The 227,971-nt window shown below is 67.6% G+C and carries 212 protein-coding genes and 4 tRNA genes (1 of these 216 only partly in view); 80 read left to right on the top strand and 136 right to left on the bottom strand.

All coding sequences use genetic code 11. The annotated features are described in order from the left end of the window. The 7 genes from glmM to ACZ0AA_RS18115 form a co-directional block, all read right to left on the bottom strand. Positions 1-259, bottom strand: partial view of a phosphoglucosamine mutase gene (gene glmM / locus ACZ0AA_RS18145; protein WP_400861899.1) — the 5' end (the start) only. It extends 1,100 nt beyond the left edge of the window; only the first 259 of its 1,359 coding nucleotides appear in the window; it begins with the start codon at positions 257-259; its stop codon lies beyond the left edge, outside the window. Between the two features lie 14 nt (positions 260-273). After that, positions 274-759, bottom strand: a complete 486-nt coding sequence (gene rpsI / locus ACZ0AA_RS18140) for a 30S ribosomal protein S9 (protein WP_042539158.1) — start codon at positions 757-759, stop codon at positions 274-276. A 27-nt stretch (positions 760-786) separates the two neighbouring features. Further along, on the bottom strand, positions 787-1,233 hold the full coding sequence (gene rplM, locus ACZ0AA_RS18135) for a 50S ribosomal protein L13 (RefSeq protein ID WP_042539156.1): 447 nt from the start codon (positions 1,231-1,233) through the stop codon (positions 787-789). 178 nt (positions 1,234-1,411) lie between these two features. Beyond that, positions 1,412-2,080 (bottom strand): endonuclease/exonuclease/phosphatase family protein, encoded by a 669-nt coding sequence (locus tag ACZ0AA_RS18130; protein ID WP_400861901.1) that lies wholly within the window; start codon positions 2,078-2,080, stop codon positions 1,412-1,414. A 75-nt stretch (positions 2,081-2,155) separates the two neighbouring features. Continuing rightward, complete coding sequence (locus ACZ0AA_RS18125; protein WP_400864668.1) at positions 2,156-2,755, bottom strand: methionine ABC transporter permease; 600 nt, start codon at positions 2,753-2,755, stop codon at positions 2,156-2,158. A 74-nt stretch (positions 2,756-2,829) separates the two neighbouring features. Beyond that, a complete protein-coding gene (locus ACZ0AA_RS18120) occupies positions 2,830-3,888 on the bottom strand; it encodes a methionine ABC transporter ATP-binding protein (protein ID WP_463513787.1) in 1,059 nt (352 codons plus the stop codon). 17 nt (positions 3,889-3,905) lie between these two features. Next, positions 3,906-4,832, bottom strand: coding sequence for a MetQ/NlpA family ABC transporter substrate-binding protein (locus ACZ0AA_RS18115; RefSeq protein WP_463513786.1), 927 nt, complete (start codon positions 4,830-4,832; stop codon positions 3,906-3,908). A gap of 121 nt (positions 4,833-4,953) precedes the next feature. Between ACZ0AA_RS18115 and ACZ0AA_RS18110 the strand changes: the two genes are divergently transcribed. Then, entirely contained in the window at positions 4,954-6,267 is a 1,314-nt protein-coding gene (locus ACZ0AA_RS18110; protein ID WP_400861907.1) for a M20/M25/M40 family metallo-hydrolase, read from the top strand. Positions 6,268-6,283: 16 nt separating this feature from the next. On the opposite strand, the gene ACZ0AA_RS18105 is transcribed toward ACZ0AA_RS18110, so the two are convergent. The 4 genes from ACZ0AA_RS18105 to ACZ0AA_RS18090 all read right to left on the bottom strand — a co-directional run bounded on the left by ACZ0AA_RS18105 (position 6,284) and on the right by ACZ0AA_RS18090 (position 10,180). After that, positions 6,284-7,177 carry a hypothetical protein gene (locus ACZ0AA_RS18105; RefSeq protein ID WP_463513785.1) on the bottom strand — a complete coding sequence of 298 codons (894 nt, stop codon included), beginning with the start codon at positions 7,175-7,177 and terminating at the stop codon, positions 6,284-6,286. Positions 7,178-7,272: 95 nt separating this feature from the next. Then, positions 7,273-8,121, bottom strand: a complete 849-nt coding sequence (truA, locus tag ACZ0AA_RS18100) for a tRNA pseudouridine(38-40) synthase TruA (protein ID WP_463513784.1) — start codon at positions 8,119-8,121, stop codon at positions 7,273-7,275. A 55-nt stretch (positions 8,122-8,176) separates the two neighbouring features. After that, the gene (locus ACZ0AA_RS18095; protein ID WP_400861913.1) at positions 8,177-9,715 is read right to left on the bottom strand and encodes an APC family permease; all 1,539 of its coding nucleotides are present in this window, start codon (positions 9,713-9,715) and stop codon (positions 8,177-8,179) included. A 99-nt stretch (positions 9,716-9,814) separates the two neighbouring features. Beyond that, complete coding sequence (locus tag ACZ0AA_RS18090; RefSeq protein WP_290159738.1) at positions 9,815-10,180, bottom strand: winged helix-turn-helix transcriptional regulator; 366 nt, start codon at positions 10,178-10,180, stop codon at positions 9,815-9,817. A gap of 94 nt (positions 10,181-10,274) precedes the next feature. On the opposite strand from ACZ0AA_RS18090, the gene ACZ0AA_RS18085 reads away from it, so the two are divergent. After that, on the top strand, positions 10,275-11,120 hold the full coding sequence (locus tag ACZ0AA_RS18085; protein ID WP_463513783.1) for an SDR family oxidoreductase: 846 nt from the start codon (positions 10,275-10,277) through the stop codon (positions 11,118-11,120). A 72-nt stretch (positions 11,121-11,192) separates the two neighbouring features. Here the strand turns inward: ACZ0AA_RS18085 and ACZ0AA_RS18080 are convergent, their stop codons facing one another. From ACZ0AA_RS18080 to ACZ0AA_RS18050, 7 genes are all read right to left on the bottom strand, one after another. Then, positions 11,193-11,546: a hypothetical protein gene (locus ACZ0AA_RS18080; protein WP_463513782.1), complete on the bottom strand. Its 354-nt coding sequence runs from the start codon at positions 11,544-11,546 to the stop codon at positions 11,193-11,195. Further along, a complete protein-coding gene (locus tag ACZ0AA_RS18075; RefSeq protein WP_463513781.1) occupies positions 11,543-12,166 on the bottom strand; it encodes an Asp23/Gls24 family envelope stress response protein in 624 nt (207 codons plus the stop codon). Before ACZ0AA_RS18075 ends, ACZ0AA_RS18080 begins: the two co-directional genes overlap by 4 nt. Then, a complete protein-coding gene (locus tag ACZ0AA_RS18070; protein ID WP_463513780.1) occupies positions 12,163-12,729 on the bottom strand; it encodes an RNA polymerase sigma factor in 567 nt (188 codons plus the stop codon). Before ACZ0AA_RS18070 ends, ACZ0AA_RS18075 begins: the two co-directional genes overlap by 4 nt. A 123-nt stretch (positions 12,730-12,852) precedes the next feature. After that, positions 12,853-13,323 (bottom strand): Asp23/Gls24 family envelope stress response protein, encoded by a 471-nt coding sequence (locus tag ACZ0AA_RS18065; protein ID WP_400861920.1) that lies wholly within the window; start codon positions 13,321-13,323, stop codon positions 12,853-12,855. Positions 13,324-13,480: 157 nt separating this feature from the next. Further along, the gene (locus tag ACZ0AA_RS18060; RefSeq protein WP_463513779.1) at positions 13,481-14,674 is read right to left on the bottom strand and encodes a M20 metallopeptidase family protein; all 1,194 of its coding nucleotides are present in this window, start codon (positions 14,672-14,674) and stop codon (positions 13,481-13,483) included. A gap of 3 nt (positions 14,675-14,677) precedes the next feature. Next, positions 14,678-16,072, bottom strand: coding sequence for an MFS transporter (locus tag ACZ0AA_RS18055; RefSeq protein WP_463513778.1), 1,395 nt, complete (start codon positions 16,070-16,072; stop codon positions 14,678-14,680). 38 nt (positions 16,073-16,110) lie between these two features. Continuing rightward, positions 16,111-16,719: a TetR/AcrR family transcriptional regulator gene (locus ACZ0AA_RS18050; RefSeq protein ID WP_463513777.1), complete on the bottom strand. Its 609-nt coding sequence runs from the start codon at positions 16,717-16,719 to the stop codon at positions 16,111-16,113. 105 nt (positions 16,720-16,824) lie between these two features. Here ACZ0AA_RS18050 and ACZ0AA_RS18045 point away from each other — a divergent pair, with 105 nt between their 5' ends. Continuing rightward, the gene (locus tag ACZ0AA_RS18045; protein ID WP_400861927.1) at positions 16,825-17,436 is read left to right on the top strand and encodes a TetR/AcrR family transcriptional regulator; all 612 of its coding nucleotides are present in this window, start codon (positions 16,825-16,827) and stop codon (positions 17,434-17,436) included. Further along, entirely contained in the window at positions 17,437-19,113 is a 1,677-nt protein-coding gene (locus tag ACZ0AA_RS18040; protein WP_463513776.1) for an MDR family MFS transporter, read from the top strand. Positions 19,114-19,178: 65 nt separating this feature from the next. Here ACZ0AA_RS18040 and ACZ0AA_RS18035 read toward each other — a convergent pair whose 3' ends face one another. Further along, positions 19,179-19,361, bottom strand: a complete 183-nt coding sequence (locus ACZ0AA_RS18035) for a hypothetical protein (protein WP_056375780.1) — start codon at positions 19,359-19,361, stop codon at positions 19,179-19,181. Between the two features lie 127 nt (positions 19,362-19,488). Here ACZ0AA_RS18035 and ACZ0AA_RS18030 point away from each other — a divergent pair, with 127 nt between their 5' ends. Beyond that, positions 19,489-20,037 (top strand): GNAT family N-acetyltransferase, encoded by a 549-nt coding sequence (locus ACZ0AA_RS18030; RefSeq protein ID WP_463513775.1) that lies wholly within the window; start codon positions 19,489-19,491, stop codon positions 20,035-20,037. Between the two features lie 89 nt (positions 20,038-20,126). Then, on the top strand, positions 20,127-20,663 hold the full coding sequence (locus ACZ0AA_RS18025; protein WP_463513774.1) for an NUDIX hydrolase: 537 nt from the start codon (positions 20,127-20,129) through the stop codon (positions 20,661-20,663). A gap of 404 nt (positions 20,664-21,067) precedes the next feature. Here ACZ0AA_RS18025 and ACZ0AA_RS18020 read toward each other — a convergent pair whose 3' ends face one another. Together ACZ0AA_RS18020 and ACZ0AA_RS18015 are read right to left on the bottom strand one after the other, a co-directional pair. Then, positions 21,068-23,242, bottom strand: coding sequence for a hypothetical protein (locus ACZ0AA_RS18020; protein ID WP_463513773.1), 2,175 nt, complete (start codon positions 23,240-23,242; stop codon positions 21,068-21,070). 155 nt (positions 23,243-23,397) lie between these two features. Further along, positions 23,398-24,135, bottom strand: coding sequence for a hypothetical protein (locus ACZ0AA_RS18015; protein ID WP_463513772.1), 738 nt, complete (start codon positions 24,133-24,135; stop codon positions 23,398-23,400). Between the two features lie 16 nt (positions 24,136-24,151). On the opposite strand from ACZ0AA_RS18015, the gene ACZ0AA_RS18010 reads away from it, so the two are divergent. The 4 genes from ACZ0AA_RS18010 (at position 24,152) to ACZ0AA_RS17995 (ending at position 28,065) form a co-directional block, all read left to right on the top strand. Beyond that, a complete protein-coding gene (locus ACZ0AA_RS18010; protein ID WP_463513859.1) occupies positions 24,152-24,892 on the top strand; it encodes a replication initiator in 741 nt (246 codons plus the stop codon). A gap of 218 nt (positions 24,893-25,110) precedes the next feature. Further along, positions 25,111-26,232, top strand: coding sequence for a tyrosine-type recombinase/integrase (locus ACZ0AA_RS18005; protein WP_463513771.1), 1,122 nt, complete (start codon positions 25,111-25,113; stop codon positions 26,230-26,232). A gap of 16 nt (positions 26,233-26,248) precedes the next feature. Continuing rightward, complete coding sequence (locus ACZ0AA_RS18000) at positions 26,249-27,157, top strand: hypothetical protein (protein ID WP_463513770.1); 909 nt, start codon at positions 26,249-26,251, stop codon at positions 27,155-27,157. 155 nt (positions 27,158-27,312) lie between these two features. After that, the gene (locus ACZ0AA_RS17995) at positions 27,313-28,065 is read left to right on the top strand and encodes a hypothetical protein (RefSeq protein WP_463513769.1); all 753 of its coding nucleotides are present in this window, start codon (positions 27,313-27,315) and stop codon (positions 28,063-28,065) included. 69 nt (positions 28,066-28,134) lie between these two features. Here ACZ0AA_RS17995 and ACZ0AA_RS17990 read toward each other — a convergent pair whose 3' ends face one another. From ACZ0AA_RS17990 to ACZ0AA_RS17945, 10 genes are all read right to left on the bottom strand, one after another. After that, on the bottom strand, positions 28,135-28,857 hold the full coding sequence (locus ACZ0AA_RS17990; protein ID WP_463513768.1) for a hypothetical protein: 723 nt from the start codon (positions 28,855-28,857) through the stop codon (positions 28,135-28,137). A 684-nt stretch (positions 28,858-29,541) separates the two neighbouring features. Next, positions 29,542-29,615, bottom strand: a tRNA-Met gene (locus ACZ0AA_RS17985). A gap of 34 nt (positions 29,616-29,649) precedes the next feature. Further along, positions 29,650-29,721 (bottom strand) — tRNA-Thr (locus ACZ0AA_RS17980). A gap of 67 nt (positions 29,722-29,788) precedes the next feature. Next, positions 29,789-31,063 carry a M23 family metallopeptidase gene (locus ACZ0AA_RS17975; protein ID WP_463513767.1) on the bottom strand — a complete coding sequence of 425 codons (1,275 nt, stop codon included), beginning with the start codon at positions 31,061-31,063 and terminating at the stop codon, positions 29,789-29,791. Between the two features lie 122 nt (positions 31,064-31,185). After that, the gene (locus tag ACZ0AA_RS17970) at positions 31,186-31,980 is read right to left on the bottom strand and encodes an inositol monophosphatase family protein (protein ID WP_463513766.1); all 795 of its coding nucleotides are present in this window, start codon (positions 31,978-31,980) and stop codon (positions 31,186-31,188) included. Further along, entirely contained in the window at positions 31,977-32,942 is a 966-nt protein-coding gene (locus ACZ0AA_RS17965) for a hypothetical protein (RefSeq protein WP_463513765.1), read from the bottom strand. The genes ACZ0AA_RS17970 and ACZ0AA_RS17965 overlap by 4 nt, the downstream gene beginning before the upstream one ends. Before the next feature lie 112 nt (positions 32,943-33,054). Next, on the bottom strand, positions 33,055-33,849 hold the full coding sequence (locus ACZ0AA_RS17960; RefSeq protein WP_400861939.1) for an enoyl-CoA hydratase/isomerase family protein: 795 nt from the start codon (positions 33,847-33,849) through the stop codon (positions 33,055-33,057). Positions 33,850-33,895: 46 nt separating this feature from the next. After that, a complete protein-coding gene (locus ACZ0AA_RS17955) occupies positions 33,896-34,387 on the bottom strand; it encodes an FBP domain-containing protein (protein WP_400861941.1) in 492 nt (163 codons plus the stop codon). A gap of 256 nt (positions 34,388-34,643) precedes the next feature. Continuing rightward, complete coding sequence (locus ACZ0AA_RS17950) at positions 34,644-37,235, bottom strand: LuxR C-terminal-related transcriptional regulator (RefSeq protein ID WP_463513764.1); 2,592 nt, start codon at positions 37,233-37,235, stop codon at positions 34,644-34,646. 176 nt (positions 37,236-37,411) lie between these two features. Continuing rightward, positions 37,412-38,119 (bottom strand): FadR/GntR family transcriptional regulator, encoded by a 708-nt coding sequence (locus ACZ0AA_RS17945; RefSeq protein ID WP_463513763.1) that lies wholly within the window; start codon positions 38,117-38,119, stop codon positions 37,412-37,414. 137 nt (positions 38,120-38,256) lie between these two features. Here ACZ0AA_RS17945 and ACZ0AA_RS17940 point away from each other — a divergent pair, with 137 nt between their 5' ends. Genes ACZ0AA_RS17940 through ACZ0AA_RS17925 form a run of 4 tightly spaced genes read left to right on the top strand, consistent with a single transcriptional unit; the run spans position 38,257 to position 41,748 of the window. Continuing rightward, positions 38,257-39,666, top strand: a complete 1,410-nt coding sequence (locus tag ACZ0AA_RS17940) for a GntP family permease (RefSeq protein ID WP_463513762.1) — start codon at positions 38,257-38,259, stop codon at positions 39,664-39,666. 7 nt (positions 39,667-39,673) lie between these two features. Further along, positions 39,674-40,192: a gluconokinase gene (locus ACZ0AA_RS17935; RefSeq protein WP_400861946.1), complete on the top strand. Its 519-nt coding sequence runs from the start codon at positions 39,674-39,676 to the stop codon at positions 40,190-40,192. A gap of 32 nt (positions 40,193-40,224) precedes the next feature. Continuing rightward, entirely contained in the window at positions 40,225-40,713 is a 489-nt protein-coding gene (locus tag ACZ0AA_RS17930) for a hypothetical protein (protein WP_463513761.1), read from the top strand. Between the two features lie 57 nt (positions 40,714-40,770). Next, the gene (locus tag ACZ0AA_RS17925) at positions 40,771-41,748 is read left to right on the top strand and encodes a GNAT family N-acetyltransferase (protein WP_463513760.1); all 978 of its coding nucleotides are present in this window, start codon (positions 40,771-40,773) and stop codon (positions 41,746-41,748) included. A gap of 28 nt (positions 41,749-41,776) precedes the next feature. Here ACZ0AA_RS17925 and ACZ0AA_RS17920 read toward each other — a convergent pair whose 3' ends face one another. From ACZ0AA_RS17920 to ACZ0AA_RS17905, 4 genes are all read right to left on the bottom strand, one after another. Then, positions 41,777-42,250, bottom strand: coding sequence for a heme-binding protein (locus ACZ0AA_RS17920; RefSeq protein ID WP_463513759.1), 474 nt, complete (start codon positions 42,248-42,250; stop codon positions 41,777-41,779). Between the two features lie 54 nt (positions 42,251-42,304). Beyond that, positions 42,305-42,688 carry a hypothetical protein gene (locus tag ACZ0AA_RS17915; RefSeq protein ID WP_463513758.1) on the bottom strand — a complete coding sequence of 128 codons (384 nt, stop codon included), beginning with the start codon at positions 42,686-42,688 and terminating at the stop codon, positions 42,305-42,307. Positions 42,689-42,784: 96 nt separating this feature from the next. After that, a tRNA-Tyr gene (locus ACZ0AA_RS17910) sits at positions 42,785-42,869 on the bottom strand. Positions 42,870-42,955: 86 nt separating this feature from the next. Continuing rightward, complete coding sequence (locus tag ACZ0AA_RS17905) at positions 42,956-43,885, bottom strand: carbohydrate kinase family protein (RefSeq protein WP_463513757.1); 930 nt, start codon at positions 43,883-43,885, stop codon at positions 42,956-42,958. Positions 43,886-43,970: 85 nt separating this feature from the next. Here ACZ0AA_RS17905 and ACZ0AA_RS17900 point away from each other — a divergent pair, with 85 nt between their 5' ends. After that, positions 43,971-44,558: a hypothetical protein gene (locus ACZ0AA_RS17900; protein ID WP_400861954.1), complete on the top strand. Its 588-nt coding sequence runs from the start codon at positions 43,971-43,973 to the stop codon at positions 44,556-44,558. A gap of 69 nt (positions 44,559-44,627) precedes the next feature. Here ACZ0AA_RS17900 and rpoC read toward each other — a convergent pair whose 3' ends face one another. From rpoC to ACZ0AA_RS17870, 6 genes are all read right to left on the bottom strand, one after another. Then, positions 44,628-48,503, bottom strand: a complete 3,876-nt coding sequence (gene rpoC / locus ACZ0AA_RS17895; RefSeq protein ID WP_400861955.1) for a DNA-directed RNA polymerase subunit beta' — start codon at positions 48,501-48,503, stop codon at positions 44,628-44,630. Positions 48,504-48,588: 85 nt separating this feature from the next. Continuing rightward, positions 48,589-52,092, bottom strand: coding sequence for a DNA-directed RNA polymerase subunit beta (gene rpoB / locus ACZ0AA_RS17890; RefSeq protein ID WP_400861956.1), 3,504 nt, complete (start codon positions 52,090-52,092; stop codon positions 48,589-48,591). Between the two features lie 230 nt (positions 52,093-52,322). Continuing rightward, complete coding sequence (locus ACZ0AA_RS17885) at positions 52,323-54,026, bottom strand: ABC transporter ATP-binding protein (RefSeq protein WP_463513756.1); 1,704 nt, start codon at positions 54,024-54,026, stop codon at positions 52,323-52,325. Continuing rightward, positions 54,023-54,988 (bottom strand): ABC transporter permease, encoded by a 966-nt coding sequence (locus tag ACZ0AA_RS17880; RefSeq protein ID WP_463513755.1) that lies wholly within the window; start codon positions 54,986-54,988, stop codon positions 54,023-54,025. The genes ACZ0AA_RS17885 and ACZ0AA_RS17880 overlap by 4 nt, the downstream gene beginning before the upstream one ends. Before the next feature lie 34 nt (positions 54,989-55,022). Beyond that, positions 55,023-56,027: an ABC transporter permease gene (locus tag ACZ0AA_RS17875; protein WP_079112336.1), complete on the bottom strand. Its 1,005-nt coding sequence runs from the start codon at positions 56,025-56,027 to the stop codon at positions 55,023-55,025. An 86-nt stretch (positions 56,028-56,113) separates the two neighbouring features. Then, a complete protein-coding gene (locus tag ACZ0AA_RS17870) occupies positions 56,114-57,787 on the bottom strand; it encodes an ABC transporter substrate-binding protein (RefSeq protein WP_463513754.1) in 1,674 nt (557 codons plus the stop codon). Positions 57,788-57,953: 166 nt separating this feature from the next. Between ACZ0AA_RS17870 and ACZ0AA_RS17865 the strand changes: the two genes are divergently transcribed. Beyond that, positions 57,954-58,874: a sugar kinase gene (locus ACZ0AA_RS17865; RefSeq protein ID WP_463513753.1), complete on the top strand. Its 921-nt coding sequence runs from the start codon at positions 57,954-57,956 to the stop codon at positions 58,872-58,874. A gap of 66 nt (positions 58,875-58,940) precedes the next feature. Here ACZ0AA_RS17865 and ACZ0AA_RS17860 read toward each other — a convergent pair whose 3' ends face one another. From ACZ0AA_RS17860 to ACZ0AA_RS17840, 5 genes are read right to left on the bottom strand one after another with little or no spacing between them, the layout of a single operon-like run. Beyond that, positions 58,941-59,807 (bottom strand): MurR/RpiR family transcriptional regulator, encoded by an 867-nt coding sequence (locus ACZ0AA_RS17860; protein ID WP_400861962.1) that lies wholly within the window; start codon positions 59,805-59,807, stop codon positions 58,941-58,943. 14 nt (positions 59,808-59,821) lie between these two features. After that, positions 59,822-61,333 (bottom strand): glycoside hydrolase family 3 protein, encoded by a 1,512-nt coding sequence (locus tag ACZ0AA_RS17855; RefSeq protein WP_463513752.1) that lies wholly within the window; start codon positions 61,331-61,333, stop codon positions 59,822-59,824. Then, a complete protein-coding gene (locus ACZ0AA_RS17850) occupies positions 61,330-62,163 on the bottom strand; it encodes a carbohydrate ABC transporter permease (RefSeq protein ID WP_400861964.1) in 834 nt (277 codons plus the stop codon). Before ACZ0AA_RS17850 ends, ACZ0AA_RS17855 begins: the two co-directional genes overlap by 4 nt. Further along, entirely contained in the window at positions 62,160-63,137 is a 978-nt protein-coding gene (locus ACZ0AA_RS17845) for a carbohydrate ABC transporter permease (protein ID WP_042539064.1), read from the bottom strand. Before ACZ0AA_RS17845 ends, ACZ0AA_RS17850 begins: the two co-directional genes overlap by 4 nt. Positions 63,138-63,151: 14 nt before the next feature. Then, complete coding sequence (locus ACZ0AA_RS17840; protein ID WP_400861965.1) at positions 63,152-64,444, bottom strand: sugar ABC transporter substrate-binding protein; 1,293 nt, start codon at positions 64,442-64,444, stop codon at positions 63,152-63,154. Between the two features lie 327 nt (positions 64,445-64,771). Here ACZ0AA_RS17840 and ACZ0AA_RS17835 point away from each other — a divergent pair, with 327 nt between their 5' ends. The 3 genes from ACZ0AA_RS17835 (at position 64,772) to ACZ0AA_RS17825 (ending at position 66,856) form a co-directional block, all read left to right on the top strand. Continuing rightward, a complete protein-coding gene (locus ACZ0AA_RS17835; protein ID WP_463513751.1) occupies positions 64,772-65,632 on the top strand; it encodes a spermidine synthase in 861 nt (286 codons plus the stop codon). Between the two features lie 101 nt (positions 65,633-65,733). Further along, positions 65,734-66,261: a hypothetical protein gene (locus ACZ0AA_RS17830; protein WP_400861969.1), complete on the top strand. Its 528-nt coding sequence runs from the start codon at positions 65,734-65,736 to the stop codon at positions 66,259-66,261. A 106-nt stretch (positions 66,262-66,367) separates the two neighbouring features. Next, positions 66,368-66,856: a SprT-like domain-containing protein gene (locus tag ACZ0AA_RS17825; protein ID WP_463513750.1), complete on the top strand. Its 489-nt coding sequence runs from the start codon at positions 66,368-66,370 to the stop codon at positions 66,854-66,856. A gap of 113 nt (positions 66,857-66,969) precedes the next feature. On the opposite strand, the gene ACZ0AA_RS17820 is transcribed toward ACZ0AA_RS17825, so the two are convergent. From ACZ0AA_RS17820 to ACZ0AA_RS17770, 11 genes are all read right to left on the bottom strand, one after another. Next, positions 66,970-67,512: a DUF3054 domain-containing protein gene (locus ACZ0AA_RS17820; RefSeq protein ID WP_463513749.1), complete on the bottom strand. Its 543-nt coding sequence runs from the start codon at positions 67,510-67,512 to the stop codon at positions 66,970-66,972. A gap of 133 nt (positions 67,513-67,645) precedes the next feature. Further along, entirely contained in the window at positions 67,646-68,302 is a 657-nt protein-coding gene (locus ACZ0AA_RS17815; protein WP_463513748.1) for a 2-phosphosulfolactate phosphatase, read from the bottom strand. Between the two features lie 84 nt (positions 68,303-68,386). Continuing rightward, positions 68,387-69,859: an ABC transporter permease gene (locus ACZ0AA_RS17810; protein ID WP_463513747.1), complete on the bottom strand. Its 1,473-nt coding sequence runs from the start codon at positions 69,857-69,859 to the stop codon at positions 68,387-68,389. After that, entirely contained in the window at positions 69,856-70,617 is a 762-nt protein-coding gene (locus ACZ0AA_RS17805) for an ABC transporter ATP-binding protein (RefSeq protein ID WP_463513746.1), read from the bottom strand. The genes ACZ0AA_RS17810 and ACZ0AA_RS17805 overlap by 4 nt, the downstream gene beginning before the upstream one ends. 108 nt (positions 70,618-70,725) lie before the next feature. Next, the gene (locus ACZ0AA_RS17800; RefSeq protein WP_463513745.1) at positions 70,726-71,361 is read right to left on the bottom strand and encodes a response regulator; all 636 of its coding nucleotides are present in this window, start codon (positions 71,359-71,361) and stop codon (positions 70,726-70,728) included. Beyond that, positions 71,358-72,533, bottom strand: coding sequence for a sensor histidine kinase (locus ACZ0AA_RS17795; protein ID WP_463513744.1), 1,176 nt, complete (start codon positions 72,531-72,533; stop codon positions 71,358-71,360). Before ACZ0AA_RS17795 ends, ACZ0AA_RS17800 begins: the two co-directional genes overlap by 4 nt. A 64-nt stretch (positions 72,534-72,597) precedes the next feature. After that, the gene (locus ACZ0AA_RS17790) at positions 72,598-73,389 is read right to left on the bottom strand and encodes a class I SAM-dependent methyltransferase (RefSeq protein ID WP_463513743.1); all 792 of its coding nucleotides are present in this window, start codon (positions 73,387-73,389) and stop codon (positions 72,598-72,600) included. A gap of 30 nt (positions 73,390-73,419) precedes the next feature. Continuing rightward, the gene (locus tag ACZ0AA_RS17785) at positions 73,420-74,580 is read right to left on the bottom strand and encodes an AMP-binding protein (protein ID WP_463513742.1); all 1,161 of its coding nucleotides are present in this window, start codon (positions 74,578-74,580) and stop codon (positions 73,420-73,422) included. Between the two features lie 16 nt (positions 74,581-74,596). After that, a complete protein-coding gene (locus tag ACZ0AA_RS17780; protein WP_463513741.1) occupies positions 74,597-75,508 on the bottom strand; it encodes a 1,4-dihydroxy-2-naphthoyl-CoA synthase in 912 nt (303 codons plus the stop codon). A gap of 78 nt (positions 75,509-75,586) precedes the next feature. Further along, complete coding sequence (locus ACZ0AA_RS17775; RefSeq protein WP_463513740.1) at positions 75,587-76,546, bottom strand: permease prefix domain 1-containing protein; 960 nt, start codon at positions 76,544-76,546, stop codon at positions 75,587-75,589. A gap of 1 nt (position 76,547) precedes the next feature. Then, complete coding sequence (locus tag ACZ0AA_RS17770; protein ID WP_215169717.1) at positions 76,548-76,880, bottom strand: PadR family transcriptional regulator; 333 nt, start codon at positions 76,878-76,880, stop codon at positions 76,548-76,550. Between the two features lie 100 nt (positions 76,881-76,980). Between ACZ0AA_RS17770 and ACZ0AA_RS17765 the strand changes: the two genes are divergently transcribed. Continuing rightward, positions 76,981-78,000 carry a GNAT family N-acetyltransferase gene (locus ACZ0AA_RS17765; protein ID WP_463513739.1) on the top strand — a complete coding sequence of 340 codons (1,020 nt, stop codon included), beginning with the start codon at positions 76,981-76,983 and terminating at the stop codon, positions 77,998-78,000. A gap of 59 nt (positions 78,001-78,059) precedes the next feature. Beyond that, positions 78,060-79,037: an o-succinylbenzoate synthase gene (locus tag ACZ0AA_RS17760; RefSeq protein ID WP_463513738.1), complete on the top strand. Its 978-nt coding sequence runs from the start codon at positions 78,060-78,062 to the stop codon at positions 79,035-79,037. 97 nt (positions 79,038-79,134) lie between these two features. Here the strand turns inward: ACZ0AA_RS17760 and ACZ0AA_RS17755 are convergent, their stop codons facing one another. Continuing rightward, complete coding sequence (locus ACZ0AA_RS17755; protein ID WP_400861994.1) at positions 79,135-79,758, bottom strand: TetR/AcrR family transcriptional regulator; 624 nt, start codon at positions 79,756-79,758, stop codon at positions 79,135-79,137. Between the two features lie 121 nt (positions 79,759-79,879). Here ACZ0AA_RS17755 and ACZ0AA_RS17750 point away from each other — a divergent pair, with 121 nt between their 5' ends. The 3 genes from ACZ0AA_RS17750 to ACZ0AA_RS17740 all read left to right on the top strand — a co-directional run bounded on the left by ACZ0AA_RS17750 (position 79,880) and on the right by ACZ0AA_RS17740 (position 85,403). Next, the gene (locus ACZ0AA_RS17750; protein ID WP_463513737.1) at positions 79,880-82,681 is read left to right on the top strand and encodes an MMPL family transporter; all 2,802 of its coding nucleotides are present in this window, start codon (positions 79,880-79,882) and stop codon (positions 82,679-82,681) included. After that, the gene (locus ACZ0AA_RS17745) at positions 82,678-84,642 is read left to right on the top strand and encodes a YhgE/Pip domain-containing protein (RefSeq protein ID WP_400861997.1); all 1,965 of its coding nucleotides are present in this window, start codon (positions 82,678-82,680) and stop codon (positions 84,640-84,642) included. Before ACZ0AA_RS17750 ends, ACZ0AA_RS17745 begins: the two co-directional genes overlap by 4 nt. A 164-nt stretch (positions 84,643-84,806) precedes the next feature. After that, positions 84,807-85,403 (top strand): 2'-5' RNA ligase family protein, encoded by a 597-nt coding sequence (locus ACZ0AA_RS17740; protein ID WP_400861999.1) that lies wholly within the window; start codon positions 84,807-84,809, stop codon positions 85,401-85,403. Between the two features lie 15 nt (positions 85,404-85,418). Here ACZ0AA_RS17740 and ccsB read toward each other — a convergent pair whose 3' ends face one another. The 5 genes from ccsB to ACZ0AA_RS17715 all read right to left on the bottom strand — a co-directional run bounded on the left by ccsB (position 85,419) and on the right by ACZ0AA_RS17715 (position 90,141). Next, positions 85,419-86,405, bottom strand: coding sequence for a c-type cytochrome biogenesis protein CcsB (gene ccsB, locus ACZ0AA_RS17735; protein ID WP_463513736.1), 987 nt, complete (start codon positions 86,403-86,405; stop codon positions 85,419-85,421). Positions 86,406-86,409: 4 nt separating this feature from the next. Beyond that, a complete protein-coding gene (gene resB / locus ACZ0AA_RS17730) occupies positions 86,410-88,197 on the bottom strand; it encodes a cytochrome c biogenesis protein ResB (protein WP_463513735.1) in 1,788 nt (595 codons plus the stop codon). Between the two features lie 28 nt (positions 88,198-88,225). After that, on the bottom strand, positions 88,226-89,002 hold the full coding sequence (locus ACZ0AA_RS17725; protein WP_463513734.1) for a cytochrome c biogenesis CcdA family protein: 777 nt from the start codon (positions 89,000-89,002) through the stop codon (positions 88,226-88,228). Positions 89,003-89,018: 16 nt separating this feature from the next. Continuing rightward, entirely contained in the window at positions 89,019-89,672 is a 654-nt protein-coding gene (locus tag ACZ0AA_RS17720; RefSeq protein WP_400862005.1) for a TlpA family protein disulfide reductase, read from the bottom strand. A gap of 64 nt (positions 89,673-89,736) precedes the next feature. Next, complete coding sequence (locus tag ACZ0AA_RS17715) at positions 89,737-90,141, bottom strand: MerR family transcriptional regulator (protein WP_463513733.1); 405 nt, start codon at positions 90,139-90,141, stop codon at positions 89,737-89,739. A gap of 60 nt (positions 90,142-90,201) precedes the next feature. Here ACZ0AA_RS17715 and ACZ0AA_RS17710 point away from each other — a divergent pair, with 60 nt between their 5' ends. After that, complete coding sequence (locus ACZ0AA_RS17710) at positions 90,202-91,101, top strand: NAD(P)/FAD-dependent oxidoreductase (RefSeq protein WP_463513732.1); 900 nt, start codon at positions 90,202-90,204, stop codon at positions 91,099-91,101. 87 nt (positions 91,102-91,188) lie between these two features. Here ACZ0AA_RS17710 and ACZ0AA_RS17705 read toward each other — a convergent pair whose 3' ends face one another. Both ACZ0AA_RS17705 and ACZ0AA_RS17700 read right to left on the bottom strand, forming a co-directional pair. Continuing rightward, entirely contained in the window at positions 91,189-91,818 is a 630-nt protein-coding gene (locus ACZ0AA_RS17705; protein ID WP_400862011.1) for a histidine phosphatase family protein, read from the bottom strand. Between the two features lies 1 nt (position 91,819). Beyond that, the gene (locus ACZ0AA_RS17700) at positions 91,820-92,194 is read right to left on the bottom strand and encodes a DUF5684 domain-containing protein (RefSeq protein WP_400862013.1); all 375 of its coding nucleotides are present in this window, start codon (positions 92,192-92,194) and stop codon (positions 91,820-91,822) included. 129 nt (positions 92,195-92,323) lie between these two features. On the opposite strand from ACZ0AA_RS17700, the gene aspS reads away from it, so the two are divergent. Beyond that, a complete protein-coding gene (gene aspS, locus ACZ0AA_RS17695) occupies positions 92,324-94,105 on the top strand; it encodes an aspartate--tRNA ligase (protein ID WP_463513731.1) in 1,782 nt (593 codons plus the stop codon). Positions 94,106-94,336: 231 nt separating this feature from the next. Here the strand turns inward: aspS and ACZ0AA_RS17690 are convergent, their stop codons facing one another. Then, complete coding sequence (locus ACZ0AA_RS17690) at positions 94,337-95,164, bottom strand: sulfite exporter TauE/SafE family protein (RefSeq protein WP_400862017.1); 828 nt, start codon at positions 95,162-95,164, stop codon at positions 94,337-94,339. A 169-nt stretch (positions 95,165-95,333) separates the two neighbouring features. Between ACZ0AA_RS17690 and ACZ0AA_RS17685 the strand changes: the two genes are divergently transcribed. The 5 genes from ACZ0AA_RS17685 to ACZ0AA_RS17665 all read left to right on the top strand — a co-directional run bounded on the left by ACZ0AA_RS17685 (position 95,334) and on the right by ACZ0AA_RS17665 (position 99,560). After that, positions 95,334-96,482: an ABC transporter substrate-binding protein gene (locus tag ACZ0AA_RS17685; protein WP_463513730.1), complete on the top strand. Its 1,149-nt coding sequence runs from the start codon at positions 95,334-95,336 to the stop codon at positions 96,480-96,482. After that, positions 96,479-97,426 carry an ABC transporter permease gene (locus ACZ0AA_RS17680; RefSeq protein ID WP_400862021.1) on the top strand — a complete coding sequence of 316 codons (948 nt, stop codon included), beginning with the start codon at positions 96,479-96,481 and terminating at the stop codon, positions 97,424-97,426. The genes ACZ0AA_RS17685 and ACZ0AA_RS17680 overlap by 4 nt, the downstream gene beginning before the upstream one ends. After that, positions 97,423-98,217: an ABC transporter permease gene (locus ACZ0AA_RS17675; RefSeq protein ID WP_463513729.1), complete on the top strand. Its 795-nt coding sequence runs from the start codon at positions 97,423-97,425 to the stop codon at positions 98,215-98,217. The genes ACZ0AA_RS17680 and ACZ0AA_RS17675 overlap by 4 nt, the downstream gene beginning before the upstream one ends. After that, on the top strand, positions 98,214-99,293 hold the full coding sequence (locus ACZ0AA_RS17670; RefSeq protein WP_400862025.1) for an ABC transporter ATP-binding protein: 1,080 nt from the start codon (positions 98,214-98,216) through the stop codon (positions 99,291-99,293). Before ACZ0AA_RS17675 ends, ACZ0AA_RS17670 begins: the two co-directional genes overlap by 4 nt. An 87-nt stretch (positions 99,294-99,380) precedes the next feature. Next, positions 99,381-99,560, top strand: coding sequence for a YegP family protein (locus ACZ0AA_RS17665; RefSeq protein WP_400862027.1), 180 nt, complete (start codon positions 99,381-99,383; stop codon positions 99,558-99,560). An 89-nt stretch (positions 99,561-99,649) separates the two neighbouring features. On the opposite strand, the gene ACZ0AA_RS17660 is transcribed toward ACZ0AA_RS17665, so the two are convergent. Genes ACZ0AA_RS17660 through ACZ0AA_RS17650 form a run of 3 tightly spaced genes read right to left on the bottom strand, consistent with a single transcriptional unit; the run spans position 99,650 to position 102,049 of the window. Beyond that, positions 99,650-100,405: an amino acid ABC transporter ATP-binding protein gene (locus ACZ0AA_RS17660; RefSeq protein WP_400862029.1), complete on the bottom strand. Its 756-nt coding sequence runs from the start codon at positions 100,403-100,405 to the stop codon at positions 99,650-99,652. Next, the gene (locus ACZ0AA_RS17655; RefSeq protein ID WP_290159859.1) at positions 100,402-101,199 is read right to left on the bottom strand and encodes an amino acid ABC transporter permease; all 798 of its coding nucleotides are present in this window, start codon (positions 101,197-101,199) and stop codon (positions 100,402-100,404) included. The genes ACZ0AA_RS17660 and ACZ0AA_RS17655 overlap by 4 nt, the downstream gene beginning before the upstream one ends. 34 nt (positions 101,200-101,233) lie before the next feature. Beyond that, positions 101,234-102,049 carry a transporter substrate-binding domain-containing protein gene (locus tag ACZ0AA_RS17650; RefSeq protein ID WP_400862031.1) on the bottom strand — a complete coding sequence of 272 codons (816 nt, stop codon included), beginning with the start codon at positions 102,047-102,049 and terminating at the stop codon, positions 101,234-101,236. Positions 102,050-102,285: 236 nt separating this feature from the next. On the opposite strand from ACZ0AA_RS17650, the gene ACZ0AA_RS17645 reads away from it, so the two are divergent. From ACZ0AA_RS17645 to ACZ0AA_RS17635, 3 genes are read left to right on the top strand one after another with little or no spacing between them, the layout of a single operon-like run. Then, a complete protein-coding gene (locus ACZ0AA_RS17645; protein ID WP_463513728.1) occupies positions 102,286-102,963 on the top strand; it encodes a hypothetical protein in 678 nt (225 codons plus the stop codon). Further along, a complete protein-coding gene (locus ACZ0AA_RS17640) occupies positions 102,953-106,882 on the top strand; it encodes a Pls/PosA family non-ribosomal peptide synthetase (protein WP_463513727.1) in 3,930 nt (1,309 codons plus the stop codon). The genes ACZ0AA_RS17645 and ACZ0AA_RS17640 overlap by 11 nt, the downstream gene beginning before the upstream one ends. Further along, positions 106,879-108,186 (top strand): M1 family metallopeptidase, encoded by a 1,308-nt coding sequence (locus ACZ0AA_RS17635; RefSeq protein ID WP_463513726.1) that lies wholly within the window; start codon positions 106,879-106,881, stop codon positions 108,184-108,186. Before ACZ0AA_RS17640 ends, ACZ0AA_RS17635 begins: the two co-directional genes overlap by 4 nt. 9 nt (positions 108,187-108,195) lie before the next feature. Here the strand turns inward: ACZ0AA_RS17635 and ACZ0AA_RS17630 are convergent, their stop codons facing one another. The 8 genes from ACZ0AA_RS17630 to ACZ0AA_RS17595 all read right to left on the bottom strand — a co-directional run bounded on the left by ACZ0AA_RS17630 (position 108,196) and on the right by ACZ0AA_RS17595 (position 112,225). After that, positions 108,196-108,819, bottom strand: coding sequence for a 4'-phosphopantetheinyl transferase family protein (locus ACZ0AA_RS17630; RefSeq protein WP_463513725.1), 624 nt, complete (start codon positions 108,817-108,819; stop codon positions 108,196-108,198). Positions 108,820-108,863: 44 nt separating this feature from the next. Continuing rightward, the gene (locus ACZ0AA_RS17625) at positions 108,864-109,163 is read right to left on the bottom strand and encodes a Dabb family protein (protein WP_463513724.1); all 300 of its coding nucleotides are present in this window, start codon (positions 109,161-109,163) and stop codon (positions 108,864-108,866) included. Continuing rightward, positions 109,160-109,450 (bottom strand): glutaredoxin family protein, encoded by a 291-nt coding sequence (locus ACZ0AA_RS17620; RefSeq protein ID WP_400862043.1) that lies wholly within the window; start codon positions 109,448-109,450, stop codon positions 109,160-109,162. The genes ACZ0AA_RS17625 and ACZ0AA_RS17620 overlap by 4 nt, the downstream gene beginning before the upstream one ends. Further along, on the bottom strand, positions 109,447-109,749 hold the full coding sequence (locus tag ACZ0AA_RS17615; protein WP_400862045.1) for a rhodanese-like domain-containing protein: 303 nt from the start codon (positions 109,747-109,749) through the stop codon (positions 109,447-109,449). The genes ACZ0AA_RS17620 and ACZ0AA_RS17615 overlap by 4 nt, the downstream gene beginning before the upstream one ends. Before the next feature lie 81 nt (positions 109,750-109,830). Then, positions 109,831-109,929, bottom strand: coding sequence for a 30S ribosomal protein bS22 (locus ACZ0AA_RS17610; protein WP_003792170.1), 99 nt, complete (start codon positions 109,927-109,929; stop codon positions 109,831-109,833). 135 nt (positions 109,930-110,064) lie between these two features. Continuing rightward, on the bottom strand, positions 110,065-110,256 hold the full coding sequence (locus tag ACZ0AA_RS17605; protein ID WP_042538977.1) for a helix-turn-helix domain-containing protein: 192 nt from the start codon (positions 110,254-110,256) through the stop codon (positions 110,065-110,067). Between the two features lie 77 nt (positions 110,257-110,333). Beyond that, positions 110,334-111,263, bottom strand: a complete 930-nt coding sequence (locus tag ACZ0AA_RS17600) for a cyclase family protein (protein ID WP_463513723.1) — start codon at positions 111,261-111,263, stop codon at positions 110,334-110,336. Positions 111,264-111,292: 29 nt separating this feature from the next. Next, complete coding sequence (locus ACZ0AA_RS17595) at positions 111,293-112,225, bottom strand: TetR/AcrR family transcriptional regulator (RefSeq protein ID WP_463513722.1); 933 nt, start codon at positions 112,223-112,225, stop codon at positions 111,293-111,295. Positions 112,226-112,338: 113 nt separating this feature from the next. On the opposite strand from ACZ0AA_RS17595, the gene ACZ0AA_RS17590 reads away from it, so the two are divergent. After that, a complete protein-coding gene (locus ACZ0AA_RS17590) occupies positions 112,339-113,229 on the top strand; it encodes an ATP-binding cassette domain-containing protein (protein ID WP_463513721.1) in 891 nt (296 codons plus the stop codon). Then, positions 113,226-114,044, top strand: a complete 819-nt coding sequence (locus tag ACZ0AA_RS17585; RefSeq protein ID WP_463513720.1) for an ABC transporter permease — start codon at positions 113,226-113,228, stop codon at positions 114,042-114,044. Before ACZ0AA_RS17590 ends, ACZ0AA_RS17585 begins: the two co-directional genes overlap by 4 nt. Before the next feature lie 196 nt (positions 114,045-114,240). Here the strand turns inward: ACZ0AA_RS17585 and ACZ0AA_RS17580 are convergent, their stop codons facing one another. Beyond that, positions 114,241-114,657 (bottom strand): ArsR/SmtB family transcription factor, encoded by a 417-nt coding sequence (locus ACZ0AA_RS17580; RefSeq protein ID WP_400862054.1) that lies wholly within the window; start codon positions 114,655-114,657, stop codon positions 114,241-114,243. A gap of 104 nt (positions 114,658-114,761) precedes the next feature. On the opposite strand from ACZ0AA_RS17580, the gene ACZ0AA_RS17575 reads away from it, so the two are divergent. Together ACZ0AA_RS17575 and ACZ0AA_RS17570 are read left to right on the top strand one after the other, a co-directional pair. Then, positions 114,762-116,192: a TrkH family potassium uptake protein gene (locus ACZ0AA_RS17575; protein ID WP_400862056.1), complete on the top strand. Its 1,431-nt coding sequence runs from the start codon at positions 114,762-114,764 to the stop codon at positions 116,190-116,192. Next, positions 116,185-116,856, top strand: coding sequence for a potassium channel family protein (locus ACZ0AA_RS17570; RefSeq protein WP_042538973.1), 672 nt, complete (start codon positions 116,185-116,187; stop codon positions 116,854-116,856). The genes ACZ0AA_RS17575 and ACZ0AA_RS17570 overlap by 8 nt, the downstream gene beginning before the upstream one ends. 19 nt (positions 116,857-116,875) lie before the next feature. On the opposite strand, the gene ACZ0AA_RS17565 is transcribed toward ACZ0AA_RS17570, so the two are convergent. Both ACZ0AA_RS17565 and proC read right to left on the bottom strand, forming a co-directional pair. Then, the gene (locus tag ACZ0AA_RS17565) at positions 116,876-117,097 is read right to left on the bottom strand and encodes a DUF1905 domain-containing protein (RefSeq protein ID WP_463513719.1); all 222 of its coding nucleotides are present in this window, start codon (positions 117,095-117,097) and stop codon (positions 116,876-116,878) included. Positions 117,098-117,165: 68 nt separating this feature from the next. Further along, positions 117,166-118,005 (bottom strand): pyrroline-5-carboxylate reductase, encoded by an 840-nt coding sequence (proC, locus tag ACZ0AA_RS17560; RefSeq protein ID WP_463513718.1) that lies wholly within the window; start codon positions 118,003-118,005, stop codon positions 117,166-117,168. Between the two features lie 60 nt (positions 118,006-118,065). Between proC and ACZ0AA_RS17555 the strand changes: the two genes are divergently transcribed. Next, a complete protein-coding gene (locus ACZ0AA_RS17555; protein WP_400862062.1) occupies positions 118,066-119,037 on the top strand; it encodes a cation diffusion facilitator family transporter in 972 nt (323 codons plus the stop codon). Positions 119,038-119,059: 22 nt separating this feature from the next. Here ACZ0AA_RS17555 and ACZ0AA_RS17550 read toward each other — a convergent pair whose 3' ends face one another. Continuing rightward, on the bottom strand, positions 119,060-119,515 hold the full coding sequence (locus ACZ0AA_RS17550) for a nucleoside deaminase (protein ID WP_400862063.1): 456 nt from the start codon (positions 119,513-119,515) through the stop codon (positions 119,060-119,062). 81 nt (positions 119,516-119,596) lie between these two features. On the opposite strand from ACZ0AA_RS17550, the gene upp reads away from it, so the two are divergent. Then, a complete protein-coding gene (upp, locus tag ACZ0AA_RS17545; protein WP_311258936.1) occupies positions 119,597-120,229 on the top strand; it encodes a uracil phosphoribosyltransferase in 633 nt (210 codons plus the stop codon). On the opposite strand, the gene ACZ0AA_RS17540 is transcribed toward upp, so the two are convergent. Beyond that, a complete protein-coding gene (locus ACZ0AA_RS17540; protein ID WP_400862065.1) occupies positions 120,214-121,188 on the bottom strand; it encodes a LysR family transcriptional regulator in 975 nt (324 codons plus the stop codon). The two genes, upp and ACZ0AA_RS17540, sit on opposite strands and share 16 nt — an antisense overlap. Before the next feature lie 123 nt (positions 121,189-121,311). Here ACZ0AA_RS17540 and ACZ0AA_RS17535 point away from each other — a divergent pair, with 123 nt between their 5' ends. Beyond that, on the top strand, positions 121,312-122,325 hold the full coding sequence (locus ACZ0AA_RS17535) for a putative oxygenase MesX (protein WP_463513717.1): 1,014 nt from the start codon (positions 121,312-121,314) through the stop codon (positions 122,323-122,325). 20 nt (positions 122,326-122,345) lie between these two features. Next, on the top strand, positions 122,346-123,383 hold the full coding sequence (locus tag ACZ0AA_RS17530; RefSeq protein ID WP_463513858.1) for a methionine synthase: 1,038 nt from the start codon (positions 122,346-122,348) through the stop codon (positions 123,381-123,383). A gap of 91 nt (positions 123,384-123,474) precedes the next feature. On the opposite strand, the gene ACZ0AA_RS17525 is transcribed toward ACZ0AA_RS17530, so the two are convergent. From ACZ0AA_RS17525 to nadE, 3 genes are all read right to left on the bottom strand, one after another. Further along, entirely contained in the window at positions 123,475-124,251 is a 777-nt protein-coding gene (locus ACZ0AA_RS17525) for a hypothetical protein (RefSeq protein ID WP_463513716.1), read from the bottom strand. A 27-nt stretch (positions 124,252-124,278) separates the two neighbouring features. Then, the gene (locus tag ACZ0AA_RS17520) at positions 124,279-127,749 is read right to left on the bottom strand and encodes a TM0106 family RecB-like putative nuclease (protein ID WP_463513715.1); all 3,471 of its coding nucleotides are present in this window, start codon (positions 127,747-127,749) and stop codon (positions 124,279-124,281) included. A 71-nt stretch (positions 127,750-127,820) separates the two neighbouring features. Continuing rightward, complete coding sequence (nadE, locus tag ACZ0AA_RS17515; protein ID WP_463513714.1) at positions 127,821-128,639, bottom strand: ammonia-dependent NAD(+) synthetase; 819 nt, start codon at positions 128,637-128,639, stop codon at positions 127,821-127,823. A gap of 113 nt (positions 128,640-128,752) precedes the next feature. Here nadE and ACZ0AA_RS17510 point away from each other — a divergent pair, with 113 nt between their 5' ends. Further along, positions 128,753-129,310: a phosphorylase family protein gene (locus ACZ0AA_RS17510; RefSeq protein ID WP_400862073.1), complete on the top strand. Its 558-nt coding sequence runs from the start codon at positions 128,753-128,755 to the stop codon at positions 129,308-129,310. A 47-nt stretch (positions 129,311-129,357) separates the two neighbouring features. Here the strand turns inward: ACZ0AA_RS17510 and ACZ0AA_RS17505 are convergent, their stop codons facing one another. From ACZ0AA_RS17505 to ACZ0AA_RS17485, 5 genes are all read right to left on the bottom strand, one after another. Continuing rightward, a complete protein-coding gene (locus ACZ0AA_RS17505; RefSeq protein WP_463513713.1) occupies positions 129,358-132,354 on the bottom strand; it encodes an AAA family ATPase in 2,997 nt (998 codons plus the stop codon). 135 nt (positions 132,355-132,489) lie between these two features. Beyond that, positions 132,490-133,644 carry an exonuclease SbcCD subunit D gene (locus ACZ0AA_RS17500; protein ID WP_463513712.1) on the bottom strand — a complete coding sequence of 385 codons (1,155 nt, stop codon included), beginning with the start codon at positions 133,642-133,644 and terminating at the stop codon, positions 132,490-132,492. A gap of 125 nt (positions 133,645-133,769) precedes the next feature. Then, positions 133,770-135,215 carry an MFS transporter gene (locus tag ACZ0AA_RS17495; protein WP_463513711.1) on the bottom strand — a complete coding sequence of 482 codons (1,446 nt, stop codon included), beginning with the start codon at positions 135,213-135,215 and terminating at the stop codon, positions 133,770-133,772. A gap of 329 nt (positions 135,216-135,544) precedes the next feature. After that, on the bottom strand, positions 135,545-136,012 hold the full coding sequence (locus ACZ0AA_RS17490) for a DIP1984 family protein (RefSeq protein WP_400862080.1): 468 nt from the start codon (positions 136,010-136,012) through the stop codon (positions 135,545-135,547). Positions 136,013-136,065: 53 nt separating this feature from the next. Continuing rightward, positions 136,066-136,374: a GNAT family N-acetyltransferase gene (locus ACZ0AA_RS17485; RefSeq protein ID WP_463513710.1), complete on the bottom strand. Its 309-nt coding sequence runs from the start codon at positions 136,372-136,374 to the stop codon at positions 136,066-136,068. Between the two features lie 331 nt (positions 136,375-136,705). Between ACZ0AA_RS17485 and ACZ0AA_RS17480 the strand changes: the two genes are divergently transcribed. From ACZ0AA_RS17480 to ACZ0AA_RS17470, 3 genes are read left to right on the top strand one after another with little or no spacing between them, the layout of a single operon-like run. Continuing rightward, the gene (locus ACZ0AA_RS17480) at positions 136,706-137,407 is read left to right on the top strand and encodes a winged helix-turn-helix domain-containing protein (protein ID WP_400862082.1); all 702 of its coding nucleotides are present in this window, start codon (positions 136,706-136,708) and stop codon (positions 137,405-137,407) included. 35 nt (positions 137,408-137,442) lie between these two features. Continuing rightward, positions 137,443-138,402: a DNA-3-methyladenine glycosylase family protein gene (locus ACZ0AA_RS17475; protein WP_463513709.1), complete on the top strand. Its 960-nt coding sequence runs from the start codon at positions 137,443-137,445 to the stop codon at positions 138,400-138,402. Between the two features lie 37 nt (positions 138,403-138,439). Then, on the top strand, positions 138,440-138,637 hold the full coding sequence (locus ACZ0AA_RS17470) for a hypothetical protein (protein WP_140036249.1): 198 nt from the start codon (positions 138,440-138,442) through the stop codon (positions 138,635-138,637). Between the two features lie 3 nt (positions 138,638-138,640). Here the strand turns inward: ACZ0AA_RS17470 and ACZ0AA_RS17465 are convergent, their stop codons facing one another. From ACZ0AA_RS17465 to ACZ0AA_RS17450, 4 genes are read right to left on the bottom strand one after another with little or no spacing between them, the layout of a single operon-like run. Beyond that, the gene (locus tag ACZ0AA_RS17465) at positions 138,641-139,396 is read right to left on the bottom strand and encodes an iron ABC transporter ATP-binding protein (RefSeq protein ID WP_400862087.1); all 756 of its coding nucleotides are present in this window, start codon (positions 139,394-139,396) and stop codon (positions 138,641-138,643) included. Next, positions 139,393-140,418, bottom strand: a complete 1,026-nt coding sequence (locus ACZ0AA_RS17460; protein WP_400862088.1) for an iron chelate uptake ABC transporter family permease subunit — start codon at positions 140,416-140,418, stop codon at positions 139,393-139,395. The genes ACZ0AA_RS17465 and ACZ0AA_RS17460 overlap by 4 nt, the downstream gene beginning before the upstream one ends. Further along, positions 140,411-141,400 (bottom strand): iron chelate uptake ABC transporter family permease subunit, encoded by a 990-nt coding sequence (locus ACZ0AA_RS17455; protein ID WP_400862090.1) that lies wholly within the window; start codon positions 141,398-141,400, stop codon positions 140,411-140,413. Before ACZ0AA_RS17455 ends, ACZ0AA_RS17460 begins: the two co-directional genes overlap by 8 nt. Positions 141,401-141,452: 52 nt before the next feature. Next, positions 141,453-142,445: a siderophore ABC transporter substrate-binding protein gene (locus ACZ0AA_RS17450; protein WP_463513708.1), complete on the bottom strand. Its 993-nt coding sequence runs from the start codon at positions 142,443-142,445 to the stop codon at positions 141,453-141,455. Positions 142,446-142,548: 103 nt separating this feature from the next. Here ACZ0AA_RS17450 and ACZ0AA_RS17445 point away from each other — a divergent pair, with 103 nt between their 5' ends. The 5 genes from ACZ0AA_RS17445 to ACZ0AA_RS17425 all read left to right on the top strand — a co-directional run bounded on the left by ACZ0AA_RS17445 (position 142,549) and on the right by ACZ0AA_RS17425 (position 146,477). Beyond that, positions 142,549-143,316: a siderophore-interacting protein gene (locus ACZ0AA_RS17445; RefSeq protein ID WP_463513707.1), complete on the top strand. Its 768-nt coding sequence runs from the start codon at positions 142,549-142,551 to the stop codon at positions 143,314-143,316. Between the two features lie 33 nt (positions 143,317-143,349). Beyond that, positions 143,350-143,754: a VOC family protein gene (locus ACZ0AA_RS17440; protein WP_463513706.1), complete on the top strand. Its 405-nt coding sequence runs from the start codon at positions 143,350-143,352 to the stop codon at positions 143,752-143,754. A gap of 276 nt (positions 143,755-144,030) precedes the next feature. Beyond that, entirely contained in the window at positions 144,031-145,200 is a 1,170-nt protein-coding gene (locus ACZ0AA_RS17435) for an RtcB family protein (protein WP_463513705.1), read from the top strand. Between the two features lie 154 nt (positions 145,201-145,354). Beyond that, entirely contained in the window at positions 145,355-145,645 is a 291-nt protein-coding gene (locus tag ACZ0AA_RS17430) for a hypothetical protein (protein WP_400862097.1), read from the top strand. A 16-nt stretch (positions 145,646-145,661) separates the two neighbouring features. Continuing rightward, positions 145,662-146,477 (top strand): acyl-CoA thioester hydrolase/BAAT C-terminal domain-containing protein, encoded by an 816-nt coding sequence (locus ACZ0AA_RS17425; RefSeq protein WP_463513704.1) that lies wholly within the window; start codon positions 145,662-145,664, stop codon positions 146,475-146,477. Positions 146,478-146,479: 2 nt separating this feature from the next. Here ACZ0AA_RS17425 and ACZ0AA_RS17420 read toward each other — a convergent pair whose 3' ends face one another. Together ACZ0AA_RS17420 and ACZ0AA_RS17415 are read right to left on the bottom strand one after the other, a co-directional pair. Beyond that, positions 146,480-147,934: an MFS transporter gene (locus ACZ0AA_RS17420; protein ID WP_463513703.1), complete on the bottom strand. Its 1,455-nt coding sequence runs from the start codon at positions 147,932-147,934 to the stop codon at positions 146,480-146,482. A gap of 58 nt (positions 147,935-147,992) precedes the next feature. Further along, positions 147,993-149,336 carry a M20/M25/M40 family metallo-hydrolase gene (locus ACZ0AA_RS17415; RefSeq protein WP_463513702.1) on the bottom strand — a complete coding sequence of 448 codons (1,344 nt, stop codon included), beginning with the start codon at positions 149,334-149,336 and terminating at the stop codon, positions 147,993-147,995. A gap of 45 nt (positions 149,337-149,381) precedes the next feature. Between ACZ0AA_RS17415 and ACZ0AA_RS17410 the strand changes: the two genes are divergently transcribed. The 4 genes from ACZ0AA_RS17410 (at position 149,382) to ACZ0AA_RS17395 (ending at position 151,664) form a co-directional block, all read left to right on the top strand. Next, positions 149,382-150,392, top strand: coding sequence for an FUSC family protein (locus tag ACZ0AA_RS17410; RefSeq protein ID WP_463513701.1), 1,011 nt, complete (start codon positions 149,382-149,384; stop codon positions 150,390-150,392). Positions 150,393-150,430: 38 nt separating this feature from the next. After that, positions 150,431-150,829, top strand: coding sequence for a DUF1801 domain-containing protein (locus tag ACZ0AA_RS17405; protein WP_463513700.1), 399 nt, complete (start codon positions 150,431-150,433; stop codon positions 150,827-150,829). Positions 150,830-150,891: 62 nt separating this feature from the next. Further along, the gene (locus ACZ0AA_RS17400; RefSeq protein ID WP_463513699.1) at positions 150,892-151,158 is read left to right on the top strand and encodes a thioredoxin domain-containing protein; all 267 of its coding nucleotides are present in this window, start codon (positions 150,892-150,894) and stop codon (positions 151,156-151,158) included. Positions 151,159-151,253: 95 nt separating this feature from the next. Then, complete coding sequence (locus tag ACZ0AA_RS17395; protein WP_463513698.1) at positions 151,254-151,664, top strand: VOC family protein; 411 nt, start codon at positions 151,254-151,256, stop codon at positions 151,662-151,664. A gap of 102 nt (positions 151,665-151,766) precedes the next feature. On the opposite strand, the gene thrC is transcribed toward ACZ0AA_RS17395, so the two are convergent. Then, positions 151,767-153,170, bottom strand: coding sequence for a threonine synthase (thrC, locus tag ACZ0AA_RS17390; protein WP_400862108.1), 1,404 nt, complete (start codon positions 153,168-153,170; stop codon positions 151,767-151,769). A 178-nt stretch (positions 153,171-153,348) separates the two neighbouring features. On the opposite strand from thrC, the gene ACZ0AA_RS17385 reads away from it, so the two are divergent. The 6 genes from ACZ0AA_RS17385 to ACZ0AA_RS17360 all read left to right on the top strand — a co-directional run bounded on the left by ACZ0AA_RS17385 (position 153,349) and on the right by ACZ0AA_RS17360 (position 161,059). Further along, positions 153,349-153,633, top strand: coding sequence for a hypothetical protein (locus tag ACZ0AA_RS17385; RefSeq protein WP_463513697.1), 285 nt, complete (start codon positions 153,349-153,351; stop codon positions 153,631-153,633). Further along, entirely contained in the window at positions 153,630-155,840 is a 2,211-nt protein-coding gene (gene glgX / locus ACZ0AA_RS17380) for a glycogen debranching protein GlgX (RefSeq protein WP_463513696.1), read from the top strand. Before ACZ0AA_RS17385 ends, glgX begins: the two co-directional genes overlap by 4 nt. Next, on the top strand, positions 155,837-158,185 hold the full coding sequence (gene treY / locus ACZ0AA_RS17375; RefSeq protein WP_463513695.1) for a malto-oligosyltrehalose synthase: 2,349 nt from the start codon (positions 155,837-155,839) through the stop codon (positions 158,183-158,185). The genes glgX and treY overlap by 4 nt, the downstream gene beginning before the upstream one ends. Beyond that, positions 158,182-159,939, top strand: a complete 1,758-nt coding sequence (gene treZ, locus ACZ0AA_RS17370) for a malto-oligosyltrehalose trehalohydrolase (protein ID WP_463513694.1) — start codon at positions 158,182-158,184, stop codon at positions 159,937-159,939. Before treY ends, treZ begins: the two co-directional genes overlap by 4 nt. Positions 159,940-160,028: 89 nt before the next feature. Beyond that, positions 160,029-160,361, top strand: a complete 333-nt coding sequence (locus ACZ0AA_RS17365; RefSeq protein WP_463513693.1) for an ArsR/SmtB family transcription factor — start codon at positions 160,029-160,031, stop codon at positions 160,359-160,361. Then, positions 160,361-161,059, top strand: coding sequence for a cation efflux transmembrane domain-containing protein (locus tag ACZ0AA_RS17360; protein ID WP_463513692.1), 699 nt, complete (start codon positions 160,361-160,363; stop codon positions 161,057-161,059). Before ACZ0AA_RS17365 ends, ACZ0AA_RS17360 begins: the two co-directional genes overlap by 1 nt. Before the next feature lie 205 nt (positions 161,060-161,264). On the opposite strand, the gene ACZ0AA_RS17355 is transcribed toward ACZ0AA_RS17360, so the two are convergent. Further along, positions 161,265-161,867: a response regulator gene (locus ACZ0AA_RS17355; protein ID WP_463513691.1), complete on the bottom strand. Its 603-nt coding sequence runs from the start codon at positions 161,865-161,867 to the stop codon at positions 161,265-161,267. Continuing rightward, on the bottom strand, positions 161,864-163,087 hold the full coding sequence (locus ACZ0AA_RS17350; protein ID WP_463513690.1) for a sensor histidine kinase: 1,224 nt from the start codon (positions 163,085-163,087) through the stop codon (positions 161,864-161,866). The genes ACZ0AA_RS17355 and ACZ0AA_RS17350 overlap by 4 nt, the downstream gene beginning before the upstream one ends. A 155-nt stretch (positions 163,088-163,242) precedes the next feature. Between ACZ0AA_RS17350 and ACZ0AA_RS17345 the strand changes: the two genes are divergently transcribed. Beyond that, positions 163,243-163,785 (top strand): small multidrug efflux protein, encoded by a 543-nt coding sequence (locus tag ACZ0AA_RS17345; RefSeq protein ID WP_400862124.1) that lies wholly within the window; start codon positions 163,243-163,245, stop codon positions 163,783-163,785. A gap of 65 nt (positions 163,786-163,850) precedes the next feature. Here the strand turns inward: ACZ0AA_RS17345 and ACZ0AA_RS17340 are convergent, their stop codons facing one another. From ACZ0AA_RS17340 to ACZ0AA_RS17325, 4 genes are all read right to left on the bottom strand, one after another. Next, positions 163,851-165,530, bottom strand: a complete 1,680-nt coding sequence (locus ACZ0AA_RS17340; protein WP_463513689.1) for an Ig-like domain-containing protein — start codon at positions 165,528-165,530, stop codon at positions 163,851-163,853. A gap of 138 nt (positions 165,531-165,668) precedes the next feature. Then, on the bottom strand, positions 165,669-166,487 hold the full coding sequence (locus ACZ0AA_RS17335) for a carbohydrate ABC transporter permease (RefSeq protein WP_463513688.1): 819 nt from the start codon (positions 166,485-166,487) through the stop codon (positions 165,669-165,671). Then, positions 166,480-167,391 (bottom strand): carbohydrate ABC transporter permease, encoded by a 912-nt coding sequence (locus ACZ0AA_RS17330; RefSeq protein WP_463513687.1) that lies wholly within the window; start codon positions 167,389-167,391, stop codon positions 166,480-166,482. The genes ACZ0AA_RS17335 and ACZ0AA_RS17330 overlap by 8 nt, the downstream gene beginning before the upstream one ends. Next, positions 167,384-168,724 (bottom strand): ABC transporter substrate-binding protein, encoded by a 1,341-nt coding sequence (locus ACZ0AA_RS17325; RefSeq protein WP_463513686.1) that lies wholly within the window; start codon positions 168,722-168,724, stop codon positions 167,384-167,386. Before ACZ0AA_RS17325 ends, ACZ0AA_RS17330 begins: the two co-directional genes overlap by 8 nt. A gap of 178 nt (positions 168,725-168,902) precedes the next feature. On the opposite strand from ACZ0AA_RS17325, the gene ACZ0AA_RS17320 reads away from it, so the two are divergent. The 3 genes from ACZ0AA_RS17320 to ACZ0AA_RS17310 are packed head-to-tail and all read left to right on the top strand — an operon-like array spanning position 168,903 to position 172,842. Beyond that, positions 168,903-170,399, top strand: coding sequence for an LLM class flavin-dependent oxidoreductase (locus tag ACZ0AA_RS17320; RefSeq protein ID WP_400862131.1), 1,497 nt, complete (start codon positions 168,903-168,905; stop codon positions 170,397-170,399). Continuing rightward, the gene (locus ACZ0AA_RS17315) at positions 170,396-171,622 is read left to right on the top strand and encodes an acyl-CoA dehydrogenase family protein (protein ID WP_463513685.1); all 1,227 of its coding nucleotides are present in this window, start codon (positions 170,396-170,398) and stop codon (positions 171,620-171,622) included. Before ACZ0AA_RS17320 ends, ACZ0AA_RS17315 begins: the two co-directional genes overlap by 4 nt. Further along, entirely contained in the window at positions 171,622-172,842 is a 1,221-nt protein-coding gene (locus tag ACZ0AA_RS17310; protein WP_463513684.1) for an acyl-CoA dehydrogenase family protein, read from the top strand. Before ACZ0AA_RS17315 ends, ACZ0AA_RS17310 begins: the two co-directional genes overlap by 1 nt. Before the next feature lie 30 nt (positions 172,843-172,872). Here ACZ0AA_RS17310 and ACZ0AA_RS17305 read toward each other — a convergent pair whose 3' ends face one another. Both ACZ0AA_RS17305 and ACZ0AA_RS17300 read right to left on the bottom strand, forming a co-directional pair. After that, positions 172,873-173,241 (bottom strand): hypothetical protein, encoded by a 369-nt coding sequence (locus ACZ0AA_RS17305; RefSeq protein WP_463513683.1) that lies wholly within the window; start codon positions 173,239-173,241, stop codon positions 172,873-172,875. Then, positions 173,238-174,797 carry a PspC domain-containing protein gene (locus ACZ0AA_RS17300; protein ID WP_463513682.1) on the bottom strand — a complete coding sequence of 520 codons (1,560 nt, stop codon included), beginning with the start codon at positions 174,795-174,797 and terminating at the stop codon, positions 173,238-173,240. Before ACZ0AA_RS17300 ends, ACZ0AA_RS17305 begins: the two co-directional genes overlap by 4 nt. Positions 174,798-174,911: 114 nt before the next feature. Between ACZ0AA_RS17300 and ACZ0AA_RS17295 the strand changes: the two genes are divergently transcribed. The 9 genes from ACZ0AA_RS17295 (at position 174,912) to hrpB (ending at position 188,083) form a co-directional block, all read left to right on the top strand. Then, complete coding sequence (locus ACZ0AA_RS17295; protein WP_463513681.1) at positions 174,912-176,219, top strand: ATP-binding protein; 1,308 nt, start codon at positions 174,912-174,914, stop codon at positions 176,217-176,219. Next, positions 176,194-176,871 carry a LuxR C-terminal-related transcriptional regulator gene (locus ACZ0AA_RS17290; RefSeq protein WP_400862143.1) on the top strand — a complete coding sequence of 226 codons (678 nt, stop codon included), beginning with the start codon at positions 176,194-176,196 and terminating at the stop codon, positions 176,869-176,871. Before ACZ0AA_RS17295 ends, ACZ0AA_RS17290 begins: the two co-directional genes overlap by 26 nt. A gap of 275 nt (positions 176,872-177,146) precedes the next feature. Beyond that, positions 177,147-177,356 (top strand): heavy-metal-associated domain-containing protein, encoded by a 210-nt coding sequence (locus ACZ0AA_RS17285; protein ID WP_400864677.1) that lies wholly within the window; start codon positions 177,147-177,149, stop codon positions 177,354-177,356. Further along, the gene (locus ACZ0AA_RS17280) at positions 177,356-178,312 is read left to right on the top strand and encodes a heavy-metal-associated domain-containing protein (protein WP_463513680.1); all 957 of its coding nucleotides are present in this window, start codon (positions 177,356-177,358) and stop codon (positions 178,310-178,312) included. The genes ACZ0AA_RS17285 and ACZ0AA_RS17280 overlap by 1 nt, the downstream gene beginning before the upstream one ends. Before the next feature lie 36 nt (positions 178,313-178,348). Then, positions 178,349-180,610, top strand: a complete 2,262-nt coding sequence (locus ACZ0AA_RS17275; protein WP_463513679.1) for a heavy metal translocating P-type ATPase — start codon at positions 178,349-178,351, stop codon at positions 180,608-180,610. Between the two features lie 53 nt (positions 180,611-180,663). Next, complete coding sequence (locus ACZ0AA_RS17270; RefSeq protein ID WP_463513678.1) at positions 180,664-182,829, top strand: heavy metal translocating P-type ATPase; 2,166 nt, start codon at positions 180,664-180,666, stop codon at positions 182,827-182,829. Between the two features lie 226 nt (positions 182,830-183,055). Further along, entirely contained in the window at positions 183,056-183,484 is a 429-nt protein-coding gene (locus ACZ0AA_RS17265) for a MarR family winged helix-turn-helix transcriptional regulator (RefSeq protein ID WP_400862149.1), read from the top strand. Between the two features lie 258 nt (positions 183,485-183,742). Further along, positions 183,743-185,347, top strand: coding sequence for an SPFH domain-containing protein (locus ACZ0AA_RS17260; RefSeq protein WP_463513677.1), 1,605 nt, complete (start codon positions 183,743-183,745; stop codon positions 185,345-185,347). Between the two features lie 183 nt (positions 185,348-185,530). Further along, positions 185,531-188,083, top strand: a complete 2,553-nt coding sequence (gene hrpB / locus ACZ0AA_RS17255; protein WP_463513676.1) for an ATP-dependent helicase HrpB — start codon at positions 185,531-185,533, stop codon at positions 188,081-188,083. Positions 188,084-188,104: 21 nt separating this feature from the next. Here the strand turns inward: hrpB and ACZ0AA_RS17250 are convergent, their stop codons facing one another. From ACZ0AA_RS17250 to ACZ0AA_RS17235, 4 genes are read right to left on the bottom strand one after another with little or no spacing between them, the layout of a single operon-like run. After that, positions 188,105-188,839, bottom strand: a complete 735-nt coding sequence (locus ACZ0AA_RS17250; protein WP_400862155.1) for an ABC transporter permease — start codon at positions 188,837-188,839, stop codon at positions 188,105-188,107. After that, positions 188,836-189,612 carry an ABC transporter ATP-binding protein gene (locus ACZ0AA_RS17245; protein WP_400862157.1) on the bottom strand — a complete coding sequence of 259 codons (777 nt, stop codon included), beginning with the start codon at positions 189,610-189,612 and terminating at the stop codon, positions 188,836-188,838. Before ACZ0AA_RS17245 ends, ACZ0AA_RS17250 begins: the two co-directional genes overlap by 4 nt. 37 nt (positions 189,613-189,649) lie before the next feature. Next, complete coding sequence (locus tag ACZ0AA_RS17240) at positions 189,650-190,402, bottom strand: AAA family ATPase (protein ID WP_400862159.1); 753 nt, start codon at positions 190,400-190,402, stop codon at positions 189,650-189,652. 59 nt (positions 190,403-190,461) lie between these two features. Beyond that, positions 190,462-191,955 (bottom strand): L-serine ammonia-lyase, iron-sulfur-dependent, subunit alpha, encoded by a 1,494-nt coding sequence (locus tag ACZ0AA_RS17235; RefSeq protein WP_400862161.1) that lies wholly within the window; start codon positions 191,953-191,955, stop codon positions 190,462-190,464. Between the two features lie 115 nt (positions 191,956-192,070). Between ACZ0AA_RS17235 and ACZ0AA_RS17230 the strand changes: the two genes are divergently transcribed. Next, entirely contained in the window at positions 192,071-192,388 is a 318-nt protein-coding gene (locus ACZ0AA_RS17230) for a hypothetical protein (protein ID WP_400862163.1), read from the top strand. A 76-nt stretch (positions 192,389-192,464) separates the two neighbouring features. Here the strand turns inward: ACZ0AA_RS17230 and ACZ0AA_RS17225 are convergent, their stop codons facing one another. After that, the gene (locus tag ACZ0AA_RS17225; protein ID WP_400862165.1) at positions 192,465-194,195 is read right to left on the bottom strand and encodes an L-aspartate oxidase; all 1,731 of its coding nucleotides are present in this window, start codon (positions 194,193-194,195) and stop codon (positions 192,465-192,467) included. A 71-nt stretch (positions 194,196-194,266) separates the two neighbouring features. Between ACZ0AA_RS17225 and ACZ0AA_RS17220 the strand changes: the two genes are divergently transcribed. Beyond that, the gene (locus ACZ0AA_RS17220; RefSeq protein ID WP_400862167.1) at positions 194,267-195,199 is read left to right on the top strand and encodes a LysR family transcriptional regulator; all 933 of its coding nucleotides are present in this window, start codon (positions 194,267-194,269) and stop codon (positions 195,197-195,199) included. A 6-nt stretch (positions 195,200-195,205) separates the two neighbouring features. Here the strand turns inward: ACZ0AA_RS17220 and ACZ0AA_RS17215 are convergent, their stop codons facing one another. From ACZ0AA_RS17215 to ACZ0AA_RS17190, 6 genes are all read right to left on the bottom strand, one after another. Further along, entirely contained in the window at positions 195,206-195,490 is a 285-nt protein-coding gene (locus ACZ0AA_RS17215; RefSeq protein WP_463513675.1) for a hypothetical protein, read from the bottom strand. 57 nt (positions 195,491-195,547) lie between these two features. Continuing rightward, a complete protein-coding gene (locus ACZ0AA_RS17210) occupies positions 195,548-196,594 on the bottom strand; it encodes a family 43 glycosylhydrolase (RefSeq protein WP_463513674.1) in 1,047 nt (348 codons plus the stop codon). Further along, positions 196,591-199,215 carry a family 78 glycoside hydrolase catalytic domain gene (locus ACZ0AA_RS17205; RefSeq protein ID WP_463513673.1) on the bottom strand — a complete coding sequence of 875 codons (2,625 nt, stop codon included), beginning with the start codon at positions 199,213-199,215 and terminating at the stop codon, positions 196,591-196,593. Before ACZ0AA_RS17205 ends, ACZ0AA_RS17210 begins: the two co-directional genes overlap by 4 nt. 1 nt (position 199,216) lies before the next feature. Beyond that, entirely contained in the window at positions 199,217-200,122 is a 906-nt protein-coding gene (locus ACZ0AA_RS17200) for a carbohydrate ABC transporter permease (protein WP_400862174.1), read from the bottom strand. 4 nt (positions 200,123-200,126) lie between these two features. Further along, on the bottom strand, positions 200,127-201,011 hold the full coding sequence (locus ACZ0AA_RS17195; RefSeq protein WP_400862176.1) for a carbohydrate ABC transporter permease: 885 nt from the start codon (positions 201,009-201,011) through the stop codon (positions 200,127-200,129). 63 nt (positions 201,012-201,074) lie between these two features. Next, complete coding sequence (locus tag ACZ0AA_RS17190; RefSeq protein WP_463513672.1) at positions 201,075-202,400, bottom strand: extracellular solute-binding protein; 1,326 nt, start codon at positions 202,398-202,400, stop codon at positions 201,075-201,077. Positions 202,401-202,568: 168 nt separating this feature from the next. On the opposite strand from ACZ0AA_RS17190, the gene ACZ0AA_RS17185 reads away from it, so the two are divergent. After that, positions 202,569-203,615 (top strand): LacI family DNA-binding transcriptional regulator, encoded by a 1,047-nt coding sequence (locus tag ACZ0AA_RS17185; protein ID WP_400862180.1) that lies wholly within the window; start codon positions 202,569-202,571, stop codon positions 203,613-203,615. 89 nt (positions 203,616-203,704) lie between these two features. On the opposite strand, the gene ACZ0AA_RS17180 is transcribed toward ACZ0AA_RS17185, so the two are convergent. Together ACZ0AA_RS17180 and ACZ0AA_RS17175 are read right to left on the bottom strand one after the other, a co-directional pair. Further along, positions 203,705-203,777: transfer RNA gene (locus ACZ0AA_RS17180), tRNA-Arg, on the bottom strand. Positions 203,778-203,843: 66 nt separating this feature from the next. Further along, positions 203,844-204,425, bottom strand: a complete 582-nt coding sequence (locus tag ACZ0AA_RS17175; RefSeq protein ID WP_400862182.1) for an asparagine synthase — start codon at positions 204,423-204,425, stop codon at positions 203,844-203,846. Positions 204,426-204,552: 127 nt separating this feature from the next. Here ACZ0AA_RS17175 and ACZ0AA_RS17170 point away from each other — a divergent pair, with 127 nt between their 5' ends. Further along, a complete protein-coding gene (locus ACZ0AA_RS17170; protein ID WP_463513671.1) occupies positions 204,553-205,392 on the top strand; it encodes an SDR family NAD(P)-dependent oxidoreductase in 840 nt (279 codons plus the stop codon). 1 nt (position 205,393) lies between these two features. On the opposite strand, the gene ACZ0AA_RS17165 is transcribed toward ACZ0AA_RS17170, so the two are convergent. From ACZ0AA_RS17165 to ACZ0AA_RS17105, 13 genes are all read right to left on the bottom strand, one after another. Further along, entirely contained in the window at positions 205,394-206,257 is an 864-nt protein-coding gene (locus ACZ0AA_RS17165; protein ID WP_463513670.1) for a hypothetical protein, read from the bottom strand. A 10-nt stretch (positions 206,258-206,267) separates the two neighbouring features. After that, a complete protein-coding gene (locus ACZ0AA_RS17160) occupies positions 206,268-206,513 on the bottom strand; it encodes a hypothetical protein (RefSeq protein ID WP_463513669.1) in 246 nt (81 codons plus the stop codon). A gap of 95 nt (positions 206,514-206,608) precedes the next feature. Beyond that, positions 206,609-207,268, bottom strand: coding sequence for a GntR family transcriptional regulator (locus tag ACZ0AA_RS17155; protein ID WP_400862193.1), 660 nt, complete (start codon positions 207,266-207,268; stop codon positions 206,609-206,611). 139 nt (positions 207,269-207,407) lie between these two features. Further along, complete coding sequence (locus tag ACZ0AA_RS17150; protein ID WP_400862194.1) at positions 207,408-208,049, bottom strand: NADPH-dependent F420 reductase; 642 nt, start codon at positions 208,047-208,049, stop codon at positions 207,408-207,410. A gap of 57 nt (positions 208,050-208,106) precedes the next feature. Then, a complete protein-coding gene (locus tag ACZ0AA_RS17145; RefSeq protein WP_400862195.1) occupies positions 208,107-209,051 on the bottom strand; it encodes a GNAT family N-acetyltransferase in 945 nt (314 codons plus the stop codon). A gap of 31 nt (positions 209,052-209,082) precedes the next feature. Next, complete coding sequence (gene sufU, locus ACZ0AA_RS17140) at positions 209,083-209,517, bottom strand: Fe-S cluster assembly sulfur transfer protein SufU (RefSeq protein WP_400862197.1); 435 nt, start codon at positions 209,515-209,517, stop codon at positions 209,083-209,085. Next, complete coding sequence (locus ACZ0AA_RS17135) at positions 209,514-210,836, bottom strand: cysteine desulfurase (RefSeq protein ID WP_400862199.1); 1,323 nt, start codon at positions 210,834-210,836, stop codon at positions 209,514-209,516. Before ACZ0AA_RS17135 ends, sufU begins: the two co-directional genes overlap by 4 nt. A gap of 59 nt (positions 210,837-210,895) precedes the next feature. Next, the gene (locus ACZ0AA_RS17130; RefSeq protein WP_400862201.1) at positions 210,896-213,118 is read right to left on the bottom strand and encodes a sigma-70 family RNA polymerase sigma factor; all 2,223 of its coding nucleotides are present in this window, start codon (positions 213,116-213,118) and stop codon (positions 210,896-210,898) included. Then, complete coding sequence (locus tag ACZ0AA_RS17125; protein ID WP_400862203.1) at positions 213,115-213,537, bottom strand: cupin domain-containing protein; 423 nt, start codon at positions 213,535-213,537, stop codon at positions 213,115-213,117. Before ACZ0AA_RS17125 ends, ACZ0AA_RS17130 begins: the two co-directional genes overlap by 4 nt. After that, the gene (locus tag ACZ0AA_RS17120; protein WP_463513668.1) at positions 213,534-214,730 is read right to left on the bottom strand and encodes an alpha-hydroxy acid oxidase; all 1,197 of its coding nucleotides are present in this window, start codon (positions 214,728-214,730) and stop codon (positions 213,534-213,536) included. The genes ACZ0AA_RS17125 and ACZ0AA_RS17120 overlap by 4 nt, the downstream gene beginning before the upstream one ends. 26 nt (positions 214,731-214,756) lie before the next feature. Beyond that, positions 214,757-215,524 carry an amino acid ABC transporter ATP-binding protein gene (locus ACZ0AA_RS17115; RefSeq protein WP_400862207.1) on the bottom strand — a complete coding sequence of 256 codons (768 nt, stop codon included), beginning with the start codon at positions 215,522-215,524 and terminating at the stop codon, positions 214,757-214,759. Next, the gene (locus ACZ0AA_RS17110) at positions 215,521-216,462 is read right to left on the bottom strand and encodes an amino acid ABC transporter permease (RefSeq protein ID WP_463513667.1); all 942 of its coding nucleotides are present in this window, start codon (positions 216,460-216,462) and stop codon (positions 215,521-215,523) included. The genes ACZ0AA_RS17115 and ACZ0AA_RS17110 overlap by 4 nt, the downstream gene beginning before the upstream one ends. A 5-nt stretch (positions 216,463-216,467) precedes the next feature. Beyond that, positions 216,468-217,370: a transporter substrate-binding domain-containing protein gene (locus ACZ0AA_RS17105; RefSeq protein ID WP_400862209.1), complete on the bottom strand. Its 903-nt coding sequence runs from the start codon at positions 217,368-217,370 to the stop codon at positions 216,468-216,470. A gap of 173 nt (positions 217,371-217,543) precedes the next feature. Between ACZ0AA_RS17105 and ACZ0AA_RS17100 the strand changes: the two genes are divergently transcribed. After that, on the top strand, positions 217,544-219,142 hold the full coding sequence (locus ACZ0AA_RS17100) for a PucR family transcriptional regulator (RefSeq protein ID WP_400862211.1): 1,599 nt from the start codon (positions 217,544-217,546) through the stop codon (positions 219,140-219,142). A gap of 4 nt (positions 219,143-219,146) precedes the next feature. Here the strand turns inward: ACZ0AA_RS17100 and ACZ0AA_RS17095 are convergent, their stop codons facing one another. The 5 genes from ACZ0AA_RS17095 to ACZ0AA_RS17075 form a co-directional block, all read right to left on the bottom strand. Further along, positions 219,147-221,111 (bottom strand): sigma-70 family RNA polymerase sigma factor, encoded by a 1,965-nt coding sequence (locus ACZ0AA_RS17095; RefSeq protein WP_400862212.1) that lies wholly within the window; start codon positions 221,109-221,111, stop codon positions 219,147-219,149. Between the two features lie 259 nt (positions 221,112-221,370). Continuing rightward, complete coding sequence (locus ACZ0AA_RS17090) at positions 221,371-221,964, bottom strand: hypothetical protein (RefSeq protein ID WP_400862214.1); 594 nt, start codon at positions 221,962-221,964, stop codon at positions 221,371-221,373. After that, positions 221,961-222,923: a class C sortase gene (locus ACZ0AA_RS17085; RefSeq protein WP_400862217.1), complete on the bottom strand. Its 963-nt coding sequence runs from the start codon at positions 222,921-222,923 to the stop codon at positions 221,961-221,963. The genes ACZ0AA_RS17090 and ACZ0AA_RS17085 overlap by 4 nt, the downstream gene beginning before the upstream one ends. A gap of 111 nt (positions 222,924-223,034) precedes the next feature. After that, positions 223,035-224,516 carry a SpaH/EbpB family LPXTG-anchored major pilin gene (locus ACZ0AA_RS17080; protein ID WP_400862218.1) on the bottom strand — a complete coding sequence of 494 codons (1,482 nt, stop codon included), beginning with the start codon at positions 224,514-224,516 and terminating at the stop codon, positions 223,035-223,037. Between the two features lie 66 nt (positions 224,517-224,582). Next, positions 224,583-227,108 (bottom strand): DUF7507 domain-containing protein, encoded by a 2,526-nt coding sequence (locus ACZ0AA_RS17075; protein WP_400862220.1) that lies wholly within the window; start codon positions 227,106-227,108, stop codon positions 224,583-224,585. A gap of 211 nt (positions 227,109-227,319) precedes the next feature. Here ACZ0AA_RS17075 and ACZ0AA_RS17070 point away from each other — a divergent pair, with 211 nt between their 5' ends. Next, positions 227,320-227,967, top strand: coding sequence for a LysE family translocator (locus tag ACZ0AA_RS17070; RefSeq protein WP_400862222.1), 648 nt, complete (start codon positions 227,320-227,322; stop codon positions 227,965-227,967). Positions 227,968-227,971: the final 4 nt, after the last annotated feature.

Here is a 227,971-nt window from a genome sequence, read left to right as displayed (position 1 = left end):
TCGGGATGACCCCGGCTTCGAGCACGTCGACGCCCGAGGACGCGAGTCCTGCGGCGACAGCTGCAGTCAGGAAGTGACCGGAGACGCGGGGGTCGCGGGCCACGACTGCGGTGAGTCGCTTGCCTTCGGCTTTGCGAGCCTCCGCAGTACGGCCCTGGCCCAGGACGACAGCAGTCGCCTGGGCCAGGGTGAGCGCGAGGTCGGCGGTGAGGATGCCATTGGCGAGTCCCCGCACACCGTCCGTGCCAAAGATCGGCATCGGAGCGGTTGACCTTAACGCTTCGAGTACTGAGGCGCCTTACGGGCCTTCTTGAGTCCAGCCTTCTTACGCTCCTTGACACGCGCGTCGCGCGAGAGGAAGCCGGCCTTCTTCAGGGTCGGACGGTTGTTCTCCTCGTCGATGCCGTTGAGCGAACGGGCGATGCCCAGACGCAGCGCGCCGGCCTGACCCGAGGGGCCACCACCGGAGATGCGCGCGATGACGTCGTAGCCGCCGGCGAGGTTGAGGATCGTGAACGGGTCGTTGATCAGCTGCTGGTGCAGCTTGTTCGGGAAGTAGTCCTCGAGCGTGCGGCCGTTGACCGTGATCGTTCCCGAGCCGGGGACGAGACGCACGCGGGCGATGGCCTGCTTGCGACGGCCGACAGCGGCACCCGGGACGCTGAGCACGGGGCGGGGAGCCGCCTCGACTGCGTCGGTCTCGGGAGTCGACGTCGAGAAGTTCTGGGGGTTTTCGGTGGTGTCCTGGATGTCAGCCACGAGTATGTCCTTAAGTCTTTACGGCGCTTACTGGGCGACCTGGTCGAGGGTGTACGTCTGCGGCTGCTGGGCGGCGTGCGGGTGCTCGGCACCGACGTACACCTTGAGCTTCGACAGCTGCTGACGGCCCAGGCTGTTCTTGGGGAGCATGCCACGGATGGCCTTCTCGACAGCGCGGATCGGGTTCTTCTCGAGGAGCTCGGCGTAGGTGACCGACTTCAGGCCGCCCGGGTAACCCGAGTGGCGGTAGGCCAGCTTCTTCTGGAGCTTCTGACCGGTGAGCGCGACCTTGTCTGCGTTCACGATGATGACGAAGTCACCCGAGTCGATGTGGTTGGCGAAGGTGGGCTTGTGCTTGCCACGCAGGAGCGTAGCGGCGTGCGAGGCCAGGCGGCCGAGAACGACGTCAGTGGCGTCGATGACGACCCAGTCACGCTGGACCTCGCCAGCCTTCGGGGAGTAAGTGCGCGTCACGATAGTGCTGCTTTCTTGTTCGAACGGAGAAGTTCGTGAATCCCACTCCGGGGTGGTTCTTCCCTACAGGGATGAACACGCCAGTGGAGGGCTCACGTTCGTTAGTGCTCGGCAGTCGAGTACCAAAGTGACAGCTTACGTCATTCCGGACGTTCTCCCAAACCGGGCTGATCGGCGATCAGTCGAACTGCGTCGTCACGAGGATCGGACGGTGGTCGCTCATCCCCTGCGGGAGGGTGGTGACCCGTTGGATCTCGAAGCCGACCGAGGTGGCGAAGTCGTAGTGACCACGGAACACGCGGTAGCGGGTGTAGGTGTGGTCGTCGCTCAACGTCAGCGCGTATCCGTGCTCACGGATCGTCTGACCGAGGTTCTCCTTGAACACCGGGTAGTTGTAGTCGCCGACCATCAGCTGCGGCAGCCCTTCGCCGAGGGTCGCGAGCTCGGTGAGGGCGGCCCGGATCTGGTGCCGGCGCAGGGAGTTCAGGGCCGTCAGCGGCGCCGCGTGGAACGATGCCGCGATGAAGTCGCGTCCTGCGTCGATGTTCCTCAGTCGCGCGCCCAGAACCCGTTCGTGCGCGGGCTTGGCGATGCGGTCGTGCAGTGACTTCTTCAGCTCGATCGTGCGGATGCCCTGCAGGTGGAACTCGCTCGCGCGGTAGAACATCGCGAGTCCGAGGCGGTTCCCCTGCGTCGCATCCGCGAGGGTGAGGTCGCCGATGTTCTCGGGCAGGTCGACGACGTCGCACTCCTGGAGGCACAGGATGTCGGGATCGTGCGCCGAGACCAGTGCCGCGAGCTCTCCTGCGGCGCGGTGCTTCTGCAGGTTGTACGAGATGACCTTCATCGCATCTCACGGTAGTGGCTCAGGCTTGGATTCCGGTGAAGATCGCAGACACTTGCAGTGAACGCCTGTGTTCCGCTAGCGGCGCAGCACGCGCTGGGCGAGCCAGTTGCCGAAGAGCTGTCCGATCTGGACGATCACGATGATGATCGCCACGGTGACCCAGGTCGCCTCCTGGTTGAACTGCTGATATCCGTAGATGATCGCGAAGTTGCCGAGGCCGCCGCCCCCGATGTAGCCCGCCATCGCAGACATGTCCACGACCGCGATGAACATGAACGTGTATCCGAGGATCAGCGGAGCCAGCGCTTCGGGGATCACGAGCCCGAAGAGGATCGCGAACCGCTTGGCCCCGATCGCGAGAGCCGCCTCGACGATCCCCGGATCGACCGCGACGAGGTTCTGCTCGACGACCCTGCCGATCACGACCGCGGCCATGATCGTCATCGGCACGATGGCCGCCTGGGTGCCGAGCGTCGTTCCGGCGACCGCCTTCGTGACGGGTCCGACCGCAGTGAGGAAGATGATGAACGGGATGGGGCGGATGACGTTGATCAGCAGATTCAGCACCCCGAACACGGCCCTGTTGGCGAACAGATTGCCCGGGCGCGTGGCGTAGAGCACCGCGCCGATCAGCAGGCCGGCTGCACCGCCGATCACCAGCGTCACGGCGACCATGTAGACGGTCTCCTGGATCGACTGCAGCAGCACCGGGGTCAGGCTGCCCCAGTCGGTGGCGGTGTGCACGTGGTTCACGAGGCCACCTCCGTTCCGCGGGTGGGAGCCGCATCCGACGGCCGGAGCAGCTGCGCTCTCGTGCGGGTGGAGAGTTCTGCCACGACGGCGGCGAGCACGTCGTCGGCGGCGTGCACCCGGTAGGTGAGGGTGCCGAGTTGGCGACCCCGGATGTCGGTGACCCCGCCGAACACCACGGTGTGCCGCACGCCGTGGTGCTCGAAGACCTCGGCGGCGTGCTCGCTGGTGAACTCGTTGACGTCGGCGCTGATCAGCGATCCGCCGCCGACCAGGAGCGCGTCGAGGGTGTCGCCGGTCGGCACCCCCTGGGTGACGGCCGCGACGAAGCGTTCGGTCAGCGCCGCTCGCGGATGCGCGAACACCCGATAGGTGTCGCCGCCGTCGACGACCTTGCCTCCGTCCATCACGATCACCTGGTCGCACAGCTCGTGGACGACGGAGATCTGGTGGGTGATCACCACGATCGTGATGCCGAGCGTGCGGTTGATCCGGCGGAGGAGAGCGAGCACCTCCCCCGTGGTCTGAGGATCGAGTGCGCTCGTCGCCTCGTCGGCCAGCAGCAGCTCGGGGTTCGCGGCGATCGCCCTCGCGATGCCGACTCGCTGCTTCTGCCCGCCCGAGAGCGCCCGCGGATAGCTGTGCGCCTTGTCGCCGATCCCGACGAAGTCGAGCAGCTCTGCGACCCTCGGGCCGATGTCCTGCTTCTTCCACCCTGCCGCCTTGAGCGGGTACGCCACGTTGCCGCGCACGGTGCGGGAGTTGAACAGGTTGAACTGCTGGAAGATCATTCCGATCCGCCCGCGGAGGCCCCGCAGTTCGCTCGCCGACGCCGAGCCGACGTCCACGCCGAGCACGTCGACGACTCCGGCGGATGGCTTCTCCAGGCCGTTGACCAGCCGCACGAGGGTGGATTTTCCCGCGCCCGAGTAGCCGATCACTCCCACGATCGATCCGCGCTCGACCTGCAGGTCGACGTCCTCGAGCGCGGAGACGGCGGACCCCCGCCGGGTGGCGGGGAATCCTTTGGACACCCCGTCGAAACTGATCACCGTCATGGGTCCGCCGTCGCTCGTCACTGCGAGTCGCGCAGCTGGTCTTCGAGGTCGGAGAGCTCGGACTGGAGGTCCTCCGCGCTCCAGTCGCCCTTGAACTGCAGGTTGCCCTGGTTGAGCTCGGTCACCGATTCCTCGACCTCGGCGCTGTGGTACGCCTCGAGCAGCGTGGCCCAGCGCGGGTCGTCCTTCTGATCGTCACGAACGACGAAGGCGTTGATGTACGGGGCGAGCTCGGGGTCGTCGAGGTCTTCCTTGAAGATGATGAGCTCGTCGCCGAGACCGCCCTTCTGCGCCTGCGTGTTGTTGACGATCGCAGCCTGTGCGCTGCCGTCCTTCAGAGCGGTCACCGTCTGGTTCGCGTCGACCGGGAGCACTTCGACGGTGCTCGAGACGATGTCATCGGGTGTGGAGAGGCTGTCGCCGCCGTCCTCGAGTTCGACGAGACCGGCGCGCTGGAGGTTCAGCAGCGCGCGGGCCAGGTTGGTCGGGTTGTTCGGAACCGCGACGGTCGCGCCCTCGGGAAGCTCCTCGACGCTCTTGTACTCCTCGGAGTAGATCGCGAGCGGGTAGACCGCGGTGGCGCCGATCGGCACCAGGGTGCCGCCGTTGTTCACGTTGAACTGCGAGAGGAAGATGAGGTGCTGGAAGAGGTTGACGTCCAGCTCGCCGTCCTGCACACCCTGGTTCAGCTGCACGCCGTCGCTGATGGTGCGGACCTCGAGCTCGATGCCCTCCTCGGCCAGCTTGTCCTTGAGGATCGTCCAGTGCGCCTCGGTGCCGTCGTCAGCGCCGATCACGATCTTGCTGCTCTCGGCGTCGTCAGCGCTGCTGCCCGATGCGGGCTCGGCAGCACCGGAGCAGGCGGCCATCGACAGGGTCAGGGCGCCGGCGGCGAGCACACCGAGAACGGACAGGATCTTGTTCTTCACACGGGAGTCATTCACAAGACGAGAGTGAAGCACGCCCGGCGCTCGGGGCCCGTGGCCGCGGTAACCCCGCGTAATCGGGGTCATCTCGCGTAATACGAAGGCAGTGCATGGCGTCCGGATCACTACCGTGAGAGGGGTGACCCGCAGCCTGCTGGAGGACGAGGCTCTCGACTTCGTCCGAGCACTGATCCGCATCGACAGCGTCAACACGGGCGAGCCGGAGACCATCGGCGACGGCGAGACGCGAGCCGCTCGTCTCGTGCAGGAGCGGCTCGAGGATGCCGGCATCGCGACCACCTTCGTCGAGCCCGTTCCCGGACGCGGCAGCGTCATCGCCCGCATCGAGGGCAGTGATCCCGACGCCGGGGCGCTCATCGTGCACGCCCACCTCGACGTCGTCCCCGTCGATGCCCGCGACTGGGCTCATGATCCGTTCGGAGGCGAGATCGACGGCGGTCTGCTGTACGGCAGGGGCGCGGTGGACATGAAGAACTTCGCGGGAGTGATCCTGGCCGCAGCGCGCGAGTTCGCACGCTCCGGCATCCGCCCGCGCCGAGATCTGATCTTCGCCTTTCTCGCCGATGAGGAGGCAGGGGGCCGATGGGGCGCGTCCTGGATCGTCGACAACCGCCCCGATCTGCTCGTCGGTGCCACGCAGGCGATCAGCGAGGTCGGCGGCTTCTCGGTGCCGCTCGCGGAGGGGCGCAGGGCCTACCTGCTGGCCACCGCCGAGAAGGGCGTCGGCGGGGCCACGGTCACGGCGCGAGGCGAGGCCGGTCATGCCTCACGCCCCCGACCGACAGACCCTGTGACGCGCCTGGCGGCCGCGGTCGCCCGTATCGGCGAGCACCGCTTCCCCGTCGTGCGCACGCCCGCGCTGGAGCGGTTCCTCGAGGTGTTCGGCGAGCACCGCGGAGTGTCCTTCACCGACGACGACCTCGACGAACAGCTCGAGGATCTGGGATTCGTCGGGCGAGTGATCGCGGCATCCGCCCGCCAGACTGTGGCTCCGACCGTGCTCCGCGCAGGCGACAAGAGCAACATCATCCCGGCGACGGCGCGCGCCTCTCTCGACCTCCGCGCGTTGCCGGAGCGGGAGGACGACCTTCGCGCGCAGGTGGCCCGCCTCGCCGGCCCCGACGTCGAGGTCACCTGGTCGGCCTGGCTCTCCCCCATCGACTCTCCTCTCGACACTCCGTTTCAGGATGTGATCTCCGAAGCGATCCGCGCGGAAGACCCTGCCGGCGTCGTCGTCCCCTATCTGCTGCCCGCTTCGACGGACAACAAGCACTTCGCTCGACTGGGCGTCGACGGCTACGGCTTCGTCCCGCTGCGTGTGCCGGAGGACTTCGATGTCTACGGGCAGTTCCACTCCGCCGACGAGTGCGTGCCGGTCGAGAGTCTGTTTTTCAGCGCCCGGACCACTGTGCGGATCCTCCGCGACGCCTGAACATCGCTGCCCGGAGTCAGGCGTCGTATCCCCATCGGATCCCCATCACGCCAGGGCCGAATCCGTGCCTGGCGAGGTGGACGGATCCGCTGCGCACGGAGCGCATCGACGACACGTACTCCTCGTCCGTCTCGATGTACTCCTCGCACCAGCTGGGGAGTGCGTCGGGATGGAAGCGCACCCAGATGAGGCTCTCGCGAGCCGATCTCGACGTCGCATGCCAGGCCGACTGCCGGGGCGGATATCCGGGCGGGAAGGTCTCGGTGAACTCGAACAGCGTCGTTCCGCCGGTGGTGATCGGCTCGTCGAGCGCGATGACCACGCCGGACACGAGCCGGCCCCGGTGCAGATGCTCTCGATCGATCCTCCCGCCGACGACATCGGAGATCACGGACATCACATCGGTCTCGATCGGTGCCACGTCGATGAGGGGCACCTCGGTGATCGTGCCTCTCGTCGCCTGCACGAGCGAGCGCATGATCGTCTTCTCCACCGCGCCGTCGGCGCCGACGAACACCGTCATGTGGGTCGAGAGGTCGCGGAGCGCGTCCTGCGGAGCCGCACGCAGCTCTCGCAGGGTCTCCTCGGTCTCCCGCTGTTCGCGCTCCTCGTCGAAGGGAAGCCGCGGAGGTGCGATGGGTCCCAGACGCGAAGTCGGGATCAGCAGGCCCCCGAGATGGCCTCGATGCAGACCGAGGCGGTCCTCGATGCCGTCGACGACGCTCAACGACTGCGGCCCTTCGGGCTGCCGATCACCGGAACGCCAGTAGCTCAGCGTCGCCATGGATACCGGGTTGCCGTCATCGATCAGCTGGTCCCGCAGGCGCGCGAGGGTGATTCCCCGGTCGGAGATCGCCGCCCGGAGCGCAGCCGCGAATGTGCCGCCCTGTTCGCCGATCCGCTCCGTCACAGTCCCCCGCCGCAGTGTGAAGATGGCCTCCGTAATATCAGCATACGGTTCAGCAGCGTCGCCCCCTCGGCCTGCAGGAAATCGTCCCCGCCGAGTCATGCGCTCGTGCCGTCGCGGCGAGCGCGCGTCTGCTCCGCTCTGGTCGACAGGAGCTCATCCGCGGGGTATCCGACCTCGGTGAGCGTCAGCCCCCTGGCCGCCAGCACCTTGAACTCGCTGGTGCGGGTGAGTGCGTCGCGCAGCACGACCAGGTCGTCGACATCGAGACGGCCCTCGCCCACGGCGACGCACGCGCCCACCAGTGCCCGAACCATGCTGTGGCAGAACGCGTCGGCCTTCACCTCGGCGACGAGCACGCCCTCCGAGTCTCGCGACCATCCGTAGTCGAGGAGGGTCCGGATGGTCGTGGCCTCCTCGCGAGGCTTGCAGTATGCGGCGAAGTCATGGAGGCCGATGAGGGTCCGCGCGGCGGCATCCATCGCCTGTCCGTCGAGAACACCCCGATGCGCGGTCGTGTCGTGGCGCCGAAGAGGGTCGTACCCGGAGGTCGAGTCGGCGAGCCGATATCGATAACGTCGCCAGACCGCCGAGAAGCGGGCGTCGAAGCCCTCAGGAGCGATCGAGGAGCGCGTGACCGTCGCGTCGGGGTAGGCCCCGAGCACACCGCGTATGCGCCGCGCGATCGACGCCGCCGGATCCTGCGGCGCACGGCCCTGACGCGACTCGATGCGCGACCACTGCGCCTCGTCGAGGTCGACGTGCGCCACCTGGCCCAGAGCGTGCACCCCGGCATCCGTGCGCCCGGCGACGACGAACTGCACGTCGGAGCCGACGATGCGCGCGAGCGCCGCCTCGAGCGTCCCCTGCACCGTTCGCAGGGTCGGCTGCTTCGCCCACCCGCGGAAGTGGGTGCCGTCATAGGCGATGTCGAGCCGGATGCGCACGGATAAAGCCTAGGGCGTGGCCGCACGCGATCCGGCTCTCACCGGATGCCGGAGCTCAGATGCCACCGTCGATCGAGCGGATCAGGCCCGGCTCGTCGGGCACCATCACCTGGGTATCGCGGTTGAGGCTCTCGCCGCGGAAGAACCTCTTCGACCGCGGGAACAGATACCAGATGAACATGAGGACGAGGCCGAAGGCGAGCGCTCCGATGCCGATCACGAAGGTGCCGCCGATCCCGAAGAGGACCGTGTAGCCGTAGTCCACGTCCCACATGTCGATCGCCGACTGCACGAAGGCCCAGGTGAGCATCGCCGCGCCCAGCACGGGGAACAGCCCCTTGAAGAAGAACTCGCGAGCCGAGCGGGTGAGGTCCTTGCGGAAGTACCAGGCGCAGGCGAATCCGGTGATGGCGTAGTAGAACGCGATCGCCAGACCGAGCGACAGGATCGAGTCCTGGAGGATGTCGTCGCTGATCAGGGTCATGCCGATGTAGTAGGCGACGGCCACGACCCCCATGACGATGGTCGAGAACGACGGCGTCTTGTAGGTCGGGTGCACGTCCTTGAACTTGGCCGGCAGAGCCCGGTACACGCCCATCGCGAGAGTGCCGCGAGCGGTGGGGAGGATCGTGGTCTGCGTCGAGGAGATGGCCGAGAGCACGACTGCGACCACGAGCACCCAGCCGAACGGGCCGAGCAGCCCGTCCTTGATCGCCAGGAAGAAGTCGTCGGCGTTGGCCTCGTTGCCGAGCCCGGTGCCCTCAGCCCCGAGACCGGCGTACATCATCGCGGCGATCGTGACACCGACGTAGGTGACGAGAAGGATGACGGTCGTCAGCAGCGCTGCGCGGCCGGGGATCCTCTTGGGATCCTTGGTCTCCTCGTTGAGCGCGAGGCAGGTGTCCCAGCCCCAGTAGATGAAGAGAGCGAGCAGGATCGATTCGGTGAAGCCGGGCCAGCTGGTGAACGCGAACGGGTTCAGCCACTCCATCTCGAACGGCGTCGGGTTCGGCGCGGTCCCGGCGAAGAACTGCCAGAGAGCGGCGACGACGAAGATCGCCAGTGCGAGGTACTGGATGCCCAGCAGAACGTTCTGGATGCGCTCGCCGATTTCGACGCCGCGCCAGCTGACCCAGGTCATCGCGGCGATGAACAGCACCGCGACGAGAACGATCCGCCAGTCGTCGTTCTCGAGATCGAACCCGATCAGCGACCAGAAGTAGACCGACGCGATCTGGGCCAGGTTGGCGAGCACGACCATGCCGGCGACCGCGACACCCCAGCCGCCCATCCAGCCCACCCACGGGCCGAACGCCTTCGTCCCCCACGTGAACGTCGTGCCGCAGTCGGGGACCGCGTTGTTCAGCTCACGGTAGGCGAAGGCGATCAACAGCATCGGCACGAACGCGATGATGAAGGCGATCGGCGCCTGTGCGCCGACGGCCAGCACCACGTAGCCGAGCGTCGCCACCAGCGAGTACACGGGGGCCGTCGAGGCCAGGCCGATCACGGTGGAGCCCCACAGACCGAGTGTGCCTGCGGCGAGCCCCTTGCCGTCGGGGCGTTCGAGATGGATCGGCGTCGTAGCTGACATGCTCAGAACATACGGCCACCACGTATATCGCGTCAATCCTTTTCTTACACCGACGGATTCCGTGGCGAGGGGTATTCCTCTACGACGAATTCCGTCGAGCTAATCGCGATCGATCATTCCATCGGCATGGTCGGCGACCCACTCGACGAGCGGCAGCATGCGCTCCATGAGATCGCGACCGAGCGGCGTCAGGCTGTACTCGACATGCGGCGGCACCGTCGGGAAGGATTCGCGGCGCACGAGCCCGTCGTCCGCCAGGGTGCGCAGGGTGGAGGCGAGCATCTTCTCGCTGATGCCGCCGACCTCGCGGCGCAGTTCGCCCCAGCGACGAGTGCCGTCGGAGAGCGAGGAGAGCACCAGCACGCCCCACTTGCTCATCACGTGGTCGAGTATCACTCGAGTGCTGCACCCGGGTTCGAAGATCTGCGGGGTCGCTTCCCGGATCTGCGCATAACTAACCGTCATGTACGTACCTTACTTCAAAGTGGGTACCCACAGCCTGGAATGTTTGGCACCGATGGCGAGGTTGTCGCTCATGTCACCTACGAAAGGACACCCCATGACCATCCTCGTCACCGGCGCGACCGGCAACCTCGGACGCCTCGTCATCGCCAGCCTCCTCGAGCGAGGCGCCGACCCGCAGTCGATCATCGCCGGCGCGCGCGACGTCGCCAAGGCCGAGGACCTCGGCGTGCGAGCAGCGCGTCTGGACTACACCGATCCCTCGTCGATCGCCGCGGCGCTCGACGGCGTCGACTCGGTGCTCCTGGTCTCGGGGTCGGAGGTCGGGCAGCGCGTCGCGCAGCACCAGGCCGTCATCGACGCGGCCAAGGCCGCCGGAGTCACGAAGTTCGTCTACACGAGCGCCCCCAAGGCGACGACGAGCGACCTCGTGCTCGCCCCCGAGCACAAGGCGACCGAAGAGCTCATCGCGGCGTCGGGTCTCCCCGCGGTGATCCTGCGCAACAACTGGTACACCGAGAACTACGCCGCCGACGTCGCCCGCGCAGCCGAGACGGGTGTGCTCGCCTCCGGCGCCGGAGACGGACGCGTCGCGTCAGCCAGCCGCAAGGACTTCGCCGAAGCCGCAGCCGTCGTCCTGCTCGAGGACGGCCATATCGGCCAGGTGTACGAGCTCGGCGGCGATGTCGCGTGGAACTACACCGACCTCGCCGGGGCCATCGCCGAGGTCACGGGTCGCGACGTCGAGTACAAGCCGCTGACCGCTGACGAGCAGCTCGCGGGTCTGCAGGCAGCCGGTCTCGACGAGGGCACGGCAGGATTCGTCGTCGCTCTCGACGCGGGCATCGCCGCAGGCGCCCTCGCCGACACCGACGGCACGCTGGCCCGTCTCATCGGGCGGCCGACCACCCCCCTCGCCGAAGGCCTTCGCTCGATCGCCTGATCACCGGACGTTCACCTGACGAAGGGGGCCGATCTTCACCCAAGATCGGCCCCCTCGCGTGCTCACGCGGACTCAGTCCGACGCTGCCTCCCGAGGATGGACATACGCGATCGTGAGCACGATCTCGACGGTCCCCAGACCGTCTTCCGCGAGGACCTTGCCGATGGCCGCGCGGACATCTCGAAGCAGCTCGAGAGCGCTGGCCGAGTATTCGACGCCGAGAGATGCCTCGACCGAGGCGCTCTCGTCTGAGATCCGCACCGCCACGAGAGGCTCGTCGATCCGGCTGATGCCGATCGCTGCGGCCCCCTCTCCGACGAGGTTCGACACCAACGAGCCTGCCCGGTAGACGCTGCGCACGCCGGGCGTCGCCAACACCGCCGTCTCGATCCGCTCGGCGAGTCCCGGTAGGGCTGTGGTGCTCATGAGGCCTCCTCCGCCGCACTGCTGATCCGCTGGATGTCCCGCACCGTGACATCGATCGACGTCACAGTGAGGTCCGTCTGCCGGCGCAGACGCTCTGCGACCTCGGCGCGAAGCCGTGCAACCGCCGTCGGGATCGATTCGCCGTAGACGGCGTTGACCTCGATCGAGATGCGGATCGGCTCACCCACGACGGTGACGTCTCCGTCGAGAGTCGAGCGCCCGACCAGGATGCCCGGTACGGCATTCTCCGCCGAGCGGATGAGTCCTCGAACCGCACCCTCTGTGATGCCGAAGTCGACCGACGGGTCGGGCTCGGCGAAGGGGATGCGGCGTCCTGCACGAGCATCCAGCGCGATCCCCGAGAGGATGCGGTCGACCCAGCTGTCGTCGACCTCCGGGCTTGCCGCGGCGTCCGCTTCGATCAGCTGGCCGCCCAGACCGCGAAGCCGCTCGAGCGCGTCGAGCGCGAGCTGGCATCCGGGCGAGCCTTCGATCGACGGGTCTGCAGGAAGCCTGCCTGCGTCGAGATAGTCACTCAGCTCTTCGAGCGTGTGTCCATCGAGATCACTCGGCTCGAGTCCGAGCTGACGGACGTCGGGGGTCGCCTGATCATCGGTCATCGCCAGGCCTCCATTCGCACGATCATGAACTTTCGGGCTCTCGCGAGAAGACCGCGGGCCGTCGACACCGAGATGTCGAGCTCGGCCGCGATCTCGTCGTACGAGTACCCGCCCATCTCTCTGAGCACCCAGCACTCGCGCTGGGCCGCCGGAAGCTCCTGCAGCGCGGCTCCCAGCGCCTCGATACCCGCGCGGGCCTCGACGATGCGTGCAGGCGCACCCTGCGCCGGCGCGGCCTGTTCCACGTCATCCACGTCGACCATCGGTCGCAGCGCGCGGATGCGGTCCACAGCCTTGCGGCTCACGATGCGCATCAGCCAGCTCTTGACCTTGCCCGGGTCGTCGAGCTCGGAGAACCGCTGCCATGCGGTCACGAACGTCTCCTGAACGATGTCGTCGACATCGGCCGAGGCGTTCAGCATCCGCTGCGTGTACGCGCGCATCATCGGCGAGTACCTGCGCACCAGCACCGCGAAGGCGGCGACGTCGCCGTCCATCGCCCGACCGGCGACGATCCGATCGTCAGCCTGCTCGAGTGCAGAGCGAAATCGTTCCCCAGCCATGCGTCGACTCCCTTTTCCATGCCCCCGAACGGATTCGGAGCGGACCCCCGATCGGATCGGATCGACGATCCGATCGCGAGGTCACGAGATGCTGATCCGATCGATCGTTCGCATCTCGATGGGTCACAGGACACGTGTCTCCGCGCTGCCGTCATCTGCAGCGACCGCGTCGTCGTTCGAGTCGTCGTCAGACGGGATGTGCACATCGTTGATGGTGACGTTGACCTCGACAGCCTGCTTGCCGACGAACTCGCTCATCGCGACGGAGATCGCCGCACGCACGTCGTCTGCGACCTTCTGCAGCGACGCCGGGTACTCGGCGACGATCGTCACATCGACCGCGACCTGGGTCTCGCCGACCTCGACGCTGACCCCCTGGGTGAGGTCCGTGGAGTTGAGGGCGTCGCGGATGGCGCCGACCGCGCGCGCGGCTCCGCCACCGAGAGCGTAGACGCCTGGCACCTCGCGAGCCGCGATGCCGGCGATCTTCGCGACCACGCCGTTCTCGATGATCGTCGCACCTGTCGAGGCGACGGTGGAACCTGCCGGGGCGACCTGGGCCTTGGGCTGCTGTGCGTTCGAGACGTTCGTCATCGGGTGCTCCTTCGTCAGTGTGTTCCGCCCTCACCGGGCGGGTCGCGGTGCAGCGACACCACTAAGACGGATGCTACGAACGATTCGTCACAGATTGGTCTGAATTCGTGAAGAAGGCCGCTCCCCCGCAAGGGAACGGCCTTCTTCGAGATGGGGCTCAGCGCGCGGTGCGTGCGAACGCGACCGCTGCGAGGGCGGCGGCCTGGTCACCGAGCACTGCATCGTCGAACACCACCCGTGGCGAATGATTCCATTCGATGGTCTTCGGGTCGGCATCGGGAGGCGACGTCATCAACGCGATGAACGTGCCGGGCACCTCATCGAGGACGAAGGCGAAGTCCTCCGACCCCATCATGGGCGTCGGCATGATGACGACGCGCTGCTCGCCGAAGACACCCTGCAGCACATCGACCGTCTCGCTCGTCTCCGCCGGGTCGTTCACGGTCACCGGGTACATCGTGTCGAAGCGGATGTCGGCCGTGAGACCGTGAGCGGCCGCGACCCCGTCGATCACGCGGGGAAGACCCTCCTGGAGGATCGCGAGCGAGGCGGGCGACATGTTGCGGACGGTCGCCGCCAGCTCGACCTGCTCGGGGATGACGTTGACCGCGCCGTCTCCGGTCGAGAGCCGAGTCACCGACAGCACGACGGGGTCGAACGCGTCGAAGCGGCGCGTGACGAAGCTCTGCAGCGCCAGAACGATCTCGGCCGCTGCGGGAACCGGGTCGAGCGTCTGGTGCGGCTGCGATCCGTGCCCGCCCCTCCCCTGCACGGTCACGAAGAGCTGGTTCGACCCGGCCGCCACCGCTCCGCTCCTGGTCGCGAAGACCCCGCGGGGTCCAGGGGCGACATGGATCGCGTAGGCGGCGACCGGGCGCTCACCCGCAGCCTCGAGTAGACCCTCCTCGATCATGACCTTCGCTCCCCCGTGCCCTTCTTCTCCGGGCTGGAACATGAAGATGACCGAGCCGCGCAGCTCATCCCGCCGGGCAGCGAGCAGCTTCGCCGCTCCGACGAGTCCGGCCGTGTGCAGGTCGTGACCGCACGCATGCATGTTGCCGTTGACGGACGCGAAGTCGAGGCCTGTCGTCTCGTCGATCGGCAGGGCGTCCATGTCGCCGCGCAGCAGCACTGCGGGCCCCGGCAGCCCTCCGCGCAGAACCGCCACCACCGAGGTGGTGCGGGTGCCGGTGGTGATCTCCAGCGGCAGACCGCCGAGTGCATCGAGCACCTTCTGCTGCGTGCGAGGGAGGTCGAGGCCGAGCTCGGGGTCGGCATGCAGGGCACGGCGCAGGGATACCAGGTCGGGCAGGATCGCGACGGCATCCGCTGCGAAATCTGGGGTGCTCAAGGGTCAGCCTTTCGTGAGGGAGGAGTCGGTCTCGCGCGGCATCCGCATGAAGGCGAGGGCGAGGGCGGCGAGGATGAAGGCGCCCGCGCAGACGCTCCAGATCGTGATGTAGCCGCCGATCGACGAGCTGAGGGATCCGGACGCCGTGAATCCCGCGAGCAACACCGCGAACACCGCACCGGCCGCGGAGCCTCCGAGGGTACGCAGCGAGTTGTACACGCCGGTCGCGATGCCGGTCGAGTCGCTCGGAGCCAGTTCGGCGACGAGCGCGGGGAGCGCTCCGAGGAGGAACCCCATGCCGATGCCGTTGATCGCTGAGATCACGAAGATCTGCCAGAGCTCATCGTGGAACGCGATCTGGATGAGAGATCCGGATGCCGCGAGCACCGCGCCCGTGACGAGGACCGCTCGAATGCCGATCCGACGGGCGATCGGCGCGAACGTCGCCGCCCCGACCGTGGCGAGGATCGTCACGACCGCCGTGACCGCCGAAGCCGTGCCAGCCGTCGCCGCGAAGCCGTACCCGGACACGTCCGGATCGGCTGTGAGGAAGGTGGTCGACGGCGCCTGCGCACCGAACATGACCATGCCGAAGAGGAACGCCGTCAGGTACACGGGGCCGAGACGGGGCGAGACGATCAGTCGCACGTCGATGGCCGGAGAAGCCACGCGCAGCTCCCACAGCACCCACAGCACGAAGATCACGGCTGCGGCGGCGAGCGTGACGATGGTCGACGCGGAGCCGAACCCCTCGCTGGATGCGAGACGGAGGCCGAACAGCAGCAGAACCATCGCGAGGCCGATGCCGATGAAGCCGACGACGTCGATCTTCGCGCCCGTCCGGGTCGTGGACTCCGGGACCTTGAAGAACACCGCGTAGACGCTGATCGCGACGAACAGCACGGGCACGAGCAGGGTCAGGGTCAGGGTCGGCAGCAGAGCCGAGAACACTCCGGCCGAGATCGTTCCGAGGATCGCGCCTCCCGTGAGGCAGGAGACGAGCAGGCCGATCGAGGTGCGCGCCGTCTCGCCCTTGATGCGGTTGTGCACGAGGGCGATCTCGAGGGGCAGCCAGACGGCGAGCGGTCCCACCAGGATGCGAGCGGCGAGCACCAGGGGGTAGCTCGGCAGGAATGCGGTGACCAGCGTGCCGATGAGCACCGCGACCACGGCGATCCGCAGCATCCGACGATGCCCGAAGATGTCTCCGAGCTTGGAGAGCAGAGGCACGCACACGGCCGCGGCCAGTGTCTGGACAGTGAGGAACCATGTGATGTCGGAGTCGGAGACCCGCAGATGGCCGGCGATCTCGCCCAGTAGAGGGGCGTAGAACCCCTGGACGAATCCGCTGGCGAGTTCGCAGAAGACGAGGAAGCCGACGACCGCGCGGGCGCTCACGTTCGGCAGTGATCGGGTGAGGGGTGGAGTGTCAGTGGTCAAGGGGAGGCCTGTTCATCGGCGTCTGCAAGGCGACGCGGCGGGGTGCTGACGAGAGCGTCGATGATGTCGACGTAGTGGCGCTGATCGATGTGTATGCGCTTGACGGACTGCCGGTACAGGGTGAGCCCGGCGATCGTGTCGAGGAGGATGTCGTGGTGGACGTCCTCCGGGAGTTCGCCTCGGGCGATGGCGCGATCGATGATCTCGACGCCCTGCCGACGGCGGTGCTGGAAGAAGGAGTCCCACAGAGTGGGGAAGACATCGGGCTCGAACATGGCGCGCAGCCCGTGGCTCTGCTCGGGAGAGATCTCCTGGTTGCGCTGGTTCTGCAGCACGTGTTCGAGCAGATCGGCGCGGACGCTCCCCAGGTCGGGCATCGCCCCGATCTCGACCTGGGACCGCAGGACGGCGGCGACGAGCGCGCCTTTGTCGGCGTATCGGCGGTAGATCGCGGTCTTGCCGCAGCCGACGGCCTTGGCGACCTGCTCGACGCTGAGCGCCTGATATCCGCGCCGACCAAGGAGTTCGCCGGCGCTCTCCAGGATGCGTCGCGTCAGGTCCTCATCGGTGGGACGGCCGGACTTCTCGGTCTGATCGGATGCCATGGCCCAACGATACGATACGGCGTGTTTCGTAAGTGTTACGGATCGGCCACGAAATGAGCAGCACTCACAGTGCACTCTTAGGTTTGAAGTGCAATATTGCACTCTATGAGTGAGAGTGCAGATTCACTGCGAGACCAGCGCAAGCGCGAGACGTCGCGCGCTCTGACCGACGCCGCCCGACGCCTGACGGCCGAGCAGGGATTCGCCGGGTTCACGGTCGAAGAACTCTGCGCCGAGGTCGGTGTATCGCGGAGGACGTTCTTCAACTACTTCGAGAGCAAGGAGAACGCGGTCTTCGGCTTCGCCGCGGTCGACCCGCGGCAGGAGAAGCTGGAGGCGGAGTTCGCCAGGCAGAACGGCGACCTGCTCGACGACTTCATCCGGCTCACGATCGCCCGCTTCGAGCTCTTCAATCCGCTCGATGACGCTCCTGCCCTCTTCGCGGTGATCGAGCAGGAGCCTCGACTGCTCAAAGCGGTGTTCGAGCAGATCGCGAAGAACGAGCGGCGTGACATGACGATCATCGTGCAGCGCACCGGCGAGGGCGACGATGCCGAGCTGCGCGCCGAGGTCCTCGTCCATTCGGTCGGCGCGCTGGTGCGCCTGTGCATGGACCAGTTGCTGCACCACCACTCGACCGATTCCTTCAGCGACCTCGTCAGCCGCCGGCTCGAGATCGCTCGCACCGTGTTCGCACCGTCACAGAAAGCCGACTGAATGTCCGCCACTGCCACCAAGGATGCCCCCTTCCTGCTCACGAAGCGGCGCATCTGGATCATCTTCAGCGCCCTGATCGCTGGGATGCTGCTCTCGAGCCTCGACCAGACGATCGTCTCGACCGCCATGCCGACCATCGTCGGACAGCTCGGGGGCGTCGACCACCAGGTCTGGATCACCACCGCCTACCTACTGGCGACGACCATCGTCATGCCCATCTACGGCAAATTCGGCGACGTCCTCGGCCGCCGCAACCTCTTCCTCGTCGCGATCGCCCTGTTCACACTCGCCTCGGTCGGCTGCGCCTTCGCGACCGACTTCTGGATGTTCGTCACGTTCCGCGCCCTGCAGGGGCTCGGTGGCGGAGGGTTGATGATCCTTTCTCAGGCGATCATCGCCGACATCGTCCCCGCGAACGAGCGCGGCAAGTACATGGGCCCGCTCGGCGCCGTGTTCGGTCTGTCCGCCGTCGCCGGCCCGCTCCTCGGCGGCTTCTTCGTCGACCACATGACGTGGCAGTGGGCGTTCTACATCAACATCCCGGTCGGCATCGCCGCCTTCATCATCGCCCTCGTGGCGCTGAAGCTGCCGAGCAAGAAGGCAGAGAAGCCGATCGACATCTTCGGCGTGATCTTCCTGTCGATCGCGACCACCTGCCTGATCTTCTTCACCGATTTCGGAGGGGACAAGGAGTTCGGCTGGGATTCCCTCGCGACCTGGGCGTGGGGCGCCGGGCTCATCGTCGCCGCGACAGCTTTCGTCCTCACCGAGGCCAAGGTGCAGGACCCGATCATCCCGCTGAGCCTGTTCCGCAATCCGATCTTCGTCAACGCGACCGCGATCGGACTCGTGCTCGGCATCGGCATGTTCGCGGCGATCGGGTTCGTGCCCACATTCCTGCAGATGTCGTCCGGCACATCAGCCGCCGCATCCGGTCTGCTGATGATCCCGATGATGGTGGGACTGATCGGCACCTCGATCTTCTCGGGCATCGCGATCTCGAAGACCGGGAAGTACAAGGTCTATCCGATCGTCGGCACGATCCTCACCGGCATCGCGATGGTGTCGATGACCACCCTCTCCGCCGAGACGCCGATCTGGCTGATCTGCACCTTCCTGTTCGTGTTCGGCGCCGGGCTCGGCCTGATCATGCAGGTCGTCGTCCTGGTCGTGCAGAACGCCGTCCCCGCCGGCGAGATCGGCACCGCGACGAGCACGAACAACTACTTCCGCGAGGTCGGAGCGTCGCTCGGCACCGCAGTGTTCGGCACCATCTTCACCACGCGTCTGACCGAGAACCTGCTCGGCGTCTTCGCCGATGCCGGCGCATCGCCGGAAGATGCGTCGCAGGCCGCGTCGACGATCGACCCGGCGACGCTCAACGCGCTTCCGGATGAGGTGCGAGATGGAATCGTCACGGCCTACGCGGATGCTCTCGCACCGGTGTTCTGGTTCCTCGTGCCGTTCATCGTTCTCGCGCTGGTGCTGTCGCTGTTCCTCAAGCAGATCCCGCTGTCGGATCAGGCCGGGCTCGTCGCCCGGGGCGAGGCCATCAGCGGCGAGGAGGCCGAGCGCCTGGAAGCCGAGCAGAGAGGCACGGTCATCCGGAGCGCTGCCGGACCGGATGGCGAGGGCCGCGTCGCGGTCGAGAGCGACGCGCCGCCGAGCGCTCGCTGACGTCGCTCCCACAGAACACGGGCCCGCTCCTCACATCGAGGAGCGGGCCCGTTTTCGCTGCGAGGTCAGGGGAGGTCGCCGACCTCGAGCTCGTCGGGGTGGTCGGCGTTGTCGCCGTCGGCCTTCTGATCCTCGCCCGGAGTCGCGGGGTCGATCTCGGGATCCGGGTCGTTCGTCACGAAGTCGGCGTCCACGCCCGTCGCGTCGATCTCGGCACCTTCGTCGGGTCCTGCCTGGGGGTCTGACATGATCGCTCCTATCGTCCGGGGTATCGGACCATCAGTGTGACTGAGACGAGCTCGGAGACGGCATCCCCTTGACATCCCCCGCGCCGCGCCGCGTTCGATCGGAAGGGCGCCATGCGACCATCAGATCATGAGCGATGTCCCTCTCGTCCTTCCGACCCTTTCCGGCACACATGTGCGGCTCCGCGCATGGCGCGACACGGACGCCGCCCTGGTCCAGGAGGCATCGCGCGACACGCTCATCCCGCTCGTGACCACGGTCCCGCGGACGTCCGACGAGACCGCCGCCCTGGCATTCATCCATCGTCAGCATCAGAGGCTCGAGTCGGGCGCGGGGTACGCGTTCGCGATCGCAGACCTCGATGACGGGGCGGTCGGCCACATCGGCCTCTTCCCCGTCAGCAGCACGCGTGCGAGCATCGGCTACTGGGTCGCTGCATCCCAGCGCCGACGCGGTTATGCAGCCGACGCTCTCGCGACCCTGACGTCCTGGGCATCGACTCTCGAACGCCTCGACCGTCTCGAGCTCTATGTGGAGCCGGCCAACGAAGGCTCCTGGCGCGTGGCCGAGAGCGCAGGCTACGAGCGCGAGGGTCTTCTCAAAGCCTGGCGGAGGATCGACGGTCAGCCGCGGGATATGTACATGTATGCGCAGCTCATCGCTCGCCTGAACAAGTAATGAAAGTTCCCACAGCTCCACCATCCCCTGGATGACTGCGATAGTCTCGCACCCGCTTGCACGTCCGAGCCTGAGTCTACGGTTGACCCGTGACCTTCCGCCCAGCCGACCGCGTCTATGTCGACGAGTCCAAGGCGCGCGGATACTACGTTGCGGCAACCGCAACTGCTATCGGAGACCTACGCCGGTCCGAGCGAGCCCTGCGCGACCTTCTCAAGCCAGGCCAGCGGCGCATCCACTTCAAGAGCGAAAGCGACAGCCGGCGACGACAGATCCTCTCGAGCATGTGTGCGCTCGATGTGCGTGTCTCCGTCTGGATTGTGAAACGTAGACCTGACAAAGAGGCTCGACCGCTGTCTCTCGGCGCACTTGTTGCGGAGGCGGTCAAGAGCGGTGCCGAACTACTGATCATCGAACGAGACGAATCTCTTGAGCGAGCGGACCGTCGACTGATCGCGGAAGTGATCCGTCGCGTCGGATCATCAGAATTGCAGTACCGACACGTCGCGCCTCACGAGCATCCGCTGCTCTGGGTGAGTGACGCCGTCGCTTGGTGCTATTCCCACGGCGGCGACTGGATCCGTCGGGTCGACGCGATCGTCGATTCACGGGTCATCCGACTCTAGAAACACGTGAGCCTGGCTCGTCTACCGTCCGGAAGACTGCCAGGCTCCGAGGGCTACTGCCCGCCGCATCTCAAGTCTATCGCGCAGCCACCGACTGGGGGTAGCGATCATTCACCTCGAGCCGCGTCCGGCACAAACTGGCACACCCCCTGCCGCCACAGCTCCATGCAACCCGCCGAATACGCAAAAACCCCCGGGAATCCCGGGGGTTTTCATCTGTAGCAGGAGCGGGGCTTGAACCCGCGACCTCACGATTATGAGTTAGATGCTGTGGGCTGACGGGTGCTCGCTGGTCACCGATGGCCGCGTGATTCCGCGGATGTTGTCATCGTTGGTCTCGACTGGTTGAGGGTGGTTTCAGCAGAGCTACCGGCACAGAACCGGCACACTCACTCGGCGCGCGCCTAAGTCTCGTTTACCTCTTCAGTCCGCGGATTTGAGGGCAAACTTTCTCCGCTAGCTGCCGTGCCTGGCTCATCGAGTTGGAGACTCCAGGAAGATCTGCCGCTGAAATAGACGTCGCGTGCGTTCTCGGTCAGGAGGTATTCGCGCCGGTTCCCCCCAATTGGCCGTCGGTCGATCAAATTCTGCTCGTCAAGATTCTTTGCCCGCCGTCCGATGAGTTGATAGGAAACGTCGAGTTCGCCCGCGATATCTCCGGCCAATAGAGGTTTACTTTCCGAATCAAGGCTTCGAAGGATCCCGAGCTCCGTAGCGGGCAAGAGTTGCTCGCTCGACACGTTGCCCACTAGGTCCGCATACTTCTTTGCGATGTTGGTAACGACGCAACTGCCCTGACCACAGGCGGGGCAGCGCATGTGGAACCGCTTTAGGAACTCAAGATCGGTGGGCTCAAAAACAGTCTCGCACGCGTCGCACCGAATTTCTTGGTTGGTCGAAACGTACGCCTGGAGAATCGGATTGTAGTCGAAGACTCGTTCCACGAAGTACAGGCGGAACTCGCGCTGATCCTTTGGACGACCGAAAGCGATCGTGTACTTTTCACACAATCCAAGGTTCAATGCGTAAATCGAAACTCGCTTGCCGTCCCGATTGCTCATTTCAAAGTACTTAGTAATGAAGAAGTTCAACTCAAGCGTGGAAAGAAGAGAATCAAACGCGGGGTCAATATTGAAATGGCTCGTCGGAGGCCTGCCCTCAATGGAGCGGAACACACTCGAGTCTTCTTTGGAGCGAAGTTCTCGCGCCCGGGCAACTATCGACTCCAGAAGTTCTTTGAGGCTGAAGATTGTGGATCTCTCGCCGAACGACTCATGAAGGAACGCGCCCATGTTGAAATATGGCTCGATCTTGTCTTCGTAGTACCTTCTCGCAGCATCCCGAATCGCTGTCGCGTTGATCTTTCGACCGTAAATCAGATGAGACTCGTAGGCAAAGTAGAGAATGTACCCGAGAGTCCGCGGGTTACCCATCGACGACTGGAAGAGCACTTCCCAAATTGAGTCATCCTTGGTCCCATCGATGAACTTGCTCGCACTTAACTGGAAATGATTGAGCCGCACCTCGAGAAGGCGGCGAGTAAAGTGGCTGGACTTCTCTTCCATCGTCCCCACGGGAACTGAACCATAGATACTGTGGAGATCAAGAGCGATCTCATCGATCTTGGACTTGTCCAATGCGCCGTAGTACACGCGCCCCGGATATGCAGCAATCTTAAACTTTATGAGCTCCTCGGACCAGTTATTCAATGGAGCGATGAGCGCGTCCACGACCGTCCTCATCGCGGACTCGGGCAATTCCGAGAAGTCGTCAAGGAAGATATAGAGGTGTTTGAATCCGAGTGGAGTGATTAGCGCCTTCAGGCTAGTGATGAGACGCTTCACGTCAATGGTTCTCAGCAGAGTGTCTGAGTAGTCAGTCGTTCTTTCAGCGAGGTCCGAATGCGAAGACTCAGCACCGAACGAAACTCCTACACCTTTTTCGTTTGCACCAGCACTGGCTTTGACCGCAGTCGCATCCTCTGATTGTGCTCGTGTGCGAATCTGTGGCGACCGCACGCCCTGAACATTGACAAACTCGGGGTTGTCCAAGGTGCCGAGGAACTCGTCGAGCTTGCTCTCGAGGTCGGCGTAGCTTCCGGTGAACATCTCGCTAAACCGACTCTTCCAAGAAGCTTTCAACTGACTTCTTAGGTCGTCGCGGATCCCCTCTACGACTGCGCGGAGGAAGGCTGTCGAGAGTAAGAGGCTGCTTAGCGCGTCATCGCTCAGCGCCCCGGGGGCGTCGCCCATCCGGTTAGATGTAGCGACTGGGACTGCCGCAGACTCATACACCGTCTTGATATCCACGTATGCAGCAACGATCTTCTTGTCCCCGAGGAGGCTTTGACGCGCTCGGAGAAAGACCGTGGACTTGCCAGTGCCCTTCCGCCCGATGATCAACGTCGTTGCTGGCCGACGCATCTGCTCGAGCACGTGGTCGCGGGGTAGCGGATCCACGTACAGTTCTTGAATTAGGTCTCGGCCGTCCGCGGACTCCATCTCCGCTCGTCTATACAGACGTAGCAAGTGAACGGCTTGGGAGAACTTCGCGAGTTCATCCTCCGAGAACGTAGCCATTTACAGCACCCTTCCACTTCGCCGGGGTGTTGCCCTGAGGAGCGCGCGGACCGCAGCGGAGCGAGGACCGCACGCACCGCAGGGGCGACGTCCCGGTCCGATTGCCCGGCCGGAGGCCGGCCTTGAACGAGTAAAGAAAGTTCTCACAGATCGGCTCACCTTGTCGACCGCCTGACTCGCGTAGCCGTCGCTTTGACGTCCTCGGGCTTGACTGGGCGAGCAGCGAACCGCTCGTGCCACGCATCAAACACGGTCAGGAGCTTTGGGTCGCGACGCTTCAGCGCCGTCGACATGAACGACGACAAGTCATCGATGGGGCGAGTGATGCGCTCGTCTGCCGGGTTGCGGACAAAGCCAAGCTGCTTCGGAGCGTCCTGCCCGAAGAGCGCAATGAACTCCTCGGACACGATCTTGCGCATCTGCTCGCGGACCTTCAGCTGCTCGTCCATCGCGGGCGTGATCCCTCGGAAGTCACTGTCGACTACCGAGATGAAAGGCTCGAGAACGATATCGATGAGCGGTTCCGGCTTGAGAAGCTCCCGGACTGCCTGCACGTGCTGCTCGTTATAGCGGTGGCGCAGGGCACTGGGCGACACGCGCTGCCACTTCGCAAGAGCAGAGAGCTCTGGCCGCGGGTCAGCTACCGCCTGACTGTATGCGGTGAGCAGCGCCCGGATGTCAGAGGACCGATCCGCAAGCTCGGTACTCACGCCTGCGACCCGGTAAAGCCACGCCTCAGTGTCGTCCTCGGGCAGGTCTGTCGCTACGGGCGTCCATCGCGGCGGGAGAGCTTGCTCGAAGTTCGAGATCGGATCAGTGGCGACCCTGGACAGGTTGGAGAGCAGCCCGACGACCGCCGTCGGTATCTGTAACTGATTCAGATTCTTGCCCACCAGATGAGACTACGGGATCTCGTGTCGCAAAGTACTTGCGTTAAGTACAGGGGCAAAGTACTGTGACGCGATTATTCGACTCGACGGCGTCAGCGAGACCGAAGGATTTCCATTGACGCCGAGCGAGGTGACTGAGGCCCATCTCTCTGCCGCGGTCAGAGATGCAGCCGACCGGGTCTTGTTGGAAGCGCCGATCGTCGGTCAAGAGCTGACAACACGAGTTCTTCGCTGGGGCGCGCAGCTCGACGTCCAACCGATTGTCCGACGAGAAGGCCTTGATGGCGCGCTGTCGGATCGCGCAGTGGCTGCCTACATCGCCAAGTACGCGACTAAGGCAACAGAGGACCTGGATGGCGGTAGCGGCGCGCGTGCACACATCCGCCGCATCAAGGCAACCGCAGAACTTATCGCTACAGAAAGCGGAGCAGGGAGCCCGTTCGCACTGTTGGAGAAGTGGTCTCACATGCTCGGTTTTCGTGGGCACTTCTCCTCCAAGTCGCGGCGGTACTCCGTCACGCTCGGATCACTGCGCGGAGCCCGAAGGCGTTGGCGTCTGGATCGGGTTATCGAGCGGGCACGGGCCGAAGGACACGACGTTGACGAGGTCCTGGTCATCGGCTCCTGGAGTTTCGCGGGGATGGGTTGGCGCACTGACGGCGACCGTGCCCTCGCGGTGGAGGCGGCAAGGGCCGCACGCGAATGGCGGGATGCACGTCGGGTGCGTTTCGAGACGAAAGAAGGAGAGAAGGATGCGTGAATCCGTTGAGCTCGTTGATGAACGAGACGTAGATGAATCTGTCGAGCTGGACAAGTACCTAACGCGACGTGAGGTGGCTGCGCGTTGCCGGGTGCCTTTGTCGACCTTCGACTCGTTGCGGAGGCAAGCCCGCGTGCCGTTCCCGGACGCACACATGGGCAAGCACATGCTCTGGAAGGCATCGACGATCGAAGCGTTCCTCGACTCCGGTGGCACCCATGTCCTCCGGTAGCGAGCGGCTCGATCCGAAGACGAGGAGAGCTCTCCCTGACGGTATCCGCTATCGCGCGGATCGAAACAAGTATCAGGTTCGAGTCTGGACGCTCGGGATCAACGGCGAGCAGCGAGAGCGCAGCTTCCTCGTGGCCACTCTCGCTGAAGCCAAGCGACTTCGCAGCGAGGCCCGGCTGAGTGTTCGAGCTGAGGGCGGGATGACTCTCAACACTTGGAAGGCACGCCACTGGGCGACGCTGATCGAAGGGGTCCGGCCCGCAACAGAAGCAGCGTACGAACGAGGCTGGCGACTTCGCGTGCAGCCGTGGCTCGGGCACCGAAAGCTCGAGTCGATCGGAGTCGCTGACGTTGACGACTCGATCACCGGTTGGACCGGAACTGCATCGACGCGTAACGATGCTCTCGCGGTGCTCAGCCGACTTCTGGAAGGCGCAGCGCGTGCCGGCATCATCGCGACCAATCCCGTTCGGCTGGCGCGGCGACCTCGTCAAGAGCGGCCCGTTGGTGTCCGTTCACGAGCGCTGACCGTGGCCGAGGTGACGATCATGCTGGACTTTGTTGAGAGCGAGCCTCACCGGGACTACCTTGCCGCCCTGGTCTACACCGGCATGCGAGCAGGTGAGGCAAGCGCCTTGCGCGTGAGCGATGTGGATCTCGAGCGTGCGGTGATTCATGTTCGGCGAAGCTTCTCCCCGGCAGGCGGCGGCAGAGTCGTCGAGCAGACGCCGAAGAGCCACAAGGAACGCACTGTTCCGCTGCCATCCGCTCTGCGCCCGGTGATCATCCGCCGCCTCGAAGGGCGCGGCCGAAATGACCTTGTCTTCACGGGGCCGAACGGTGGACGGATGAACACATCCAACGTCCGACGTGCGGTCGGATGGGAAGCGCTTCGCGCCCGTTTGGATCGCCCGGATCTCCGAGTTCATGATCTTCGACACACGCTCGCGACGCTTCTATTCGATGCGGGAGCAGCGGCGAACGACGTGCAAGCGATCCTCGGGCACTCGTCTATGCAAGTGACCGAGAAATACAGCCGAGCGCGGTCGGATGCCGCAGTGCGCGCGAACGGTGCACTGGACAAGCTCCTGCACCAGCTCAGCGACTAGGAAAAGGAACGAAACGATGACCGACTATGAGTACACGAACCTCACTGCGGCAATAGGCGATAAGAGCTCGCCGCTGCGCCTGCTGCTGAACGAGCTGCTCCCCCAAACACGGCAGGTGCAGGCGGAGTATCGCGCTTCGAAGCCTCGTCTTCTCGTAGAGGGCGGTTCCTCGAATCCAGGCACGCTTGGCGCAGCTTTCGACTACGTGATGCGCTTTGAGCTGTCGCCGGACTTCGACGCACGACTCGCTCGAGCCGCCTTCATCGACGACGCGGATGCAGTGGCCAACATCGATGCAGTGATCGTCTCCGCACAAGTGGCGCGCGTGATCGGAGATCGAACAACCGTGTATCGCGCGTCCTGGGCACTCGCTCTGCTCACCGAGGTCTATCGAGTCGGGATGATGCACGGATCACCCCTGCGCCGGCTCCGGGATGACCGAGCCCTCTATGCCATGCACCTGATTGAGCTTGCCCCGCACGACGCCATTCGGCAGTTGCGTGAGCTTGCCGAGGTCGCCAGCACAGAGCTGCTGCCTCACCTTCAGGGGCCGTATACGCTCGGACCAACATTTGACGGATCGGAACTGTGCGCAGCTGACGCCGATGTGATCGCCAACGGCTTCCTTCTTGACTTCAAGACGAGTCTCGGCGCAAAGGTTTCGCGGCCAGGCGGGCGTTCCGACTGCCTCAAACTCAGTGATCTGTATCAGGTTGTCGCCTACGCGTTGTTCGACTACTCGGACTCATATCTCATACATCGCGTGGGCTTTTACTCCGCACGCTTCGGGCACCTGGTCTCATGGGATCTTGTCGAGCTGCTAGAGAAGCTTGCAGGTCGGCCGCTCGACATTGCAGAAGCTCGGGAACGGGTGTGGCTGGCACTTGGTGGCGAATCTCACCCGTCGTCGGGGGAATCATGGTGATGATCCACTTGTGGCGCTCCGTACCCCTCGGACTGACTTAAGTGTGCGCTCGCGCTCACTCCCACCGTCGACGATCGCTTCCCACGACGTCTCCTTCGTCACCCTGTCCTGGTGGAGATCCCGTTGAAACGACGCTCTGATGACATGATCGGAGCATGCCGCAGCTCTTGGCGCCGAAAGCTCTTCGCGCGCTCCATTTTGTCCATACCTTGACCAGCCAAGGTGTCGAGCCGACAAAGTCTGATGTGACGGCTTTCGTCGAAGCGCGAACCAATCTTCCCGACTACGACCCGAATACTCTCGGTCTGTACCCATTGACTGTGGATTATCTGCTGGACGCCCGGTTGTTGGTCTCCTCCAATCGGCGGCTGATGCTCAGTCCTGCTGGGGACGCGATCCTACGAGCAGCGACGGGCGATCCATCCTCGACAGGAAACACTCAACCGATCGAGGTCGTCGGCCGGATGACCGACCCATTTGTGTACGCAGAACTCCTTACTCGGATCGACGACGTTCCAAGCTCCCTGGTCGTCGATCCGTATCTGCACCCTTCAGACCTCACTGCTCTTCTTCGATTGGGCAACGTCAGACGTATCTTGACGCGGGATTCAAGGATCAACGGTTTGACTCAGAGCGATCGCAATCAGAAGCTCAGGATCGCCCTGGGCGCTCGGCCTGATGTAGAACTTCGCTTCGCATCCGTGCAACCGCGAGAGCTGCACGATCGACTGATCCTTCCCGTCGATGCCGGCGAGGGGCTGATTCTAGGTACATCACTCGGCGGCACGCAGCTAACCGTGATTACGCGCATCGGGAATGACCCGACCGCCGTTCTCCTTGAGCATTACAACGCGGTGTGGGAGACCAGTACGCCCGTAGAACCAATTGCGCGCCCGAGTGAAGACTGATCCCGACTCTTGGTCAGACCCGCCGCTGCCGCGTCATATGAGACAGCTGATCTGCATGTGGTTTCGAGTTCAGTCTTGCCAACTTGGAGCTTCGCCGAGGGCTTCCTTGATGACGAGGTAGCGCTTTCGTTTCCGGAGCTCGAAGTCGTCATCGCCCCAATAGACAGTCTTCGTGCGGAGAAGCCCGAACGCTTCGAGCTCTTTCGTTGCACGAGTCCAAGTATCGTCAGATAGTCCGTACTGCTTCTTGCGATGACCACCCATGAGCTCGCCCTCGGGATGTTCGGATCCGCCGTTGAGCTCAATGAGTGCCATCAGCACCGCAATGGCTCGTCCGCTCAGCCGCAGAATCCAGTTGTTCTCCCACAGATCGAAGGGCACTCCCACCCATCTGGCACCGTTGCCCTCCCACTGAACCCCTGAGCCGTCGGGATGCAGGATAAGTAGTCCCGGCCTTCCATCGGGAAGGGGAGCCCGTGTGATGAGCTTGTTGGTCACTAACCACTTCTTGGCGTCGTTCGCTCTGCGGGCTCCGGTTTCGCGGCCAAAGTTCAGCAGCCGAGCCAGCGATTGTGTCGGTCGGTCAGGCATCGTATGCGGAGCCTGAGTCGCTTGCATCACCAGAGTCATGTGTAGCTTCAGACGCAGTTCGTGAGATTGCAGCAGCCGTGCGGCCATGGGGGTGGCGTCGCCTCGCTTCACGTACGCGATCGGGAAGTTGACGCTGCTCTTCCGCTGCGACTTCTTGGTCGCACGCCCCATCGCTTCGATCGCCTCTGAGGGGATGTCCACAGGCTGCTCCAGGAAGATCGTCGACGTTTTCAGCGGAGAGACATGCACTCCGGGGGTACGGGCATCCCTGGGGTACTGTCTTTCTCTTAACATACCGCTCAGCTCGCGATCTTTATCCGCTCAGAACGCATTTTTGCCTCGTTGTTCCGTCTTTCGTAGACGCCAGAATCGTCTTGTCAAGCCGCTGAGCCCGTGCCCGCGCGATGTTGCAGTTGATTATGACAAGGGTGAGAGTGGATTCAACGCAGATGCCCCCTCGTCCGCCAAGACCAGAGGGGGCATCCCGAAGAGAGAGGAGAACCCGATGAACGCAGGCTTCCGCATCACTATCAGAATGACTGTATCCGGAATCACCATCACAATCGAGCCTTTGTAGGGTGCCGGAGGGGCGGGATGACCTCGCCCCTCCGGCGATAACCTCCTGGGCGGCTTCCAGTCCCAGCCTGTCGCCCATGAGGCGCCACATCGCGCATCCGCCCTATGACTGTCGGCTACCCGCCGCGAATGCTAGACGAGCCCCCATCATCGCATCAGTGCGACCGCCCTCCACCATCCCGTGGCGATGCGTCGGGTGCGTGCTCGGTGATGTCAACCGGCACAAAACCGGCACACCCCTCCCGCGCACTGCTCCAACCATCGACCCGGATATGACAAAACCCCCGATTTCCCGGGGGTCTTGATCTGTAGCAGGAGCGGGGCTTGAACCCGCGACCTCACGATTATGAGTCGTGCGCTCTGACCAGCTGAGCTACCCTGCCACACCGCATCCGCATCGCAGATACGAACGCTGTGAGCCCCGAGTCAGGATTGAACTGACGACCCCTTCCTTACCATGGAAGTGCTCTGCCACTGAGCTATCGGGGCGTGCTGCCCCTCGCGGGGCAACCACACGAGAATACCATCACTGTGGCGTCCTCATGAAATCGAGGTGTCAATACGAGGTGCGACCCGCGTTCTCGCGCAACCAGGGCAGCGGGTCGATCGTCCCGCCGTTGATGATGATCTCGAAGTGCAGGTGCGCGCCGTAGGAACGGCCGGTGTTTCCGGTGTGCCCGACGATGTCGCCGACCTTCACGGTCTGCCCGGCCTTGACCTGCAGCGACCCGTACTGCATGTGCGAGTAGTGGCTGGTGACGATCTGTCCGTCGATCACGTGATCGATGTAGACGGTCACACCGTAGGCGCCACCCTGCTCTGTGGCGGTGCGCACGACGCCGTCGGCGATCGCCTGGATGGGCGCGCCTTCGCCGGGGACGAAGTCGATGCCCTCGTGCAGACGGCCCCAGCGCATGCCGTATCCCGAGCTCATGCCCACGCCGACCTTGAAGGGCCACTGGATGGCGGCTTCGGCGTCGTTGGTGAAGACCTCGTTGGAGTAGTTGATGCCCTCTTCGGACGCCACCTGGATCAGGGAGACGGTCGAGAAGCTGTCGGATCGCGCGAGCGACTCGTTCTGCACATCGGAGGAGGTGACGAACGCCTGGATCTCATCGTCGGCGGTGTCCGCCGACTTGGCGCCCGATGCGGCGACGAGAGACGTGGCCGCGAGCGAGGGCGATCCCTGCACTGCGGCGACTGCCTCAGCGGGAAGAGTCATTCCGACCGCGAGGAGTCCGGCGAGGCTCATCACGCCGACGGTCGCTCCGACCGTCAGGAACTTGCGCGCCGACGGGCGGCGGCGGGCGACATGCTCGACAGGCGTCTCTTCAGCGGCAGCGGCCTCAGGCTCGGCTGTCGGCTCGGACGCGCTCTCCGAGGCGACGCGACGAAACGCGCGGGCCGCGGTCTCGAAGGCGTCGTCGGTGCTCGAACGATCGCGGCCGGCGTCGTCGCGCTCGGAGCGCACCGGCTCGGACTCGTCCTGGTCGACCGATGCGGGCGCGGCCTCAGACTCGGCGACGACCGGCTCGACGACGATCTCGGGAGCCTCAGTCAGCTCGACCGCGACGACGTCTGCGGAGTCGGATGCTGCTGACGCGGCGGCGACGGCGGTCGCTGCGATGAACACCTCTGCGGTGTTCAGTCGCTGGCGGGCCGCGCGGCGCGAAGTCGGGGTCTCGAACGCGACGGACGCGGATTCGGAGACGGGTGCAGCTTCGGAGACGGCTTCCGTCACTCCTGCCGCGGAGGCCTCGAAGGCCGCAGTGCGGGGACGGCTGGAACGGCGCGTGGGCGCAGAGGCAGCCTGTGAATTCTCGAAGGGCAAGTCAGATTCTCTCGGGTTTAACGTCAAGCTCGGGGGCGCTTACGACCTTCACCGATTCGGGCCGATGAAAGTAACGATCGGATAAACCCTAGCCTGATCCACCTGTGAATGCCATGAATCGTTCACGTTTCATCTCGAAGAATATCGAGCACTCGACGGTGGACCTCGGTTCCGCCCGCGATGAGCATCGGTCTCGCCGAGTCGAGGTCGATCAGGGAGACGCCGCCTCCGGCTTCGGTGACGAGCAGAGCACCTGCCGCATGATCCCAGGGTTTCAGGCCGCGTTCGAAGTAGCCGTCCAGGCGTCCGGCGGCCACGAAGGCGAGATCCAGCGCGGCCGAACCTGCCCGCCGGAGATCCCGGGCGATCGGCATGATCCTGCGCACGGTGGCGAGGTCGCCGTCGTGCGTCGCCGGGTCGTAACCGAATCCGGTGGCCAGCAGTGCTCCGGCCGGCGTCTCGTCCGTGACCGAGAGCTTCACCTCACCCAGAAACGCGCCGTGTCCCCGAGCCGCGGTGAACAGCTCTTCGGATGCCGGGGCGTACACGGCCGCGGCGAGCGCCTCCCACTCCCCCGCCACTGCGCTGCCACGCACCGCCGCGATGCTCACCGCGTAGGAGGGGATGCCGTACGCGTAGTTCACCGTGCCGTCGATCGGGTCGACGACCCAGGTGATTCCGCTCTCGCCCCGCTCGGCCTCCGACTCCTCGCCGAGGAAGCCGTCACCGGGTCGAGCGACGCGCAGCCGTTCCCGGATGAGTGCTTCGACCTCACGGTCTGCATCGGTCACGATGTCTGCGAGCGTGGACTTCGTCGCGGCGAGGTGCACGCCCTCGGCCCGACGCGTGCGTGCCAGGTCACCGGCTTCGCGTGCGATTCGAGAGGCGAGGTCGACGAGCTCGAGTTCGAGGCTCACTGCGGCGGGAAGGGCGGGGCCGGCGGGTAGGCAGCGGGAGCCTCTGGCGCCTGCGGCACCGGAGGCGCAGGCTGCACCTGCGAGTACGGCTCGGGGGCAGCCGGGAAGGTTGCGACCGGGAACGGCTGCGGAGCCGGAGCGACGGGCAGCGCGTGCTGCGGGGCCTGAGGCTGCTGAGTCGACGGGTGCCCCGTGTAATAGGCGTTCCAGTCCGGCGATCCGTCAGGCAGCACCGGCAGTGGAGTGAGACCGTCGGCGTAGGTCGGCCAGGCGGGAGCGGAGGCGACGCCGTGAGCGACGGCAGCACGAGCGTCCGCAGGCTTACGGGGCGCGAACAGCGCGTTCAGCAGGGGGATCAATGTGGTTCCCACCGCCGCGAGGATCGTGAGCGCGACGACGATGCGCCAATAGAGCTCGCCGTACTCGAAGGTGTGCGGGAAGGTGAGGAAGAAGATCAGCATTCCCACGAGTCCGCCGAGGAACACGACCGTCGCGATGTAGATGATGCGGGTGAACGTCGTCACGTGGCGCTGCGCGGCCGGAGTGAACAGCCGCACATGCAGCAGTGCAAGCTGCAGGATTCCCACGACCAGGAGCAGCTCGAAGAAGCGCTCTGCACCAGTGAAGAACTGATCGTCCTCGGGAAGCCAGATCTTGACGGCTCCGACGAGCAGAGCGACGATCCAGCTGACCATGCTCGACAGCGCGAGCCAATCGGGACGGTTCGGTGCGAGCCCCGCTTCGAGGATCGCGATTCCTGCGAACGCGGCGAGCAGGAGGATGGTGAGGAAGGCTCGGCCGATCAGCCCGTCCTGATCACCGACCAGCACCCACACGACGCAGACGAGCGCGGCGGCGATGAGCGCACCGATGGCGATCCAGATCGCTCCCCTGATCAGCAGGGACATGTTCTTCTTCTCGACCAGCGCAGGGGGCTCCTGGGCGATCTCCGGCTGCGTCATCGCGTTCCTCTCGTTGGGCGGCGTTGCGTTCATCCTTGCATGCACCGACGCGGGGGCAGGAGCGACAGCGCGATCCGTGGACACATCCGTCGAATCGGATCCGGCCCGATGATCAGCGCTTGCGCGCGGACGAGGCTGCGAACGCGGCGATCCGGGCCTGAGCGTCCGGCGTCGCCATGGCGGCTCCGATCGATCGAGCCTCCTCGCTCAGCTGCTCCGCGAACGTTCGCTCGGGCTGCGACCGCACGAGTCGCTTCGCATGCCCGTAGGCCTCTGCCGCCCCGGCCAACCAGAAGCGCGCGACCTCCTCGGCGCGGGATCTCACCAGGTCGGCTTCGTCCGCCGAGTCCGCGCCTTCGACGCTCTCGGCGACGAGGCCCCATTCCACCGCTTCCGCTGCGGACAGCATGCGGTCCTGCAGCACCAGTTGCAGCGCCCGACGTTGCCCGACCGCCCTGGCGAGCTGGGCCGAGACCGAGAGGTCGGGGGTCAGCCCGATGTTCGCGTACAGGCTGCCGAGACGAGACCGTGCGCCGACGACGGCGTAGTCGCTGCTGAGCAGGATGCCGAGCCCACCGCCCGCCGTCGTCCCGTGCGCTGCGGCGACGACGGGCACAGCGGACTCCGTCAGCGAGCGGATGCCGGTGTTGATGACCTCCGCGAGCGCGGTGATGTCGTCGGCCGACCCCATCGTCGTCGCCATGTCGATCACGTCGCCGCCCGCGCAGAACGCAGGACCGGCCGCGTCGACCAGGATCGCCTTGACGTCTGACCGCGACGTGGCCTCCGCCGTCGCATCCCGCCAGGCGTGCGCGAGGTCGGCGTTGAAGGCATTGAGTCTCGCCGGGCGGTTCAGCGTGAGCCTGGCCAGTCCCTCATCGACAGCGAACAGGATGGCGTCGTTCATGGCTTCTCCTTCGAGCACAGGACGTATGCCACCAGGCTAACCGCGATCAGGCGGGCTGCCTCACTCGTCCCACGAAGGCCTCCATACGTCGCCTGGTCCCGTCGAGACGGAAGTCCACCTGCCCCGGTGCCCTGACCTCGTTCGGGGCGAGCGGGTGCGCGAGCCTCACGTTCTCGTGGCACGACAGATCCGCGCAGATGTAGGTGCCCACCGAGTCGCCTCGCTCCCCGGCCTCGCCCGCACGTCGCGCCGAGAAGAGCGCCACCTGGTTTCCCGGCTGCATCGTGTGGCAGATGTTGCACATTCCCGAGCGCCCACGGCCGGGGTCTGAGACTCGGAGGACGACTCCGGAGATCTCCCCGTCATGCTGGGTCAGGACATATCCGCGACGCCCCGCACTCGGATCGCGCCATGCGAAGAAGTCGAGGTAGTCCCAGTCGACCAGCACGAGGTCGAGCGGCATCTCCATCACCCTCAGCTCGTCCGCATCCGCGTTGACGAAGGACGCACGGATGTCTGCCTCGGTGAGCGCTCGCATTCGACCAGTCTATGAACGCCTCGAGTGATCGGAGCGCGCTGGGGGATTCAGACTCCGCATCGGAGGAACCAGGGTGAATTCCGGGGTGAGATACCGCGTCTGCGAATCGCCCGCGGGGGACGCAGGTCAGCGCGCCCCTATCGTGAACACAGGTCGACGAGAGCACGAACCCCCAGGTTCATCCCTCCCCACGCTCCCGACTCTGAGGCGCACCGCGCAACACCCGAACGCGAGGTGCGCCTCATCGACCGGTCTCTCAGTCGTCGAGCAGGCCGAGCTCGGCGGCGCGTAGAAGCGCCTGTTCGCGGTTCGACGCTCGGAGCTTGCGATATGCGCTCCGGCGTTGGACCTTCACCGTGTTCGGCGAGACGAAGAGTGCCGCGGCGAGTGCATCGGTGGACGAGGTCTTTCGGAGCTCGCGCATCACGGCGAGCTCCCGCGCCGTGAGCCTGACCGGGGGCGGCAATGCCGGGAACGGGCAGACGTCCGATGCGCGCGCGAGGTACGAATCGAGGAAGTCCTGCTCGGCCGGCGCACAGACTTCGCGCACCTCACCCAGGACGGCTCGGTCGAACAGCACCAGCGGAGCCTGAGAGCGTTCCTCTCGCAGGACCGCGACCGCACGAGACATCGCACGGGCAGACGCCTCGCGTTTGCCCAGCCGGGCAGCAGCAGCCGCCGACGTCACGGCGGCCAGACAGAACGGACCGAGATCCGTGCCTGCTTCGGACTGTGCGGTCTCGGCGGCCGCGAAGGAGAGCGCGTCGTCTCTGGCGAGCAGAGCGGTGAAAGCCTCTATGGCGCTTCGAGACGGATCGTCCGCGGGCAGCGCGGCCACGTTCCGGCGAGCCGCTGCTTGATCGCCGAGCGCCAGGGATGTCATCGCCTGAGTGACCGTCAGCCTCGATGATCCATAGCCGGAGACCGCCGAGTTGACTCCCCTCCCCAGCGCATGGGTGATGGCGAAGGATGCCTCTGCCTTGCGCCCTACGCGCAGGTCGATCTCGCTCCGGATGCAGACGAGGTACGGCCAGAGCTCGGTGGTGCCCAGGTGATGCGCGATCGAGTCCGTCCGGCGCCGAGCCTCGTCGAGGTCGAGCGCCGCGACCGCGATCACCGCATGAGCGATCTGCTCGAGTATCCCGAACTGCTCGACACGCCAGACCGGCGGCGGGTCGGCGTCGTCGATCGCGTCGAGGACCCGTCTGGCGTCGGAGAGTCGTCCTCGCAGAGCATAGACACCGGCGAGCGTCGCAGCGCAGTGATACCAGCCGCCGTCATCATCGGGCATCCGCAATCCGACGCCGTCTTCGAGGATCATCACCGTATGCGCGACCTGTATGGTCATGCCGAGTTCGAGAACCTCGATGGCATCCGAGATCCGCCCGAGCTGCAGGTAGCTCAGCCCGCAGTTGCTCAGCAGCAGCGCTGCGAACCCCGCGCACTGCGCGCGTTGTTCGGCATCCATCGCGTCGAAGACCTTCATGACGAGGTCCGCCGTGTCCCCCGATCGCCGGAACTGTCCGGCGAAGCGCTCCGCCAGTGTCTTCGCGCTGAGCATCCAGAATCGCTCGACGGGATCGTCGTCGAGCCCGCGCCGGCGCAGCGACAGGGCGGCGCTCTGGAAATAGGCGAAGGCGCGCAGTCGATGCCCGAGCCGCAGCAGCACCAGCGCGAGCAGCATGCCGAGCAGCGGATGACGCGCGAGCACGAGGGGGCTCTCTCGTCTCAGCAACGAGTCGACGTCCTGCGGGCTCGTGCGAGTGAGGATGAACCAGGACTTGCGCCCCAGGCGTGACGCGAGAACATAGTCCTTCGCTCGCATCGCATTCGTCAGCGCTTCGAGATGGCGACCGTGCTCGGCGGCCCAGAGCGCGACGGTTCGGCGGATCGGCGCCACGGTCTCGGCAGGCCGCTGATCGAGCCTGCGGATGAGCGCTTCCCGAAGCAGCGGCGTGTAGACGAAGACGAAACCCTCATCACCCGACTCCCACATGCCCAGGCCGTACAGCTCGGCACGATCGAGGTGCTCACGTCCGCCGTCGGGCCATCCGAGGCGCTGGGCGATCTCGGTCGTCACACCACCAGGCACCGACGTTCTGAGAAGAAACTCCTCGAAATCCGCAGGAACGTCTGCACCGATCAGGCTGGCCATCAGAGCGTCGCCCAGTCCCTGCACGTCGACGGCAGCGATCTCGACGGGGACGCGGTGCGTTGCGAGCGTCAGCCCCAGCGCTCGAGCGGCGAGCGGCAGCGTGCTCTCCTCGCCGAGCGCGCCAGGGGCGATCGTCTGGCCGGACACACGTTGCACCACGTCGCGAGCCTCGTCGCACGTGAAGAGGAGATGTGCGGGGCCGACGATGCAGACATCCGCGGAGGCGAGCATCTGCAGCGTCCGGGCGACGGTCGACCGACGCGTCGCCACGACGATCCGCAGCATCGGTGCGATTTCGAGCAGGTCGAGACTCACCGTCAGAAGCGCTCTCTCGTCGACCCTCTCCGCGTTGTCCATCAGGATCATGCATGGTCGAATGAGATCGGCGAGAAGGCGTCCGAGCTCGCCCGCCGGATCCCGGACACTGTCGAACCCGCGAAGCGCCGAGCGTGCGGCGCTCCGATCGGCGATCAGGTCCTGGACGACGAGTTGCATCAGGATCTCGCGAAGCAGGAGGTGCTCATTCGTGATGCTCTCGTCGAACCCGAGCCTGACCGAAGCGGCCTCTCGCGAGTGCTGCGCCGCCGCCCACTGGCTGAGCAGAACCGATTTCCCGCCGCCCGCGGGGCCGCTGACGACAGTGAGGGCATGACCGCGATCGAGGATCTCCGTCAGCCTCGGGCGCTCGATCATGTGCAGGGGAAGACGCGCTCGGTCTTGCGCACGTCCACCTGGCCCCTGCCCCATCGGTCGCCTCCCCCGAGAGCGCGCGACTCTCCGCGATCCGATCGTAGATCCGCGACCGAGCCCGGAATACTGCGCGAGCAGACGTATACCGAGATATCGGTCGGGAGCTGCGGCGAGCAGGCCTATTCGGCGGCGCGCTGCATGGCCTCATCGGCTTCCGAGACGATGTTGCGCATGGCAGCGGACGCCGCGTCCGCGTCGCCGCTCGCCACCGCGAACGCGACATCCCGGTGCCACTGCACAGCGTTCTGGTTCGCCACGTGCGGCATGAGCGAGTGGGCGGTGCGTCCGCGGAGGACCGCCTCCACCGTGCCTCCGAGGGCGGAAAGCATCCCGTTGCCGGATGCCTCGAGGAGGAGGCGGTGGAACCGGATGTCGGCCGTGAGATACCGCTCGCGATCCGCCTCATGGTCTTCCTCGCCCATCGCGACGACGAGTGACACGAGATCGACCTTCTGCTCCGAGGTGGCCATGCCTGCAGCGAGGCGCGCAGCGAGAGGTTCGATCACTGAACGCAGCTGGCTGAGCTCGCGGAGCTGCTCGTCACGCCCCGGACCCGCGAGCCGCCATGCGATCACCTCCGGCGCGTAGACATTCCAGTCGGCGCGCGGCCGCACCTCGACGCCGGACTTGCGCCGCACCCAGACCAGGCCGTAGGACTCCAGGACCCGCACCGCTTCGCGTGCTGCAGAACGGGACACGCCCCTCTGCTGAGCCACCTCGACGGTCAGCATCCGTGAGCCCGGCGGATGTTCGCCATCGACGATCGCGCGACCGAGCTCGGCGACGAGCGAGTCGTGAACGGGGCTTGCAGGGCCGGCGACGGTCATATGTCGAGTATGCCCGTCGCGAATCGGTGACGTGGGACATCTCACATCAATGTTTCGTTTATGTTGCGCATGACATGGTATGCGTGCTTATTATGTACGGCATAAGGTCGTAAACCACGCCCGGATCAAGGAAGCTCATGGCACTCTTCACCCCCGCCGCCGACGCGCTCATGACGGCAGTCGCCGACACCGCAGCCCCTGACCGCCCCGCCGGTCAGCTGATCACCGCCGCAGTGCTGGGGATCGCGATCATCATCGTCCTCATCACCTGGGTGAAGCTGCATCCCTTCCTGTCACTCACCATCGGCGCGCTCGCCACCGGCGCGATCGCCGGCATGGACATCGCCTCGTCGGTCACCAGCTTCTCGACGGGCTTCGGCACCACCATGGGTGGGGTCGGCATCCTGATCGCGCTCGGCGCGATCTACGGCAAGCTCCTCGCGGATTCCGGCGGCGCCGACCGCATCGTCGACACACTCGTCAGCCGGGCCAGCGCACGTTCGCTGCCCTGGGTCATGGGACTCATCGGCGCCGTCATCGGCCTCCCCATGTTCTTCGAGGTCGGCCTCGTGCTCCTCGTACCGGTCATCATCCTCGTCGCGCGGCGCTCCGGCGCCCCGCTCATGCGCATCGCGATCCCCACGCTCGCCGGCCTCTCCGCCATGCACGGCCTCGTCCCGCCGCACCCCGGCCCTCTCGCGGCGATCGACGCACTCGGCGCCAACCTCGGCCTCACCCTCGCCTTCGGTGTGATCGTGGCGATTCCCGCCGTGATCATCTCGGGCCCCCTCTTCGCACGCTTCGCCGAGCGCTGGGTCGATGTGCCGGTGCCCGAGCTGTTCGTCACCGAGGAGGACGAGGGTGTCGAGCAGCGTCGTCGCCCCTCATTCGGCGCCACCCTCTTCAGCATCCTGCTGCCGGTCTTCCTCATGCTCGCGAAGGCCGTCGCCGACATCTCGGCCGCGGGGTCGGACGCACCGTGGAAGCTCGCACTCGACTTCCTCGGCACCCCGGTCATCGCCTTGCTCATCGCCGTGCTCGCCGGCTTCTTCATCCTCGGACGCGGCGCCGGCTTCGACCGCAGCAAGATCAACGACATCGTGGGATCGTCGCTCGGCCCGATCGCCGGCATCCTGCTGATCGTCGGCGCGGGCGGCGGTTTCAAGCAGGTGCTGGTCGATACCGGCATCGGCAACGTGATCGCTGAGTTCGTCTCCGGATCCTCGGTCTCGGTGCTGATCCTCGCCTGGCTGGTGGCCGTGGTCATCCGCATCGCCACCGGATCGGCGACCGTCGCGACGATCACCGCCGCCGGCATCCTGCAGCCGCTCACCGAGACCCTCGACTCCCCCATGGTCGCGCTGCTCGTGCTCGCGATCGGATCTGGATCGGTCTTCCTGTCGCACGTCAACGACGCGGGCTTCTGGCTCATCAAGGAGTACTTCGGCCTCAGCATCCCGCAGACCCTGAAGTCGTGGACGGTGCTCGAGTGCCTCATCTCGGTCACCGGTCTCGCCGGGGTCCTCGTCCTGAGCATCTTCGTCTGAGCGCGCCATGATGTCCGTAAACGCACCTGTCCTGGTCTTCATGGGCGTCGCCAGCACCGGCAAGTCCACTGTCGCGGCCATGCTCGCCGGCCGCCTCGGCTGGGCCTTCGAAGAGGGCGACGATCTGCACCCCGAGGCGAACGTCGCCAAGATGGCCGCCGGCCATGCGCTCAACGACGACGACCGCTGGCCCTGGCTCGACCGCATCGCCGAGTGGATCGACGCACGCATCGAGGCCGGCGAACCCGGCATCGTGACGTGCTCGGCGCTGCGCCGCAGCTATCGTGACGTGCTTCGCCGCGACGCCGTCACCTTCGTGCATTTCGCCGGTGAGCGCGAGCTGATCCTCGACAGGATGCTGCGCCGCCAGGGCCATTTCATGCCCGCGACGCTGCTCGACTCGCAGTTCGCCACGCTGGAACCGCTCGAGGACGACGAGAGGGCGATCGAGATCGACATCGCGCTCACCCCCGCCGAGCAGGCTGCGCAGATCGCCTCCCGGCTGCGCCTGCACCCCGACTACTGAGACGATTCCTCGGCTCGCGACACTCAAGAGTCATGAGGAACTCGATACGGCACCCGTCGCCAGCAGCACTCGTGGCGCTGATGCTCAGTGCCGGGCTCGCGGGATGCTCGCCGCAGGCCGCCGCCCCCGACACCCCGCACGATCCGACGAGTGATGCGAGAAGCACGGGTATCGGAGCGAGCGCTCCCCCAGCTGCCTCACGAGCGTGCGAGGGGCTGGCGCTGATGCTGACGATCGATTCCGCATCGCCACGGTCGGGCCAGACCGTCTCCGTATCCGTCGATCCTGCCGAGTGCCGCATCGACGAGCAGTGGGCGGGAGAACTGATCGTCCGCACTGCCGTTGGCGACACGAGCACCGGCTCACGCCTCGAGATCGGAGCGACCAGCGTCTCGGTCGATCTGCCACCCGATCTCACGGGACCGGCGCTGCTGATGCTCGCGCCCGATCAGGACTGCGAGCAAGCCGGTGCCACCGGCGACTGCCACTATCCGTTCGCGGAGATCGAGATCCGCCGCTGACCGCAGGAAGCCACTGATCGCACTGCCGCACCCTCGTGTGTTCGTATGGTTGAGGACATGGAGATTCGATCGCTGGACGTCTCAGATGACCGCGCTATGCGCAGCGCCTACTTCGTCGAGACCGCCGCGAACGAGCACGCGCGACCGGGCTGGCGAGGTGCGGGCGCAGACGCACGGACTCTCGGGTGGCGTGCTGACGACGGATGGACCACCCGACTTCTCGGAGCATGGGACGACGAGCGACTGGTCGGATTCGGCGCGAGCATGACGCATGACAGCGTGCCCGACACCGCATGGATCTTCGCGTGGGTGCTTCCTGATCTCCAGCATCGTGGAATCGGGAGCGCGTTGGTGCGTGCGGCTGAAGAGCAGAGCCCTCCGGTGATCTCCCGGTTCGTCGCGAGGGCGTACAGGCCGACGCGCGATGCGATCTCGACGCTCGCTCGAGGCTTCCTCGAACCCCTGGGATTCGCGTCTGCCACAACGGAGACGGTCTTCGAACTGGATCTTCGCGCCGTATCGCTGCCCGAGCAGTCGGCTGTGGCGGGTTATACGATCACCAGCCATATCGACGGTGTGCCCGAAGGCCTCCGCGAGGAGGTCGGCCGGATCAAGGGTCTGGTCGATGCAGAGGCACCGAACGGAGAGCTGGCCTGGCTCGAATCACCGGTCTCCGCGGCCGAATACCTCGAGGAGATCGACCTGTGGAACGCGCAGGGATCGACCGCTGTGGAGACGATCGCAGTGGATGCCAGCGGCGACGTGGCGGCATGGACCTGCCTCGTCACCTCTGAGACGCAGGGCGGACACGCTCGGATCGAAGGAACGCTCGTCCTGAGAGACCACAGGGGACATGGGCTGGGTGCCGCCGTGAAACTCGCGAACCTTCAGACTGCTCGCGCGCTGGACGGAGTCGGTCGCGTGAGGACCAGCACCGACGATCAGAACACCTGGATGCGCTCGATCAACAGCATGCTCGGCTTCGTGCCTGTCGAGTTCGAAGCGATCTTCCAGAGATCCGTGAACCCGGGATGAGTCACTGTCACCGCCTGCGAGTCATACGTCACCCGACGAGCAGTCCCAGCGCCGTGATCCCCTCGACGACGAGGTCGTGATCGTCGGCTGAGGGAAGCCCCGACACCGTCGCGACCGCGACGACGCCCACGCCGTCGACTCGGACAGGCACCGACCCGCCGGCTACCGCATACGTGACGGGGTCGAGCCATCCCGGCTCGTGCATGTCGCGCTCACCGCCGGCGACCCGTTCTTCGAGCAGCGCGGTGCTGGTCTCGAACCGCAGGGCGGTCGCGGCCTTCTTCTGCACCCAGACGTCGTTGTCGGCCGTCGCTCCCGGCAGCGATGCGTGGAACAGGACGCCCGAAGCCGTGCGCACATCGACCGCGACCGGAGCCCCCTGAGCCAGTGCCCGCTCTGCGATGGAGCGCCCGAGCCGCCACGCGTCCGCGCGGTCGAACCGACGCAGGACCAGTTCGACGTGCTCCCTCTCCAACTGTGCGAGCCTCGTCTGGTCGGTCATCAGCAGTGCCTCTCTCGTAGATGGTTCGCCTGAGACTGTAGCCGCCGCACTGCGCTACTCCCGAAGCGCGCGCCGCGCCCTGAGCACTCCGAGTCCGATCAGCAGCACCGCCGTCAGGATGATGCTCAGGATCGCGCTGTTCGCGGCGAACAGCCACCAGTTGTACGAAGTGTCGATCGGATCGTGCCACGCCCGCTGATACTCGAACGTGATCGTGGCGGGATACGCGACCGGTTCGTAGCGCGAGAGGTCCTGAGTCACCCATCCGAACGGCCATCCGAACACCGCGTCGCGAAGCTCTTCATGCCCCGCGACCCTGACGCTGCCGTTCACGAGGAAGAACACCGCCGCGGCCGCCCCGAGGGGCAGCAGGCAGAGGACGTACTGCAGGGCACTGGTGCCCCACCTGCGCAGCGCGCTCAGTTCCTCTTGGTCCACAGCACTCCCCCCGGATGATCGATCTCCGCATCCATACTGCCCGCTCCACCGGAGACGACGAAGCCCCGGGCGCCTGAGGCGTTCCGGGGCTTTCGGTGGTGGCGAGTGAGGGATTCGAACCCCCGAATGCTGAGCAGTCTGATTTACAGTCAGATCCCTTTGGCCGCTTGGGTAACTCGCCAGAGCGCACCCGTCCAACTTCGACAGCCAACCGGGGGCACGATAGATAATCATACCTGCCAAGGGCAGGCGTGAGAAATCGAGCGCTCAGCTCCCGAAGACGCCCTGGTCAGGGTCGGCCAGGGACTCCGGAGTCCGCAGCAGCCCGCCGTCGGCGCGGCACGTCGCAGCGGCCACGTCCATCGCTCGATCGAGCAGCTGCTGCCACCCGTCGACGTCAGACGGTGTGCCATGTGCGAGTCCTGCGGCCACGGCGGCGAGGGTCGCATCTCCGGCCCCAACGGTGTCGACGACGCGGCCGGGCAGCGTCGAGATCGGCGCCGTGACGATTCCGGCATCCGACTCGAGAGCCGCACCATCGGCGCCCGCTGTCGCGAGAACGGCACTGACCCCGAGTGCGCGCAGCCGCGCCCTGAGAGCGTCGAGATCCCCGTCGTACAGGAGCGACGCATCATCTGCGCCGACCTTCACGATCGATGCCCCGGCGGCCGCACGCTCGAAGCCCCGCACGAACTCTGCGCGGTCAGTCAGCATCCCCGAACGCGGATTCGGGTCGACAGCGAGACGAGCATCGCCGACGGCCTCGAGGAACGCATCGACCTCGGCGGGGACGTCGAAGGGAAAGCAGCTGACGGCCACGAGACTCGAATCGGCGATCGCTCGACCCGCCTCATCGGAGTACCGGATGCTGCGCCTCTGCGCGGCCTCGTTGAAGACATACACGGGCTCGCCGTCGGCCCCGCGCTGGACGATCGCACGAGATGAGCCGAGCGGCGCCTCACTCGAGATCAGCCGCACATCGTGATCCGCGAGGTACTCGCGGATGTGCGCGCCCGCTTCGTCCTCTCCGACCATCGCGATCAGGGTCGTCGGAACGCCCAGCCGGCGAAGACCGACGGCGACGTTCAGCGCCGCGCCGCCCACCAGCTCTCGCACACCGCCGTCGTCGTGGATCTCGTCGATCAGCGCGTCTCCGACGACGACTGCACCGGGCACACGGGAGGAATCATCACTCATTCTGCCGACACTACCGCGAGAGCGGCTTCGGCGACGGTTCGGTCAGCCTCCCGGCGTGGGCAGGGCGCAGCGCTACGGTGAGCGCATGAACGCTCGATTCGCCGCCGGAGCTGCGGCTCTTCTGCTCGTCGCAGTGCTCACCGGCTGCGGTCCGGCCGGCTCGGGATCCGGAGGTTCGAGCGAATCCCCGAAGCCGTCGAGTTCGTCGCCCGACGAGTCGGCCAACCCGACGACCTCGCCGACACCGACGACCACGCCGATCGCGTTGCCGACGGACTGCCGCGCCATCCTCTCGGAGGACGTGCTGGCGCAGCTCGACGGCATCCCTCTCAACGATGCGGCCTTCGGACCCTCCGGAGTGGGCGACGACGGCGCGCTGACGTGCATCTGGGCGGACCCGAAGGCCGACACCACCCGTCTCGTCACGACGATCTCTCTGATGAACCGCGGTCCGGCCCTCGACATGCTGAACGCTCTCGTCGCCGATGAGGGCTTCACCTGCTTCACTCCGGACGGCGGCACCCGCTGCGAGAAGACCTGGCCGAACACCCAGTACCCGGTCACCGACGGGCGCACCCTGTTCTGGCGTGACGACGTGCTGATCGACTCCGAATACTCCAACTTGGCCCCCGAGGGCTACACCTCGAGCATCGTGGCCCACCTCTTCGAGTGACCCGCTCGCATCCGGGCACGAAGAAGGCCCCGGGCGAAACGCCCGGGGCCTTCTCACTCACTCAGTACGTCAGTTGTACGTACCCGGCGTGATGTCGTCCGTCGAGAACGCGTCGAAGTCGACGTAGCCGAAGTCGCCGTCAGCGTACGCGCCGTCGGATGCGAAGATCCGGTTCGGGTAGCGCTCGCTCTTGGCTTCTTCCGTCGCCTCGACCGTGACGTCGCGGTACTTCGAGAGACCGGTTCCGGCGGGGATGAGCTTACCGATGATGACGTTCTCCTTGAGACCGACCAGCGGGTCGCGCTTGCCCTGCATCGCAGCCTCGGTGAGCACGCGGGTCGTCTCCTGGAAGGAGGCGGCCGACAGCCACGACTCCGTCGCGAGCGACGCCTTCGTGATACCCATCAGCTCCGAACGGCCGGACGCCGGGCGCTTGCCCTCTGCCACAGCCTCGCGGTTGATCGCCTGGTAGCGCTTGAGGTCGACCATCTCACCCGGAAGCAGGGTCGTGTCGGCGTGATCGACGACGGTGACCTTGCGGAGCATCTGACGGACGATGACCTCGATGTGCTTGTCGTGGATCGGCACACCCTGCGAGCGGTACACGCCCTGGACGCCACCGACGAGGTAACGCTGCACCTCGCGGGCACCCATGACACGCATGACCTCCTTGGGGTCGAGCGTGCCGACCAGGAGCGGCTGACCGACGCTGACGTGCTGACCGTCCTCGACCAGAAGCGTCGCACGCTTCAGGACCGGGTAGATCACTTCCTCGTCACCGTTGTCGGGCGTCAGGATGAGCCTCTTGGCCTTGTCCGTCTCGTCGATCGTGATGCGACCGTCGGCCTCTGCGATAGGCGACGCAGCCTTGGGGGTACGCGCCTCGAAGAGCTCCTGCACGCGGGGCAGACCCTGCGTGATGTCATCGGCCGAAGCCGAACCACCGGTGTGGAAGGTACGCATCGTCAGCTGGGTACCGGGCTCACCGATCGACTGGGCCGCGATGATGCCGACGGCCTCTCCGATGTCGACGGTCTTACCCGTCGCGAGCGAACGGCCGTAGCACTGTGCGCAGACACCGACAGCGGAGTCGCAGGTCAGGACGGAGCGCACCTTGATGCTCTCGACCCCGAGTCCGACCAGCTTGTCGATCAGCACGTCACCCACGTCGTCACCGGCAGAAGCGAGGACCTCGCCCTTGCTGTCGACCACGTCGGAGGCCAGCGTACGAGCGAACACCGAGTTCTCGACGTTCGCGTCGCGCACCAGCTCGCCCTGCGAGTTCGGAGCGGCGATCGGGAGCTCGAGGCCCTTCGACGTGCCGCAGTCCTCTTCGCGGATGATGACGTCCTGCGAGACATCCACCAGACGACGGGTCAGGTAACCCGAGTCGGCGGTACGCAGAGCGGTGTCGGCCAGACCCTTACGGGTACCGTGCGTCGCGATGAAGTACTCCGCCACCGACAGTCCCTCGCGGTACGAGGAGATGATCGGACGCGGGATGATCTCACCCTTGGGGTTGTTGACGAGACCACGCATACCGGCGATGTTCCGGATCTGCAGCCAGTTACCACGAGCACCCGACGACACCATGCGGTTGATGGTGTTGTCTTCGGGGAAGTTCGCCCGCATCGCGGCCTGAACCTCGTCCGTGGCCTCGGTCCAGATCTTGATGAGCTCCTGGCGACGCTCGGTGTCGGTCGTCAGGCCCTTCTCGTACTGGGACTGGACCTTCGCGGCCTGCTTCTCGTAGCCGGCGACGATCTCCGCCTTGTTCGGCGGCGTCAGGATGTCGCTCAGAGCGACGGTCACACCGGAGCGAGTTGCCCAGTAGAAACCGGCGTCCTTGATGCGGTCCAGCGACGCAGCCGTCTCGACCTTGGGGTACTCCTCGGCCAGCTTGTTGACGATCTGCGACAGCTTGTTCTTGTCAGCCTGCTCGCGGACGAACGGGTATCCCTTGGGAAGCGTGTCGTTGAAGATCGCCTGTCCGAGCGATGCGTCGACGAGACCGTGACGCTCGTAGCCCTCGGGAGCTTCGCCCTCGAGGAACGTCAGACCCGGGATGCGGATGCGGACCTTGGCCTGCAGATCGAGGGTGCCCTCGTCCTTCGCCAGGATCGCCTCGCCCACCGAACCGAAGGCACGGCCCTCACCGGCTGCGCCGACCTTGACCGTGGTCAGGTGGTGCAGACCGATGATCATGTCCTGCGAAGGCAGGGTGACCGGGCGGCCGTCGGACGGCTTCAGGATGTTGTTCGACGCGAGCATCAGCACGCGGGCCTCGGCCTGAGCCTCGACCGACAGCGGCAGGTGGACAGCCATCTGGTCACCGTCGAAGTCGGCGTTGAACGCCGCGCAGACGAGCGGGTGCAGCTGGATGGCCTTGCCCTCGACGAGCTGAGGCTCGAACGCCTGGATGCCCAGACGGTGCAGGGTGGGTGCACGGTTGAGCAGCACCGGACGCTCGCGGATGATCTCCTCGAGCACGTCCCAGACCTCGGGACGGGTGCGCTCGACGGCACGCTTGGCCGCCTTGATGTTCTGCGAGTGACCGAGGTCGATCAGGCGCTTGATCACGAACGGCTTGAAGAGCTCCAGAGCCATCTGCTTGGGCAGACCGCACTGGTGCAGCTTCAGCTGCGGACCGACGATGATGACCGAACGGCCCGAGTAGTCGACGCGCTTGCCGAGCAGGTTCTGGCGGAAACGACCCTGCTTGCCCTTCAGCATGTCGCTGAGGGACTTCAGGGCGCGGTTGCCGGTACCGGTGACGGGGCGACCACGACGGCCGTTGTCGAACAGTGCGTCGACGGCCTCCTGCAGCATCCGCTTCTCGTTGTTGACGATGATCTCGGGGGCGCCGAGGTCGATCAGACGACGAAGACGGTTGTTGCGGTTGATCACACGACGGTAGAGGTCGTTGAGGTCGGAGGTCGCGAAGCGGCCACCGTCGAGCTGCACCATCGGGCGCAGCTCCGGCGGGATGACCGGAACGACGTCGAGGACCATGGCGGCCGGGCTCATGCCGGTCTCCAGGAACGAGTTGACGACCTTCAGACGCTTGATCGCACGGATCTTGCGCTGGCCCTTGCCCTCGGAGATCTGCAGGTGCAGGCTCTCCGCCTCAGCGGCCAGGTCGAACGCCGCGAGGCGACGCTGGATCGACTCGGCGCCCATGTAGGCCTCGAAGTACTGACCGAAGCGGTCCTGCAGCTCGTGGAAGACGTCGTCCTCGGGGCGCAGTGCACCGACCTCGAGAGTGCGGAAGTCTTCCCACACGCGCTCGAGCTTGGCGATCGCCTCGTCGGCACCCTTGCGGATGAGCGACATCTCCTTCTCGGCGGCGTCCTTGACCTTCTTCTTCGCGTCGGCCTTGGCACCCTCCGCCTCGAGGGAAGCGAGCTCCTCCTCCAGGCGAGCCAGGCGCTCGGCGATCTTCGCGTCGCGACGGTCTCCGAGCGTCTTCAGCTCGAGACGGATGTTGTTCTCCTGCGTGCCCAGGTCGCGGTGACGAGCATCCTCGTCGACCGAGATGACCATGTAGGCGGCGAAGTAGATGACCTTCTCGAGGTCCTTCGGCGCCATGTCGAGCAGGTAGCCGAGACGCGAGGGAACACCCTTGAAGTACCAGATGTGGGTGACGGGAGCGGCGAGCTCGATGTGACCCATGCGCTCACGACGGACCGAGGACTTGGTGACCTCGACGCCGCAGCGCTCGCAGACGATGCCCTTGAAGCGGACACGCTTGTACTTTCCGCAGGCGCACTCCCAGTCGCGGGACGGGCCGAAGATCTGCTCTCCGAAGAGACCGTCCTTCTCCGGCTTCAGGGTGCGGTAGTTGATGGTTTCAGGCTTCTTGACCTCGCCGTAGGACCAGGCGCGGATGTGGTCCGCGGTGGCCAGGCCGATGCGAAGCTCATCGAAAGTGTTTGACTCGAGCACAAATTCTCCTGTGTAGGAATTCTTCTGAAGAAATCGGGGAGGTGGGCCGCCGACCGGGCATGACGCTCAGTCGGCGGCCTGAACCTTAGATCTCGTCGATCGAGGCGGCCTCGAAGCGGCTGGAGATGTTGATGCCGAGCTCTTCCGCTGCGCGGAAGGCCTCGTCGTCCGTGTCACGCAGGTTGACGAGCGTGCCGTCTGCCGAGAGGACCTCGACGTTCAGGCAGAGCGACTGCATCTCCTTCATGAGCACCTTGAAGGACTCGGGGATGCCGGGCTCCTGGATGTTCTCGCCCTTGACGATCGCCTCGTACACCTTGACGCGGCCGAGGATGTCGTCGGACTTGATCGTGAGGAGCTCCTGGAGCGCGTAAGCGGCACCGTAGGCCTCGAGGGCCCACACCTCCATCTCACCGAATCGCTGGCCACCGAACTGCGCCTTACCACCGAGCGGCTGCTGGGTGATCATCGAGTACGGACCAGTCGAACGCGCGTGGATCTTGTCGTCGACCAGGTGGTGGAGCTTCAGGATGTACATGTAGCCCACCGAGATCGGCGCCGGGAACGGCTCGCCGGAGCGGCCGTCGAACATCTGGGCCTTTCCGGTGGAGTCGATCAGACGGACGCCGTCGCGGGTCGGGATGGTCGCGTCGAGGAGACCTGCGATCTCCTCCTCGCTCGCACCGTCGAACACGGGGGTGGCGACCTTGGTGCCGGGGGCGGCTTCGAAGGCATCCTTCGGGAGCTTGGTAGCCCACTCGGGGTTTCCCTCCACCTTCCAGCCCTGCTTCGCGATCCACCCGAGGTGGGTCTCGAGCACCTGGCCGAAGTTCATTCGACCCGGGATGCCCAGCGGGTTCAGCACGATGTCGACCGGAGTTCCGTCCGCGAGGAACGGCATGTCCTCGATCGGGAGGATCTTCGCGATGACACCCTTGTTGCCGTGACGACCGGCGAGCTTGTCACCCTCGGTGATCTTGCGCTTCTGGGCGATGTAGACCACGACGCGGCGGTTGACGCCCGAGCCGAGCTCGTCGTCGCCGTCTTCCGCGTTGAACTCCTTGACGGCGATGATCGTGCCCTGCTCACCGTGGGGCACCTTCAGGGAGGTGTCACGGACCTCGCGGCTCTTCTCGTTGAAGATCGCGCGGAGCAGACGCTCTTCCGCCGACAGCTCGGTCTCGCCCTTCGGCGTGACCTTGCCTACGAGGATGTCGCCGGGGCGGACCTCTGCGCCGATGCGGATGATGCCGCGCTCGTCGAGATCCTTCAGCAGCTCAGGGCTGACGTTGGGGAGATCACGGGTGATCTCCTCCTTGCCGAGCTTCGTGTCGCGGGCGTCGACCTCGTATTCCTCGATGTGGATCGAGGAGAGGGTGTCGTCCTTCACGAGGTCCTGGCTGAGGATGATCGCGTCCTCGAAGTTGTAGCCTTCCCACGTCATGAACGCGACGAGGAGGTTCTTTCCGAGTGCCAGCTCGCCGTTCTCGGTGGCGGGGCCATCAGCGATGACCTCTCCGACCTCGACGCGGTCGCCCTCGTTGACGACGACCTTCTGGTTGTACGACGTGCCCTGGTTCGAGCGGTCGAACTTGCGCAGGTGGTAGTCCTGCGTGCCGCCCTCGTCGAGCATGACGGTGACGCGGTCTGCAGAGACCTCGGTGACGACACCCGGCTTCTCAGCCGTGAGCACGTCGCCGGCGTCGATGGCGGTGTAGCCCTCCATACCGGTTCCGACGAGCGGCGAGTCGCTGCGCAGCAGCGGCACAGCCTGACGCTGCATGTTGGCACCCATGAGGGCGCGCTGTGCATCGTCGTGCTCGAGGAACGGCACGAGCGAGGTCGCGACCGACACCATCTGGCGCGGCGAGACGTCGATGTATCCGATGTCCTCCGGGAGGAACATGTCGACCTCGCCGCTGCCGCCCTTGGGGCGGGCCAGGACGTGGCTCTCGATGAAGCGACCGTTCTTGTCGAGCGGGGCGTTGGCCTGCGCGATGTTGAAGTCGACCTCTTCCGAAGCCGTCAGGTAGTCGATGTCCTCGGTGACGACGCCGCCCGTGACCTTGCGGTACGGGGTCTCGATGAAGCCGAACGAGTTGATGCGCGCGAAGGTCGCGAGAGCACCGATCAGACCGATGTTCGGGCCTTCAGGAGTCTCGATGGGGCACATGCGGCCGTAGTGCGACGGGTGGACGTCACGGACCTCGACACCTGCACGGTCACGGCTCAGACCACCGGGTCCGAGAGCCGAGAGACGGCGCTTGTTGGTCAGACCCGCGAGCGGGTTGTTCTGATCCATGAACTGCGACAGCTGCGACGTTCCGAAGAACTCCTTGATCGCGGCGACGACGGGGCGCACGTTGATCAGGGTCTGCGGCGTGATCGCCTCGATGTCCTGCGTGGTCATGCGCTCGCGGACGACGCGCTCCATGCGGGAGAGACCGGTGCGGACCTGGTTCTGGATCAGCTCGCCGACCGCGCGGATGCGACGGTTGCCGAAGTTGTCGATGTCATCGGTCGCGATGCGGATGTCGGCCTTCTTGCCCGAGCGGATGCCGGGGAAGGTCTCTTCCGTTCCCGCGTGCAGACGCACGAGGTACTTGATCGTCGCGACGATGTCCTGAACCGTGAGCACCGAGTCGGTCAGCGGTGCATCGAGACCGAGCTTGTGGTTGATCTTGTAACGACCCACCTTCGCCAGGTCGTAGCGCTTCGGGTTGAAGTAGAAGTTGTCGAGCAGCGCACGCGCGGCCTCGGCGGCGACCTGCTCGCCCGGACGCAGCTTGCGGTAGATGTCGCGGAGCGCATCTTCCTTCGTGACGATGGTGTCCTTCGCGAGCGTCTCCTCGATCGAGGTGTAGCCGGCGAACTCCGTGAGGATCTCCTCGCTGGTCATGCCCAGCGCCTTGAGGAAGACGGTGACCGACTGCTTGCGCTTGCGATCGACGCGCACGCCGACCTGGTCGCGCTTGTCGATCTCGAACTCGAGCCATGCGCCACGGCTCGGGATGACGCGCGCCGACACGATGTCCTTGTCGGACGTCTTGTCGGGGGTCTTGTCGAAGTAGACACCGGGCGAACGCACGAGCTGCGAGACGACGACGCGCTCGGAGCCGTTGATGATGAACGTTCCCTTGTCGGTCTGCAGCGGGAAGTCGCCCATGAAGACCGTCTGGGTCTTGATCTCACCGGTGAGGTGGTTCATGAACTCGGCCTCGACGTACAGCGGAGCGGCGTAGGTCTTGCCACGCTCCTTGCACTCCTCGATCGAGTACTTCTCCGGCTCGAGGTACGGGTTCGTGAACGACAGCTGCATCGTCTCGCCGAGGTCCTCGATCGGGGAGATCTCCTCGAAGATCTCGCCGAGGCCGCTGTTCTCGTTCACGTCTGTGCGGCCGGCCTTCTTGGCCTCTGCGACACGAGCCTTCCAGGCGTCGTTGCCGACGAGCCATCCGAAGGATTCGGTCTGCAGAGCGAGAAGGTCAGGGACCGTCAGCGTGTCGGAGATCTTGGCGAACGAAAGACGGGATGCTCCGCGTCCGTTCTTAGTGGTGGTGGTGGTGGATGCGTTGCGAGCAGCAGCCAAGGGAATAACCTCCGTGAGCCCCGCAGGGCTTCTCGATTCCTTTGTCGTCAGGTGAGTGTGCGCCCGGATGCTCAACGAAATGCCGACCACCATATGAGGGCAGGGAGAAGCGAGCGCAACTACCGACTATACGCATGATCTTGCGACATGGCAAGCTCAATCCTTGACCTTCTTCGGATGCTGCGGTATTGGCACCCGAAGAAGGCCCGGAGGGTCCGTCCCGGATCGAGTCAGGAGGCGATGTTGAGTTCGTTCCCCGGGATCGACGACAGCAGGCGTCGCGTGTACGGATCACGAGGGTTCGTGAAGATCTCCTCCGACGAAGCGGCCTCCACGAGCGAGCCGTCCTTCATGACGCACACGTAGTCGCTGATCAGCCGCACGACGGCGAGGTCGTGCGAGATGAACAGATAGCTGAGCCCGTATTCGGTCTGCAGGTCGCCGAGCAGAGTGAGGATCTGATCCTGCACGAGCACGTCCAGCGCCGACACCGGCTCGTCGCACACGATCAGATCGGGCGAGAGGGCGAGCGCCCTGGCGATCGCGACACGCTGCCGCTGACCACCGGACAGCTCCGACGGATACCGCCGGAGCATCGACTGAGGCAGCGCCACGTCGTCGATCAGCTGACGGACGCGCTTGCGCCTGTCGGCGCTGCTTCCCCGCTTGTAGAAATCGAGCGGCTCGGAGATCAGACGCTCGATCGTGAACATCGGGTTGAGGCTCGAGTACGGATCCTGGAAGATCGGCTGCACCCGCTGGCGGAAGTCCTTGGTCTCCGCTCGGTCGAGGGTGGCGATGTCCTTGCCCCCGTAGCGGATCAGGCCGCTCGTCGGCTCGATGATCTTCAGCAGCATCCGCGCCGTGGTGGTCTTGCCCGAACCGGACTCCCCCACGATCGCGACCGTCTCGCCGCGCGGGATCGCGAGGGAGACATCGTTCACAGCGACGAAGTCCTCTTTCTGACCTCGGACCGGATACACCTTGGTGAGGTGCTCGAACTCGACGATGTTGTCCGCGGCACCGCTGGGTGTCACCGCATCCGCCGTCGCAGGAGCATCCGTCGCCTCGACGGGGCGCTCCTCGACGCGGAAGGCCTCCGGCCGCAAGCGTGCCGCCGCGACAGACGGTGCGGCCGCAACCAGCGACTGGGTGTACGGATGCTGCGGCGACTCGAGGATCTGCTTCGCCGGTCCCTGCTCGACGACCCTGCCACGGTGCATCACGACGACGCGTTCAGCGCGTTCGGCCGCGAGACCGAGGTCGTGCGTGATGAGCAGCACGGCTGTGCCGAGCTCGCGCGTCATCTGACCGATCTGGTCGAGGATGGTGTGCTGCACGGTGACGTCGAGCGCACTGGTCGGCTCGTCTGCGATCAGCAGACGCGGCTTGCACGCCAGACCGATCGCGATCAGCGCGCGCTGGCGCATGCCGCCCGAGAACTCGTGCGGATACTGCTTCGCACGACGCTCGGGGTCGGGCAGGCCCGCGGCGGTGAGCGCCTCGACGACCTTCTCCTTCACGTTCTGCCTGGTGGCGAGACCGTGCGCGAGGAGGGTCTCGGCGACCTGGGTGCCGATCTTGGCGACCGGGTTCAGATTGGACATCGGGTCTTGCGGCACGAGGCCGATGTCTCGCCCCCTGATCGTGCGCAGCTCGTTCTCGGAGGCGCGCGTGATGTCACGGCCGTCGAGGCGGATGCTTCCCGCGGCGACGCGACCGCCGCCGGCGAGCAGCCCGATGATGGCCATCGCGGTCGTCGACTTGCCCGACCCGGACTCCCCCACGATCGCGACGGTCTCGCCAGGGGCGATCTCGAGGTCGACGCCTTCGACCGCGTGCACGACGCCGTCCATGGTGGCGAAGTCGACGGCCAGACCCTCGACCGACAGCAGGGGCGCGTCAGGCACGCGGTTCTCTTTCGCAGCGTTCATCGTGCTCTCGTCCTCGGGTCCATGGCCTCGCGCAGAGCCTCACCGAACAGGGTGAAGCCGAGTGCGGTGACCGCGATGCAGATACCGGGCAGGAATGCCAGCCACGGCGCGATGGCGAGCTCGGCCTGCGCGTAGGTGAGCATGCGCCCCCACTCGGCCGTCTCGGGTCGACCGCCGCCGAGACCGAGGAACGACAGCGCCGCCGCATCGATGACGGCGGTGGCGAGTGTGAGCGTCCCCTGCACGATGACCGGGCCGATCGCATTGGGCAGCACGTGCGACATCGTGATCTGACCGCGGCCGAGACCCAGTGTCTGGGCCGACAGCACGTAGTCGCTCGATCGCTGCTGCAGCATCGACGCGCGCAGCAGGCGCGCGAAGATCGGCACCTGCGACGCACCGATCGCGATCATCACCGCGAACTGCGTCTGGCCGAGGATCGCGGCGATCGAGACGGCCAGCAGCAGGTTCGGCACCGACAGGATGATGTCGACGATGCGCATGATGAGCGTGTCGACCCATCCGCCGAACGTGCCGGCGAGAAGCCCGAGGATCATTCCGCCGATCAGGCCCAGTGCTGTCGAGATGACACCGATCAGCAGCGACGCCTGCGCACCCCAGATGAGCTTGGAGAGCACATCGCCGCCGAAGCGGTCGAGGCCGAGCGGGAACTCCGGCAGCTCCCCCGGGCCGGGGATGTGCGTCGGGGTGATGTACTTCGCCCCGGGAAGCGCGGTCTCGGGGTACGGCGCGAGAATCGGTGCGAGCAGCGACACCAGGATGAACACCAGGACGATGCCGGCGCCGATCCACGCGGTCGGATTGCGCCGGAGGCGGCGGAACACGTCGCGCCAGAATCCGCCCGGCCCCTCCTTGAGGCCGGCCTGATTGACGGCGACGGTGTCGACGACCGAGCCGCTCGCCGCCGACGGGCCTTGTGCGGGTGGGAGCGAGATGGTCATGACGCCACCCCCTTTCGGAGAACGAGACGGGTCATCACTGCACCCGCACTCTCGGATCGATGAAGCTGTACGACACGTCGACCGCCAGGTTGATCAGCGCGTAGGCGATCGCGATGAAGATGATGAACCCCTGGAGCACCGGGAAGTCGCGTGTGAAGATCGCCCTCGCGAGGAAGGATCCGATGCCGGGGAACGCGAACACGGTCTCGGTGAGCACCGCCCCCGAGATCAGGAGTCCGGTCTGCAGACCGATCGTCGTGATCACCGGGAGCATCGCGTTGCGCAGGATGAAGCGACTGCGCAGCGTCGACGAGCCGACGCCCTTCGCCCGACCGGTGCGCACATAGTCGGCGTTCTGGACCTCCAGGACACTCGCCCTGGTGATGCGGACGATGATCGCGAGCGGGATGGTGCCGAGTGCGAGCGCCGGGAGGACGAGATGCATGAGCGCGTCCCAGGAGGCGTCGAACTCGCCGGTGATGATGCCGTCCCAGACGTAGAAACCCGTCGGATGCGTGGCATCTATTCGGGGGTTCTGGCGCCCGTCCGACGGCAGCCACCCGAGCTGCACGGCGAACACGTACTTGAGGATGAAGGCGAGGAAGAACACCGGGATGGTGATGCCCACGAGGCTCAGCACCACAGACGCATGGTCGGTGAACTTGCCGTGGCGACGAGCCGCCCAGTAGCCGAGCGGGATGCCGACGCCGACCGCGAAGATGAGCGCCAGGACGCTGAGCTCGATCGTCGCGGGGAATCGGCGGAAGAACTCCTCCGTCACGGGCCGGTTCGTCTGGATGGACGTTCCGAAGTCGCCCTGGAGGAGGCGTCCGACCCAGATGAAGTACTGCTCCAGGATCGGCTTGTTGAAGCCGTAGAGCTCGTTGACCCTGGCGACGGCCTCCGGAGTCGCCTTCTCGCCGAGAAGAGCGACGGCCGGGCCGCCTGGCAGGGCTCTGACCCAGGCGAACAGCAGGATGCTGAGGCCGATCAGGGTGGGAATGAGGAAAAGCAGTCGCCTGCCGATGGTGCGCAGCAAAAGGTCTCCGTTGATCAGAAGGTACGCCGGGCCCGGGTCTCCGCGGCGAGCGCGGAGACCCGGGTGGGCAACTCAGTCGGTCAGACCTACTCGGTGAGGACGATGTCCGTGAAGACCTCGTCGTTCACCGGGCTGGCGGGATAGCTCTCGACGCGAGGGTCGAACGCCAGTGTCGGTGCCGGGTGCGCGATCGGGACACCGGGGATGAACTGCGCGACCATCTCGTTGATCTCCTCGTAGAGGGCCGTCTGGTCCTCGAGGTTGGAGACACCGCGAGCCTCGTTCAACTTCTGGAACAGCTCAGGGTTGTCGAAGCCCCACTCAGAGCTCTGCTGGCCGAAGAAGACGCCGACGAAGTTGTCGGTGTCGTTGTAGTCGCCGGTCCAGCCGAGCAGGTGGATGCCGTGGTCGGACGTTCCGGTGGTGCGGTCGAGGTACTCGACCCATTCTTCCGAGACCGGGGTGGTCTCGACGCCGACCTCGGCGAGCTGCGACGAGAGCACCGTGAAGATCTGCTCGGGGTCCGGCATGTACGGACGCGAGACGTTGACCGGGTAGTTGAAGGTCAGCTTCAGCGGGTTGGCCTCGTCGTAGCCTGCCTCTGCGAGCAGCGACTTGGCCTTCTCGGGGTCGAAGTCGTAGGTCGTGACGTCGGGGTTGTAGCCGTTGACCGTGTCGGGCACGAACTCGATCGCCTTCTCGGTACCCTCGGGCAGGACCTGGCTGATCAGCGCATCCTTGTCGACCGCGTACGAGAGCGCCTCGCGGACCTTGGGGTCCTGCAGCTCGGGCACGGCCTGGTTGAAGGCGAGGTAGAGGATCGTGAACGGAGGACGGGACACCATGGTGAAGCCGTCATCCTCGAGCGCCTTGGTGTCGGCGGGACCGACGAGGTCGTAGCCGTCGATCGATCCCGACTCGAGCGCCTGGCGACGAGCGGTCGGGTCATCGATCGTGCGGAAGATGATCTCGTCGATCTGTCCAGCCTCGCCCCAGTAGTCGCCGTAGGCCTTGAGCGTGACCTGCTCGCCCGGCGCCCATTCGTCGAACTGGTACGGGCCGGTGCCGACCGGGTGACCCATCGCGTACTCGGAGAGCACGGGAGCCTCGGCGGAACCGCTGACGTCGTCGGCGCCGAACTCCTGCAGCGCCGACGGGCTCTGCATCGAGAAGGACGGCAACGACAGCGACGCGACGAAGCCGGCGAACGGCTTGTTCAGGTCGATCGTGACGGAGTAGTCGCCGTCAGGGGTGCAGGACTTGTAGACGGCGTCCGCCGGGCTGTCGGCGTAGCCCTTGAAGAGCTTGTTGTAGTAGTAGCCGAATGCCTCTGATGCCGCGAGGCCGGTCCAGTTGTACCAGCGGTCGAAGTTCGCGCACACGGCCTCGGCGTTGAACGGTGTGCCGTCGTGGAAGGTGACATCTTCCTTCAGGGTGAAGGTGTGGCTCATGCCGTCTTCGGATGACTCCCACGACTCGGCGAGGAGCGGTGCCGGGTCGGCCGTGCCCGGTTCGGTGCCCACGAGCCCCTCGAACATCTGGCGCGAGACGCGGAAGCTCTCGCCGTCCTGGGCGAATGCCGGGTCGAGGCTGGCCGGGTCCGAGGATGCGGCGAACACGAAGGTGCCGTCGACATCGCCGGCAGCCTCTCCGCCGTCGTCGCCGCGCTCGCTGGCGACGCATCCCGAGAGGACCAGCGCCGCGAGTGCGGCTCCGGTGACGGCGAGGAGTCCTCGCCGACGCATGACTGAGTGGTGCATTGTGTGACCTTCCTGTCGAGCGCAACTTGCGCGTCCCGAAGACATCGTCGACTCCGGAACGGTGATGCCTCGACGCTACCCAGTGCGCATACCGATGCAAACACCTCCAGGTTGCATTCCTGTTACGGATGTCCGGCGCCGTGGTCGATCAGGTAGCCTCCAGAACGTGCCCGACACATCTCCCCTCGCCGTCTGCGTCGGCGAGGGCCTGGTCTCCTTCGTCCCCGCCACTGCCGCTCCCCTCGAGGACGTACGCACCTTCCATCGCTCGCTCGCCGGGGCGGAATGGAACACCGCGATCGCACTGACCTCGGCGGGCATCCGCACCGCTGTCGTGTCCCGTGTGGGCGACGACGGCTTCGGACGATTCCTCACGGCCGAGCTGCGCAGGCACGACGTCGACGATTCAGCCGTCGACGTCGACGCGGAGGCGCCCACCGGTCTCTACGTCAAGGAGCTGTCGCCGCGCCCGGACGGCTCGATCGACGGGACGATGCACTACTACCGATCGGGTTCGGCGGCCGCGGCGCTGTCGCCCGCGACACTCGACTCCCCCGCAGCATCCGCTCTTCTCGCCCAGGCGGCGCTCGTGCACACCTCGGGGATCACGCCTGCCCTCTCCGAGTCCGCTCGTGCAGCGCAGGATGCGCTGTTCGACGCGCCCCGCGACGGTCGACTGCTCAGCTTCGACGTGAACTGGCGCCCTGCGCTCTGGCGCGGACGCGAGGACGAGGGACGCGCAGTGATCTCGGAGTACGTGCGTCGCGCCGACATCGCATTCTGCACTCGACCCGACGCAGAGTCGGTGTTCGGCACCGCCGAGCCCGACCGACTGCGCGAGCTGTTCCCCGAGCCGCGCTATCTGCTCGCCACGAGCCCGGACGGCGCCGTCGCGTTCGACGGTGCCGAGCGCACCGACAGCAGGTCGCTCGACGTCCCGGTCGTGGAATCGATCGGCGCAGGAGACGCATTCGCCGCCGGCTTCCTCGCCGGCGTGCTGACCGGGCTCTCCCTCACGGGCAGCCTCGCCCGCGCGCACAGGATCGCCACACGAGCGCTGGTCAGCACCCGCGATCACATCGACTGATCCCCCGTCGGATCCCGCCTATGACGAGGACGCCATCCGCCGGCGCGAGCGCCAGCCCGGTTCCTGCTAACGGCGGCGACGAGACGCTGCAGCATCGTGCGTGAGCTGCAAGGGGATGACCACGGGTTCGCCCCGGTGCTGGACGACGCGCACGAACAGGATGTCGACCAGGGCCAGCTGCGCGATGCGGCTCGACATCGCAGCCATCCGGAACGGCGACTCCTGTGCATACGTGATCAGCGCGATGTCGGCAGCGAGCGCGAGCGTCGAGTCGGGGGCGCTCGTGATGGCCACTGACAGCGCGCCAGCGTCTCGGGCGATCTCGACGGCGCGGACGACCTCCTGGGTCTCGCCTCCGTGCGAGAACGCGATGACGACGTCGTCCGAGGTCCGCAACGACGCCGTCGTCAGAGCCAGATGCGGATCAGCGGAGTGCGCGACGGAGCAGCCGATGCGCGCGAGCTTCTGCTGCAGGTCCTGCGCAGTCAGCGACGAGGCCGCCTGACCGAACAGATCGACGTGGCGGGCGGCCACGACGGCCCTCGCGACCCGATCGAGTGCGTCCGCATCGAGCCCGAGCGCCGTCTTCTCGATCGCGTCGATCTCCTGGGCGGCGAGCTTCGCGGCGATCGCCGACGGCTCGTCGTCCGGGTCGATCGCGGTGGTGTCGAGACCGAAACGCGCTCGCTGCGCCTGCGCGAGCGTGACCGTGCGAGCCACCGCCACGCGCAGTTCCCGATACCCGCTGAAGCCGAGCGACTGAGCGAATCGGGCCACGGTCGACAGAGACGTGTGGCAGAGCTGGGCGAGATCGTTGATGGCGAGATCGACGACGAGCGTGGGGTCGCCGAGGATCGTCTCCGCGACCCGTGCTTCTGCAGCACTCAGTCGAGGAACGGATCGGCGCACCAGCGCGAGAACATCGTCGTCCACGGTGTCATCCTGCCTCAGTCGGGCGGATCTGCGCTGGCGGGCGACTGATCGGCGCGGCGCGAGGACCCGCCGGTCAGTCGGTCTCTGGCGGCCTGCGCACCGATTCTGCTCGCAGATCCGACCTCCACGACGGGAAGCGGCAGAGGTCGCCGGCCCGTGAGCCCGACGTTGACGACGACCGCCTCCGGATCGCGCACCGCGGCGCGCTCGACCAATGAGCGCTGCGCCTCGTCGGCATCAGGTCGATCCAGCAGGATCACCGTCAGCCCCTCGGCCAGAACGGCTCGCTCGAGAGCGGCGTCCTGCTCTTCGATCGACGTGCGCGCGACGTCGACACGTTCACGGTGACCGTCGGCGGCGAGTGTCGCGGCGACGTACGCAGAGGCACTGTCGACAGCGAGGGTCGAACGACGGCGGGCATCGACCACCGCGAGCACCTCGGCATCCGCGGTCGCTCCGGTGATCGCACGTCGCACGATCTCCGATCCGTCGTACTCGACGGAAGTCTCGGTCGCGGCACGGGTGCGCAGGGTCTCGGCCAGGCGGGCGACGCGCTGGGCCGCAGCGGCGAGGCGTTCGCGTGACAGCGAGCCGTCGCCCACCGCCGCGATGATGCCGTCGCGCGCGGCGAGGAAGTCCTGCCGGTCCTGGTCCGGGAGCGTGGCTTCGCCGCGGTTCGTCGGGTTGCCGATGCACAGCAGATCGGTCCCGGCGGCCAGAGCCCGTGCGGCGCCCCGGCCGATGCCGACGGTCTCGCGGATGGCCGCCATGTCGAGGGCGTCCGAGATGATGACACCGTCGAAGCCCCAGTCGCGCAGCATTCCGAGCACGCGCGGATTCAGCGTCGCCGGCTCTGCCCCCCACTCCGGAACGACGATGTGCGCGGTCATGATGGCATCGACTCCCGCGGCGATCGCCGCGCGGAACGGCTCGAGGTGCACGCGTTCGAACTCCTCGATGCCGAGCGAGATCTCGGGAAGCGCGTGGTGCGAATCGAGATGCGTGTCACCGTGGCCGGGGAAGTGCTTGACGCACGCGGCGACCGCGTTGCTCTGGAGGCCGTCGACCGCCGCCTGCACGTGTCGGGCGACGAGCTCTGCATCGCTGCCGAAGGACCGGACGCCGATCACAGGATTTCGCGGATCCGTGTTCACATCGGCGACGGGCCCGAGCACCACGTTGGCGCCGACCGAGGCGACTCGTCGAGCCAGCTCGGCTCCGGAACCCCTCGTCGCCTCGATGTCGTCGACGATTCCGAGCTGCGCCGCCCCCGGGAGCGTGGAACCGGCCGTGGACTCGAGACGCGTGACGTTGCCGCCCTCCTCGTCGATGCCGATCAGGGCGTCGGGGTTCGCGCGGAGGATCTCGTCGCTCAGCGCAGACAGCCCCTCGCCGACGTTCTGGCTGAAGTACACCGCACCCGCCAGGCCGTCGCGCAGCTCGGCGACAAGCCAGTCCGGCGCCTCGGTGCCGAGGAACCCTGGCCACAGCACCCCGTTGGCGAGGCGGACGAGCTCGTCTGTCATCCCTTCACCGCTCCGGCGACCATGCCTGCCGAGAGGCGACGCTGCACGATCACGAAGAAGACCATGACGGGGATCGTGATGATCGTCGACGCGGCCATGATGCTGCCCCAGTCGTTGGAGTGCAGACCGAAGAACGACTTCAGACCGATCGAGACCGTGTACTGGTCGGTCTCGCTGCCGAGGATCGTCATCGCGAAGATGAACTCGTTCCATGCGGTGATGAAGCTGAAGATGCTCGTCGCCACGAGGCCGGGCATCACGAGCGGCAGCAGGATCGAGCGGAACATCCGCCACCAGCTGGCGCCGTCGATGTACGCGGCCTCTTCGAGCTCGACCGGCACTGCGGCGACGAAGCCGCGCAGCATCCAGATCCCGAAGGCGAGCGAGAGCGCGACGTAGACGACCATCAGACCGAGGATGCTGTTGAGCAGCCCCAGGCTCTTGACCTGCAGGAAGAGGGGGATGACGAGAGCCTCGAGCGGCACCATCTGCACGACGAGGATCATCATGAGGACGGTCGTGCGGAACTTGAAGCGGAAGCGCGCGACGGCGACGGCCGCGAGCAGGCACACCAGCGCACTGACGAGCACCGTGACCAGCGCGACGATCGCCGAGTTGCGCAGGTAGGTGCCGAAGCCGCCGTCCGTGAGGACGAAGGCGAAGTTGTCGAACGTGAACTCCTGAGGCAGCAGCGACTGGCCGCCGCTGGAGGCCTTGCCGTCGAACGCGCTGGAGACCATCCAGTACACGGGGAACAGCGTGAAGATCAGGACGGCGGCGATCGCGATGCCGGTGCCGAGGCGCGACATGGCGGACGGGCGGGGGTTCACAGCTCGTCCTCCTTCATGAGGGAGCGGATGTACACGATCGTGATTCCGATCAGGACGAGGGTGAGCAGCACGGCGAGGGCGGCACCGAACCCGTAGCGGTTCTGACCGAAGGACTCGACGTACGACCAGACGCCGAGGTTGAGCACCGATCGGTTGCCGCCTCCTCCGCCCGGCATCAGATAGACCTGCGCGAAGACCTTGAAGTCCCAGATCGTCGACAGGATGATGACGACCGAGAAGACGGGCTTGAGCGTCGGGAAGATGATCTTCCAGAAGCGCATCCAGGCGTTCGCTCCGTCGAGTGCCGCCGCCTCGAGCATCTCCTTCGAGACGCCGAGAAGACCGGCGAGCACCGTGATCGCCACGAACGGGAATCCGTGGTGCACGACGTTCAGCAGCACGATCGCGTAGAACGACCACTGGTTGGTGAACCAGTTGACCGGCTCGTCCATCAGACCGAGGTTCTGCAGCGTGGTGTTGAAGATGCCGCGGTCGGCGTCGAAGATGAACGTCCAGACGTAGGTGCCGGTGACGGCGGGCATGGCCCACGCGACCATGATGCAGCTCGAGACGATGGTGCGCCAGACCGTGCCCAGCTTCGCGAGCAGGAGAGCGACCAGCGTGCCGACCGCCACCGTGACGAACACGGCCACGGCGGCGAAGCCGACGGTGTTCGGCAGGACGACGGTCCACAGTGTCGGGTTGGTGAGCGCCTCGACGTAGTTGTCGACGCCGATCCAGTTGTTCTCGCCGGTGTTGATCTCGCGGAGACCGTAGTCCTGCAGCGAGAAGATGAAGACCTGGATGAGCGGCCAGAGCATGAGCACCGCGAGGATGACCAGCCCGGGAGCGAGAAGAAGCCAGGGGCGGGCCGTGAGCAGCGAGAGTCCTCGCCGCCGGGGCTGGCCGCCGGCCACGGAGGCGGAGGTGGACTCCGCCTTCGTGGCCGGCAGTGGCGCTTGCACCATCGACATGAAGGGATACAGCCTTACTTGTTGAGCAGCTCGGTCATCTCAGCTGCGGCATCCTTCGTCGCGGTCGCGACGTCCTTCTGCCCGCCGAGGATCGCCTGGATCATCGAGTTGGTGGTCTTCTTGGCCTGGACGGCTCCGAAGTTCGGGGTGACGGGCACGGAGGCGCCGCCCTCGACCATCTGCTGAGCGAACGGAGCGACGAGCGGGTCGGTCGAGGCGAGGGCCTCTTCCATCGCCGACTGGACGCCGGGGAAGTAGCCGGTCTCGTCAGCCCACTGCTCGGCGAACTCGCCGGTGGTCATCAGCTTCACGAACTCCCACGCGAGGTCGGCGTTCTTCGTCGTGTTGAAGACCGACAGGTGCGAGCCTCCGAGCACGGACGGAGCGATTCCGCCGTCCTCTCCGGGGATCACTGCGGCGCCGATCTTGCCGTCGAGTTCGGGGTTCGCCTCGATCAGAGCCTTGGGGGTCCACGAGCCCGAGAGCATCATGGCGACGTTGCCCTGCGTGAACGAGTCACGGAGGTCGGTCTCCTTCCAGGTGGTGGCACCTGCAGACGAGAAGCCGTGCTCGGTCGCGAGTCCGGTGTAGAACTCGATTCCGGCCTGCGACTCCTTGCTGTCGAGCTCGCTCGTCCAGGTCTTCCCGTCGAGGGTCGCGACCTCGCCGCCCGCGCCCCAGACCCAGGGGTACACCTGGAACTCGGCGTCGCCCGCGACGGGGAACGGCAGCATGTCGGGCTTGGCGGCCTTGATCGCCTCACCGGCGGTGACGATGTCGTCCCACGTCTTCGGAGCCTCGAGACCGAGCTCCTCGAACACATCGGTGCGGTAGACGATCGACCGGACACCGGCGTACCACGGCATGCCGTACAGCTCTTCGTCGTAGGTGCCGGCGACGGCGAGACCTTCGACGAGGTCGTCGCGCAGGCCCTTCTCCGCGTCGACGTACTCGTCGAGCGGCTCGAGGGCACCTGCGTCCGCGAACTCCGCCGTCCAGGTGGTGCCCGTCTCGGCGATGTCGGGCGTGGTGCCGCCGGCGATCGACGTGACGAAGCGGTCGTGAGCATCCGCCCACTGGATCTCTTCGATCTTGACCGTGGCTCCGGTCTCGTCTTCGAACGCGCTCGAGACCTCGTCGTAGAACGCGGTCGCGTCGGGGTTCGTGCCCTTCATGATCCAGACGGTGAGCTCCTGGCCCTCTCCGTCGACGGCTCCGCCGGTGTCTGCTCCGCCACCGGCACAGGCCGCCAGGCCCAGGGTGGCCGCGGCGCCCAGCGCCACGACCGGAAGAATGCGCTTGTGCATCAGGGATCTCCTCTTTGAACGTCCTGGCGGCATCGGGTGCCTACCACGTAGGAAAAAGTATTCATCACTAACTAATTCCCTGCAAGTTATTCCCGGAAACGTCATGCGGCCGTAACATCGCGCCTCCCGCGCAGGCTCGCGGCATGCCGGAGACCCCGGAGGACAAGGGATCCACGCCCACGATGACGAGTTCGCTGCGGTGTCCGAGCGCACGGCCGTGACTGGGCCGTTGGGTGTGCACCGGAGTGACAGGGCCTTCAATCTTCTCATCGTCGGAACCGACCGCGCGGCGACCGAGGCTCCGGAGTGAGAGCGTAGTCTCGGAGAATGGGCAGGACGCGCGCGAAGGACACCGAACACCCGCAGGCCCGTCTCGACCACGGAGGCATCGCCCGCATCGTGCCGTCGGAGTTCACCACCGGCTTCGAACTCATCGTCGACGACACCCCTCAGTCACACGTCGACCTCGATGACCCCACGCACCTGCACTTCGAGTACATCGTGCGCATGGGCGCCGTGATCGACCAGCTCGTCGGCGGCCCTCTCACCGCGGTGCACCTGGGAGCGGGAGCGCTGACGATCCCCCGCTACATCGAGGCCACACGGCCGGGTTCGCGACAGCAGGTGATCGAGCTCGAGGCTCCTTTGGCCGCGCTCGTGCGCGAGCACCTCCCCCTGCCGAGAGGCGCGTCGATCAGGCTGCGCATCGGTGACGCTCGCGAAGGCGTCCGCCGTCTTCCGCCGGCCATCGTCGGCAGCTGCGATCTGGTGGTGTCCGACGTGTACTCCGGCGCTCAGACGCCCGCTCACCTCACCAGCATCGAGTTCTATCGCGAACTCGCGGAGCTTCTCGCGCCCGGGGGCGTGCTGCTCGTGAACGTCGCCGACGGCCCCGGCCTCGCCTTCGCGCGGCGTCAGGTCGCGACGATCGCTGAGGTGCTGCCCGAGATCGGCGTCCTCGCCGATACGCAGGTGCTGAAGGGACGCAGGTTCGGCAACCTCGTGATCGCGGCGTCGGCCGCTCCTCTTCCGAGCGAATGGCTGCCGCGGATGCTGGCCGCCGGACCGCATCCGGCGAAGATCGCCCAGGGCGCCGAGGTGACCGCCTTCGTGCAGGGTGCGCGCGTGGTGACGGACGCGGATGCCGTGGACTCCCCTCGTCCGGACGCCTCGCTGTTCCTGCGCTGAGCACCTCGTTCGAGATCGGATGCGAGGACCTGGGGCGTGCCGCCCCGACGACCGCTCCGTCGCGAGGCACACTTGTGGGGGGACGCTGCGGAAGGAGAGCAATGAGTTTCATCAGAGGCTATGACCATGAGAGCCTTCGCGAGCGCGTCGATCTCGATGAGTGCTCGGCACGACTGGAGGAGATCGACGGTCAGCGCAGCCTTCCGGCCCTGCTCGAGCGCGTCTGGCTGCTGAAGGTGCTCGATCGCCTGGATGAAGCACTCCCCCTCGCTGACGAAGCCGTGCGTCAGGCCCGCATGGCGGGGACCCGCAAGGACGTCCTCCGTGCCAGGGTGCTGCACGCCACGATCCTGCAGTACCGCGGCGCGCACGCCGCCGCCGCGCAGGAGCTCGCCACGTGCGCCGCCGAGGCGGAAGGGCAGCGCTGGGTCTCGATCGCGGCGTTCGCGCATCACCACCACGGCAAGAACGCGTACGAGGCCGGGGACTACGAGACGGCCCGCGAGAGCTTCAAGCAGTCGTTGTTCCTGCGCCGCGAAGCGGGGGCCGAGGATCGAGAGCTCGAGACGGTGCTGCTCGCGATCGAAGCCGCCGAACGGCGCCGCACGACGCAGCTCGTCGCCGGCTGACACTGCACATCGCCGACTGAGCCTGAGCTTCGCCGACTGACACTGCGCTGAGCCGTCCGTCGCTGTGCTGAGCGACGATGTCGGCGGCATGGCTTAGCCTGATCGCATGGCGGAACTTGACCGGGTGCGCGTCTGGGGCGAGGCACTGATCACGATGCACCTCGACGACAGCTGGTCGTTCGGCTTCGACCATGCCAAGCGTCGCGCGGGGCAGTGCGACTACACGAAGAAGCGCATCACCGTGTCGCGATATCTGGCAGCCCGGTTCGAGGACGACGAGATCCATCAGGTGCTGCTGCACGAGGTCGCGCATGCGCTCGCCGGGCATGAGGCGGCCCATGGCGCGACCTGGAAGCGTGTGGCACGCGACCTGGGCTACGTCGGCGGAACGACCCATCATGGCGAGACCGCGGTCGAGCTCGCGCCGTGGGTCGGTCGATGCCCCGCCGGTCACGTGACCTACCGTCACCGGCGCCCGTCGCGCGCGACGTCGTGCGCGAGATGCTCTCGCTCGTACGACGCCCGGTATCTCTTCGACTGGACACGGCGCGAGATCACGGCCGATACGAGGATCGCCGCCCAGATGTCGCGCTGACAGCACACGAGCCGTTCAGGCGTCACGGGCTTTGGGGTCGAGAACGCACCCCAGTCGGCTGATATGGATGCGACTATGACCACGCACCGCGGGCGCGCTCCCGATCGCCGCAGTCAGCGTGGTTGAGCGCCAGTTCCCGGGTCGGCCTCTGGCGCCGCGTCTGCCGACGACCGCTCTTCGGCGACCGCCTCATCAGCGACCTCGTCGGGGAGCACGTCATCGGCGACCTCGTCGGCGGGGAGCGCGTCATCCGCCCGCTCGTCAGATAGCTCCGACCCCGGGCCCGCATCGGTCGTGCGCGCCGCGCGTCGGCGCAGGAACGCCGCTGCGGCCCGCCATCCGACGAGGAAGACTCCGAGCACGAGTGTCGTGACGATGATGAACGCGATCTGAGCGGTGTCCCCCGCCGCGACGCGCAGCAGCAGTCCGCCGACGACCGTGACCAGCCAGACGACGGCGCCCCAGCCCAGCGACCACGGACGACGTGGCCTCGCCGGCAGCAGAGCGGCCACGACATGACCCAGCAGCAGCGCGACGATGAACGGCCAGGCGGTGATCAGGAATCCGCCGGGGCTCTCGCCATGCGAGGCACGGCCGATCACAGCGAAGACGAGCACCAGGACGGCATCGACGATGAAAGCGGGGACGAACCTCATGCCACGACCCTACGTCGCGAGATCCGAAACCCGTGCCGAGTGCACGGCCTGTTGCGGACCGCGCCGGGAAACGTCGGCCAGTCGCTCCTTCGCGGGCTTTCGGTGCGTTCGTCGCCCGGGTCCGGACGAAGGGTCAGTCGAAGGCGACGAAGACCCCGTCGCGCAGCACGGGCACGACATCGAGGGCGTCGAGCTCGGCGGCGCTCGACGTGGTCGTCGGGGCAGCACCGGATGCCAGGATCCGATCTGTCGCGGCGACCCCGTCCGCGAGCTCGCGCGCTGATCCGCTGGCGCCGATCAGATGGCGCAGCGCTCGCTTCAACGCACGGAATCCCTCGGCCGCCACGGCCGCATCGGGCGCGGTGTGATCGATGCCGAGATCCGTGAGCGCCGCGACGATCGCTCCGGCGCCCAGGTGGTCTTCGACCGCGAAGCGCACTGCGCCGTCGGCGTCGGCCTCGCCCGCCGCGATCACGCTCACCGAGGTGCGTGCCTGGTTGCGCTCCTGCAATGCCGCGATCGCTCGCGCCACTGCCGAAGCGTTGCGGAGACTTCCGATCAGCACGACGGCTTCACCGGCACGGTCGGCGACTGCGGCACCGTTGCGGGACCACACTCGGGCGTCGTCGAGCGAGACCGTGGATCCGGAGGCGACGGCATCCGCCACCGTCGACGAGAAGCGGAGCACGTCGACCACCACGACGATGTCGGAGGGGGCGAGACGGTCGAGCCCTTCGACACCCCACTCGAGGCGCACCTGATAAGTGGACTGGTCGAACGGAGACGGCATCCGTCCAGCCTAGAGCGACCGGATGCGCCAGAACGCCCCGATGACCGTTTGGGTCACGGGGCGCGCTGGCCGGCATGAACGCCGTCAGTCGGCGGCGAGCGCGTCGACCGGCGCCACCCGGGTGGCGAGGCGGGTCGGCGTCGCAGCCGCGACCAGGGTCAGCACGGCGGTCGCCGCGACGATGATGACGACGGGCAGCCACGGCACATGAGGCGCGACGAGCCCGGCGGGTTCGAAGTCGGGCAGGGTCGGCACCGATCCGAGCAGGGACTGCGCAGCGATCCACCCGTACGCGATGCCTAGGATCAACCCGGTCAGCGTCGCCGCCACCGTGATGTGCGCGGCCTCGAGTAGCACCATGCGGCGCACCTGCCCGTTGGAGAGGCCGATCGAGCGGAGAAGGCCGAGCTCGCGGCGACGCTGCACGACGCCGATCGTCAGGAGGTTGACCAAGCCGACCGCGGCGATCACCGCCGAGACGGCGACGAGAACCATCATCACCGACGCGAAGGCGTCGAAAGGAGTGAAGAACTCGGCGGGTGTCTCGCCTTCGACCTGACCGATGAGCATCTGCTTGACCGATTCGAGCGCGACGGCGAACATCGTGACGAGCGTGACCCCCATCACGACGCCGATCGCCATCCGCGAGGAACGCTCCGGATAGCGCAGCGCATTCTCGGCGGCGAGCCGCGCGGTGGCACTCGAACCGAACATCCGCCCCACCAGTCGCAGCACCGGCGGCATGAACAGCACCGATCCGAGCGCGAGTCCCGTGAACGACAGCAGCCCACCGAAGAAGGCGACGACCACCCCGAGGGGATGCGCGAGTCCGACCACGACCCCTGCGGCCAGCAGGACGGTGCCGGCGCCCAGCAGCACCCACGCACCGATGTGACGCCCGGGGCGCGACATCTCTTCGTGGCTGCGTTCGACCGATCCGCCGATCGCCTGCAGCGGTGTGACGGCGAGTACGCGTCTGGATCCCGCCCAGGCCGCGGCCCAGGTGGTGAGGGCGACGCCGATCACGGGCAATGCGACGAACGGCTGCGCGAGCGAGAACCCCTCAGGCACGTTCTCGATCAGTCCGGAGCCGATCTGCACACCGACTGCCGCGATCGCGAGCCCCGCGAGCAGCCCGAGTGCCGCGCCGATGACACCGACCACGAAGCCCTGCTTGCCGACCTCCGCCCTCTGCGACCGCGCGGTCGCACCGATGAGTCGCATCAGCGCTATCTGACGGGTGCGCCCGGCGATGATCGTCGAGAAGGTGTTGGCGGTGACGATCGCCGCGACGTACATCGCGACCCCCGTGAGAAGCACCGAGAGCAGCCCGACCACGAACGCGAGGGTCTCACTGTCTCCGATGAACGGGTCTGCCTGCAGCACCGCTCCGAGGTAGGCCGTGGTCTCGACCAGCACCACGCCGAAGGCGGCCGAGAGCGTCGCGACCAGGATGCTGGCTCCCATGCCCCGGTCGCGCAGCCAGGCCAGGCGCGGACCTGTCGCGGACGTCTGCGCGACGACCGCGCGGGCCGGAGAATCGATGACGGCGCTCATGCCGCGACCTCGGCGGCGAGCATGTAGGCCGAGATCTGCTCAGCGCTCTGACGCGGGTGGTCGGCGACGATCCGTCCGTCGCCGAGGAACAGCACTCGGTCGGCGTAGCTCGCGGCGATCGCGTCGTGCGTGACCATCGCGATCGACTGCCCGTGCTCGCGGCTCGCGGTCGCGAGCAGCTGCAGCACCTCGCGACCGGTCTTCGAGTCGAGGTTGCCGGTCGGCTCATCCGCGAAGACCAGGTCGGGCGCGGTGGCGAGAGCGCGGGCGATCGCGACGCGCTGCTGCTGACCGCCCGACAGCTGATGAGGTCGGTGCTGCAGCCGTGATCCGAGCCCGAGCGTCTCGATCAGTCCGTCGATGCGCGCCTTCTCGATCGCACTGGCTCGGCGTCCGTCCAGCTCGAACGGCAGCAGGATGTTCCCCAGGGCGGTGAGCGTGGGCACGAGGTTGAACGCCTGGAAGATGAATCCGACTCGGCGACGACGAAGGATCGTCAGATCGAGGTCTCCCAGCTCGGTGATCTCGGTGTCGCCGATCCAGCTCCTCCCCTGCGTCGGGGTGTCGAGGCCGGCCATGATGTGCATGAGGGTGGACTTCCCCGAGCCGGAAGGACCCATGATGGCGGTGAACTGCCCCCGGCGGATGCCGACGCTGACGTCGTCCAGCGCGTGGACGGTGCCTTCGCCGGCGCCGTAGGTCTTGGTGAGGTGCTGGACGCGGGCTGCGAGCCCGAGGTCGGTGGTCGTGATCTCCATACCTCGACGCTACGGACGGCGAGTGCGGCGCCGCGTCGCCCTGGCGGCGCATCCGCCTACATCGGAAGGATGATCCCGCCTGCGGGCCTGAGGGCCGGCAGTCTGAGGTCAGGCGAGCCCGTGCTCGAAGGCGAAGACGACGAGCTGCACACGGTCGCGGAGGGAGAGCTTGGTCAGGATGCGACTGATGTGGGTCTTCACGGTCGCCTCGCTGAGATATTCGCGAGCGGCGATCTCGGAGTTCGACAGTCCCCTGGCCGCAAGCGCGAAGATCTCGCGCTCGCGGTCGGTCAGCGCCGAGAACTGCGCCGGAACCGGCTTCGTCTCCTCGGCGAAATGCTCGAACAGCTCACGCGTGGCGGACGCGGCGATCACGCTCGACCCGGAATGGACGGTGCGGATCGCGGCGAGGAGGAACTCGGGGTCGGCATCTTTGAGGAGGAACCCGCTGGCTCCCTGGCGGATCGCACGCGCGGCCGCCTCGTCGAGGTCGAACGTCGTCAGCATCACGATGCGGGGAGGATCGGGCTGGGCGAGGATCTCGGCGGTCGCGGCGAGACCGTCCATCACCGGCATCCTGATGTCCATCAGGACCACATCCGGTCGGGTCGCCTGCACGAGCGTCACCGCCTCACGCCCGTTGCCCGCTTCGCCGACGACGTCGAGGTCGGGTTGCGAGGCCAGCAGCATGCGGACCCCGGCGCGGAACAGCGCCTGATCATCGACGAGGACGACCCTGATCATGCGATTTCTCCGATCGGGAGCGAGGCATCGACGACGAACTGCGCGCCCTGACGCTCCGCCTGAAGGCTACCGCCGACGAGCTGAGCCCGTTCGCGCATTCCGATCACCCCGTGCCCGCCGCCGACCTGCGGCTGAGCCTGGCCGATCGTGTTGCGGACCCGGATGTCGACACGGTCGGGAAGCCAGGCGAGGTGCACGTCGACGGCCCCGTCGCCGTGCCGGATGGCGTTCGTGAGCGCCTCCTGGAGGATCCGATAGACCGCCAGCTGGATCGCCCCCGGCGGCTCCCCCGGTGGCATCGGATCGACCGTGATGCGGGGCTCGACGCCTGCCTGGCGCACCTGAGCGAACAGCGCCTCGAGGTCTGCGAGCGTCGGCTGGGGACCGTCTCCCTGTCGGTGGCGCAGCTGGGTGAGCAGCAGCCGCACATCGCTCAGGGCGCTGCGCGCGGTCTGGGCGATGGTGCCCAGCGCCTCGGTGGCCATCTCGGGCTTCGCGGCCGCGGCGTACCTGGCACCGTCAGCCTGGGCGATCACCACGGCCAGCGAGTGCGCGACGATGTCGTGCATGTCGCGAGCGATGCGCACGCGCTCCTGCTCCTCCGCCGCGAGCGACTCCGCCTTCAGCTGCGCCGACCGGGTGCTCCGTGCGCGAAGCACCACGCGCCACAGCAGACCGCACACCCAGGCGAAGCCGAGAGCGAGCACGGAGACGACGAGGAGCAGAGTGCCGGTGGTCAGCTGATCCCAGCCGCTGGTGCCGGAGGTGACGCCGGTGACGACCACGAGGTAGACCGCCGACACGAAGGCGCCCAGCAGCGCCGAGCCGAAACCCCACCACAGCACGGCCCGGGATCCCCAGGCGGCGGTCGCGTAGAGCACGAGAAGGATCGCGATATCGATCGGAAGCGGCCCGAAGCCGGAGAGCATCTGCACGATCGCGCCCGCCCAGGCCGCGGCGAGCGCGAGTCCGGGAGCGAGCCTGCCAATGGCGACACCGCCGAACATCAGGATGCCCGCCGCCACGACCGCGACGACCGCAGCAGCGTCGATCCCCTGGCCTGCCGTTCCCGGACCGTAGAACGCCACGGAGAAGGGAGTGAGGATGACGAAGAACAGCGCCGCCCCGACGATGTCGAGCACGAGCGCCGTGCGGGAGAGCGGGCGGATCACTCCCCCACGCTACGCGGCGCGGCGTGCGCCTCGCATCCGCCTGGAGATGTATCCGCGACCCACCTCAGGCGCGGGCGATGATCTCGCCGTGCGGCACGAGGTACCACCCGTCGCCGTCATCGGCCCAGCGCTTCCAGGCATCGCTGATGGCCTGCAGGTCGCTCGACGTCGCCATCCGGCTGTCGACCAGCTGCCGGGCGAGCGCAGACTCGAGGATGCGGTCGGCCCACATGCCGCCCCACCAGGCGCGATCCTCGGGCGTCGCGTAGGTCCAGTTGGAGGTCGTCGCGGTGACGTCATCGAATCCGGCCGCGCGGGCCCAGGCGAGAAGGCGGCGCCCCGCATCGGGTTCCCCTCCGTTGGCCCGCGCCGCTCGCCGGTAGAGGTCGAGCCAGTGGTCGAGTTCAGGGAGCATGGGGAACCAGATGAAGCCCGCGTAATCCGCGTCGCGCGCCGCGACCACTCCCCCCGGAGCCGTCACCCGCCGCATCTCGCGGAGCGCCTGCACGGGATCTCCGACATGCTGCAGCACCTGGTGCGTGTGCACGACGTCGAAGCTGTCGTCGGCGAAGCTCAGCGAGTGCACGTCTTCGATCGCGAAGTCGAGGTTGTGCAGACCTCGGCTCGAGGCGAGATCACGCGACAGCGAGAGCGCGTTCTCATCGATCTCGGTCGCCGTCACATGATCCACGATCCCGGCGAAGTCGACCGTGATGCTGCCTGGCCCTGCTCCGACGTCCAGGAGCCTCGTGGTCTCGGTCAGGTGCGGGCGGAGGTACTCCGCGGAATTGGAGATGTCACGGTTGCTGTGCGACCGGAGGACGGTCTCGTGATGTCCGTGCGTGTAGATGGCCATGACTCAGTCTGGCAGGCGCTCGCGCATCGCTCAGTGCAGCTCGGCGGCGGCCCGGCTGATCGACTCGCGATCCGGCTTCCCTGAGGCCAGCACGGCGAGCTCGTCGACCAGGATCAGACGTGCCGGTCGGGCATGCTTGCCGAGCTCCTCCGCCACGAGGTCTCGCGCGTGGGCGAGCTGCTCGGCCTCGCTGCGCCGCAGCGCCTCTCCCCTGGGCGCGACGATGACCGAGGCCTCACCCCACCGTTCGTCCGGCACGCCGACCACCACGGCACCCGTGAGTCCGGGAACGCCGCGAACCAGCCGCTCGACCCGGTCGAGGGAGATGTTGATGCCGCCGGAGACGATCACGTTGTCGGCACGACCGTGCACCCGCACCACGCCGTCGTCGAAGAGCCCGAGGTCGCCGGTGTGGTACCAGCGGATGCCGTGCTCGTCGCGCGAGAAGTTCTTCGCTGTCAGCTCCCCCTCACCGAGATATCCGTCGGCGAGCATCGGGCCGGCGATTCGCAGCTCGCCGTTCACCGTGCGCACGGCGACCGTGTCGAGAGGAACGCCGTCGTACACGCATCCTCCGCTGGTCTCGGTGGAACCGTAGGTGCGGACGAGCCGGACGCCGAGATCGGCCGCCCGCTCCCGGAGCGGCACCGGCAGCGCCTGCCCCCCGACGAGGATGGCCCGGTAGGCCTGCAACGCGGCCCGCACGGGTCGGTCATCGGCGGCGTCGAGCAGGGTCGACAGCTGTGCGGGCACGAGAGACGTGTACAGCTCGGGGATCGTCGCGGAGCCGCCCGCGGACGGACGGAGCATCGAGAGCGTCGCATCGGCGAAGGACTCGGGTGAGAACCGACCGCTCAAGACGACAGGGTGCGTGCCGGCGACCAGCGACCTCACCAGAACCTGGAGGCCCGCCACATATCCGGCCGGCAGGGCGAGCAGCCAGCGTCCGCCTCCGACCCTCGCCGCCGTGGCTTCGACGCTGGCCCGCAGCGCCTCGCCGCTCAGGGCGACCCTCTTGGGCACGCCGCTGGAGCCGGAGGTGGCGATCACCACGGCCGTGCCGTCCGGCACCCATTTCGGCGCGTCGCCGAGCATCCCGAACCCGAGTGCGGGCCCGCCGTCGAGCGCCCGCGCGAGAGCGTCGCGCAGTTCGGCCGGATCCTCGGCATCCGTCGGCGTCAGCGCGACCATGTCCGTCTCGATCCGCTCAGTAGTGCCAGGGGAACGACGACCAGTCGGCGTCCCTCTTCTCGAGGAACGAGTCGCGGCCCTCGACCGCTTCGTCGGTGCCGTAGGCGAGACGCGTGGCTTCGCCCGCGAAGACCTGCTGACCGACGAGACCGTCGTCCACCGCGTTGAACGCGAACTTCAGCATGCGGATCGCCGTGGGCGACTTGGTGAGCACGGTGCGCGCCATCTTCAACGCCTCGCGCTCGAGGACGGCATGGGGAACGACCCGGTTGACCGCCCCGGCCTCGTACGCCCGCTGCGCCGAGTACTCCTCGGCGAGGAAGAACACCTCGCGCGCGAACTTCTGCCCGGTCTGCCTGGCCATGTACGCCGAGCCGTAGCCCGCGTCGAAGCTGCCGACGTCGGCGTCCGTCTGCTTGAACCGGGCCTCCTCGGCGGAGGCGATCGTGAGGTCGCAGACGACGTGCAGCGAGTGTCCGCCGCCCGCGGCCCACCCGGGCACGACGGCGATGACGACCTTGGGCATGAAGCGGATGAGGCGCTGGACCTCGAGGATGTGCAGGCGGCCGGCTCTCGCGGGGTCGTGCACGGTCTTCTCGTCGTCGGAGTACTTGTAGCCGTCGCGACCTCGAATGCGCTGGTCGCCGCCCGAGCAGAACGCCCAGCCGCCGTCCTTCGGGCTCGGGCCGTTGCCGGTGAGCAGCACGGCGCCGATGCGGGGGTTCTGCCGCGCGTCGTCGAGTGCACGGTAGAGCTCGTCGACGGTGTGCGGGCGGAAGGCGTTGCGCACCTCCGGGCGGTTGAATGCGATGCGGGCGACTCCGCCGTCCTTGCTGATGTGGGCGGTGATGTCGGTGTAGTCCTCGGCACCGGGCGCGAGCACCCATTCGTCCGGGTCGAACAGGTCTGAGACGAATGCGCTGGTCACAGCATCCAGCCTATTCCCGCAGGGGTTGCAGACGCAGACGGCGTCGCCCGAAGAGGCGACGCCGTCTGGGTGTCCCGCTCAGCCGCGGCGAGCGCGTACTGTCTTGATCCACCCGTCGATGATGTCCCAGACAGGGAAGGCCACGAGGCAGAATCCGGTGATCACCGCGAGGATCCGCATCGTCTCATCGGTCACGCCGCTGTCGGTGAAGACGTAGCTGAGGAACTCGGGGTTGAGCAGCTCTCCTTGCACGAGCAGCGTCAGCGACCAGGCGGCGAACACCACCGCGAGCACGGTGTTGACCACTGCGGCGCCGATCGTCCAGCGTCGGTGGGCGTAGACCACGACGGCCAGCAGCGCCTCGGCGACGAACAGCGCGAGGAAGAAGGTGATGCCCCAGGGCCAGAGCGTCGGGTTGAGGATCGGGATCGGCGCACCGTCCGTCGGGAAGAAGCCGAAGGAAGCGTCCCAGAACACCGCTCCGACTCCGAGCAGCAGGAAGACGAGGGATGCGATCGCATCCGCCCGCCCTGCACCGTTCTGCGTCGGCTCCGGCAGCTGGTCGACGTTCCACTTCACGCCGGTGTCTGCGCCGGCGCGCTCGAGGATGAAGAAGACGAGCGTCACCCAGAACCCGACGTGCACGATCGAGCCGATCGTGGCGGCGACCGCGGTGCCGATGACCGTGCCTGTCGGAGCACCGTCGAGAAGCTGGCCGAGGACAACCCCTGCGAACGCGCAGGCAGGGACGATCCAGAGCAGGACCTTCAGCAGGCGCCAATAGACGAGGTAGTACTTCGGCCCGATCAGGTGCAGCGGGCGGTCGGCGTAGCCTGCCGCGAGGATGCCGGGGTCGCCGAGCTCGGTGAGGACGGCGCGCTCGGCGTCTGCCGGCGCCTCCCCCTGATCGAGCCTCGCGTCGATCGCATCGGCGATCGACCCTTCGAGCTCTGCGCGGACGTCGTCCTGGACCTCGGGCGTGAGGCTGCGGATCGTGGCGCTGATGTAGCGCTCGGTGAGAGTGGCTGTCGTGGTCATGTCAGTTCTCCTCAGCTGTGAGGGTCGCGATCGCCGCGGTGAGCGATCGCCATTCTTCGGTCAGGGTGTCGGCGAGCCGGATGCCGGCCTCCGAGGTGCGGTAGAACTTGCGGGGCCGTGCCTCGTCGGTGTTCCACTCGCTCGTGAGGTACTCCTGCTTCTCGAGCCTGCGAAGCAGCGGGTACAGCGTGTTCGCATCGGTGGCGAAGCCACGGCGCTCGAGGTCTTCCAGCAGCCCGTAGCCATACCCCGCGGTGCGCAGCAGCTGCAGACAGGCCAGCACCACGGTGCCGCGGCGCAGTTCCTGCAGATGCGTGTCGAGGGTCTCGTTCATGTTCGCCACATTACTGTGCGTCACACACCATTGTCAATCACACACTTATGTGGCGGGCACCCTCCTCGGCGAGCCTGACCACAGCACGTAGCGTTGACACATGACCATCGAGATCTCGCGCATCGATCCCTTCGATCCCCCTGACGTCGATGCCTGGTGGGAGGCCTACGCGGCGGCCGAGCGAGCGGACCGCGGCGCGGATGCCGTGGTGTGGTCGCTCGCGGAGAGCCGAAGCGAGCTGCAGCAGGACTCCGCGGTCGTGGACAGACGTGCTTTTCTCCTTCGAGACGACGACGAGATCGTCGGCTCCGCAAGCCTGGCTCTCCCTCTGAAGGACAACGTGCACACGGCCCATCTCGCGATCAGCGTGCCGCCGGAGAATCGCAGGCGGGGCGTCGGCACCGCGGCGCTGATCTTCCTCGAGGGCGAGGCGGCGGCATCCGCGCGGACGACTCTGCAGGCCTCGACCTCGTGGCCCCATGCGCTCGGGCCGGGGGGAACCGAAGCCCCCGGCCGCGAGTTCGCGCGGGCGCACGGGTATGCACTCGCGCTCGGTGACGTGCAGAGCCGACTCGCGCTGCCGGTGGTTCCTGCGACACTCGACCGGATCGAAGCCGAGATCGCCGAGTCGACGGAGGGGTACGAGATCCGCAGCTGGGTCGGGCGCGTCCCCGACGATGTCGTCGAGCGCTGGACGACTCTCGACGCCACGCTCGAGACCGAGGCGCCGACCGGCGAGCTCGACATCGAACCCCAGAAGCCCGACATCGACAGCATCCGCGAGAGCGAAGCGCTGCTCGACCTGCAGCACCGCATCTCGTTCGGCACGATCGCTCTCGCACCCGATGGAGCAGCCGCCGCCTATTCACAGCTCGTCGTGTCGACCGACGACGGCAACGCGTATCAGTGGGGCACGCTCGTGCGCGCCGCCGACCGGGGTCATCGACTCGGCGTCGCCGTCAAGGTCGCCAACCTGCGGATGCTGCACCGCGAGGCGCCGCAGGCACGCGCCGTCTACACCTACAACGCGGAATCGAATGCGCACATGCTCGCGGTGAACGCCCTGCTCGGCTTCCGTCCGAGCGAGCGGATGGGCGAACTTCAGAAGCGTCTGACCTGAGCAGGGTCCGTCGGCACGGCGGATGCCCCACACCGGCTGCGACAGAGCAGAATGAGCACATGCTCCCACCGCTCGCAGACCTGCTCGGCTCGGCCAGGGTCGTCTCGCTTCCGATGCACACCCGATTCCGCGGGGTCGACACCCGCGAGGCGCTGCTCTTCGAAGGCCCTGAGGGGTGGGCCGAGTTCTCGCCGTTCCTGGAGTACGACGATGCCGAAGCGGCGACCTGGCTCGCTGGGGCGATCGACTTCGCCTGGCGGTCGCAGCCGGCGCCTCTGCGGGAGCGCATCGGCGTGAACGCCACGATCCCCGCCATCGAAGCGGCACGCATCGCCGAGGTGCTCGCCCGGTTCGCCGGCTGCCGCACCGCCAAGGTCAAGGTCGCGGAGCCCGGCCAGACGCTGGCAGACGACGTCGCCCGCGTGCGAGCCGTACGCGAGGCGATGGGGCCGGAGGGGCGGATCCGCGTGGATGCCAACGGGGCCTGGAACGTCGACGAGGCTGAACATGCGGTGCACGCCCTCAACGAGTTCGATCTCGAATACGTCGAGCAGCCCTGCGCCACGGTGCCCGAGCTCGCCGAACTGCGCACCCGCGTGAAGTACATGGGCATCCCGGTCGCGGCCGACGAGAGCATCCGCAAGTCTTCCGACCCGCTCGCCGTCGCTCGGGAGAAGGCCGCCGACCTGCTCGTGATCAAGGCGCAACCACTGGGCGGGATCACCCACGCGTTGCAGATCATCACCGCCGCCGGCCTCCCCGTGGTCGTCTCCAGCGCGCTCGACACCGCGATCGGACTCTCACAGGGGGCCGCGCTCGCCGCCGCGCTGCCGACGCTCGACTACGACTGCGGGCTCGGCACCGCATCACTGTTCCTCGACGACGTCGCCGACCTGCGCCCGGTCGACGGGTCGATCCCCGCTGGACGAGTGACACCGGATGCCGCCGCGTTGACTCGACTCGCCGCCGGCGACGACCGTCGCGAGTGGTGGCTCGATCGCCTCAGCCGCTGCCACGAGGCGCTCGCCGCCCGCTGAGCGGTGTCATCCGCGTGCCGAGGACAGGGACGCTGGTCGCCACGAGCCACCTCGACAGACGAACGTCATCTCGACACGCATCTGTCGAGTGACCGCGTCATTTCGCGAGAAGCAGCTGTACGAGGCGTCCGAGTTCCTCACCGCTGGAATGCCGCAGCTGATCGGAGTCCTGGCCGGCCATCGCCCCGCGAACGGTCATGCCCTCCCAGATGATCATCAGCATCCTCGCCGCCTCTTCGGCAGGCACCTTCAACTCGAGCGAGCTCACCGAGACGATGTCGGTGATGATCACGGCGATGCTGGAGACCATCTCGCGCTCCTGCACGAGATAGGCCGAGCCGAACTGCTGGTCGCGCAGCGCGCGGATACGGATCTCGCTCATCAGCATGACGCCGAGCCGATCGTCGCCGCCCGCATCCATGATGCGTTGGACGAGCTCGACCGGGTCGCATCCCTCTGACAGCCCGCCCTCGGCGGCGATCTCGTCGACGCGCTCGCGCACCGCGTTGACTCTCTGCTCGCCGACGCTGCCGGCGAGCACGAGGAATAGCTCGTCCTTCGACTCGAAGTTCGAGTAGAAGGCTCCGCGTGTGAAGCCGGCGCGGTCGCAGACCGCTTCGACCGATGCGCCGTCGAGTCCGACCTCTGCGAAGACCTGTGCCGCGGCATCGAGAAGCCTGGCTCGCGTGTTCTCTCTGCTGCGAGTGGCGGGTGTCGTCATCGAATCCTCCTGCTTCTCATTCTCACACCCCGCACACAGACTCCGGGGCTCGGACCACCTTACGATACAGGTATGTATTGGATACACCTGTGTATCCAGCCCGCATTCCCTGAGGAGCCTCGTGTCCACACTCCTGTCGTCGCTCGGCCGCTGGTCTTACCGGCACCCCTGGCGCGTCCTCGTCTCCTGGCTGCTCGCGCTCGGCATCGCCGGCGCCGGCGCACTCGTGCTCGGAGCGGGAACGGACAACTCGTTCTCCATCCCTGGAACCGAGTCGCAGGCCGGTCTCGAGCAGCTCAACCGCTCGTTCCCCGCAGTCAGCGGAACCAGTGCGCAGATCATCGTGGTGGCGGCTGACGGCGACGCGATCACCGACGACGCGTACAGGAACGACATCGAGGACGTCGTCGATCGGCTCGCCGATCTCGACGACTCCGTGCTCTCGGCCACGTCCCCGTTCGACGAGATGGTCAGCGGCATGATCAACGACGACGAGACCGCAGGCATCATCCGCCTGCAGTTCGACGGCCAGGCGAGCGATGTCTCGGACGAGACGCAGGACGACCTGCGAGCCGTCGTGGCCGAGCTCGCCGATGAGCTCCCCGATGGATCGCAGACCTCTCTCGGTGGCGAATTGTTCGCCACCTCCATCCCCGGTGTCACCCTCACCGAGGCTGTGGGTCTGCTCATCGCCCTGCTCGTGCTGATCGTGACCTTCCGCTCGTTCGTCATCGCAGGACTCCCGCTGCTCACAGCAGTGCTCGGTGTCGGCATCTCGATGGCCGGCATCTTCGCCGCGACCGCCTTCGCCACCGTCTCGTCGACCACTCCTCTCCTCGCGCTCATGCTCGGACTCGCCGTCGGCATCGACTATGCGCTGTTCATCATGGCCAGACACCAGGATCAGGTGCGCGACGGAGTCGACCCCGAGGAATCCACGGCCCGCGCCGTCGGCACGGCCGGCTCCGCAGTGGTGTTCGCGGGCGTGACCGTGCTGATCGCCCTGATCGGACTCGGCTTCGCCGGCATCCCGTTCCTGACCACCATGGGCATCGCCGCTTCCGCCGCCGTCGCTGTCGCCGTCGCTATCGCCGTGACGCTCACCCCTGCGATGCTGGGCTTCATGAAGGGCCGGGTGGCCGGCCGGCCGCGCAAGGCTCCGAAAGCGAAGGAAGGCAAGCCTGCACCCGCTCCGCGCGTGCGATTCAGCGAGCGCTGGGTGACCGGCGTGACCAAGCGCCCGATACTCGTCTCACTCGCAGTCGTGATCGGCCTCGGAATCATCGCAGTGCCGGCACTGAGCCTGAACCTCGCGCTGCCCAACGCCGGTGTGCTGCCGAAGGACTCCGAAGCGCGGCAGAGCTACGACCTCGTCGCCGAAGAGTTCGGGCCCGGCTTCAACGGACCCATGATCCTCACGGGCACGATCGTCACCTCGACCGATCCGCTCACGCTGATGGAGGATCTCGGCGACGAGGTCGCGAAGATCGACGGCGTCAAGGAGGTCGCCCTCGCGACCCCGAACGAGACGGCTGACACCGGCATCGTGCAGATCATCCCCGAGACCGCGCCCGACGACCCCGCGACCGCCGACCTCGTGCGCGAGCTGCGATCGCACCATGACGAGTGGCTCGACGAGTTCGGAATCGACCTCAAGGTGACCGGATTCACCGCGGTCGGCATCGACATCTCGGATCAGCTGGGCAACGCGCTGCTGCCGTTCGGCATCTTCGTGATCGGTCTGTCGCTGATCCTGTTGACGATCGTCTTCCGGTCGCTCTGGGTGCCGATCACCGCCGCCGCCGGATACCTGCTCTCGATCGTGGCCGCGTTCGGCATCGTCGGCGCGGTGTTCGAGTGGGGCTGGTTCGCCGACGCCCTGCACGTCGCGAAGGTCGGCCCGATCATCAGCTTCATGCCCATCATCCTGATGGGCGTGCTGTTCGGGCTCGCGATGGACTACCAGGTGTTCCTCGTCTCGCGGATGCGCGAGGACTTCGTGCACGACCCCGATGGGAAGAGCCCCGACCGAGCCATGCGTCGCGCCGCCGCGCTGCGGGCCGTGCGCAGCGGCTTCACGGGCTCTGCGAAGGTCGTCACCGCGGCCGGCCTCATCATGTTCGCGGTGTTCGTGGCGTTCGTCCCCGAAGGCGACTCGTCGCTGAAGCCCATCGCGCTCGGCCTCGCCGCCGGCATCGCGATCGATGCGTTCCTCGTGCGGATGACGCTGATCCCGGCGCTCATGGCCATCCTCGGCGAGCGGGCGTGGGAGATCCCTGCGTGGCTGGAGAGGATTCTCCCGAGCGTCGACATCGAGGGCGAGGCGGTCGAGCGCGAGCGCCACCTGGCCGGATGGCCGGGCGACGACTCGGTCGTGGCCGCCGACGATCTCACGGTGACGGATGCCGGGATCGACGGCCTTCACCTGCGCGTCGCACCCGGGGGTTCTGCCGTGCTCACCGGCTCCTCCGCTGGCGCGCTGCGCGCTCTGGCATTGACGATCGCCGGCCGGGCGACTGCCGACGACGGGCGCCTCCGGGTCGCCGGCCATCTCCTTCCCGGGCGAGCGGCCTGGGTGCGGGCGCATGTCGGAGCCGTCATGGCCGCGGATGCCGGAAGCCTGCCGGCCGACCTCTCCGAGGCGCTGCGCGGACGACCCGCGCTCGTGGTCATCGACGGAGCCGACCGCCTCTCGCGCTCGGAACGTGATCAGCTCGCGGCACGGCTGCGTGACTCCCGCAGCGCGACCGCGATCGTGCTCACCGCGCTCGACGCGGAGATCGGCCTCGAGCTGCTCGCAGACGCCGGTCGCTCCCCCGCCGACGTGGTCGACACCGACGCACCCGCCCCTCAGACACGACCCGAGTCCTCGGTGCCCCGCACCGCAGACGGCACCACCGAATCGACCGAGGTGAACGCATGACCCTCCCCATCGAACGCGCCCGTTCCCGCAAGCCCATCACCTGGCTGACGATCCTCGGCGTCCTGCTGCTGCCGGCGGCCGTCGGCGGCATCCTGGTCGCGGCGCTGCAGAACCCGACCGAGCGACTCGAATCGATGACCGCGGCGATCGTCAATCTCGACGAGCCCGTGGAGATCGACGGACAGCTGACCCCGCTGGGGCGGCAGCTCGCATCAGGACTCGTCGAAGGATCGGACGAGCTCGACTCCAACCTCACCTGGGTGATCTCGAACGAGGACGACGCGGCCGACGGCCTCGCCGACGGGTCGTACCAGGCGGTCATCACGATCCCCGAGGAGTTCTCGGCCGCCGCGACCTCTGCGGGGCAGGCGATCTCGGACGGCGGAGGCGACGCCGAGCAGGCGACGATCCAGGTCACCACTCCGGAGGACGGCCTCGTCGCCGACGATCTGATCACGAGTCAGATCGCGAACGTCGCCGCGTCGAGCATGGGCACGCTGCTGTCGGAGGCGACGACAGAGAACATCCTCGTCGGCTTCACCACGATCGGCGACCAGATCGGAGAGGCCGCCGACGGTGCCGCCCAGCTGGCCACCGGCGCGCGGGATGCGGCGACGGGCGCGACAGCGATCCCCGACGGCGCGACGCAGCTCGCCTCCGGTGCCGCCGAACTCGGCACGGGGGCCTCCTCGTTGGCATCCGGACTCGATACCCTCGCGGCGAAGACCCGCGAGGCTGCCGGTGGGGCGAGTCAGATCGGCACCGGTCTGACCGCAGGAGCGACGGAGCTTCAGAACCAGGCCGGGCAGATGCCCGCGCTGGTGGGGGCGATCACCACCGGAACGGATGCGGCCACGGACGCCGCGACGAAGACCGCGACGCTCGCGCAGAAGCTCGGCACGATGGCGGCGAGCTGCGACCCCGAGGTCTCCGGAGAGCTGTGCGCTCAGCTCGCCACCGAAGCCGCGAACGCGGGAGCGGCCGCGAAGGCAGCGGGGACCGCGTCGGGATGGCTCACGGAAGTCGAACCGCAGATCGCGACCCTCCCCGGCGCGTTCACCGCCCTCTCGACCCAGCTCGGCGAGGCCGGCGCCGGCGCGACGACTCTCGCGGACGGCTTGAACCAGCTCGCATCCCAGGGCCTCGACGAATCCGCCGCCGGCGCACGTGCACTGTCGACGGGAGCTGTCCAGTTGTCCGATGGGGCGACCGAGCTCGCGACCGGAGCCTCCGAACTGGCGACCGGCCTCGACACTCTCGCGACCGGCACGGGTGACCTCGCGGGAGGCCTGCGCACCGCATCCGACTCCCTGCCATCGTTCAGCGACTCCGAGTCGACCTCGCTCGCCTCGGTGATCGCTGACCCTGTGGCGTCGGAGGGAGCCGACGGAGCAACGATCTTCGGCCCGACCGCGATCCCGCTGCTCACAGCCGTGGTGCTGTGGTTCGGAGCTCTCGCGTCGTTCCTCGTGATGCGGGCGCACACCGCACGCACTCTCACCTCGCGGCGTTCGTCTGCCGGGCTCGCGCTGCGCGCCTTCGCACCGGCTGCAGGGATCGGTGCCGCTCAGGGCCTGCTGGTCGCACTGATCGTGCAGATCGTCGCGAGCTACGATGCCGCCACCTGGTGGGCATTCGCCGGTATCGCCGTGCTGGCCGGGATCGTCTTCGCCGCCGTCAACCAGGCGCTCGTCGCGGTCTTCGGCGGCGTAGGTCGCTGGATCAGCGCCCTCGTCGGGGTGCTCGCGATCGCGACAGGACTCATCTCGACGGTGCCCGGCTGGCTGGCGGATCTCGGCGCCTCCCTGCCGACAGCCCCCGCGTTCGCCGGACTGATCGCCGCGAACGGAGGCGCAGCCGCCGGCCTCATCGTGTGGGGTGTGCTGTCGCTCGTCGCGACCACCATCGCGGTCGCCCTGCGTCGCACGACATCGGTGAAGGCGGCCGTGGCGACCGCCTGACCCCCCCTCTCCGGGCACCCCACCCGGGCACAATGTCGGACCACACACGACGACGCGCCGCGCCTCGTTCTCGATGCGCGGCGCGTCGTCGTCCAGCTCCGAAACCGTGCTCGCCCGGACAGACGCGGTATTCGCACACTCCCCGACGCACGTACGATCAGAAGATGCGTCGCCCGTTCATGACCTCTCCCGCCCAGCTCGAGTCACTCGAGGGACAGCAGTATCTCGTGCTGCGTCCGACGAGAGCCGTGTCGGACGTGTACCGGGCAGAGCAGAGGTCGGCGCTCGGCCGGATGGACGCCCCGCACCCGCACACCGAGCATGTCACGCTGCGCGCATTCCACGAGCCCGAGCGCCGGGAAGACCTGCTCGCCCTCGTCCGCGAATGGGCGGTGGCGCAGCGCCCCATCGAGGTCGTCGCCGAGGCCGTCGACGTGTTTCCGGCGCCGTGGCAGGTCGTCATCCTGCGCCTGAGACGCACTCCCTCCCTCGTGTCCGCCTACGCGAATCTCAGCGAAGCCCTCGGAGGCACGGACTTCCGTCGCCTGGACGAGCGCAGCACGGAGGACTGGACGTTCCACCTGTCGGTGATCTACGCGAAGACGCTCGCACCCGCGGCGTGGACCGAGCTGTCGCACAAGTCCCGTCGCTCGCTCAGCTCACGCCCCGCCGAGACCATCAGCGAGGCCGAGCTCGTCTGGTACGAAGACGGCGTCGAGCACGCCGAGGTGATCCCGTTCGGACTGCGTTCGTTCAGATGAGGTGCGCTCGGGCGCTCAGCTGAGGCCCGAGTATGCGTGCAGGCCCTTGAAGAACACGTTGACGATCGTGAAGTTGAACAGCACGGCCGAGAATCCGACGATCGCCAGCCAAGCCGACGGGTTGCCGCGCCAGCCGCGCGTCGCGCGGGCGTGGATGTACCCCGCGTAGAGCACCCAGATCACGAAGGTCCATGTCTCCTTGACGTCGAAGCCCCAGAAGCGGCTCCAGGCGTAGTACGCCCAGATCGAGCCGGCGATGAGCGTGAACGTCCAGAGGATGAAGCCGATGATCGTGAAGCGGTAGGCCATGCTCTCGAGGCGCTCCGACCCGGGGAACGTGCGCAGGAAGCCCGGACCGGTCTTCTCGGCACCCTCGGAGATGAGGCGCTCGCGGCGGGACTGCATCAGCTGGATCACCGACAGTGCGAAGGCCAGCGCGAAGAACGCGGTGCCGAGGGATGCCACGAAGACGTGGATCACCAGCCACACGCTCTTGAGCGGGTCCATCAGAGGCGACACCTCGACGTAGAAGTTCGTGGCGGAGAGGCCCAGCAGCACGACGACGAGACCGGTGATGAATGTGCCGAGGAAACGCAGATCGATGCGCGTCAGAACCACGAGGAACACCGCGACGATCAGCAGCGTGCCCATCATCGCGAACTCGTAGAGGTTGGCCCACGGCACGCGCCCGGCCGCGAAACCACGCGTGAGCGTCGCAGCGAGGTGGAAGATGAAGGCGAGCACGGTGAGCGAGGTGCCGATGCGTGCCATCACGAAACGCTGCGGGGCGGCCGTCGAGTCGGATGCCGAGGAGCCCTTCGCTGCCGTGCCGCCGCGCGAGCCGGTTTCGGCTCCGACGAGTTCGAAGTCCCGGACGCTCGCCGCATCGGCCGACAGCTGCGACCGGCGGGCAAGGTCGAAGGCGTAGGCCACGAAGGCCGCCGCATAGATCGCGATCGCCGTCCACAGCAGGATCGGCGAGATCACTTCGAGATCGAACATGGTGTCAGTCTACTTTCGGGGTGTCGGATGCGGGGCGCCCGGGGTCACCGTCGCGAACGGCCTCGGACGCCGTCTCAGCCTGGTCGGAGTCGTCAGCGTCGGGCTCATCGTCCGCCTCGACCGCAGTCGTCACTCCTGCAGCGTCCATCAGCCGCGCGTGACCGGCCACGAGATCGTCGACAGCCGTGGCGAGCGTCGGATCCTCGCCTCGCGCGAGGCCGGCGTATTCGAGCGAGACGACGCCGTCCTGCGCCGTAGCCTTGATCCACACCCGGCGTCGCGGGATGAACAGCGCGAGCATGAGTCCGCCGAGCGCCAGAAGCGCGAAGCCGAGCACCCAGGGGCCCGATGCGTCGCGGTGGATCTGCAGCGAGGCGAAGCGCTTGACCGACTGCGACGCATCTGTCGCGCCGGCCGGGGACTCGTCCTCGAAGGTCACCGTTCCCATGCCGTTCGGCAGGTCGGCGGTCTGTCCGGGCGCCAGCTCGATCGATTCGAGGTCTGTCGTGCGTCCGGTGACCTTGGTCATGCCGGTCGTGTCGAGCACATAGACCGACCGCGGAATGCCCTCGTTGATGCCCAGGTCTCCCGTGTAGACGTCGAGGGTGAGAGTCGGGTTGGTGAGATCGCCGAAGCCCGAGAAGAACGCGCCGGTGTCGAGCACACCGGTGGTCGGGTAGAAGAAGCCGACGAGGCCGACCTGCTCGCTGAGCCCGTCGGGGATCTTGATGACGCCCAGCGAGGTCATGTTGTTGTCCTGCGGCAGGAAGGGCGTGCTGTTCGTGAACACGACCTCTCCGTCGGGGTCGCGCACGGTGATCGTCGGCGCGTAGCCGTTGCCGAGCAGGAAGACGTTGTCGTCGGCGACGCCGAGTGGCTCGTTGACCTTGACCGAGCCGGTGCGCTCCTCGCCGTTCTCCTGCACGGTGACGTTGGCCGAGAAGTCGCCGGCCTGACCGGAGCCGGGCTCGCCGAACGGCTGGTAGGTGACGTCGAAGCTGTCGAGGCGCATCGAGTACGGCGCGAGCGCCCCGTCGCTGACGAAGCGGCCGCGGTTCATCGAGTCGTAGTCGAGCAGGGTGTTGGCGAAGGTCTCCCCCTCGACGAGCACGCGCTGGCCGGTGTAGGCGAACCCTCCCCCGACGCCCACGGTGATCAGCACGCCGACGAGGGCGAGGTGGAAGAGCAGGTTGCCCGACTCGCGCCAGTAGCCGCGCTCAGCCGAGACCGACGACGATCGCTTGTCGTCATAGCGCTCGACCCGGTAGCCCAGGGCTTTGAGCTGCTTCTGCGCGATGTCGATCGATGCAGCGGCCTCAGCCGGAGCATCCGTCGAGGTGCGCTCCACAGCGCGGAAGTCGGCGAGGCGCTTCAGACGCGCAGGTGTGCGAGGCGGCCTCGCCTGCAGCGCCTTGGCATGATGACGGATGCGCGGGATGACGCAGCCGACGAGCGAGGCGAACAGGAGCAGGTAGATGGCCGAGAACCACGGCGACAGGTAGACGTCGAACAGCTTCAGACCGTCGAGGATCGGGAAGAGATCGGGGTTGTCGCGCTCCCACTGGGTCACACCGTTGGGGTCGGCCATCCGCTGAGGGAAGATCGAGCCGGGGATCGCCGCGATCGCGAGCACGAGCAGCAGGATCAGCGCGGTGCGCATGGAGGTCAGCTGACGCCAGCCCCAGCGCAGCCAGCCCACGAAGCCGAGGCGCGGCTGGGTGATCGACTCCTCGCCGTCGACGTGGTCTGAGGGCCGGAGCGGATCGCTGGACCTCTCGGTTGTGCTGCTCACGTCATCCTTCCGATGCGTCTTCTTCTGATCAGATCGGGAGGACGACACTGTTCATCACCGCCGTCAGTCGCGACATGATGTCGGTCCAGAGCCCGGTCACCATCAGTACACCGAGGACGATCAGCAGCACCCCGCCGATGACGTTCACGATGCGGATGTGGCGACGGAGGAACCCGACCGTCTTCGTCGCCCACCCGAATCCGAGCGCGACCAGAAGGAACGGGATACCCAGGCCGAGGGAGTAAGCCAGGCCGAGAAAGCCCGCACGCACCGGGTCTCCCTGGTTGAACGAGAGGGCGAAGATCGCGGTGAGGGTGGGGCCGAGGCAGGGGGCCCAGCCGATACCGAGCGCGACGCCCAGCAGCGGTGCGCCGATCAAGCCCGCCTTCGAGTCGACGTGGAAGCGCAGCTCGCGCTGGGCGAAGCCGAAAAGGCCCAGGAAGACGAGGCCCATCAGGATGATCACTCCACCGAGGATGCGGGTGATCAGCTCGCCCCACTGGAGCAGGAAGACGTTGGCGAGCCCGCCGAGCGCTGTCAGCGACACGAACACGAGACTGAAACCGAGGATGAAGAGCAGCACGCCGACCACGAGTCGACCCCGGGCGGGAGCCTCCGCCGTCGAGACGGCACTGCCGTTCGTCATGCGCTCGCGGCGCGGGGCGACCGCTCCCCCGAGGAACCCGAGGTAGCCCGGCACGAGCGGCAGGACGCACGGCGACAGGAAGGAGACGAGGCCGGCGAGCATCGCGACGGGGATCGCGAGCCAGAGGGCACCCGATCCGATGATGGCTTCGGGGTTCATGCCGCACCCGAGAGACTCACGAGTCCTCCGCGAGCGCGTCCTTGACGAGCGTCGAGAGGATCGAGGTGCCGTCGATCGGACCGATGATGCGAGCGGCGACTCGGCCCTGCTTGTCGAGCACCAGAGTGGTCGGCGTCGCCTGGATCGGCACCGACGACGCGAAGGCGAGCTTCGCCTCGGCGGTGTCGACATCGATGAGACTCGGGTACGTCACGCCGAACTCAGCCGAGAACGCCTTGGCGGTGTCGGCCTGGTCGCGGGTGTTGATGCCCAGGAAGGCCACGTCGTCTCCGCCGTGCTCCTGCCACACGCTCTCGAGGTCTTCTGCCTCGACACGGCACGGAGCGCAGCCGGCGTACCAGAAGTTGACGACGGTCACCTTGCCCGCGAGCTCGGAACTGCTGAAGTCGTCGCCGTTCTCGGTGACGCCGCCGAAGTCGACGACGGGTTCACCGCGCTCGGCGACCGGGATCTCGACGATCGCTCCGTCGGCTGCGACGTAGCCGGGATTGTCACCGCTGAGGAACGAGTCGTTCACGGGATCGGGAGCGCAGGCGCTCAGACCGATGGCTAGTACCGCGGCGAGCGCGGCACCGACCGCGCGGCGAGAAGGCCGGATGCGGGAGGGGCGGCCGCTGCGGATCGGAAGAACCGTCGAGGCGAGTGGCACGATTCCCAGTTTACGCAGGGGTTCCTATGCGTGGGCCGGGCGCCCGAGGCGTCGTGCGCAGCTGTCAGAGCCGCGCCAGCACGTCCGCCACACTCGCGCGGAAGCGAGGACACGTGGCGATGTCGTGCGAACGGCATCCCATCGCATGCTCGGTCATCTCGCGCGATCGGCGCATGTCCTCCATCCGCCGATCGAGGTCATCGAGGTGCTGCTGCAGCACCTCATGCCGCCCGGCGCTTCCGTCGTCGAGCAGAACGGCGATCTGGTCGAGGGTCATTCCGGCCGCCTTGCTGCGCTGGATCACCGCGATGCGCACGACCTCGTCCTGCCCGTAGCGGCGCCTCCCGGCGGGGTCGCGCGCGGGCCGCAGCAGGCCGACCGTCTCCCAGTGCCTCAGCACGTTCGTCGGCAGCTCGAAGCGCGCAGCGACCTCACCGACGGACCAGGGACTCTCGACGCTTGACTTCATGTTGACATGAAGTCACAGACTGAGGACGAATGCAAACGCCGCCCCTCGGAAGGACACCACATGTACGACGCGATCGTGATCGGAGCAGGCCCCGCCGGCCTCCAGGCGGCACTGACGCTGGGGCGGATGCACCGCTCGACGCTGCTGCTGGATTCCGGCGAGTACCGCAACGGCACAGTGCTGCACATGCACAACGTCGTCGCGAACGACGGAACGCCCCCGGCTGAGTTCCGCGCGACGGCCCGCACTCAGCTCGCCGAGTACGCCGACATCGAGATCCGCGACGTCGGGGCGCAGACGGTCACGCCCACGGATGCCGGCTTCACCGTGCTTCTCGCTGACGGAGAGACGGCCGAGACCCGACACGTGATCCTTGCCACCGGGGTCGCCGACGATCTTCCCCCGGTGCCCGGCCTGCAGGAGCTGTGGGGCGTGAAGGCCTTCAGCTGCCCGTTCTGCGACGGTCACGAGCATGCGGGCCGATCCATCGGCATCCTCGGCCCCGCTCCCCGCGCCGAGCACCTGATCGGGCTCCTCGGACGCATCGTCAGCGACATCACCGTCTTCCCCGTTGAGCAGGGATTCTCGGCCGAAGAGGCACAGACGCTCGAGGGGCTGGGTGCCCGCGTCAGTGCAGAGATCGTGACCGCCGTGGCCCCGGATGCCGACGGCGTGCGCATCAGCACGGAGTCCGGCGAGCAGAGCGTCGCCGGCGTCTTCGTCGCGTCCGGTTCTCTGCGCCACCGTGCGCCGTTCGCTGACCAGCTCGGGCTGCACCTGCTGCCGTCCGGATCGATAGAGATCGACGACTTCGGTCGCACCTCACTACACGGCGTCTTCGCCGCGGGCGATCTCGCACACCGCGCGCCGCTGCCGGGGCCGATGGCGTCGGTGCTGCTCGCCGCCGCCGCTGGTCAGCTGGCGGCGGTCGGAGTCATCCAGTCGCTTATGGCTCCTTGAGAGAGCATCCTGCCCCTCGCTAGAGATGGCCGATTTCCCTCCACAGCGGGAGCGGCCATCTCTACGCGCGGAACTCGGGTTGCCGGGTCAGACCGCCCCGACGTCGACCGCACCCCCGGTCGCCGCAGGCTCGGCATAGGCGACCTCTCGCCACACATCACCGACGAGCTCGAATGACGTGACGCTCGAGAGCGCGCAGCGACGGGTACGCGGGTCATGCTGCAGCGGCAGACCAGCGACGCGGAGGTGCGTGATCCAGATCGGCGCCTGGTGCGACACCATCACGAGGTCGCCGGAGTCGACCGACCGCCACGCTTCCGCCATCATGCCCAACATCCGCTCGGCGATCGACGCGTACGGCTCGCCCCAGCTCGGCAGCGACGGCTGACGCAGGTGCCACCACTTGAGCGGATTCATGAGCGAGCGACGCATCTGAGTGCCCTCGAACACGTTGGTCGGCTCGATCAGGCGGATGTCGATCTCGGGCGTGAGGCCGAAGCGCTCGGAGAACGGCTCCGCCGACTCCTGTGCACGCTCGAGCGGAGACGAGTAGAGCCCTGCGACCGGACGATCGAGACCGGCGATGTGATCGGACGCGGCTCGTGCCATCTCCCGCCCCGCCTTGCTGAGGTGATAGTCCGGGAGGCGGCCGTAGAGCACACGCTTCGGGTTGTGCACCTCACCGTGACGGACGAGGTGCAGTCGCGACGCCACCACGTCAGACCTGGCGGTAACGGGACTCGCCGAAGCCGATGATCAGGTACCCGATGTAGGGGAAGACGAAGAGCAGGAAGAACGAGAAGAGCCCACCCTTGCCGAACCGCTCGCCGAGCTTGATCGCGACGATGATCCCGAAGACGAAACCGACGATGGGGATCAGATAGAGCAGCGCGAGCCAGCCGGACATCCCGGCGATCTTGACGAGGAACACCACATTCACGATGGGGATGATCGCGAGGATGCCGGGGTAACCGGCCTTCGTGAACACCTTCCACAGGCCGATGACGACGAGGACGTAGAAGACGAGGGCGATCAGGCCCGTCGTGCCGGAGAAGATCGATGCGTAGAGATCCGAGATGCCGTTGGAGTCCATGATGACCCTTTCGCTGGTCGAGCGGCTGTCGTGGCGATCCTACTGACCGATATGCCACCGGCGGAGGAGGCGACACCGCCCCCGTAGAATGGGCGGGTTCATCATTTCCCAGATCAGGAGGAATCCTCCGTGCTTCGCACCCACTCGGCAGGCTCACTGCGAGCCGAGCATATCGGTCAGACCGTCACCCTCTCGGGTTGGGTCGATCGCCGTCGTGATCACGGAGGAGTCGCATTCATCGATCTTCGGGACGCATCGGGCATCGCCCAGGTCGTCATCCGCGATGAAGAGATCGCGCACCCGTTGCGCAACGAGTTCGTCCTCCAGGTGACGGGCGAGGTCTCGCGCCGCCCCGAAGGAAACGCGAACCCGAACCTGCCGACCGGCGACATCGAGCTCATCGCGACCGACGTCGTGGTGCTGAACGAGTCCGCTCCGCTGCCGTTCCAGGTGTCGACGGCTGTCGCCGACACCGAGACGGTCGGTGAAGAGGCCCGCCTCAAGTACCGCTACCTCGATCTGCGTCGCCCCGCCGCGGCATCCGCTCTGCGTCTGCGCTCGAACGTCTACAAGGCCGTCCGAGACGTGCTGCACGGCGAGGACTTCACCGAGGTCGAGACCCCGACGCTCACGCGCTCGACGCCCGAGGGCGCCCGCGACTTCGTCGTGCCCGCTCGCCTGCACCCCGGCAGCTGGTACGCCCTGCCGCAGTCGCCGCAGCTGTTCAAGCAGCTGCTCATGGTCGGCGGCGTCGAGAAGTACTACCAGATCGCCCGCTGCTATCGCGATGAGGACTTCCGTGCCGACCGTCAGCCGGAGTTCACGCAGCTCGACATCGAGATGAGCTTCGTCGACCAGGAAGACGTCATCACGCTGATGGAGTCCCTCATCCAGGCGATGTGGAAGACCATCGGCGTCGAGGTGCAGACCCCGCTGCCGCGCATGACCTATGCCGAGGCGATGGCCAAGTACGGCTCCGACAAGCCCGATCTGCGTTTCGGACTCGAGCTCGTCGAGGCGACCGAGTACTTCGCCGAGACTCCGTTCCGCGTCTTCCAGGCCGAGTACGTCGGTGCCGTCGTCATGCCCGGCGGCGCGAGCCAGCCGCGCAAGCAGCTCGACGCGTGGCAGGACTGGGCCAAGCAGCGCGGTGCCCGCGGCCTCGCCTATGTGCTCTTCAACGAGGACGGCTCTCTCGGCGGCCCCGCTGCCAAGAACCTGTCCGAGGCCGAGCAGGCAGGTCTCGCGGAGTTCGTCGGCGCCTCCGTCGGCGACTGCGTGTTCTTCGCCGCAGGCTCGACGAAGGAGAGCCGTGCGCTCCTCGGCGCCGCCCGTGTCGAGATCGGCCGTCGTCTCGGCCTGCTGAGCCCCGACGAGTTCGCCTTCACGTGGGTCGTCGACGCACCGATGTTCGAGCCTGCGGCGGATGCCGTGGCATCCGGTGACGTCGCCGTCGGCGCCGGAGCATGGACCGCCGTGCACCACGCGTTCACTGGGCCCAAGCCGGAGTTCCAGGACACGTTCGACACCGACCCCGGCTCCGCTCTCGCCTACGCGTACGACATCGTGTGCAACGGCTCGGAGCTCGGCGGCGGATCGATCCGCATCCATCGTGAAGACGTGCAGAAGCGCGTGTTCGAGGTCATGGGCATCAGCGACGAGGTCGCGCAGGAGCAGTTCGGCTTCCTGCTCGACGCGTTCAAGTTCGGCGCACCGCCGCACGGTGGAATCGCGCTCGGCATGGACCGCGTGCTGCAGCACCTGGCCAAGACCGAGTCGATCCGCGACGTCATCGCGTTCCCGAAGTCGGGCAACGGCTTCGATCCGCTGACTGCGGCTCCGGCTCCCATCACCGCGGAGCAGCGCGCCGAGGCCGGCGTCGACTTCGAGCCCGAAGACGACGAGGCCTGACGACACCTCACCCGTCGCCTCGAGACCCCGTTCCGCTCAGCGGAGCGGGGTCTCTGCGTATGCGCCGGGCCGGGTCCCGGACTCATGCGCCGCGCCTCCCCGGTTCGGCCGAATGCGCCAGAATCGGCCGGGCTCGCCGAATTCGGCCGCAGCACGCGCAGAACACCGCGCGGACGGCGAGCGGATGCCCGCGGGCGGATGCCCGGAGCGCAGGTGCGGCAGGACGGATGCTCAGCGCAGCGCGGCGAGCGCCGGCGCGATGTTCTCGTTCCACACATCGACGCCGAGTTTCGCGATGAGGGCGACCACCACGACGAGGAAGACGACGCGGATGAAGGTCGTGCCGCGTGAGATCGCCATGCGAGAGCCGAGGTAGCTCCCGGCGACATTCGCGACCGCGAGGATGCCGCCCAGCAGCCACAGCACGGCGCCGTGAGGGATGAAGAGCAGCAGGGCACCGGTGTTCGTGGCGAGATTCACGATCTTCGCCTTGGCGCTCGCCTGCAGGAAGTCGTACCCCAGCAGCGCGACGAGCGAGATCACCAGGAATGTCCCGGTTCCCGGCCCGATCAGCCCGTCGTAGAAACCGATCACGAGTCCGGCGAGCCCCGCCATGATGTGGTGTTTGTGCCCGCTGAACCGCAAGCGGGTGGCCGCGCCCATCTGCGGGCGGAATGCCGTGAAGAGGGCGACGGCGAGGAGCGCGACCACGATGATCGGCTTGAATGCCGCGGCCGGCAGCACCGTGGCGACGGCGGCACCGCCGAACGATCCGACGAGCGCGATCGCGGCCATCGGCAGGGCCGTGCGGATGTCGGGTTTCGCCCGGCGGTAGTACGTGACGCTGCTCGTGGCCGTGCCGAAGACCGAGGCGAGCTTGTTGGTGGCGAGCGCCTGGATCGGCGAGATGCCGGGGATGAGCAGCAGGGCGGGCAGCTGCAGCAGCCCTCCCCCGCCCACGACGGCATCGATCCAGCCCGCCGCGAAGGCCGCGACGACGATGAGGATCAGCGTGCCCCAGGTGAGCTGCTCGAGCCCGAGCACACTGCCGATGTCCATCCGTCCAGGATGTCAGACTGCGTGGCGACTCGACCGCCACCGCGGCCCGACCCGCCACACCGCGGACACCTCGCGTTCACCGAGACCGCGATGATCGGCAACCCTCGGCTCATAGTGTCCTCTCGCAACCCGAATCCGGCTCACAGCGCCGGACACCGAGAGGACCCTGATGACGAACTTCCACCGCCGCGCGCGCATCGGCGCAGGCATCGCCCTGTTCACCACCGCTGCGCTCGGCCTCACGGCCTGCGCCACGGGCGCTGAGACTCCCGCCGCCGGCAGCGACGACGTCGATGCCGCAGCCGCGACCTCGGTCGAGGACTTCGGCTCGTTCGCCGACCTCGAAGAGGCTGCGAAGGCCGAAGGCCAGCTCAATGTCATCGCCCTTCCGCGCGACTGGGCGAACTACGGCGAGATCATCGACCTGTTCGCCGAGAAGTACCCCGAGATCACCATCAACGAGGCGTCGCCCGATGTCTCGAGCGCCGAAGAGATCCAGGCCGCGAAGACCAACGAGGGCCTCGACACCGCACCCGACGTGTTCGACCTCGGCCTCACGGTCGCGCTGCAGAACACCGACGTGTTCGCCCCGTACCAGGTGCAGACGTGGGACGAGATCCCCGACGCGCTCAAGGAGCCGACCGGACTGTTCGTCGGCGACTACGGCGGATACATGTCGATCGGCTACGACTCGTCGAAGTTCGACGCTCCCGAGTCGCTCGACGACCTGAAGGACGCCGCATACAAGGGCGCCGTCGCCATCAACGGCGACCCGACGCAGGCCGGTGCGGCGTTCGCCGCCGTGGGCCTCGCCACGGTGCAGTCCGACGGCACGCTCGACGACTTCCAGCCGGGCATCGACTTCTTCTCCGAGCTGCAGAAGGCCGGCAACCTGCTCAAGGTCGATGTCACCACGGCGACCGTCGCGAGCGGCGAGACGCCCGTCGTCTTCGACTGGGACTACCTGAACGCCGCGCACGCGCAGGGCGATGACGGCAACAAGAACTGGAAGGTCGTGGTCCTCGACGGTACCGGCTATGCCGGCTACTACAACCAGGCGATCAACAAGGATGCCCCGAACCCGGCGGCTGCTCGTCTCTGGCAGGAGTTCCTCTACAGCGACGAGGTGCAGAACCTGTGGCTCAAGGGCGGCGCACGTCCGGCTCGCATGGAGGCCATGACCGAGGCCGGCACGATCGACGCCGACCTCGCAGCGGCGCTGCCCGAGGTTCCGAGCGAGACGGTCGTCCCGACCGAGGAGCAGTCGACGAACGCCGGCACGCTGCTCGGCGAGAAGTGGGCAGCGGCGGTCCAGTGACCACTGCCACCACGACGGGGGCGGATGCCACGGCATCCGCCCCCGTCCCCCTCGCTCCGGCCAGCGCCGGGCCCATCGTCTCGGGGGCCCGGCGCTCGGCGCCGTCCCCGGCCTGGCTCGGTCTCGTGCCGTTCGCCGCGTATGTTCTGCTCTTCCTCGCCGTGCCGACGATCCTCGCGATCGGGTCGGGCTTCTTCACGGAGGACGGCTCATTCACCTGGTCGAACGTCTCGGCCCTCGGCGATCCCGTCGTCCTCACCACGTTCGCGAACTCCGCCGGACTCTCGCTGCTGACAGCCCTGGTCGGCGCGATCGTCGGAGCCCTCGTCTGCTATGCCCTCCTCGGCATGAACCCGGACGGGGCGGTGCGGTCGACCGTGGATGCCGCGGCCGGCGTGCTCGCGCAGTTCGGCGGCGTGATGCTCGCGTTCGCGTTCATCGCGACGATCGGCATCCAGGGCGTGGTGACGCTCTTCCTCAAGGACGACCTGGGCGTCGACATCTTCGCGAACGGCACCTGGCTCTATGAACTCCCCGGCCTGATCCTGCCCTACATCTACTTCCAGATCCCCCTCATGGTGATCACGTTCATGCCCGCCCTCGCCGCGCTCAAGCCGCAGTGGGCGGAAGCGAACCTCACGCTCGGTGGCACACGCTCGAGCTTCTGGCTGCGCATCGGCATCCCGGTGCTGGCGCCCTCGTTCCTCGCGAGCCTGCTGCTGCTGTTCGCGAACGCCTTCTCGTCCTACGCCACGGCCGCAGCACTCGCGAGCCAGGGCGCGCAGATCGTCCCGCTGCAGATCCGGGCTGCGCTCACCAGCGAGACCGTGCTCGGCCGCGAGAACCTGGCCGGTGCGCTCGCGCTCGGCATGATCGTGATCGTCGGGGTCGTCATGGCCCTGTACTCGATCATCCAGCGACGAGCCGCGAGGTGGCAGTCATGAATCGTCTCGGCCCTTCTCTCGCGACCCGCTGGATCATCGGCATCGCCGTCGGCGCCTTCTTCGCCATCCCGCTGGCCTCGACCTTCCTCTACACGCTGCGCCAGACCGACGGAACCCTCGGCCTCGAGCGGTGGTTCGCGCTGTTCGACCCGGCCAAGTCGGCAGCCATCAAGCCGATCTGGATGGGCCTGGGCAACTCGCTGATCCTGGCCGTCGTGACGGTCGCGATCGTGCTGCTTCTGCTCGCGCCGACGATGATCCTGGTCAACCTGCGCTTCGCGAAGCTCAAGCCGGTGTTCGAGTTCGCGGTGCTGCTGCCGATCTCGATCCCCGCGATCGTGCTCGTCGTCGGTCTCGCGCCCATCTACCTGCAGATCGGCCGCGCGCTCGGCACGGGCACCTGGACGCTCGCCTTCGCCTACGGCATCACCGTGCTGCCCTTCGCGTACCGCTCGATCCAGGCCTCCATCGACGCCGCCGATCTGCGCACCCTCGCCGAGGCGGCACGCTCGCTCGGTGCGAGCTGGCCGACCGTCGTGCTCAAGGTGCTCGCTCCGAATCTGCGCCAGGGACTGCTCGCGGCATCGCTCATCTCGATCGCCGTCGTGCTCGGTGAGTTCACGATCGCTTCGCTCCTCAACCGTCAGGTGTTCCAGACGGCCATGGTCGTCGTCCAGAAGCAGGACCCGTACGCGCCGGCGATCTTCACCCTGCTGGCGCTGCTGTTCGTCTTCCTCCTGCTCCTCCTCATCGGCCGCGTCGCGCGCGGCAACGGAAAGGCCCGCTCATGACCCTCCCCCAGACCGCCGACAACATGCTTCTCGCCGAGGCCGGCGAGGGCACCCGCGTGCAGCTGCAGGGCATCGTGAAGAGCTACTCGGGCAACACCGTGCTGCACGGAGTCGACCTCGACATCGCGCCGGGTGAGTTCGTCTCCCTGCTCGGTCCGTCAGGCTGCGGCAAGACCACTCTCCTGCGGGTGCTCGCGGGGCTCGAGGGTCTCGACAGCGGCGCGGTGCTTCTCGGCGGGAGCGACGTCTCCCGCGTCCCGACGAACAAGCGCGACATCGGCATGGTCTTCCAGTCCTATTCGCTGTTCCCGCACCTCCGTGTCGCGGAGAACACCGCGTTCGGGTTGCGCCGCCGTGGACTCGGCAGAACCGAGGCCGCGAAGAGAGCTCTCGACGCGCTGGCCCTGGTGGGCCTCGCCGACTTCGCCGACCGCTTCCCGCATCAGCTCTCCGGTGGCCAGCAGCAGCGCGTGGCGCTCGCCCGTGCGCTGGTGACCGAACCGAAGGTGCTGCTGCTCGACGAGCCGCTGTCGGCACTCGACGCGAAGGTGCGCGTGCAGCTGCGTGATGAGATCCGCCGCATCCAGCTGCGCCTCGGCATCACCACCGTCTTCGTGACCCACGACCAGGAGGAGGCACTGGCCGTCTCCGACCGGATCGCCGTGATGAACGCGGGGACCATCGAGCAGATCGGCACCCCCGAGCAGCTCTACACGACGCCTTCGACGGCAGGTGTCGCCGCCTTCGTCGGTCTCTCGAGTGTCGTGTCGGGCGTCGCCGAGGGCGACCACGTGGTGGTGTGGGGGCAGAAGCTGCCGCTGCAGGCTCCCGCCGACGGACCGGTCGACGTCTACCTGCGCCCGGAGAACGTGCACTTCGCGTCCGAGGCGGATGCCGCGACCGACGCGCTCGTGCAGGAGAGCACGTTCCTCGGCAGCATGCGCCGCACGCTCGTGCGCACCGAGTCGGGTGAGCTCGTGCGACTGCAGCACGCCCCCGGCATCCATCCCGCCTTCGGTGATCGTGTGCGGATCGCTGTCGCGCCCGAGCCCGTGGCCGTGCATCCTCGCGGCTGAATCGTGCTCTATCCCTGGGCCAGTACTCCGGGATACCGTGATGCTCGAGGGCATCTCTCCCTCGATTCGGCAGAGAAAGGACGCCTCATGGCAGGCAAGTTCGAGCTGTACACCGACAGTGCCGGCGGTCACCGGTTCCGCCTGAAGGCCGGTAACGGCGAGGTGATCGCGTCGAGCGAGAGTTACACCACGCGGTCCGCTGCGAAGAACGGTATCGAGTCGATCAAAACCAACGCACCGGGAGCCACGGTCGTCGAACTCGACTGACTCCCTCCTTCACGCTCCATACGAAGACCCCCTCCTGCTTACTCAGCGGGAGGGGGTCTTCGTATGATGCGGGTCGTGCGACCGCGAGATCAGAGAACGCGAGCGAGGAAGTCCTGCGTACGCGGATGCTGCGGGTTGGCGAGCACCTCGCGCGGGTCGCCCTCTTCGACGATGTGACCGCCGTCCATGAAGATCAGACGTGACCCGACCTCGCGGGCGAAGCCCATCTCGTGCGTGACGACCAGCATCGTCATGCCTTCGTCAGCAAGCGAGCGCATGACCTGCAGCACCTCGCCGACGAGTTCAGGGTCGAGCGCAGAGGTCGGCTCGTCGAACAGCATCATGTCGGGGTTCATGCACAGCGCACGCGCGATCGCGACGCGCTGCTGCTGACCGCCCGAGAGGTGCCCGGGATAGGCGTCCGCCTTCTCTTCGAGCCCGACGCGTCCGAGCATCTCCTTCGCGACCCGCTCGGCCTCGGCCTTGGAGCGCTTCTTCACGCGCTGCTGCGCGATCATCAGGTTGCCCATCACATCGAGGTGCGGGAAGAGGTTGAAGCTCTGGAAGACCATGCCGATGCGGGTGCGCACGCGGTCGATGTCGACATCGGGGTCGGTGATGTCGATGCCCTCGATGAGCACCTTGCCGCCGGTGGGCTCCTCGAGCAGGTTCACCGAGCGCAGCAGCGTCGACTTGCCCGAACCCGACGGGCCGATGATGCAGACGACCTCTCCTGCGGAGACGGTGAGGTCGATGCCCTTGAGCACCTCGTTGTCGCCGAAGCTCTTCACGAGCCCCTGCAGGTCGATCGCGGGTGCGTGGACGTCAATCAGATCGGTGATCATCGCTGCCTCGACATCCTTCGTTCCAGGTACGCACTGAAGCGCGTGAGGGGGATCGTCACGATCAGGTAGAGGGCCGCCGCCATGATCAGCGGCGTTCCGTTCGCGTTCTGCGTGCTCGCATCACGGGCGAAGTTCGTCAGCTCCTTCGACCAGATGAAGGACCCCGCGACGAAGAGCAGCGAGGTGTCCTTCAGCAGCAGCACGAACTCGTTGGTCAGCGGCGGGATGATGATGCGGAAGCCCTGCGGCACGACGATCCAGAAGGTCGTCTTCATGGGGGACATGCCGAGTGAGCGAGCCGCCTCCGTCTGCCCCTTCGGAACCGCCTGGATGCCCGCGCGGATCGTCTCGGCCATATACGCCGACGCCACGAGGATCAGACCGATCAGGCCGAGCACGACCGGTCCGCCGAGCTTCGTGCCCGGCACACCGAGTCCGATCGGCAGGATGAACGCGATGGCGAAGATCGTGAGGATCGCGGGAAGCCCACGGAACAGCTCGATCCACGCCGTCGCGATCCACCGGAAGGGTCCGATGCTCGAGAGCTTCAGGAGTGCCAGCACGATGCCGAGCAGCAGGCCGCCGGCGAACGCGACGGCTGTGAACCACAGCGTGTTGACGAGCGCCGTGGTGATGATGCCCGGGAGCATCTTCGCCGCGACCTCGGGGTTGAAGTACAGCTGCGCGATCCGGGCCCAGTCGGTGCTGACGATCAGCCAGACGGCGACCGCGATCAGCACCGCATAGACGGTGTACCGATACAGCTTGCTCTTCGTGGTGCGCCTCAACGCCATTGTCAAGGTCTCCCTGTCCTACGTCGCTCGCCGATTACTTCGCGGTGAAGTAGGTGTCGTAGATCGTCTGGTAGTCGCCGCTGTCGCGCAGATCCTGCAGCGCACCGTCGATCGCCTCGCGCAGCGCATCCTTCTCGCCCTTCGCATATGCGAAGCCGTAGGACTCGCCCGTCTCGTACTCCTCGACGATCTTGTAGGCGCTGTCGGCCTTCTCGTGCTCGAGGTTGACGGGCTGGTCCTGAAGGATCGCGTCGATCTGACCGGCTTGCATCGCGGGCCACAGCTCGCCGTCGGAGGGGTACTGCACGAGCTGCGCTCCGGTGGCGTTCTCGGTCGCGTACGCCTCGCCGGTGGTGCCCTGCTGCACGCCGACGTTCTTGCCGGAGAGATCGTCGATCGACTCGATGCCCGAGTCGGTGCGAACGAGCAGCGACTGCAGCGACTCGTAGTACGGCTCGGAGAAGTCGATGTTGGCCTTGCGCTCGTCGGTGATCGTCATCGCGGAGGCGCCGATGTCGCACTGACCGGCTGCGAGCGTCGTGCCCGACTGCAGTGCGTCGAATCCGACGTCCTGCACGGCGAGCTTGAGGTCGAGCTCCTTGGCGATCGCGTCGAGCAGGTCGATGTCGAAGCCGGTGTAGCCGGTGCCGTTGTCGCCGCCCTCGAACTCGAAGGGCGCGTAGGGGATGTCGGAGCAGACCGTGAGCGTGCCCGCCTCGATGAGGTCGTACTCGCCGCCAGCAGCGGGCTCGCCCGATCCCGCGTCGCTGCCGCCGGTCGCGCATCCGGCGAGGGCGAGGGTTGCGGTCGCGGCGAGCGCGATCCCGGCGATGATGTTGCGACGGCGCATGTCAGCTCCTGAACGACGAGGGTGTGGTTGCCCACGGACGGGTAGGAGAACATCTAAACATGCACCACCGGGCCGTACCGGTCGCCAGCCGCCTTCTCCGGATCACATTTGTGTTGCAAGTGTGACTGAATGTGATACCCCCGGTGAACTTCGTGGCACCGATTGTTCACCTTGCCTGAGTATCCTCTGTGCCAACACCCGAGCGGACGCGCTCGGGTCGTACGGGAGGACCGATCATGGCCAAGAAGACACCAGCCCACCGGAACGCCGAGGCAGCACTCGATGCCGCCAAGGATGCGGCGAAGGACGCGAAGAAGCTGATCAAGACCCTTCCGAAGAAGGCGGCCAAGAAGCTGAAGCCTCTCGTCGAGGACGCGAAGGACGCGGCGAGCGCCTCGAAGAAGAAGATCGCCGACCGGCCCAAGAAGGTCGCGAAGTCGGCCACCGCCGCCACCGAGCGACTGCAGGAGGCCACCGCTCGTCTGCAGGCCCCGAAGAAGGCGGACAAGAAGAAGGCGGACAAGAAGGACTCGAAGCAGCCGTCGGCGAAGAAGTCCGAGGGGAAGAAGCCCGCCGCGAAGAAGCCCGCACCTGAGGCAGTCGCACCGAAGGCAGTCGCAGCCGCACCGAAGGCGGTCGCACCGAAGGCACCGAAGGCACCGAAGGCCCCGACGCAGAAGGTCGCCCCGGCTCCCGCGGCGGCCACGGCCGCACCTACGCCTGCTGCTCGTCCTGTGAAGAAGACGACCACCACGAGGACGGCGACGCCGAAGCCGGCCGCACCGACGCCGGCCCCCGCATCCGACCTGAGTGACCTCACGGTCGTCCAGCTCCGGGCCCGCGCCCGCGCCGAGGGCCGCACCGGGTACTCGCGACTGTCGAAGGCCGCACTGCTCGACCTCCTTGCGAACTGACGTGCAGGAGGCGCTCGACCGCGCTGCCGAGGCGCCACTCCCCCGCACACTGATCGACATCCTCCGGGACACCACCGATCGGCATCCCGATGCGTCAGCGGTCGAAGACGCCGACGGCGCCCTGAGCTACGCCGAGCTTCTGGCGCAGGTGTGGCGCACTGCAGGCCTGCTGCGAGAGCACGGGGTGGGACGGGGCGACCGCGTCGGCATCAGGATGACATCGGGGCGCCGTGATCTCTACATCGCGATCCTGGGTGCGATGGCTGTCGGCGCCGCATACGTCCCCGTCGACGCCGACGATCCTCAGGAGCGCGCGGATCTCGTGTTCCGCGAGGCGCGCATCGTCGGCATGATCACCGACGCCGGCTACGTCCCCGCGGACACCCCTGAGGCGAGGGAGCTGTTCACCGGCGCGACACCGCACCCGAGCACCTCGGCGATCCCTGTCGTCGCCCCGCCGACGATCGAGGACGACGCCTGGATCATCTTCACGTCCGGCTCGACCGGAGTGCCCAAGGGAGTCGCCGTCTCGCATCGCTCCGCAGCGGCTTTCGTCGACGCAGAGGCACGTCTGTTCCTGCAGGATGCTCCGCTCGGCCCCGGCGACCGCGTGCTCGCGGGTCTCTCGGTCGCCTTCGACGCGTCGTGCGAGGAGATGTGGCTCGCATGGGGCCACGGCGCGTGCCTCGTTCCCGCGCCGCGCGCGCTGGTCCGCTCGGGAGAGGACCTGGGCCCTTGGCTGCTCGGGCACGGCATCACCGTCGTCTCGACCGTTCCCACGCTCGCAGCCCTCTGGCCCCAGGATGCGATCGAGAACGTGCGCCTGCTGATCTTCGGCGGTGAGGCCTGCCCGCCAGAGTTGGTCGCACGACTGGCATCCGATGGTCGGGAGGTCTGGAACACGTACGGCCCGACCGAGGCCACGGTCGTCGCCTGCGCCTCTCTCATGGACGGGACGGGTCCGGTGCGCATCGGCCTGCCTCTGGACGGCTGGTCGCTGGCCGTGGTCGATGCGGACGGCCAGCGCGTGGCCGACGGCGAAGCGGGCGAGCTCATCATCGGCGGCGTGGGCCTCGCGCGATATCTCGACCCCGCCAAGGATGCCGAGAAGTACGCCCCGATGCCTACGCTCGGCTGGGACCGCGCCTATCGCTCCGGCGATGTCGTGCGCGTGGAGGCCGAGGGCCTGATCTTCCAGGGCCGCGCAGACGACCAGGTCAAGATAGGCGGTCGGCGCATCGAGCTCGGCGAGGTCGAGGCGGCGCTGCAGGGACTGAGCTCCGTCTCAGCCGCGACCGTGGTGGTGCAGAAGACCGAAGCGGGCATGCCGATCCTCGTCGGCTACGTGGTTCCCGACGAGGGCTTCGACAGACAGGTGGCGCGTGGTGAGCTCGCCGAGATGCTGCCGGCTCCCCTGATCCCGCTGCTCGCGACCGTCGACGATCTGCCTGTGCGCACATCGGGCAAGGTCGACAAGGCGGCACTGCCGTGGCCCCTCGATTCCGGCGACGAGGGCGGATCCTCGCTCTCCGGCACCGCAGCGTGGCTCGCCGAGCAGTGGTTCGCCGTGCTCGGCATCCGCCCGAGCGATGAGGACGCAGACTTCTTCCAGCTGGGCGGAGGCTCGCTCGCCGCCGCCCAGCTGGTCTCGCGCCTGCGCACCCGGGCGCCCGAGTTCACGATGACCGACGTCTACGATCTGCCGCGGCTTCGTCAGATGGCCGATGCCGTCGATGACGAGGCCGACGATGAAGACACCGCAGAGCGGGTCTTCAGCCAGCAGGCACCGACACCGCGGCGCATGCAGTGGGTGCAGACGATCGCGGGCCTGCCGCTGTTCGTGTTCACCGGCATCCGCTGGCTGCTCTTCCTGCTCACCGCGAGCTGGATCCTGCGCCTGTCGCCCGGATTCGAATTCCTTCCCGAGGTTCCGCTGTGGACGATCATCGTGGGCCTGGTGATCTTCGTGACCCCGCTGGGCAAGATGACCATCGCCGCGGTCGCCGCCCGCCTGCTGCTCGGGGGACTCCGGCCCGGCGACTACCCGCGAGGCGGCGGCGTGCACCTGCGGCTGTGGCTCGCCGAGCAGATCGCGCAGCAGGTCGACCCTGTCGGCCTCGCCGGAGCACCCTGGGTCGTCTACTACGCCCGAGCGCTCGGTGCGCGCATCCACAAGGACGTCGATCTGCACACGGTCCCTCCGATCACGGGCATGCTCGACATCGGGGCCGGGGCCTCGATCGAGCCCGAGGTCGACCTCACCGGATACTGGATCGACGGCGACACGGTGCGCATCGGCGGCATCCGCATCGGCGCAGACTCGACGATCGGCGCACGAAGCACCCTCGCCCCCGGCACCAAGATCGGCCGCGGCGCCGAGATCGCACCGGGTTCGGCCGTGTTCGGACGCGTGCGCTCCGGGCAGCGCTGGGCCGGATCCCCGGCGGCACGCGTCGGCGGTGTCTCGAAGCCGTTCGCGGCCGGTCGTCCTCCGAGCCGCACCCGTTGGCTGTGGGCCTATGCCGCATCCTCGGCGTTCCTGGGCCTGCTGCCCGTCGTCTCGCTTGCTGCGGGGGCGTGGGTGGTGGCACTCGGCATCCGAGGAGCTGACTCCCTCACGTCCGCGATTCCCGGCATCCTGGCGCTGCTCGTGCCCGCCGTGCTGCTCGCTGGTCTGGTCTTCGCCGTCCTCGTGCTGGCTCTGGTGCGCCTGCTCGGCCTCGGCCTGTCAGAGGGCGTCTACCCCGTGCGCTCTCGCGTCGCGTGGCAGGCATGGACGACCGAACGCCTCCTCGACTCTGCTCGCACCTTCCTCTTCCCGCTGTACTCCAGCAGCTTCACCCCGTTCTGGCTGCGCGCCCTCGGGGCCGACGTCGGTCGCGATGTCGAGGCGTCGACCGTGCTGCTCATCCCGAAGCTCACCACGATCGCCGACGGCGCGTTCCTCGCCGACGACACGATGGTCGCCACCTACGAGCTGCAGGGCGGGTGGATGCGGCTGGGCACCGCGCGGATCGGCAAACGCGCGTTCCTCGGCAACTCCGGCATGGCGGCCGGTGGGCACAACGTGCCCCGAGACGGTCTGGTGGCCGTGCTCTCTGTCGCGCCGCCCAAGGCCAAGGCCGGGTCGTCGTGGTTGGGCTCGCCGGCCGCCCGACTGCGTCGTGTCGTCAACGACTCCGACCTCGAGCGCACCTACCGCCCGCGCGCCGGTCTGCGCGTGGCACGAGCACTGTGGGAGCTGGGCCGCATCATCCCGGTGTTCGTGACCTGTGCGATCGGCCTGGCCGTGATGCTCACGCTCGCCACCGTGGTCGACGCCTGGGGTCTCGGATGGGCGGTCGTGCTCTCGAGCGCCGTCATGCTCGCCGCCGGCGCGATCGCCGCACTCGTCACGACCGCAGCGAAGTGGATCATCGTCGGGCCGATCCGCGCGGGAGAGCATCCGCTCTGGTCGAGCTTCGTCTGGCGCACCGAGGTGTCCGACACCTTCACCGAGATGGTCGCGGCCCCGTGGTTCGCGAACTCGGCATCCGGCACCCCCGCACTCGCCATCTGGCTGCGCACGCTCGGAGCCAAGATCGGTCGAGGCGTCTGGACCGACAGCTACTGGCTGCCCGAACCCGACCTCGTGACGCTCGGCGACGGCGCGACGGTGAACCGCGGATGTGTGGTTCAGACGCATCTGTTCCATGATCGAGTGATGAGCATCGACGCAGTGACCCTCGAGAACGGTGCGACCCTCGGGCCGCACAGCGTGATCCTCCCCGCCGCGACGATCGGAGCGGACGCGACGGTCGGCCCTGCGTCGCTCGTGATGCGCGGCGAGTTCGTGCCGGTCGGCAGCCGATGGAGCGGCAACCCCATCGGACCGTGGCGTGCCGTCAAGGTGCGTTCCTACCAGGCGTCGGACGCATGAACGTCGACCCCTACACCCCGCACAGCGGCGATCGGCGCTACGGGGTGCTGCACTACGACCTCGCGATCGACTACCGCGTGGCCACGAACCGCCTGGCTGGCATCGCGACGATCCGGTTGCGGATGCAGGAGTCGACCAAGCACATATCCCTCGACCTGGTCGGCCTCAAGGCCACGAAGGTGCGGGTGAGCGGCGACCGGGCCGCCTCGTTCCGCCAGGACGACCGTCGGCTCAAGGTGACCTTCGGCGGCGAGCGCACGAGCGGTCAGGAACTCACCGTCACGGTCGAGTACTCCGGGGCCCCCTCGCCCCGCCGCACCCGGTGGGGGCTCCTCGGCTGGGAAGAGCTCGAAGACGGCGTGCTGGTCGCGTCGCAGCCCACGGGTGCCCCGACCTGGTTCCCGTGCAACGACATCCCCTCCGACAAGGCGACGTATCGTCTGGAGTTCACGGCCGATCCCGAGTACACCGTCGTGAGCGGCGGCACAGCCACCCGGTCGACGCAACGGGGACGCACTCGATGGACCTTCGACCAGCCGGTGCCGACGGCCACGTATCTGATGACGGTGCAGCTCGGTCAGTACGACGACGACAGGGTCGAGCTCGGCACGACTCCGGGGCGTCTGTTCCACCCCCGGGCGCTCGCACCGCGGGTGCGCTCCGACTTCGCCGCATTGCCGCAGATGATGGAGACGTTCGTCGAGGCCTTCGGTCCGTATCCCTATGAGTCGTACAAGATCGTCGTCACCCCCGACGTCCTCGAGATCCCCCTCGAGGCGCAGGGCATGGCGATCTTCGGAGCGAACCACGTCGACGGCCTGGGGGGCAGTGAGCGCCTGATCGCGCACGAGCTCGCGCACCAGTGGTTCGGCAACAGCGTCGGCGTCGCCCGCTGGCAGGACATCTGGCTGAACGAGGGGTACGCGTGCTACTCGGAATGGCTGTGGTCGGAGGCCGCAGGAGGGCCCACCGCCCACGCGAAGGCTCTGATGCACCACGCCAGCCTCCGCATCCTGCCCCAGGATCTCGTGCTCTCGGACCCCGGCCCGACTGACATGTTCGACGACCGCGTGTACAAGCGGGGCGCGCTCACCCTCCACGCCCTGCGTCTGACCATCGGCGACGAGCGGTTCTTCGCTCTGACTCGGGAGTGGACGTCGCGCTTCGCCGGGCTCGCAGTGACGAGCGATGACTTCCTCGGACTCGTCGACGAGGTCGCCGACGGTCGGGCGCGCGCGCTCGTGCGGACCTGGATCGACGAGCTTCCGCTGCCCGCCCTCCCTGCTGCTCCCCTCCGGCGCTGACGAGGAGAATCAGCCGACGGCGACGCTCACCACGTATCCGGGTGGCCCACCGAGCGTCGTGACCTCGAGGGGACGCAGACGTCCGGGCAGCACCGCTGACCACACGCACGGCTCGGACTCATCAGCGTGCGGCTGCAGGATCACCTCCGACGGGTCGATCTCGAAACCGCGCCCGTCCGCCTTGACAGCCGCCTCGATGCGCGTCCACGCACCGAGATCCGGGGCGCGCCCGTCGGGGAACATCGACCCCAATCCCTCGACACGGCCGGCTGCCGCTTCCTCCTCGACGTCGACGCCCAACTCGATCGACCCCGCCGACGCCGCGACGACGACGAGATCCTCCGCGTGGCTCACGCTGAGCGAGACGCCGGCCGACCGCGGGCGGCCGTGTTCCGCGCCGCATCTGGCGCAGCGGCTGAAGAGCAGCACCTCATCGGAGCCTCGGATCCTGCGCACGAGTGCGCGGATCAGCGCCCTTCCCGCAAGAAAGGACTCGGCGCGGCTGCCACTCAGCTGACGGAGGCGGTCGATCTGCCCCTGCCCCATCGCGGCGGCGTCGGTCTCGGTGAACCCATGAAGATCAGAGGGCCGCGCCCACACGACGGTCGCGTCGCGCCAGGTGATCTCGCCCATCAGTCCGCCTGCTCCCATCGGATGGACAGTCGAAGATCGGAGACTCAGACCTCGAAATCGACGGCCACGCGCGACGCGACCACCGAGCGCACGTACGTCACGACTTCTTCGTGCGCCGGATGCACCTGGTACTCCTCGAGCGCGTCGATCGAATCGACGTCCGCAACCAGCGTGACGTCCCAGTTCGCGTCCGGGTATGCGACGTTCGCGCCCGCGGAGATCGAGCGGAGCTGCGGCACGACGCCGTCGAGTGCGTTCAGCCGGCGAGCAACCTCGGCGGCCTGTTGGGCGCGCGTCGCCGCATCGTCCGCCGCGAGCTTCCAGGTGACGACGTGACGGATCATCGCGCTTCCTTCTTCAGAGCATCGTGCTGCACAGCGGCCTCGAGAGCCTCGCGCAGTCGGTCGGCCGACAGGCGCCAGTGCGCATGCAGCTCCCCATCGATGAGGACGACGGGGATCTTCTCCCACCACAGCTCGTAGAGTGCGGGGTCGTCCTTGATCGACGCCTCGACGATCTCGATGCGCTCGGCAGCCGCGTCGGGGAGCTCGGCGACCACGGAGTCGATGATCTCGGACGCCACGTCGCACAGGTGGCAGTCGGGCTTGCCGATGAGGGTCAGCGTGGTCACGCCGACGGCACCTCGACATCGCGGCCCTGAGCGATCCACTCGCCAGTCCCACCCTCGACGTTGGTCGCGTCGTACCCGCGGGATTCGAGCGCCTCGACGACGCGCGCCGAGCGTCCGCCGGCCTGGCAGATGACGTCGAACGACTCCGAGGGAAGCTCGTCGAGCCGGTTGCCGATCTCGGACATCGGGATGTTCACCGCCCCGGGGACGTGTCCTGCGGCGAACTCGTCCACTTCGCGGACGTCGATGAGCGGGGTGTTCGAACGCTCGGCGAGCTCGGTGACGGTGATCGACTTCATGGCATGCTCCTGCGACGAGTGGGAAACCGGGGGCAGAGACACAAAGCGCCCGTCCGGAGACAGGCGCTCGTGTCTGGTCGCTTACTTCTTGTTGCGACGCTGGTGGCGAGTCTTACGAAGCAGCTTGCGGTGCTTCTTCTTCGCCATGCGCTTGCGGCGCTTCTTGATGACAGAACCCACGGAAACCTCACTAAGTCAGTGGCTGGGTGTCGTCGGTGACGGACACCCGGGTACGGGCACGGAAAAATGCCTCGGATCAGTCTAGCAAATCGTGGAGCTCCTGCTGCACGCGCTCACGAGACCGAGCCGAGAGCGTCAGCCGACGTCGGCTATCGGTCGTTGCAGGGCATCGGCCACAGCGGATTCCGGAACCCGGAAACTGCGACCGAAGCGAATGGCTGGCAGCTCCCCAGCGTGCACCATCCGATAGACGGTCATCTTCGACACGCGCATGAGTTCGGCGACCTCAGCCACCGTAAGGAACCGGACATCTGGAACCTCGGGCATCCCACGTACCCCTTTCTCGATTTGTGCACACTCTAGGGGGAATCTGGGACGCGTGTAAACCCATGTGGCCTGTGTGATCAGTGAGGATCGCCGACGGTGGCGAACGCTCGTACCGGGAAGGTGCCGAATCCGCGTACAGCCGGAGGAGCCGCGGTGAATCGCGCACCCCGCGCCGGCACCTCGGCGAGACGCGTCAGATGCTCGACCACGTGGATTCCCGCAGCGAGCAGGATGCTGTGCGCCGGACGCTCTCCGCCGCTCTCCGTGTCGTCGATGTTGAGCGAGTCGATCCCGACGAGCGCGACCCCGGCGTCGGCGAGGAATCGCGCTCCTCCTTCGGTGAGGAACGGCGCCCCATGGCCGTACTCCGGCGTTCCGAAGTGCTCACTCCACCCTGTGTCCAGCAGCACGGCGGTGCCGCGCAGTTCGCGATCGGCGAGGGTCACGGCGTCGATCCCCCGGCGCGCATCGCTCCAGGCGTCGTGCAGGTGGAAGACCTCAGTGCGCAGGCCGATGAGGGAGCTGAGCTCGAGCGACGCCAGGTCTCCTCCGTCCTCATACCGGTGAAAGGGCGAGTCGAGGTAGGTGCCCGTGTTGCCGATCATCGTGATGATGTCCATGGCGAACTGCGTGCCCTGCGCGTACTTCGCACGGGATTCCTCGCGTGTGAGGTGGGGAGTGATGATCGGCACCGGGAGGCCCGGGTAGGTCACGAGGCCGGCCTCGATCGGATGGCTGAGATCGATCACCCGCCACGCGTCTTCGGCCGGAACCTCGATCCCACGGCTGCCGCGGTGAACCTCTTCGACGATGCGCAGCCGCTGCAGCTCGACCGTGCTCACGAGAGCGAGACCGAGATGCCGCACCAGCAGCGCACCGATCTCGTCAGCCCCCAGGTTCGGATCGGGGAGGTCGAGGCAGAAGCTCTCACCGCTCATCCCCCCGCCGTTCGCGAACGAGATGGTGAAGTCGAAATGCGCTCGGTACGGGGGCGAAGCTGTCGTCATGCTCACATCATGGCAAGCGCGCGACGCCGTCAGCGAGACCTGTTCGTTCTCGCCGCTCGCTCGCGCGCCTCGCGGAGCGCCTGCCGCTCGGCCCTGTGCGCGAGTCGAAGCGCCTTCTCGGCCTCGCGCACGGCCTTCTGGGCATCCTTGAGACGCCGGTCGCCCGCGAGCTCGACAGGGTCGAGGGCGATCCAGTCGGTCACCGGCTGCGCCGGCGTCCCGCGGTCGAGGGCGGCGATGTAGGCGTCGACGCCGTCGAACACGCGCTCGATGCCGAATCGGAACGGATCGGATGCCGACGTGAACACCCCATCGTCTATCGCCCGGCGCAGCGCGGGGAACTCGTCCGCGGTGATGACGCGGTCGTACAGGTCTGACTCGCGCCGCGCCACCTCCTCCGGCGTGAGCCCGCTGCCTCGCGACTGCTCCGTGTAGCCCGCCTGCACGATTCCGCACCACCGGGCGTTGCCTGTGACGGCGAGCGCCACAGCCACGCGCTCATCGGCCGAGAGTGGCGTCGCCTCCAGCGCCTCGAGACTCGCGTCCAGCCACGCAGAGCTGTGGGGTGTTATCGGCGAGCCGTTGATCGGCAGGGACAGCATCCAGGGGTGCCGTTGATACAGGAGCACCTGCTCCGTGTACAGCGCGAGCAGCCGCTCGCGCCATCCGTCGATGTCTCGCACCGCCTCAGGCGGCAGGCCCGTGGCCTGCTCCTGCATGAGCAGCAGGAGGTCGTCCTTCGCGCTCACGTATCGATAGAGGGACATAGGCGTGAACCCGAGTGCCGAAGCGACGGCCGCCATCGAGACGGCGCCGATCCCGTCGGCATCCGCCAGCTCGACGGCCGCGTCGACGATGCGCTCGACGCTCATCTCGCGCTTGGGCCCTCGCTGGGGGTTCGTCGCGACCCCCCAGGCGAGTGCGATGCCGCGCGGCAGCTCCGGAGGCTCGATCTCGGTCATGCCGCCATCTTACTTCTGTGTATTACGTAAACCGTGTGTTACTGTCATACACAATTGCGTATGACACACACAGTTCTACTCGCACAGAGCTCCGAACCGAAAGGAAAGCACCGATGAATCAGGCGATCGAAGTCCGCGGGCTGAGCAAGGCCTTCGGAAGCAGGCCCGTCATCGACGACCTCGACTTCGCCGTGTCCCGCGGAGAGGTCTTCGCGCTGCTCGGGCCGAACGGCGCGGGCAAGACGACCACGATGAACATCCTCACGACCTTGACTGCCGCAGATTCCGGCGCTGCTCTCGTCGCGGGATTCGACACGAGATCCGAAGCTCGAGAGGTCCAGCGGCGGATCAGCCTCACCGGACAGTCCGCCGCCGTCGACGACGCCCTGACCGCAGTCGAGAACGTGGTCATGTTCGCCCGCCTCGCGGGCATGACCCGGAGCGAGTCGGCGCGGCGCGCGACCGAGCTCATCACGCGTTTCGACCTGATCGAGGCGGCGACGCGATCCGTGCGCACGTTCTCCGGAGGCATGAGGCGTCGTCTCGACCTCGCTCTGAGCTTCGTCGTCACCCCCGAGGTGCTCTTCCTCGACGAACCCACGACGGGTCTCGACACTCGAAGCAGGCGCGATCTCTGGGAGCTCATCCGCGCTGTCGCGGCCTCGGGCACCACTGTTCTGCTCACGACGCAGTATCTCGAGGAGGCCGATCAGCTCGCCGATCGCATCGCCGTCCTGCACGAGGGACGCATCGCCGCGCTCGGCACACCCGGAGAGCTCAAGGCGCGCATCGGCGGCGACACGGTCGAGCTGCACGACGCCCACGGCGAGCTGGTGCGCGAGATCGCCACGAACGGCACCGTCGCCGACCTGCGGCGAGCGCTCGACCGCCTGGACGAGGAGGGCCTCGATGGCGTTGTCTCGCTGCGGCGTCCGACTCTCGACGATGTCTTCCTCGCAGTCACCACGACCGAGCCCGCCGAACTCACGAAGGAGCACTCATGAACGCCACGACCGCCGATGCTCTCACGGCGCCCTCGACACTCCGGCCGCGACCACGGCTGCGGGGCCTGACGGCCGAGAGCGTCTTCGTCGGGAGAAGTCTGCGGCACTCGCTGCGAGACGGCGAATCGCTGCTGATGGCGGTCCTGCTGCCCGTGATGCTCATGCTGATGTTCACGTGGGTGTTCGGCGGCGCGATCGACCCGTCCGGTGCATACGTCGACTATGTCGTGCCCGGCATCATCCTCACGTGCGCCGGCTTCGGGGCCTCGTCGACCGCCGTGTACGTCGCCAACGACATGCGCACGGGGATCATCGACCGCTTCCGCACCATGCCGTTGCGCGCGAGCGCGGTGCTCACCGGTCATGTCGTGGCGAGCCTGCTTCGCAATCTGGTCGCCACGGCGATCGTGATCGTCGTGGGCATCCTCGTGGGCTTCCGGCCCGATGCCTCGTTCGTCGAATGGCTGGCGTTGGCCGGACTCATCGCTCTGTACATCCTGGCGATCACCTACCTGTTCGCGGCGATCGGCCTGGCGGCGAGGTCACCGGAAGGCGCGAACGGATACGGGTTCGTGCTGCTGTTCCTCCCCTACCTCTCGAGCGCCTTCGTGCCGGTGGCGAGCATGCCAGGGTGGCTGCAGCCCGTCGCGACGTACCAGCCGATCACACCGATCGTCGACACGATCCGCGGCCTGCTCACGGGCACTCCGGTGGAGGCGGCACCGCTGTGGGCGATCGGCTGGTGCGTCGTGATCCTGGCCAGCTCGGTCGCGTGGGGTGCATGGCTGTTCCGACGCAGGTCCGCTCGCCGCTGAGGAACCGACTCTCGCGAACGGGCGCCCGGGTCACAGCGGAGACATAGGACGTTTGCCGCAACCGTTCAGGGTGCACTGGGATGCTGAACCCACGACTCACGATGGCACCGTCCGAGTCCACGCGGGCTGGGGCCCGCGGCCACGCCCCCGTTGACAAGCCCCCCGTTGTCATCGGGGGCGAAGTGCGTCCGGGGCGTCAGCCGCCGAAGCGCTTGAGCGCGGTGGCGACGACGTGCTTCGCAGATGCCGCGGCACGGCCGACGACCTCGGCAGCGTGCGCGGCCCCGTCGGGAAGCGGCAGTCCGGGGTAGTCGATGTCAGGCGCATCGTCACCGTAGGCGTCCATGAGGAACGGGACGAGCCAGTCGTCGACGACCTCCAACGGCTCGACAGCGAGGCTGTAGAAGCGGCGCTGACCGTCTTCGCGCACGCTCACGAGCTCGGCCTCGCGGAGCACCTTCAGATGCTTCGAGACGGTGGGCTGGCTGATGCCCAGATCGGCGACGATCTGGCTCACGCTGGTACCGGCGTCCCCTTCGGTGGTGCGTCGCAGGAGAAGCTGGAGGATGTCGCGCCTCGTACCGTCTGCGATCACGTCGAAGATGTCCGTCATGTGATCAGGGTAGTCGTCCCCGGCACGGAGTACCATGACGAAGGCTCGGCGATCGGCGTCGTGCAGCCGCGGTGCGCGGCGAGGGGAAAGCGAAGGGGGACTCGATGTCGGGCATCGCTTCGGCGTCGTCACCTCGACAGCGTCTTCAGAATGCCGCCTCCTGGGGCAAGCACATCGTCACCTCGTCGCCCTCGCGCTTCGCGATCGTCATCTTCGCGCTGCTCATCCTCCTGTTCACCGTGCTGCTGTCGCTGCCGATCGCGTCGGCATCGCGCACGGTCACCCCGCTGGCCGACGCGCTGTTCACCGCCGTGTCCACCATCTGCGTCACCGGTCTCGCCACCGTCGACATGGCGAATCACTGGTCTCCCTTCGGGCACGTGCTGATCTTCGTCGGTGTCAACATCGGCGGGCTCGGTGTGCTCACCCTGGCATCGCTGATGGGTCTCGTCATCTCCAAGCGCCTCGGGCTGCGGGCCAAGCTGATGGCGGCCGGCGACACGAACCCGCTGCGAGCGCACGGCGGCGTCGTGAACGAGAGCCAGACCGTTCGGCTGGGCGAGGTCGGCCAGCTCCTGCGCACCGTCGCGGTGTCGTCGCTCATCATCGAAGGCGCACTCGCGGTACTCCTCTACCCCGCACTGGTCCTCGCGGAGGTCGACCCGATCGCCGCCCTGTGGGAGGCTCCGTACTTCGCGGCCATGGCGTTCACGAACACCGGCTTCGCTCCCAACGACGGCGGCGTGGCCGTCTTCGCCGACGACTATCTCGTGCTGTCTCTTCTGATGGTGGGCGTCTTCCTCGGCAGCATCGGCTTCCCCGTGATCTACACACTGGCCAAGCACGTGTGGCACGTGAAGAAGTGGTCGCTGCACACCAAGCTCACCCTCGTGACCACCGTGCTCCTGTTCGTGCTCGGCGCAGCCGTGTTCCTCATCCTCGAATACGCGAACCCGAAGACGTTCGGCTCGATGGACGCGGCGGACACCACCTTCCAGGCCTTCTTCCTCTCGGCGATGACCCGTTCGGGCGGCTTCAACGTGATCGAGATGGACGACCTCAACGGCTCGTCGTTGCTGGCCGCGAGCATGCTGATGTTCGTCGGCGGCGGCTCGGCATCCACCGCCGGAGGAATCAAGGTCACCACGCTCGCCGTGCTCGCCATCGCCGTGTGGTCTGAGGCGAAGGGACGCCAGTCGGTCGAGGTCTTCGGCCGCCGCATCCCCAGCGACGTGCAGCGTGTGGCACTCAGCGTCGTCGCCTGGGGCGCCACAATCGTCGCCCTGTCGACGATCATCATCGCCCAGATCACCAAGGCCGACATCAGTCATGTGCTGTTCGATGTGATCTCGGCATTCGGCACCGTCGGCCTGTCGACCGGCCTCACGGCCGAGCTCCCCGATTCCGCCTCGTACGTGCTCGCGACCACCATCTTCATGGGGCGCGTTGGTACAGTGACTCTCGCCGCGGCAGTCGCCGCGACATCGCGATCGCAGTATTACTCGCTGCCCGTGGAAAGGCCGATCGTTGGTTGAAGTGCTCCGGGGCGACGCTCCCGTACTCGTCATCGGCCTCGGCCGCTTCGGCGCCGCATGCGCCGGCGAGCTCGACCGCCTCGACCGCGAGGTCCTCGCGATCGACGGCAACCTGGAGCTCGTCCAGAAGTGGTCCGACCGCGTCACGCACACCGTTCAGGCCGACGCCAAGAACATCGACGCCCTGCGTCAGATCGGCGCCCAGGACTTCCAGGTCGCCGTCGTCGCCGTCGGCTCGTCGATCGAGGCATCCGTGCTGATCACCGCGAACCTGGTCGACCTCAAGGTGCCGCAGATCTGGGCGAAGGCCGTCTCGCAGTCGCACGGCAAGATCCTCGCCCGAGTGGGCGCCAACCACGTCATATACCCCGAGCGCGAAGCCGGAGAGCGCGTCGCTCACCTCGTCTCCGGACGGATGCTCGACTTCATCCGCTTCGACGACGACTTCGTCCTCGCGAAGATGTACCCGCCGAAGTTCATCCGCGGCGTGGGTCTCAACGAATCCGGCGTGCGCAGCAAGTACAAGGTCACCGTCGTCGGCGTGAAGAGCCCCGGCAAGCCGTTCCGCTACGCCGAGGCGAACACGATCGTCACGAATCACGACCTCATCATCGTCTCCGGAACGAACAGCGACATCGAACGCTTCGCGGCCCTCGACCGCTGAACGACAGCCCTCCGCGAGTTCAGGCGTCGATGTCGAGCGTGATCTCGACGACGTCGTCGATCCCGACGCTCTCCCGATCCTGCAGCGCCTTCTTGATCGGAACGATGTAGCCGCCGTCCTTCGGCCACAGTGCCGTCGTCACGGTCGTGCGTCCGATCGTCACGGACGCGGGGATCATGCCCCACCCATAGGTGACGACGCCGGCGATCTCGCCGATCATCTCGCTCTCGACCGGCGGCACGGTGACGAAATGGAACGGCGCGGGTCCGCGCCAGTAACCAGATCTCTCCCGAGAACCGCAGCTGCATGTCAGCCTCCTGCGGCGAGTTCCTTCGCCCGGGCCAGTGCCGCATCGGCGGCTTCCGCGAACGTCCGGTCGAGGTGCGCGTCCTGCAGCACCGCGACGGCCCGCTCTGTGGTGCCCTTCGGACTCGTGACCCTGCGGCGGAGTTCCGACGGCTCCTCCCCCGATGCGTCGAGCAGTGCCGTTGCTCCGATGAAGGTCTGCTCCACCATGATCCGCGCATCGCTCTCGCTGAAGCCCATGCCGATGGCGGCCTTCGTCAGCTCCTCGATGAGCAGATAGACGTAGGCGGGGCCCGACCCGGAGATCGTCGAGAGCGCATCGATCTGCGACTCGGGCACCTCGACCACAGCGCCCACTGTCGCGAAGAGGCGGTGCACGAGGGCGAGATCGTCAGCGGATGCGGCTGCACCCGCCGCGAGGCCCGTGACGCCCTTGCCGACGGTCGACGGAGTGTTCGGCATCGAGCGGATGACGCGGACGCCGTCACCGAGGTTGTCGGCGAAGGTCTGCAGAGTGACACCGGCAGCAAGACTGACCACGATCGCGTCGTCGGCCAGTGAGGGCGCGATCTCGCGCAGCAGATCGGGGACCATCGCCGGCTTCACGCCGACCAGGACGATACGAGCCGACTGAGCCGCCCGCGCATTGCCGTCCGGCGTCTCGGTGAGCGAGATGCTCGTGACGCCGTCGAGGTCCGCGAGGGCCGCGGCCTTCTCGGGCGTGCGGTTGGTCGCGACGATGCCCCCGTCCACCGGGATGCCGGATGCGACGACCCCGCGGAGGATCGCGCCGCCCATCGAACCGGCACCGAGGAAAGCGAGGGCGGGAAGAGAGTCAGCCATGTCGTCATCCTACGGCGGGCGCACCCGGCGGCGACGGGCGAGCGGATCTAGACTCGACGCATGAGTGCATCCGGCGGCGGCAAGGCCATTCTCGCGGCGTTCCTGGCGAATCTGGGCATCGCCCTGGCGAAGTTCGTCGCCTGGGCGCTCTCAGGGTCGGCATCGATGCTCGCCGAGGCGATCCACTCCGTCGCCGACTCCGGCAACCAGCTGCTGCTCATGCTGGGCGGCCGCAAGGCGAAGCGCGAGGCCGACCGGGCGCACCCGTTCGGCTACGGCCGCGAGCGCTACGTCTACGCGTTCGTCGTGTCGATCATCCTGTTCTCGGTCGGTGGCCTGTTCGCGATCTACGAGGCGATCGACAAGCTCACCCACCCGCACGAGCTGGACGAGACCTGGTGGTGGCTGCCGCTCCTCGTGCTCGTCATCGCGATCGGCCTCGAGTCGTTCTCGCTGCGCACGGCGGTCAAGGAGAGCAACCTGGTGCGTGACGAGGGCCAGTCGTGGGTCTCGTTCGTCCGCCGCGCCAAGGCCCCGGAGCTTCCCGTCGTGCTCCTCGAGGATGTCGGAGCCCTCACCGGACTCACGTTCGCGCTGCTCGGCGTCGGTCTCACGGTGATCACCGGAAACCCGGTGTTCGATGCCCTCGGCACCCTGATGATCGGCATCCTGCTGGTGCTGATCGCCATCGTTCTCGGCGTCGAGACCAAGAGCCTGCTCGTGGGCGAGGGCGCCACGCCCGCCGATCACGACCGCATCGTCGACGCGATCAATGCGGGCGACGAGATCGAGAAGATCATCCACATGAAGACGCTCTACCTCGGGCCCGATGAGCTGATGGTCGCCGCGAAGATCGCGCTCAACGCCGACAAGCCCCTGCGCGAGGCGGCCGTCGACATCGACGCGATCGAGGCGCGCATCCGCGAGGCCGTGCCGACGGCACGGGTGATCTACATCGAGCCCGACGTCTACCGGCCGTCGCTCGACCCCGAGCCGTCGACCGACGTGTTCGTGCTCAAGTCCTCGGACTGATCTCCCCCGACGACATCTGCCGTCAGCGGCGCTGCTCGAAGAAGTCCCGCAGCAGCGTCGTCGCGGCGTCTGCCTCGACCCCGCCGATGACCTCGGCGCGATAGGGCAGCCGTCGATCGCGCAGCACGTCGTACATGGATCCGGCGGCCCCCGCCTTGTCGTCCCAGGCGCCGAAGACGACCCGGCCGATCCGGGCCTGCAGGATCGCGCCCGCGCACATGAGGCAGGGCTCGAGAGTGACGACGAGAGTGTGGCCGTCGAGGTTCCAGGAGCCGACGGATGCCGCAGCCGCCCGCAGCGCGTCGACCTCGGCGTGACCGGTCGGGTCACCGGTCGCCTCGCGGTTGTTGCGCCCCTCGGCGACGATCCGCCCTTCGGCGTCGAGCACCACCGCCCCGACGGGGATCTCCGACGCGGCCGCTGCCTCGGCCGCGAGCGCGAGAGCGCGTCTCATCGCGCTGAGGTCGGCGGCGGTCATGGGTCGAGCCTACGACAGCCACGGGAGCGGCCACTCGCATCCGATGTCGTACGCGAGCGTCCGGCGCATTAGCCTGTAAGCATGCGTGTCCACGTCGCCGACCACCCTCTCGTCACTCACAAGCTCTCGGTGCTGCGCGACCATCGCACACCGTCGCCGGTCTTCCGCCAGCTGACCGAAGAACTCGTGACGCTGCTCGCGTACGAGGCGACCCGCAACGTGAAGGTCAGCCCGATCGAGATCACCACTCCGGTGACCACGACGATGGGCGTGAAGATCTCCGAGCCGCGGCCGATCGTCGTCCCGATCCTGCGTGCGGGACTCGGCATGCTCGAGGGACTCGTCAAGCTCCTGCCGACCGCAGAGGTCGGATTCCTCGGGATGGTCCGCGATGAGGAGACCTTCGAGCCGACCACCTACGCCGAGCGCCTTCCCGACGATCTCAGCGACCGCCAGTGCTTCGCGATCGATCCGATGCTCGCGACAGGCGGCTCGCTGGCTGCGGCCATCCAGTTCCTCTTCGACCGAGGAGCCAAGGACGTCACCGCGATCTGCCTGCTGGGCACCCCGGAGGGCCTCGCCGCGATCGAGGCTCTCGTCGGAGACCGCGATGTGACGATCGTGCTCGGTGCTCTCGATGAGCGTCTCAACGAGAAGGGCTACATCGTTCCCGGACTCGGCGACGCCGGCGATCGGCTCTACGGCACCGTCTGACGGACCCCCGGCTCGCCCTCGTCGAGCAGCTCAACGCCGAAGCCGGCGACGACGTCGCGCACCTCGTCGAGGTAGCGCTTCGCCTGTGCGGTGAGGGGGATGGCGGTGCGTCCGACCCATCCGATCTCGATGTGATCGTCGACCTCGAGAGGAACCGCCACGATCTCGGGGTCGAGATCATCGCTGATGATGCCGGTGGAGATCGTGTACCCGTCGAGTCCGATCATGAGGTTGAAGATCGTCGCTCGATCGGAGACCCTGATCTCCCGCGCACTCGAGAGGGTCGAGAGGATCTCCTCCGCGAAGTAGAACGAGTTGTTCGCCCCTTGATCGAAGGTGAGCCGCGGCAGCCCGATGAGATCGTCGAGGGTCGCACGGTCTCTGGAGGCGAGCGCGTTGCGTCGTGAGACGAAGATGTGCGGCTCGGCGATGAAGAGAGGATGGAACGCGAGGCCCGAGTCGCGGAGCAGCTTGTCGATGACGTTCCGGTTGAAGTCGTTGCGGAAGAGGATGCCGAGTTCGCTGCGGAGCGTCCGTACATCTTCGATGATGTCCCACGTGCGGGTCTCGCGCAGTGAGAACTCGTATTCGGCCGCGTTCGTGCCCTTGACCATCCGTACGAACGCGTCGACCGCGAAGGAGTAGTGCTGCGTCGACACCCCGAGGAGACGGCGCGACGGCGGCCGGCCGAGGTAGCGCTGCTCGAGCAGCTCGGCCTGCTCGACGATCTGTCGGGCGTACCCGAGGAACTCCGAGCCGTCGCTGGTGAGCGTGACGCCCCGGGCCGAACGAGTGAGAAGAGCGCGCCCCACCCGGCTCTCCAGGTCTTTCATCGCCGCCGACATGGTCGGCTGAGCGACATAGAGCATCTCGGCCGCCGCTGTGATCGATCCTTCCGCGGCGACTTCGATGAAGTACTGGAGCTGCTGCAGCGTGATGCCGCTCGATCGCCTGGCCATAGGAGAAGGCTATATCACCGCATAGCGGAGCCGAATTACCCGATGACCGGGATGCGGCCGCACGATGGGAACACAGCATTTCGCGAGGCCGAGTCGGCCTCTGATCCCCCGGATTGGCCCCTCATGGCGAACGAGATCACGTTCAGCATCACCACCACCCGCTTCGACGAGGACTACGCCCCGTCTGACAGCTCGCGGATCACCACCAACTTCGCCAACCTCGCGCGTGGTGAGCGGCGTCAGCAGAATCTCCGCAACGCCCTCGCGATGATCGATCAGCGGTTCAACGATCTTGTGCGCGGAGACAGCCCTGACCGGTATTCGGTCGAGCTCGACATCGTCTCCGTGCAGCTGCGATTCGCCGACGGTGAAGATCGAGACTTCCCCGTGCTCGAGGTGCTGGACATCCACATCGTCGACCGGCTGACCGGCGAACGCCACCAGGGCATCGTGGGGAACAACTTCTCCTCCTACCTGCGCGACTACGACTTCAGCGTCGTCCTACCCGCGGCGAGCGCGGCAGCCGGCGGATTCGCGACTCCCGACGACTTCGGCGTGCTGCACGGCAAGCTCTTCCAGCACTTCCTCGAGTCCGACGCATACCAGGAGCGGTTCCCGACGCTGCCGGTCATCTGCATCAGCGTCTCGACGAGCCGGACGTATCGCCGCACAGGCAATGTCCACCCCGTGCTCGGCATCGAGTACGTGCAGGACTCCTTCTCGCTCACCGACGAGTACTTCGGGAAGATGGGACTGCAGGTGCGGTACTTCATGCCACGCGGCAGCTCCGCTCCGCTCGCCTTCTACTTCCGCGGCGATCTTCTCGGCGACTACTCCGATCTGCAGCTCATCGGCACCATCAGCACGATGGAGACCTTCCAGAAGATCTACCGGCCGGAGATCTACAACGCGCACACCCCCGCCGAGAGCGTCTACCGTCCGAGCCTCGCGCATCAGGACTACGAGCACACGGAGATCACGTACGACCGCGAGGAGCGCAGCCAGCTCGCTGTCGCCCAGGGACGCTATGCGGATGAGCACTTCGTCACGCCTCATCGCCGAGTGCTGGATGAGTGGGCAGCCTCCTACCCCGCTCCGTCCGCCCTCGCTCCGACCTCCCCCGCTCCGGTCCGATGACCGGCGAGGAATCGAAGGTCGTGGGACCGCTGCTGCCCACCTCGATCGTCGGAAGCCTGCCGAAGCCTGCGTGGCTCGCGCGGCCGGAGGTGCTCTGGTCGCCGTGGGAGCTGCAGGGTGATGCGCTCGTGGAGGGAAAGCATGATGCGCTGCGCGCCGCAGTGCACGAGCAGCGTCGTCGCGGCATCGACATCATCAGCGACGGGGAGCAGACCCGCCAGCACTTCGTCACCACCTTCATCGAGCATCTCGACGGCGTCGACTTCGAGAACCGCGAGACGGTGCGCATCCGCGATCGCTACGACGCGAGCGTGCCCACGGTGGTGGGTGCGGTGACCCGTCCGAAGCCCGTGTTCGTGGACGACGCGACGTTCCTGCGTCAGCAGACCGATCAGCCGATCAAGTGGGCGCTCCCTGGCCCGATGACGATGATCGACACCCTCGCCGACCGCCACTACCGAAGCCGCGAGAAGCTGGCATGGGAGTTCGCGACCATCCTCAACCAGGAGGCGAGAGAGCTCGAGGCGGCGGGAGTCGACATCATCCAGTTCGACGAGCCCGCGTTCAACGTCTTCTTCGACGAGATGAAGGACTGGGGCATCGCGGCACTCGAGCGGGCGGTCGAAGGGCTGAGCGCCGAGACTGCGGTGCACATCTGCTACGGCTACGGGATCAAGGCGAACAACGATTGGAAGGCGACCCTCGGGGCGGAGTGGAGGCAGTACGAGGAGTCGTTCCCGCTGCTGCAGCAGTCCTCCCTCGACATCGTCTCGCTGGAGAGCCACCACTCGCACGTGCCCATGGACCTCATCGAGCTCATCCGCGGCAAGAAGGTCATGCTCGGAGCGATCGACGTGGCGAGCGACCAGGTCGAGACGCCGGAAGAGGTCGCCGACACCCTGCGTCGTGCTCTCGAGTTCGTCGACGCAGAGCTGCTCATCCCGAGCTCGAACTGCGGCATGGCACCTCTGCCGAGGGGCGTCGCGCTCGACAAGCTGAGCGCACTGGCGGCGGGAGCGCGAATGGTCCGCGAAGAGCTCGGCGGCAGCGGGGCCTGATCACGGCATATCCCGGGCGACGCCGAGTCTGCTCAGCGTCGCAGCGAGATCGGAGCTGCGGGGCTCTCGCCCATGACCCCGCAGGCGCGACTCACACGCTCAGTCGGTAGCCGCGCTCGTCTCCGTGGTGGATGAACCCGGCTCTCGCGAGGATCGGCGCAGATGTCGCCGTGCGTCCTTTCACCAGCGCGGTGGTCGCTCCGAGTGCGGCGCTCACTCGGAGCCTCTCGGCGAGGACCGCGCGGTAGGCGCCTCTCCCCCGCGCGTGCTCGAGCGTGGCAGCGCCCCAGAGCCGGGCGAAGCCGTCGACGATCGTGCAGCCGCCGGTGCTCACCGCCTCACCGTCGGGGGCGAGTCGCGCGAGCACTCGGACGTGCGTTCCGGCGTCGAGGTTCGACGTGATCTCGTCGAGTTCCACCCGGAGCCCTTCTTCGTCGAGTGGCTGCTGCTGCCAGACGGGCACGTTGATCCTGTCGGCCTCGCGGACCTGGTCGAGTGTCCGCACGACCTCCGCGCTGATCCCGGCGGGGACGTCGACGTCCGATCCCCCGATCGGGCGAGCGAACACGGCGACGGTGTCGACGTGCTCCGCTCCTCGCCGCCGCAATTCCTCTTCGAGATCGGGGCTATCGGACGCGTTGGTCCAGAATCGGAACTCCGTCTCACGCCAGGCCCTGGTGTGCGCGATCGCGTGATCGAGTACGGCCACGGGATCGGCGTCCGAGTCGACCTGTGATCCGCGCACTCCGCCGCCGAAGCGCTCGGGATACCGGACCAGTTGCAGATGCGTCTTCTGCTGATCGCTGTCGCGGGGAAACCAGACCCATGCCGCTGACGCGCGCAGGATCTCCTCGATCGTATGAGTCATCGCTCACCTCTGCTGCTCATGACGGCGTCAGCTCGCCGCACCGACCAACCGCGCGAAGGCGCTCATGCGAGCGACCCCCTCCGGCGTGCGGGGCAGATCGTCGAGAAGCGCCGGGGAGTGGATGAGGTAGGCCGCGACCTGCGCCCGGGAGATGGCGACGTTGAGCCGGTTCTGCAGAAGCAGGAACTCGGGTCCCCGAGGCGCGTCACGACCGCTGGACGCGGCGAGGGAGGTGATCGAGACCACCGCCTCCTTGCCCTGGAAGTTGTCGACAGTGCCCACCGGGACGTCGGGGAACCCCGCCGCGGCGAGCGCGTCGTGAACGGTCTGACGCTGCGCGTTGTAGGGCGCGACCACGATGATGTCGCTCTGAGCGAGCGGGCGAACCGTCGCGTCCGCGTCGTTGTCGGTGAAGGCGCGCCCGACGAGGTCACGAACGAGTGCCACCACCTGAGCCGCCTCTTCCGGGGAGTCGGTGGCATTGCCGCGATGTCGCAAGGGGACGACGTGGAGCCCCGCATCGACGCCGGCGATCGCTCTCCGTTCGGTGCCGGGGGCGGAGGCGAGCCGCCCGGCGTACGCGAGCTTCGACACGGGGGCGGCGACGAACGGATGCATGCGCCACGACTTCGCGAGGAAGTAGCCGTAGTCGGCTGCGATGACCGCATCGCCGTCCATGACCCAGCCGAGCGCCGAGGTGTCGACGGGCTCGGGGTGCGCGCCCTGACTGACCTGAGGAAGCTGCTGCGGGTCTCCGAGCAGCAGCAGCCGCTGTGCGCCTGCGGCGACGGCGATCGTGGAGGCGAGCGAGAACTGCCCCGCCTCATCGACCACGAGGAGGTCGAGCCCCGCCCGTTCGACGCGGGCGGTGTTGCTGAAGTCCCAGGCCGTGCCTCCGACGACGGCGCCGTGTTCGGCGTGCTCACCGAGGAACGACGCCATGCCGTTCTTGGGGATCACCGTGTACGACGGATCGGACGCGGGGTCTTTCGGAGCCTTGCCGACCTGACCCGCCGGAACACCGTCGGCGACGACCCGCTCGAGCAGATTCTCGATGATCGCGTGGGACTGCGCCACGACGCCGATCCTGAAGCCGTGGTCCTTCACCAGGCGCGCGATCACCTGCGAACCCGTGTACGTCTTACCCGTGCCGGGCGGGCCCTGAACGGCGAGGTAGCTGCGGTCGAGATCGAGCACCCCCCGCACGATGGCGTCGATCGTGTCGGCTCCCTGCTGCGGCAGCGTGCCGCCGGAGAGCGTCCTCGGAGGGATCCGTCGCAGGATGTCGGTCGCCGCATCGCGCGGGAACTCCGGCGCTGCCGCATGGACGGTGTCGGCCCACTCGTCGATCGCACCCTGCAGCGAGACGACACGTGGCGGAGCCGCCGGGGTGAGCGCGAGAGGCAGCTCGTCCCACGTCTGTCCCTGAATCGCCGTCTCGGTGATCAGATAGCCGTCTTCGAGCACCTCTGCGACCGTGACCGTGTGCGGAACGTGCACCGCTCGTGACGGCGCCTCGGTGTCGAAGGGCGCGGGCACCGGGTACAGGGCGAACGGCTGTGATCCTGCACTGAGGGTCGTGCCCGGTGATACCTCGCCGCGGATCTCGATGTCGCGCGACATCACCCGGCGCCCCTCGCCGACGCTCCAGTCGCGTTGCACGGTCGACGACATGCGATCGACGCGCACGACATCGCGAGTGCCGTCCCACATCGTGACGGGCTCGCGCAGCCGCTGGAAGTGCGATACCCAGAAGCTCTTCGCCTCACGAGGGAAGTAGTCGATCGCTGCCGCGGCGATGCGATGCGCCTGCCCATCGCCGCCCGCGTCGACAGCCCGCTCTGCGTCGGCGAGGAGTGCCACCGACCGCGGCGACGGCTCGTAGATCACTTCGTCCGCCTCGTCGGGAGGGGCAGGGCTCACCCCTTCCTTCCTGGCGATGTCGATCAGCCAGTTGCGAAGGCGCCTCGTCGACACGCAGTCGTAGCGGTTGTAGTCTGCGAGGTCGGCGAAGACCGCATCCGCTTCTCGCTGCTCACCCGCCGCCGCGAGCTCTCGGGCAGCGACGTACTGCACGATCGAGTCGTCGCCCTTCTGCACGTCGCTCGTGCGCACGTCTTCGCCCATGTAGAGCGGCTCGAGCTTCTTGATCGAGTACGACCTGGTGCCGACCCTCACGGTGCGCAGGACCAGTGGATAGAGGTCGACGAACACGCCTTCGCGCAGCAGCCGATCGATCTCACCTTCGCGCACACCGTGCCGCGCGGCCATCGCGACCAGGTGCGAGGTCTCGTACGGCGCATAGTGGTAGATGTGCATGCCAGGGTGCGTGGCTCTGCGCACCGTCACGAAGTCCAGGAATCGCTCGAACGCCTCTCGCTCCGCGGCGAAGTCGTGAGCCCACAGCGCCGTGTACTGGTCGGCATTGTCGACCCAGCCGAAGAGGTAGTCGATCCCCCAGTGCGCTTGTCCGTCCGGTGCCGGCTCGGTGTAGAGCGGATCGCCTTCGAAGTCGAAGAAGATGTCGCCGTGGCTCGGCACGGGGAGGGTGTGGATCGCCGCGGCATAGTGCACGTCGTACGTCGGCGCGCCCTCTGCATCCGCCCGGATCTGCAGCCTCGCCTGGTCGCGAAGGGTCTCGAACGAGTCGGTGTTCATGCCCACAGGCGGGATGCTCGCGGCGGCCAGCGCATCGATCGTCTCGATGCCCGCAGCCCGCAGTCGCGCCCGCTGGACGGGCCGCATACGGGCGACCATCAGCAGGTCGCGGTGCGCGATCACCTGCTCCTCGCACGTGGCGCAGCGCCCGCATGCCACCACCTCGAGGTCGCCGCGATCGTCGCCCCATGCCAGCGCCGCACCGGCGGAGCCGTCGTCGATCCGGCGGTCGGCGATGAGGGCACGCAATCGCGCCCGCCTGACCTGGAACAGCGGAAGGAGATCGTCGACGGCGTGCGTGCTCAGGGTTCCGTCGCCGAGGATGAGATCGACCTCGTCGGATCGGGGGATGCCCAGCCGGTCGAGCTGGTCGACATATGCCGCGAGCTGCATGAGTGCGGTGACTCGCGCCTTCCTGGCGAGTTTCGAATCCTGCACCCGCCAGCGCCCGTCGTCATCGCGCTTCAGGAAATCAGCGAATCCGACGAACTCCGGCGTCGCGAACGCGGCTTGGAAGACGACGATCGCGTCGGATCCGAGCGCCCGCACGGTCTCGTCGACGGCAGCGGCGAGGGCCTCGGCATCGACCGACGAGACCTTCTCGACGCGGTGCACCCGATCGTCCCCGAGGTCGTCGATGTAGCGCGCGAGGACATTCTGCTCGTGGACGTCACCGAGAAGAGCGGCGCGCGCGAGGGTCGCGTCTTCAGGCTCTTCGACCGCGGGCACGCGACCCAGCTTGGCGTCGATCGCGCGGCACCACGCGAACTCGCATTCGGCGGCCGCCTTGAGGTCGCTCGCGCTCCAGATGACGCGCTGCGCCTGAGTGTCGATCCGCACGATTCTCCCGTTCCCTCGGATGCTTCGACACTAGCCGCGGCATCCGACATGGGATCACGCCGGGAGGTGTGTCAGCGCCACCACGTGTCGTCCGGGGTCACCGGCAGATGGCGCTTGTGCTGCGTCGCGAGGTAGCGCGATTCGATACGCCCTGCGACGTCGGGGGCGACCTCGCGTCCCTCGAGGAAGTCGTCGATCTGCTCGTAGGTCAGACCGAGTTCGTCTTCATCGGCGCGCCCCGGCTGACCGTCGAGCAGGTCGGCCGTGGGCACCTTGTAGGCGAGCCTGTCCGGCGCTCCGAGAAGCAGCAGCAGCGAGCGCCCCTGCCTCTTCGACAGACCGGAGAGCGGGAGGATGTCGGCCGCGCCGTCGCCGAACTTCGTGTAGAAGCCCGTGACCGCCTCGGCCGCATGGTCGGTGCCGATGACGATGAGACCGTCGTGTCCTGCGAGCGCGTACTGCGTGACCATCCGCACGCGAGCCTTGATGTTGCCCCGGTTGAAGTCGCTGATGTCGCTCGTGACGGCGAACTCGATGTCCTCCTCGACGCCGTCGACACCGTTCTGGATGTTGACCTCGACCGACGAGTCCGGTGCGATGAACTCGAGCGCGGCCTCAGCATCCGCGGCATCCTTCTGCACCCGGTAGGGCAGGCGCACGGCGAGGAACTTCGCTTCGCCCCCTTCGGCGCGAACCCGTTCGACCGCGAGCTGGGCGAGCCGCCCGGCCAGCGTCGAGTCCTGTCCGCCGGATATCCCGAGCACGAACCCCTTGGCGCCCGTGGTGCGCAGGTAGTCGACGAGGAACGCCACTCGGCGCTCCACCTCGACCTCGGGATCGATCTCGGCCTTCACTCCGAGCGCTTCAGATATCTGCTGCTGCAGGGTCATGTGTTCCTCCGGTCTGCCCGACGTCAGTATCCTCCCCCAGTGTTACATCGAGATGACATCGGCCGCACACGGCTCGACTTCGCACCGATCGATACACCTGGCAGGATGGCGAGGTGAAACTTCTCGTCGCAGCCATGGCCTCTGAACTCGCAGCGTTCCCGGAGGAGCTCGAGGGGTTCGACCGGCTCGTCACCGGCGAGGGCAAGATGCAGGCCGTGTTCGCCCTCACCCGCGCGCTCGACGCCAAGGAGTATTCCGAGGTGGTGGTCGTCGGGACCGCGGGCGGCATCGACCCTGATCTCGAGGCCACCGTGCACGAGATCGGCAGCGCGCTGCAGCACGATGTGTTCGACCTCGACGGCGTCGCAGGTCAGCACGTGTCCCTGCCCGCGCGCGTGTCCACCGGCCGCGAGGGCGTGCTGATCGCGACCGGTGACAGCTTCGTCGGCGACGCAGGGATCACCGCCGTCATCCGGCCGTCCGGCGCCGGCTTGGTCGACATGGAGACCTACGCGTACATCTGGGTCGCGGAGCAGTTCGGGGTGCCGATCCGCGCGTTCCGCGCGATCTCGGACAGGGCCGAGGATGGCGCGCTCGTCGACTTCCGCGAGGCGATCGCTCGGTGCAGCGTGCAGCTCCGTGAGGTGATCCGCCGGGAGTACGGCGTCTGAATGCGGGCCGAGTGAACGCGCGCCTTCGGCGAGCGGGACGGTGACCCTCAGCGCGCTTCGATGATGCTCGGGCCCTCCGACGTCGCACGCACCCGCAGCTGAGCCGGGATCTGCTCCTGCATCGCCTCGACGTGGCTGATGACGCCGACGGTGCGTCCGCCCTGGCGGAGTTCATCGAGCGTGCGCATCGCGACATCGAGGGTGTCGCCGTCGAGCGACCCGAATCCCTCGTCGATGAACAGAGTGTCGAGGCGGATGCCGCCGGCTCGCGCGGTGACGACCTCGGCGAGCCCGAGGGCCAGGGCGAGAGAGCTGAGGAACGTCTCCCCTCCTGACAGCGACTGCGCAGGGCGCGTCTGGCCGGTGAAGGCGTCGAACACGACGATCCCGAGCCCGGATGCTGCTCCCCGAGCCGCCAGCGCGTCGGAGTGGCGCAGCTGGTAGCGGCCGGTGGACATGTCTCCCAGGCGTCGATTCGCAGCGTCGACGATCTCTTCGAGCTCTGCCGCCAGGACGAAGGTCTCCAGGGTCATCTTGCGGGTGTTGGCGCCGCGCCCCGCGATCGTGTCGGCGAGCCCGCGCAAGACCTCGTAGTCGGCCGCATCGTCCGCGGTGCGCGCATGCTCCGCCCAGGCGGCCTCGATGATCGCAGTGAGCTGCTCAGCCACGGCGGCCGCACGACCTGCCTCATCGACCGCCGCCGACCAGCGCTGTCGCGCGGTGAGAGAACGCAGCTCGGCCGGCCCGAGATCGATCTCCTCCTCCGGGAGAGTGCGGAGCTCGAGGTCGAGAAGGATCGCGCGCTCCTTCTCGCGCTGCACGGCATGCAGGGTGACTCGGTTCTCCAGTGCCGCCTGAGCGGCGGCAGAGCGGAGCGCCAGTTCGACGGCGGCGACTCCATCGAATTCGGAGGCCTCCAGCGCAGCATCCTGCTCGGCCTTCGCGGCGGCGGCCGCCTCAGCTCTGCGCGCTCGCTCCGCGGTCGCCTCGACCAGAGCGAGCGCGGCCTGGACCTCGGCCAGCGTCGCAGCCAGCCTGTCGGCGACGGACTCGTAGGGCCCTCGCGCGTCATCGATCGCCAGCCGCGTCTCGGTGACGCGCTGCGCCACGAGCAGCTGCGTCTCGCGCGCCGTGGCCAGTGCCGCAGAGTCACGTTCGCGCTCGCTGTCGAGCCGGCGGATGCGTTCGATCAGAGCATCGCGCTCCAGCTCGAGCGCAGTCCGCTGATCGAACGCGTCGGTGCTCTGCGCGAGAGCCGCTGTCGCGGTGTCGAGCTCTGCGACGGCCTCGTCGACCTCGCGACCGTCTGCACGGGTGATCGCCGCAGCGAGGTCGGCACGCAGAGAAGATGTCAGTTCGGCGGCGTCCCGCTCGCGCCGAGCGACCGCGTCGCGGGCGGATTCTGCTTCGTCGACGTCGTCGGCGGAGACGGGATCGGCATGCACGGCGGGAGCCGGGTGCTCGTGCGATCCGCACACCGGGCATGCCTCGCCCTCGTGCAGCGACGCCGCCAGCTCCCCCGCGAATCCGTCGAGTCGTCTCTGTCTGAGCTGGGCGAGGGCGGTCTGTGCGGCGGCGAGCGCAGCGCTGGTCTCAGCGAGCGCCCGCTCCGCCTCCGTCTGCGCAGCTCTGAGACGCACCACGTCGAGAGCGGCCGTGTGCCGGACCGCAGCGGCGTCTCGCGCTGCAGCCAGATCTCCGGCGCGATCGGCGAGCTGCCTGGCCGCATCGCGCGCGAGTGTCAGCTGTTCGAGCTCGGCGGGCAGCGCCACCAGATCGGCCTCTGCGGCGTCGATCCGGGCGGTAGCTGCCGCCACTGCATCATCGGCTGCTGCGAGTTCAGCATCGAGAGCGGAGGCTGAGCGTTCGAGCTCAGCCGCTCGCTCCCATGCACCGGTCTGCCTCGTGCGCTCTGACGCCCATGCCGCGAGGTCGTCGACGACGATCTCGTGAGCCTCCCAGTCCGCTCGTGCTCGCGTCTCGGCATCGACCGCCGCGTCGAGCGCGGACGCAGCCATGACAGCGCTCGCGATCGGAGCCCGCAGCATCTCCGCAGCCCGAGCATTCTGCAGTTCTCGACGTGCATCGGCGATGACCGCCTCATCGGCCTCGAGACGGTCGAGCGCGGCTCGCGCCCGATCCCGCTCGACCTGTGCCCGCTGCTCCTCCCGCGCACTCGCGAGAGCGGCATCCGCGGCGTCCGACTGCTTCTCCGCCTCGACACGCTCGACCGCCCGACGTTCGGCCCGGTAATCGGCACGAGCCTTCGCGCGGCGCAGACCATCGAGGCGTTCGTCTGTCGTCGCCGCGAAAGGCTCTGCCTCCTGCGCGGATGCCTCGTCTGTCTGCGCTTCGCTGTCACGCCCGAGGTCGGCGTTGCGGACCAGCCTCTCTCCTTCGTCGAGGCGAGCCGACACCGTGGCCAGTCGTGCACCGAGAGCCTGCTCGGCCGCCTTGCGCCGCTCGTCGAAACGCGACTGCATGTCTTCGAAGCGCTCGGTGCCGAACAGTCGCCTCAGCAGCCCCTGTCGTTCTTTGCTTCCCGCCAGCAGGAACTCCGAGAACCGGTTCTGCGCGAGCAATATGACCTGTAGGAACTGCTCGCGACTGAGCTGAAGGATCTCGTCGAGCTCGTAGGCTGCCTCGCGCTCTTTCGCGGCGAGACCGATCCACTCGCCGCCGACCGACGTGTCGAGCTGCACGGCCGCAGGTTGCACCGTCATGCCGCCACCACGCTTCTTGGGGCGCTCGTACTCGGGCGATCTACTGACCCGGTATCGGCCGGCCGGCGTGCTGAACTCGACCACGACCTCGGTGAGATCGTCAGGCTCGCAGTGATCGCTGCGCAACCGCTTCTCGCCACTCTCATACCGCGGGACCCCGCCGTACAGGCCGAAGCAGACGGCGTCGAGGATGCTCGATTTGCCGGCACCCGTGCGCCCGGCGATCAGGAAGATGCCGTCGTCGGCGAACGCGTCGAAGTCGACGATCTGCCGCTCGCGGAACGGGCCGAATCCTTCGACCTCGAGTCGGTGCAATTGCATCAGGGCATCTTCTTCGCTGTCGGAGCATGATCGCGGTGACGCATCACCGAACTGGATCGAGTCGTCACCGGACTGGATCGAGTCGTCACCGGACTGGATCGAGTCGTCACCGGACTAGATCGAGTCGTCACCGGACTAGATGAGGGCATCAGCGCGGACGCGGTCGTCGAGGACCTCGCGGATCAGCTCGCCCTCACGCTCCGTCGCGCCATGGCCCGAGCGCACATGTTCGAGGAACGCTTCGATGCGCTCCGGGTCGGTGACGGCGCCCCGCAACCGCTCGGCGTAGGAGCGCTCCGCCGCCGCAGACGCCTCAGCGGGCTGATGCTGCACCATCGCGCAGTGCGGATACCGCTCTCGGAGTCGCCGCATCGGCTCGGTCTGGGCGAGTGCGTCGGTGTACACGGCGCACACCCAATCGTCGGCGTGTGCGGCGACGTTCTCGGGAGACAGGATCTCGTCGAGCGTGCCGGTGAGCGTGACCAGGCGACGCGGCACAGGCAGCTCGAGCCAGTCGACCGACGCCAGTCCTGCCGCGTCGAGCTCGACCAGCCACGACCCGCGAGGTTTGTTCTGCTCGCCGAAGCTGTAATGCAGCGGTGCGCCCGAGTAGCGCACGCGCTCGCTGATCTGCTGGCGTCCGTGGATGTGGCCGAGGGCGACGTAGTCGGGCCCGTCGAATACGGCCAGCGGCACGACGTCGAGGCCACCCTGACGCACCTCGCGCTCGAGGCCGACGGTCGCGTCGACCCCCGCCGAGAAGCAGTGGGCGATCGCGACCGACCGGCCAGGGTGCTCAGCCATGCCCGCGCGCACCAGATCCATCGCGTGGGCGAGCGTCTGCGCCTGCGTGCGCAGCTCGACACCGTTCCAGTGCTGGCGCACGATCGCCGGCTCGAGGTAGGGGATGCCGTAGAAGTGCACCGGCCCGTCGGAGTCGGTCATGGTGACCGGTGTTCCGATCGCCAGCGGGTCGGTGAGCACGTGGATGCCGTCGCGCAGCAGACGCGCCTGGAAGCCCAGACGCGCGGCGGAGTCGTGATTGCCGCTCGTGACGATCACCCGTGCGCCCGTCTCGTGCAACGCGACCAGCGCGTCACCGAGAAGCGTATAAGCGGCACCTGCCGGTGTCGCCGAGTCGAACACGTCGCCGGCGACGATGACGACGTCGACCGCGTTCTCCCTGACCTGCAGCGTCAGCGCCGCGAGCACCTCGGCCAGCGCGTCCATGGTCGAGTTGCCATGGAAGGTGCGACCGATGTGCCAGTCGGAGGTGTGCAGGATTCGCATACTCACACGCTACGAACCCCCACCGACATTCGGTCCGAGGCGTGCCGCAGCGTCCGTTCCTGCCTGTCGGATCTGCACGATCCCGGCGGGAGCGGACGCCACGGCCGTCTCAGATGCCGTCGACGTCAGTGCGCGCCGACGGCGAGGCCTGGATGCGCCGGCATCAGCTCGTCCTTCGTGCCTCGCACCATCACCGCGGCGATGACGGCTCCGACCACCATGAGGATCGAGCCGACGATGAACACCCAGCCGTAGGCGTCGGTCATCTGCCACGGGGTGAGGTCGGCTTGCGCGTGGCCGCCGACCGATGCCGCGTACACGGCGGTGAACACGGACAGCCCGATCGATCCGCCGATCTGCATGGCCGAGTTCGCGACGGCGGATGCCACACCCGCGTCATGCGGGGCGACTCCCGTCAGCGCGAGATTCTGCAGCGGGATGAACACGAATCCCATCCCGACGCCGAGAAGGACGAGCGCCGGAGCGATCTGCACGAGATACGCGCCGTCCGGGGTGATGCCCGACAGCAGGAACAGCCCGGCCGCGGCGATCAGCGGCCCCACGATCAGCATCGGTCGCGGGCCGATCACCGTGAGGAGCTTCGTCGCGATCGGGGCGATGATCATCGTCGCGATCGGAAGCGGCAGAGTCGCGGCGCCCGCCGGCAGCGCGCCCATTCCGAGCACGAACTGGAGGTGGAAGGTGAGATAGAGGGTCGCACCGATCATGATCGCGCCCGCGACGCCCTGGATCAGGAACGCCCCGCCGCGCACGCGGTCGGCCACGACACGCAGCGGAAGCAGCGGCTGCGCGACGCGACTCTCGACCCAGACGAACAGGACGAGCAGGACCACGCCGATGGCGAGGAAGGTGATCGTGAGCGGGTCTCCCCAGCCGTTCTCCGCGAGGCTGAACCCGTAGACGAGGGAGCCGAGGCCGAGCGTCACGGTGATCGCGCCCCAGACGTCGTAGCGGTTGTCTCCGTCGGCCTTGCTCTCGGTGAGGAAGAGACCTCCGCCGACGAGACCCACCGCGACGAAGAAGAGATTGACCAGCAGGCACCAGCGCCAATCGGCGAACTCGGTGAGAAGACCGCCCAGCAGGAGCCCGACCGCGGCCCCGGTTCCGGCGACGGTCCCGAAGACCGCGAACGCCGTATTGCGCTCGCGCCCCGAGGGGAAGGTCACCGTGAGCAGCGCGAGGGCCGCGGGAGCGAGGAGAGCTGCGAAGACGCCCTGCAGTCCGCGGGCGAGAACGAGCTCCCACCCCGACTGGGCGAGGCCGCCGTAGAGCGACGCGGCGCCGAATCCGACCATGCCGATCATGAAGACGCGCTTGCGCCCGACGTAGTCGGCGACACGGCCGCCGAGCAGCAGCAGCGCCCCGAACGCGAGGGCGTAGGCGGTGACGACCCACTGCCGCTGGCCGTCGCTGAGGCCGAGATCGGCCTGGGCTCGCGGCAGGGCGATGCTGACGATGGTGCCGTCGAGGACGACGATCAGCTGAGTGAGAGAGATGACGGCGAGCGCCCACCACTTGGTCTGGGGGCGGGCGCGCAAGGACGATGACATGGAAGAACCTCCGGTGTCGGGAACGATGCCGGAGGTTTCGAGCCTCGGACCAGCACGCTCGGAGCGCCTGACCACCTCAGCCGACGGGGCTGAGCAGAGCATCCATATTACCCGACGTGAGGCTGTGCGAGTACGAGCGGAAGGTCCCCTGACCCACCCTCGTCACGATGATCGGCACGTGGTGATGCGACATGCGCGATGCGCGATCACATGTGCGGGGTGCGGGGCTGCGCGATGCGAATCTGGGCTGCCCTCCGCCCGACATGGGCCGGAATTGCCCCTCCGGCTGGGGTTGTGCCCGCCTCGTCGTGACTACCGACTTCCGCTCGCTACTCCTTCAGGTCATGCAGCCAGTTCGCCTGCTGGATCCGGTTGTCGAGCTCGCGCAGCTCCTGCGCGACCGCATCGGCGCGTGCCCGAAGCTCGGCGACGGGCAGTGCGGAGATCTGGCGCAGTTCCGACCTCATCTGTCGGAGGAACTGATCGTTCGCTCCTGATGCGGCAGCCGCCGCGTCTGCCAGCAGCGAGTGCTGCAGCCGCAGGACGTCGCGTGCCGCGAGAGCATCCGTCATCGTCCCGTCCGCGCCCAGGTCCAGCCGCGAGTTGGTCGCGTTGATGCGCCGGATCAGGTCACGCAGCTGCTCGAGCGCGGCGTCCCCCTCGACGAGGAGCGCTGCCGCATCCTCCGCGGGCTCCTCCCCCTCCTGATATCGGGCGTTCGCCGTGATCCGGGCACGGAGCTGCTCGATACGACGCTGCAGGTCTGCGCGGGCGGTCAAGGCCTCTGCGAGTTTCATGCCCTCATCCTGTCAGCACGCCGCCGTGTAACACAGCGTCACACGGCTGGTCGTCAGCGGGTGCGAAGCAGAGACGCGTGTTCGGGGTGTGCCTGGAACCAGTCGGAGACGTACCAGCACACCGCATCGACCTTGCGATCTGCGCGCGCCTCGATCTCGGCGACGGCCCCCTCGACGACGACACCGGCATAGCCGTGGCCGCGGAATGTGGGGATGGTGAAGGCCCTCGTCAGGGCGATCGTATGTCCGTCGTCGCGATAGTCGAGCACGCTCACGAGCTGCCCGTCCCGCGTCAGCGTGTACCGCGATGCATCCTTCTCATCGGTGAGGATGAAGCCTGCGGCGAGGGTCGAAGTGGTCACCCTCTCCACGTTACGCCCGCCTCCCGCACCGACGGCCGTTTTGACACGCGCGGACTTCTTCCGACATAATCCCCCCATGACTACCAACGCAAGCCCTTTGTCCGCCCAGGAGGCGAACAGGACTGCCGGGATGATGATGCCCGGTCGCGTTGGCATGTGTTGCCGAATGTGTCGCTGAACGAACAGCCACTCCGTCTGACCTGACTTCTCGCGATCTGCGAGGTATGGGTCATCGAGCATCCACCCTTTGCTCGCTCTTCCGGCTCGCCCGGTCATTCATGCAACGCATCAGAGCCCCTCTTCCGGCTCACGTCCTGAGGACTTCATCATCATGTCGAACATCGCACTTCTCGAGCGTCCCGCCGCCACTGCCGCTGTCCGCACCGCATCAGCGCCCACGACCGCACCGCTCGATGCAGACCTTCCCGCCGTCCGCTCGCCCCGCGGCTTCGCCCTCTACGTCGGTCTCGACGAGATCAAGGCGGCCGAAGCAGGGGTGAGTCTTCCGCTTCTCGTCGACGCCCTGCGTCGCACCCTCGCCGAGCTGGCGCCCGGCGCCGAGACGCACGCCACCGTCGCCCTCGCCCCGCACGGGTCGGGTGGACGCGACCTCGACGTCGTCCGCCTCGCTCTGCACGAGCCCGGAGCGATCGCTCGCACCAAGGCCGCTGCCGAGGAGGAGACCACCGACGAAGAGGGTGGCGTCGTCGTCGACATCTCGCGCAAGCGGGTGCTGATCGACGGAGAGTCCGCGGCGTTCACCTACAAGGAGTTCGAGCTGCTGCAGTACCTCGTTCTTCGCGAAGGACGCACGATCGAGCGCAGCGAGCTCGTCTCGGCACTGTGGCAGGCGCAGGACGACGAGACTCCCGGCGAGCGCACCATCGACGTGCACGTGCGGCGCCTCCGCGCGAAGCTCGGCCGCTACGAGGACATCGTCCGCACTGTGCGCGGCATCGGCTACCGCTTCGACCGTCACGCAGACGTCGTCATCCGCTACGGCCACGGCACACCCTCGCCCGACCGCTTCTGATCCGAGTGTCAGCCCCGCCACGTATGGTGGGGCCCATGACCCTGACCGCGGATGCCGGAGCCGCCGACGCGGCTCCTCCCAGCGCACCGCGCGAGACGGTGTACCGGCCCGCCGCCTCAGTGGATCTCCACTCGACGGTCGGCATGCTCCGTCGAGGCCCCGGCGACCCGACGATGGTCTTCGACGGCCCGGTGATCTGGCGCACCGTCCGAACTCCGCTCGGCGCCGCGACCCTGGCGCTGCGCGCGCAGAACGGCGAGATCAGGGCCACCGCGTGGGGTCGTGGAGCCGAGCACGCGCTCGACACCGTGCCTGATCTGTGCGGCGCCGGAGACGACCCGTCAGGCTTCGATCCTTCACACCATCCCCTGATCTCCGAGGTCCACCGTCGTGCACCCGGCATCCGCCTGGCTCGCACCGGCGTGGTGTTCGATGCTCTCGCCTGCGCCATCATCGAGCAGAAGGTGACCGGTCTCGAGGCGTTCCGCGCGTGGAGACTGCTCGTCACGAAGTTCGGCGAGCGAGCGCCGGGTCCGACGCCGAGACCGATGTACACCGCTCCGACCGCGGCACAGTGGCGACGCATCCCGTCGTGGGACTGGCATCGTGTCGCCGTGCAGCCGCCGCAGTCGAAGACCGTCGTGAGAGTGGCCGAGCGTGCAGAGAGCATCTCGCGCGCGCTGCTGGCCGCGCCCACCGGTGACGACCGTGACCGCGTGCTGACGAGCCTCCCCGGCGTGGGGGTGTGGACCTCGGCTGAGACCCGCATCCGGGCACTCGGCGATCCGGACGCGGTGAGCGTCGGCGACTATCACCTCGCCCATCAGGTGGGGTTCGCCCTCACCGGCCATCGCACCGACGATGACGGGATGCTCGAGCTGCTCGCTCCCTGGGCGGGTCACCGCCAGCGCGTGATCCGCCTCATCTTCGCGAGCAGGATCAGCGAGCCCCGACGAGGCCCCCGTCTCTCGCCCGAAGACCACCGCAGTCGCTGACCTCCCGTGGAGGGCGAATCGCCTTTAGGCTGAGCCCATGTCGCGCAACGTGCTCCGCTTCTCCGTCACCGCAGGGCTTCTCATCCTCGGTGTCGTGATCGGCCTGATCTTCCAGAACGTCTGGCTCGGCATCCTGCTGGCCGCGATCGTCTGGCTGGGATGGTTCATCGGCTACGAATCCCGCCGTGGCCGCAATGCCGGCGTCAACGACGAGGACCACGGCGTCGAGCTCTGAGCGTCAGTAGTAGACGGCGAGGGGACCAGAAGGGCCCTCGACCACCTGGACCGACGTATCGAACACGCGGGTGAGCACCTCGCCGGTCATGATCTCGTCGGGCGGGCCGAACTCGACGACGGCTCCGTCCTTCATGGCGCAGATGTGGTCGGCGTAGTGCCCCGCGAAGTTGATGTCATGCAGCACGATGACGATCGTGCGTCCGAGCTCCTCAGCCGCCCGACGCAGGTGCTTCATCATCTGCACGGCATGCTTCATGTCGAGGTTGTTCAGCGGCTCGTCGAGCAGCACGAACTCGGTGTCCTGCGCCAGCACCATCGCGACGTAGGCCCGCTGTCGCTGGCCTCCGGAGAGCTCGTCGAGATAGCGCCGTTCCAGGTCACCGAGGTCGAGGAAGTCGATCGCCCTGCTGATGATCTCCTCGTCATCGCGGGTCAACCGACCCTGCGAATGCGGGAAGCGTCCGAACCCGACGAGCTGACGCACGGTGAGGCGGGTGACGAAATGGTTCTCCTGGCGGAGCACCGAGACGATCTTGGCGAGGTCCTTCGACTTCGTCGTCGCCACGTCGTACCCGGCGATCTCGATCGTGCCGGCGTCCATGCCGCCGAGCCGGCCGATCATCGTCAGCAGCGTCGACTTGCCTGCGCCGTTCGGACCGATCAGCGCAGTGATCCCGCCCGCGGGGATCTCGAGGTCCACGGGGCCGATCGCGACCTCGTCGCTGTAGTGGCGGCGGACGCCGTCGAGTGTGATCACAGCCTGCCCTTTCTGAGGATGACGATGAGGAAGACGGTTCCGCCGACGAGCTCGATGAGGATCGAGACCATGCCCTGCGCATAGAAGACGTTCTTCATGACGAAGTAGGCCCCGGCGAGGATCGTGAAGGCCGTCAGCACGGCCACCGGGAAGATCAGTCGATGATCGTAGGTGTCGGCGAACTGGTAGGCGAGGGTCGCGACGAGGAAGCCGAGGAACGTCATCGGTCCGACCAGTGCGGTCGACGTCGCCATCAGCACGGCGACGAGGAAGAGCACGATGTAGAGCTCGCGCTTGTGGTCGAGGCCGAGCGAGCGGGACACATCGGGGCCCAGCGCCAGCAGGTTCAGCCTCCGCGACCTCAGCCACAGCAGCGCGGATGCCACGACGCACAGCGGAATCGCGAGCGGCAGGTATGACGCATCGGCGTTGGAGACATTGCCGAACAATCGCGCCGCCAGCACGTCGAACTCGCTGGGGGTCAGCAGTCGCTGCATGAAGGTCGAGATCGCTCCGAGGCCGCCGCCGATGATGATGCCGATGAGGAGCATGATCTGCAGGTTGCCGTAGCGTCCGGACAGCAGCCATCCGTACAGAGCCATGGCGAGCCCCACCATGATGACGACCTGCAGGCCGAACTGCCAGACGCCCTGGATCGCGACGAGCCCGGCGACACCGAAGAGGTAGACGGTCGTCGTCTGCACGACCCGGTAGAGCGACTCGAAGCCCATGATCGACGGCGTGATGATGCGGTTGTTCGTGACCGTCTGGAAGCTCACGGTCGCGATCGCCTGCGCCACGGCGACCACGCCCATCACGGTCACGTTCGTCACCCGCAGCTTCGCGATGCGCCAGAACCCCGGAGACCCGATCGGCATCGGGTTCTCCCAGGCCAGCAGCCCGAAGGCGAGGGACACGGACAGGACGATGAGAGTGCCGAGCACGATGATGTATCGCCGCCGCGCGCGCGGAGTCGTGAACGATCCCGAGGTGCGGGCGCCGGCCGCTGTCACGCTAGCCACGACGACGCTGCCTCAGCAGGAGCAGGATGAAGACGACCGCGCCGACGACTCCGAGGATCAGTGACACCGGCACCTCGAACGGCATGATGATCGTGCGTCCGATGATGTCGCAGACGGTGACGATCGCGATGCCGAGCAGGCAGACCCACGGGAGGTTGCTGCGCAGGTCGTCACCGCGGACCATCGAGACGACGTTGGGGACGATGAGTCCCAGGAACGGCAGGTTGCCGACGACGACCGTCACGACGCCGGTCGTGATCGCGATGAGCACGGTTCCGAGGAGGATCACCCGGTTGTAGTTCACCCCGACGTTCGTCGCGATCTCCTCCCCCAGTCCGGCGATCGTGAGACGGTCGGCTACGACGAAGACGACGACTCCGACGATCGCCACGATCCAGAGCATCTCGTACTGCCCGCGGAGCACCGACGTGAAGCTGCCCGCGAACCAGACCCCGATGGCCTGCAGCGAATCCGTTGCGAGCGCGAAATAGGTCGACACCGATCCGACGACGGCACCCAGCATGATGCCGACGATCGGGACGATGAGAGACGACTTCAGCGAGACTCGGCGCAGGAAGGCGAAGAACACCATGGTGCCGATGAAGGCCGCAATGATGGCACCCGCCATCCGCAGCGGGATCGACGGGTTGGGCACGAGCACCATCACGGTCAGCAGCCCGAGCCCCGCCCACTCGGTGGTGCCGGTGGTCGTGGGCTCGACGAAGCGGTTCTGCGTCAGCAGCTGCATGACGAGGCCAGCCATGGCCATCGCGGCACCCGCGAGGACGAGCGCGATCGTCCTCGGCACGCGGGTGATCTGGAACATCTCGGCACCGTCAGCGGCTCCGGCGATGTCGTACACGCCCGTGAAGAGGGATACGACGAGAAGCGCGAGGACGATGAGGATGCCGACGAGGAGCTTGACGTCGAAGAGCCGCCCGGCAGATCGGGGCGGCTCGACGGAGAACGCGGTGCGGACCATGATGAGACGCCGGCCGGCGGCCTCCGCCCTCGAGCGGATGCCGCCGAGCGGACTACTTCTGAGCGGCCTCGAGGGCGTCGGCGAGGTCGTTCAGGAACGTCGTGTAGGTCTGGATGCCCTCGTTCAGGTAGGTGTCGGTGGGCATGTAGACGATCTGCTCATCCGCGACGGCCGTGACGCCGGCGAGTGCTTCGGAACCCTCCAGGATCTCGGATGCCTGCACGTAGTCGGGGGTCTCTGCGGCGAACACGGCGTCGCGGTCGAGCACCAGGAGCCAGTCGGGGTTCGAGGCGGCGATCGCCTCGACCGAGATGTCGTCGCCCTGGTGGTCGTCGGAGGCGTCGTCCACCTCGAGCGCCGGGGTCAGCCCGAGGATGTCGTAGATCGGCCCGAGCGAGCGACCCACGGTCGGTGCCAGATATCCGATCTCGCCGCCCGAGGTGTTCACCGCCATGACGGTGTCGGCGTCGTCGTAGGCGGCCTTCGCCCGCTCGACCGCCGCGTCGAAGTCGTCGACCAGCGCCTCTGCCGCGTCCTGCTTGCCGAAGATCTCGCCGAGCACTGTCACCTGTCGCTTGAGCTCGTCATCGAAGGGCTCGCCCTCGCGAGGCTCGAGATCGATGATCGTGGCGTCGGGTACCAGCTCGGCGATGGCCTCGTTGTGCTGCGTGAAGCGCTGTCCGCTGATGATGAGATCGGGTTCGACGGCGACGATCGCCTCGAGGTCGGGCTCGCTGTGCAGGCCGATGTCGACGATCGAGTCGTCGTCGAGGTAGGACACCGTGTCGGGCATGAGCGCGACCGCGCCGGCGGAGAGCTCGACTCCCCAGTCGGAGAGCGTCTGGAAGGTGCGGTTGTCCAGTGCGACGACGGATGCGGGAGGCGTGGCGATCTCGTGGGATCCGGTGTTGTCCTCGATCGTGACGGAGTCGGCGGCGGGCGCGGTCTCGGCCGGCTCTGCTTCTGCTCCGGAGGCGCAGCCTGCGAGGGCGAGGAGACCGACGAGACCGACGCTCGTGGCGCTGAGGATTCTGGGCATGGACATGGAGAGACTCCTGTTCTGCGGTGTGGAAACGCGCACGATCGGCGCAGGACGATCGACTTAGGCATGCCTAACTTCGACCTGAAAGATAGGTTAGCCTTACTTTATGAGCGATACGAAATCCGGCTTCTCGATCGAGCGCCGAGGCCTCGACCTGCGGTTCCGCACGGTCACCCTGAGCGCCCGAGAATGGCTGGCACCAGACTTCGTGCGTGTGCGCCTCACCGGCGGCGACCTCGAGGGGTTCGACTCCCCCGGATCCGACGACCACATGCGCCTGTTCTTCCCCGCGGGCCCCGTGGGTTCCATCGAGGAGATGCGGGCGGCTCCGAGTCGCGAGTACACGCCCCTCGCCTGGGGAGCGGACTGGCTCGACGTCGAATTCGCAGTGCACGGAGACGCGGGTGTCGCAGCCCCCTGGGCGGCGACTGCCCCTCTGGGGTCATCGATCGGTGTCGGCGGGCCCCGCGGGTCGGCTGTGCTGAACGGCAGCCCCGGCTCCTGGCTGCTCGTCGGAGACGAGACCGCCATCCCTGCCATCCGGCGCTTCGCGTCGCTCATCCCCGCGGGCGTCGCCGCGCGAATCGTGGTCGAGACGGTCTCGGCGGGCCGCGAGATCGAGATCGAGGCGCCCGTCGAAGTCGAGTGGTTGCATCGCGGCGACGCGCCGTCCGGGTCGGCGCTCATCGCATTCCTCGACGAGCTCACCCCTGACGAGTCGATCGGCGAAGACCCTTTCGTCTTCATCGCGGCCGAGCAGTCGATCGTGAAGTCGGGGCGTGCGCTGCTCGATCGCTGGGGCATCCACTCCGCCAACGCGGTGGTCAAGGGCTACTGGAAGCGCGACGAGGCGGAGTACCACGCTCCGCACTAGTGCAACGCGCGCGTCGACTGGAAGACTGAACGCATGGCACTTCTGGATCATCTGGGCATCACGGTCGACGACCTCGAACGGGGCAGGGCCCAGTTCCACCCCGTGCTCATCGCGCTCGGCTACGAGAGCGGCGGCGAGGACGACCATTCCATCTCGTGGAACAACGGCGACGAGACGGAGATCATCCTCTACGCATGGGATGAGGACTCCGGTCCTCACCGGCACGGTCGCGTCGGCTGGCAGCACATCGCGTTCGCCGTGCCCTCGCGCGGTGAGGTGGATCGCCTGCATGCAGTGGCGCTCGACGCCGGATGGACGGCGGTCCGAGAGCCGAAGGAGTACCCGCGGTACACCGACCGCTACTACGCCTCCTTCGTCGAGGATGCCGACGGCATCCGGGTCGAATTCATGCACAACCCTCCGCACGCGTCCGCTTGACTCCCGGGCGTGTCGCGTCCTAGTGTTGCAAAGCTGTGCCGATCGAGCACAGCATTCACGCCGAGGAGACGACGGATGACCGCCATGCGGAACTTCCCCTTCGCCGCGGTCTTGCCGCTTCAGCAGAAGCGCAATGACCGCTACGAGTCGTACCCTCCGGCGCGCGCCGTGTGACAGCATCCGCTGTTCTCATGCCCCGCACCGTCAGGTTCGGGGCATTTCTGTTTCTCACGAGACTCCCGACCTGTGGCTGAACATCACACAAGGAAAGGAATCATGGAGAGGCTCTCCACACGGCTGCTCTCGTGGGCGTCGATGATCGATGAGAAGACACTCGATCAGGCGCACACCACCGCGCGCATGCCGTTCATCCATCCGCACCTGGCGCTGATGCCGGATGCGCACCTCGGCAAGGGGGCGACGGTCGGGTCGGTCATCCCGACGCTCGGTGCGATCATCCCGGCCGCCGTGGGCGTCGATATCGGCTGCGGCATGATCGCCGTGCGCACCCAGTTCACGGAGACGGATCTCGACGGCCGCGATCTCGCCGAACTGCGCGAGCAGATCGAACGCGCGATCCCGCTCTCGGCCGGCCGGTACAACAACAAGATCGTCGCGACCGCCGAGCCTCGCATCGCCGAGCTCGAGGCCCTCGCCGAGAAGAGCGAACTCGACCCCGAGACGTATGCCAAGAACTGGCGGCTCCAGCTCGGCACCCTCGGTTCGGGCAACCACTTCATCGAGGTCTCGGTGGACGAGCTCGACCGTGTGTGGCTCTTCCTGCACTCCGGTTCCCGGGGCGTCGGCAACCGGATCGCCGGCCACCACATCGCCGTCGCGCAGCGGCTGGCGAAGCAGTGGTGGATCGAGCTGCCCGACCCCGATCTGGCCTATCTCGTCGAGGGCACCCCGGAGTTCACCCGGTACATCCGGGAGCTGCGGTGGGCCCAGCACTTCGCGCTGCTCAACCGCGAGGAGATGATGGACCGTGTCGCGAGGCAGGTGTCGGAGTTCCTCGGAACCCCCGTCGACGAGCAGGAGCGCATCAACTGCCACCACAACTTCACCGAATCGGAGAAGCACTACGGCAAGAGGGTGTGGGTGTCGAGGAAGGGCGCGATCCACGCGGATGCCGGACGCCCCGGACTCATCCCGGGCTCGATGGGAACAGCGTCGTATGTGGTCGAAGGGCTCGGCGACCCGCAGTCGCTGAACTCCTCACCGCACGGCGCCGGCCGGGAGTACTCGCGGTCGGCGGCTCGCCGGACCTTCTCTCACGAGCAGCTGCGCGAGGCGATGACCGGCATCGAGTTCCGTGACACGAGCGCCTTCATCGACGAGATTCCGCAGGCGTACAAGCCGATCGATCAGGTCATGGCGGATGCCGCGAGCCTGGTCTCGATCCGGCACACGCTGCGGCAGCTCGTCAACGTGAAGGGCGACTGAGCAAGGGGGTGGGCGGTGACGCGAGTCACCGCCCATCCCTCCTGCACACCCTGGGTACGACCCGAGTTCCGCCCACCGCTCGGGATGACGGTATACAGCGACCTCGACTCCCCTGTTCGGCGTGGAACGATGCGAGGATGACATGGTGCACCTCATGACCGACCCTCAGATCTGGACCATGATCGGGTGTTTCACCGCGCTCATGTTCGGCATGCTGACCGTCGTCTCCACGCTGTTCATCCGCGTCGTCCGCACCGAGATCGGTGGCCTCCGCAACGAGATGAACGCCCAGATCGGCGGCCTTCGTGGAGAGATGAATGCCCAGATCGGCGGGCTTCGTGGAGAGATGAACGCCCGCTTCGACACCGTGAACACGCGCATCGACGGACTCGACCGCGACATGCAGGCAGTCGTCAAGCGCTCCTTCGGGCTCGACCGCGACTGACTCCGGCTCACGACACATGCCTTCACCCATCGTCTCGGATGACGCGTACGACGCGCTCCCCGAGCACCCCTGCGGGACGGCCGTGGTGCTGCTCGCCGGTTCGAGCGGGCGCCTCGAATCCGCTCGCGCCGATCTCCTCAGCCGTCGTGGTGCGCGCGTGCGTGCGATCCGGTGGTTCGGCGGCGTCGGCCAGCGACCGACGGCCCATGAGGTGCCGATCGAACTGTTCATCGATCAGATCGAGCTGCTGCGACGAGACCACGATCGCGTGGCGATCTTCGGAACGTCGTTCGGTGCCGAGGCGGCACTCGTCACCGCGACCACCGTCGAGGTCGACGCCACCATCGCCGTCTCCCCCTCGTCGGTCGTCTGGTCCGGGTTGGCGGAGGGGCGCTGGTCTTCTCACTGGACCCTGGGCGGTTCTGCGCTGCCGTCGGTCGCGTTCGATCCCGCATGGACCCCGACCACCGACCCGCCCGAGTACCTCTCGCTGTACTCGTCGAGCCTGACCCTCGACCCGGCACTCACCGAGGTGGCATCGATTCCTGTCGAGCGGCTCTCCGGCGATCTGCTGCTGATCGCCGGAGGCGACGACCGAGTCTGGCCGAGTGCCGCATTCGCGACCGCGATCGCGGAGCGTCGTCGGGCCCATGGCAGCCGCACGACGGTCGTGCTGCATCCGGACGCGGGGCATCGCCTGCTGCTTCCCGGCGAGATCCCCGCGGCCGGCGGCGTGAACATGGCCCGCGGTGGCACACCGTCGGCCGATGCAGAACTCGGTATGCGGGCCTGGCCCGAGATCTCCCGGATCCTCGACCTGAACCCCGACTGACGTCAGACGGCCGGTGTGGCGACGGCTTCGGCATCCGTTCTGTCGGTGAAAGCCTCTTTCGGGACGAAGACGAGGATGGCGGCGGCGACGAGCGCCGTCACGCCGCAGACCACCCACACCGTGATGTAGCCGGCGAACGACCCTGCGGTGCCCTCGACCGCTCCGCTCACGCCGTTGAGCAGCGCGATGCCGAAGACGCACGAGGCGATCGCTCCACCCACCGTCTTGACCGAGTTCGTGAGGCCCGTCGCGACCCCCGTCTGCGTCGCGGGAGCCGCCGATGCGGCCGCCGCGGGGAGCGCCGCCACCAGAGCGCCGGAGCCGAGGCCGACGATGACCATGTTCGTCACCACCTGCACATAGGACTCATGGAACGGCAGGAACAGCAGGAACCCGATGCCGACGAGCAGAGACGCACCCATGAGAGTGATCCGCGGCGTCACCAGTCGAGCGATGAGCGGGAACAGCAGAGCGCCGGCGATCATCGCGATCAGGTACAGCCCGATGATCAGCGACGTCGCGAAGCCGGTGGTTCCGAGCCCATAGCCGTAGACACCCGGATCGGTGCGGGCGAACGTCGACAGCGGCGCCTGGGCCCCCAGCACGCTCACCCCGAACAGGCCGGCTGTGAGGAAGACGGGGCCGAGCGCCGGTGAGCGGAACATGCGCACATCGATGAGAGGGTCGTCGCAGCGCAGCTCCCAGAGCACGAACGGGATCACGAGCAGGAGTCCGAGTACGACGACCGCCCACGACCAGGGGTTGACGAGCCCGCCCTCGAGACGGAGCAGGCTCAAGCCGCCGGTGAAGCAGATCAGAGCGAGCGAGATCAACACGACGCCGACCGTGTCGAACACGCCGCCGGTCGGATCGGGCGACTCCTTCACCCCGAACAGGATCACGAAGAAGCAGATGACGATCAGCACTGCGGGGATGAGGAGCACGACCGTGAGCGGCAGGACATCGATCAGTGCGCCGCCGACGAGAGCACCGATGATCGCACCGCCTTCGAGCGCCGCGACCAGGAGCCCGGCGGCCTTCGCCGTGATCGACGAACGCCCCTCCATGCGTCGGGAGCGCGACCAGATGAGCGCGATCTCGAGCGGCAGCCAGACGACGTAGAAACCCATCAGCGTCCAGCCGATCAGGAACACGGGGAACGAGTCCGTGAACGGCAGGACGAGCGCCGCCGCGGCGGTCAGTGCCGTCGAGATCAGCAGCATCCGCTTGTGCCCGACCATGTCGCCGAGCTTCGCGAACGCCGGCACGACGAGAGCCGAGAGCATGAGCTGCGTGCCCTCCAGCCAGTTCACGTCGGCGTCGTGGATGCCCAGATGCCGCGCGATGTCGGTGAGCATGGGCGTGTAGTAGCCCTGGAGCACACCGCTGGTGAACTCGACGAAAGCGAGGAAACCGACGACCGTGGCAAGGGTTCCCAGAGTTCGGCTGCGCGTCATCGCGGCTCCTCGGTGAAGGGGCTGAACCGGGCGCCGAGACGCCCGTGAGGGGGTGGGATCACCCTAGCCGCTCGAGGAGAGCTCGATGGAACCGCTCCCCACGCTCCAGCGCGGCGATCTCGACGTTCTCATCGACCCCGTGGATCGACGCACGCTGCGCGTTCGACATGTCGAGCGGCGCGAAGCGGTAGACGGCGGGCGCGAAGCGATGGAAGTGCCGGGAGTCCGTCGCAGCCATCATCACGTACGGCACGGCGGAGACTCCGGGATGCGAGACCGCGAGCGCGTCCGCGAGCAGCGCGAACTGGGCGTTGTCTGTCGCGGATTCGGGCGAGGGTTCGCTCGCCTCCACGACGGTGACCGTCACGAGCGGATCCCGGATGCGGCGGCGCACCCGCAGCACGGTCTGCTGCGTCGTCTCACCCAGAGCGATGCGCAGATTCACGGTCGCCGATGCCTGAGAGGGCAGCACATTCGCCGCCGTGCCGCCCGACTGCATCGTCGGAGCCACAGTCGTGCGCACGAGAGCCGCGGGCTCCCCGCCCAGTGCGGCGAACAGCTGGCCGGTCAGGAGGGGGGCGGATCCGAGCAGGCGAAGCAGGTGCCGCGCAGGACCGGGCGTCTGAGCGCCGAGCTGCGACAGCATCCGCCCGATCGCCTTCGAGGGGCGTGGGCGGAACGTCCGCGGTCCGAGCCGATCCACGGCCCTCGCCACCCTCCGGACTGCCGTGCGAGAGGGTGGAGCCGATGCGTGGCCACCCTCGCCGCGCGCGGAGAGGGTGAGGGTCATGACGCCCTTCTCGCCGACTCCGATCATGGCCGCTCGTCCTGGGACGAACGGCAGCGGGGCATCGACGACCGCGCCGCCCTCGTCGACCACCAGCCACGGGATGATGCCGCGCTCGCGGAGCGCCCGCGCGATCTCCTCGGCCGCTCTGCCGAAGGTCTCTTCGTTGCCCCCGAACGAGAGGTAGACGTCTCGCCCGGGGACGAAACCCTCGGCGAGCAGATTCTCGACGGCCTCGAGCACGACGATCAGCGGCCCCTTGTCGTCGAGAGCCCCTCGCCCGTAGACCACCCCGTCGGCGACGACGCCCTCGAACGGAGGATGCGTCCACGCATCGCTCTCATCCACCGGCACGACGTCGTAATGCGCCATCAGCACGACCGGCCCGTCGGACCCGGCATCCCTGCCCGACCAGTGGAAGAGCAGCCCGAAATCGGTGTGTCGTTCGAGCGTGAGGTGCTCGTGGACGAGCGGATAGAGTTCGGCGATCAACGAGACGAAGGCCTCGAAGGGCCCGGATCCGCGTTCCTCGAGCTCAGCCGACACTGTCGGCAGCCGGATCATCTGCGAGAGACGGTCGGCGATTCCCGGTCGAGGTTCTGTCACGTCGGCCATCGTAGCGCCGGCCGCAGCGCCTCCCACCCGCGAGACAATGGATGGATGAGCCTGTTCGCCCTGGCACCCAAGCGCGGTCCGCGCTGGCATCTCGCCACCCAGGCGGCACTGGGCATCGCAGTGCCGATCGCCGTCATGACCATGATCGGCGAGCCCGCGCTCGGATACATCGCCGCGTCGGGGGCGTTCACGGTTCTCTTCGCCGGGACCTCCCCGGTGATCGATCGCGCGAGAATCCTGCCCCTCGTCGCCGCGGGTCTGATCGCGAGCGCCGCGCTCGGAGTCGCCCTGTCTGCGAACGCCTGGCTCGTGAGCATCGGAGTCGTGGTGGTCGCGATCGTCAGCGCCGCTCTGGCCTTCGGCTTCCGGCTCGGCCCGCCCGGGCCCCTCTTCTTCGTGCTGGTCTTCGGGCTCTCCGCTCACGTGGTCGTCAGCTCTGCGATCGAGCCGATGGTCTACATCGCCGCGCTCGCGGCCGGGTGCGTGTTCTCCTACCTGGTCGCGATGGCGCCGCTTCTGCTCCCCCGAGCGCGTTCGGTCTCGGCCCGGCCGCTGCGTGAGCTGCTGCCAGGGCCCGACTTCACCGCCGATTCGCGGATGCTGCTGATCCGGGTCGCGATCGTCTCGGTCATCGGAGTCCTGCTCGGGCTGGTGATCGATCCGACGCGGACCTACTGGATAGCCGGATCGGCCGTCGCCGTGATCGGCGTCGCGGCTGCCCGACGCGCCGCAGTGCAGCGCGGCCTGCACCGCATGCTCGGGACCGTCGTGGGCGCTGGCGTCTACGCCCTGCTGGCACTGCTGCAACCCTCGGGTCTCTGGCTGGCACTGCTCCTGGGTGCTCTGCAGTTCACGATCGAGCTCGTCGTGGTGCGCCACTACGCCCTCGCGCTCGTCTTCATCACGCCGCTCGTGCTGCTGTTGACGGGTGCGGCGACCGGCGAGATCGGTTCGATGGACGTGGCGTGGGAACGCATCGTCGACACCCTCGTCGGTGCCGTGCTCGGTGCGCTTTCGGGTTTGCTGCATCCTCGCGCCACGACGCCTCGCACCTGACTCTCGACGGACGTCTGCGCGCGGGCCATACTCGCACCATGACCCGTGCGCCTGAGATCGACGACTACCACCAGAGACTCACCCCCGAAGACCGTGAGATCTGCGAGCGTCTCGCCGATGAGATCGACCGCGGGCTCCCCGAAGCGACGGCCAAGGTCTGGCACGCGCACCCCGTCTGGTTCCTCGACGGCAATCCGATCGTGGGATACGACCGACTGAAGAATGCCGTGCGGCTGATGTTCTGGAGCGGCCAGTCGTTCGCCGAGCCCGGTCTCGTCGCGTCAGGTTCATTCGAAGCAGCCGAGGCGAGGTTCGTCGACGTCTCGGAGATCGACATCGACCGTCTCGCTGTCTGGTTGTCGGAGTCGCGGGTCGTGCAGTGGGATTACGAGCACATCCGCACGAACCGCGGCCTCGTCAAGCGCACCGAGTTCTGACGTCGATCCGGGAACACGGCGGACCGGTGCCGGGTTGCACATCGAGAGCCGAGAGGAAACCGATGGAACTGACGCTGGTCACCTCTGCGTTCTGCGGAGCCTGCTCGCGAACCCGCGCGGTCGTGTCGGATGCGGTGCGCTACCTTCCCGATGCGACAGTCACCGAGATCGACGTCGCAGCGGAGCCGGATGCAGCGGAGGCGCTCGACATCCGTTTCACCCCGACCGTCATCATCCGCGATGCCACGGGCACGGAGGTGTTCCGAGCGGAGGGTGTGCCCACGGTCCCTCAGGTGCTGACAGCAGCCGTGAAGGCCCTCCCCGCCTGAGCCCTGATCGAGCCCTTGCGGATGTCCGCCCCCCGGCGCAGAATGAGCCGCAGCAGGGCCGATGACGGCCCCGCCTGACATCGCTGGGGGCAGTCGTGGCCAATCTCAATCCGTATCTCTCGTTCCGCACCGAAGCGCGGCAGGCGATGGAGTTCTACCAGGGCATCCTCGGCGGCGACCTCGACATCAACGTGTTCGGCGAGTTCCCCGACATGGTGCAGAACCCCGATCAGGAGCACCTCGTGATGCACGCGCAGCTCACCACGCCCGACGGCCTGGTGCTCATGGCATCAGACACGCCCGACGGCATTCCGTTCGAGCCGCCGCAGGGGTTCTCCGTCTCGCTCAGCGGCAACTCGCAGGAGAGGACCCAGCAGGTCTGGGACGCCCTCTCCGACGGGGCGGCGATCGTCATGCCGCTCGACACTCCGCCATGGGGCGGCAGTTTCGGGATGCTCGTCGATCGGTTCGGGGTGCCGTGGATGCTGCACGGCGATCCCGAATGAGCCGCACGCGACCGACACCCTGACTGCGAAGACCCTCCCCTGCGTGTGTCAGCAGGAGAGGGTCCGGTGCGTCGGGTGAGCCCGAGCGGAGTCAGCGCCCGCTCAGCGCAGGGCCTTGGCGGCGATGAACGCGCGAAGCTCGTGCTCGTCGTCTGCCATCTCTGTCTTGCGCTGCGGAGCGTCGAGCATGGTGCGCAGCTCTGACGAGTACTCGAGCTCGACACCGATCGCCTCGCGGATCGTCTCGGCGAACTTCTGCGGCTTCGCGGTCTCGAGTACGAGCATCGGCACGCCCGGTTCGACATTCTCGCGGGCGACCTTGACCCCGTCTGCGGTGTGCGGGTCGATGATGTCGCCCGTCGACTCGTAGACCGACTTGATCGTCTCGAGCCTGTCGGCGTGCGTCGAGGTGCCGCTGACGATGCCGAACTCGTCGACGAAACGAGCGAGATCGGCGGTGAAATCGAAGAAGCCCTGGGTGTCGAGATCCTGCCAGGCCTTCACCACGCGGGTCGCATCACGCCCGACGAGCTCGAAGATGAAGCGCTCGAGGTTCGAGGCCTTCGAGATGTCCATCGACGGGCTCGAGGTGGCGAGCGTCTGCGCCGCGCTGCGAGGACGGTAGACACCGGTGCGGAAGAACTCGTCCAGCACGTTGTTCTCATTGGCAGCGAGCACGAGGCGGCGGATCGGCAGCCCCATCTGCTTCGCGAAGAACCCCGAGAGGATGTTGCCGAAGTTTCCGGACGGCACGGTGAACGACACCTCGGTCCACCCACCGGCATCCGTCGCGCGCAGCCATGCCCAGAAGTAGTAGACGACCTGAGCGGTGATGCGGGCGAGGTTGATCGAGTTGACCGCGCCGAGGTGCTGGGCGCGCTTGAAGTCGAGGTCACCGGCGAGCGACTTGACGAGGTTCTGGCAGTCGTCGAACACGCCGTCGACGACGATGTTGTGGATGTTCTCGTCTGCGAGCGAGAACATCTGCGCACGCTGGAAGGCGCTCATGCGTCCCTTCGGCGACAGCATGAAGACCGAGATGCGATCCTTGCCGCGCAGAGCGTGCTCGGCAGCCGATCCCGTGTCTCCGGAGGTCGCGCCGAGGATGTTCAGCACCGAGCCCTTGCGCTCCAGGGCGTACTCGACGACCTGGCCGAGGAACTGCATGGCCATGTCCTTGAACGCCAGCGTGGGTCCCTCCGAGAGACCCACCAGAGTGAGGTCGTCATCGATCGAGCGCAGCGGCACGACCTCTTCGGGGAACTGGTCGTAGGCCGCGGCGGTCATGCGCGCGAGATCTGCTCGGGGGATGTCCGTCGCGAACAGCCCGAGCACCTCGGTCGCGAGCTGCGGGTAGGTCAGCGCCCGCCAGCGCTCGAGCGTCTCGCCGTCGACCGTCGGCATGGTCTCGGGCACGGCGAGCCCGCCGTCGGTCGCGAGCCCCTCGAGCAGTGTCTCGCAGTACGGCAGCGGCTGCATGCCGCCTCGGGTGGAGATGTACTGCACGGGTGCTCCTCGGTTCGGAATCGGCGCGGGGCTTCCATTCTCGCAGGTGACCGCGGGGTGATTGCACTGCCCCGACATGCGTCTCACGACATAGCGCGTTCATCCCGCGGAGGCAATGGTATTCCGCTGTGAACTCGAATCTCTTAGCGTGGAGCCCATCAACAGAACAGGAGCCCTCATGACTGCGAAGACCCATACCGCGCATGACCACAAGCCCGCGGACGGCCAGGCTCCCATGACAGCCTCCACGTCGGCCGAGCCCCTCTACGAACGTGTCGATCTCGATCGGTACGTCGTGCTCCACGAAGGCCCCGTGGGATACGTCGAGCACGTGCATCCGGTCTTCGTCTGCTACGTGGGCCACCCGTATCACCACGCCGACGAGATCGCTCAGGTGCACGACTTCCACGACGCTGTGCGGACTGTCCTGCACCGCGCCGTCTCGAAGCGGCGCGCTCAGTGAGCCGCGACATCTGGCCCGGTTCCCCTTACCCGCTCGGCGCGACCTTCGACGGTCAGGGCACCAACTTCGCCCTGTTCAGCGAGGGCGCCGAGAGTGTCGAGCTGTGCCTGTTCGACGACGACGGCTCCGAAGAGCGCGTGCCGCTCGAAGAGGTCGACGCGTACGTATGGCACGGCTACCTGCCCTCCGTCCAGCCGGGACAGCTGTACGGATACCGGGTGCACGGCACCTACGACCCCGCCCAGGGAAAGCGCTTCAATCCGAACAAGCTCCTCCTCGACCCCTATGCGAAGTCGGTCGCGGGTCGGGTCGAGTGGGGGCAGCCCCTGTTCGGCTACGACTTCGGCGATCCTGATTCCCGCAACGACGAGGACTCCGGCGCGACGATGGTGAAGGGCGTGGTCGTGAACCCGTTCTTCGAGTGGGCGGGTGACCGGCTTCCGAAGACCCCCTACGCGCAGACCGTGATCTACGAGGCGCACGTCAAGGGACTCACGGAGCTGCACCCCGATATCCCCGAGGAGCTGCGCGGCACGTATGCGGCGATCGGTCACCCCTCGGTGATCGATCATCTCGTGCACCTCGGCATCACCGCGATCGAGCTGATGCCGGTGCACCAGTTCGTCTACGACTCGACCCTCGAGGAGAAGGGCCTCACCAACTACTGGGGCTACAACACCCTCGCCTTCTTCGCACCGCACAACGACTACTCGTCGAGCGGGCAGCACGGTCAGCAGGTGCAGGAGTTCAAGGCCATGGTGCGCGCGCTGCACGCGGCGGGCATCGAGGTCATCCTCGACGTGGTCTACAACCACACCGCCGAGGGCAACCACATGGGGCCGATGCTCTCGATGCGGGGCATCGACAACGAGGCGTACTACCGCCTCGAAGAGGATCGCCGCTACTACACCGACTACACCGGCACGGGAAACAGCCTCAATGCCGGCAACCCGCACGCCCTGCAGCTGATCATGGACTCGCTGCGGTACTGGGTCACCGAGATGCACGTCGACGGCTTCCGGTTCGACCTCGCCTCGACTCTCGCGCGCGAGTTCTACGACGTCGACCGGCTCGCGGCCTTCTTCGAGCTCGTGCAGCAGGATCCGATCGTCTCTCAGGTGAAGCTCATCGCCGAGCCGTGGGACGTCGGTCCCGGCGGATACCAGGTAGGCAACTTCCCGCCGCAGTGGACCGAGTGGAACGGCAAGTATCGAGACACGGTGCGCGATTTCTGGCGCGGTGAGCCTCAGGCGCTCGGCGAATTCGCGTCGCGCCTCACCGGCTCGGCCGACCTCTACGAGCACTCCGGTCGCCGCCCTGTCGCGTCGATCAACTTCGTGACCGCTCACGACGGCTTCACGCTCCGCGACCTCGTCTCCTACAACGAGAAGCACAACGAGGCCAACGACGAGGACAACGCCGACGGCGAATCGCACAACCGCTCCGACAACCATGGCGCGGAAGGCCCCACAGATGACGAGGGGATCAACCGCATCCGCGCCCGGCAGCAGCGCAACTTCCTCGCCACCCTGCTGCTGTCGCAGGGGGTGCCGATGATCGCGCACGGCGACGAGCTCGGCCGCACCCAGAACGGCAACAACAACGGCTACGCGCAGGACAACGAGCTCACCTGGGTCGACTGGGAATCAGCCGACCTGCCGCTCGTGGAGTTCACGGCAGCGGTGGCACGGCTTCGCCGCGACCATCCGACGTTCCGGCGCAGCCGCTTCTTCGACGGTCGTCCGGTGCGGTCGGAGGACGGCGAGCGCGTTCCGGACGTCGTCTGGCTTCGTCCGGACGGCCGCCGTATGGAGCCGGAGGACTGGGATTCCGGCTTCGGTCTCGCGATCGGAGTCTTCCTCAACGGTCAGGGCATCCGCGAGAAGGACCGGCGCGGTCGGCCCGTCACCGACCAGAACTTCCTCGTGTACTTCAACAGCGGGACGGATGCCGTCGAGGTCGCGCTTCCCGACGAGCGGCACGGACATGCGTGGGAGGTCATGATTGACACCGCCGGCGAGCGAGCAGACGGCGCATCGCTGGACCCGGGTGCCTCGGTCTCGCTCGAGGCGCACTCGCTGATCGTGCTGCGCGATGTCGACCGCACGGTGGTGTCGACGGACAACTCCGTGGAAGCGTCGCTGCGCATTCAGACCGAGCAGTCCGAGGCCCCGTCACCGGCTCCCACCCCGGAGCTGCCTCGATGACGCATCGCCCGCTCTCGACCTATCGGCTGCAGATCCGCTCCGGCTTCACACTCGACGACGCGGCATCGGTCACGAGGTATCTGGCCGATCTCGGGGCGTCGTGGGCCTACCTGTCACCGCTCCTCGCCGCCGTGCCGGGATCGGACCACGGGTACGACGTCGTCGACCACTCCCGCGTGGATGACGACCGCGGCGGCCCGGAGGGCCTGAAGCGATTCGCCGCCGCCGCCCGCGCAGCCGGACTCGGCATCCTCGTCGACATCGTGCCCAACCACGTCGGCGTGGCGATCCCCCGCGCCAACATCTGGTGGTGGGATCTGCTGAGGCTCGGACGCGCATCACGGCACGCGGTGGCGTTCGACGTCGACCGACGGCTGTCGGAGGGGCGGGTGCGACTGCCGATCCTGGGCTCGTCGCTCTCAGAGGTCCTCGAAGCAGGTGACATCGTCGTCGACACCACTCCCGCCGACGATGCCCCCGACGGAACGCTGTCGTATTTCGACCATGTGCTGCCGTTGGCACCGGGCTCGGGCGAGTTCGCGGACGACCTGCCCGGCCTTCTGGATGCCCAGCATTACGAGCTGCGGTTCTGGGAGGATCAGAACACCGACCTCGACTACCGCCGCTTCTTCGCCGTATCGGAGCTCGCCGGCATCCGCGTCGAGATCCCCGATGTGTTCGACGAGTCGCACGAAGAGATCGCCCGGTGGATCACGGACGGGCTGGCCGACGGCCTGCGCGTCGACCACCCCGACGGCCTGACAGACCCCGGCGGCTACCTCGAGCGGCTCGCAGACATCACGGGCGGCGCGTACACCGTCGTCGAGAAGATCCTCGAACCGGGCGAGCAGCTGCCCTCGTGGTGGCGCACGGACGGCACGACCGGATACGACGCGATGGGCGAGATCGACCGCGTCCTGATCGACGGCGACGGAATCGCGGCCCTCGATCGGCTCGATGCGCAGTTGCGCTCGGAGACCGGCCTGCCCCCGGCGGAACCCTGGCACGACCTGATCCACACGACCAAGCGGATGATCGCGGATGAGCTGCTGCAGTCCGAGGTGCGCCGCCTGGTGCGGGCGCTGCCGTTCGGTGTGGTCGGCGCGGAAGACGCGCTGGCCGAGATCGTGGCGAGCTTCCCCGTCTACCGGTCGTACCTGCCGGCGGGGCGCGAGCACCTCGAGCACGCGGTCGAGGACGCCTCGCGTCGACGCCCCGACCTCGCGGCATCGATCGCCGAGCTGACGCCGCTGCTGCTCGACACCTCGCTCGAGGTCTCGCAGCGCTTCCCGCAGGTGACCGGAGCCGTGATGGCCAAGGGCGTGGAGGACACCGCGTTCTACCGCCACACCCGTCTCGGAACGCTCACCGAGGTCGGTGGCGATCCGTCGATCGACTCGGTCTCGGTCGAAGAGTTCCACGACGCGCAGCGGGCACGACTCGCATCGTGGCCGCACTCGCTCACGGCGCTGTCGACCCACGACACGAAGCGATCAGAGGACGTCCGCGCACGCCTCTCGGTGCTCGCCGAGATTCCGGATCGCTGGGCTGAGGCCCTGAGCGAACTCCGGGCCGTCGCCTCGACCGGACACGGCCCCCTCGACTCGCTGCTCTGGCAGGCGGCCGTCGGCGCCTGGCCGATCTCTTCGGAGCGACTGCTCGCCTACGGCCTGAAAGCGGCGCGGGAAGCCGCAGAGGCGACCGGATGGCAGCATCCGGATCTCGAGTTCGAGAAGGGTGTCGAGACGATCGCGGAGGCCGCGAACGGGCGGGCCCGCACCATCCTCGAGGGGTTCGTGAGCGAGATCGTCGACCACGGCCGGGAGAATTCGCTGTCCGCGAAGCTCCTGCAGCTCGCTGCCCCCGGCGTGCCGGACGTCTATCAGGGCACCGAGCTGTGGGATCACTCTCTCGTCGACCCCGACAACCGGAGGCCGGTGGACTTCGCCGCGCGTGCGGCGATGCTCGGGCAGCTCGACGACAACGTCGCCCGCGGCGTCCTCCCTCCTGTCGACGACTCCGGTCTCGCGAAGATGCTCGTCACCGCGCGCACGCTGCGTCTGCGGCGGGACAACCCGGAGCTGTTCTACCGGTATCGCCCCGCCGTCGTCGCCGGCGACGCATCGGATCATGCGGTCGCCATGGACCGGGGCGGAGTGCTCGCGGTCGCCACGCGTCTGCCGATCGGGCTCACGCGTCGCGGCGGGTGGGGTGACACTGTGCTGCTGCGCCAAGAGCTGCCCACGACCGACGCGATCACGGGTCGCCGCTTCGACCGCGGACCGATCCGCCTCGCCGACCTGCTCGACACGTATCCCGTGGCGCTTCTGGTGGATGAACGATGATCTCGGTGTGGGCTCCGCGCGCCGACAGCGTGCGACTGCGACGCCTGACCCCTGCCGGCACGACGATCTCGGAACACGACCTCGACCCCGCGGATGACGGGTCCGGGTGGTGGCGCACCGACGTGGCGATGGCCGAGGGCGAGCGCTACGGCTTCCTCCTCGACGACAGCACCGCACTGCGCCCCGACCCCCGCTCACGCAGACAGCCGCGGGGCGTGCACGGTCCTTCAGCGCTGTTCGACCCCGCCCGTTTCGAGTGGAGCGACACGGACTGGCGAGGGAAGCCGCTCGACGGCGGAGTGATCTACGAGCTGCACGTCGGCACCTTCACACCGGACGGCACGCTCGACTCGCTCATCGGCCGTCTCGATCACCTCGTCGACCTCGGCATCACCCATATCGAGCTTCTTCCGGTCAACGCGTTCAGCGGTGACTGGAACTGGGGGTACGACGGTGTGCTCTGGTACGCCGTGCACGAGGGGTACGGGGGGCCGGCCGCCTACCAGCGGTTCGTCGATGCCGCCCATTCCCGCGGTCTCGCGGTGATCCAGGACGTGGTCTACAACCACCTCGGCCCGAGCGGCAACTACCTGCCCGAGTTCGGCCCCTACCTGCGCGAGGGCGAGCACACCGCGTGGGGCGACTCGGTGAACCTCGACGAGGCCGCTGTGCGCGAGTACATCCTGGAGAACGCCCTGATGTGGCTGCGCGACTTCCATGTCGACGGTCTGCGTCTCGACGCCGTGCACGCCCTGCATGACGAGAGCACACCGCATCTTCTGCACGAGATGTCCGCACGCGTCGATGAGCTGTCGCGCGAGCTCGACCGCCCCCTGAGCCTGATCGCCGAATCCGATCTCAACGACCCCGTCATGGTCCTGCCCCGCGAGGCCGGCGGGTACGGGCTCACCGCGCAGTGGTCCGATGACTGGCATCACGCGGTGCACGTCGCGCTCACCGGGGAGACGGATGGATATTACGCCGACTTCGCGGCGCCCGAGGCTGTCGCGAAGGTGACGCAGGGCGGGTTCTTCCACGACGGCACGTATTCGTCGTTCCGCGGACGAACGCACGGCGCTCCGCTGCCTTCGAGTGTTCCCGCCTGGCGTCTGGTCACGTTCGCGCAGGACCACGACCAGATCGGCAACCGCGCGGCCGGAGACCGGCTGACCGCGTCGCTGTCGTCAGATCGCCTCGCGGTCGCCGCAGTGCTGACGCTGACCGCTCCCGGAACCCCGATGCTCTTCATGGGCGAGGAATGGGGAGCCTCGACTCCCTGGCAGTTCTTCACGTCTCACAAGGAGCCCGAGCTCGCGCGAGCCACGGCGGTGGGGCGTATCGCGGAGTTCGCGCGGATGGGATGGGACCCGTCCGCAGTGCCCGACCCGCAGGACCCTGCGACCTTCGAGCGATCGCGGCTGGACTGGAATGAGGTCGGATCGCCGCAGCATGCCCGGATGCTCGATCTGTATCGACGCCTGATCGCTCTGCGGCGAGAGGTGCCTGAGCTCACCGACTCCGAGATGTCGCACAACGTCGTCTCTGTCACGCACCTCGACGGCGCACCGGAGCACCGGGCCTACCGCATCGAGCGGGGCGACCTCGCGGTGCTCGTGAACCTCACCCCTGAAGAGGTGGAGTTCGAACTCGGCCCCGATTCGCGGATCCTGTTGGAGACGGCACCCGGTCGGATGATGGCGCGGACCATCGCGCTTCCGCCCGAGTCCGCGGCGATCGTCGCTCCGCCGCGCTGAATTGTGCCAGGAGGCGTGAGTCGTGCGCGAGGTCGAGGACGTCTGAGTTCATGCTTTCCTGAATTCAGGATTCTGTGTACAGTCGTAGAGTGACCCTCACCGCCTCGCTCACCCATACCGCCGCCGTCTCCCGTCTCGGGCATGCACTATCGGACACGACTCGGGCAGCGATCCTGCTGGCGCTCCGACAGACGCCCGCCTATCCTTCCGATCTCGCGGAGGAGCTCGGGGTCAGCCGTCAGCTCCTGTCGAACCACCTCGCATGTCTGCGCGGATGCGGACTCGTCGAGAGCGTTCCGGACGGACGCCGCAGCCGATATGCGCTCGCAGACCCGCACCTCGCCGCAGCGCTCGACGAGCTGATGCGAGTGATGCTGATCGTCGAACCGGACTGCTGCGACGGAGACGGGTGCACCTGCTGATGTCACCGACCGCTCTCGCGCCCGAGCGGCGTGCGACGCTGCACCGCCGCATCCGGCTCATCGTGGCGTTCACGATCGTCTACAACGTGATCGAGGCCGTCGTCGCGATCGCCGCGGGATCGGCCGCCTCGTCTGCCGCGCTGATCGGGTTCGGACTCGACTCGAGCATCGAGGTGCTGTCGGCCGCCGCCGTCGCCTGGCAGTTCACGCGACGCGACCCGGAACGCTGGGAGAAGCCCACGTTGCGAGTGATCGCCGTGGCGTTCTTCGCACTCGCGGTCTACGTCGCGGCGTCGTCGGCGATGTCGTTGCTCGGCGGCGACCGGCCCCAGCACAGCACGGTCGGTCTCGTGCTGACGGCGCTCAGCGTGATCATCATGCCGCTCGTGTCTCTGGCCGAGCGGCGGGCGGGATTCGAGATCGGATCCGCCACAGCGGTCGCCGACTCGAAGCAGACGCTGATCTGCACCTACCTGTCGGCCGCCGTGCTCATCGGACTGGCTCTCAACAGTCTGCTCGGCTGGTGGTGGGCGGATGCCGTCGCCGGACTCGTCATCGCCGTCTTCGCTGTTCGAGAAGGCCTGGAGGCCTGGAAGGGCGACGCCTGCGCGACCTCCGTCGGCATGATCCTGGAAGACGAACACGACCACTCGCGCGACGACCACACGCACGACGACGCCCCGCGTCGTGCGCAGTGACCCGAAAGAACGTCAGCGAGATTCCGACCTCAGCGTCACGTTCGGCCGTATCCGGGGTCTTGCACATGAGACCAGAAGCCGGCCTGGGGGAACATGAGCCCGCTTCCGGTCTGGGCCGCACTCTCCCCTTTGAGCGGCTCGCGGGTGGGGACCTCCCACGGCCCCACCCGCCCTCCTGTTCTTCAACGGATCCTGCGTCCTGGCATCAGATCCAGCCGCGCTCCTCCGCCATCAGCACCGCCTGCTGCCGTGTGCCGACCGAGAGCTTCGCGAGCACCGCGGAGATGTGATTGCGCACCGTGCCCGGAGCGAGCGACAGCGCCCTCGCGATCTGAGTCGTGGTCTCTCCCCGACGCCCCGCACGCAGCACATCCAGCTCACGATCGGTGAGAGGTGACCGCTCGTCGCTGAGAGCATCTGCCGCGATCTCGGGGTCGACGTAGCGAGCTCCCGCCGCGACCCTGCGGATCACGTCGGCGACCTGATCGGCCCCTCGGGACTTGGGCAGGAACCCCGCGACACCGGACGCGAGCGCCCGACGCAGCACTCCAGGGCGGGCGTGCCGGGTGACGACGACGCAACGGGTGGCTATCGCTCGGTTGAGCCGCTCGGCGACCTCGACGCCGTCCAACCCCGGCATCTCGAGATCCAGCAGACAGACGTCGGGCGTCAACCTGAGCGCAGCGGCGAGCGCCTGCTCTCCGTCGGCGCATTCGGCCACCACCTCGATGTCGCCTTCGAGACGCAGCAGAGCGGCGAGGGCCGAACGGATCATGCCCTCATCGTCGGCGAGGAGCACCCGGATCATCTCGGCCCCTCCCCGACGGCGAGCTGCCCCTCAGATGCCGGGACCGTCACCGAGACGATGAACTCACCCGCGTCCTCCCGGATCTCCAGAGTTCCGCCGGCTTCCGAGATGCGTCTTCTCACTCCGTCGAGCCCCGACCCCACCGGCTCTCCTCCGACGCCGTCCGTCATATCGTTCGCGACCTCGTAGCGCCACCCGTCGGCGACCCGGCCGAGAGCGAGACGGGCGCGGCGCCCGGCCCCGTGCCTCAGGACGTTGGTCGTCGTCTCCCTGATCACGGGTCCGAGAGCTGACGACGGCGCATCGTCGGCATCCGGCGCGATCTCGGCCTCGACATCGAGTCCGGCCGCGGCGAGAAGGTCTCGCGCATTCGCGACCTCGTCCCCCAGCGGCACCGAACGGAAGCGCGTGGCAAGGTCACGGGTGCCCTGCCTGGCCTCGTCGACGCTCACTCTGGCCGCCTGCAGCTGATCGAGAGCGGCATCGGGATCGATCCGCATGAGGCGCTCGGCCAGTTCGAGCTGCAGCGCGATGACCTGCAGATGATGCCCCTGGAGGTCGTGCACGTCGGTGGCCACCCGAAGGCGCTCCTGCGTCGCCGCGAGGCGGGACTCCGATGCCCTGGCGCGATCGACGGTGACCAGCACGTCCCACCACCAGAGCGAGCTCACCGACATCGCCGGGATGAGGATCGCATAGAGAGCGGGAATCCAGCCGGGGAGGCCGATCTCGGCAGCACCTCGCGCTGCGTCGGCGACGGCGACGAGCACGAGCAGCACGGTGGTCAGGGCGACCATTCGCAGGCGCACGCCTTTGGGCCAGTTGAGCAGCACCACCGACTGGGCGATGGGCATGACGGCGAGCAGCCAGCTGTCGATCGCCAGCCCGCCCGCGACGCCATAGCCGACCGCGGCCAGCAGTGGCAGCGCGATGCGCGTCCACGCGATGCCGGGTTCCGCGTCCAGCCGATGACGGTAGTCGGTGAGCAGCACGGTAGTGGAGACCCACCAGACCGCGCCGCCGAGGCCCACGACGAGCACCGCCGTCGCATCACCGGGCACGGAGAGGGCCTGGAGCGTCCAGACGAGCACCAGGAACAGCTCGAGGAAGACGACGGCTGAGAACGTGTACCACCACGTGGCGGTGATCCCTCGCGCGAGTTGACGCGCGCCGGGCGGCGGGTCGCCGGAGGGATCGACGACCGGAGAAGTGCTGCGCATGCCCCCACGATACGGGCGTGACACATGTCATGGATGCCGTGGGCGAACCACCCGGAAAGCAGTGACGCTTCGGCACTGTCGGGCTGCGGCGAGAGGCGGTGGACTGGATGCATCGCGACGGAGACACCGACGCACAGACCGGCAGGAGCCACCCCATGAATCTCATCGAGACCTTCCAGGGCTTCGTCGCCCAGGTGCCCGAACTCGTCCAGCCGCTGATCGTCGCCCTTGCAGGGGCGATTCCCTTCATCGAGGGCGAAGGGGCCGTGTCGATCGGCATCATCGGCGGAATCCATCCGGTGATCGCGGCGATCGCGGCGATGGTCGGCAACTTCCTCTGCGTCGCTGTGCTCGTCATCGCCAGCTCGGGGGCGCGCACAGCGATCGTGAATCGGTCGCGCACCCGGCAGACGGTGGTCGCCGGCAGCGGAGCCGTCGAGACCGTGCCTGCGGACCACGTGGATGCAGACCGCGGCGGCGCCCGCCGCGAGAAGTTCCAGCGGGCCTTCGAGCGCTACGGCGTGCCGGGCGTCAGCCTGCTCGGCCCGCTGCTCCTGCCCACGCAGTTCACCGCCACGATGCTCGCCGCGGCCGGCGTCGGCAAGGTCCGCATCCTCATCTGGCAGGCCGTCGCGATCATCGGCTGGACGACGATCGTGGCTGTGATCGTCGGCAGCGCCGTCTACGCGATCCGCTGAGCCCGGCGCAGGACGCGCAGAAGCCCACCCGTGAAGAACGGGTGGGCTTCTGTGCGTGACGGAGGTCAGCGACGCGCGGCGCTAGACCGGCGCTTCGCGGCGATACCTGTGGCCAGTGCGCCACCGACGATCAACGCGAATGCGAGAGACAGGAACGCTGCGCCGGATTCACCGCCCGTCAGAGCAAGCCCACCGGCGACCGGGGTCGGCGTCGCAGTCGGCGTCGTGACCGGCGTCGGTGTCGGCGTCGGCGTTACCGGCGTAGGAGTCGGCGTCGGCGTTACCGGCGTCGGCGTCGGCGTCGGATTGACGGGCGTCGGCGTCGGCGTCGGTGTCGGCGTCGGAGTCACGACCGGCGTGCGGTTGGCGACGTTGGTGAGCGTGAGCTCGACACCGGCGGTGGTGCCCGGCGTCACCTCGTAGGTGCCGTCGCCGCCGTCGACGACGCCCTCGCCGACGATCGTCCATTCACCCCATGTGACGCCCTGGATCTCCGGCAGATCGATCTCCTCGATCACGAAGGTCGAGCCGAGGGGCGCACGCGCGCTGACCGCCGGCTGCCCCACGGGAACCGACATCGTGGTGGGCGGCGCATCCGATCCCTTGACCGAGTACCGCACCGTGTAGGTCGCGTCGCGTGCGGCATCCGCCTGTGCGCCGGTGACCTCTTTGGTGATCGAGAACGTCGTGTAGGCGACACCGCTGCCGTCGCCTCCTCCGGACTCGACGACCGTGTGGGTCGCAGATGTCTCGAAGGTGTCGACGGTCGCGTGGTTTCCGAAGACGTCACCCTCCGCCACGGGCGCGTCCGCCTGGGTGAAGTAGACCAGCTCGTAGGCGAACCCTCCGACCGGCAGACCCGATGCCGTGAACTCGAACGAGCGTCCGTCGTCTGCCACGTCGATCACGTAGGCCGACGAGTCGACCTCGCTCCAGTCCCCGACGAACTCGCCATTCACGACCGCGCGCTGAATCAGCTTCACGTCACCGGTGTAGTGATGCCCCGTGAGGTCCCCGTCGAGCGTGTCAGTGATGGTGAAGGACCCGTCGTCGACATAACCGCTCGGAATCCCGATGACCCACTTTAGCATTCCGTCGGTCGCGGTTTCTCCGCCGTATTTGTAGGGCGCTTCCTCTTCCGCAGGGTCTTCGGGAACCACCCCGCCGTCACCCGGGAGGTCGACGATCTCGACCGTGTCGCCCAGGTCGAACTCGACCGTCTCGCTGGTCGTCGTCTGCGAGGCACGTGCCTCCATCCAGAAAGAACCTCCGACCTCCTCGAGACCCTCGACCGCCTCCGTGAGGGTGCAGACCATATCGGGCCCGGCACCTGCCGCCACGGCACAGTTCGCCACGACCAGACCCGTCACGGGATCCGCGATCGTGAACTCTCCCGCCGACTGCCGGCTGAACTCGGCGGGGAGTGTCATCCCGAAGGTCTCCCCCGCCTGCGCTCCGACCGGTACGGCCCACTCTCCCGAGATCCGCACGGTCTGCCACTGCACCAGCGGTCCTCCGCCGTTCTCGTTCTCGAGCGACACGCTGCCGATCGCCCCGGGGTATGTGACCGTCGGCGCAGCTGCCGCCGGCACAACAGACCCCAGGAGTCCGGCGACCGCCATGACCATCCCCACGATGATCGCAACGGCACCTCGCCCCCGCCTCTTGTGCATCTCCCCGTTGATCGCCGCTGCTGCGCCGACCGTTCTGCCGTGCGTGCGCACGAAACCACGTTCCCCAGTCATCGTCTTCCCCATCCGATACGAGTCGCTCCCAGTCGCGACCCATCTAAGAGATCAGGAAAAGGCCCGGGGATTACGCGGCAACCGGTATACAACGCCGATATATCAGCATGTGGTGAGAGCACTGAGGAGTCGGCAGCCTCAGCGCACGGCCCCGGACGTCAATCCCCCCACGAGCCAGCGCTGGAAGAACACCGCGGCGGCGAAGACCGGGATGACCCCGATGAACGACGCAGCAGCGATCTTGCCGAAGTGCGGCGTGCGGTCTCCGTAGAACAGCGACAGCGCGACCGGGAAGGTCTGCGAGTCCACGCTCTGGGTGAGGAAGGTCGCGAGCAGGAACTCGTTGTAGTTGAGGATCGCGACGATGATCCCGATCGCGACGAGGCTCGGCAGCAGCAGCGGAACCACGACCGACCACAGCATCCGCAGGGTTCCCGCGCCGTCGATGCGCGCGGCCTCCTCGATCTCGACGGGGAGCCGGCGGATGAATCCCTCCAGCAACCAGACGGCGACGGGGACGTTGACGAGGGCGTAGACCAGGGTGAGGCCGAGGAGCGTGTTGTTCAGCCCCACCGATCGCAGGAGCGTGAGCAACGGGACCACGGCGACGATCGGAGGGAGGAGCCACGGGCTCATCAGGGTCGCTGCGAGGGTGCGACCACCGGCGTTGTGGCGCACGATGGCCCAGGCGCCGGGGACGGCGATGGCGAGTGAGATGGCAGCTCCGCCGAGAGCGGCGGCCGAGGAGTTCAGGATCGAACGCGGGATGTCGGTCGCCATCACCTCGCCCCAGTTCGACCACTGCGGATCGGCACTCCACAGCACGCCGGAGACGGTCTCATCCCTGCCCATCAGCGACACCGAGAACAAGTAGGCGAGCGGAACCAGGGTCACTGCGAGCGCCACGAAGAGCACGCTGCTCGCGACGGGGCGCAGGCGGATTCGTCGATCAGTCATGTCGGGCCTTCCGTGCGAACGCCACCACCACGAGAGTCACCGCGGTGACGATGACGGCGAAGACGATCGTGATCGCGGATGCCCGACCGATGTCGAACTCCTTGAGAGCGACCTGCTGGATGAGATACGTCGTCACCGTGGACGCTTGGCCGGGGCCGCCCGAGGTCATCACGAAGACGAGATCGAAGACCTTCAGTGCGATGACCAGCCGGATGAAGAGCGCGGCGATCACCGTGCCGGCGATCGCGGGCCAGGTGATGTCGCGGAACAGGCCGGCCCCGTGGGCGCCGTCGAGAGACGCGGCCTCTCGCACCGAGGGGTCCTGCGTGAGCAGCGCCGCGTACACGAGGATCACGATCAACGGCGTCCACTGCCAGACGTCGGCGAGACCGATCGCGGGCAGCGCCCACGCCGTGTTCGACAGCGGTGCGAGCGAGATGCCGGGCAGCACGGTCGCGAGGAGTCCGCCCCCGGGGTTGAAGACGAGCTTCCACAGGGTGCCGACCACGACCGGCGGAGTGATCAGCGGAAGCAGGAGGAGTGTGCGCACGACGGCACCCGAGCGGGTCGCCCGCTCCAACGCGACCGCGATGGCGACCCCCACGACGACGCTCGCGACGGCCACGGCGACCGCGTAGACGACCGTCCGCACGAAGGAGGCCACGACATCGGCATCCGTGAGTATCGTCTCCAGGTTCGCGGTCCCGACCCACTCCTGGAACGGTCGCCCCAGGGTCGAGTCGGTGAACGCGGCGGCGAGGACGAAGAGGAGCGGATACGCCCCGAGCACGACGATCGACAGGATGGTCGGCGCCGTGAGCAGCAGCGCGGAGGCGCCCGCCCGTCTCGGCACACGGCCGGACGGACGGGCGCTCCGCACGCGGGTCGGAGAGGCGTCAGCCAAGGATCTCTTCCCACTCGGCCTGCACTCGGTCGAGCGTCTCCTGAGCCGTGCCGCCCTCGCCCGCGATGAGCTTGGCGAGTTCGTCGGTGAGGATCTGCGCCGCCTGCGAGGCGTTCTCCCCCGTGGGCCAGGCGAGCGATCCGCTCAGCGTCGTGCGGTTCACTCGCTGCAGGTCCGGGTAGGTCTCGCCGTACGCCTCGCTCTCGAGCGAGGACTCGCGGTTCGGGTCGATGCCGGTCTGCGGGTCGGCGACGATGAGCTCGGAGTTGACCTCGCTCGACGCGGCGTACTCGATGAACGCCTTGGCGAGATCCGTCTTCTCGGTGTTCGCGGCGATGACCCACGTGAAGCCGGCCACCAGCGAGGCCCGCGCCTCGGTGTTCTCGCCGCCGACGGGCAGCGTGGTCACGCCCCACTTGCCCGCGACCTTCGAGTCGGGGTTCGTCTCCGACCCCACCCCCAGGTCGGTCCAGTTCTCGATGAATCCGACCTTGCCGTCGTACCAGGCGCCGTTGCCGACGCCGAAGTCGGTCTCGGCAGCCGTGGGGAAGGCGTAGGGCACCGCATCCACCAGTGCCTCGGCAGCGGCCACCGCCTCCGGGGAGTTGATCGTCGGCTTGCCGTCCTCGTCGACGAACTCGCCGCCGAAGCCCGCCAGCCGGTTCGCGTAGGCGGCGCCGAGGATCAGCGGAGACTTCTGGCCGAAGATCGCCGACCCGTAGACACCCTCGTCACCCTCGTTCTCGGTGATGGTCTTCACGTCCGCCAGGTACTCGTCCCAGGTCGTGGGCGGCTCGGTGATGCCGTTCCGCTCGAGGATCTCCTTGTTGTAGAAGAGCACATGGGTGTCGCCGTCGAACGGCAGTCCGTATCGGCGGTCGCCGACCAGCGTGTACGGGTCATTGATCGAGGGGATGAAGTCGTCCTCCTCGAGCGAGGGGGTGTCGGCGATCCAGTCGGTGAGGTCCTGGATCGAGCCGCCCTCGGCGAGGTCGCCGATCGAGACGTACCAGGGGGCCGCGACGTCGAAGGTGTTGGCGCCCGACTGCTGGTCGAGGGCGAGGGTCGAACCGATCTCGTCGTAGGGCACGATCGTGAGGTTGACCTCTGCGCCGGTCTCCTCCTCGAAGTGCTCCTTGAGCCAGTTGCCCGCGCCCTCGTGCGAGGTGATGAGCAGCGCGTTCAGCGTCTGGCCGGAGAAATCCCCGTCGGCGCCCGCCCCACCGGGCTCAGGGCTCTGCGTCGCGCAGCCGGCGACGGCGATGGTCGCGGCCGTCAGTGCGGCGGCACCGAGAAGGACGCGGCGTCGGCTGCGGCTCGGAAGGAAAGGCATGGGGGCTCCTCAGGCAACGGGTCGGGAAGCAGATCGGCGCTCACGCTAGGAGCCCGGAGCGGGCCGCCGCATCGTCGGCGTAACAGTTCGTCGTGGAGCGACGCGAAGAGTCATCCGGCGGGTCGCAGCATGGCTCGAGTGGCTATGGTCGCGGGGTCCCGATCTCCTGAGGAGCACCATGTCACGCCGCATCATCCTGAACGCCTTCGACATGACCTGCGTGACGCACCAGGCCCCCGGACTATGGCGGCACCCCGACAACCAGGCCGATCGATACCACGACCTCGACTACTGGGTGGATCTCGCGAAGACCCTCGAGCGCGGCAGGTTCGATGCGATCTTCATCGCGGACGTGCTCGGAACCTACGACGTCTATCGCGACTCCGCGGCCACGGCGCTCGGGGACGCGACGCAGGTTCCGCTCGGCGACCCGGTGGTGCAGATCTCCGCCATGGCCCATGCGACGGAGCATCTCGGATTCGGCGTGACCGTCGCCACGACCTATGAGCAGCCGTACGCTCTCGCCCGCAGGTTCTCGACCCTCGACCACTTCACGCGCGGCCGCGTCGGCTGGAACGTGGTCACGAGCTACCTCGACTCCGCCGCACGCAACCTCGGACTCGACGGACTGATCGCCCACGACGACCGCTACGAGATCGCCGAGGAGTTCCTCGACGTGACGTACAAGCTCTGGGAGGGGTCGTGGGAGGACGATGCCGTGCTGCGCGACCGGGAGGCCGGCGTCTTCGCGGATGCGTCGCGTGTGCACCCGATCGGCCATGAGGGGCGGCACTACCGGGTCCCCGGCATCCACCTCGCCGAGCCCAGTCCGCAGCGCACGCCCGTGATGTTCCAGGCGGGTGCCTCCCCCCGCGGACGCGAGTTCGCCGCGAAGCACGGAGAGGCGATCTTCATCAACGGGCTGCGCCCCGAGGCGACGCGGCCGGTCACCGATGACATCCGCGATCGAGCCGAGGCTCTCGGACGCCCGCGTGAGTCGGTCAAGATCCTCACTCTGGTCACGGTCGTCGTCGCGGCGACCGACGACGAGGCCCACGCGAAGCTCGCCGACTACCGCCGCTATGTCTCGGTCGAGGGGGCGCTGGCGCTGTATGCGGGGTGGACGGGACTCGACCTCTCGCAGTACGACCCCGACGTCCCCCTGGAGTACGTCGACACGGATGCCGGACGGTCGGCCCTCTCGGTCTTCACCAGGGCCGATCCGGAGCGCAAGTGGACGCCTCGCGACATCGCCCACTATGTGGGGATCGGCGGCATCGGCCCCGTGATCGTGGGCGGCCCGCAGACGGTGGCCGATGAGCTCGAGCGATGGGTCGAGGTCGGGGGCGTCGACGGCTTCAACATCGCCTACGTCGTGACACCGGGGTCCTTCGAGGACATCGTGGACCACCTCGTGCCCGAACTGCGTCGCCGCGGGCGCGCCTGGGACGACTACCCCGAAGGCACGCTGCGCGGTCGACTGAGCGGCGACGGCTCCCCTGTGGTACCGGAGTGGCATCCCGCGCACGCCTATCGCGGCGCGTACGCGGGCGGCGCGTCCGCGCTCGACGGCACGCTCGGCGGGCCGCTGGTGGATGCTGCGGCAGCTGCCGCGGCCGATTCCGCCGAATTCGACGATCTGACAGAACTCACCGAGAAGGAGGGCGCCCGATGAGCGTCATCGCAGAGACCACGAACCGCAGCCACTGGACGGGGACGGCGGATGCCGCGGAGCGCGCGCACTGGCGCGGTGTCGCGGAGCGCGTCGCCGCCGAGCTCGAGAGCGATGCGCTGCAGCGCGACCGAGCGAACCAGGACCCCACGATCGAGCTCGATCTGCTCCGTGACGCCGGGCTGGTGACGCTCTTGCAGCCGGCCGAGTTCGGCGGTGGCGGCGCGCACTGGGAGACGGCTTTCCTCGTCATCCGCATCCTGTCGCGCGCCGATGCATCGGTCGCCCAGGTCCTCGCGTATCACTACATCAACTCGGGCAACATCGGCTTCGCAGCCGACCCGTCGGTGCAGGAGGAATGGCACCGCAAGACCACCGAGGGCCGGTGGGTGTGGGGCGACTCCGTGAACCCGACCGACCCCGACCTCGAACTGACCGCGGACGGTGAGGGTTATCGACTCAACGGCCTCAAGCGCTTCTCGACCGGTGCCTCGGCCGGCGATGTCGTGCTGGCGGCCGCACTCGTCCGCGGCGGCGAGCGGGACGGTCAGGTGCTGTTCGTCGTGCTCGACCACGACCGCGACGGCATCCGGTATCTCGGCGACTGGGACGCGCTGGGACAGCGACTGTCGGCGAGCGGATCCGTCCGCTTCGAAGACGTGCGCGTGTCCGTCGACGACGTGCTCGGCGAGCTCGGGGACGAGCCGTTCTCGACCCTCATCACGCCCGGCATCCAGCTCGCCTTCGGCAACCTCTACCTCGGCGTCGCCGAGGGAGCGCTCGCCCGTGGGCTCGACATCGTCCGTGCTCGTCCACGTGCATGGTTCCTCAGCCACGCCGAGTCGTATCGGGACGACCCGTTCGTGCAGCGTGTCGTCGGCGAGTTCTCGTCGCGGATCGCAGCGGTCGAGGCGCTGGCGGACCGCGCCGGACGCCTCTTCGACGAGGTCGTGGCCGAGGGTGCCGCCGTCACAGCGGAACGCCGCGGCGAACTCGCCATCGAGATCGCCAAGGTCAAGGTCGTCTCGACCGAGGTCGGCATCGAGGTCGCGAACAGGATCTTCGAGATCACCGGATCGAGCTCAGCCCGCGCGGATGTGGGGCTGGACCTGTTCTGGAGGAACATCCGCACGCACTCGCTGCACGATCCGATCGACTACAAGAAGCTCGAGGTCGGCGCCTGGACGCTGAACCGCGAGCTCCAGCCGATCTCGCTGTACACCTGATGGGCGAGCAGACGCGTCGGCTCGACGCCGCCCGGCAGCGCTTGCGGCCCGTGTTCGCCGAGATCGGGGCGGGCACGGTGTCGCGAGAGAAGGATCACGAGCTGCCGTTCGCCGAGGTCGCCCGCCTCCGCGACGCCGGCTTCGGTCGGCTCAGGCTGCCGATCGAGCATGGCGGGTTCGGGCTGGACTGGGAGTCCTTCGCCGAGCTGCTGATCGAGCTCGCCGCAGCCGACTCGAACCTTCCGCAGATCTTCCGCGGACACATCGCCTACGTCGAGCACATCCTGGCCGCGGCGCCGGGCGAGCGGCGATCCCGCTGGCTCGAGCGCATCGCCGACGGGGAGCTGGTCGGCAATGCGTGGTCGGAGAACGGCGCCGCCGCAGTGGGCACGAATGCAACACGCGTGACCCGGCGCCCCGACGGAAGCTGGCGTGTCGACGGACGCAAGTTCTACACGACGGGCAGCATCTTCGCGGAGTGGATCGATGCGACCGTCGATCTCGACGGCGAGACCGTGACCGCCCTCATCCGCAGGCATCAGCAGGGGGTGGAGGTCTCCGACGACTGGGATGGATTCGGGCAGCCCCTGACAGGGACCGGCACGGCCGTGTTCGCGGACGCCTCCGTCGAGGAAGACGACGTCGAGCCGTTCACGTCTCGGTTCCCCTTCCAGACGGCGGTCTATCAGCTCACACTCCTGTCGGTGCTGGCCGGGATCGCCGCCGCGATCGAACGCGACACGGTCGCCCAGGTGCGCGCACGCACTCGCACCTACAGCCACGGCAGTGCCGAACGAGTGGCCGACGACCCCCAGATCCTGCAGATCGTGGGCGAGTTGACGGCGACGACCGCGACGGCCAGGGCGCTCGTGCTCGATGTCGCTCGAGCGGTGCAGCACGCAGCGGACGTGCTGGGGACGCCGGAGACCGAGGATGCCGTGATCGCGGCCGAACTCCGCTCCGCGCAGGCGCAGATCGTGCTCACCGATCTGGTGCCCCGTGCCGCTTCTCGCCTGTTCGACACGCTCGGCGCCTCTGCCGTGCGGTCGGGCACCGCTCTCGACCGCCACTGGCGGAACGCCCGCACGGTGTCGTCGCACAACCCGTGGATCTTCAAGGCCCGGCAGCTCGGCGACCACGCCGTGAACGGCCGGACGCCCGAGTTCGTCTGGTCGGTCGGGCAGGCGAAGGCTCTGGAGGCGAGTGCGGCCGAACGCTGAAGGCCGCGCCCACCGTCAGCGCTTTCTCGACTACTCGCCCGAGACGTCGTCGGCCGGATGCCGCAGAGTGCCGGCGGACGTGCGGCGCTGCACCGTGCGGCGCTGCACCGTGCGGCGCTGCACCGTGCGGAGCAACGCGGATGCGCCGGTGACGAGCACGAGCACGCCTATGGTCAGGATCATCAGGGTGCTGACTGTGACGGGCGTGAGCGAGAGCGCCCAGTCGGCGATGCCCGCCCGGCGGTCATCGTCGGCGATCAGCCAGAGCGAGGTCACCGCCACTGCGGCGAACAGGAGGCCCCAGACGATGGCCGCCCAGCGTGTGCGCGGCGGCGCGACGGATTCGGTGTGGTTCACGGATGCGGCGGTCGCCGCTTCTGTGCTCGTCTGGGTGGTCATCGCTCGTCCTCTTCCTCAGCCTCGATGAGGGTGATGTTGATCTCGCCGCTGTTCTGATCGATGGTCACGCGTTGCACGGTCGTCGTCGGCGCGTTCTCGGCCGAGATCGTCTCCGCCACGACCGACTCGCCACCGCGTTCGGTCGCCGTCCAGGTGCCGCTGTCAACGATCGCGCCGGTGCCGGCATCGACCCGCGTCCAGCTCACGTCGGCGGTTCCGACTGTCGCCCGCAGTTGCAGCTGCACACCGGGGTCGACCGAGATCCAGGTGCTGCCGGCGCCCTTCTCCACGACGATCGGCCGGGGAGCGTCGTCGTGCCGGTTGAGCGAGATGTAGAGATCGCCGAACGGCTGGCGCACGTGCGCCGCCTCGTTGTTCGAGATCGATGCCCAGCCGACGCTCACGCCCTGGAATGCCGAGAACCCACCGGCCACCAGTCCGGCGACGAGCGTCAGCACGGTCGTGAAGGCGAGGAAGCCGCTGCGCCGACGGAGGGCCCCGGCCACGATCATCCCGATCGCGAGCACCAGCGCGGCCGACAGCAGGCCGAGTGCGCCACCCACTGCAGCACCCCCGTTGCTCAAGCCGACCAGCGCGCCGATCACGATCGCGAGGCCGATGACCGAGACGACGATCGCGAAGCCGGCACGCGGGCGGGAGGCGCGGCGAATGCGACGGCGCTCCGCGGCCTCGGCGGCGAACACCGCGGCTTCCGCCTGGCGCTCACGTCTGACCTGGTCGCGGGCCATGCGTTCGGCGTCCTGCTGACGCCGACGCCACGCCTGGTCCTGCTCCTTCCACGCCCGATGCTGGATCCGCCACGCGGCGACCTCTGCCGGATCCTGCACCCCGGAGGGCAGCGGCGCAGGCGGAGCGGGCGGCGCGTCTGCGGAAGCGGCGGGTGCGATGGCGGCCTCGGGGACGGCGTACTCCTCGGACGCGGCTGCGAGTGTGGCATCCGTCCCCTCGGCGGTACCCGAACCGCCGAGGGGAGCGGATGCCGCCGGGGCCGCCTGATCTGCGGGGCCCACCCGCAGATCAGGCGCGGAAGCACCCGGGGTGCGGCTTGCAGCACGCACGATCAGGAAGAGCAGGCCACCCACGATGACGAGCCCCACGACCCAGCTGAACACCGCCAGCGCCGACCAGCTCTCGTATCCGAACCCGAACAGGCGTCCGGTGAGCGGAGCCGTCGGAATCAACCCGACGATGGCCATGCCCAGCAGGCCGAGCTGCACGGGCTGGTAGTTGCGCTGGAGCAGGTCACGGAGGTGGACTCGGCCGTCGAGATCCGGCAGCAGCGCCCAGGCCAGGGCGTAGAGGAAGATCACCGGCAGGCCGAAGAGCGCTGCGACCACGAGGACGCCGCGCACGATCAGCGGGTCGATCCGCAGTCGGGCGGCGATTCCGGACGCGACCCCGCCGAGCCATCCGTCTGAGCGGGCGACGCCGAGACCGGCGACCCACAGGAGGAAGCGCTCGGCGCCGTGCGGAACGGCCGGGCTCGGCGTGCCGGCCTGGTCGACGGGAGGCGGTGGCGCAGTCGGAATCGTCATGGGTCAATCCTGTCTCTCCCGGTCGGATCCCTGCCATGGGGTGAACCCCTGAGCTGCCCCTGGTTCTCACCCGGGGAGGCCCCGGATCCACGCGACGGATGATTGGATGTCGACATGTCCTCTTCCGCGACCGCCTCCGCGCGACCCGCCCGCACCGGCGTATCGCCGCGAGCGGGAGAAGGTCCCCGGCGCGAGCCGCGTCCGGCGCTGACGCGCGACCGAGACTGCCTGGTCGCCGGCGTCAGCGCCGGTCTCGCCCGCCACCTGGGCGTTCGAGTGTGGATGATCCGCGCGCTCTTCATCGCGCTGACGATGTGCGGCGGGGCCGGCATCCTGCTCTATGCGTGGTGCTGGGCGTTCACGCCCTGGGCGGACGACGAAGGCACCCCGTCGCGACGCGTCCCGGTGGCGTGGATGCTGCTCGCTCCAGCCGTGGTCGGCATGCTCGTCGTGCTCTTCTGGCGGGGAGGCAGCGACTGGCTCGCCGGCACGGTGCCCTCGGATGCGGCGGCCGTGGTCGTGTTCGGCACCACGGGAGTCGCGACCGGAGCCGGGCTGTGGGCGACCCTGATCGATCGCACCGACACCGCGCGCGGCCCTCGACACACGATGCTCGTCAGGATCCTCTCGGTCGCGCTCCTCGCGATGCTGTTCGGTCTGCTCCTGACCCGACCGCTCGGCGACACCGGTGTCGCACTGGTCCTCGTCCCGCTCGCAGGGATCATCGCAGTTCTGCTGTCGACCCTGATCCCGCGATGGCGTGACCTGGCGGGTGAACGTGTGCGGCGCATCCGCGAGGAGCAGCGCAGCGAGATGGCCGCGCACCTGCACGACTCGGTGCTGCAGACCCTCGCGCTGATCCAGAACAGGGCGGGAGCGTCGAGCGAGGCGGCCCGGCTCGCCAGGGCCCAGGAGCGCGAGCTGCGAGCCTGGCTGTACGACGGAGACGCCCCGGCCGACAGCGATCTGGCGACCGACCTGCGTGACTACGCCGGAGGCCTCGAGCTCGACTACCCGGTGCGCATCGAGGTGGTCTCGGCCGGCCTCTCCACGGAGCGCGCGAGCGGCGAACTCGCCGCAGCGGCGCGAGAGGCGATGCTGAACGCAGCCAGACACGCGACGGGTGAGGTCTCGGTGTACATCGAGGGGAATGCGACCGATGTCGACGTGTTCGTGCGCGATCGCGGCCCCGGGTTCCTGCTGGACGACGTGCCGAGCGACCGCCTGGGCGTGCGGGAGTCGATCATCGGTCGGATGCGCAGAGCCGGGGGCTCGGGAACCGTTCGCAGCGACGACACCGGCACAGAGGTGCATCTGCGGCTGTCGACCGTGCCGCGAGGCGCGGCCAACCCGCAGGTTCCCACTGTGCAGGTTCCCAATGCGCAGGCGCGCACGGATGACGGCGAGGACGATCGTGGCTGACAGCATCCGAATCGTGATCGTCGACGACCATTCGATCTTCCGCTCGGGGCTCCGCGCCGATCTCGATGCGAGCGTCGAGGTGGTCGGCGAGGCCGCCGACGTGCCGTCGGCGATCGCCATGATCCGCGACACGGCGCCCGACGTCGTGCTGCTCGACGTGCATCTTCCCGGTGGCAGCGGTGACGACTCCACCGGCGGGGAATCGGTGATCCGCGGCTCGCTGCCGACGACCGCCCGATTCCTGGCGCTGAGCGTGTCGGATGCCGCGGCGGACGTCGTGCGGGTGATCCGCGCCGGGGCGCGCGGCTACATCACGAAGGGCTCATCCGGCGGGGAGGTCAGCCGAGCGGTGCATGCCGTCGCAGGCGGAGACGCAGTGTTCTCGCCCCGGCTCGCCGGGTTCGTGCTCGACGCTTTCGGCGCGGTGGCAGGCGAGATCGCGACGACCACGGACGAACTCGATCGGCTTTCGGCGCGCGAGCAGGAAGTGATGAGGCTGATCGCCCGCGGATACGCCTACAAGGAGGTGGCCGCGGAGCTGTTCATCTCCATCAAGACGGTCGAGACGCACGTCTCATCCGTGCTGCGCAAGCTGCAGCTGTCTTCGCGCCACGAACTCACGGTCTGGGCCTCGCAGCGCCGACTGCTCTGACGTCCGGCGTCGAGTCGTCCGGCGCGGCGCGCTCGCACAGCGCCCCTCCGCCGCCTCCATCGGTGTGCGATCCTCGCCCTGTTCGTACCCCTGGTCATCACGATCCGGATGGTGACGTCGCCTGTGGCTCCCCGCCCCGAGAGGGCTACGGAGAGCCAGACTCAGCGACCGAGCGTGACCGACGCCCTCCCCCGGGTTGCGGGAATAGCGTGCGCCCGGGTACGTTACTACTTATACCCCCTAGGGGTATTCGAACCGAGGAGAACAGCATGAGCATGAACAGCAACGAGTACCAGGTCACCGGCATGACGTGCGGGCACTGCGAGATGTCAGTCCGCGAGGAGGTCGCGCAGATCGCCGGCGTGCAGGAGATCCAGGTCAGCGCGCAGACCGGCAAGCTCGTGGTGAACTCGACCGGTGACCTCGAAGACGCCCAGGTCCTCGCCGCTGTCGAGGAGGCCGGCTACTCGGCGGTGCGCATCTGATGAACGCCGGTACGCGATTGGGGCTGTACGCCGGAGGGCTGGTGGTGGCGTTCGGCGCCGCCTTCGGCCTCTCCGGCCTGATCGTTCCAGAGAGCCTGGTGGCCGGATGGACCGAACAGAGCAGCACGCGGCCGTCGCACGGCGGTGAGCACACCGGATCCACCACCGCAGCCCCCGCACAGGCGCTCACGGGACTTTCGCTCTCCGACGCCGATCTGGTCCTCTCGCCGGTGGCCGCACCGCGCGTCATCGGTGAAGACGGCACCCTGAGTTTCCACGTCGAGCACGCCGATGGAACCGCCGTGACCGACTTCGCCGAGGAGCACGACAAGGAGCTGCACCTGATCGTCGTGCGCAGCGACGGCTCCCGGTTCCAGCACGTCCATCCCACGATGGATGCCGCTGGCACCTGGTCGATCCCGTGGCGCTGGGACGAGGCGGGCACGTACCGTGCGTTCGCAGACTTCACCCCTGCAGGCGAGGACGCGTCCGGCGTCACCCTCACGCAGCTGCTCCACGTCGACGGTCAGTTCACGTCGGCGCCCACCGAGGCGAGCAGGGTGGATGAGGTCGACGGCTTCACCGTGTCGCTGGAGGGCGACGTGGCTGCCGGCTCGACGAGCGAGCTCGCCGTCACGGTCTCCCGCGACGGCGAGTCGGTCACCGCTCTCGAGCCGTACCTCGGAGCTTTCGGCCACCTCGTCGCACTCCGCGAAGGCGACCTCGCCTACCTGCACGTGCACGCCGAGGGCGACGAACCCCAGGCAGGCGACACGGCCGGACCCACGATCGGGTTCAGCGCGGAGGTGCCGACCGACGGCCGTTACCTCCTGTACTTCGACTTCCAGGTCGACGGCACGGTCCACACGGCCGAGTTCGTCGTCGACGCCGCGCACGGTGGCGACGTCGAGGATTCCGACGACTCCGGCGACCAGACGCATTCGGACGGGCACTGACCTGCGGTCAGCGCCCACCCATACGAAGGAGATCTCATGAGCACCTCAGCACCCGCGAGCGGGGCCACCGGAATCGAACTGGAGATCGGCGGCATGACCTGCGCATCCTGCGCGATGCGGATCGAGAGGAAGCTGAACAAGCTCGACGGCGTCACAGCCACCGTGAACTACGCCACCGAGAAGGCCAAGGTCACCGTCCCCGATGGCTACGACGCGGCCGCTCTGATCGCCGAGGTCGAGAAGACCGGATACTCCGCAGCAGTGCCTGCCCCGAAGCACACGAAGAACCCCGCCCAGGTGGAGGGGGACGACAGCGATCCGGAACTCCGGTCGCTCCGCATCCGCCTGATCACCTCGGTGATCCTGACCGTCCCGGTCATCGCCATGGCCATGGTGCCCGCGCTGCAGTTCACCTACTGGCAGTGGGCGTCCCTGGCCCTGGCCGCCCCCGTGATCATCTGGGGTGCGCTGCCGTTCCACCGTGCCGCCTGGACCAACCTCCGCCACGGCACGGCCACGATGGACACGCTCATCTCGATGGGCACCGGCGCGGCATTCCTGTGGTCGCTGTATGCGCTGTTCTTCGGAACCGCCGGCACCCCGGGGATGGTGCACCCGTTCGAGTTCACGCTCGCGCCCTCAGACGGCGCGGCGAACATCTACCTCGAGGTCGGCGCCGGGGTGACGATGTTCATCCTCGCCGGCCGGTACTTCGAGAAGCGCTCCAAGCGGCAGGCCGGCGCCGCTCTGCGCGCCCTGCTCGAACTCGGCGCGAAAGAGGTCGCGGTGCTGCGCGACGGCGTCGAGACGAAGATCCCCGTCGAGGATCTCGCCGTCGGCGACGAGTTCGTCGTCCGCCCTGGCGAGAAGATCGCTACCGACGGCATCGTCACCTCCGGCACCTCCGCTGTCGACGCCTCCATGCTCACCGGAGAGTCCGTACCTGTGGAAGTCACCGAGGGAGACACCGTCACCGGAGCGACCGTGAATGCCGGCGGACGTCTTGTGATCCGGGCGACGCGCATCGGCGCTGACACGCAACTGGCGCAGATGGCGCAGCTCGTCGAGGACGCCCAGACCGGCAAGGCCGAGGTGCAACGGCTTGCGGACCGGATCTCCGGTGTCTTCGTTCCCGTGGTGATCGTCATCGCCGTCATCACCCTCGGCGGGTGGCTCGGTGCCGGGTTCCCCGTCGCCGCCGCCTTCACCGCTGCCGTCGCCGTGCTGGTCATCGCGTGCCCGTGTGCCCTCGGCCTGGCGACGCCGACGGCTCTGCTCGTGGGCACCGGCCGCGGTGCGCAGATGGGCGTGCTCATCAAGGGCCCGGAGGTGCTCGAATCCACTCGCAAGGTCGACACCGTCGTGCTCGACAAGACCGGGACGGTCACCAGCGGAAAGATGACCCTCGTCGACGTCGTGCTCGAGCCGGGCAACGACCGTGCTGAGCTCCTGCGCCTCGCGGGGGCTCTCGAGGATGCCTCCGAGCACCCCATCGCCCAGGCGATCGCCAAGGGCGCCACCCAGGAGACCGGGAACCTCGCACCGGTGGAGGGCTTCATCAATATCGAGGGCAAGGGCGTGCAGGGCGTCGTCGAGGGCCACGCCGTCATCGTGGGACGAGAGACGCTCCTCGCGGAGTGGTCGCAGACCCTCAGCAGCGAGGTCGCTTCCGCGAAGGCTCGAGCGGAGGGCGAGGGCAAGACCGTCGTCGCCGTCGGGTGGGACGGTCAGGCTCGCGGCATCCTCGTCGTCGCCGACACGGTGAAGCCCACGAGCGCCGAAGCCATCGCAGAGCTGAAAGCGATCGGACTGACGCCGGTGCTCCTCACCGGCGACAACGAGGCCGTGGCGCGGCGCATCGCGCGGGAGGTGGGCATCGACGAGGTCATCGCCGAGGTGCTGCCCCAGGACAAGGTCGACGTGATCACCCGTCTGCAGTCCGAGGGGAAGATCGTCGCGATGGTCGGCGACGGCGTGAACGACGCCCCCGCCCTTGCGCAGGCCGACCTCGGCCTCGCGATGGGCACCGGCACGGACGTCGCGATCGAAGCGTCGGACATCACGCTGGTACGTGGCGACCTGCGCAGCGCCGTCGACGCGATCCGCCTGTCGCGCAAGACGCTCAGCACCATCAAGACGAACCTGTTCTGGGCCTTCGCCTACAACGTGGCGGCAATTCCCGTGGCAGCCCTCGGACTGCTCAACCCGATGCTCGCCGGCGCCGCCATGGCCCTGTCCAGCGTCTTCGTGGTCGGTAACAGCCTCCGACTGCGCGGTTTCACGAGCATCACCAGATAGCGCACGACCGCCCCCGCTCTTCGCTGTCCTCGCCTCCTGTGGAAGGAACACCAATGACCGATCCGCATGCGCACCACCAGGAACCCCGCCCCGCCGCCAGCCCGCACGAGGGGTACGGTCGTCGTGCAGAAACAGCCCACGGGCAGCACGTGCAGCCCGATCACGTGGAGCACACAGGCCACAGCGGCCATGGTCATCACAGTGGCCATGGTCAACACAGTGGCCATGGTCAACACAGTGGCCATGGTGATCACGTGGGCCAGTTCCGCCGACTGTTCTGGATCAACCTCGTCATAGCGGTGCCTGTCGTGGTGTTCTCACCGATGTTCGCGATGATCCTCGGATACGAGGTCCCCGGGTGGGCGCGCTTCGTCGCGCCGATCCTCGGCACCGTGATGTACGCCTGGGGCGGATGGCCGTTCCTCACCGGCGCGATCAGCGAGCTCAAGACCCGCACGCCGGGGATGATGCTGCTCATCGGCCTCGCGATCACCGTCGCGTTCGTCGCCTCGTGGGGAGCGACACTCGGTCTGCTGCATCACGAGCTCGAGTTCTGGTGGGAGCTCGCGCTTCTGATCGTCATCATGCTGCTCGGTCACTGGATCGAGATGCGTTCCCTCGCGCAGACGACATCCGCGCTCGATTCCCTCGCCGCGCTCCTTCCCGATGAGGCAGAGCGGGTCGAGGGCGACGAGATCGTCAAGGTGGCACCTGCCGACCTCGCCGTCGGTGACATCGTCGTCGTCCGCCCCGGTGGGGGCGTGCCGGCCGATGGCCTCATCATCGACGGGGCGGCGGCGATGGACGAGTCGATGGTGACCGGCGAATCGCGCCCGGTCACCCGGAAGACCGGTGACACGGTGACCGCCGGAACCGTCGCGACCGACTCCGGCCTCCGCGTCGAGATCACCGCCACGGGCGATGACACCGCACTCGCCGGCATCCAGCGTCTGGTCACCGATGCCCAGAATTCGTCCTCCCGGGCGCAGCGCATCGCCGACAAGGCGGCAGCATCGCTGTTCTGGTTCGCCCTGATCTCCGCCGCCCTCACCGCCGTGGTCTGGACCGTCGTCGGGAATCCGGATGCGGCGGTGGTGCGGAGCATCACCGTGCTGGTCATCGCCTGCCCCCACGCGCTCGGTCTGGCGATCCCGCTGGTCGTGTCGATCGCCACGGAACGTGCGGCCCGGGGAGGTGTGCTCGTCAAGGACCGTCTCGCGCTCGAGAGCATGCGCACAGTCGACGCCGTCCTGTTCGACAAGACGGGCACCCTGACGAAAGGCGCACCCACGGTCACCCTCATCGAGCCGACCGGCGACCTCGACGGGGACCGGTTGCTCGTCCTCGCAGCCTCCGCCGAGGGCGACAGCGAGCACCCCCTGGCCCGCGCCATCGTCCGTGCCGCCCAGGACAGGGGCCTCACGCTGGCGAAGGCCTCCGGATTCACGTCGTCCCCCGCAGTGGGTGTGACGGCGTTCGTCGACGGCCACGAGGTCCGCGTCGGGGGTCCGAAGCTCCTCGACGAGGTGGGCGGTCAGGAGATCGCCGCCGCAGACGATTGGCGAGGCGAAGGGGCGATCATCCTCCACGTCGTCGTCGATGGGCAGGTGATCGGCGGTGTGAAGCTCGCTGACGAGGTGCGCCCGGAGTCCCAGCAGGCCGTCGACGCACTGCATCGCCTCGGCGTCGAGGTGGTCATGATCACCGGAGACGCGCAGGCTGTCGCGGAGGCGGTGGCCGCGGAACTCGGCATCGACCGGGTGTTCGCGGGCGTGCGCCCCGAAGACAAGTCGGCGAAGGTGAAGGAGCTGCAGGCCGAGGGCAGGAAGGTCGCGATGGTCGGCGACGGCGTGAACGACGCGCCCGCTCTCGCGCAGGCCGACGTCGGCATCGCGATCGGCGCCGGCACCGACGTCGCCATCGCCTCGGCCGGCGTGATCCTCGCCAGCTCCGACCCCCGGTCGGTGATCTCCGTGATCGAGCTCTCCCGTGCCGCATACCGCAAGATGAAGCAGAACCTCTGGTGGGCCGCCGGATACAACCTGCTCTCTGTGCCGCTCGCCGCCGGCATTCTGGCACCCGTCGGATTCGTGCTGCCCATGTCGGTCGGAGCCATCCTGATGTCCCTGTCGACCGTCGTCGTCGCCCTCAACGCGCAGCTGCTGCGCCGCATCGACCTCACCCCCGAAGCGAGCACGCGGGCCGTTCTGGACCGCTGACCACCGCGTGCCGCGGACCGCGCGGCGCGCGGCGCCCGCACACCTCTCGAAGATTCCGTGACCAAACCGTTGCATTCGTTATCTCGCCGTTATAGAGTGATCGCACGGTGAATGTTTGCTGTGGCATACACCGCATGTGATTGCAGGACACTCTTGGTGCAAGGGACAAGGGCCGGTCGGGAGCCTCTCCGACCGGCCCTTTACTGTTCGCACTACGCTGTTCACCATGACCGATCGCAAGCTCGCCGTTGAGGCATGGGAGAGCCTGTTCCGCGCTCAGCACGAGCTGTTCACCGAGATGAACGCCGACTTCGATCACACCGACCTCGGGCAGGCGGAGTACGACGTCCTGCTCACCGTCACGCGCGCGGCCGGAATGTCAGCGCGTCTGCGCGATGTCACCGCGAACATGCTGATCAGCCAGCCGAGCGTCTCTCGTCTCGTCGACCGCATGGTCGCCCGCGGACTGGTCTCGAAGTGCCCAGACCCCGACGACGGGCGCGGTGCGCTGATCAGGGCCACGGATGCCGGCGTCCGTCAGTTCCGAAACGTCGCCACGGTGCACGGACGGTCGATCGCCGAGCGGATGTCGCGTCTCGACGACGCCGAGCTGAGGACGCTGCGCGACCTGGCGGAGAAGCTCCGCGGCCACTGACCGGTTCGTCGGGTCCGACCTGACGGGAGGAGTTCTCCCCGACGGGAGGAGAATCAGGGCTGCAGACTCCTCCCGACGCGCACTTCTCCTCCCGACGCGGCACGCTCCCGACGCGACGCACTCCCGACGCGACGCATTCCCGAGTTGTCCGCGCCCACGACGGCATCCCGTGATTTCTGGCAGGGTGGAGCGTGAACGCCCGCGCGGCCGCGCCGGCATCCGAGACCGCCCCCTCGGGGGGAACCAGGGAGGTCATTCATGGAGATCGCCGGAGTCGTAGGCATCCTCATCATCGTCGGGATCGGCATAGCGATCGCTATCGTCGTCCTGCTCATCCTGCTGCTGTTCGCACGCAGCTGGATCAAGGTCGCGCGCGCCGATGAGGCGCTCGTCATCTCAGGGCGCAAGCAGAAGGTGCAACGCGCCGTCATCGCTGCAGACGGCACGTCGCGGGACGAGATGTCGGAGTCGCCCGTCACGGTCATCGTGAACGGCAAGTCCCTGGTCAACCCGATCACCCAGCGCCACGAGATCATCTCGCTGCGCTCGCGCCAGGTCTCACTGAACGCCGAAGCCCAGTCGCTCGACAGCGTCACGCTCAACGTCGACGGTGTCGCCATCGTGAAGATCGGCTCCGACCCGATCCTCGTGCGCCGCGCCGCGGAGCGATTCGCCTCTCAGGACAAGGCGATCGAGCAGTTCACCACCGAGCAGCTCGAAGGTGCGCTCCGTGGAATCGTCGCGACCCTCTCGGTCGTCGAGCTGATGCGCGAGCGCAAGAAGTTCTCCGACCAGATCGCCGCCGACGTCTCTCAGGAGCTCGCCGAGCAGGGTCTGATCCTCGATTCGTTCCAGATCAAGGGCATCACCGACAAGGTGGGCTACATCCAGTCGCTCGGTGCTCCCGAGATCCAGGCGAAGCGTCAGTCCGCCGAGATCTCGCAGACCAACGCCGACCGTGCGATCAACCAGAAGAACATCGCGAACCAGGAAGCCAACCTGGTCGAGCAGACGGCCCTCGACACGAACACCGCCAACGCGAACGCCGGCATCGGCCGCGCGCGCGCCGAGGCGGAGCAGGCCGAGAACCTCGCCCGTGAGCAGGCCCAGCAGGCCGTGCTGCAGCAGCAGGCGGAGAACAAGCAGGCGCAGCTCGATGCCGACGTCAAGCGCGTCGCCGACGCGCAGCGGTACGAGGCCGAGACCCGCGCGCAGGCCGAGCTCTACACGCGTGAGCGTGCGGCAGAGGCAGGCGCGATCGAGCAGGTCAAGCAGGCTGAGGCCCGCACCCGCATCGCCGAGCAACAGGCGCAGGCCGACCACGCCAAGGCCGACGGTGAGGCCGCAGCCGCCATCGCCCGTGCGACCGGTGAGGCCGACGCACTGCGTGCGCAAGCAGAGGCCGAGTCCGAGGCACGCCGCCTGCGTGCGAACGCCGAGGCAGACGCCATCCGCGCCGAGGGTGAGGCGCGAGCCGCCGCCGTCGAGGCAGAGGCGAAGGCCATCGCGTCGAACCAGGACGCGTTCCTGTCGCAGCGGGTGCTCGACACCCTGCCGTCGATCATGGCCGAGTTCTCGAAGGGCTACGCCGCGATCGGCAACGTCTCGATCATCGGCGGTTCGGGCGAAGACGGCGCATCCAGCGTCGTCGGCGCCGACAGCGCGAAGGCGTTGAAGTCGGTGTTCGACAGCGTCAGCGCGGCGACCGGACTCGACCTGGCCTCGATCATCCAGGGGCAGGCCGTGGGCCGTGGCATCGGTGAAGGCGTGGCCGCAGCATCGGCTCAGCCTGCTCCGGCGACGCGCCAGTCGACCCCGACCACTCCGCCGCCGCCCGCAGCGCCGGCTTCCGCAGCGGAGTAGTCAGCTCACACGACACAGCGGATGCCGCGGCCGGATCGGTCGCGGCATCCGCTTTCTGTGTGTCGGATGCCGGCGGTCGGTGCCATCACTCCGGAGATCCGGCGCCGTCAGCGGCCGAAGAGCCCGATTCATTCCGCTGGGGCGCGGATCTCCGGAGTTGTGAAGAGCAGGCAGACTGGAAGCATGCCGACCGCCGCCTTCGACCTCGCCGCCATCGGCGCGGGGCTCTCGTTCGCGGGCGCCCTCGACGAGCTCTCGGCGGCGCTGGACACGAGCAGTTCGGTGGTCGTGAGCGCACCTCCCGGCACGGGCAAGACCACGCTCGTGCCACCGCTGCTCGCATCGCGGTCGACCGGGCGGGTGATCGTCACCCAGCCTCGTCGCGTCGCCGCCCGCGCGGCCGCCCGTCGCCTCGCACAGCTCGACGGCTCGCCGCTGGGCACCCGCGTGGGCTTCACCGTGCGCGGCGAGCGCTCGGCGGGACCGCAGACCCGAGTCGAGTTCGTCACCGCGGGAGTGCTGCTGCGGCGCATGATCGACGACCCAGGACTCGACGGCGTGGAGGCCGTGATCATCGACGAGGTGCATGAGCGCGCGCTCGAGACCGATCTGCTGATCGGCCTGCTCTCCGAGGTGCGCGAGTTGCGGGACGACCTCGTGGTCATCGCCATGTCGGCCACGCTCGATGCAGCGCGCATCGCCGCGGTGCTCGGGACGGATGCTCTTCCCGCGCCGATCATCGACCACGACGTTCCGGCCTTCCCGCTCGTCGAGCGCTGGGTTCCGAGCCCGACGCCGAGGCTCGACGAGCGCGGAGTCACCAGAGGGTTCCTCGAGCACGTCGCCCGCACCGCCGCATCGGCTGCCCGTGATCTGATCCGCGAGACCCCCGGCGCCGACGTGCTGGTGTTCGCACCGGGCGCGCGTGAGGTGTCGGAGATCGCCCGCCGCATCCGCGACGCGAGTGATGCGTTCGACGTGCGAGAGCTGCACGGCCAGATCCCCGCGGCCGAACAGGATGCGGTGATCCGTGGCCGCTCGTCTGCAGCCCCACCGCGGATCATCGTCACGACATCGCTTGCGGAGTCCTCGCTCACCGTGCCGGGTGTGCGCCTCGTGGTCGACAGCTGTCTCTCGCGGCATCCGCAGCGCGATGCCACCCGCGGCATGACGGGCCTGGTCACGACCGCCGCCTCGCGTTCGTCATGCGTGCAGCGCGCCGGCAGAGCCACGCGCCAAGGCCCCGGCACCGTCATCCGCTGCGTCGACGAGCGTTCCTATGCAGCTGCTCCCGCCCGTCCCTCACCCGAGATCGCGGTGACCGATCTCGCGGACGCCGCCCTGCTCCTCGCCTGCTGGGGCGCTCCTGGCGGTGCAGGTCTGCGCATGATCGACCCGCTGCCCGCAGACAGCCTGGCTGATGCCACCTCGGTGCTCCGTGGTCTCGGCGCGCTCGACGACGAGGGTCGCGCGACCGCCGAGGGTCGCGCCCTCGCTCGGATTCCTGCCGACCCTCGCCTCGCGCGCGCTCTCCGCGACGGCAGTCCGGTCGTCGGCAGCCGACTCGCCGCCGAGGTCGTCGCCGTCCTCGGCGGTGACGTGCGCGTCGCGGAGGCCGACGTCGCGCAGGCACTCATCGCCCTGCGAGGCGGACGAACGGCCGATGCGCGCCGGTGGCGCGACGACGCCGATCGCCTCGAGCGCATGGTTCGCCCGACACCGGGCGTGCGATCGGATCTCGACGGCGTCGGACTCGTGATCGCGCTCGCCTTCCCCGAGCGGATCGCCCATCGCGTCGAGCGCACCGCCGAAGGCGCGACATTCCTGCTGGCATCCGGCACCCGGGCGGGGGTGCGTGGTCCGCTCGGGGCCGTCGAGTGGCTCGCGGTCGCCGACGTCGCCCGCGCCTCCGCACGGGCGGCTGCCGGCTCGGGCGCGATCATCCGATCGGCGGCCGTGCTCACCGAGGCGCAGATGGAGCGCGCAGCGAATCATCTGATGACCGACCGTGTCGAGGCGGAGTTCACGGCGGGCCGAGTCCAGGCGCGCCGAGAACGTCGCGTCGGCGCGATCCTTCGGTCGTCCTCGCCGGTGCGGGCGTCCGCTCACGAGGGGCGCGATGCCGTGCGCCGCGCGATCCGGCGTGAGGGTCTCGACATGCTCACCTGGTCTGACACCGCTGCCGCTCTGCGCCGCCGACTGGGCCTGCTGCGACGGGAGCTCGGCGCGCCCTGGCCAGACGTGTCGGATGCCGGACTGCTCGACGCTCTCGACGACTGGCTCGCACCCGAGCTCGATGCTCTCGCCGGTGGCACGCCTGCCGGACGAGTCTCGCTGTCGTCGGCGCTGCGCCGCCTGCTCCCCTGGCCCGAGGCCGCGCGCCTCGACGAGCTCGCCCCCGAGCGTCTCGAGGTGCCCAGCGGCTCGCGAGTCCGCCTCGACTACCCCACGGTCGACGACGCCACCGCGCGGCCTGTCGTGGCCGTGAAGCTGCAGGAGTGCTTCGGCTGGGCAGAGACCCCGCGGCTGGTCGACGGGCGGGTGCCGGTGCTGTTCCATCTGCTGTCGCCCGCGGGGCGTCCGCTCGCGGTCACCGACGACCTCGGCTCGTTCTGGTCGGGCCCCTACAGTCAGGTGCGCGCAGAGATGCGGGGCCGCTACCCGCGGCATCCGTGGCCGGAGGATCCCTGGGCCGCCGTGCCCACGAAGCACACCAAGAACCGCTCCGCACGCTGAGCAGCGCCGCGGACCGCGGTCTCAGGGCGTCCGCCGCCGCAGGGTCAGCGACGCGAGCACGAGCGCGCCGACGCCGAACGCGACGACCACGAGCAACGGTGCGTAGACGTCCCATCCTTCGTCGCCGGCCGTCACCGCATTGATCGTGTCGATCGCGTAGCTCAGCGGCAGCCAGTCCGAGATCGCATGCAGGACATCGGGCATCTGATCGCGCGGCATGAAGAGCCCGCCGAGGATGATCTGCGGGAACACGATCAGCGGCATGAACTGCACGGCCTGGAACTCGGTCTGAGCGAAGGCGCTCGCGAGCAGTCCGAGTGCCGTTCCGAGAAGCGCGTCGACCACGGCGACGAGTCCGAGCTGCCAGAGTTCGCCCTCGACGTCGAGTCCGCACACACCGACGGCGAACGACACGGTGATCACCGCCTGCAGCAGGGCCATGAGCCCGAAGGCCAGGGCATACCCGAGAATGAAGTCGGCCTTGCCGAGCGGAGTGGTCATGAGGCGCTCGAGGGTCCCGGAACGACGCTCCCGCAAGGTCGTGATCGAGGTGATCAGGAACATCACGATGAACGGGAACAGCGCGAGGATCGCGCCGCCGAACTGGTCGAACACCCCGTCCTGATCACTGAACAGCCACGCGAACAGACCGACCAGCAGGCTCGGCGCGACGAGCATGAGTGCGATCGACCGCGGGTCGTGTCGCAGCTGGCCGAGCACACGAGCCGCGGTGGCGAGAATCCGACGGGCGTTCACTCCCCCGCCTCCCTTCGCGCACGTCGTGTGGCGGGCGGGGTACGGCCCTCCTGCTCGCGGCTGTCGCGTTGGATCAGAGCGAGGAACGCCGCATCGGGGTCGTCCGTGTCGGTGTCGGCGAGCAGAGCCGCCGGTGTCGTGTCGGCGATGATCCGCCCGCTGCGCATCAGCACGAGCCGGTCGCATCTCAGTGCCTCATCCATCACATGACTGGAGACGATCATCGTCACTCCGCGGTGCGCGAGCCCGCGGAACAGCTCCCACAGCTCGACGCGCAGCACCGGGTCGAGGCCGACGGTCGGCTCGTCGAGCACGATGAGCTCAGGAGAGCCGATGAGCGCCATGGCCAGCGAGATGCGCGTGGTCTGGCCGCCGCTGAGCGATTCGACGAGCTGGCCCGCCTGCGCCTCGAGACCGACCTCGGCGATCACCCGATCGACATCGCCCTTCGGCGCCTTCAACACGGCCGCCAGGTACGAGAGGTTCTGACGGACGGTCAGGTCGCCGTAGACGGCAGCACCCTGGGTGCCGTATGCCACCCGGTGGCGCAGCTGCGCCGATCCGCCCGGCTCGCCGAGCACCGTCACCGTGCCGTCGGCGATGCGCTGCACCCCCACGATCGAGCGCATCAGCGTCGTCTTGCCGCATCCGGATGGGCCCAGGAGTCCGGTGATCTCGCCCTGCGGGATCGTCAGATCGATCCCGTCGAAGACCTCCGTCGTGCCTCTGCGCACACGGAGCCCCGTGATCTCGACCGCCGGACCGTTCGTCATGCTTGATTATCTGCCCGCGCAGCCGCCTCGGCGACCCCTAGTCGAGCAGATGCCGCAGGTACCGCGGCGGGTCCTGCAGGAACGAGCGCCAGTGATTCACGAGCTCGAGGTCGTTCCACTCGGCAGGACGGATGCCCCAGTCGCCCACCTCGAGGATCCGGGCGCCCGGCAGCGCGGCGAGCACGGGCGAGTGCGTGGCGCACAGCACCTGGCCGCCGTCGTCGACGATGCGCTGCAGCACGGCGATGAGGATGAGTGTCGACTGGAACGACAGTGCTGCTTCGGGCTCGTCGAGACAATAGAACCCGGGCTCGTCGAAGCGGCTCTCGAGGAGCGCGAGGAACGACTCGCCGTGACTCATCTCGTGGAACGGCACATCGCCCCGCGGCGAGGGGTTCTCTTCGAGGTAGGTGTAGAACGAGTGCATCGTCTCGGCCCGCAGGAAGAATCCCCAGCGGTTCGCGCCGACGCCTCGTTGCAGCCGCAGCCATTCCGACAGCGGCGATTCTGTGGGCCGGGTGCTGTGTCTGGCGAACTTCGAACCTCCTTCGGGCGAGAGGCCGTAGGCGATCGCGATCCCCTCGACGATCGTGGACTTGCCGCTGCCGTTCTCACCGACGAGGAACGTCACCCCGGGCGAGAGGTCGATCCCCTCTTTCAGCACCTGGGCCACTGCGGGGATGCTCGTCGGCCAGACCCGCCCGGGCTCGGGGGCGTCATCGCTCGCTCGCACGGCGACGACCGGCTGCTCTCGTCGACGACGGCTGCCGGGGGTCCAGATCGATTCCATGCGTTCCTCCTCCGAAGGAGGCTAGCCGCAGCCACCGACGCGATCGTCGGGACGTCGGATCAGCATTCGATGACGTTGACCGCGAGGCCGCCCTCGCTGGTCTCCTTGTACTTGGTCGACATGTCGATGCCGGTCTGGCGCATCGTCTCGACCACAGCGTCGAGGGAGACGTAGTGGCTGCCGTCGCCGCGCAGCGCGAGGCGGGCAGCCGTGACCGCCGTCGAGGCCGCTATGGCGTTGCGCTCGATGCACGGGATCTGCACGAGTCCGCCGATCGGGTCGCAGGTGAGTCCGAGGTGGTGCTCCATCGCGATCTCGGCGGCGTTCTCGATCTGCCGGTTCGTGCCGCCCATCACAGCCGTCAGCCCTCCGGCCGCCATCGCACAGGCCGAGCCGACCTCGGCCTGGCATCCGCCCTCAGCACCCGAGATCGACGCATTGGCCTTGAACAGCGAGCCCAGCGCGGTGGCGGTGAGCAGGAACCTCCTGATACCGCGGCGACGGTTCGCATCGGCGACGGCTTCGTCGTCAGTGGCCTGCGCCGCGTCGATGGCCCGTGTGCCGTCGAAGCCGAGCAGCGCACTGCCGACCAGCTCTCCGTACGGCGTCACGGCATTGCCGGCGCCGAGACCCGAATCGGCGAGGAATCGCCACCAGTACATCGCGACGGCGGGAAGGATGCCGGCAGCACCGTTCGTCGGAGCAGTGACGACCCGACCACCCGCGGCGTTCTCTTCGTTCACGGCGAGCGCGAAGGCACCCAGCCACTCTCCCGGCAGCTCGCGATGGCCGTCGGCCTCTGCCTCCTCGAGTTGAGAGCGGATCATGCTCGCCCGCCTCTTGACCTTGAGCATGCCGGGAAGCACGCCGTCGGAGTGCAGTCCGTTCTCGACGCATGCGGCCATCGCATCCCAGATCGCGTCGAGTCCCGCGGCGACCTCTTCTTCCGGACGCTCCGCGGTCTCGTTCAAACGCGCGACCTCGGCGATCGACAGGCCGTGCTCGTCGCACAGGGCGAGCAGGGACGCGGCATCGGCATAGGAATACGGCAGCGGGGCAGAGGCGAGCTTCGCGTCCTCTCCGTCCCGGCGGATGAACCCGCCGCCGACGGAGTAGTAGGTCTGCTCGGCGACCACGCCCTCGGCGGCATCCCACGCGGTGATCGTCATGGCGTTCGGATGACCGGGTAGTCGGGTGCGAGGCGCGAACTCGATGTCGCCCTTCGAGAACGGGATCTCGTGCACGCCGTCGATCCGCAGTGTCGCACCCTCGCGAAGTTCGGTCCAGGCCGCCCGGACGTCAGCCGGATCGCAGGTCTCCGGGGCCAGACCGCGGAGTCCGGCGACGACCGCATCGGGCGTGCCGTGTCCGATGCCGGTGGCCCCCAGCGATCCGTAGAGCGTGCAGCCGATCCGCGCGACGCGGTCGAGCACGGCGTCCGAACGCAGTCGCCGAGCGAACTCGAGTGCCGCCCGCATCGGCCCGACCGTGTGGGAACTCGAGGGGCCCACTCCGATGGAGAAGAGATCGAAGGCCGAGACGTACGCTGTCACCTCCTCAGCCTACGTCGTGGGCGGGGAGACGGGTCAGGACACCGCCGTCAAGGCCCTTCTCGTCGCGGGTGCAGAACCTGATCCTGGGGGTGTATCCGACGCGAAAGGGACGATCATGACGAACAGCACGCCTGAGCAGGACCCGACCTCCGGCCTCGACCCCGAGGCGCAGACACCGACCCCGACGCCGTCGTCCGGCGACGCCGGCGAGTTCAAGGATCCGGCGAACACCGCCGAGAAGCCGGCAGAGGCCGACTCGCCCGAAGACGCGGATCCCTCCGAGGTTCCCAGCAACGACGAGCTCGAGGAGCCGAGCACTGAGAAGGAGCCCTCCGAGGAGCCCAAGGCCCCGACGCGCAACGACCCCGAGCCCGACCATGAGGCGGTCGGGATCGGGGTCATCGACGGCCCGGAGACCGACGAGGGCGACTGAGCGACTCCTACCTCGCTCCGCCACCCGGCCGCTCCCGTCGCGATGCACCCTGCGACGGGAGCGAGTTCGGGAAGGGCTACTCGACGAGCTTGCCCTCGGTGTCGACCTCGCGCATGAGCTCGGCGATCTCGGCGGGGATCTCGGGGATCGATTCGTGCGTCACACCGCCGGTCGGCGACCAGACGAGATTGACCTGCAGCGTCGGATCGGTGTCGGGATAGTCGCTGCGGTTGTGGCATCCGCGCGTCTCGCGACGCTCCAACGCAGCTTCGAGCGTGGCCCGCGCCGCGAGGGCCGAGGCCTTCAGGTCGAACGCGTGCGCGAGATCCTGGAAGCCCGCGATGTCGGGGTGGATGCCGATGTCCTCCATGCGCCCCTCGATCATGTCGAGCTCGGCAAGGCCGGCTCGCAGTCCCTCCTCCGAGCGGACGACACCCGCGTGCTGCGTCATCGTGTTGCGGATCGACCGCTGCAGGGCCCGCACGTTCTCTCGGCCGTCGGCGGCGAGAAGGTCGTCGATCTCTGCTCTCGCCTGAGCCACCGCCTCCGCCGACCGGCGCTGCGCGTCGAGCCCTGCCGCGTGCGCCATCGCCGCCTGACCCACGATGCGCCCGTAGACGAGAAGCTCGATGAGCGAGTTGCCGCCGAGACGGTTGGCTCCATGCAACCCGCTGGAGGCCTCGCCGATCGCATAGAGGCCGTCGACGTCGGTCTGGTGGTCGTCCGGACGCACCCACACGCCGCCCATCGAGTAGTGCGCGGTCGGCGCGATCTCGATCGGATCGGTGGTGATGTCGAGCATCTGCAGCTCCATCATCGTCTGATACACGCGGGGCAGACGAGTCATGATCGTCTCCCGCGGCAGATGTGAGACGTCGAGCCAGACGCCGCCGTTCTCGGTTCCCCGGCCCTCGGCGATCTCGGTGTACGCGGCGAGCGCGACGCGGTCGCGGGTCGAGAGCTCCATGCGCTCGGGGTCGTACTTCGACATGAACCGCTCGCCGAGGGCGTTGCGCAGGATGCCGCCTTCGCCGCGAGCGGCCTCCGAGATGAGGGTGCCCGCCGCGTTCTCGGGCTCGATGATGCCCGAGGGGTGGAACTGCACGAGCTCGGGGTCACGCAGCCGCGCGCCCGCCTCCACCGCGAGGCGGAACGAGTCGCCGGTGTTCTCGTCGCGGCGCGACGAAGTACGACGCCAGATGCGGTTGTGTCCGCCCGCGGCGAGGATCACAGCATCCGCGTGGATCAGGTAGCGCGTGCCGTCGGACTGGTCGAAGCCGTAGGCGCCGAAGACGACGTTGTCGCGCACGAGCAGCCGGGTGATGTAGACGTGGTCGAGGATCGGCACGTCGAGCTGCTCGGCCTTGGCGACGAGCGTGCGCTGGATCTCGAGGCCGGTGTAGTCGCCGGCGAACGCCGTGCGACGGAAGGTGTGCGCGCCGAAGAACCGCTGCGAGATGCGCCCGTCGTCTTCACGGGCGAAGTCCATGCCCCAGCGCTCGAGATCGCGGATGCCGCGCTCGGCGCCCTGCGTCACGATCTCGACCGTGTGGGGGTTTGCGAGCAGGTAGCTCTCCTTGATGGTGTCGGCGGCGTGCTGCTGCCAGCTGTCGCCTTCGTCCATGGTTCCGAGAGCGGCGTTGATGCCGCCGGCGGCGAGGGAGGTGTGGGCATCCTGTCGGGGGCGTTTGCCGACGGCGAGGACGTCGATGCCGTGTTCGGCGACCTCGATCGCCGCGCGCAGCCCGGATCCGCCGGTCCCGATGACCAGGACCGTGGTGGAGATCTGACGTTCGCGAGTACTCATGCATTTCACGCTAGTTAGGGCGACCTAATAACTCCAATGCATTGTTCTACTGGTATCGATAGACTGCAGGTATGAACCTCGAGCAGCTCCGCGGGTTCGTCGAGGTCGCCCGCCTCGGCCACTTCACCCGCGCCTCCGAGCACCTGCATCTCGCCCAGCCGTCGCTCAGTCGACAGATCTCGACGCTGGAGCGCGAACTCGGCGCCGAGCTCTTCCATCGGGCCCGCGGACACATCGCGCTCACCTCCGCCGGCGAAGCGCTCCTCCCCCGCGCGCAGCGGATGCTCGCGGAATCTGACGCCATCCGCGAGGAGATGGGCGAGCTCGCCGGCCTGCGCCGTGGCCGCGTGCGGCTCGGCGCCCCTCCCACGCTCTGCATCAGCCTCGTCGCCGAGGCGATCAGCACCTTTCACGCGGCCCACCCCGGTGTCGACCTGCACCTCACCGAGAGCGGCTCGCGCCTGCTCGTCGACCAGCTCGCCGTCGGCGCGGTCGACATCGCACTCATCACCGAGTCGGAGGGGCCCCCGCCGTCGGGGTTCAGCCTGTCGCGGATGCCGCTGCTCACCGAGGAGCTCGTCGTGGTCTCCGCGGCATCCGAGCCCCCGGTGTCGTCGTCCTCGTCGATGAGCCTCGCTCACCTCGCCACCCTCCCCCTGATCGCCCTCGACGAGACCTATGAGCTGCGGGCGACGACGGATGCGGCGTTCCGTTCAGCCGGGTTGACCCCGAACTTCGTGCTCGAAGGAGCGGAGATGGATGCGGTGCTGCGCTTCGTAGAGCGCGGCGTCGGAGTCGCGGTCGTCCCGGCGATGGTGCTCCTCGATCAGCCGGCACTGCGGTCGGTGCGACTCACGCATCCGATGATGACCCGAACCGTGAGCCTCGCCCACCGTGCCGACGTCACCCCCGCGATCGCCGTCGCGGCGATGCGTCACGTGATCGTCGCGACGGCCGCCGAGGTCGCCAGACGCGACCCCGCGATCACGAGCCTGCTCGACTGACGCAGCTCAGCCGGCGAACACGCGCAGGAGCCGGACCACCAGCAGACTGACGGACACGATCAGTCCGAGGTAGGCCAGGCTGAGCCCGACGATGGCGGCGGCGCGGAACGCACCGTGACGCCGCACGGAGGCATGGCCGATCAGCGCGGCGGCCGCGGCGATCGCGATGGCGATGAGGTACCCCACGATGCCGCTCGGCAGCACGAACAGCGACACGATCGCCAGCACTCCGCACACGAGGCCGATCACGTGCCACACCCGGTTGTTCTGGGCCTGCTCGGGGAGCGTCATGAGCACGAGCCTACCCAGCGGGGGCACCGTGCCCGAGCACCGCTCGACGACCGATGATCAGGCATCCTCGTACTCGTCGGGCGACCACTCCTCGCGCCACTCGATGATCGGCCGGTCGCCGTCGAACCGGATCGGCAGCCAGACGTAATCGGCGATCGACGTGTCGACGTAGGCGAACTCCTCCATCGGCTCGTCGCTGTCCTTGCCGGGCCCGAAGTGCTCGATGAAGGCCTGACGGGCTCGATCGCCGTGGTCGAGATACCGCGGAAGCCAGCGGTCGGCGATGGCGATGTAGAGGTCCTTCTTGCCGGGATGCCGGAACACCGAGGAGATCTGCGAGTGGAACGACGTGCGCGAGTCGTCCTGCGGATGCAGGTCGCCGAGCACCTCGAAGGGGCCGTGGTAGCTGCGCGAGACCGCCGACTCCGACGGGTTCGGGTAGTAGCCCGTGGTGCCGGACGTCAGCAGGTAGTGCAGTCCGCCGCGCTGGAAGTGCGCCGGTGCCTCGCGCACGTACGGCGGCTGCGGCTGCGGGAAGTGCGTGGAGTAGTACCCCGTCACGTCGGTGTAGTCGCTGGTGAGATCGGCGCAGATCATCTCGGAGTGCACACGCTCGAAGTAATAGTACCCCTTGCCGTCGTGCGGGTCGACGACCAGATCGAAGTCGCCGGCGCTCATGTCGAGGGGCCGCAACCAGGTGCGCTGGATCTCGTACGGACCGAGGATGCTGTCGGCGGTGAGCACCGTCGAGCGCTGCACCGACCCCTTCGTCATCACCTTCACCCAGCACACGAACTTGCCCGTCTCGGCGTTGAAGATGATGTGCGGTCGATCGAGGCCCTGCGCCGGATGCAGCGGCGAGGACTCGTCCTCTTCGTCAGGCGGGATGATGACACCGCGGTCGTCCCAGTCGACGAGGTCGGTCGACGAATAGCACCGCACGCCCCAATGCCAGATGCCGCTCCCCGGAGTCGAGAACTCCTTGTTCTCGCCATACCAGTAGTGCACCCCGTCGACGGTGAGGACCGAGCCGCCATGCGCGTGGATGCGCTCGCCCTTGGTGTCGAGCCAGACCTGCCCCGGCCGGATGCGGTGCTGAGTCATGCTGCTCCCTCGTTCTCGAGAACAGGCTCGGGTCGGCGCCAGCCGAAGAACGGCCGCTCGGGGTCGTCGCCGACAGACCGGAACGTGGTGGCGAACGAGTGCCGGCCGGGTCCCACCGGGATCTCCTCCGTCGAGCCCGGCAGCACCAGCACGCCGGTGGATGCGGCAGGCACCTCGACCTCGATCGACAGCTCCTCTCCGTCGCGACGCCAGGCGATGGCGGCCGTGCCGCGGACGCCGTCGTACCGCGCGCTCGCGTGCTCCAGACCACCGCCCGGCCGCGGTTCGAAGCGGATGCGCTCCCATCCCGGCGCATCGGCGGCAAGCCCCGCGACCGCACGGTGCAGGAAGTCGGCGACAGCCCCCAGTGCGTAGTGGTTGAACGACGTCATGTCGCCCGGGTTGATCGACCCGTCCGGCAGCATGCTGTCCCACCGCTCCCAGATCGTCGTCGCCCCCATGCTGACCGGGTACAGCCACGACGGCAGCTCATCCTGCAGCAGCAGGTGGTACGCGTAGTCCATGCTGCCGGCGCGCACGAGCGCGTCGCAGATGATCGGCGTGCCGACGAAACCGGTCGAGATGTGGAATCCTCCGGCCCCCACCAGCTCCTGCAGCCGGGCACCGGCACGCAGCACCTGGTCCTCGTTCTCGAAGAGCTCGAACACGAGTGCGACGGCGATCGAGGTCGGGGTATCGCTGACCACTCGGCCGCTGTCGCTGAGGAACTCGTCCTGGAAGGCGCGGGCGGCTCGGTCGGCGACCGTGCGGTAGTGCACGGCATCCGCCTCCTCTCCCAGGAGCGCCGCGGTGTCGGCCAGGATCCGCGCCGTGCGCACGTGATAGGCGGTCGCCACGAGGTACTTGTCGGTGTGCGACTTGCCGGGATCCTCGGGCGGAGCGGTCGGGTCGAGCCAGTCTCCCAGTTGGAAGCCGGTGTTCCACAGACCGGTGTTGCCGGTGAGGTCGTCGACGAGATCGACCCAGGCGCGCATGCTCGGGTACTGATCTGCGAGGATGCGCAGGTCGCCGTCGTTGCGGTACATCTCCCACGGAACGATCACTGCCGCGTCGCCCCAGGCGGCCGTCGGGAAGTTCGGGAAGCCGCACTCCACCCAGGGCACGAAGTTGGGCACGTGGCCCTGGTCGGCCTGCTCGAAGGCGAGGTCCCGCAACCAGCCGGTGAGGGTGCCGTGGGCCGCGAACAGCCGAAGCGCAGTCGGGGCGAACACCTGGATGTCACCGGTCCACCCCACGCGCTCGTCTCGCTGCGGGCAGTCGGTGGGCAGATCGACGAAGTTGTCGCGCATGCTCCAGACGACGTTCGAGTGCAGCTTGTCGAGGCCGTCGTTCGATGACTCGAACCAGCCGGTCGGACGCATACCGGTGTGGATCACCACAGCCTCGACGTCGCCCTCTCGAAGCTCGCCCGGCCAGTTCTCGAGCTCGGCGTACTGGAAGCCGTGGATCGTGAACCGGGGCGTGTAGGTCTCCTCAGCGAGGCCCGCGGCCGTGTACGTGTCGACCGAGGTCGCCGCACGAAGTGGCCGGGTGCCGAGCTCGCCGTTCTCGATGACCTCGGCGTGATGCAGGCGCACCGTGTGACCGGCATCCGCTCGAAGCCTGACGCGCAGGACACCCGAGATGTTCTGCCCGAAATCGAGACGAATGCGGCCGCTCGGCTGTCGTGTGGTCGACACCGGACGCAGAGTCTCGGTCTCCTGCACGGGCAGCGCGGTGGGCGGCTCGATCGCCGCGGGGAAGTCGGACCGAGGCAGCAGGGCTGCCGAGGACCAGTCGGAGGCGTCATAGCCGGGAGCCGACCAGCCGTCCTGCACGAGCCGCGCGTCGAAGGCCTCTCCCTCGTACAGCCCCACCTCGGTGATCGGCGACGGAGCAGCGCTCCATTCCAGCGGCACGTGATGGATCGTGCCGTCGGCGGTGGTCACCTCGAACTGTGCGAGCAGCGCGACGTCGGATCCGTAGATGTCCCAGACGCCGCCGTCGAAGCCGATGTGGCCGCGGTACCAGCCGTCGGCGAGCCACGCGCCGAGCACGTTCTCACCGCTGCGCAGCGCCGCGGTCACGTCATGGGTCTGATAGCGGATGCGATGGGTGTAGCTCGTCCAGCCTGGCGCCAGCACGTCGTCGCCGATGCGCTCGCCGTTGAGCTCGAGCTCGTAGACGCCGTGCGCCGTCGAGTAGATCCGCGCCCGGACGATGCCCTCGGGCAGCGCGCCCTCGGCGACGACGGCCCGCAGCAGATGGGCGGGTCGCGGCGTCGTGCGGTCGGCCACGACAGAGGGCGAGACGAAATCGACCTGCCAGTCCTCGCCGAGGCCGGCCTCAATCCTCATCGGCTCGCTCCAGGTGTCGGAGTCGACAGCGCGGACGCGCAGCTCTCCCCCGGCACGGGGAGCCAGGGATGCGAACGGCCACGGCACGAGCTGGGTCGAGGCGGTGCGCTCGACACGCGTGACGCCGTCGTCTGCGGTGAACTCCAGTTCGAACGCGGGGGCCGCGGCATCCGCCACGAAGGAGATCCGCGGCTCGGCTTCGCCGATCCCCAGGGTCTTGCCTGCGCGCCTGTTCTCCAGCCAGATCTCGATGATGTTCGTCATGTCAGCCCTTCACCGATCCTGCGGTCAGGCCCTTCATGACCTGCTGGTTGAGGAACACGTAGATGAGCAGCGTTCCGAGCACGTTGACCGAGATCGCGGCGAAGGTCGGCCCGTACTGCACCGCTCCGTACTCTCCGGTGAAGTTGAGCAGACCGACCTGGATCGTGCGCAGGTCGCTGCTGTTGGTGAAGGTCAGCGCGATGAGCAGGTCGTTCCAGAGGAAGAAGAACTGCACCAGGCCGATCGTGAACAGGGCGTTCTTGACCAGCGGGAGCCCGATCGAGAAGAACGAGCGGAAGATCGAGGCTCCGTCGAGCGTCGACGCCTCGAAGATCTCCCGAGGCACCGAGCGGAAGAACGTGGCCATCATGAAGACGGTCAACGGCATGCCCAGGGCGACATAGGTGATGATCAGCGGCCACAGCGTGCCGGTCATGTTCGTGCGGAAGTAGATCGTGAACAGCGGCAGGAGAATCATCTGCGCCGGCACCATGATTCCTGCGAGGAACAGCAAGAGGACCGTGCCCCTGCCCTTCCACACCATCACCTCGAGAGCGAAGCCGGCGGCCGTGCCGAACACGAGGATGATCGCCAGCGACGGGAACACCGCGATCACGCTGTTGACGATGTACTTGCCGAACTCGCCGGTGGTGAAGACCTCGATGTAGTTCACGATGTCCCACGACTGAGGGAGCGCCCAGAACGGCTCGTTGAGGAACTCGTTCTGGGTCTTGAACGAGCCGAGGATCATCCACAGGATCGGGTAGACCTCGACGATCAGCAGCACGGCGATGAGCAGCCGGATCGGCAGCCGGCGGAAGAAGTCGCGTGCTCCCCGGCGGTTCGGGTCGACGTCGCGGCGGGTGGGCAGCGGGGTGCCCGTGACGATGGCGGTTGTCGCACTCACTGGTTCAGTCCTTCGTCAGATCGCGGCGGGTGGAGCGGAAGATGAAGACCGTGAACAGCAGGCACAGGATCGTCAGCATGAGGGCGATGGTGCTGCCGTACCCGTAGTCGCCGTAGGCGAAAGAGGTGCGGAACATGTACAGGGTCAGCGGCGTCGTGGCATTGCCTGGCCCGCCGTTCGTCAGCGCGACCACGGTGTCGAACACCTTGAGCGTGCCGTTGATGCTGAAGATGATCGACGACAGCAGCACGGGCAGGGACAGCGGCAGGACGATCGTGCGGATGAGCTTCCATCCGGATGCTCCGTCGATGCGGGCGGATTCGATGAGCTCGTCGGGGATGTCGACGAGTCCGGCGTAGAGCAGCACGGCGTAGAAGCCCATCGAACGCCAGAGGTCCATCGCGATGATGACCCAGAACGATGCGTCGGGGGTGCCGAACCAGTCGAGGTTCTGCACGCCGAGGATGCCGAGGAACGAGTTCACCGGACCGACGGTCGGCGCCGCCTCGAACAGGCGCTGGAACAGCAGAGCGACAGCCACGGTGGGCAGCACCACCGGGAAGAAGACGATCGTGCGGATGATGCCCGACCCCTTGCGGAGCCAGAAGACGTACATCAGCGACAGCAGGTAACCCACGATCACCTGCAGCGCCGTGAGGATGAGGGCGTATTTCAGCGTGAAGAAGATCGCGTCCCAGGCGGCCGGATCCTGGAAGAACTTCGCGAAGTTGGCGAACCCGTTAAAGGTGAAGCCGGTGATGGGGTTGCCGTCCTGCACCGTGTAGAACAGCGACCACACGATCGGGACGAGCATGACGAGCGAGTAGACGAGCAGCGCGGGTCCGAGCAGGACGAGGATGGCGCGCTTGTCACCGAGGACTTTGTGCATGGTGGATCTCCTGATGCGACGACGACGGTCCCGGGGCGGGCGGGCGCCCGCCCCGGGAGTGGGTCAGCCTTCGTCGTTGGCTGCCTGGACGAGCTTCATGAACTCTTCGCCGGAGAGGCTGCCGTTGGCGAGACCGGCACCGTTGTTCTGGCTGATGCCGGTGGCCTTGGGCGTGAAGAGCGCCTCGAACCAGAGGACACTGGACGGAGCGTTCGCGATCTCCTCCTGCACCATCTGGGTCGTCGGGGGCAGGTCGGTCGGCGGGTTGTCGACCACGAAGCCCGAGATCACTCCGCTGTCGTTGAGCGCGGTGTCGCCGTAGCCCTCGGCGATGCACTTCAGCCAGGCGGCCGAGTCGTCGTCGTAGTTCTTCTCGGCGAGCATCACCGGGATGCCGACGTTGGCCGGGATCTGGTCGATGCTGCCTGCGCCGCCCTCGACCTCGGGGAACCGCGCGAAGCCGATGTTGTCGGCGCCGATCTGGTTCTGCGCCTCGTCGTTGAAGTTCGCGAGGACCCAGCTGCCCATGTAGTAGAACGCGGCCTTGCCCGACAGGAACAGGTTCATCGATGCGTTGTAGTCGATCGAGCCGACCGCGTCACCGAAGTATCCGGCCTTGCCGAGCTCGGCGACCGCGTCAGCGGCTTCGACGTACTCGGGGTCGGTCAGCTTGGCGTCGCCGTCAGCGACCTTCTGCAGAGCGTCGGGGCCGAGTGTGCGGAAGATGTAGTCACCGACGAGACGCGTGACGGGCCAGCCGTCCTTCCCGGCGGTGGCGAACGGCTGCACACCGGCATCCTTCAGCGTGGAGGCGGCATCGACGAGGTCGTCCCAGGTCTCGGGCACCTCGACGTCATTCGCCTCGAGGAGCTCCTTGTTGTACCAGAAGCCCTCGATGTTGAACTCGGTCGGCAGGGCGTAGAGCGCTCCGTCGCCGTACAGCGCCTTGACGGTCGACTCGGCGGCGGGCACCAGACGATCTGAGACGCCCAGGTCGTCGAGAGCCTTCGAGAGGTCGAGCACTTTGCCGCCGTCGATGAACTCCGACATGAGCGCGGGCGTTCCGGCGGCCATCTGGATGTCGGAGAGTCCGTCCTGGCTCGCGAGCAGCTGGAGCTGCTGGTCCCACTGCGTGCCCGAGATGTCATCGGACTTCAGCGGAGCGGCGTCCGCCGCGGCCTTGCACTGGTCTCCCGCGAGGGTCTCGAGCGTGGAGATGATCGTGGTGTTCTCGGTCTGGCCGAGATACGTGAACTCGCCGTCGCCGGCGCCGGACTCGGAGCCGGATCCCCCGGAGCTGCCTGAGCAGGCCGAGAGCGCGAGAGCGCCGATGCCGATGAGCGCGATTGCGGGGGCCAGGCGACGGGCGCGCCTCATTGCTGTGGTCACTGTTCCTCCTTGAAGAGCGACGCCTCTTTTGAAGCGCTTCATTCACACCATGCCATAGGAAAAAAGGCCCTGTCAAGAGAGTTACGCATCACAAATGAAGCGCTTCACGAATACTGATGCTCTAGAGTTGAAGAGCCAGGACCTGGCGAGGATGCCGAGGAGGATGACGTGACCGACACTCCCCCGTCTGGGCGCACGAAGCCCAGCATGGCTGACGTGGCCGCTCACGCGGGAGTCGCCCTCGGCACGGTGTCGAACACCCTCAACAATCCGGAGAAGGTGCGAGAGACGACCCGGCGGAAGGTGCTCTCATCGATCGCCGAACTCGGATTCGTCCGCAACGACGCAGCCAGGTCTCTGGCCGCAGGGAGCAGCACCTCGGTGGGCCTGGTGCTCGCCGACCTCGGCAACTCGTTCTTCGTCGACATCGCCCGGGGTGCCGAGCGCGCGCTGCGCCGTCACAAGATGGACGTGCTGATCGTCAACTCCGACGTCGACCCCGACCGCGAGGTGCACAACCTCGAGCTTCTCGATCGTTCGCGCGTGGCCGGCATCATCCTCGCTCCACTCGACACCGCGCTCGCGAAGTCGCCTCATCCGGAGAATCGCACCACTCCGACCGTCCTGGTGAACTTCGAGTCACCCTCGCTCGCGTACCCCGGAGTCACCGTGGACGAGCGACACGGAGGCGCACTGGCCGCGTCGCACCTGATCGCACTCGGGCGCAGAAGGCTGCTGTTCGTGGGTGGACCGCGGTTCCTCACGGCAGTGAACCAGCGGTGGGAGGGGGCCGAGCAGGCGACTGCAGCCCACGCCGAAGCGCACATCGACATCCTCGAGACCCGAGGCGTCAACATCCGACACGGGCGGGATGCCGGGCGGCAGATCCTCGCGCGCGGCGCGGGCACCTATGACGCCATCGTCGCGGCATCCGATCTCGTGGCCATCGGTCTCATCCAGATCCTCAATGAGGTGCCCGGCTTCTCAGTGCCGGGCGACATCGCCATCACCGGCTACGACAACAACCACTTCGCATCCGAGAGCTCGATCCCGATCAGCACCGTGAGTCAGCCTGGCGAAGAGATGGGCGCCGTCGCGGCCGACCTGCTGCTGGAGCGCATCGCCGACCCCGCGGCTCGGGCGCGCAGCGTGACACTGGAGCCCCGCCTGCTCCCCCGCACATCCACCCTCGGCGAGATGTGGCGCAGGGACTGAGGCTCTGGGGCTGAGGCTCTCGGGCGCGATCTTGCCCCACACGCAACGCAAAACCCCCGCCGCTTTCGCGACGGGGGTTTCAGCTGATGTGCGCCCGAAGGGACTCGAACCCCTAACCTTCTGATCCGTAGTCAGATGCTCTATCCATTGAGCTACGGGCGCTCCTGGACCGCTCAGCGGGCCGTAGAACAGCCTACAACAGACGCGACGCGAAAGCGAAACGAGGGCTCACTCGTCACTGTCGGGCGTGTTCTGCTTCTTCTTCCGCTTCGCTTTCGCGCGCTGCAGAGACGACAGAGCCTGCAGATCGACAAGCCGCAGCGCCTGCATCCGCGCCTCGCGCATGCGCTCGTAATCGGGGTCCTGATCGGGCCGCATGCCTTCGACACGCAGCCGACGATCGAGGTTGTGCCGCACGTCGGCCCAGGCGCCCTCGCGGGCCTCCTCGACGATGACGCGCAATGCCGCCTCGTCTTCCATCATGTCGCGCAGCTTCGTCGCGACCCCGTGCGACTGCTTGGCCCGTCGACGCAGGTTGCGGACGTCGCGGTCTCGGTAGTCGTGAGTGCCAGACGGGTCGGAATGACGACCGCGAGCACGCTTGCGCAGCTCGGTCAGGTTCCGCTCGACCTCTTCCGACTCCTCGGCCATCGCCCGCAGCGCTTCGCGCGCGTCGGCGATGTACTTATCGGTGTCGAAGACGCCGTTCTCGGCGATCGTCCCGATGAGGATGTGATTCTTCACGGCGAGGCGCGCCGCAGCGGTCGCGATCGCAACGCCTTCGGCGATGGCATCCGCTGTTCGTCCCACCCCTACCTCCTTCCTTCGAGAGTACCGGTATCGCTCTGCGATGCAGTGGGCCAGAATGGATCGGAATCGGGTCTCCGCGACCTGCTCTACGACCGGCTGCTCTCCCGCTCGCCGCCAGGAGGGTGCAATGAAGCGTCTCACGCTCACCGGCAGCACGACGGTCATCACCGGCGCCGCCAGCGGGATGGGTGCCGACATCGCCCGTCTGCTCGCCCGCCGACGCGTGCACCTGGCGCTCGTCGACCACAACGCAGACGGGCTGGCAGCCGTCGCAGCCGACCTCGAGGGCACCACAGTCACCACGCACGTCGTCGATCTGCGTGATGACGACGCCGTCTTCGCTGCGGCTGATGAGATCTCGGCGGCGCACCCGCGCGTGAACGCGCTGATCACCTGCGCAGGCTCGTCGATGCTCGGCGATCTCGAGCAGCTGACCATGGAGGAGATGCGCTGGCTGACCGATGTGAATCTCTGGGGGACCGTGTCGATCACGAAGGCGCTGCTCCCCGCTCTGCGTGCGGCGCCCGCGGCCCACATCACGCACCTCGCGAGCGTCTACGCACTGGCCGCACCCGCCGGACGCATCCCGTATTCTCTGAGCAAGTTCGCGGTGCGCGGGTTCTCGGAGGCGCTGCGGCACGAACTCGAGGACACCTCGGTGACAGTCGGAGCGGTCTACCCCGCCGGCGTGCGCACGGGCATCATCCTGCACGGACGCTATGCCGCCGCGATCGACCCGGCGGTCGCGGCCCGCGCAGCGAACGCACAGGCAGCGATGTACCACACCGAGCCCGCGGATGCCGCGGCGCTGATCGTGCGGGCGACGGAGCGTCGCCGTGCGCGGACGATGGTCGGACGAGAGGCCCGTCTGATCGATGTGCTCACACGCCTCGCGCCGACGGGCTACTGGCGGGTCATGCGCCGCCCGCTGCGCGACGCCATCGACACGACCACGCCGATCGCCTGACTCAGCGGACCGCGCCGACCCAGATCCCCGACGCCCACGCCTGCTGATCGCCGTCGCACCCGACAGACCCGGGGTAGCCGCGCACGACCGCCATGCAGTTCGCGAGGAACTCGGGATCCCCGCCGAAGGACGAGTAGTAGACGTCCGAGGAGGTCAGGGCTCCCCAGACCCGGAACTGGTAGATGTGGGCCAGCTCGTGCGCCATCGCCCAGTTCAGCTGGTCGACGCTCCAGTCCACGATGTCGGCACGGTATTTGATGTAGCCGCTGCTGTTCGCGCACGCGGGCGCCGTGCCTCCCGCGCACGAGGAGGATTCGTAGAGCCCGACTCCCCCTCCGCCCACCCGGTCGAGAGCGGCGCGCACCCGCGCGAACCCATCGGGCCCGCTCGACGACCATGCCGGGCCCGACGGCGCCGCGTACTGCGCCGCCTCCCAGCTGCCGATGTCCTGCCCCACCCTGCCGATGAGAGCGTGCACGGTGGCGGTGGCGGCGACGACCGTGGCCGGGTCCTTCCGCTCCGCGAGCACGGACTGCTGAGCTGACATCGCTGCCGCCCGGTGCGCCGACGTGTCGATCTTGCCGTCGGCTCCCTCCATCGCATCCCGCAGCGCGGCGATCTCAGCGACGAACGCCGGCCGCGCCTCGAGCACGGCGGCGCGCGCAGCCGTGTCCTTCTCGGCGATCGCGATGGACCCTTCGAGGTGATCCGTGCGCATCTGCGCGGTGCGAGTCGACTGCGTGAGTGATTGCAGCTCGGCGATCACCGCCGCCCTGTCTTCGTCGAGAGCGACGGCGCGAGCGACCACGCCCACAGAGAGCATCAGTGCCGCGACCATGGCGACAGAGAGGATGCGCCGGATCATGGAGATCCCCTCATGGCAGGAGCCCCGAGGTGTCGGAGAGAAGCGTCTCCTGCTCGGCGATGGTCGTGCGCAGCGCGGTCAGCTGCTCGGCCAGACGAAGGTTCGCCTCCCGCGCCTCGTCGAGACGCTCTTCGGCCTGCACGACGGCCGCCCTCGCCTCGGCGAGCGCATCCACTCGCTGCTGATCGGCGACCGCGATGAGCACCGTTCCGCCGAGGAGCAGGAGGCCTCCGGCGACGACGGCAACGCCTCTCATATCGCTCCCCAGGACACGACGACTTTCCGGAACGATTCCGTAGGGCCAATATATCCTCGCCCGAGATGACTCTCCAGACGGTGCGCGGCGGATGCTCAGATCGAGTGGACCTGCTCGGTGAGTCGTCGTTCCGCGGCTTCCTGGCCACTGGCGAGGTGGCGGGGGATCATCCACCGGAGGGTGTCGGTGTCACGAGCCGCGACCGCTTCGAGGATCAGGCGGTGCTCCTCGGCCATCGCGAGCAGATCGTCGTGCTGCCCGAAGAGCCAGCGCAGGCGCGTGACGAACACCGCGATGAGCTCGCCGAGCATCTCGTTGCCTGCGAGTTCGGCAGAGATCTCGTGGAACTCGCCCGCCGCGATACGCGCGGCTTCGGTCTCACCGGCGGATGCTGCGGCGAACTCGCGCTCGTATGCGGCTCGAAGCCGCGCGATCCCCTCGTCGGTGTGCCGTTCGGCGGCGAAGACGAAGATCAGCGTCTCGATCGCCTCGCGGACCTCGCCGAAATCCCGGATGTCTCGATGCGTGAACTCTCGCACCACCGCCCAACTCCTCGGCCGCGCGACGACCACTCCCTCAGCGACGAGGGTGCGGATCGCCTCCCGCACAGGCAGGCGCGACACGTTGAGCTCGGCTGCGATGTCCCGTTCGATGAGTCGGGATCCCGGGGCACGCCGACCGAGCACGATATCGTCGCGAAGAACGCGCGTCACCCGCACCGACTCGAGTTCGCCGGTAGTCCCCACCCCCACCATGTCGGAAGTATGTCACTCGCCGAACTGCCGGACAAGTTTGGTATCCCAACGGTACGCATATGTTACGTATCGGTCCGTCGACAGGCGACGGACAGGGAAGAGGGGCGGATGCCGCGGCATCCGCCCCTCTTCCCACGTGTCACGGCAGGCGGTTGGCGATCGCGAGGTTGGCCTTCAGCTCGTCGGCGTTCTGCCGCACGACGTATGCGGGCCGGTCGCGCTCGACGCGCCAGGACTCGCTGAGCGGTCCGACGTTGACCGTGTCGAAGCCGGCCTCGTCGTAGAAGCGGGTGACGAAGGCGACAGCCTCGGCGTCATCGCCGGATGTGGCGAGCGCGCGGCGATCGGCCGTGCCCGCCGGCGAGCCGTCGGTCGTGATGTCGGCCGCGAGGATGTGATTGAACGCCTTGGCGATGCGCGAGGTCGGCAGCTGCGCCTGCAGAAGCTCCGACGTGGTGGTCTCGCCGCGGTCGAGGGCGTCGATGTGCCCGTCGCGTTCGAAGTAGTAGTTGTTCGTGTCGAGCACGATCTTGCCCGCGAGCTGCTCGGCGGGCAGCTCGTCGATCTTGCCGAGGGGCACCGTGACGACCACGACGTCGCCTGCAGCCGCGGCGTCGACGGCAGTCGCGGCCGACGCTCGATCGCCGAGCTCCGCGACGAGGTCCGCAAGGGTCTCCGGGCCTCGCGAGTTCGCGATCACGACGTCATAGCCGTTGGCCACGGCGATCCGTGCGACCTGGCTGCCGATATGTCCTGCACCGATGATTCCGAGAGTAGTCATGCTCGGCCCAACGCGATCGAGGCGCTGCTATTCCCGATTCACGCCGCGTGACGCCGATCACACCGAGAGCAGGAAGCGCTCCTCGACCCGGCGATAGCCGAGGCTCTCGTAGAGGCCGATCGCCGAGGTGTTGAAGCCGAAGACATGGAGCCCGATCGAGTCGGCGCCCAGCCGTGCCGCCTCGTGCTCGGCCGCCAGCATGAGGTCGCGACCGTACCCTTTACGACGCTGATCCTCCGCGATCTCGATGTCGAGGATGAACGCATGCGGGTGGCCTCCTCGTCGACGGATGCCGATCCAGAGCACTCCGACCTCGCCGCCGTCGACATCGGCGGTGAACAGCTCCTGTCCCTCCGAGTCGACGCCGTCAGGGAGCTCTAGCTGCATCTGCCGATGCGACTCGACCGCTGCGTCCTCCGCCGAGTATCGGCCGGACGCCGCGAGATCCTCGGCGAAGGCCGCTTCAGATGCCACAGCGAAGCTCGTGAAGCGCTCCGGCGTCATCGGTGTCACGACGAGGCCCCCGGGCGCGCGAGACGAGCGAGACGGGAGCGGTTCGAGGAGCATCTGGATCGACGCGACCTCGAACCCTCGCCCCTCGACGAAAGCTCGGCCCGCCGCATCCGAAGAGTGCAGAGCGACGCTCAGTCGACCGACCTTCTGCCTGCGGGCCAGCGACCGAAGCTCGTCGAGGAGGGCGTCGAGCTGTCGTCGACTCGGGTCGACCACGAACGCGAGATCGACGATGAACAGCACGCCGTTGTTGGCGGCGAGCCAGACCGTGCCGATGCGGGTATCGCCGTCATCGATCGTGAGGATGAGCGACGTCTCGGTCTCGTGCCCTGCCGAGAGCAGCTCGGCGAGGACGCCGTCGACGTGCGAGACCGCATCCTCGCCGACGAGCATCCCCGACTCCTGCCGCAGCGTCACCAGGCGCGCTCGGGTGGTCTCGAGCCAGTCGCCGAAGCGGTCTGCGCTGAGCGGAGTCAGATCAAGAGGCATGAGTCCATCCTGCACCTCGCGGCATCGGCGATCACGCCTTGTGGAGTGCGTCCTCCACCGCGACCCACGCCAGCATGGCGCACTTCACTCGTGCCACGTAGCGCGAGACGCCCCCGAGGGCGGCGGCGTCTCCGAGCAGCTCCTCATCCGGTTCGATCTTGCCCCGCGAGCGCATCGCCTCTCGGAACGCGGCGATGCGGATCTCGAGCTCGTCGACCGTGAGCCCCTCGGCGAGCTCGGCGAGCAGAGACGCGGATGCCTGCGAGATCGCGCAGCCGTGCCCCTCCCACGCGATCGCCTCGATGCTGCCGTCGCCGGCTCGGTGCACCTGCAGGGTGACCTCATCGCCGCAGGTCGGGTTCACCTGATGCGACTGCGCGGCGATCTCGTCGCGCAGTCCGAACCCGTGCGGGGTGCGGGAATGGTCGAGGATGAGTTCCTGATACAGGTTCTGCAGGTCGCTCATGCGCCCCTCCGGAAGAAGTCGATCGCACCCTGGACGCCGTCGATCACGGCCTCGATCTCGGCATCGGTCGTGTACAGATACGTGCTCGCCCTCGTCGACGAGGTGATGCCCAGTCGACGGTGCAGCGGCTGTGCACAGTGGTGTCCCACGCGCACTGCGATGCCGCGGTCGTCGAGGAACTGCCCCACGTCGTGAGAATGGATGCCGTCGACGTCGAAGCTCGCGAGTCCCACGCGCGGAAGGTCGATGCCGGCGCCGAGCACACGCACCCCGTCGATGGCCGTGAGACCCTCGACGAGTCGTCTGCCGAAGGCGGCTTCATGCGCGGCGATCCGCGGCATCCCCACCGCGGTCAGGTAGTCGATCGCTGCGGCGAGCGCGACCGCCTGCGAGACCCGCTGGGTGCCGGCCTCGAATCGCTGCGGCGGCGGCAGATAGGCGGCTTCCGTCGTGGTGACCGTCGTGATCATCGAACCGCCCGTGAGGAACGGGGGCATGGCCTCGAGCAGTTCACGGCGACCGTAGAGAGCGCCGATGCCCGTGGGGCCGAGCATCTTGTGTCCGGACAGCACGGCGAAGTCGACGTCCAGCGCGCGCACGTCGAGCGGCAGATGAGGTGCGGACTGACAGGCGTCGAGCACGACCATCGCGTCGACCGCGTGTGCCAGGGCGACGAGCTGCTCGACGGGATTGATCACCCCGAGCACATTCGACACATGCGTGAACGCGACGAGCTTCGTACGCTCGTTGATCAGCTCGCCGGCGACGTCGAGGCGCAGAGCGCCGTCATCGTCGAGCGGGATCACCCGCAGGGTCGCCCCCGTGCGGGCCGCGAGCTCCTGCCACGGGATGAGGTTCGCGTGATGCTCCATCTCGGTGGTGACGATCTCATCGCCCTCACGCAGACGGAGACGCTCGGCAGCCGCTCCCCCGCGTCCGAGCGACGCGTTCGAGAGCGAGTAGGCGATGAGGTTGAGCGCCTCGGTGGCGTTGGACGTCCACACGATCTCGCCCTCGTCAGCACCGACGAATCGGGCGACGGTGGCACGGGCATCCTCGAACACCTCGGTGGCTTCGGCGGCCAGGGTGTGCGCACCGCGATGCACGGCGGCGTTCAGCGTCGACGCGAACTCGCGTTCGGCGTCGAGCACGGCGAACGGACGCTGCGAGGTGGCACCGGAATCCAGATACGTCAGGCGGTGTCCGTTGACCTCGGCACGCAGAATCGGGAAGTCCGCACGGAGGCGCCGCACCTCGGCGTCTGTCAGAGGGCCACCCCCTCGCGGGGCGATCACGTCGGACTCGCGGGAGATGCTCATCCTTCTAGCTTCTCATCTGACGCACCCCCACGGGGCGCCCTCCGGGTGCCGGTCGGCGGTCAGGGCACCACGAGGATGTGATCCGTATCCGCGAATCCGAAGGTCCCCGTCACGGGGTCGACGTAGCGCAGCGTGACCTGATGCAGTCCTGGCCGGACGTCGACGAACGACACGACAGCTGAAGAGCCGGTGAGCAGCACCGTCGATGCCGGGTTCCCATCGAGGGCGATGGAGACCGTCGAGCCGGCGATACCCCGAAGATCGAGCGAGAGATCATCCCGTCTGCCGTCACCATCGGAATCCGTGCGCGAGATGACTCCGTCCGAATCTTCGCCGAGTCCTGGGACGGCGAAGTAGACGCGTCCCGTCGGCTCGCTCACCGTCTGCTCTCCCGTGGTCGGGGAGGTGTGACGCATCGAGATGGAGATGCCCTGGTGAAGCGAATCGAAGCCGGGGCGCACCGAGAACGTGCCCGCTGCGTCCACCACCGTCGTGGCGATCACGCGGCCCGTCTCGTCGACGATCTCGACGGCTGCACCGGGCGTCCCTGTGCCGATGACCATCGGCGGAACGGCTGCACTCGGCAGGATGTTCCAGGAGACCGTCGCTGGCGAGGCGACCGGATCCACGACGGGCGGCTCCACGACCGGAGGCTCCAGGACCGGGGGCTCGACAACGGGCGGCGCCTCCACCGGTGGGTCCACGACCGGAGGCTCGACGACGGGGGGCTCGACAACCGGAGGGTACGCAACGGGCGGCACCGCAGCCGGAGGCACGGCAACCGGAGGCTCCACAACCGGAGGTACCACAACGGGTGGCGCCACAACCGGGGGGTCGACGACGGGAGGCTCGACAACCGGCGGGTCGACAACAGGAGGCTCGACAACCGGCGGGTCGACAACAGGAGGCTCGACAACGGGCGGCTCCACGACCGGCGGATATACCACCGGCGGCACCACCACCGGAGGCACCTCAACCGGAGGCAGCTCAACCGGAGCCTCAGGAGCTGGAGTCCGCGGGCCGTCGACCGGCGGTTGTTCGGCCGGGGTCGACGGAGGCCGGATCTCCGGATGGGATCCGTCTTCGCCGGAGGGCGACGGCTGGGTCTCCCCCACCGGCGTTTCGGGTTCGACGACCGTGTCGTCGACATCCTCGTGATCGGGCTGCGTCTCACGAACCGGCGCGGGCGGCCGCTCCAGCTCGACGCGGGTCTCCGGTTCGACCGGGGGCACCGTCACGGCGGGCGTCTCCGTCGATTCGGGCGACGCGATCGGAGCCGGCGATGCGACGACGAGCGCGGACGGAGGAGCCGATGACTCGCCGGCATCCGGGGAACCGGCAGGGGCCAGCTGGGCGGCGACCGCCGCAACCGCTACCACCGCCGTCGCGGCAGCGACGGTTCCGCCGACGACCAGCCAGCGTGGGGTGGGTCGTGGCATCCAGCCCGTCGCAGTGGCCGCCATGGCGGGTGCCGGAGACCCGGCTGAATATGCTGCCGCCGCCGGTCCGCCGAGGATCACCGGCAGCAGAACCGCCCGCAGCTTCGACGAAGCCTGCTCGATCTCGGCGCTGGCCATCGTGCATCGCGCGCAGCGTTCGAGGTGCGCGTCGAAGCGCGCACGGTCCGCGCGCGCCACATGCCGCTTCCTGCCCTGCGCCACGATGCGTTCGCAGGCCCACCGGCATTCCGGCTCGCGCCTCGCCTCTGCGATGTGGGCGTGAAGCCAGGCGATCTTGAAGCCCTCACGAGCCCGCGCCGCCAGAACCGAGACGGCGTTGGGTGTCATGCCCATGAGCGGCGCGATCTCACGCGGCTTCATCCCCTCGACCTCGAGGTACCACAGCAAGGTGCGCCAGCGCTCCGGCAGATCCTTGAACGCCGCCGTCAGCAGCGCCTTGTCAGACAGCAGGTCGAGAGAGTCGTCTGTGTGCTCAGCCGGCAGCTCTTCGATGTACTCGAGTGCGACGACGTCCTTCTGCTTGCCTCCCCAGGTGGCCGCGGCACTGCGCACGGCCGCGAAGATGTAGGGACGGAACGCATCGGTCGGGCCGCCGCCGTTGCGGATCGCACTGAAGGTCTTGGCGAAGGCCTCGCTCACGAGGTCCTCCGGATCGATCGAGCTCGTGATCGAACGCGCGGCGCGGAGTGCGGCCGGGGAATGACGATCCCAGAGCACGCCGAACGCGCCGCTGTCCCCCGCTCGCGTGGCGAGGACGAGCTCGTCATCGCTCGTCTCGGGGTCGATCCTCGTGCGGACGATCGTGTTCGAGGACCTCGTCATGATCGCCCTTCCGGATCGGCGGGAGGCGCAGCACGGTCGTGGACGATCACATAGAGCTTGCGCAGTGGCTCATGCAGCTCCCACCGCCCCGTCCACCCGGTCGGCATGATGATGGTGTCTCCCGCATGGAGCTCGATCGGATCCGCACCGTCGGTGTGCAACGTCGCCCGGCCGGCGAGGATCTGGCAGATCTCCGAATACCCGTCGCGCTGAGCCGGAAACTCGCCCTGGGTGCCCTCCCAGACACCGACCTCGAGGCCGTTCGCGCTGTCGACGTAGTCCTCCCGCTCCGCCTCCTGGAGCCCGGGGGTCAATGCGGTCGCCCGGCCGGCCCATGGCCCGAGCGGCAGAGTCGCCGGAGACGTCAGGTGCACCGCCCGCACCGCCTCAGCACGGGCGCCGACATCGAGCGCGTTCACGAGCCCACCTCGGCGGTGCCGGCGGCGAGGGTCGCTGTCGCGGACTCGAGACGCACGTTCGCTGTGTCCGACAGCATGCGGGGGATGTCGTCGACACGCGTCGCCCCGAGGAAGCCCATCACCGTGAGGAGCTCGTCGTGGAGCACCTCGAACGCGTGCTCCACCCCGGACTGCGCTCCGGCGGCGAGGCCCAGGGCGAACGGACGACCCGCTGCCGCGGCGTCGGCACCGAGGGCGAGCGCCTTCGCGATGTCGGAGCCGCGTCGCATCCCGCCGTCGACGATCACCGCAGCGCGATCGTCCACCGCATCCACGACTCGCGGAAGCGCCTCGATCGTCGCCTGCTGGCCGTCGAACTGGCGACCGCCGTGATTCGACACGAATACGCCGTCGGCACCGTGGTCCACGGCCAGCCGCGCATCCGCGGGGGTCATGATGCCCTTGACGACGATGTTGCCGTTCCAGGTGCTGCGAAGTCGGGCGATGTCGTCCCACGTCGCTGTCTGGTTCTCGTTGCGTTCCATCCAGCTCTCCATCTCGCGCATGCGGATGGCCCTGCCGTCGATGCGGTAGTTGCCCCACGTCATCGAGCGTCCGAGCAGCCACCGCATCACCCAGCCGGGATGAAGTGCGGTGTTCACGACATCGCGCAGTGGCGGCCGCGGGGGCATGCCGGTTCCGTGTCTGAGGTCCCTGTCGCGCTTGCTCGACACGGCGACGTCGCCGGCGACGACGAGAGTGTCGACTCCCAGCGCCTGTGCACGGTCGATGTGGCGCCGTGTCTCGGCAGCGTCGTTCCAGAACGCGATCTGCGCCCACACCCGCCCCGGGGCGACATCCGTCACCTCGTCGAGCGAGCAGCCGGACCAGGGGCTGTGCACGAAGACACTTCCTGAGGTCGCGGCTGCCCGCGCGATGGCCACGTCGGCGTCGGGGTGGCATACCGTCAGAAGGCCCATGGGGGACACGACCAGGGGAAGGTCGAGTCGGGTTCCGAGGATGCGGGTCGTCGCGTGGCGCTGCGAGGTGTCGACGAGCACCCGCTGGGGAAGCAGATGCGCGTCGAGCGCCTCACGGTTGCGTCGAAGGGTGAGCTCGTCGAGGGCTCCCCCCTCGACGAAATCGAAGACCATGGCCGGCAGACGTCGCCTGGCACGGCTCCTGAGGTCTTCGATGCTGTGGATGTTTCGCACGTCGTGCTCCTGTGGGGATGTGACTGTCAGTGCAGGATTCGGGAGAGGAAGGTCTGGGTTCGCTCGTGCTGAGGACGCTCGAGCACAGCCTCGGGTGTTCCGCTTTCGACGACGACGCCGTCTGCCATGAAGACCACCTGATCGCTCACCTCCCGGGCGAAGCCGAGCTCGTGGGTGACGACCATCATCGTCATCCCCTCCGCCGCGAGATCTCGCATCACAGCGAGGACTTCGCCGACCAGCTCAGGGTCGAGCGCCGAGGTGGGCTCGTCGAACAGCATCAGCTTGGGCTTCATGGCCAGTGCGCGGGCGATCGCGATGCGCTGCTGCTGCCCGCCCGAGAGCTCCTGCGGATACGACGCCGCCTTGTCGTCGAGTCCGACCCGCGCGAGAAGCACCTTCGCCTCACTCACGACCTCAGCGCGAGGACGCCCCAGCACCTGGGTCGGCCCCTCGATCACGTTCTCGAGGACCGTGCGGTGCGGGAAGAGGTTGAACCTCTGGAACACCATGCCGGTATGGCGGCGGGTCTTGGCGATCGCCGACTCCTTCGCCTCCAGCAGGCGTCCTCGATGACGCGTCGCACCGACGAGCTCCCCGTCGACGAGGATGATCCCTGCATCGACGGTCTCGAGGCGGTTCACGCAGCGCAGCAGAGTCGTCTTGCCCGACCCGCTCGGCCCGATCAGACAGGTCACAGAACCGGTGGGAATCTGAAGCGAGACGTCCTTGAGCACGGTGTTGTGGCCGAACGCCTTGCGTACGCCGCGGATCTCGACCATGTTGCGCGTCATGCGACCGGCTCCTTCGACTTCTTGACCCGCACAGCCCGACGCGGCGTGAAGCCACGCCCGTAGCGCTCTTCGAGACGGGACTGCACGATGCTGAGCACGGTGGTGAGCACCAGATACCAGATGCACGCGACGAGCAGCAGGGGGATGACCTCGTAGTTGAGCGAGTAGATCGACTGCACGGCGTACAGCAGATCGGAGATCGCGAGCACGCTGACCAGCGATGTGCCCTTCAGCATCGAGATCACCTGATTGCCCGTCGGCGGGATGACCACGCGCATCGCCTGAGGGAGCACGACCCGACGCAGCAGCTTCGATCGCGTCATGCCGAGGGCTTTGCCGGCATCCAGCTGTCCTTCGTCGACCGACGAGATACCGCTGCGGATGATCTCGGCCATGTACGCCGCCTCGTTCAGCGATAGCCCGAGCAGTGCAGCGCCCAGCGGTGTGATCAGCACGTTCGCCGAGCCGAGGACGATGCTCGGGCCGCCGAACGGAAGCCCGAACGCGATCACGGGATAGAGCGCCGCGATGTTGTACCAGAAGATGAGCTGCACCAGCAGCGGAGTGCCTCGGAAGAACCAGACATAGGTGCCGCTCACCCCCGCGAACACAGGATTTCCGGAGACGCGCATGATGGCGAGCACGACTCCGAGGATGATGCCGGCCGTCATCGAGACGACGGTGAGCACGAGCGTGAGCAGCATGCCCTGCAGCACCTGGGGGTCGAAGAGGTACGCCCCGACCACGGGCCAGCCGAACCGCGGATTGGTGGCGACGTCGATCAGGAAGAAGACGACGAAGAGGCAGAGCAGCACCCCTCCGATGAGGATGCCGAAGTGGCGCCGCTTGTGCACCTCCAGCGAGGTGAGCGTGCGTTGGAGTCCGGTGACGCCCGCCGGCTCTCCCATCGGGGAGTCGCCCTCATCGATCACGGTCATCGTCGTCAGCCCTGCGCCGCGTTCACGCGTGCCTCGGTGATCGCCATCGATTCGAGTCCGTAGTCGGCGAGCAGCTGCTCGTATTCGGGTGAGACGATGATCGCGTCGAGTGCCGCCGCGATCGCCTCGAGCGTTCCCGAGTCGTGAGGGATGCCTACAGCGACCGGCGCGAAGTCGTTCTCATCCCCGACTTCGAGCTTCGGGTCCTGAGCGACCGCGTATCCGAGGATCGGCGAATCGGCGTATACGACGTCCGCGCGATCGCTGAGCAACGCGGAGATCGCCTGGCGCGTGTCCTGGAACTGCAGGATCTCGAGCGGCTTCTCACCCGCGTCCTCGCACGCCTGGTCGAATCCGGGCACGTTGACGGTGAGCTGGTACGACCCCTTCAGCACCGCCACGCGCTTGCCGCAGAGCCCATCGAAGCCGAGCTCCTGCGGGTTGCCCTCCGGAACCGCCAACGCGCTCCCCATCTGCACGTAGTCGACGAAATCGAGCTGCTCCATGCGCTCCTCGGTCGGCGTCATCGATGAGACCGTCAGGTCGTATCGTCCGGCGCTCATGCCAGGGATGATCGTGTCGAAGGTGGTCACCTCGATCTTCAGATCGAGCCCGAGCGCGCCCGCCAGCAGGCGCGCGACGTCGGGGTTGATCCCCGTCATGTCCTGCGTGCCTTCGCGGTAGAACTGCGTGGGCGGTTCGTTCGTGGGGATCGCGACCCGCAGCGTCCCACCCTTCTGAAGCTCGTCCGGGAGGAGTGCGACCGCATCGGCCACGGGTTTCATCGTGACCTCGTCGGCTGCGGAGTCGGGAGCGTCCTGCGCGGCGCAGCCCCCGAGGGCGGCGGTCACGCCGAGTGCTGCGATGATCGCCATCGATCCGCGGCGCGAAAGGTGAGTGCTGTTCATGTGAGCGTCCTGCCTGGGCGACCACGCCCGGAGTCCATCTGCGAAAAGGGAAATTGATGGTCGGAATTCGTACGAGGTCGTCGTCGACCTCGTACTCTCAGTCTTGCGGGAACCCGACGTGACCGATATGTAGGTTCCTCCGCCACTTGACATCGATGAATGGAGAAGACTCCATGTCCGAGACTTCGGAACGAGCTCCCACGGGCGAGCCGACACTGCACGATGCCGTGCTCATCGGCGACGGCATGCTCGCGCCGGTCGGAGCCCCGTCGGCGACGACGGCCGTGTTCACGGGCGTCGTGTTCTTCGATCCGACCTCCGACGCGGCGGAGTACCGCGACTGCATCGTGCTCGCCGCGGGAACGTCCTCCGCGGCCGACGAACTCGTGGGGCTGACGGCGCGCCTCGCCGCGGCCGGCGCGGCTGCAGTGGTCGTGCGCCGAGACGAAGGCACGCAGAGCGAGGAGGGCGAAGGCCTGGAGCGCGCCGCAGTCCCCGTCCTCCACCTCGTCGGCGGTGACTGGGCACAGCTCGCCAACGTGCTTCGATCCCTGCTCAGCTCTCACTCCATAGGACGCGTGACCGGAGTTCGCCTGGGTGATCTCTTCGGTCTCGCGAACGCCTTGGCCACCCTCGCGGAGGGAGCGGTGAGCATCGTCGATTCCACCGGCCAGGTGGTCGGGTACTCGACGCACAGCGAGCAGCCCATCGACGACATCCGCCGCCGGACGACCCTGCTCCTTCAAGAGGAGATCCCGATCTCCTCCGACACCGAGTACCAGTCCCTGCTCCGCGCCGCGGATGCCAGGCACTTCCCCTCCGAGACCGACCAGTTCGGCAGGGTCGGAATCACGGTGCGTGCGTCGGGTGAGCTGCTGGGGTCGATGTGGGTGATCCAGATCGACCCTGCGCAGGCGACGCGCACCCAGACGCTCCTCGAAGAGATGGAGCCGATCGCCGCCCAGCACCTCCTGCGCGCGCGCGAAGATGCCGCCGACCGCGATCAGCGCAACTCCAGCCTGCTGCGCACTCTGCTGGAAGACGAACGACATGCCCGCAATGCGGCGTCGCATCTGCTGATCCGGCCCGAAGTGGGCTGCACGATCGTCTGTTTCCGGGTCGACACGTTCGACGAGGTCGAGGCGATGCGTGGACTGCACAGACTCCTGCACCTGGCGATCAGCGTCTCGAGCGCGGCGTTCCCGGGTTCTCACAGCGCCGTCATCGGGACGCAGGTCGTCACGCTGATTCCCGGAACGATCGCCGCCAGGGTGCAGACATTCGCCCACTCCGTGGTGCGCACGGACGCCGCACTGCTCGCGGGTATCGGAACGCGCGCCAACGACATCAGAGGCATCGCGCGGTCGCACCGCGAGGCCGGGGCGACCGCAGGCGTGCTGTTGAGCTCGCCCCTCGCCGACGATCGTCACCGGATGACCCGTGTCGCGACCTTCGACGAGATGCGCGATCGCCTCGCCATCCTGCAGGTCACCGAGCTCATCGAGGGGCTCGACGCCACGGTCGGCGACTCTGCCAGCATCCTCGCCGAACACGACGCCGCACAGGGCACCGACCTGTCGCGCACCATGCGCGTCTACCTCGACCAGCTCGGCAGCGTGCGTGAGACGGCGAACGCGCTGCATGTTCACCAGAACACCGTCAGGTATCGCCTCGATGTCGTGCGCAACGAGCTGGGAATCGAGCTCGACTCTCCGGATACCCGACTCTGGCTCTGGCTTCGGCTGTCGGCGGCCTCGCGCGGCACGGTCTGAGCGCTCACTCGATCGCCGCGGGCAGGAGGACGGTGACACCGGCGCGCTTGGTCGTGGGGTCGAAGTATCGGGCCGCGACGAAGGGCTCATCAGCTCCGGAACGGATGACGATCCCGTCGTCGTCGTCTGCCTGAAGCCGAACCGTCCGTGACCGCCCCTGTTCGTCGAGCAGCTCGACCCACGCATTCGGCTCGGCGTTCAGATGCAGACAGCTGACAGCCCCGAGCGGCGCCTCGGGGCAGGCATCCTGACCCGCCGGCGCGATCGTCGGCGTCGCGAAGGTCAGCGGCCCGATGTCCTCCGCCCACTCCGTGAGCCCGGTCCGGGCGTCGTGCTGCCTCACACTGAGGGTCATGCCCTGGTGTGCCTGCTCACCCGACACGTCGAGCACGAACACGCCCTGTTCATCGACGACGGTGGCGTCGAGCAACACACCGTTCTCATCGGTGACTCTGACGACCGCACCGGGAGTGCCGATCCCTCTCAGCAGATCGGGGACGAGCGAGCCCTGCTTCATCGAGTGCGTGACGCCGAGCTCCGTGGCCCCGTCCGGAGGTGCAGTCTCCGCTGATCCGTCGATGGTCGGACTCGCTCCCGGGTCCACCGCCGGCGGGGACGGGGGGCGCCCGTCGCCAGGAACCTGCTGATGATCGCCCTCGGAACCCTCCTCAGCCTGTTCCTGCTCCTGCTCCTGCTCCTGCTCCTGCTCCTGCTCCTGCTCCTGCTCCTGCGGGTGTTGCCGCTCCGGCTCGTCCTCCCGCTCCGAAGACGACTGCGGCGGCTCGACCGGGTGCGGCTCCGGTGACGGTGCGGGCAGCGGTTGAGGCTCGGGGGTCGGGTCCGAATCAGGCGACAGCGTGGGAAGATCCTCGAGGACCGGACCGGCCTCGCCGGCGATCGACGACTCGGAGAAAGACAGGGTGCGTTCGGAGTCAGCAGGGTCCGCGGTGGACAGGCTCAACGCGCTGCCCGCGAAGATGACGGCGCCGACCATGACGACGGCGGTGGCTGCGAGCGCCGCCAAGCCTCCGGCCGGAAGCGCCGCCCCCGCTCCGTGCGCCGCGACAGGCGCTCCGGCTGCGGCCCCGAGCGACGCCGCCGATCGGTCTGGCGTGATGGTTGCCCCGGCCGCACCCGACCCCGCCGAGATCTGAGCCTCAGCCGTCGCATCGCCGGTGTAGATCGCCGCTGCCGCGCCGCCGAGCAGCGCCGCCGGCAGGATCGAACGCAGCCGCTGCGAAACGGTGTCGATCTCTGCGGCGACGATCCGGCATCCGCCGCACACGCTCATGTGCTCGCTGAAGCGGTCCGCGTCGCCGGTGGTCGCGAAGCGACCCCGCCGGTCCACGACACGCTCGCAGAACCAGCGGCAGTCCTCCGATCTGCTGGGGTCGTGAATGTGCGCCTCGAGCCATGCCCGACGGAAGCTGTCGCGCGCACGCGCGGCCAGGGCCGAGACCGCGTTCGAGGTCATCCCCATCAGGGGTCCGAGCTCTCTCGGCTTCATCCCCTCGACCTCGAGATACCAGAGCAGAGTGCGATGCCGCGCCGAGAGCGTGCCGAACACCGCGGCGATGCTGGACCGCTCGGCGATGCGCTCGAACACGTCGCCGCCCTCGTGTGACAGGTCGCGCTCCGAGACCATGTCGATAGAGAGTTCGCTCCCGTTCCTCGACCATCGTGCGGCAGTGTTGCGCAGCGTGGCGAGGAGATAGGGCCGGAAGGCGTCGCTCGGACCACCGCCGGCCTTCGTCACCCGGAGTATCGATGCGAAGGCCTCGCTCACGAGATCGTCGGGATCCGAAGACGGCGAGATCGCTCTCGCTGCGCGACGAGCGGGTTCGACATGCCTGCGCCAGAGAAGAGCGAAGTCGCCGATGTCGCCGCCGCGCACCGCCGCGATGATCTGTGCGTCGGACGGTTCACATGGCACGTCGTCCTCGCCGTCGAAGTGCGTGCCGAGGATCATGATGCTCCCGTCGCTGTCAGGCTCGGCGTCGCGAGCGACGCGCCGGAGACGGATGAGGGACGAGGCAGTGGGGATGCCTCGTCCCTCCGACTCTCGAAAGGGTCGATTCCGCGGGGAGAGGGTTCGGCCGGCGAGCGGTCGAACTCTGCTGTGCGGGCGTCGGCCGGGAACCCGACGCGAGGCCGATGGCCATACCTACAAGACCGGAATGACCCGAAAATGTGACGGTGCCTGCCTGAATTCATCGACGAGAGGCACATCAGCCGGCGCTCGCCGCCGGGCCCACCGGCGCGAGAGAAAGGAAGCGCATCTTGTTCTCGCCGTAGAAGCAGGTCTGCACCATGAACTCGCCCGTCATGCCGGCGAGCGCCTCGACGTCCGACCACTTCGGGGTGTGCCTCTCCTCGACGACCTCGTAGACGATGTCCGAGCCCTCCACCATGACGCGCTGACCGAGTTCCCATCCGAGGATCACGTCACCGCCGCAGTTGTTGTGCGCGGCGAAGAGCGGAAGCACGTCGTCGATCCGGTAGCTGACCATCTCGGTGAAGGTGCCGTCGCAGTGGTCGAGCTCGACCATCCCGCCCTCGGCCCCGAGTCTGATCACGGGGAGCTCGTCGGGTGAGAACACCTGATGGAGCGTCTCCTCCACGGAGACCTTGACATCGCCGGTCACCTTGTCGACCAGGTCGGGAGCGAGCACGGATACGCAGAGGAACGACGCACCCAGCCCCACGAGCAGGATGCTCGCGAACAGCAGACCGACCCGCCGCCGCGGCCGGCGGACCGGGTCGGGCTCACCGGGATCTGATGGGTTCGAGGCGATGCGGTCCGCTGTGACGTCGACGGTCATGAGTCGGATTCGGAGGGAAGATGCGTCGCACGGCGACTGCTGCGCTTCGTGCGCGTGCGCCGAGGCATCACGACGATGAAGGTGAGTGCAGGAACCCCGACGACGAGCAGTGCCCACCACGGGAATCCTGCCGGATTGGTGGTGTCGGCGATCGTGGTGACGGAGGAGTCCTCGGTGGGGGCGTCGATGCGTTCGGCGCGCACCAGCAGACGATGCGTGTTGACGCCCGTGGGCGTGCACGTGACGAGGGTCAGATAGTCCTTGCCGGCGACCTGGCGCAGGTCCTCCGCGTCGTCGGGAAGAACGGTCTTGGTCTGGTCGACCTCGTAGTAGAGGTCCTCTCCCAGTGCGCTGACGATGATGACGTCGCCCTCGACGAGCTCGTCGATGTCGTCGAAGAGGGTCGCCTGCACGAAGCCGTTGTGACCGGTGAGCACCGAGTGCGTCCCCGGTCCTCCCACGGGGAGTGATGAGCCGTAGAGGTGCCCGATGCCCCGAGACAGAGTCTCTTCGTCTGTGCCGTGGAAGACCGGCAGATCGACGTGGATGCTCGGAATCCGAACCCGGGCCATGGTGTCGGTCCCCTCGGCGCTCAGGGTGTCGAAGTACGCGGACGCGCCCTCGCCGATCGCCGTCTGCTGGCCGTCTGCACCGAGTGCATACGGGTCGCGGAGCGGGCCGGTCGGCAGGTTCTCGTTGTACTCCTCGGCGGCGGCGAGCATCTCGTCGACCGCCTCGTCCGGAATCTGCTCGACGGACTGGACGTATCCGTCGACGTCGGTGTCGTGACTCCAGGCGGAGAACCAGGAGGCCGCGGTCGGGTAGACGAGCACCACGATCCCGATGGTCGCGATGAGCATGACGATCGACTGGCTCCATCCCCACCGCGCCTTGTGCGCGGTGGCACGCGTGGAGGGTCGCGCCGGAGAATCCGGTGTTGACGCGTCGATGAGGGTCATGCTGCGCTCTCTGTTCGGAGGAGGTACTGAAGGGTGCTGAAGAGGGTGGAAACGAATGGGCCGCGCGGGGGAAGGAGTCTCTTCACCTCCCCCGCGCGGCCGGTCTTCGTGTTACGCCTGCGCTGCGGCCTTGCGGCGGCTGCGGATGGCGAGCAGGACCGCTCCGCCGAGCAGCATGACGCCGCCGGCGAGGAACAGGGTCGTGCCGGTGCCACCGGTCAGAGGCAGGGTGAAGCCGGCGTTCGAGGGAACGTTGACGACCTCGAGGTCGACGCCCACAGCCGAGGTGGCGGCGGTGACGGTGAACTCGATCGGAGCTGCGAGCAGCTCGAATCCGTCGGGTGCGACGATCTCAGCGAGCCAGTACGACTGGTAGCCGTCTTCGCCCACGGCGACCGTGGCGTTGTCAGCCCAGTCGGAGTAGCGCAGACCCGAGATGGTCACGGTGCCGTCAGCGGCGACTGCGAACTCCGTCGAACCGGCGAGAGCGATGGCGTTGGTGCCGTCGATCGCGTCCTGCTGCGTCGGGTACACCGAGAACACGGCGCCGGTGAGCGGTGCGCCGGCCTTGTCGGTCTTCTCGACAGTGATGTCGCCCCACTTGGTGATGACCTCAGGGGTGACCGTGGGTCCGCCGGGCTCGCCCGGTGCGACGGTGAATGAACCGGCGTTCGGGTAGAGGACTGCCGTGTTGGCGATCTCGCCGACCGTGTTGACCTCGGCGGTGACGATGACCTGCACCTGCGTCGCGGGGTGAGCCGCGAGCACTGCGAGACCGGAGGCGGTGAACTCGACCGTGACGGCGTTGGTCGCGGTGTCGTGGACGACCGTGTAGTCGCCCGCGGCGAGCGGGGTTCCGTCGACGAGCGACACAGCGGCGCTCACGTAGTCGAGCTTGGCGTCGAGCGTGTCGACGATCTTGTATCCGTCGATGACGGCCACGTTCGGGATGTCACCCGTGATGGTGAAGTCGATCTCGTCGCCGAGCTTGATGTCGGCCGAGTCCTCGACGGTCTTGGTCGCCTCGGTGAGCGCGTTCTTCGGGTAGACGTGCACGTCGTACAGCCAGGTGCTGTCATCGGCCGGGTCGGTCAGCGGGACCGTCACGAGGAACGGGGCCACACCGGTCGAGCCCGCGAGCGGAGCGGTCTCGACCACGAAGTAGAGGCCGAGGTCGAGGTTCGCCAGAGCGATCTCACCGTTGGCATCGGTCAGGGTCTGACCGCCGATCGCGCTGGCCGTGTATCCGGCAGCCGTGATGTCGGCGACGCTGTCGGGGTTCAGGTCGGCGAGGTCGTTCGCGTCGACCCACCCCTGGTTGCTGGTCAGGTCGATCGTGTCGACCTTGTAGACCGTGAAGCCCACGCCCGGCAGCGGTGCCAGTGCGACGTTCTGCTCGGTGCCGTCGTTGGGCAGGCCGGTCGGCGTCTCGGGTGCCTCGAACTTGTGGATCGTCAGCGAGCCGACGGCGTCCGGGTCGACGAGGTTGGGCGTCGCAGCGCTTGCGGGCGCTGCGAGGGTCAGCGCGGCGACGCCTGCGACGAGCAGACCTGCCGCGACGCGGGAACCGCGTCCGTTGTTGGGAGTGTTCACTGTGTCTCTCTCTAGGTGGCCAGGTCGCCCTGGTGGGTTACAGGTGGTGGTTTTGTGAAGTGCAGATCAGATCTGCGGGTCGTTGGTCTCGGTGCGTGCGTTGCGTCGGCGGACCCAGAGGGCCAGCCCGCCCGCGCCGAGCACGGTCAGGGATCCGGCGAGGATGTAGGGCAGAGCGCCCGTCCCGCCGGTGGTCGGAAGGGTCAGCGCCGGAACATCGCGCACCGTGATGATCTGCCCGGAGGCGGTCACCGCCTCGTCGCCGCCAGCAGTGACGCTCACGGTGCGGTCGGGGTTGATGATGAACTTCACCGGAGCCGCGAGCAGGCTGAACCCGTCGGGTGCCGTCAGCTCGCTCAACCAGTAGGTGCCGGCCGGGATGCTGTCGATCTGGAACAGTCCGGTCTCGACACCGTTGATCGTGAAGGGCAGGGCCGTACCGGGCTCACCGTTGGCGTCGGCGAGCACGGCGAACGAGGAGCCGTCCATGCGCACCCAGGTGTTCGCGCCCGATTCGCCGACCTTCTCGATCTTCAACGGGATGCGGAACGGCTCGACGGGCGTCTCGGTGCTGTCGTTGTTCGAACGCACCGGGCCACCCTTGGGGTCGGTTCCCGTGGAGTAGGCCGTGTTGATGACCTTCTTCGCGTCGACATCGGCCTGGCCGATGACGTACGGCGCATTCGCTGCGCACGTCGAGACCTGGGTCGGTGCGATCGTCGTGGGCGTGCAGGTGACGGTGATGTTGCGCTGCGTCAGGCGGTCATCGACCACGGTGATGTTCGCGACCGTGATGTTTCCGGTGTTGGTGACCGTGAACGCGTACATGATGTGGTCGCCGAGCCCGGTCACGCCATCCTGGTCGACGTCGACGACCGAAGCCGTCTTGTCGAGCACGAGTGCGGGCTTCCAGGTGGCCGGGATGATCTCGTCGTCGGTGTCGGTGACGTTCGGCCCCGCGGTCGGGGTTCCGGTGGCGCGTGCGACGTTCGTCAGCGGAGCGTTGTCGAGGTCGCTCTGCTGCACTACATACGTGGCCGTGCAGGTCATCTTCGCTCCGCTGGCGAGCGTGGAGCCCTGCGTCGGTGTGCACGACAGAGCCGTCATGTCGCCCACGCCGGAGAACGCGTCCTCGGTGATGCGCACGTTCGTGAGGTTCGTGTTGAGCGTGGTGTTCGTCGGCGCCTTGGGAGTCGTGTTCGTCGCCACGAAGGAGTAGGTGATGACGTCGCCGACCTTGGAATACACCTTGTCGGGGTCGGTGTCGCTGGTCACGGCGACGCCGTTCACGGCGGTGATGCTCTTCACGATGTCGATCGACGGCTGGATGACCTCGAGCGAGGCGTTGGCCGGCGGGTTCAGGTTCGTCGTGATGTTGGCGGGGCCGTTGATGTACGTGCCGTTGACCGTAGAGGTGACATCGACCGTGATCGTGCACGATGCCTGGCCGAGGGCGAGGTCACCACCGGTGACCGACACCGAGGTTCCGCCTGCCGGCGCCGTGACCACGTAAGCGGCACCGGTGCGCTGCGTGCAGGTGCCACCGACGTTCGGGGCCGCCGCGATCTTGAGGTTCGTCGGCAGCGCGTCGGTGATGGTCCAGTCGCTCTTGGCCATCAGGTCGGTCGTGTTCGTGACGGTCAGCGTCATCTTCGAGGTCGAGCCGTTGGTGATCACGGTCGGGCTGAACGCCTTGTCGAGCTGCGGGGTCACATCGACGATCTGCGGCAGGTCGAAGGCGACGTCGTTGCCCGCGCCGGTGGCCGTCGCGTTGTAGAGCATCAGACCGAGGTTCGCCGTGGTTCCGACGGGCACCTGGTAGGCAGCCGACTGCAGCTTCGCGATCTGCGTCTCCCACACCGTGTTGTTCGTGCACGGGTTCAGTCCGGTGCTCAGGGTGATCGGGGTGCCGTTCACGAGGAGGCTGAAGGTCTCCTTGGGCTGGTTCGCTCCGCCGGCTGCGGGGCAGTTGACCGCCGCGAAGTATGCGGAGACCGCGTAGTAGTGACCGCCGATGGCCGGGATGGTGTTGACCGTGCGGAACTGCGTGCCCGCGGCGATCGCTCCGTTCGTCGCATTCGTGTACGACGTCAGCACCTGGTTGGTCGCGGCCTGCGTCGTCGTCTGGCCCTGCGCCACTCCGAGCGCACGAGCCATCTGCTGCAGAGTCGTCCACGTCGTGCTGACGTTGTTGAGGCAGCCCAGGTCGGTGATCGGTGCTGTCGGAGTCGCACCGCTCATGATCCAGCCGTTGCACTGGTTACCGGCCGGGGTGTACTGCGTCGAGGCCGTGTATGTCGAGTTCGCCGCTGCCGCACCACCGGTGTAGGTGGTGATCGAGCGCGCGGCGAGTGCTGCGCTCTGGTTCGAGAAGTCCTCGGTGTAGACGGGGGTGCCGGCCTGAGGCGTTCCCGGCGTGCCGGGCACCGTCGCCGCGGCCGTGATTCCGCTGTTGGGGGCGAGCGTCGCTCCGGTGACGAGCACGCCGGCGATGGCGAGCACGCCGAGCAGCCGCGTGATCGCCCGTCGGCGAGGCGCGACTGCGGAGCGTGGTGACCGCTCCGTCGTGCGGTGGTGCGAGCGAATGCTCATGAATGTCCCTATCCCGGCATGCCCTCGGCCCGCCGAATACGGCGGAGAGCGAGAGGCGGATGCCTGTCCCCAAAAGTCGTGTGTGTCCCCAGTGCGATACAGGAAGCAGAAGCTGCCCGTCACATACCCAGACCCCGACGCGCACTTTTTATGACGGGCGCGAGAAAAAACTTTCGGATAGGTCTCCGCAGGCCTGCTCTAAGCTCGCACCATGTTCAGCGCCCAGACCCTCGCGACCTTCGTCGTTGCCGCGTTCGTCATGGTCGTCATCCCCGGGCCTACGGTGCTGTTCACGATCGGCAGAGCTATGGCCCTGGGGCGGCTCGGCGGATTCCTCAGCATCCTGGGCACGGCGCTGGGGTCGATCGTGCTCGTCGTGGCCGTCGCGCTGGGCGTGGGCACGGTGGTGGCCCAGTCGATCGTGCTCTTCACCATCGTGAAGGTGCTCGGTGCCGGCTACCTGGTGTTCCTCGGCATCCAGGCGATCAGGCACCGCAAGGATGCCGCGGCCACGATGATCGGGGCGGTGGCGAGGCGGTCAGGCGCGCGGCTGCTCGGTGAGGGTTTCGTGGTCGGCGTCACCAACCCCAAGTCGATCGCCTTCTTCCTGGCGATCCTTCCTCAGTTCGTCGACCTGCACGCGGGCTCGGTGCCGATGCAGCTCTTCGTGCTCGGCGCGATCGTCGTCGCGATCGGTGTCGCGTGCGATGCGATCTGGGTGCTGCTCGCCAGCGGTGCGCGAGAGTGGTTCGGTCGATCCCCTCGTCGCATCGAGGCCATGAGCGCCACCGGAGGCGGGCTCATGATCGGGCTCGGCGCGTTCCTTCTGCTGTGGAGCGAGAAGCCCGCGAACGGCTGAGCCC

It is taken from the genome of Microbacterium sp. AC035 (genome assembly GCF_979258485.1).
Note: the sequence above shows the minus strand (reverse complement) of the source record. Positions and strands in the feature narration are given on the sequence as shown.

Coding starts and splice junctions, on each gene's coding strand:
- ACZ0AA_RS18130 (WP_400861901.1), bottom strand. CDS start 2,080: ATGAAGGTCATCTCGTACAACCTGCAGAAGCACCGCGCCGCAGGAGAG.
- ACZ0AA_RS18125 (WP_400864668.1), bottom strand. CDS start 2,755: ATGGTCGCCGTGACGCTGGTGATCGGCGGTGCAGCCGGCCTGCTGATC.
- ACZ0AA_RS18120 (WP_463513787.1), bottom strand. CDS start 3,888: ATGACGGTGATCAGTTTCGACGGGGTGTCCAAAGGATTCCCCGCCACC.
- ACZ0AA_RS18095 (WP_400861913.1), bottom strand. CDS start 9,715: ATGTCAGCTACGACGCCGATCCATCTCGAACGCCCCGACGGCAAGGGG.
- ACZ0AA_RS18090 (WP_290159738.1), bottom strand. CDS start 10,180: ATGACGGTTAGTTATGCGCAGATCCGGGAAGCGACCCCGCAGATCTTC.
- ACZ0AA_RS18085 (WP_463513783.1), top strand. CDS start 10,275: ATGACCATCCTCGTCACCGGCGCGACCGGCAACCTCGGACGCCTCGTC.
- ACZ0AA_RS18080 (WP_463513782.1), bottom strand. CDS start 11,546: ATGAGCACCACAGCCCTACCGGGACTCGCCGAGCGGATCGAGACGGCG.
- ACZ0AA_RS18075 (WP_463513781.1), bottom strand. CDS start 12,166: ATGACCGATGATCAGGCGACCCCCGACGTCCGTCAGCTCGGACTCGAG.
- ACZ0AA_RS18070 (WP_463513780.1), bottom strand. CDS start 12,729: ATGGCTGGGGAACGATTTCGCTCTGCACTCGAGCAGGCTGACGATCGG.
- ACZ0AA_RS18065 (WP_400861920.1), bottom strand. CDS start 13,323: ATGACGAACGTCTCGAACGCACAGCAGCCCAAGGCCCAGGTCGCCCCG.
- ACZ0AA_RS18050 (WP_463513777.1), bottom strand. CDS start 16,719: ATGGCATCCGATCAGACCGAGAAGTCCGGCCGTCCCACCGATGAGGAC.
- ACZ0AA_RS18045 (WP_400861927.1), top strand. CDS start 16,825: ATGAGTGAGAGTGCAGATTCACTGCGAGACCAGCGCAAGCGCGAGACG.
- ACZ0AA_RS18040 (WP_463513776.1), top strand. CDS start 17,437: ATGTCCGCCACTGCCACCAAGGATGCCCCCTTCCTGCTCACGAAGCGG.
- ACZ0AA_RS18035 (WP_056375780.1), bottom strand. CDS start 19,361: ATGTCAGACCCCCAGGCAGGACCCGACGAAGGTGCCGAGATCGACGCG.
- ACZ0AA_RS18030 (WP_463513775.1), top strand. CDS start 19,489: ATGAGCGATGTCCCTCTCGTCCTTCCGACCCTTTCCGGCACACATGTG.
- ACZ0AA_RS18020 (WP_463513773.1), bottom strand. CDS start 23,242: ATGGCTACGTTCTCGGAGGATGAACTCGCGAAGTTCTCCCAAGCCGTT.
- ACZ0AA_RS18005 (WP_463513771.1), top strand. CDS start 25,111: ATGTCCTCCGGTAGCGAGCGGCTCGATCCGAAGACGAGGAGAGCTCTC.
- ACZ0AA_RS18000 (WP_463513770.1), top strand. CDS start 26,249: ATGACCGACTATGAGTACACGAACCTCACTGCGGCAATAGGCGATAAG.
- ACZ0AA_RS17995 (WP_463513769.1), top strand. CDS start 27,313: ATGCCGCAGCTCTTGGCGCCGAAAGCTCTTCGCGCGCTCCATTTTGTC.
- ACZ0AA_RS17965 (WP_463513765.1), bottom strand. CDS start 32,942: ATGACGCAGCCGGAGATCGCCCAGGAGCCCCCTGCGCTGGTCGAGAAG.
- ACZ0AA_RS17960 (WP_400861939.1), bottom strand. CDS start 33,849: ATGAACGACGCCATCCTGTTCGCTGTCGATGAGGGACTGGCCAGGCTC.
- ACZ0AA_RS17955 (WP_400861941.1), bottom strand. CDS start 34,387: ATGCGAGCGCTCACCGAGGCAGACATCCGTGCGTCCTTCGTCAACGCG.
- ACZ0AA_RS17950 (WP_463513764.1), bottom strand. CDS start 37,235: ATGATCGAGCGCCCGAGGCTGACGGAGATCCTCGATCGCGGTCATGCC.
- ACZ0AA_RS17945 (WP_463513763.1), bottom strand. CDS start 38,119: ATGACCGTCGCCGGCCCTGCAAGCCCCGTTCACGACTCGCTCGTCGCC.
- ACZ0AA_RS17940 (WP_463513762.1), top strand. CDS start 38,257: ATGGCACTCTTCACCCCCGCCGCCGACGCGCTCATGACGGCAGTCGCC.
- ACZ0AA_RS17935 (WP_400861946.1), top strand. CDS start 39,674: ATGATGTCCGTAAACGCACCTGTCCTGGTCTTCATGGGCGTCGCCAGC.
- ACZ0AA_RS17930 (WP_463513761.1), top strand. CDS start 40,225: ATGAGGAACTCGATACGGCACCCGTCGCCAGCAGCACTCGTGGCGCTG.
- ACZ0AA_RS17925 (WP_463513760.1), top strand. CDS start 40,771: ATGGAGATTCGATCGCTGGACGTCTCAGATGACCGCGCTATGCGCAGC.
- ACZ0AA_RS17920 (WP_463513759.1), bottom strand. CDS start 42,250: ATGACCGACCAGACGAGGCTCGCACAGTTGGAGAGGGAGCACGTCGAA.
- ACZ0AA_RS17905 (WP_463513757.1), bottom strand. CDS start 43,885: ATGAGTGATGATTCCTCCCGTGTGCCCGGTGCAGTCGTCGTCGGAGAC.
- ACZ0AA_RS17900 (WP_400861954.1), top strand. CDS start 43,971: ATGAACGCTCGATTCGCCGCCGGAGCTGCGGCTCTTCTGCTCGTCGCA.
- ACZ0AA_RS17885 (WP_463513756.1), bottom strand. CDS start 54,026: ATGAACGCTGCGAAAGAGAACCGCGTGCCTGACGCGCCCCTGCTGTCG.
- ACZ0AA_RS17880 (WP_463513755.1), bottom strand. CDS start 54,988: ATGACCATCTCGCTCCCACCCGCACAAGGCCCGTCGGCGGCGAGCGGC.
- ACZ0AA_RS17870 (WP_463513754.1), bottom strand. CDS start 57,787: ATGCACCACTCAGTCATGCGTCGGCGAGGACTCCTCGCCGTCACCGGA.
- ACZ0AA_RS17855 (WP_463513752.1), bottom strand. CDS start 61,333: ATGACAGACGAGCTCGTCCGCCTCGCCAACGGGGTGCTGTGGCCAGGG.
- ACZ0AA_RS17845 (WP_042539064.1), bottom strand. CDS start 63,137: ATGTCGATGGTGCAAGCGCCACTGCCGGCCACGAAGGCGGAGTCCACC.
- ACZ0AA_RS17840 (WP_400861965.1), bottom strand. CDS start 64,444: ATGCACAAGCGCATTCTTCCGGTCGTGGCGCTGGGCGCCGCGGCCACC.
- ACZ0AA_RS17835 (WP_463513751.1), top strand. CDS start 64,772: ATGGGCAGGACGCGCGCGAAGGACACCGAACACCCGCAGGCCCGTCTC.
- ACZ0AA_RS17830 (WP_400861969.1), top strand. CDS start 65,734: ATGAGTTTCATCAGAGGCTATGACCATGAGAGCCTTCGCGAGCGCGTC.
- ACZ0AA_RS17825 (WP_463513750.1), top strand. CDS start 66,368: ATGGCGGAACTTGACCGGGTGCGCGTCTGGGGCGAGGCACTGATCACG.
- ACZ0AA_RS17820 (WP_463513749.1), bottom strand. CDS start 67,512: ATGAGGTTCGTCCCCGCTTTCATCGTCGATGCCGTCCTGGTGCTCGTC.
- ACZ0AA_RS17815 (WP_463513748.1), bottom strand. CDS start 68,302: ATGCCGTCTCCGTTCGACCAGTCCACTTATCAGGTGCGCCTCGAGTGG.
- ACZ0AA_RS17810 (WP_463513747.1), bottom strand. CDS start 69,859: ATGAGCGCCGTCATCGATTCTCCGGCCCGCGCGGTCGTCGCGCAGACG.
- ACZ0AA_RS17805 (WP_463513746.1), bottom strand. CDS start 70,617: ATGGAGATCACGACCACCGACCTCGGGCTCGCAGCCCGCGTCCAGCAC.
- ACZ0AA_RS17800 (WP_463513745.1), bottom strand. CDS start 71,361: ATGATCAGGGTCGTCCTCGTCGATGATCAGGCGCTGTTCCGCGCCGGG.
- ACZ0AA_RS17790 (WP_463513743.1), bottom strand. CDS start 73,389: ATGGCCATCTACACGCACGGACATCACGAGACCGTCCTCCGGTCGCAC.
- ACZ0AA_RS17785 (WP_463513742.1), bottom strand. CDS start 74,580: ATGGTCGCGCTGACGCCGACGGATGCCGAGGATCCGGCCGAACTGCGC.
- ACZ0AA_RS17775 (WP_463513740.1), bottom strand. CDS start 76,546: ATGACCACGACAGCCACTCTCACCGAGCGCTACATCAGCGCCACGATC.
- ACZ0AA_RS17770 (WP_215169717.1), bottom strand. CDS start 76,880: ATGAACGAGACCCTCGACACGCATCTGCAGGAACTGCGCCGCGGCACC.
- ACZ0AA_RS17765 (WP_463513739.1), top strand. CDS start 76,981: ATGACCATCGAGATCTCGCGCATCGATCCCTTCGATCCCCCTGACGTC.
- ACZ0AA_RS17760 (WP_463513738.1), top strand. CDS start 78,060: ATGCTCCCACCGCTCGCAGACCTGCTCGGCTCGGCCAGGGTCGTCTCG.
- ACZ0AA_RS17755 (WP_400861994.1), bottom strand. CDS start 79,758: ATGACGACACCCGCCACTCGCAGCAGAGAGAACACGCGAGCCAGGCTT.
- ACZ0AA_RS17745 (WP_400861997.1), top strand. CDS start 82,678: ATGACCCTCCCCATCGAACGCGCCCGTTCCCGCAAGCCCATCACCTGG.
- ACZ0AA_RS17740 (WP_400861999.1), top strand. CDS start 84,807: ATGCGTCGCCCGTTCATGACCTCTCCCGCCCAGCTCGAGTCACTCGAG.
- ccsB (WP_463513736.1), bottom strand. CDS start 86,405: ATGTTCGATCTCGAAGTGATCTCGCCGATCCTGCTGTGGACGGCGATC.
- ACZ0AA_RS17725 (WP_463513734.1), bottom strand. CDS start 89,002: ATGAACCCCGAAGCCATCATCGGATCGGGTGCCCTCTGGCTCGCGATC.
- ACZ0AA_RS17715 (WP_463513733.1), bottom strand. CDS start 90,141: ATGAAGTCAAGCGTCGAGAGTCCCTGGTCCGTCGGTGAGGTCGCTGCG.
- ACZ0AA_RS17710 (WP_463513732.1), top strand. CDS start 90,202: ATGTACGACGCGATCGTGATCGGAGCAGGCCCCGCCGGCCTCCAGGCG.
- ACZ0AA_RS17700 (WP_400862013.1), bottom strand. CDS start 92,194: ATGGACTCCAACGGCATCTCGGATCTCTACGCATCGATCTTCTCCGGC.
- ACZ0AA_RS17690 (WP_400862017.1), bottom strand. CDS start 95,164: ATGGACATCGGCAGTGTGCTCGGGCTCGAGCAGCTCACCTGGGGCACG.
- ACZ0AA_RS17685 (WP_463513730.1), top strand. CDS start 95,334: ATGACGAACTTCCACCGCCGCGCGCGCATCGGCGCAGGCATCGCCCTG.
- ACZ0AA_RS17675 (WP_463513729.1), top strand. CDS start 97,423: ATGAATCGTCTCGGCCCTTCTCTCGCGACCCGCTGGATCATCGGCATC.
- ACZ0AA_RS17670 (WP_400862025.1), top strand. CDS start 98,214: ATGACCCTCCCCCAGACCGCCGACAACATGCTTCTCGCCGAGGCCGGC.
- ACZ0AA_RS17665 (WP_400862027.1), top strand. CDS start 99,381: ATGGCAGGCAAGTTCGAGCTGTACACCGACAGTGCCGGCGGTCACCGG.
- ACZ0AA_RS17660 (WP_400862029.1), bottom strand. CDS start 100,405: ATGATCACCGATCTGATTGACGTCCACGCACCCGCGATCGACCTGCAG.
- ACZ0AA_RS17655 (WP_290159859.1), bottom strand. CDS start 101,199: ATGGCGTTGAGGCGCACCACGAAGAGCAAGCTGTATCGGTACACCGTC.
- ACZ0AA_RS17650 (WP_400862031.1), bottom strand. CDS start 102,049: ATGCGCCGTCGCAACATCATCGCCGGGATCGCGCTCGCCGCGACCGCA.
- ACZ0AA_RS17645 (WP_463513728.1), top strand. CDS start 102,286: ATGGCCAAGAAGACACCAGCCCACCGGAACGCCGAGGCAGCACTCGAT.
- ACZ0AA_RS17635 (WP_463513726.1), top strand. CDS start 106,879: ATGAACGTCGACCCCTACACCCCGCACAGCGGCGATCGGCGCTACGGG.
- ACZ0AA_RS17630 (WP_463513725.1), bottom strand. CDS start 108,819: ATGGGCGAGATCACCTGGCGCGACGCGACCGTCGTGTGGGCGCGGCCC.
- ACZ0AA_RS17625 (WP_463513724.1), bottom strand. CDS start 109,163: ATGATCCGTCACGTCGTCACCTGGAAGCTCGCGGCGGACGATGCGGCG.
- ACZ0AA_RS17615 (WP_400862045.1), bottom strand. CDS start 109,749: ATGAAGTCGATCACCGTCACCGAGCTCGCCGAGCGTTCGAACACCCCG.
- ACZ0AA_RS17605 (WP_042538977.1), bottom strand. CDS start 110,256: ATGCCCGAGGTTCCAGATGTCCGGTTCCTTACGGTGGCTGAGGTCGCC.
- ACZ0AA_RS17600 (WP_463513723.1), bottom strand. CDS start 111,263: ATGACGACAGCTTCGCCCCCGTACCGAGCGCATTTCGACTTCACCATC.
- ACZ0AA_RS17595 (WP_463513722.1), bottom strand. CDS start 112,225: ATGACCGAGATCGAGCCTCCGGAGCTGCCGCGCGGCATCGCACTCGCC.
- ACZ0AA_RS17590 (WP_463513721.1), top strand. CDS start 112,339: ATGAATCAGGCGATCGAAGTCCGCGGGCTGAGCAAGGCCTTCGGAAGC.
- ACZ0AA_RS17585 (WP_463513720.1), top strand. CDS start 113,226: ATGAACGCCACGACCGCCGATGCTCTCACGGCGCCCTCGACACTCCGG.
- ACZ0AA_RS17580 (WP_400862054.1), bottom strand. CDS start 114,657: ATGACGGACATCTTCGACGTGATCGCAGACGGTACGAGGCGCGACATC.
- ACZ0AA_RS17575 (WP_400862056.1), top strand. CDS start 114,762: ATGTCGGGCATCGCTTCGGCGTCGTCACCTCGACAGCGTCTTCAGAAT.
- proC (WP_463513718.1), bottom strand. CDS start 118,005: ATGGCTGACTCTCTTCCCGCCCTCGCTTTCCTCGGTGCCGGTTCGATG.
- ACZ0AA_RS17555 (WP_400862062.1), top strand. CDS start 118,066: ATGAGTGCATCCGGCGGCGGCAAGGCCATTCTCGCGGCGTTCCTGGCG.
- ACZ0AA_RS17550 (WP_400862063.1), bottom strand. CDS start 119,515: ATGACCGCCGCCGACCTCAGCGCGATGAGACGCGCTCTCGCGCTCGCG.
- upp (WP_311258936.1), top strand. CDS start 119,597: ATGCGTGTCCACGTCGCCGACCACCCTCTCGTCACTCACAAGCTCTCG.
- ACZ0AA_RS17540 (WP_400862065.1), bottom strand. CDS start 121,188: ATGGCCAGGCGATCGAGCGGCATCACGCTGCAGCAGCTCCAGTACTTC.
- ACZ0AA_RS17535 (WP_463513717.1), top strand. CDS start 121,312: ATGGCGAACGAGATCACGTTCAGCATCACCACCACCCGCTTCGACGAG.
- ACZ0AA_RS17525 (WP_463513716.1), bottom strand. CDS start 124,251: ATGACTCATACGATCGAGGAGATCCTGCGCGCGTCAGCGGCATGGGTC.
- nadE (WP_463513714.1), bottom strand. CDS start 128,639: ATGACCCTGCAGCAGCAGATATCTGAAGCGCTCGGAGTGAAGGCCGAG.
- ACZ0AA_RS17505 (WP_463513713.1), bottom strand. CDS start 132,354: ATGCAATTGCACCGACTCGAGGTCGAAGGATTCGGCCCGTTCCGCGAG.
- ACZ0AA_RS17500 (WP_463513712.1), bottom strand. CDS start 133,644: ATGCGAATCCTGCACACCTCCGACTGGCACATCGGTCGCACCTTCCAT.
- ACZ0AA_RS17495 (WP_463513711.1), bottom strand. CDS start 135,215: ATGTCATCGTCCTTGCGCGCCCGCCCCCAGACCAAGTGGTGGGCGCTC.
- ACZ0AA_RS17490 (WP_400862080.1), bottom strand. CDS start 136,012: ATGAAACTCGCAGAGGCCTTGACCGCCCGCGCAGACCTGCAGCGTCGT.
- ACZ0AA_RS17480 (WP_400862082.1), top strand. CDS start 136,706: ATGTCGAACATCGCACTTCTCGAGCGTCCCGCCGCCACTGCCGCTGTC.
- ACZ0AA_RS17475 (WP_463513709.1), top strand. CDS start 137,443: ATGACCCTGACCGCGGATGCCGGAGCCGCCGACGCGGCTCCTCCCAGC.
- ACZ0AA_RS17470 (WP_140036249.1), top strand. CDS start 138,440: ATGTCGCGCAACGTGCTCCGCTTCTCCGTCACCGCAGGGCTTCTCATC.
- ACZ0AA_RS17455 (WP_400862090.1), bottom strand. CDS start 141,400: ATGGTCCGCACCGCGTTCTCCGTCGAGCCGCCCCGATCTGCCGGGCGG.
- ACZ0AA_RS17450 (WP_463513708.1), bottom strand. CDS start 142,445: ATGTCCATGCCCAGAATCCTCAGCGCCACGAGCGTCGGTCTCGTCGGT.
- ACZ0AA_RS17445 (WP_463513707.1), top strand. CDS start 142,549: ATGAGCGATACGAAATCCGGCTTCTCGATCGAGCGCCGAGGCCTCGAC.
- ACZ0AA_RS17440 (WP_463513706.1), top strand. CDS start 143,350: ATGGCACTTCTGGATCATCTGGGCATCACGGTCGACGACCTCGAACGG.
- ACZ0AA_RS17435 (WP_463513705.1), top strand. CDS start 144,031: ATGGAGAGGCTCTCCACACGGCTGCTCTCGTGGGCGTCGATGATCGAT.
- ACZ0AA_RS17430 (WP_400862097.1), top strand. CDS start 145,355: ATGACCGACCCTCAGATCTGGACCATGATCGGGTGTTTCACCGCGCTC.
- ACZ0AA_RS17425 (WP_463513704.1), top strand. CDS start 145,662: ATGCCTTCACCCATCGTCTCGGATGACGCGTACGACGCGCTCCCCGAG.
- ACZ0AA_RS17420 (WP_463513703.1), bottom strand. CDS start 147,934: ATGACGCGCAGCCGAACTCTGGGAACCCTTGCCACGGTCGTCGGTTTC.
- ACZ0AA_RS17415 (WP_463513702.1), bottom strand. CDS start 149,336: ATGGCCGACGTGACAGAACCTCGACCGGGAATCGCCGACCGTCTCTCG.
- ACZ0AA_RS17410 (WP_463513701.1), top strand. CDS start 149,382: ATGAGCCTGTTCGCCCTGGCACCCAAGCGCGGTCCGCGCTGGCATCTC.
- ACZ0AA_RS17405 (WP_463513700.1), top strand. CDS start 150,431: ATGACCCGTGCGCCTGAGATCGACGACTACCACCAGAGACTCACCCCC.
- ACZ0AA_RS17400 (WP_463513699.1), top strand. CDS start 150,892: ATGGAACTGACGCTGGTCACCTCTGCGTTCTGCGGAGCCTGCTCGCGA.
- ACZ0AA_RS17385 (WP_463513697.1), top strand. CDS start 153,349: ATGACTGCGAAGACCCATACCGCGCATGACCACAAGCCCGCGGACGGC.
- treY (WP_463513695.1), top strand. CDS start 155,837: ATGACGCATCGCCCGCTCTCGACCTATCGGCTGCAGATCCGCTCCGGC.
- treZ (WP_463513694.1), top strand. CDS start 158,182: ATGATCTCGGTGTGGGCTCCGCGCGCCGACAGCGTGCGACTGCGACGC.
- ACZ0AA_RS17360 (WP_463513692.1), top strand. CDS start 160,361: ATGTCACCGACCGCTCTCGCGCCCGAGCGGCGTGCGACGCTGCACCGC.
- ACZ0AA_RS17355 (WP_463513691.1), bottom strand. CDS start 161,867: ATGATCCGGGTGCTCCTCGCCGACGATGAGGGCATGATCCGTTCGGCC.
- ACZ0AA_RS17350 (WP_463513690.1), bottom strand. CDS start 163,087: ATGCGCAGCACTTCTCCGGTCGTCGATCCCTCCGGCGACCCGCCGCCC.
- ACZ0AA_RS17345 (WP_400862124.1), top strand. CDS start 163,243: ATGAATCTCATCGAGACCTTCCAGGGCTTCGTCGCCCAGGTGCCCGAA.
- ACZ0AA_RS17340 (WP_463513689.1), bottom strand. CDS start 165,530: ATGACTGGGGAACGTGGTTTCGTGCGCACGCACGGCAGAACGGTCGGC.
- ACZ0AA_RS17335 (WP_463513688.1), bottom strand. CDS start 166,487: ATGACTGATCGACGAATCCGCCTGCGCCCCGTCGCGAGCAGCGTGCTC.
- ACZ0AA_RS17325 (WP_463513686.1), bottom strand. CDS start 168,724: ATGCCTTTCCTTCCGAGCCGCAGCCGACGCCGCGTCCTTCTCGGTGCC.
- ACZ0AA_RS17320 (WP_400862131.1), top strand. CDS start 168,903: ATGTCACGCCGCATCATCCTGAACGCCTTCGACATGACCTGCGTGACG.
- ACZ0AA_RS17315 (WP_463513685.1), top strand. CDS start 170,396: ATGAGCGTCATCGCAGAGACCACGAACCGCAGCCACTGGACGGGGACG.
- ACZ0AA_RS17310 (WP_463513684.1), top strand. CDS start 171,622: ATGGGCGAGCAGACGCGTCGGCTCGACGCCGCCCGGCAGCGCTTGCGG.
- ACZ0AA_RS17305 (WP_463513683.1), bottom strand. CDS start 173,241: ATGACCACCCAGACGAGCACAGAAGCGGCGACCGCCGCATCCGTGAAC.
- ACZ0AA_RS17300 (WP_463513682.1), bottom strand. CDS start 174,797: ATGACGATTCCGACTGCGCCACCGCCTCCCGTCGACCAGGCCGGCACG.
- ACZ0AA_RS17295 (WP_463513681.1), top strand. CDS start 174,912: ATGTCCTCTTCCGCGACCGCCTCCGCGCGACCCGCCCGCACCGGCGTA.
- ACZ0AA_RS17290 (WP_400862143.1), top strand. CDS start 176,194: ATGACGGCGAGGACGATCGTGGCTGACAGCATCCGAATCGTGATCGTC.
- ACZ0AA_RS17285 (WP_400864677.1), top strand. CDS start 177,147: ATGAACAGCAACGAGTACCAGGTCACCGGCATGACGTGCGGGCACTGC.
- ACZ0AA_RS17280 (WP_463513680.1), top strand. CDS start 177,356: ATGAACGCCGGTACGCGATTGGGGCTGTACGCCGGAGGGCTGGTGGTG.
- ACZ0AA_RS17275 (WP_463513679.1), top strand. CDS start 178,349: ATGAGCACCTCAGCACCCGCGAGCGGGGCCACCGGAATCGAACTGGAG.
- ACZ0AA_RS17270 (WP_463513678.1), top strand. CDS start 180,664: ATGACCGATCCGCATGCGCACCACCAGGAACCCCGCCCCGCCGCCAGC.
- ACZ0AA_RS17265 (WP_400862149.1), top strand. CDS start 183,056: ATGACCGATCGCAAGCTCGCCGTTGAGGCATGGGAGAGCCTGTTCCGC.
- ACZ0AA_RS17260 (WP_463513677.1), top strand. CDS start 183,743: ATGGAGATCGCCGGAGTCGTAGGCATCCTCATCATCGTCGGGATCGGC.
- hrpB (WP_463513676.1), top strand. CDS start 185,531: ATGCCGACCGCCGCCTTCGACCTCGCCGCCATCGGCGCGGGGCTCTCG.
- ACZ0AA_RS17245 (WP_400862157.1), bottom strand. CDS start 189,612: ATGACGAACGGTCCGGCGGTCGAGATCACGGGGCTCCGTGTGCGCAGA.
- ACZ0AA_RS17240 (WP_400862159.1), bottom strand. CDS start 190,402: ATGGAATCGATCTGGACCCCCGGCAGCCGTCGTCGACGAGAGCAGCCG.
- ACZ0AA_RS17230 (WP_400862163.1), top strand. CDS start 192,071: ATGACGAACAGCACGCCTGAGCAGGACCCGACCTCCGGCCTCGACCCC.
- ACZ0AA_RS17225 (WP_400862165.1), bottom strand. CDS start 194,195: ATGAGTACTCGCGAACGTCAGATCTCCACCACGGTCCTGGTCATCGGG.
- ACZ0AA_RS17220 (WP_400862167.1), top strand. CDS start 194,267: ATGAACCTCGAGCAGCTCCGCGGGTTCGTCGAGGTCGCCCGCCTCGGC.
- ACZ0AA_RS17215 (WP_463513675.1), bottom strand. CDS start 195,490: ATGACGCTCCCCGAGCAGGCCCAGAACAACCGGGTGTGGCACGTGATC.
- ACZ0AA_RS17210 (WP_463513674.1), bottom strand. CDS start 196,594: ATGACTCAGCACCGCATCCGGCCGGGGCAGGTCTGGCTCGACACCAAG.
- ACZ0AA_RS17205 (WP_463513673.1), bottom strand. CDS start 199,215: ATGACGAACATCATCGAGATCTGGCTGGAGAACAGGCGCGCAGGCAAG.
- ACZ0AA_RS17195 (WP_400862176.1), bottom strand. CDS start 201,011: ATGCACAAAGTCCTCGGTGACAAGCGCGCCATCCTCGTCCTGCTCGGA.
- ACZ0AA_RS17170 (WP_463513671.1), top strand. CDS start 204,553: ATGAAGCGTCTCACGCTCACCGGCAGCACGACGGTCATCACCGGCGCC.
- ACZ0AA_RS17165 (WP_463513670.1), bottom strand. CDS start 206,257: ATGATCCGGCGCATCCTCTCTGTCGCCATGGTCGCGGCACTGATGCTC.
- ACZ0AA_RS17160 (WP_463513669.1), bottom strand. CDS start 206,513: ATGAGAGGCGTTGCCGTCGTCGCCGGAGGCCTCCTGCTCCTCGGCGGA.
- ACZ0AA_RS17155 (WP_400862193.1), bottom strand. CDS start 207,268: ATGGTGGGGGTGGGGACTACCGGCGAACTCGAGTCGGTGCGGGTGACG.
- ACZ0AA_RS17150 (WP_400862194.1), bottom strand. CDS start 208,049: ATGACTACTCTCGGAATCATCGGTGCAGGACATATCGGCAGCCAGGTC.
- ACZ0AA_RS17145 (WP_400862195.1), bottom strand. CDS start 209,051: ATGCCTCTTGATCTGACTCCGCTCAGCGCAGACCGCTTCGGCGACTGG.
- sufU (WP_400862197.1), bottom strand. CDS start 209,517: ATGAGCGACCTGCAGAACCTGTATCAGGAACTCATCCTCGACCATTCC.
- ACZ0AA_RS17135 (WP_400862199.1), bottom strand. CDS start 210,836: ATGAGCATCTCCCGCGAGTCCGACGTGATCGCCCCGCGAGGGGGTGGC.
- ACZ0AA_RS17130 (WP_400862201.1), bottom strand. CDS start 213,118: ATGACGAGGTCCTCGAACACGATCGTCCGCACGAGGATCGACCCCGAG.
- ACZ0AA_RS17115 (WP_400862207.1), bottom strand. CDS start 215,524: ATGACGCGCAACATGGTCGAGATCCGCGGCGTACGCAAGGCGTTCGGC.
- ACZ0AA_RS17110 (WP_463513667.1), bottom strand. CDS start 216,462: ATGACCGTGATCGATGAGGGCGACTCCCCGATGGGAGAGCCGGCGGGC.
- ACZ0AA_RS17105 (WP_400862209.1), bottom strand. CDS start 217,370: ATGAACAGCACTCACCTTTCGCGCCGCGGATCGATGGCGATCATCGCA.
- ACZ0AA_RS17100 (WP_400862211.1), top strand. CDS start 217,544: ATGTCCGAGACTTCGGAACGAGCTCCCACGGGCGAGCCGACACTGCAC.
- ACZ0AA_RS17095 (WP_400862212.1), bottom strand. CDS start 221,111: ATGATCCTCGGCACGCACTTCGACGGCGAGGACGACGTGCCATGTGAA.
- ACZ0AA_RS17090 (WP_400862214.1), bottom strand. CDS start 221,964: ATGACCGTCGACGTCACAGCGGACCGCATCGCCTCGAACCCATCAGAT.
- ACZ0AA_RS17085 (WP_400862217.1), bottom strand. CDS start 222,923: ATGACCCTCATCGACGCGTCAACACCGGATTCTCCGGCGCGACCCTCC.
- ACZ0AA_RS17075 (WP_400862220.1), bottom strand. CDS start 227,108: ATGAGCATTCGCTCGCACCACCGCACGACGGAGCGGTCACCACGCTCC.
- ACZ0AA_RS17070 (WP_400862222.1), top strand. CDS start 227,320: ATGTTCAGCGCCCAGACCCTCGCGACCTTCGTCGTTGCCGCGTTCGTC.